The sequence below is a fragment of the Acinetobacter shaoyimingii genome, from assembly GCF_011578045.1.
GTDB lineage: Bacteria > Pseudomonadota > Gammaproteobacteria > Pseudomonadales > Moraxellaceae > Acinetobacter > Acinetobacter shaoyimingii.
On the sequence record NZ_CP049801.1, the window covers coordinates 1,268,770 to 1,499,455 of the forward strand.

At 37.9% G+C, this 230,686-nt stretch carries 200 protein-coding genes, 2 tRNA genes and 4 pseudogenes (2 of these 206 running past the window's edge); 131 read left to right on the forward strand and 75 right to left on the reverse strand.

Annotated elements, in window-relative coordinates; all coding sequences use genetic code 11:
* Positions 1 to 337, reverse strand: partial view of an RNA 2'-phosphotransferase gene (locus G8E00_RS05680; protein WP_166222559.1) — the 5' portion only. Its footprint begins 200 nt before the window's first position; the window shows 337 of its 537 coding nt (coding positions 1-337); its start codon is at positions 335 to 337; the stop codon falls past the left edge of the window.
* A gap of 197 nt (positions 338 to 534) precedes the next feature.
* Here G8E00_RS05680 and G8E00_RS05685 point away from each other — a divergent pair, with 197 nt between their 5' ends.
* The 5 genes from G8E00_RS05685 (at position 535) to G8E00_RS05705 (ending at position 6,512) form a co-directional block, all read left to right on the forward strand.
* The gene (locus tag G8E00_RS05685; protein WP_166222561.1) at positions 535 to 1,677 is read left to right on the forward strand and encodes an acyl-CoA dehydrogenase family protein; all 1,143 of its coding nucleotides are present in this window, start codon (positions 535 to 537) and stop codon (positions 1,675 to 1,677) included.
* A 230-nt stretch (positions 1,678 to 1,907) separates the two neighbouring features.
* Positions 1,908 to 2,165 carry a hypothetical protein gene (locus G8E00_RS05690; protein ID WP_166222563.1) on the forward strand — a complete coding sequence of 86 codons (258 nt, stop codon included), beginning with the start codon at positions 1,908 to 1,910 and terminating at the stop codon, positions 2,163 to 2,165.
* Positions 2,166 to 2,617: 452 nt separating this feature from the next.
* A complete protein-coding gene (gene pheA / locus G8E00_RS05695; protein WP_166222565.1) occupies positions 2,618 to 3,727 on the forward strand; it encodes a prephenate dehydratase in 1,110 nt (369 codons plus the stop codon).
* Positions 3,728 to 3,754: 27 nt separating this feature from the next.
* On the forward strand, positions 3,755 to 6,004 hold the full coding sequence (locus G8E00_RS05700) for a bifunctional prephenate dehydrogenase/3-phosphoshikimate 1-carboxyvinyltransferase (protein WP_166222567.1): 2,250 nt from the start codon (positions 3,755 to 3,757) through the stop codon (positions 6,002 to 6,004).
* 130 nt (positions 6,005 to 6,134) lie between these two features.
* Positions 6,135 to 6,512, forward strand: coding sequence for a hypothetical protein (locus G8E00_RS05705; protein ID WP_166011609.1), 378 nt, complete (start codon positions 6,135 to 6,137; stop codon positions 6,510 to 6,512).
* 435 nt (positions 6,513 to 6,947) lie between these two features.
* Here the strand turns inward: G8E00_RS05705 and G8E00_RS05710 are convergent, their stop codons facing one another.
* Positions 6,948 to 7,568, reverse strand: coding sequence for a LysE family translocator (locus tag G8E00_RS05710; RefSeq protein WP_166222569.1), 621 nt, complete (start codon positions 7,566 to 7,568; stop codon positions 6,948 to 6,950).
* Positions 7,569 to 7,697: 129 nt separating this feature from the next.
* On the opposite strand from G8E00_RS05710, the gene G8E00_RS05715 reads away from it, so the two are divergent.
* On the forward strand, positions 7,698 to 8,177 hold the full coding sequence (locus G8E00_RS05715; protein WP_171522894.1) for an Lrp/AsnC family transcriptional regulator: 480 nt from the start codon (positions 7,698 to 7,700) through the stop codon (positions 8,175 to 8,177).
* Positions 8,178 to 8,652: 475 nt separating this feature from the next.
* Here the strand turns inward: G8E00_RS05715 and G8E00_RS05720 are convergent, their stop codons facing one another.
* A complete protein-coding gene (locus tag G8E00_RS05720) occupies positions 8,653 to 8,955 on the reverse strand; it encodes a hypothetical protein (RefSeq protein WP_166222571.1) in 303 nt (100 codons plus the stop codon).
* Between the two features lie 135 nt (positions 8,956 to 9,090).
* Positions 9,091 to 9,723, reverse strand: coding sequence for an alpha/beta hydrolase (locus G8E00_RS05725; protein WP_166011600.1), 633 nt, complete (start codon positions 9,721 to 9,723; stop codon positions 9,091 to 9,093).
* Positions 9,724 to 9,846: 123 nt separating this feature from the next.
* Here G8E00_RS05725 and yaaA point away from each other — a divergent pair, with 123 nt between their 5' ends.
* Positions 9,847 to 10,626 carry a peroxide stress protein YaaA gene (gene yaaA, locus G8E00_RS05730; protein ID WP_166222573.1) on the forward strand — a complete coding sequence of 260 codons (780 nt, stop codon included), beginning with the start codon at positions 9,847 to 9,849 and terminating at the stop codon, positions 10,624 to 10,626.
* A gap of 37 nt (positions 10,627 to 10,663) precedes the next feature.
* Positions 10,664 to 11,299 carry an HD domain-containing protein gene (locus G8E00_RS05735; RefSeq protein WP_320077576.1) on the forward strand — a complete coding sequence of 212 codons (636 nt, stop codon included), beginning with the start codon at positions 10,664 to 10,666 and terminating at the stop codon, positions 11,297 to 11,299.
* A gap of 138 nt (positions 11,300 to 11,437) precedes the next feature.
* Here the strand turns inward: G8E00_RS05735 and G8E00_RS05740 are convergent, their stop codons facing one another.
* On the reverse strand, positions 11,438 to 12,241 hold the full coding sequence (locus G8E00_RS05740; RefSeq protein ID WP_166222575.1) for a DUF4198 domain-containing protein: 804 nt from the start codon (positions 12,239 to 12,241) through the stop codon (positions 11,438 to 11,440).
* Positions 12,242 to 12,725: 484 nt separating this feature from the next.
* On the opposite strand from G8E00_RS05740, the pseudogene G8E00_RS05745 reads away from it, so the two are divergent.
* The 3 genes and pseudogenes from G8E00_RS05745 to G8E00_RS05755 all read left to right on the forward strand — a co-directional run bounded on the left by G8E00_RS05745 (position 12,726) and on the right by G8E00_RS05755 (position 21,470).
* Positions 12,726 to 15,948 (forward strand): annotated as a pseudogene (locus G8E00_RS05745) (type VI secretion system Vgr family protein).
* 11 nt (positions 15,949 to 15,959) lie between these two features.
* Positions 15,960 to 21,017 (forward strand): RHS repeat-associated core domain-containing protein, encoded by a 5,058-nt coding sequence (locus G8E00_RS05750; protein WP_166222577.1) that lies wholly within the window; start codon positions 15,960 to 15,962, stop codon positions 21,015 to 21,017.
* A gap of 15 nt (positions 21,018 to 21,032) precedes the next feature.
* Entirely contained in the window at positions 21,033 to 21,470 is a 438-nt protein-coding gene (locus G8E00_RS05755) for a hypothetical protein (RefSeq protein ID WP_166222579.1), read from the forward strand.
* A 120-nt stretch (positions 21,471 to 21,590) separates the two neighbouring features.
* Here the strand turns inward: G8E00_RS05755 and G8E00_RS05760 are convergent, their stop codons facing one another.
* Positions 21,591 to 22,460 carry an IS982 family transposase gene (locus G8E00_RS05760; protein ID WP_166222581.1) on the reverse strand — a complete coding sequence of 290 codons (870 nt, stop codon included), beginning with the start codon at positions 22,458 to 22,460 and terminating at the stop codon, positions 21,591 to 21,593.
* Positions 22,461 to 22,755: 295 nt separating this feature from the next.
* Here G8E00_RS05760 and G8E00_RS05765 point away from each other — a divergent pair, with 295 nt between their 5' ends.
* Both G8E00_RS05765 and G8E00_RS05770 read left to right on the forward strand, forming a co-directional pair.
* Positions 22,756 to 23,079: a hypothetical protein gene (locus G8E00_RS05765; protein ID WP_166222583.1), complete on the forward strand. Its 324-nt coding sequence runs from the start codon at positions 22,756 to 22,758 to the stop codon at positions 23,077 to 23,079.
* Positions 23,080 to 23,244: 165 nt separating this feature from the next.
* On the forward strand, positions 23,245 to 23,703 hold the full coding sequence (locus tag G8E00_RS05770) for a hypothetical protein (protein WP_227591401.1): 459 nt from the start codon (positions 23,245 to 23,247) through the stop codon (positions 23,701 to 23,703).
* 89 nt (positions 23,704 to 23,792) lie between these two features.
* Here G8E00_RS05770 and G8E00_RS05775 read toward each other — a convergent pair whose 3' ends face one another.
* The 5 genes from G8E00_RS05775 to G8E00_RS05795 all read right to left on the reverse strand — a co-directional run bounded on the left by G8E00_RS05775 (position 23,793) and on the right by G8E00_RS05795 (position 30,112).
* The gene (locus G8E00_RS05775) at positions 23,793 to 25,220 is read right to left on the reverse strand and encodes a cryptochrome/photolyase family protein (protein ID WP_166222588.1); all 1,428 of its coding nucleotides are present in this window, start codon (positions 25,218 to 25,220) and stop codon (positions 23,793 to 23,795) included.
* Positions 25,221 to 25,360: 140 nt separating this feature from the next.
* Entirely contained in the window at positions 25,361 to 25,843 is a 483-nt protein-coding gene (gene slyD, locus G8E00_RS05780; RefSeq protein ID WP_166222592.1) for a peptidylprolyl isomerase, read from the reverse strand.
* Between the two features lie 134 nt (positions 25,844 to 25,977).
* The gene (locus G8E00_RS05785) at positions 25,978 to 27,264 is read right to left on the reverse strand and encodes an NAD(P)/FAD-dependent oxidoreductase (RefSeq protein WP_166222595.1); all 1,287 of its coding nucleotides are present in this window, start codon (positions 27,262 to 27,264) and stop codon (positions 25,978 to 25,980) included.
* A gap of 228 nt (positions 27,265 to 27,492) precedes the next feature.
* Positions 27,493 to 28,506: an OmpA family protein gene (locus G8E00_RS05790; protein ID WP_166222599.1), complete on the reverse strand. Its 1,014-nt coding sequence runs from the start codon at positions 28,504 to 28,506 to the stop codon at positions 27,493 to 27,495.
* A 298-nt stretch (positions 28,507 to 28,804) separates the two neighbouring features.
* Complete coding sequence (locus G8E00_RS05795; protein ID WP_227591402.1) at positions 28,805 to 30,112, reverse strand: D-alanyl-D-alanine carboxypeptidase PBP6B; 1,308 nt, start codon at positions 30,110 to 30,112, stop codon at positions 28,805 to 28,807.
* 178 nt (positions 30,113 to 30,290) lie between these two features.
* On the opposite strand from G8E00_RS05795, the gene G8E00_RS05800 reads away from it, so the two are divergent.
* Positions 30,291 to 31,994 (forward strand): M61 family metallopeptidase, encoded by a 1,704-nt coding sequence (locus G8E00_RS05800; RefSeq protein WP_166222602.1) that lies wholly within the window; start codon positions 30,291 to 30,293, stop codon positions 31,992 to 31,994.
* 56 nt (positions 31,995 to 32,050) lie between these two features.
* Here G8E00_RS05800 and G8E00_RS05805 read toward each other — a convergent pair whose 3' ends face one another.
* The 3 genes from G8E00_RS05805 to G8E00_RS05815 form a co-directional block, all read right to left on the reverse strand.
* Positions 32,051 to 32,749 (reverse strand): hypothetical protein, encoded by a 699-nt coding sequence (locus G8E00_RS05805; RefSeq protein WP_166222604.1) that lies wholly within the window; start codon positions 32,747 to 32,749, stop codon positions 32,051 to 32,053.
* Positions 32,750 to 32,893: 144 nt separating this feature from the next.
* Complete coding sequence (gene uraH / locus G8E00_RS05810; protein WP_166011564.1) at positions 32,894 to 33,292, reverse strand: hydroxyisourate hydrolase; 399 nt, start codon at positions 33,290 to 33,292, stop codon at positions 32,894 to 32,896.
* A 129-nt stretch (positions 33,293 to 33,421) separates the two neighbouring features.
* The gene (locus G8E00_RS05815) at positions 33,422 to 34,213 is read right to left on the reverse strand and encodes an rRNA large subunit pseudouridine synthase E (RefSeq protein ID WP_166011562.1); all 792 of its coding nucleotides are present in this window, start codon (positions 34,211 to 34,213) and stop codon (positions 33,422 to 33,424) included.
* Positions 34,214 to 34,406: 193 nt separating this feature from the next.
* Between G8E00_RS05815 and icd the strand changes: the two genes are divergently transcribed.
* The gene (icd, locus tag G8E00_RS05820) at positions 34,407 to 35,663 is read left to right on the forward strand and encodes an NADP-dependent isocitrate dehydrogenase (RefSeq protein WP_166011560.1); all 1,257 of its coding nucleotides are present in this window, start codon (positions 34,407 to 34,409) and stop codon (positions 35,661 to 35,663) included.
* An 89-nt stretch (positions 35,664 to 35,752) separates the two neighbouring features.
* Here icd and G8E00_RS05825 read toward each other — a convergent pair whose 3' ends face one another.
* Entirely contained in the window at positions 35,753 to 36,424 is a 672-nt protein-coding gene (locus tag G8E00_RS05825; protein ID WP_166222606.1) for a hypothetical protein, read from the reverse strand.
* A gap of 352 nt (positions 36,425 to 36,776) precedes the next feature.
* On the opposite strand from G8E00_RS05825, the gene G8E00_RS05830 reads away from it, so the two are divergent.
* The 3 genes from G8E00_RS05830 to G8E00_RS05840 all read left to right on the forward strand — a co-directional run bounded on the left by G8E00_RS05830 (position 36,777) and on the right by G8E00_RS05840 (position 41,476).
* A complete protein-coding gene (locus tag G8E00_RS05830) occupies positions 36,777 to 36,941 on the forward strand; it encodes a hypothetical protein (protein WP_166222609.1) in 165 nt (54 codons plus the stop codon).
* A 606-nt stretch (positions 36,942 to 37,547) separates the two neighbouring features.
* Positions 37,548 to 38,378 (forward strand): PhzF family phenazine biosynthesis protein, encoded by an 831-nt coding sequence (locus G8E00_RS05835; RefSeq protein ID WP_166222611.1) that lies wholly within the window; start codon positions 37,548 to 37,550, stop codon positions 38,376 to 38,378.
* Between the two features lie 194 nt (positions 38,379 to 38,572).
* Positions 38,573 to 41,476: a M16 family metallopeptidase gene (locus tag G8E00_RS05840; RefSeq protein ID WP_166222614.1), complete on the forward strand. Its 2,904-nt coding sequence runs from the start codon at positions 38,573 to 38,575 to the stop codon at positions 41,474 to 41,476.
* 44 nt (positions 41,477 to 41,520) lie between these two features.
* Here G8E00_RS05840 and G8E00_RS05845 read toward each other — a convergent pair whose 3' ends face one another.
* Both G8E00_RS05845 and G8E00_RS05850 read right to left on the reverse strand, forming a co-directional pair.
* A complete protein-coding gene (locus G8E00_RS05845; protein ID WP_166222617.1) occupies positions 41,521 to 42,591 on the reverse strand; it encodes an amidohydrolase family protein in 1,071 nt (356 codons plus the stop codon).
* Between the two features lie 182 nt (positions 42,592 to 42,773).
* On the reverse strand, positions 42,774 to 43,163 hold the full coding sequence (locus G8E00_RS05850; protein ID WP_166011547.1) for a DUF3144 domain-containing protein: 390 nt from the start codon (positions 43,161 to 43,163) through the stop codon (positions 42,774 to 42,776).
* A 107-nt stretch (positions 43,164 to 43,270) separates the two neighbouring features.
* Here G8E00_RS05850 and G8E00_RS05855 point away from each other — a divergent pair, with 107 nt between their 5' ends.
* Positions 43,271 to 43,903 (forward strand): hypothetical protein, encoded by a 633-nt coding sequence (locus G8E00_RS05855; RefSeq protein WP_166011545.1) that lies wholly within the window; start codon positions 43,271 to 43,273, stop codon positions 43,901 to 43,903.
* Between the two features lie 79 nt (positions 43,904 to 43,982).
* Here the strand turns inward: G8E00_RS05855 and G8E00_RS05860 are convergent, their stop codons facing one another.
* Both G8E00_RS05860 and G8E00_RS05865 read right to left on the reverse strand, forming a co-directional pair.
* On the reverse strand, positions 43,983 to 46,010 hold the full coding sequence (locus tag G8E00_RS05860; protein WP_166222627.1) for a CocE/NonD family hydrolase: 2,028 nt from the start codon (positions 46,008 to 46,010) through the stop codon (positions 43,983 to 43,985).
* 493 nt (positions 46,011 to 46,503) lie between these two features.
* The gene (locus tag G8E00_RS05865; RefSeq protein ID WP_166222629.1) at positions 46,504 to 47,748 is read right to left on the reverse strand and encodes an MFS transporter; all 1,245 of its coding nucleotides are present in this window, start codon (positions 47,746 to 47,748) and stop codon (positions 46,504 to 46,506) included.
* A 117-nt stretch (positions 47,749 to 47,865) separates the two neighbouring features.
* On the opposite strand from G8E00_RS05865, the gene G8E00_RS05870 reads away from it, so the two are divergent.
* Entirely contained in the window at positions 47,866 to 48,519 is a 654-nt protein-coding gene (locus G8E00_RS05870) for a TetR/AcrR family transcriptional regulator (protein WP_166222631.1), read from the forward strand.
* A gap of 203 nt (positions 48,520 to 48,722) precedes the next feature.
* Positions 48,723 to 50,360 carry an ATP-binding cassette domain-containing protein gene (locus G8E00_RS05875; protein WP_166222633.1) on the forward strand — a complete coding sequence of 546 codons (1,638 nt, stop codon included), beginning with the start codon at positions 48,723 to 48,725 and terminating at the stop codon, positions 50,358 to 50,360.
* 55 nt (positions 50,361 to 50,415) lie between these two features.
* Here G8E00_RS05875 and G8E00_RS05880 read toward each other — a convergent pair whose 3' ends face one another.
* On the reverse strand, positions 50,416 to 51,876 hold the full coding sequence (locus G8E00_RS05880) for a CYTH domain-containing protein (protein WP_166222635.1): 1,461 nt from the start codon (positions 51,874 to 51,876) through the stop codon (positions 50,416 to 50,418).
* A gap of 242 nt (positions 51,877 to 52,118) precedes the next feature.
* On the opposite strand from G8E00_RS05880, the gene G8E00_RS05885 reads away from it, so the two are divergent.
* The 10 genes and pseudogenes from G8E00_RS05885 to G8E00_RS05930 all read left to right on the forward strand — a co-directional run bounded on the left by G8E00_RS05885 (position 52,119) and on the right by G8E00_RS05930 (position 63,343).
* Positions 52,119 to 52,502, forward strand: a complete 384-nt coding sequence (locus G8E00_RS05885) for a DUF962 domain-containing protein (RefSeq protein WP_166011534.1) — start codon at positions 52,119 to 52,121, stop codon at positions 52,500 to 52,502.
* Between the two features lie 322 nt (positions 52,503 to 52,824).
* Positions 52,825 to 53,693 (forward strand): annotated as a pseudogene (locus G8E00_RS05890) (IS982 family transposase).
* 600 nt (positions 53,694 to 54,293) lie between these two features.
* Positions 54,294 to 55,382 (forward strand): OmpW/AlkL family protein, encoded by a 1,089-nt coding sequence (locus G8E00_RS05895; protein WP_166222637.1) that lies wholly within the window; start codon positions 54,294 to 54,296, stop codon positions 55,380 to 55,382.
* 135 nt (positions 55,383 to 55,517) lie between these two features.
* The gene (gene thiE / locus G8E00_RS05900) at positions 55,518 to 56,129 is read left to right on the forward strand and encodes a thiamine phosphate synthase (protein WP_166222639.1); all 612 of its coding nucleotides are present in this window, start codon (positions 55,518 to 55,520) and stop codon (positions 56,127 to 56,129) included.
* Between the two features lie 112 nt (positions 56,130 to 56,241).
* Positions 56,242 to 57,540, forward strand: a complete 1,299-nt coding sequence (gene hemL / locus G8E00_RS05905; RefSeq protein ID WP_166222641.1) for a glutamate-1-semialdehyde 2,1-aminomutase — start codon at positions 56,242 to 56,244, stop codon at positions 57,538 to 57,540.
* An 86-nt stretch (positions 57,541 to 57,626) separates the two neighbouring features.
* Entirely contained in the window at positions 57,627 to 58,043 is a 417-nt protein-coding gene (locus G8E00_RS05910) for a GlcG/HbpS family heme-binding protein (RefSeq protein WP_166011526.1), read from the forward strand.
* 83 nt (positions 58,044 to 58,126) lie between these two features.
* Positions 58,127 to 58,843, forward strand: coding sequence for a phosphopantetheine-binding protein (locus tag G8E00_RS05915; RefSeq protein ID WP_166226446.1), 717 nt, complete (start codon positions 58,127 to 58,129; stop codon positions 58,841 to 58,843).
* A 174-nt stretch (positions 58,844 to 59,017) separates the two neighbouring features.
* Entirely contained in the window at positions 59,018 to 59,662 is a 645-nt protein-coding gene (locus G8E00_RS05920; protein WP_166011524.1) for an RluA family pseudouridine synthase, read from the forward strand.
* A gap of 224 nt (positions 59,663 to 59,886) precedes the next feature.
* Positions 59,887 to 62,715: an RNA polymerase-associated protein RapA gene (gene rapA, locus G8E00_RS05925; RefSeq protein WP_166222643.1), complete on the forward strand. Its 2,829-nt coding sequence runs from the start codon at positions 59,887 to 59,889 to the stop codon at positions 62,713 to 62,715.
* A gap of 118 nt (positions 62,716 to 62,833) precedes the next feature.
* The gene (locus G8E00_RS05930; RefSeq protein WP_166222645.1) at positions 62,834 to 63,343 is read left to right on the forward strand and encodes an AAA family ATPase; all 510 of its coding nucleotides are present in this window, start codon (positions 62,834 to 62,836) and stop codon (positions 63,341 to 63,343) included.
* Positions 63,344 to 63,375: 32 nt separating this feature from the next.
* Here the strand turns inward: G8E00_RS05930 and G8E00_RS05935 are convergent, their stop codons facing one another.
* The gene (locus tag G8E00_RS05935) at positions 63,376 to 64,173 is read right to left on the reverse strand and encodes an enoyl-CoA hydratase-related protein (protein ID WP_166222647.1); all 798 of its coding nucleotides are present in this window, start codon (positions 64,171 to 64,173) and stop codon (positions 63,376 to 63,378) included.
* Positions 64,174 to 64,639: 466 nt separating this feature from the next.
* On the opposite strand from G8E00_RS05935, the gene G8E00_RS05940 reads away from it, so the two are divergent.
* The gene (locus tag G8E00_RS05940; protein ID WP_166222649.1) at positions 64,640 to 66,343 is read left to right on the forward strand and encodes an AMP-binding protein; all 1,704 of its coding nucleotides are present in this window, start codon (positions 64,640 to 64,642) and stop codon (positions 66,341 to 66,343) included.
* 91 nt (positions 66,344 to 66,434) lie between these two features.
* On the opposite strand, the gene G8E00_RS05945 is transcribed toward G8E00_RS05940, so the two are convergent.
* Positions 66,435 to 67,043 carry a LysE family translocator gene (locus G8E00_RS05945; RefSeq protein WP_166011515.1) on the reverse strand — a complete coding sequence of 203 codons (609 nt, stop codon included), beginning with the start codon at positions 67,041 to 67,043 and terminating at the stop codon, positions 66,435 to 66,437.
* Between the two features lie 439 nt (positions 67,044 to 67,482).
* Between G8E00_RS05945 and G8E00_RS05950 the strand changes: the two genes are divergently transcribed.
* Positions 67,483 to 68,358: a LysR family transcriptional regulator gene (locus G8E00_RS05950; protein WP_166011513.1), complete on the forward strand. Its 876-nt coding sequence runs from the start codon at positions 67,483 to 67,485 to the stop codon at positions 68,356 to 68,358.
* 66 nt (positions 68,359 to 68,424) lie between these two features.
* Here G8E00_RS05950 and fabR read toward each other — a convergent pair whose 3' ends face one another.
* Positions 68,425 to 69,120, reverse strand: coding sequence for an HTH-type transcriptional repressor FabR (gene fabR, locus G8E00_RS05955; protein WP_166011512.1), 696 nt, complete (start codon positions 69,118 to 69,120; stop codon positions 68,425 to 68,427).
* 143 nt (positions 69,121 to 69,263) lie between these two features.
* Here fabR and G8E00_RS05960 point away from each other — a divergent pair, with 143 nt between their 5' ends.
* Positions 69,264 to 70,325: a ferredoxin reductase gene (locus tag G8E00_RS05960; protein ID WP_166222651.1), complete on the forward strand. Its 1,062-nt coding sequence runs from the start codon at positions 69,264 to 69,266 to the stop codon at positions 70,323 to 70,325.
* A 13-nt stretch (positions 70,326 to 70,338) separates the two neighbouring features.
* Positions 70,339 to 71,433: a fatty acid desaturase family protein gene (locus G8E00_RS05965; protein ID WP_166222653.1), complete on the forward strand. Its 1,095-nt coding sequence runs from the start codon at positions 70,339 to 70,341 to the stop codon at positions 71,431 to 71,433.
* Between the two features lie 350 nt (positions 71,434 to 71,783).
* On the opposite strand, the gene G8E00_RS05970 is transcribed toward G8E00_RS05965, so the two are convergent.
* Positions 71,784 to 72,488, reverse strand: coding sequence for an SIMPL domain-containing protein (locus G8E00_RS05970; RefSeq protein ID WP_166222656.1), 705 nt, complete (start codon positions 72,486 to 72,488; stop codon positions 71,784 to 71,786).
* 470 nt (positions 72,489 to 72,958) lie between these two features.
* Here G8E00_RS05970 and G8E00_RS05975 point away from each other — a divergent pair, with 470 nt between their 5' ends.
* Positions 72,959 to 74,332 (forward strand): diaminobutyrate--2-oxoglutarate transaminase, encoded by a 1,374-nt coding sequence (locus G8E00_RS05975; protein ID WP_166011504.1) that lies wholly within the window; start codon positions 72,959 to 72,961, stop codon positions 74,330 to 74,332.
* 2 nt (positions 74,333 to 74,334) lie between these two features.
* A complete protein-coding gene (locus G8E00_RS05980; RefSeq protein WP_166222658.1) occupies positions 74,335 to 75,867 on the forward strand; it encodes a pyridoxal phosphate-dependent decarboxylase family protein in 1,533 nt (510 codons plus the stop codon).
* A gap of 642 nt (positions 75,868 to 76,509) precedes the next feature.
* Here G8E00_RS05980 and G8E00_RS05985 read toward each other — a convergent pair.
* Positions 76,510 to 77,556 (reverse strand): Rieske 2Fe-2S domain-containing protein, encoded by a 1,047-nt coding sequence (locus G8E00_RS05985; RefSeq protein WP_166222660.1) that lies wholly within the window; start codon positions 77,554 to 77,556, stop codon positions 76,510 to 76,512.
* Positions 77,557 to 77,722: 166 nt separating this feature from the next.
* The gene (locus G8E00_RS05990) at positions 77,723 to 78,088 is read right to left on the reverse strand and encodes a hypothetical protein (protein ID WP_166222663.1); all 366 of its coding nucleotides are present in this window, start codon (positions 78,086 to 78,088) and stop codon (positions 77,723 to 77,725) included.
* Positions 78,089 to 78,462: 374 nt separating this feature from the next.
* Between G8E00_RS05990 and G8E00_RS05995 the strand changes: the two genes are divergently transcribed.
* The 11 genes from G8E00_RS05995 (at position 78,463) to purL (ending at position 92,740) form a co-directional block, all read left to right on the forward strand.
* The gene (locus G8E00_RS05995; RefSeq protein WP_166011496.1) at positions 78,463 to 79,491 is read left to right on the forward strand and encodes a substrate-binding domain-containing protein; all 1,029 of its coding nucleotides are present in this window, start codon (positions 78,463 to 78,465) and stop codon (positions 79,489 to 79,491) included.
* Between the two features lie 110 nt (positions 79,492 to 79,601).
* Positions 79,602 to 80,981 carry a phosphate ABC transporter permease subunit PstC gene (gene pstC, locus G8E00_RS06000; RefSeq protein WP_166222665.1) on the forward strand — a complete coding sequence of 460 codons (1,380 nt, stop codon included), beginning with the start codon at positions 79,602 to 79,604 and terminating at the stop codon, positions 80,979 to 80,981.
* Complete coding sequence (pstA, locus tag G8E00_RS06005; RefSeq protein ID WP_166222667.1) at positions 80,981 to 82,372, forward strand: phosphate ABC transporter permease PstA; 1,392 nt, start codon at positions 80,981 to 80,983, stop codon at positions 82,370 to 82,372. The genes pstC and pstA overlap by 1 nt, the downstream gene beginning before the upstream one ends.
* Positions 82,373 to 82,386: 14 nt before the next feature.
* Positions 82,387 to 83,313 carry a phosphate ABC transporter ATP-binding protein PstB gene (pstB, locus tag G8E00_RS06010; protein ID WP_166222669.1) on the forward strand — a complete coding sequence of 309 codons (927 nt, stop codon included), beginning with the start codon at positions 82,387 to 82,389 and terminating at the stop codon, positions 83,311 to 83,313.
* 227 nt (positions 83,314 to 83,540) lie between these two features.
* Entirely contained in the window at positions 83,541 to 84,200 is a 660-nt protein-coding gene (locus tag G8E00_RS06015; protein ID WP_166222671.1) for an amino acid ABC transporter permease, read from the forward strand.
* Positions 84,190 to 84,855: an amino acid ABC transporter permease gene (locus tag G8E00_RS06020; protein ID WP_166222673.1), complete on the forward strand. Its 666-nt coding sequence runs from the start codon at positions 84,190 to 84,192 to the stop codon at positions 84,853 to 84,855. The genes G8E00_RS06015 and G8E00_RS06020 overlap by 11 nt, the downstream gene beginning before the upstream one ends.
* A 3-nt stretch (positions 84,856 to 84,858) precedes the next feature.
* Positions 84,859 to 85,590 (forward strand): amino acid ABC transporter ATP-binding protein, encoded by a 732-nt coding sequence (locus G8E00_RS06025; RefSeq protein ID WP_166222675.1) that lies wholly within the window; start codon positions 84,859 to 84,861, stop codon positions 85,588 to 85,590.
* A 28-nt stretch (positions 85,591 to 85,618) separates the two neighbouring features.
* Positions 85,619 to 86,470, forward strand: a complete 852-nt coding sequence (locus G8E00_RS06030) for a transporter substrate-binding domain-containing protein (RefSeq protein WP_166222677.1) — start codon at positions 85,619 to 85,621, stop codon at positions 86,468 to 86,470.
* A 26-nt stretch (positions 86,471 to 86,496) separates the two neighbouring features.
* Complete coding sequence (locus G8E00_RS06035) at positions 86,497 to 87,360, forward strand: cysteine ABC transporter substrate-binding protein (protein WP_166222679.1); 864 nt, start codon at positions 86,497 to 86,499, stop codon at positions 87,358 to 87,360.
* A gap of 279 nt (positions 87,361 to 87,639) precedes the next feature.
* A complete protein-coding gene (locus G8E00_RS06040) occupies positions 87,640 to 88,527 on the forward strand; it encodes a M20/M25/M40 family metallo-hydrolase (protein ID WP_406741463.1) in 888 nt (295 codons plus the stop codon).
* Positions 88,528 to 88,906: 379 nt separating this feature from the next.
* The gene (gene purL / locus G8E00_RS06045; RefSeq protein WP_166222683.1) at positions 88,907 to 92,740 is read left to right on the forward strand and encodes a phosphoribosylformylglycinamidine synthase; all 3,834 of its coding nucleotides are present in this window, start codon (positions 88,907 to 88,909) and stop codon (positions 92,738 to 92,740) included.
* An 81-nt stretch (positions 92,741 to 92,821) separates the two neighbouring features.
* Here the strand turns inward: purL and G8E00_RS06050 are convergent, their stop codons facing one another.
* Entirely contained in the window at positions 92,822 to 93,046 is a 225-nt protein-coding gene (locus tag G8E00_RS06050; protein ID WP_166011473.1) for a hypothetical protein, read from the reverse strand.
* 508 nt (positions 93,047 to 93,554) lie between these two features.
* On the opposite strand from G8E00_RS06050, the gene G8E00_RS16480 reads away from it, so the two are divergent.
* Both G8E00_RS16480 and G8E00_RS06055 read left to right on the forward strand, forming a co-directional pair.
* The gene (locus G8E00_RS16480) at positions 93,555 to 93,683 is read left to right on the forward strand and encodes a KGW motif small protein (RefSeq protein ID WP_264821395.1); all 129 of its coding nucleotides are present in this window, start codon (positions 93,555 to 93,557) and stop codon (positions 93,681 to 93,683) included.
* Positions 93,684 to 93,758: 75 nt separating this feature from the next.
* The gene (locus tag G8E00_RS06055) at positions 93,759 to 95,111 is read left to right on the forward strand and encodes an HAD family hydrolase (RefSeq protein ID WP_227591403.1); all 1,353 of its coding nucleotides are present in this window, start codon (positions 93,759 to 93,761) and stop codon (positions 95,109 to 95,111) included.
* Positions 95,112 to 95,258: 147 nt separating this feature from the next.
* Here the strand turns inward: G8E00_RS06055 and G8E00_RS06060 are convergent, their stop codons facing one another.
* Complete coding sequence (locus G8E00_RS06060; protein WP_166222685.1) at positions 95,259 to 97,001, reverse strand: FAD-dependent oxidoreductase; 1,743 nt, start codon at positions 96,999 to 97,001, stop codon at positions 95,259 to 95,261.
* 154 nt (positions 97,002 to 97,155) lie between these two features.
* On the opposite strand from G8E00_RS06060, the gene G8E00_RS06065 reads away from it, so the two are divergent.
* Together G8E00_RS06065 and G8E00_RS06070 are read left to right on the forward strand one after the other, a co-directional pair.
* The gene (locus G8E00_RS06065; RefSeq protein ID WP_166222687.1) at positions 97,156 to 98,064 is read left to right on the forward strand and encodes a LysR family transcriptional regulator; all 909 of its coding nucleotides are present in this window, start codon (positions 97,156 to 97,158) and stop codon (positions 98,062 to 98,064) included.
* Positions 98,057 to 98,371: an NGG1p interacting factor NIF3 gene (locus tag G8E00_RS06070; protein WP_166222689.1), complete on the forward strand. Its 315-nt coding sequence runs from the start codon at positions 98,057 to 98,059 to the stop codon at positions 98,369 to 98,371. The genes G8E00_RS06065 and G8E00_RS06070 overlap by 8 nt, the downstream gene beginning before the upstream one ends.
* Here G8E00_RS06070 and G8E00_RS06075 read toward each other — a convergent pair.
* Together G8E00_RS06075 and G8E00_RS06080 are read right to left on the reverse strand one after the other, a co-directional pair.
* A complete protein-coding gene (locus tag G8E00_RS06075; protein WP_406741454.1) occupies positions 98,368 to 99,120 on the reverse strand; it encodes a nitroreductase family protein in 753 nt (250 codons plus the stop codon). The genes G8E00_RS06070 and G8E00_RS06075 overlap by 4 nt on opposite strands.
* 99 nt (positions 99,121 to 99,219) lie before the next feature.
* Positions 99,220 to 100,020 (reverse strand): enoyl-CoA hydratase-related protein, encoded by an 801-nt coding sequence (locus G8E00_RS06080; RefSeq protein ID WP_166222694.1) that lies wholly within the window; start codon positions 100,018 to 100,020, stop codon positions 99,220 to 99,222.
* Positions 100,021 to 100,123: 103 nt separating this feature from the next.
* Between G8E00_RS06080 and G8E00_RS06085 the strand changes: the two genes are divergently transcribed.
* The gene (locus G8E00_RS06085; RefSeq protein ID WP_166226450.1) at positions 100,124 to 100,696 is read left to right on the forward strand and encodes a nicotinate-nicotinamide nucleotide adenylyltransferase; all 573 of its coding nucleotides are present in this window, start codon (positions 100,124 to 100,126) and stop codon (positions 100,694 to 100,696) included.
* 38 nt (positions 100,697 to 100,734) lie between these two features.
* Here G8E00_RS06085 and G8E00_RS06090 read toward each other — a convergent pair whose 3' ends face one another.
* On the reverse strand, positions 100,735 to 101,649 hold the full coding sequence (locus G8E00_RS06090) for a LysR family transcriptional regulator ArgP (RefSeq protein WP_166222696.1): 915 nt from the start codon (positions 101,647 to 101,649) through the stop codon (positions 100,735 to 100,737).
* 140 nt (positions 101,650 to 101,789) lie between these two features.
* Between G8E00_RS06090 and G8E00_RS06095 the strand changes: the two genes are divergently transcribed.
* Positions 101,790 to 102,401: a LysE/ArgO family amino acid transporter gene (locus G8E00_RS06095; protein ID WP_166222698.1), complete on the forward strand. Its 612-nt coding sequence runs from the start codon at positions 101,790 to 101,792 to the stop codon at positions 102,399 to 102,401.
* Between the two features lie 95 nt (positions 102,402 to 102,496).
* On the opposite strand, the gene G8E00_RS06100 is transcribed toward G8E00_RS06095, so the two are convergent.
* The 5 genes from G8E00_RS06100 to dapD form a co-directional block, all read right to left on the reverse strand.
* Complete coding sequence (locus tag G8E00_RS06100) at positions 102,497 to 102,958, reverse strand: peroxiredoxin (protein WP_166222700.1); 462 nt, start codon at positions 102,956 to 102,958, stop codon at positions 102,497 to 102,499.
* A gap of 97 nt (positions 102,959 to 103,055) precedes the next feature.
* The gene (locus tag G8E00_RS06105; protein ID WP_166011456.1) at positions 103,056 to 103,487 is read right to left on the reverse strand and encodes a hypothetical protein; all 432 of its coding nucleotides are present in this window, start codon (positions 103,485 to 103,487) and stop codon (positions 103,056 to 103,058) included.
* 16 nt (positions 103,488 to 103,503) lie between these two features.
* Positions 103,504 to 104,172, reverse strand: coding sequence for a 7-cyano-7-deazaguanine synthase QueC (queC, locus tag G8E00_RS06110; protein WP_166011454.1), 669 nt, complete (start codon positions 104,170 to 104,172; stop codon positions 103,504 to 103,506).
* 41 nt (positions 104,173 to 104,213) lie between these two features.
* The gene (gene queE / locus G8E00_RS06115) at positions 104,214 to 104,924 is read right to left on the reverse strand and encodes a 7-carboxy-7-deazaguanine synthase QueE (protein ID WP_166222703.1); all 711 of its coding nucleotides are present in this window, start codon (positions 104,922 to 104,924) and stop codon (positions 104,214 to 104,216) included.
* Between the two features lie 108 nt (positions 104,925 to 105,032).
* Positions 105,033 to 105,854 carry a 2,3,4,5-tetrahydropyridine-2,6-dicarboxylate N-succinyltransferase gene (dapD, locus tag G8E00_RS06120; RefSeq protein WP_166011450.1) on the reverse strand — a complete coding sequence of 274 codons (822 nt, stop codon included), beginning with the start codon at positions 105,852 to 105,854 and terminating at the stop codon, positions 105,033 to 105,035.
* Positions 105,855 to 106,163: 309 nt separating this feature from the next.
* Here dapD and carO point away from each other — a divergent pair, with 309 nt between their 5' ends.
* Positions 106,164 to 106,913: an ornithine uptake porin CarO gene (gene carO, locus G8E00_RS06125; protein WP_166011448.1), complete on the forward strand. Its 750-nt coding sequence runs from the start codon at positions 106,164 to 106,166 to the stop codon at positions 106,911 to 106,913.
* A gap of 357 nt (positions 106,914 to 107,270) precedes the next feature.
* Here carO and G8E00_RS06130 read toward each other — a convergent pair whose 3' ends face one another.
* The 6 genes from G8E00_RS06130 to G8E00_RS06155 form a co-directional block, all read right to left on the reverse strand.
* The gene (locus tag G8E00_RS06130) at positions 107,271 to 108,200 is read right to left on the reverse strand and encodes a CysB family HTH-type transcriptional regulator (RefSeq protein WP_166011446.1); all 930 of its coding nucleotides are present in this window, start codon (positions 108,198 to 108,200) and stop codon (positions 107,271 to 107,273) included.
* A 52-nt stretch (positions 108,201 to 108,252) separates the two neighbouring features.
* Positions 108,253 to 109,314: a sulfate/molybdate ABC transporter ATP-binding protein gene (locus G8E00_RS06135; RefSeq protein ID WP_166011444.1), complete on the reverse strand. Its 1,062-nt coding sequence runs from the start codon at positions 109,312 to 109,314 to the stop codon at positions 108,253 to 108,255.
* A gap of 11 nt (positions 109,315 to 109,325) precedes the next feature.
* Positions 109,326 to 110,219, reverse strand: coding sequence for a sulfate ABC transporter permease subunit CysW (gene cysW / locus G8E00_RS06140; protein ID WP_166222705.1), 894 nt, complete (start codon positions 110,217 to 110,219; stop codon positions 109,326 to 109,328).
* Entirely contained in the window at positions 110,216 to 111,049 is an 834-nt protein-coding gene (gene cysT / locus G8E00_RS06145) for a sulfate ABC transporter permease subunit CysT (protein WP_166222707.1), read from the reverse strand. The genes cysW and cysT overlap by 4 nt, the downstream gene beginning before the upstream one ends.
* A 79-nt stretch (positions 111,050 to 111,128) precedes the next feature.
* Positions 111,129 to 111,734 carry an alpha/beta hydrolase gene (locus G8E00_RS06150; protein WP_166011438.1) on the reverse strand — a complete coding sequence of 202 codons (606 nt, stop codon included), beginning with the start codon at positions 111,732 to 111,734 and terminating at the stop codon, positions 111,129 to 111,131.
* 37 nt (positions 111,735 to 111,771) lie between these two features.
* Positions 111,772 to 112,776: a sulfate ABC transporter substrate-binding protein gene (locus G8E00_RS06155; RefSeq protein ID WP_166011437.1), complete on the reverse strand. Its 1,005-nt coding sequence runs from the start codon at positions 112,774 to 112,776 to the stop codon at positions 111,772 to 111,774.
* Between the two features lie 162 nt (positions 112,777 to 112,938).
* Between G8E00_RS06155 and pabC the strand changes: the two genes are divergently transcribed.
* The 4 genes from pabC to G8E00_RS06175 all read left to right on the forward strand — a co-directional run bounded on the left by pabC (position 112,939) and on the right by G8E00_RS06175 (position 116,064).
* Positions 112,939 to 113,766, forward strand: coding sequence for an aminodeoxychorismate lyase (gene pabC, locus G8E00_RS06160; protein ID WP_166222709.1), 828 nt, complete (start codon positions 112,939 to 112,941; stop codon positions 113,764 to 113,766).
* Entirely contained in the window at positions 113,753 to 114,799 is a 1,047-nt protein-coding gene (gene mltG / locus G8E00_RS06165; protein ID WP_166011433.1) for an endolytic transglycosylase MltG, read from the forward strand. The genes pabC and mltG overlap by 14 nt, the downstream gene beginning before the upstream one ends.
* A 9-nt stretch (positions 114,800 to 114,808) precedes the next feature.
* Entirely contained in the window at positions 114,809 to 115,414 is a 606-nt protein-coding gene (gene tmk / locus G8E00_RS06170; RefSeq protein ID WP_166222711.1) for a dTMP kinase, read from the forward strand.
* Between the two features lie 233 nt (positions 115,415 to 115,647).
* On the forward strand, positions 115,648 to 116,064 hold the full coding sequence (locus tag G8E00_RS06175) for a PaaI family thioesterase (protein WP_166011430.1): 417 nt from the start codon (positions 115,648 to 115,650) through the stop codon (positions 116,062 to 116,064).
* 62 nt (positions 116,065 to 116,126) lie between these two features.
* Here G8E00_RS06175 and nadB read toward each other — a convergent pair whose 3' ends face one another.
* Entirely contained in the window at positions 116,127 to 117,764 is a 1,638-nt protein-coding gene (gene nadB, locus G8E00_RS06180) for an L-aspartate oxidase (protein WP_166222713.1), read from the reverse strand.
* 228 nt (positions 117,765 to 117,992) lie between these two features.
* On the opposite strand from nadB, the gene G8E00_RS06185 reads away from it, so the two are divergent.
* The 12 genes from G8E00_RS06185 to miaE all read left to right on the forward strand — a co-directional run bounded on the left by G8E00_RS06185 (position 117,993) and on the right by miaE (position 128,446).
* Entirely contained in the window at positions 117,993 to 119,378 is a 1,386-nt protein-coding gene (locus tag G8E00_RS06185; protein ID WP_166011426.1) for a Do family serine endopeptidase, read from the forward strand.
* Between the two features lie 180 nt (positions 119,379 to 119,558).
* Entirely contained in the window at positions 119,559 to 120,173 is a 615-nt protein-coding gene (locus tag G8E00_RS06190; RefSeq protein ID WP_166011424.1) for a hypothetical protein, read from the forward strand.
* 457 nt (positions 120,174 to 120,630) lie between these two features.
* The gene (locus G8E00_RS06195) at positions 120,631 to 121,083 is read left to right on the forward strand and encodes an acyl-CoA thioesterase (RefSeq protein WP_166222715.1); all 453 of its coding nucleotides are present in this window, start codon (positions 120,631 to 120,633) and stop codon (positions 121,081 to 121,083) included.
* Between the two features lie 184 nt (positions 121,084 to 121,267).
* Positions 121,268 to 123,085, forward strand: coding sequence for a translation elongation factor 4 (gene lepA, locus G8E00_RS06200; protein ID WP_166222717.1), 1,818 nt, complete (start codon positions 121,268 to 121,270; stop codon positions 123,083 to 123,085).
* Positions 123,086 to 123,105: 20 nt separating this feature from the next.
* Positions 123,106 to 123,960, forward strand: a complete 855-nt coding sequence (gene lepB, locus G8E00_RS06205) for a signal peptidase I (RefSeq protein WP_166011419.1) — start codon at positions 123,106 to 123,108, stop codon at positions 123,958 to 123,960.
* A 27-nt stretch (positions 123,961 to 123,987) separates the two neighbouring features.
* Positions 123,988 to 124,362, forward strand: a complete 375-nt coding sequence (locus tag G8E00_RS06210) for a DUF4845 domain-containing protein (protein ID WP_166222719.1) — start codon at positions 123,988 to 123,990, stop codon at positions 124,360 to 124,362.
* Entirely contained in the window at positions 124,334 to 125,032 is a 699-nt protein-coding gene (gene rnc / locus G8E00_RS06215; protein ID WP_166011415.1) for a ribonuclease III, read from the forward strand. Before G8E00_RS06210 ends, rnc begins: the two co-directional genes overlap by 29 nt.
* Positions 125,032 to 126,060, forward strand: a complete 1,029-nt coding sequence (gene era, locus G8E00_RS06220; protein WP_166011412.1) for a GTPase Era — start codon at positions 125,032 to 125,034, stop codon at positions 126,058 to 126,060. The genes rnc and era overlap by 1 nt, the downstream gene beginning before the upstream one ends.
* Positions 126,061 to 126,092: 32 nt before the next feature.
* Complete coding sequence (locus G8E00_RS06225; protein ID WP_166011411.1) at positions 126,093 to 126,320, forward strand: NF038104 family lipoprotein; 228 nt, start codon at positions 126,093 to 126,095, stop codon at positions 126,318 to 126,320.
* A gap of 10 nt (positions 126,321 to 126,330) precedes the next feature.
* Entirely contained in the window at positions 126,331 to 127,044 is a 714-nt protein-coding gene (gene recO / locus G8E00_RS06230; protein WP_166011409.1) for a DNA repair protein RecO, read from the forward strand.
* Positions 127,045 to 127,053: 9 nt separating this feature from the next.
* Positions 127,054 to 127,782 carry a pyridoxine 5'-phosphate synthase gene (gene pdxJ / locus G8E00_RS06235; protein ID WP_166222721.1) on the forward strand — a complete coding sequence of 243 codons (729 nt, stop codon included), beginning with the start codon at positions 127,054 to 127,056 and terminating at the stop codon, positions 127,780 to 127,782.
* A 10-nt stretch (positions 127,783 to 127,792) separates the two neighbouring features.
* The gene (gene miaE, locus G8E00_RS06240; protein ID WP_166222723.1) at positions 127,793 to 128,446 is read left to right on the forward strand and encodes a tRNA-(ms[2]io[6]A)-hydroxylase; all 654 of its coding nucleotides are present in this window, start codon (positions 127,793 to 127,795) and stop codon (positions 128,444 to 128,446) included.
* 49 nt (positions 128,447 to 128,495) lie between these two features.
* Here miaE and G8E00_RS06245 read toward each other — a convergent pair whose 3' ends face one another.
* Both G8E00_RS06245 and G8E00_RS06250 read right to left on the reverse strand, forming a co-directional pair.
* Positions 128,496 to 130,754, reverse strand: coding sequence for a DUF6351 family protein (locus G8E00_RS06245; RefSeq protein WP_166222725.1), 2,259 nt, complete (start codon positions 130,752 to 130,754; stop codon positions 128,496 to 128,498).
* Positions 130,755 to 131,619: 865 nt separating this feature from the next.
* Positions 131,620 to 131,695, reverse strand: a tRNA-Asn gene (locus tag G8E00_RS06250).
* A 238-nt stretch (positions 131,696 to 131,933) separates the two neighbouring features.
* Between G8E00_RS06250 and G8E00_RS06255 the strand changes: the two genes are divergently transcribed.
* On the forward strand, positions 131,934 to 132,377 hold the full coding sequence (locus G8E00_RS06255) for a hypothetical protein (RefSeq protein ID WP_166222727.1): 444 nt from the start codon (positions 131,934 to 131,936) through the stop codon (positions 132,375 to 132,377).
* Between the two features lie 70 nt (positions 132,378 to 132,447).
* Positions 132,448 to 133,260: a hypothetical protein gene (locus G8E00_RS06260; RefSeq protein WP_166222729.1), complete on the forward strand. Its 813-nt coding sequence runs from the start codon at positions 132,448 to 132,450 to the stop codon at positions 133,258 to 133,260.
* Between the two features lie 229 nt (positions 133,261 to 133,489).
* On the opposite strand, the gene G8E00_RS06265 is transcribed toward G8E00_RS06260, so the two are convergent.
* Positions 133,490 to 134,083, reverse strand: a complete 594-nt coding sequence (locus G8E00_RS06265; RefSeq protein WP_166222731.1) for a DUF1269 domain-containing protein — start codon at positions 134,081 to 134,083, stop codon at positions 133,490 to 133,492.
* A 441-nt stretch (positions 134,084 to 134,524) separates the two neighbouring features.
* On the opposite strand from G8E00_RS06265, the gene G8E00_RS06270 reads away from it, so the two are divergent.
* Positions 134,525 to 135,514: a glyoxalase gene (locus G8E00_RS06270; RefSeq protein ID WP_264821398.1), complete on the forward strand. Its 990-nt coding sequence runs from the start codon at positions 134,525 to 134,527 to the stop codon at positions 135,512 to 135,514.
* 118 nt (positions 135,515 to 135,632) lie between these two features.
* Here G8E00_RS06270 and G8E00_RS06275 read toward each other — a convergent pair whose 3' ends face one another.
* The 3 genes from G8E00_RS06275 to G8E00_RS06285 all read right to left on the reverse strand — a co-directional run bounded on the left by G8E00_RS06275 (position 135,633) and on the right by G8E00_RS06285 (position 137,855).
* Entirely contained in the window at positions 135,633 to 136,070 is a 438-nt protein-coding gene (locus tag G8E00_RS06275; protein WP_166226455.1) for a PaaI family thioesterase, read from the reverse strand.
* Between the two features lie 101 nt (positions 136,071 to 136,171).
* Positions 136,172 to 136,417 (reverse strand): hypothetical protein, encoded by a 246-nt coding sequence (locus tag G8E00_RS06280; protein WP_166222733.1) that lies wholly within the window; start codon positions 136,415 to 136,417, stop codon positions 136,172 to 136,174.
* Positions 136,418 to 136,625: 208 nt separating this feature from the next.
* The gene (locus G8E00_RS06285; RefSeq protein WP_166222735.1) at positions 136,626 to 137,855 is read right to left on the reverse strand and encodes a pyridoxal phosphate-dependent aminotransferase; all 1,230 of its coding nucleotides are present in this window, start codon (positions 137,853 to 137,855) and stop codon (positions 136,626 to 136,628) included.
* A gap of 221 nt (positions 137,856 to 138,076) precedes the next feature.
* On the opposite strand from G8E00_RS06285, the gene G8E00_RS06290 reads away from it, so the two are divergent.
* On the forward strand, positions 138,077 to 138,259 hold the full coding sequence (locus tag G8E00_RS06290; RefSeq protein ID WP_166011392.1) for a hypothetical protein: 183 nt from the start codon (positions 138,077 to 138,079) through the stop codon (positions 138,257 to 138,259).
* Positions 138,260 to 138,334: 75 nt separating this feature from the next.
* On the opposite strand, the gene G8E00_RS06295 is transcribed toward G8E00_RS06290, so the two are convergent.
* From G8E00_RS06295 to G8E00_RS06305, 3 genes are all read right to left on the reverse strand, one after another.
* Positions 138,335 to 139,780 carry a sensor domain-containing diguanylate cyclase gene (locus G8E00_RS06295; RefSeq protein WP_166222738.1) on the reverse strand — a complete coding sequence of 482 codons (1,446 nt, stop codon included), beginning with the start codon at positions 139,778 to 139,780 and terminating at the stop codon, positions 138,335 to 138,337.
* Positions 139,781 to 140,005: 225 nt separating this feature from the next.
* Complete coding sequence (locus tag G8E00_RS06300; protein WP_166222741.1) at positions 140,006 to 141,418, reverse strand: GGDEF domain-containing protein; 1,413 nt, start codon at positions 141,416 to 141,418, stop codon at positions 140,006 to 140,008.
* Between the two features lie 265 nt (positions 141,419 to 141,683).
* A complete protein-coding gene (locus G8E00_RS06305) occupies positions 141,684 to 142,463 on the reverse strand; it encodes an A1S_2505 family phage non-structural protein (protein ID WP_166011386.1) in 780 nt (259 codons plus the stop codon).
* Between the two features lie 175 nt (positions 142,464 to 142,638).
* Here G8E00_RS06305 and uvrB point away from each other — a divergent pair, with 175 nt between their 5' ends.
* The 4 genes from uvrB to G8E00_RS06325 all read left to right on the forward strand — a co-directional run bounded on the left by uvrB (position 142,639) and on the right by G8E00_RS06325 (position 148,281).
* Positions 142,639 to 144,660: an excinuclease ABC subunit UvrB gene (gene uvrB / locus G8E00_RS06310; protein ID WP_166011384.1), complete on the forward strand. Its 2,022-nt coding sequence runs from the start codon at positions 142,639 to 142,641 to the stop codon at positions 144,658 to 144,660.
* Between the two features lie 118 nt (positions 144,661 to 144,778).
* Entirely contained in the window at positions 144,779 to 145,375 is a 597-nt protein-coding gene (locus G8E00_RS06315) for a lipocalin family protein (RefSeq protein ID WP_166011382.1), read from the forward strand.
* Positions 145,376 to 145,541: 166 nt separating this feature from the next.
* Positions 145,542 to 146,480, forward strand: coding sequence for an EamA family transporter RarD (gene rarD, locus G8E00_RS06320; protein WP_166222743.1), 939 nt, complete (start codon positions 145,542 to 145,544; stop codon positions 146,478 to 146,480).
* A gap of 343 nt (positions 146,481 to 146,823) precedes the next feature.
* Positions 146,824 to 148,281 carry a glyceraldehyde-3-phosphate dehydrogenase gene (locus G8E00_RS06325; protein ID WP_166222746.1) on the forward strand — a complete coding sequence of 486 codons (1,458 nt, stop codon included), beginning with the start codon at positions 146,824 to 146,826 and terminating at the stop codon, positions 148,279 to 148,281.
* A gap of 27 nt (positions 148,282 to 148,308) precedes the next feature.
* Here G8E00_RS06325 and G8E00_RS06330 read toward each other — a convergent pair whose 3' ends face one another.
* Positions 148,309 to 148,572 (reverse strand): hypothetical protein, encoded by a 264-nt coding sequence (locus tag G8E00_RS06330; RefSeq protein WP_166222748.1) that lies wholly within the window; start codon positions 148,570 to 148,572, stop codon positions 148,309 to 148,311.
* Positions 148,573 to 148,783: 211 nt separating this feature from the next.
* Between G8E00_RS06330 and G8E00_RS06335 the strand changes: the two genes are divergently transcribed.
* Entirely contained in the window at positions 148,784 to 149,536 is a 753-nt protein-coding gene (locus G8E00_RS06335; protein ID WP_406741455.1) for an MFS transporter, read from the forward strand.
* Complete coding sequence (locus tag G8E00_RS06340; RefSeq protein WP_166222777.1) at positions 149,533 to 150,213, forward strand: hypothetical protein; 681 nt, start codon at positions 149,533 to 149,535, stop codon at positions 150,211 to 150,213. Before G8E00_RS06335 ends, G8E00_RS06340 begins: the two co-directional genes overlap by 4 nt.
* Positions 150,214 to 150,298: 85 nt before the next feature.
* Here the strand turns inward: G8E00_RS06340 and G8E00_RS06345 are convergent, their stop codons facing one another.
* Positions 150,299 to 151,156 (reverse strand): SDR family oxidoreductase, encoded by an 858-nt coding sequence (locus G8E00_RS06345; protein WP_166222780.1) that lies wholly within the window; start codon positions 151,154 to 151,156, stop codon positions 150,299 to 150,301.
* Positions 151,157 to 151,284: 128 nt separating this feature from the next.
* Here G8E00_RS06345 and G8E00_RS06350 point away from each other — a divergent pair, with 128 nt between their 5' ends.
* Positions 151,285 to 151,653, forward strand: coding sequence for a winged helix-turn-helix transcriptional regulator (locus G8E00_RS06350; protein ID WP_166011367.1), 369 nt, complete (start codon positions 151,285 to 151,287; stop codon positions 151,651 to 151,653).
* Positions 151,654 to 151,816: 163 nt separating this feature from the next.
* Here the strand turns inward: G8E00_RS06350 and G8E00_RS06355 are convergent, their stop codons facing one another.
* A complete protein-coding gene (locus tag G8E00_RS06355) occupies positions 151,817 to 152,686 on the reverse strand; it encodes an IS982 family transposase (RefSeq protein ID WP_166222783.1) in 870 nt (289 codons plus the stop codon).
* 118 nt (positions 152,687 to 152,804) lie between these two features.
* Here G8E00_RS06355 and G8E00_RS06360 point away from each other — a divergent pair, with 118 nt between their 5' ends.
* A complete protein-coding gene (locus tag G8E00_RS06360) occupies positions 152,805 to 153,395 on the forward strand; it encodes a cold shock domain-containing protein (protein ID WP_166222786.1) in 591 nt (196 codons plus the stop codon).
* 78 nt (positions 153,396 to 153,473) lie between these two features.
* On the opposite strand, the gene G8E00_RS06365 is transcribed toward G8E00_RS06360, so the two are convergent.
* Positions 153,474 to 154,661, reverse strand: coding sequence for an MFS transporter (locus tag G8E00_RS06365; RefSeq protein WP_166222789.1), 1,188 nt, complete (start codon positions 154,659 to 154,661; stop codon positions 153,474 to 153,476).
* A 240-nt stretch (positions 154,662 to 154,901) separates the two neighbouring features.
* Here G8E00_RS06365 and cgtA point away from each other — a divergent pair, with 240 nt between their 5' ends.
* From cgtA to G8E00_RS06380, 3 genes are all read left to right on the forward strand, one after another.
* The gene (gene cgtA, locus G8E00_RS06370; RefSeq protein WP_166011363.1) at positions 154,902 to 156,116 is read left to right on the forward strand and encodes an Obg family GTPase CgtA; all 1,215 of its coding nucleotides are present in this window, start codon (positions 154,902 to 154,904) and stop codon (positions 156,114 to 156,116) included.
* Positions 156,117 to 156,145: 29 nt separating this feature from the next.
* Positions 156,146 to 157,279 (forward strand): glutamate 5-kinase, encoded by a 1,134-nt coding sequence (gene proB / locus G8E00_RS06375; RefSeq protein ID WP_166011360.1) that lies wholly within the window; start codon positions 156,146 to 156,148, stop codon positions 157,277 to 157,279.
* 179 nt (positions 157,280 to 157,458) lie between these two features.
* The gene (locus G8E00_RS06380) at positions 157,459 to 158,133 is read left to right on the forward strand and encodes a hypothetical protein (protein ID WP_166011358.1); all 675 of its coding nucleotides are present in this window, start codon (positions 157,459 to 157,461) and stop codon (positions 158,131 to 158,133) included.
* 5 nt (positions 158,134 to 158,138) lie between these two features.
* On the opposite strand, the gene G8E00_RS16485 is transcribed toward G8E00_RS06380, so the two are convergent.
* On the reverse strand, positions 158,139 to 158,270 hold the full coding sequence (locus tag G8E00_RS16485; RefSeq protein WP_264821401.1) for a hypothetical protein: 132 nt from the start codon (positions 158,268 to 158,270) through the stop codon (positions 158,139 to 158,141).
* Between the two features lie 242 nt (positions 158,271 to 158,512).
* Between G8E00_RS16485 and G8E00_RS06385 the strand changes: the two genes are divergently transcribed.
* Positions 158,513 to 159,427 (forward strand): aspartyl/asparaginyl beta-hydroxylase domain-containing protein, encoded by a 915-nt coding sequence (locus G8E00_RS06385; RefSeq protein ID WP_166222792.1) that lies wholly within the window; start codon positions 158,513 to 158,515, stop codon positions 159,425 to 159,427.
* A gap of 154 nt (positions 159,428 to 159,581) precedes the next feature.
* Here G8E00_RS06385 and G8E00_RS06390 read toward each other — a convergent pair whose 3' ends face one another.
* Entirely contained in the window at positions 159,582 to 160,229 is a 648-nt protein-coding gene (locus G8E00_RS06390; protein ID WP_166222795.1) for an HAD-IB family hydrolase, read from the reverse strand.
* Positions 160,196 to 161,404, reverse strand: coding sequence for a DUF1615 family protein (locus G8E00_RS06395; protein ID WP_166222798.1), 1,209 nt, complete (start codon positions 161,402 to 161,404; stop codon positions 160,196 to 160,198). Before G8E00_RS06395 ends, G8E00_RS06390 begins: the two co-directional genes overlap by 34 nt.
* A gap of 82 nt (positions 161,405 to 161,486) precedes the next feature.
* Here G8E00_RS06395 and dusB point away from each other — a divergent pair, with 82 nt between their 5' ends.
* Together dusB and G8E00_RS06405 are read left to right on the forward strand one after the other, a co-directional pair.
* Positions 161,487 to 162,512 carry a tRNA dihydrouridine synthase DusB gene (gene dusB, locus G8E00_RS06400; protein ID WP_166222801.1) on the forward strand — a complete coding sequence of 342 codons (1,026 nt, stop codon included), beginning with the start codon at positions 161,487 to 161,489 and terminating at the stop codon, positions 162,510 to 162,512.
* Between the two features lie 82 nt (positions 162,513 to 162,594).
* Positions 162,595 to 163,104: a DinB family protein gene (locus tag G8E00_RS06405; RefSeq protein WP_166222804.1), complete on the forward strand. Its 510-nt coding sequence runs from the start codon at positions 162,595 to 162,597 to the stop codon at positions 163,102 to 163,104.
* Between the two features lie 117 nt (positions 163,105 to 163,221).
* On the opposite strand, the gene G8E00_RS06410 is transcribed toward G8E00_RS06405, so the two are convergent.
* Positions 163,222 to 164,271, reverse strand: a complete 1,050-nt coding sequence (locus G8E00_RS06410; RefSeq protein ID WP_166222807.1) for an NAD(P)H-dependent flavin oxidoreductase — start codon at positions 164,269 to 164,271, stop codon at positions 163,222 to 163,224.
* A 283-nt stretch (positions 164,272 to 164,554) separates the two neighbouring features.
* Between G8E00_RS06410 and G8E00_RS06415 the strand changes: the two genes are divergently transcribed.
* The 3 genes from G8E00_RS06415 (at position 164,555) to G8E00_RS06425 (ending at position 167,113) form a co-directional block, all read left to right on the forward strand.
* Positions 164,555 to 165,814, forward strand: a complete 1,260-nt coding sequence (locus tag G8E00_RS06415; protein WP_166222811.1) for a putative DNA modification/repair radical SAM protein — start codon at positions 164,555 to 164,557, stop codon at positions 165,812 to 165,814.
* Positions 165,815 to 165,827: 13 nt separating this feature from the next.
* Positions 165,828 to 166,607 carry a TIGR03915 family putative DNA repair protein gene (locus G8E00_RS06420; RefSeq protein WP_166222814.1) on the forward strand — a complete coding sequence of 260 codons (780 nt, stop codon included), beginning with the start codon at positions 165,828 to 165,830 and terminating at the stop codon, positions 166,605 to 166,607.
* Between the two features lie 98 nt (positions 166,608 to 166,705).
* Positions 166,706 to 167,113, forward strand: a complete 408-nt coding sequence (locus G8E00_RS06425) for a hypothetical protein (RefSeq protein ID WP_166222817.1) — start codon at positions 166,706 to 166,708, stop codon at positions 167,111 to 167,113.
* Between the two features lie 176 nt (positions 167,114 to 167,289).
* On the opposite strand, the gene G8E00_RS06430 is transcribed toward G8E00_RS06425, so the two are convergent.
* The 3 genes and pseudogenes from G8E00_RS06430 to ahpF form a co-directional block, all read right to left on the reverse strand.
* Positions 167,290 to 167,982 carry a VIT1/CCC1 transporter family protein gene (locus G8E00_RS06430; protein ID WP_166222819.1) on the reverse strand — a complete coding sequence of 231 codons (693 nt, stop codon included), beginning with the start codon at positions 167,980 to 167,982 and terminating at the stop codon, positions 167,290 to 167,292.
* Positions 167,983 to 168,263: 281 nt separating this feature from the next.
* Positions 168,264 to 168,608 (reverse strand): hypothetical protein, encoded by a 345-nt coding sequence (locus G8E00_RS06435; protein ID WP_166011337.1) that lies wholly within the window; start codon positions 168,606 to 168,608, stop codon positions 168,264 to 168,266.
* Positions 168,609 to 168,827: 219 nt separating this feature from the next.
* Positions 168,828 to 170,392, reverse strand: a pseudogene (gene ahpF / locus G8E00_RS06440) (alkyl hydroperoxide reductase subunit F).
* 640 nt (positions 170,393 to 171,032) lie between these two features.
* Between ahpF and G8E00_RS06445 the strand changes: the two are divergent.
* From G8E00_RS06445 to G8E00_RS16500, 3 genes and pseudogenes are all read left to right on the forward strand, one after another.
* Positions 171,033 to 171,392, forward strand: a complete 360-nt coding sequence (locus tag G8E00_RS06445; protein WP_166011873.1) for a roadblock/LC7 domain-containing protein — start codon at positions 171,033 to 171,035, stop codon at positions 171,390 to 171,392.
* Between the two features lie 107 nt (positions 171,393 to 171,499).
* Positions 171,500 to 171,718: a DUF1653 domain-containing protein gene (locus G8E00_RS06450; RefSeq protein WP_166222822.1), complete on the forward strand. Its 219-nt coding sequence runs from the start codon at positions 171,500 to 171,502 to the stop codon at positions 171,716 to 171,718.
* A 109-nt stretch (positions 171,719 to 171,827) separates the two neighbouring features.
* Positions 171,828 to 172,066 (forward strand): annotated as a pseudogene (locus G8E00_RS16500) (methyltransferase); the annotation flags it as partial.
* 201 nt (positions 172,067 to 172,267) lie between these two features.
* Here G8E00_RS16500 and G8E00_RS06455 read toward each other — a convergent pair.
* The 3 genes from G8E00_RS06455 to ahpC all read right to left on the reverse strand — a co-directional run bounded on the left by G8E00_RS06455 (position 172,268) and on the right by ahpC (position 174,886).
* Positions 172,268 to 172,474: a KTSC domain-containing protein gene (locus G8E00_RS06455; RefSeq protein WP_166011875.1), complete on the reverse strand. Its 207-nt coding sequence runs from the start codon at positions 172,472 to 172,474 to the stop codon at positions 172,268 to 172,270.
* Between the two features lie 203 nt (positions 172,475 to 172,677).
* Positions 172,678 to 173,850: a CsgG/HfaB family protein gene (locus G8E00_RS06460; protein WP_166222825.1), complete on the reverse strand. Its 1,173-nt coding sequence runs from the start codon at positions 173,848 to 173,850 to the stop codon at positions 172,678 to 172,680.
* A 472-nt stretch (positions 173,851 to 174,322) separates the two neighbouring features.
* Entirely contained in the window at positions 174,323 to 174,886 is a 564-nt protein-coding gene (gene ahpC / locus G8E00_RS06465) for an alkyl hydroperoxide reductase subunit C (RefSeq protein ID WP_166011877.1), read from the reverse strand.
* Positions 174,887 to 175,441: 555 nt separating this feature from the next.
* Between ahpC and G8E00_RS06470 the strand changes: the two genes are divergently transcribed.
* The 3 genes from G8E00_RS06470 to G8E00_RS06480 all read left to right on the forward strand — a co-directional run bounded on the left by G8E00_RS06470 (position 175,442) and on the right by G8E00_RS06480 (position 181,471).
* Positions 175,442 to 179,407: a DUF3418 domain-containing protein gene (locus tag G8E00_RS06470; protein ID WP_166222828.1), complete on the forward strand. Its 3,966-nt coding sequence runs from the start codon at positions 175,442 to 175,444 to the stop codon at positions 179,405 to 179,407.
* Positions 179,408 to 179,452: 45 nt separating this feature from the next.
* Positions 179,453 to 180,568, forward strand: coding sequence for a beta-ketoacyl-ACP synthase III (locus G8E00_RS06475; protein WP_166222831.1), 1,116 nt, complete (start codon positions 179,453 to 179,455; stop codon positions 180,566 to 180,568).
* 141 nt (positions 180,569 to 180,709) lie between these two features.
* On the forward strand, positions 180,710 to 181,471 hold the full coding sequence (locus G8E00_RS06480; RefSeq protein WP_166226457.1) for a lysophospholipid acyltransferase family protein: 762 nt from the start codon (positions 180,710 to 180,712) through the stop codon (positions 181,469 to 181,471).
* Positions 181,472 to 181,693: 222 nt separating this feature from the next.
* Here the strand turns inward: G8E00_RS06480 and G8E00_RS06485 are convergent, their stop codons facing one another.
* Entirely contained in the window at positions 181,694 to 182,707 is a 1,014-nt protein-coding gene (locus G8E00_RS06485) for a pirin family protein (RefSeq protein WP_166222834.1), read from the reverse strand.
* A 346-nt stretch (positions 182,708 to 183,053) separates the two neighbouring features.
* Here G8E00_RS06485 and G8E00_RS06490 point away from each other — a divergent pair, with 346 nt between their 5' ends.
* Both G8E00_RS06490 and G8E00_RS06495 read left to right on the forward strand, forming a co-directional pair.
* Positions 183,054 to 183,881 (forward strand): SDR family oxidoreductase, encoded by an 828-nt coding sequence (locus tag G8E00_RS06490; protein ID WP_166222837.1) that lies wholly within the window; start codon positions 183,054 to 183,056, stop codon positions 183,879 to 183,881.
* Positions 183,882 to 184,162: 281 nt separating this feature from the next.
* Entirely contained in the window at positions 184,163 to 184,366 is a 204-nt protein-coding gene (locus G8E00_RS06495; protein ID WP_166222840.1) for a hypothetical protein, read from the forward strand.
* Positions 184,367 to 184,416: 50 nt separating this feature from the next.
* Here the strand turns inward: G8E00_RS06495 and G8E00_RS06500 are convergent, their stop codons facing one another.
* The 3 genes from G8E00_RS06500 to G8E00_RS06510 all read right to left on the reverse strand — a co-directional run bounded on the left by G8E00_RS06500 (position 184,417) and on the right by G8E00_RS06510 (position 188,492).
* Positions 184,417 to 185,499: a zinc-binding metallopeptidase family protein gene (locus G8E00_RS06500; protein ID WP_166222843.1), complete on the reverse strand. Its 1,083-nt coding sequence runs from the start codon at positions 185,497 to 185,499 to the stop codon at positions 184,417 to 184,419.
* Positions 185,500 to 186,056: 557 nt separating this feature from the next.
* A complete protein-coding gene (locus G8E00_RS06505; RefSeq protein WP_166222846.1) occupies positions 186,057 to 187,409 on the reverse strand; it encodes an 8-oxoguanine deaminase in 1,353 nt (450 codons plus the stop codon).
* Between the two features lie 105 nt (positions 187,410 to 187,514).
* A complete protein-coding gene (locus G8E00_RS06510) occupies positions 187,515 to 188,492 on the reverse strand; it encodes a LysR family transcriptional regulator (protein WP_166222849.1) in 978 nt (325 codons plus the stop codon).
* A gap of 262 nt (positions 188,493 to 188,754) precedes the next feature.
* On the opposite strand from G8E00_RS06510, the gene G8E00_RS06515 reads away from it, so the two are divergent.
* The 16 genes from G8E00_RS06515 to G8E00_RS06590 all read left to right on the forward strand — a co-directional run bounded on the left by G8E00_RS06515 (position 188,755) and on the right by G8E00_RS06590 (position 207,623).
* On the forward strand, positions 188,755 to 189,810 hold the full coding sequence (locus G8E00_RS06515) for a Rieske 2Fe-2S domain-containing protein (protein ID WP_166222852.1): 1,056 nt from the start codon (positions 188,755 to 188,757) through the stop codon (positions 189,808 to 189,810).
* Positions 189,811 to 190,074: 264 nt separating this feature from the next.
* Positions 190,075 to 190,560, forward strand: coding sequence for a nucleoside deaminase (locus G8E00_RS06520; protein WP_166011886.1), 486 nt, complete (start codon positions 190,075 to 190,077; stop codon positions 190,558 to 190,560).
* A 210-nt stretch (positions 190,561 to 190,770) separates the two neighbouring features.
* Positions 190,771 to 191,823, forward strand: a complete 1,053-nt coding sequence (locus G8E00_RS06525; RefSeq protein ID WP_406741464.1) for a BMP family ABC transporter substrate-binding protein — start codon at positions 190,771 to 190,773, stop codon at positions 191,821 to 191,823.
* A 96-nt stretch (positions 191,824 to 191,919) separates the two neighbouring features.
* Complete coding sequence (locus G8E00_RS06530; protein ID WP_166011888.1) at positions 191,920 to 192,906, forward strand: isopenicillin N synthase family dioxygenase; 987 nt, start codon at positions 191,920 to 191,922, stop codon at positions 192,904 to 192,906.
* Positions 192,907 to 193,247: 341 nt separating this feature from the next.
* Complete coding sequence (locus G8E00_RS06535) at positions 193,248 to 194,348, forward strand: BMP family ABC transporter substrate-binding protein (RefSeq protein ID WP_166222858.1); 1,101 nt, start codon at positions 193,248 to 193,250, stop codon at positions 194,346 to 194,348.
* Between the two features lie 79 nt (positions 194,349 to 194,427).
* Positions 194,428 to 196,041: an ABC transporter ATP-binding protein gene (locus G8E00_RS06540; RefSeq protein ID WP_166222861.1), complete on the forward strand. Its 1,614-nt coding sequence runs from the start codon at positions 194,428 to 194,430 to the stop codon at positions 196,039 to 196,041.
* 17 nt (positions 196,042 to 196,058) lie between these two features.
* Positions 196,059 to 197,159: an ABC transporter permease gene (locus G8E00_RS06545; protein ID WP_166222864.1), complete on the forward strand. Its 1,101-nt coding sequence runs from the start codon at positions 196,059 to 196,061 to the stop codon at positions 197,157 to 197,159.
* A gap of 35 nt (positions 197,160 to 197,194) precedes the next feature.
* Positions 197,195 to 198,115 carry an ABC transporter permease gene (locus G8E00_RS06550; protein ID WP_166222867.1) on the forward strand — a complete coding sequence of 307 codons (921 nt, stop codon included), beginning with the start codon at positions 197,195 to 197,197 and terminating at the stop codon, positions 198,113 to 198,115.
* A gap of 167 nt (positions 198,116 to 198,282) precedes the next feature.
* Entirely contained in the window at positions 198,283 to 199,656 is a 1,374-nt protein-coding gene (locus tag G8E00_RS06555; protein WP_166222870.1) for an amidohydrolase family protein, read from the forward strand.
* 217 nt (positions 199,657 to 199,873) lie between these two features.
* Entirely contained in the window at positions 199,874 to 200,911 is a 1,038-nt protein-coding gene (gene tauA / locus G8E00_RS06560) for a taurine ABC transporter substrate-binding protein (protein WP_166222874.1), read from the forward strand.
* 13 nt (positions 200,912 to 200,924) lie between these two features.
* The gene (locus G8E00_RS06565; RefSeq protein ID WP_166222877.1) at positions 200,925 to 201,716 is read left to right on the forward strand and encodes a taurine ABC transporter ATP-binding protein; all 792 of its coding nucleotides are present in this window, start codon (positions 200,925 to 200,927) and stop codon (positions 201,714 to 201,716) included.
* An 89-nt stretch (positions 201,717 to 201,805) separates the two neighbouring features.
* Positions 201,806 to 202,615 carry a taurine ABC transporter permease TauC gene (gene tauC / locus G8E00_RS06570; protein WP_166226459.1) on the forward strand — a complete coding sequence of 270 codons (810 nt, stop codon included), beginning with the start codon at positions 201,806 to 201,808 and terminating at the stop codon, positions 202,613 to 202,615.
* A gap of 101 nt (positions 202,616 to 202,716) precedes the next feature.
* Positions 202,717 to 203,565, forward strand: coding sequence for a taurine dioxygenase (gene tauD / locus G8E00_RS06575; protein WP_166222880.1), 849 nt, complete (start codon positions 202,717 to 202,719; stop codon positions 203,563 to 203,565).
* Between the two features lie 460 nt (positions 203,566 to 204,025).
* Positions 204,026 to 204,517, forward strand: coding sequence for a rhodanese-like domain-containing protein (locus G8E00_RS06580; RefSeq protein WP_166222883.1), 492 nt, complete (start codon positions 204,026 to 204,028; stop codon positions 204,515 to 204,517).
* Between the two features lie 252 nt (positions 204,518 to 204,769).
* Entirely contained in the window at positions 204,770 to 205,702 is a 933-nt protein-coding gene (locus G8E00_RS06585) for a family 2A encapsulin nanocompartment shell protein (RefSeq protein ID WP_166011897.1), read from the forward strand.
* The gene (locus G8E00_RS06590; RefSeq protein WP_166222886.1) at positions 205,677 to 207,623 is read left to right on the forward strand and encodes a family 2A encapsulin nanocompartment cargo protein cysteine desulfurase; all 1,947 of its coding nucleotides are present in this window, start codon (positions 205,677 to 205,679) and stop codon (positions 207,621 to 207,623) included. Before G8E00_RS06585 ends, G8E00_RS06590 begins: the two co-directional genes overlap by 26 nt.
* 92 nt (positions 207,624 to 207,715) lie before the next feature.
* Here the strand turns inward: G8E00_RS06590 and G8E00_RS06595 are convergent, their stop codons facing one another.
* Positions 207,716 to 209,125 carry an LLM class flavin-dependent oxidoreductase gene (locus G8E00_RS06595; RefSeq protein WP_166222889.1) on the reverse strand — a complete coding sequence of 470 codons (1,410 nt, stop codon included), beginning with the start codon at positions 209,123 to 209,125 and terminating at the stop codon, positions 207,716 to 207,718.
* A 483-nt stretch (positions 209,126 to 209,608) separates the two neighbouring features.
* On the opposite strand from G8E00_RS06595, the gene G8E00_RS06600 reads away from it, so the two are divergent.
* Positions 209,609 to 210,859, forward strand: coding sequence for an SfnB family sulfur acquisition oxidoreductase (locus G8E00_RS06600; protein ID WP_166222892.1), 1,251 nt, complete (start codon positions 209,609 to 209,611; stop codon positions 210,857 to 210,859).
* Between the two features lie 10 nt (positions 210,860 to 210,869).
* A complete protein-coding gene (locus tag G8E00_RS06605) occupies positions 210,870 to 212,129 on the forward strand; it encodes an acyl-CoA dehydrogenase family protein (RefSeq protein WP_166222896.1) in 1,260 nt (419 codons plus the stop codon).
* 48 nt (positions 212,130 to 212,177) lie between these two features.
* Here G8E00_RS06605 and G8E00_RS06610 read toward each other — a convergent pair whose 3' ends face one another.
* Positions 212,178 to 213,182, reverse strand: coding sequence for an ABC transporter substrate-binding protein (locus G8E00_RS06610; RefSeq protein ID WP_166222899.1), 1,005 nt, complete (start codon positions 213,180 to 213,182; stop codon positions 212,178 to 212,180).
* A gap of 3 nt (positions 213,183 to 213,185) precedes the next feature.
* Positions 213,186 to 213,773, reverse strand: a complete 588-nt coding sequence (locus tag G8E00_RS06615) for an ANTAR domain-containing response regulator (protein WP_166011903.1) — start codon at positions 213,771 to 213,773, stop codon at positions 213,186 to 213,188.
* 555 nt (positions 213,774 to 214,328) lie between these two features.
* Here G8E00_RS06615 and G8E00_RS06620 point away from each other — a divergent pair.
* The 13 genes from G8E00_RS06620 to G8E00_RS06680 all read left to right on the forward strand — a co-directional run bounded on the left by G8E00_RS06620 (position 214,329) and on the right by G8E00_RS06680 (position 230,117).
* Entirely contained in the window at positions 214,329 to 215,708 is a 1,380-nt protein-coding gene (locus tag G8E00_RS06620; protein ID WP_166011904.1) for an MFS transporter, read from the forward strand.
* Positions 215,709 to 215,735: 27 nt separating this feature from the next.
* Positions 215,736 to 218,282: a nitrite reductase large subunit NirB gene (gene nirB / locus G8E00_RS06625; RefSeq protein WP_166222902.1), complete on the forward strand. Its 2,547-nt coding sequence runs from the start codon at positions 215,736 to 215,738 to the stop codon at positions 218,280 to 218,282.
* A gap of 24 nt (positions 218,283 to 218,306) precedes the next feature.
* Positions 218,307 to 219,917 carry a nitrite reductase small subunit NirD gene (gene nirD / locus G8E00_RS06630; RefSeq protein ID WP_166222905.1) on the forward strand — a complete coding sequence of 537 codons (1,611 nt, stop codon included), beginning with the start codon at positions 218,307 to 218,309 and terminating at the stop codon, positions 219,915 to 219,917.
* 275 nt (positions 219,918 to 220,192) lie between these two features.
* Entirely contained in the window at positions 220,193 to 222,973 is a 2,781-nt protein-coding gene (locus tag G8E00_RS06635) for a nitrate reductase (RefSeq protein ID WP_166222908.1), read from the forward strand.
* Positions 222,970 to 223,593: an NTP transferase domain-containing protein gene (locus tag G8E00_RS06640; RefSeq protein ID WP_166222911.1), complete on the forward strand. Its 624-nt coding sequence runs from the start codon at positions 222,970 to 222,972 to the stop codon at positions 223,591 to 223,593. Before G8E00_RS06635 ends, G8E00_RS06640 begins: the two co-directional genes overlap by 4 nt.
* 188 nt (positions 223,594 to 223,781) lie before the next feature.
* Positions 223,782 to 224,870, forward strand: a complete 1,089-nt coding sequence (gene moaA / locus G8E00_RS06645) for a GTP 3',8-cyclase MoaA (protein WP_166222914.1) — start codon at positions 223,782 to 223,784, stop codon at positions 224,868 to 224,870.
* 3 nt (positions 224,871 to 224,873) lie between these two features.
* On the forward strand, positions 224,874 to 225,155 hold the full coding sequence (locus G8E00_RS06650; RefSeq protein WP_166222917.1) for a MoaD/ThiS family protein: 282 nt from the start codon (positions 224,874 to 224,876) through the stop codon (positions 225,153 to 225,155).
* A gap of 2 nt (positions 225,156 to 225,157) precedes the next feature.
* Positions 225,158 to 225,712 (forward strand): molybdenum cofactor biosynthesis protein MoaE, encoded by a 555-nt coding sequence (locus G8E00_RS06655; protein WP_166222920.1) that lies wholly within the window; start codon positions 225,158 to 225,160, stop codon positions 225,710 to 225,712.
* Between the two features lie 88 nt (positions 225,713 to 225,800).
* Positions 225,801 to 226,724 carry a bifunctional molybdenum cofactor biosynthesis protein MoaC/MoaB gene (moaCB, locus tag G8E00_RS06660; RefSeq protein ID WP_166222924.1) on the forward strand — a complete coding sequence of 308 codons (924 nt, stop codon included), beginning with the start codon at positions 225,801 to 225,803 and terminating at the stop codon, positions 226,722 to 226,724.
* 20 nt (positions 226,725 to 226,744) lie between these two features.
* Positions 226,745 to 227,989: a molybdopterin molybdotransferase MoeA gene (locus G8E00_RS06665; RefSeq protein ID WP_406741465.1), complete on the forward strand. Its 1,245-nt coding sequence runs from the start codon at positions 226,745 to 226,747 to the stop codon at positions 227,987 to 227,989.
* 63 nt (positions 227,990 to 228,052) lie between these two features.
* Positions 228,053 to 228,784: a molybdate ABC transporter substrate-binding protein gene (gene modA, locus G8E00_RS06670; RefSeq protein ID WP_227591405.1), complete on the forward strand. Its 732-nt coding sequence runs from the start codon at positions 228,053 to 228,055 to the stop codon at positions 228,782 to 228,784.
* A gap of 8 nt (positions 228,785 to 228,792) precedes the next feature.
* Positions 228,793 to 229,482: a molybdate ABC transporter permease subunit gene (gene modB / locus G8E00_RS06675; RefSeq protein WP_166226463.1), complete on the forward strand. Its 690-nt coding sequence runs from the start codon at positions 228,793 to 228,795 to the stop codon at positions 229,480 to 229,482.
* Positions 229,482 to 230,117, forward strand: coding sequence for an ATP-binding cassette domain-containing protein (locus G8E00_RS06680; RefSeq protein ID WP_166222956.1), 636 nt, complete (start codon positions 229,482 to 229,484; stop codon positions 230,115 to 230,117). The genes modB and G8E00_RS06680 overlap by 1 nt, the downstream gene beginning before the upstream one ends.
* A 77-nt stretch (positions 230,118 to 230,194) precedes the next feature.
* Here the strand turns inward: G8E00_RS06680 and G8E00_RS06685 are convergent.
* Positions 230,195 to 230,270 (reverse strand) — tRNA-Gly (locus G8E00_RS06685).
* Between the two features lie 63 nt (positions 230,271 to 230,333).
* Positions 230,334 to 230,686: the final stretch of a cysteine--tRNA ligase gene (gene cysS, locus G8E00_RS06690; RefSeq protein WP_166222960.1), read on the reverse strand. Its footprint extends 1,069 nt past the window's final position; only the last 353 of its 1,422 coding nucleotides appear in the window; its start codon lies off the right edge, out of view — the gene reads right to left on this strand; the stop codon is at positions 230,334 to 230,336.

Below are 230,686 nucleotides of genomic sequence, written 5' to 3' on the forward strand. Positions count from 1 at the left end.
GCTCCATAATAGAAACATGAAACCGTTCAGCTGTACCATGATATAAAAATTTAGGTGGAACTTTTAAGTCAAACTGACGTTGAACTTGTCGATTAGAATGCCCCTGAACAGCACGAATATTTAAACCATCTTCAGAAATTTGAAAACGTTTTTTATCGCTGTTTTGAACGATGCTTTGGATAATTTCAAGACTTAACCTAACGCCATCAACGGGCTCAGATTTCTCAATAAGCTGATTGATATTTGCCCAACCTTCAACATCCAATTCTAAATTAATTTGTTCTGGCTGATGTCTTAGAATAAAACTCAAATACTGACTTATGGCTTTTTCATTCATTATAAAATTCTTAGTATTCATTTTAAGCAGTATATAATTTTAAATTTGAAAGTAAATTGCAATCAATCTTCCATTGACACAATCCAACATGACCCAAATGCACATTAAAATCACCTCATCAGTCCATGACAAAAAAACAAAAAGACATTAGCATGCAAGGGTAGGACAAAAACAGCAAAATACAAAAGGAACAAAAAATGTTGGCATACGATGCAGACTTAGAACTCTTTCGCGACAACTTCAAACGCTTTATGAATGAACACGTTGCGCCATACTATGACCAATGGGAAAAAGACGGCAAAATGCCACGTTCCATCTGGACATTACTCGGTGAAAATGGCTATCTCTGTGTCGATGTACCTGAAGAATACGGTGGCTATGGCGTACCAACAGAATATTCACTCATGTTGGTTGAAGAATCCGCACGAGCAGGTTTTGCCGCATTATCGACAGGTATCTCATGCCATTCCGAAATTGCTGCACCGTATATTTTGCACATCGCCAATGAAGAACAAAAACAATACTGGTTACCTAAAATGGTTTCAGGTGAAGTGGTGGGTGCGATTGGTATGACTGAGCCTGGTGCTGGTTCAGACTTGCAAGCCATGCGTACCAGTGCAATTTTACAAGGTGACCATTACCTGTTGAATGGTTCTAAAACTTTTATTTCCAATGGGCAACATGCAGACTTAGTCGTTCTTGCAGTCAAAACCGATCCACAAGCACGTGCCAAAGGCGTGTCACTCATGTTAGTCGACACGCATCTTGAAGGCTTTAAAAAAGGCACCAATCTGGACAAAATCGGCTTACATTCACAAGACACCTCAGAGCTGTTCTTCGACAATGTTAAAGTCCCATCCAATCAGCTTTTAGGAAATGCAGGGCAAGGTTTTGCATATTTGATGCAAGAACTACCACGTGAAAGAACTGCGATTGCAGCCACAGCATTAGGTGCGATTCGTGGTTCTATTGATGTCACCATTCAATACGTGAAAGAACGTCAAGCCTTTGGTCAGCCGATTGGTAATTTCCAAAATACTCGTTTTGTTTTGGCACAAGCGAAGATTGATGAATTGGCAACCGCCGCATTTTATAACCAGAACTTAGCCTTATATAAAGAAGGCAAGCTCGATGTCGATACTGCAGCTGCATTAAAAGCCTTTAGTACAGATATGCAAATGAAAATTGCCGACAATTTGCTACAACTGTTCGGTGGTTATGGCTATATGACCGAATATCCAATTTCACGTTTCTTTGTCGATGCACGTATTCAGCGTATTTACGGTGGAACCAATGAAATTATGAAAGAAATTGTGGCACGTGGTTTATTGGGACGCTGAAATTGACCGTACGATAGATCATAAAAATCATCATTTATTTCGCTTTTGAACTTATCCATAATTTAAAAAAGATGAAGCCTTTGCGCTTCATTTTTTAATTCTAAATAAAATATATAAAACATCAGTTCAGGACTTTTCATCTAAATAAATTCAGTTTAAAATTTAAATTAAATCAATAAATAATAAAAATTTATGATGTTCATCACATCTGATTTGAATGGGGTAAGTTGATGTCACTCATTGCTTGGATTTTCCAATTTCTCATGCAATCGTTATTCTTTAAATGGGTGCTGTCTTGGGGTGGAGCAAAACGACTGGAAGGCATTAAATCGGTGTTTTTTTTCAGTTGGATGACATGGGGCTGGAATGCCGAACAATTGCGTTTATATGCCTTAGTCCTGTGGGGCTGCTCATCCATTTGGTTTCTGATTGGACTATTTAACCCCGAGCTTCGGACTTATAACATTGGTCCTAAAATATGGCATTAGCATTAGACCGATATGACATCTGTATCAATATCTACAGCAACAAGGTTTTAATGTTTGGAAAGCTTAGACCCGATCTGAACTTTTGAAGCTTTCAAAAGTTGCTGATTCAACCTGCGCATCCACTGCTGATATTTATTGAGTCTGGAACCTATCTTCTTTTTAAGTGTTTATCCAGCTTCAGTGAGTTGAGTGGCTGAACCGCTTCTGATGTTGATCCGAAAGATGATCGTTACCTGTAAATAGTAAGGTACACAGCAAATTTAGTCACATCACAAATATGATGGATCCTTCAGCATTACATTTGTTTTAGGAATATTATTCATTCGTGAAAGTTGGGTGAAAATTCAACTGTATAATTTTAAATCTCTATGCCGAAAACGGCTATTGCGTAACAATTGAAAGCTAACTATTGTTATAATGTTTAAATATCCGTTTTGCAGGGCGACATAACAATGATCAACGATGATCAAAACACGACAAATTCTCTCGATCTTTCTAAAATCCGTGAAGATATTGATTCTGTAGACCAACAGATTCAGCAACTCATTAGCCGTCGTGCGAGATTGGCAGAAGCAGTGGCAAAAGCAAAATTCGCTTCTGAAGAGAATCCGATGTTTTATCGTCCTGAACGTGAAGCCCAAGTTTTACGTAATGTGATGGAACGCAATGAAGGTCCATTGTCTGACACCACCATGGCACGTTTGTTCCGTGAAATCATGTCAGCATGTTTGGCACTTGAAGCGCCACAAAGTATTGCGTTTTTAGGGCCTGTTGGTACATTTACCCATGCGGCTGTACTGAAACACTTTGGACAAGATGCCGTGATCCGTCCATTACCGACCATCGATGAAGTGTTCCGTGAAGTTGAAGCGGGCAGTGCGCATTATGGTTTAGTGCCTGTTGAAAACTCATCTGAAGGTGTGGTAAACCATACTTTAGACTGTTTTAAAGCATCGCATCTCAATGTCATTGGTGAAGTGGAACTGCGTATTCATCATCAATTCCTGATTTCAGAAAATACACGTAAAGACAGCATTAAACAGATTTATGCCCATCAGCAAACTTTGGCGCAGTGCCGTGGCTGGTTAGATGCGCACTATCCTGGTGTGGAACGTGTAGCCTTGAGCTCAAATGCTGAAGCCGCACGTCGTATTCGTAATGAATGGCATTCAGCTGCAATTGCCTCTGAAACGGCAGCAGGTTTATATAACCTTGAAATCTTACACAGCAATATTGAAGATAACCCAGAAAATACGACGCGTTTCTTGGTGATTGGTCGTGAAAAAGTTGCGCCAAGTGGTAACGATAAAACTTCACTCTTGGTCTCTGCACATGACCGTGCAGGTGCATTGTTAGAAATCTTAGAGCCATTTGCGAAACACAATATTAGTTTGACCAGTATTGAAACTCGCCCAGCATTGCCTGAAAAATGGGCCTATGTGTTCTTTATTGATCTTGAAGGTCATATCGAGCAAGACAATGTCAAAACAGCGATTGAAGAAATTCGCCCATTGGTGAAGGAAATCCGTGTCTTGGGTTCTTACCCAGTGGCAGTACTCTAAGTTAAATTCAGGTTATAAATTTAAGCTATGTCTCAACCTTTATTTAACAAAGTGGCATTTATCGGACTTGGACTCATTGGTTCAAGTCTGGCACGTGTCATCATTGCAGAAAATTTGGCAAAGCAAATTGTGGCATCGACACGTTCGGTCAAAACACTGGAAGATGCTAAAGCACTCGGTATTATTAGCGAAGGCTATAGCAATCCTGTTGATGCGGTAAAAGATTCTGATCTGATTGTATTGGCATTGCCTGTACGTGCCACACAAAAGATTTTAGAAACCATTCAACATCACATTTTGCCGAATGCCATCATTACTGATGTCGGTAGTACCAAAGGCAATGTGGTTGAAGCAGCGCATGCGGTATATGGGGCAGAACTACCTATTGGTTTTGTGCCCGGCCATCCAATTGCAGGGGCAGAGCATACCGGTGTACATGCAGGTAAAGTCGATTTATTTGCCAACCATAAAGTGATTTTAACGCCACTACCCACCAGTGCACCTTGGGCGGTGGAGAAGCTGATAAGACTCTGGCAAGCGGCCAAAGCAGAAGTGATTTGCATGGATGTCGAAAAGCACGATGAAGTGTTGGCGCATACCAGTCATTTACCGCATTTGATGGCATTTAATTTGGTTGAACAACTGGCAAATCGTGAAGATAATTTAGATATTTTCCGTTATGCGGCAGGTGGCTTTCGAGATTTCTCGCGTATTGCAGCCAGTGACCCGCAAATGTGGCATGACATTTTTTTTGCCAACAAAAAAGCCATTTTAAATGCAGTCGATGGCTTTGAACAGCAACTCGCACAGATCCGACATTTAATAGAAACCGAAGATTCAAATGCATTGATGGGTTTATTGGGACATGCGCAAGCGGCACGTCAACACTTTAATCATATGCTCGCTAAAAAACCTTTGATGGAGAAAAATAACGTGACACAGCAATTTACCATTCAGCCTGGGCCAAAGTCGTTTCAAGGGAAATTTAGCGTTCCGGGGGATAAGTCTGTTTCACACCGCTCGATCATGTTTGGTGCGATTGCAGAAGGCACAACCCATGTTACAGGTTTCCTTGAAGGTGAAGATGCATTGGCGACACTGCAAGCATTTCGTGATATGGGCGTGAACATTGAAGGACCGAAGAATGGTGAAGTGACCATTCATGGTGTCGGGATGCATGGTTTAAAAGCGCCAAAAGGTGAGTTGTATATGGGCAACTCAGGCACATCGATGCGCCTGCTTTCAGGTATGTTGTCTGCGCAAAAATTTGACTCAGTCATGACCGGTGATGCGTCATTGTCAAAACGACCAATGGAACGTATTGCCAAGCCTTTACGTCAAATGGGTGCGCAAATTCAAACCACAGGTGAACGTGGTACGCCACCAGTGTCGATTACAGGCAATCAAAACTTACAAGGTATTCACTACGACTTACCAATGGCATCTGCACAGGTGAAATCAGGGATTTTATTAGCAGGACTTTGGGCGCAAGGTGAAACCTCGGTGACTGAGCCAGAGCCTACACGTGACCACTCTGAACGTATGCTGCGTGCCTTTGGTTATGAAGTCAAAACTGAAGGCAACCGTATTTCACTGCAAGGTGGTGGAAAATTGGTTGGAACAAACATTCAAGTACCTTCAGATATTTCATCTGCGGCATTCTTTATGGTCGGTGCTGCCATTACCGAAGGTTCAGATGTGACACTGGAAGCGGTGGGTATTAACCCAACCCGTACTGGTGTCATTGAAATCCTCAAACAGATGGGTGCAGACCTGAGCGTTGAAAATGAACGTATTGCTGGGGGTGAACCAATTGCAGATATTCGTATCAAAGGTTCACGTACGTTGAAAGGCATTCATATGCCTGAAGATCAAGTGCCACTGGCAATTGATGAATTCCCTGCATTGTTTATTGCAGCTGCATGTGCAGAAGGTCAAACAATTTTAACTGGCGCTGCTGAGCTACGTGTCAAAGAGTCTGACCGTATTCAAGTCATGGCAGATGGCTTAAAGATTATGGGTATCGACTGCACACCAACTGATGATGGCATCATCATTGAAGGGAAGGGTAAGTCTGGCGAGTGGGGTGCAATTTTCAATGGTGGTGAAATTGAATCACACCATGACCACCGTATTGCTATGAGTTTCTCGATGGCAGGTCTACGTACTTCAGGTGAAATTAAAATTGTGGGGACTGAAACCGTTGCAACCAGTTTCCCAACATTTACCCAGTTGTCAGAACAAGCGGGCTTGAATATTCAAGTCTCTGAGGCTTAATGTCGAGAAGATTTAAATTTATATACAAATCTTTTTCATTTTGAACGATTCAGCCAAGCGAAATGCTTGGCTGTTTTGTTTTTATTGCTTATGCTAAATCCATACAACAAAAATGCCTTAAGGATAAGTAATGAGAAAATTGAAATTTAACGCTGATTGTGAAAAACATATCCATTCAGACGCAAATTCATGCCATGTGACACAGACTTATGTGGCGGATTTTCTATCTAAAAATTTAGGGCAATACGGCTTTCAAACGCTTCCACAAAGTGGTGATCAAGTCGCTGTGTGTGTGGATGATCAATCTTTACCACTGTCCATTACCTGTCAAAGTCTAAGTGAAGATGGACATATGGTCTGTGAAATAACGTCTCATCCTGAAGAAAATCAGGATTGGTTAGATCGTATTACAGAACAAAGTTTACTGAATCAATTGGCACTCGCCGTTGAAAATACCTTAAAAGACAATAAAGAATTCAGTGATTTTGAATGGAAGAATGGGGATTAAAACCATTTGATCCAAAATTGAGCTTTTGCTTGAGTATTTACATTTTATTGTCATGATCAAAGTTCTGATCTTGGCAATGATTAATTCTCTAATATGAATTTTGTTTTACGATTATTGATGAATTCGTTGAATTGGATAGATGAGCATGCAAAATTTTGATCTTGTTATTCATCTATCTAGTTTTAACTGTTTCATATTAATTAAAAAAATTCATTTTCATGCATTTTATATTTTTTAGCCTAAGTAAATTCGCATAATTACGCTGATTGGTTTGAGGTGTTTGATTTAATCATAGTGACAAGCTTGAGTAACTGTATCTATTTAGAATTCAAATTATTTTGATTGATTAACCTGAATGTTAAATAAATCAAAAAACATAAATTTGATCACTATCAAATTTAATACTCACTGGAAAATTTACTTACTCCAATTTTTCTAAAGTTGATTAAGAAGTTTGATTGCAAGACCAAACATAAATATGGCGGTAAGCTTGAAGACAATGTGTAGTACGCGCGGATTATGCAATTTTGACTTTAGTTTGGTTGCGAAAATGATGTATGCAGCACCAACAATTATTAGCGTAAACACTGTTGAAATCAGAATAAGAACAAATAAATGAGCTGGAATTTTTTGATGAACTGAAAAAATAGCAGGAACTAAGGCTAAGTAGAAACTGATGGTTTTTGGATTGCTTAAGGTGAGTCTTAAACCCTCATAATATGATGAAAACTTATGATTTTTCGAAGATTTAGTTGTCGAAGCTAATGCATTTGAATAGTCGTATAGCCAAAACTGACAAGATAAATAGATGAGATATAAGGCTGATAAGATAAGGACAAAATTAAAAAAAGAAGAATATATTTTTAGTATTAAATTTATTCCAAAAATTGAAAACAACAAATAAATTAAGTCACCCGTTATGAGCCCCATGAGCATCAAAAATGCTTGTTTAGAATTTTGACTGAGTGTTTTGAAAAGCAATCCTGTCATACCTGGACCGGGGATAAGTGCAGCTAAACCTAAACTAAATATATATAAGCCAATCTGTGAGAACATATTTGTTAAAAAAGTTGTTAAGGTGATCAGTATTTTTGAATATTTAATGAGAAAATTTTCACCTAAAAATTCTAATAAAGTGTTATTTTAGGGATGAAATGACCTAATTATTGTAAATATAGAAATAAAATGACCAAGATTAAAATTGACCGTTCAGATGCTAAAATTTTAGATTTACTCCAAAAAGATGCACGAAAAACAAACCAAGAGTTAGCCGATACTATTGGTATGTCAGCTTCTCCTTGTTGGCGTCGTGTAAAACGTTTAGAAGATGATCAAATTATTCGTGGTTATGGGGTGTTATTAGATCGTAAGAAAATTGGACTTGGAGTAATGGTTTTTATTCGTGTCTCAATCGATAGTCACAGTGAACTTGAAGCAAAGAAATTTGAAGAACAAGTCAGTCAATTGGACAATGTGGTTGCTTGTTACAGCATAGGTGGTGATGCTGATTTTCTTCTTCAAGTCGTATCACCAGATTTAGATACTTATGCTGAATTTTCGATGTCGATTATTCGTCGCTTACCAGGCATTAAAGAAATGCAAAGTATGTTTGTGCTTAAAGAAATTAAACCATTTCTATCTTTTCCAGTTCAAGTAAATCAATAAGAATAAAAATAGAATGATGTTCTAAGGTCGTTTCATTTTTTATTTTTATACTTTAAGTGAAAAAGAAATGAACCGATTAATGTGCAAAACAAAAACAATAAAAATATTAAGATGAGTATTGGTACTGTAAGCTGATTTATATAAATATAAAAAAAGATAAAGATTGAGAATAGAAAATTATATGTGTTAGCGAGTAAAAATTTTTTGTTGGTCGGGGCATAGAAAGTTGTCAGATAGCCCAGAAATACTGCTGAAATGAATTCTAAAGAAAATAGGACATATAATGATCGAATACACGATTCTAAATATTTTTGATTAAATCCACATCCTATAGCGATACTTAACATGAGTAGATTAAATATAATAAAAATCGTTGCAAAGTACATAAAGGGGATAAGTAAGAATTTTAGCCAAATTTTCATTTTAACTTTCTAATTTTATTCATTATAAATGAAGTATATCGCTAATAATGGATTTAAGTATATTGATCTTTCCAATGTTGAAAGGCTTTCAACATTTGTTCTTTTTGTAATTTAGAAACATTTGGATATGAGTAAAAGCGATCATAGTCGCGCCGTAAAAGGCTACTCTGTATGCGCTTTGCTAAGTTATTTATGGCAGATTTTCCATAATCTCGATAATCATTTTCAGCCTGTTGATCTAAGCAGATTGCAAAAGACCAACTTACTGCACTGTTATCTACTTGAAGCTCTAAATATATGCCAAGATGATCTTGATAGAGTTCCCATTCATAGGGTTCAATTTCAATGAGTTTCATTTAATTTTCTACTTTTATATTGTTATGATTAAAAAAAATACTTTATTTTGAATGAGCTTTATAAGTTTGGCGACGTGGTTGTATTTTAGACATTAAAAGCTGTGAGTTCACAGCTTTTAATTCATCATCACTATTTTAAGCTATTAGCAAAAACCGGGAAATCGCAATTCGAAGTTGTTTTAAATAACCTGTAAAGAAATGATTGGCGCCCGGTAATACAGTCAACAAATGACGTTGTGGTTTCGCCCAAACAATTAAATCAGACAATAAGGTAATGTCATCCGCCTCACCGTGAATAAATAAAATATCACCTTTAATTTCAGGTGTAACATAATGACGTAAACCTTGAACGGTTGCTGTTGGTAAGCCACATAAAATCATTTGTTTCGGACGTTGACCTTCAGTCAAAGCATCATAACTTTTTGCCATGACATGCGCGCCAAAACTAAATCCGCCTGCGTAGAAAGGCAAGTCAGGATGTAAAGATCTGACATGACCGATGACTGCTAAATTGTCTTCAGTTTCGCCAAAGCCTTCATCATGAACGCCATCACTGTGACCAGAGCCACGAAAACTTGGACGATAAACGACACAACCTTGTTCAGTTAATATCTGAGCCAAAAGTGCGGGTACTTTATGTTGCGGTGTACCACCTTGTAATGGATGAGGGTGACAAACGACAGCAAATCCTTTCACTTCGCCCTGAGGATAGTCAACAAACATCTCAATTTTGCCAACTGGACCTTGAATGAACACTTGTTCAGACATAACTTTACCGATTAGATTGCAGGGGAATTGGGTATTTTAACGACAATATTCAAGAAAAACACCGTTGGTAATAAAATAACTCTACTGTTATAGTTTGATTAATTGTTTTTTGATCAGGTTTATATGCTCGCTTTAATTTCCCCAGCTAAGACTTTAGATTACGAATCCCAAATTCCGTCAGATGTTTACACAATTCCACGTTTATTGAATCATTCCCAGCAACTTATAGACGTAGCAAAAAAATTATCTGCCACTGATATTGCTCAACTCATGACAGTAAGCGAAAAAATTGCCAAACTGAATGTTGAACGTTTTCACGATTGGGAAGCAGATTTTAGCCTTGCCAATGCACGACAAGCCATTTTCGCGTTTAAAGGTGATGTGTATACAGGTTTAGATGCCTATCATCTTAAAGAAGACGATTTGAGTTTTGCACAACAGCATTTACGCATGTTGTCTGGGCTTTACGGTTTACTTCGTCCACTCGATTTAATGATGCCATATCGTTTGGAGATGGGAACAAAACTTCAGAATCCAAAAGGGCATAACCTGTATGAATTTTGGGGCGATAACATTACCAATCTGATCAATTCTGATTTAGCAGAAACTCAATCAGAAATTTTGGTCAATATTGCTTCTGATGAATATTATAAGTCAGTCAAAGAAAGCAAAATTCAAGCTGAGATTATTAAACCTGTATTTTTGGATCAGAAAAATGACAAATACAAAGTCATTAGTTTCTATGCCAAAAAAGCCCGTGGTTTGATGGCACGTTATATCATCGAAAACCAAATTGAAAAAGTGGAAGACTTAAAAGCCTTTAATAGCGAAGGTTATTATTTTGATGCAGACAGTTCTCTCAAGGGTGAATTGGTGTTCAAACGTGATGAACAAGCGGCTTAAAGCAGGTCTTCTATCATTTTGATTACAGGTGCATTCAATGAGTGATATTCAAGATTATTCGAATCGATTTCAAGATCATTGGATGTGCTTTGCCACTGTTTTAGATCTTCCACAAGATATTAGCCAAAACATCTACCGAATATTAAGTACCGCCTATAATGAATCACAACGTGCCTATCATACTTGCCAGCATATTGTGGAATGTTTGAACCTATTACACGATATTCGCGAACATCTTCATGACCCAATTGCTGTTGAAATGGCAATTTGGTTTCATGATGTTGTTTATGACCCAAAGTCATCTGAAAATGAACTGCGCAGTGCCGAACTCATGAAAGATATTTGTTCGAATATTTTAAATGAGGTCAGGCTTAACAAAGTCTATGCGTGGATAGTTGCGACACAACATCATCAACCAACAGATGATGCAGATTTACAGTATCTTCTAGATATTGATCTCGCGATTTTAGCAAGTGAAAAACAAAGATTTGAGCAATATGAACAGCAGATTCGTTTCGAATACGCTTGGGTCGAATCAACTTTATATCAAACGAAGCGACAAGCAGTTTTACAGCATTTTGCACAAATGCAACCGCTGTATCAGACGTCTTATTTCCAACAATATTTTGAAGAACAAGCCAAACTGAATTTACAAGCGGCAATTGATTGTTGATCATTCAATTGTCAATCATCTAAAAAATTGGCCTAAGCGCATCACTGAATATCAATGAAATTCATATAATTTGATTCAGGTTTTATCTCAGGCCAATTCCCACAAGAAGAAATGATTAACCTATTCGATGATTGAGCTCTAAGGATGAGCTGATATCGACGTGATGCTGTAAAACTCATTTGTAGGTTTCTGTTTCGAATCAATTTTTTCATGAATTGCAATGATATACGCACCAGATTGAGGGAGTTTCACTTCTGCTGTACCCAGTGCATTGGTATTCAGTTCAGTCGCTTGTTTTTCACTTTGACCTTGGGACATGATGCTAATTTTTGCATTTTTTAGATTTTGATTATTTTTCTTTACCGTCAATTTAAACGGGGTATTGGCTTTAATTTCATTGGGATGAACTGAAAATTGTATATTCAATCGAGTACTGGAATTTGTCGATATTGGCGTGGTTTTATTTTTGCTTAAATAGCTTTGGATGAGCCATTCACGTGTAATCGTTTCTGTTGCAGGCACTTGCTTATTTTTAAAATCTGACGGAATAACATATTCTCGGTCTTTCAATGCTCCTGCTTGCTCCGCAGGAATGTCGACAAAAATTCTCCATTCATTGTTATAGCGGGTGTATTGGATAGGAAATGTCACTTTTGATGACACATGGTAAGTACCATCTTCAGTCAAAAGGAGATCAAAGACAGTTGCCGATTTTAATGTGGTTTTTGATTGGATGGTTGAATTTTGTTTACTTGGAGACAGTACATTTAAAGTTCCATCTTTTAATGCATGCTCGCTGTCTAGTGCATCTTCGGCAAAACCTGCGATAACAGGAATTTGAGCATTTGCGGTACTAAAACTTAAAGGTGCTAAGTAAGGTTGATGTGCCCAAGTTGCAGACACAGCGCATGACAAAATTGCTGTAATCAAAACATTTTTCATAAAGTTAGCCTAGTTTATGTGTTATTAAAATTTATGTAAATGATAATTATTTACAATAACATTTTAAACTTCGGCAATTCAAGCGAATAGTAAAACAGAATGTACGATTGCAAGGATGAACATTTAGCAATATCGGAATGGTGAATTTTATTGTGTTTTAAATATCTGATATTTCTTGTTTTAAATAAAGAATCTGGGGTAAAAAGGATATTAGGATGAACATTTAGTCGCATTGAGACAGAACGATTCAAATGACTATTGTTAAAATCAAAAAGAATTGAAAGTGATGTCTAAGAATCTTTTTCGGCTTGCACAATCGTTAAATAATCTCTCGAATTTGTTATCTCATTATTTTTAAAAAGTTTATTTAAATAGCGAGATTTCATTTACATTTATTCACTATTTTTTCGTCTGATTCGCATATTTATTGTTGCTAAAATTTGTTTAAATATGCGGATATAAAACTTTAAAAAAGACAATAAAGATGCTTGCCAATATCTTTTCGGCCTTAGAACAATTGGGACTAACGGCACAAAAACGTGCCATCCATGTTCAATTTTCCAATTCCAACTTAAACAGCCAAGTCTTTTTACAACGCATAGACGGACAACATGCCTTAAACGAGGGGTTAAAGGCAGAACTCATCTGTCTGTCGACCAATGCCACCATTTCTTTAAAAGAATTCATTGGTAGCCAGGTGGCGATCGATCAAGTCACAGACAATGGCAAGTTGTTCCGTACTACAGGCATTATTACTGAAGCTGCTCAAGGGCAGAGTGACGGTTCACTCACCTTATATAAACTCACCTTAGAAGACCCAACTTCACTGTGGCATAAACGACGCAATAGCCGTGTGTTTATGAATAAATCCGTGGTGGATGTGGTCGATACACTTTTTCAGGAATGGCAAAACAAAAGCCCATTATTCGCTTCTAGCTTAAGCCTTGATATCAGCGGACTTAAAAACCAGTACGATGTCCGTCCATTCATTATGCAAAGCAATGAAACGGATTACGACTTCCTTACTCGTTTAATGCGCAGTGAAGGCATTAACTGGCTGATTGATGAAGCACAACTCAATGTACCTAATTCATCGGCTTCAATCGAAGCACAAAAACTACGTTTGATCGATGACAACAGTCAATACAACGCACTAGCGCGTCGTAATATTCATTTTCATCGTAGTAGCGCCACTGAACAATACGACAGTATTACCAGTTTTATTGGACAACGCTCCTTACAACCGACCGCAGTTCATGTACAACGCTGGCAAGCCGATGTACTGGAACAAGAAGAAGGGGCAGGTTCAGTCCAAAGCAAACATCAACACAGTCAAAATCAAGACAATGCCAGCTTAGGTTTTAGAGCAAGCATGGCACTTTAGCCCAGCGTGGATGCAAGACTTAAACGGTGAAGACCAAGCCACAGCATCTAGCAACAGCCAAATTGAAAAACTGAATCAAAACCTCAGCAATTATTACGATGCACAAAGCAAACAGTTTATTGCGACCTCTACCGTACGTGATAGTCAGGTGGGTTATTGGTTTGAATTTAACGAACATCCAGAAATCGATCAGCACAGTGGTGCAGACAAAGAATTCCTGATTATCGGTAAGACTTTCTATAACCAGAACAACTTACCCAAAGATCTGAATGATCAAATCAATGCATTACTGGCACAAAGCCAATGGACGCAAAACCGTTTTAATGGTGCAGCCAGCACAAACCTGATTAGCACAACCAGCACCAACCCAAACGACGAACGCCAAGCCAACAGCTTAATCCTGCAACGTCGTAACATCACCACGGTTCCAGAATATAACCCACTGGCGCATCGTCCAGTAGCCCATCCACAACGTGCCAAAGTCGTAGGCCCGGCGGGTGAAGAAATTCATGTGGATGAATGGGGACGCATCAAAGTTCGTTTCTTGTTTACCCGTAACGAAGACCACCAGTTTGATGGCGGTGCAGGCTCAAATAATGACGATACTGACTCTGCTTGGGTGGATGTACTGACTCCATGGGCAGGTGAAGGCTATGGGGCACGTTTCTTACCGCGTATCAATGAAATTGTGGTGATCGACTTCTTTGATGGCAACATCGACCGACCATTTGTGGTGGGACGCATTCACGAAGCACAACGTAGCCCAACCAAATTTGACATTAAAGGCCAACTGCCCGACACCAAAAAGTTAGCAGGGATTCGCTCCAAAGAAGTTCAAGGTGAAGGCTTTGGTCAACTCCGTTTTGATGACACTACAGGACAAATCTCAACCCAACTACAAAGTAGTCATGGGGCAACACAACTCAACCTAGGTAACTTAAGCCACCCTAAAGACACAGCAGAGAGTGAAGGCCGAGGCGAAGGTTTCGAGCTGAGAACGGATCAATGGGGTGCAGTTCGGGCTGGAGAAGGTTTATTGGTTTCGACCTACAAACAGGATGCCGCAAAAGGTGATCATTTAGCGGCAGAAGAAGCGAAAAAACAATTAGAAGCCAGCCAGACCAATACTAAGGCATTAAGTGATATTGCCAAACAGCAACAAACTGATGAAATTGAATCGGTTGAACAACTGAAAGAGTTTGCAGCGCAGATTCAACAAAAAATCGCCAAGTTTGAAAAAGCTGTACTTTTACTTAGCTCACCAGATGGAATTGCGTTGAGTACGCCAGAGAGCATTCATGTCTCTGCTGATGCACAAATTAACTATAGCGCTGGTGACAGTATTAATATGAGTACCCAGAAGAATCTGATTGCTCAGGCACAAAATAAAATCAGTCTGTTTGCAGCACAATCTGGTGCGCGAGTGATTGCAGCACAAGGAAAAGTTGAGATTCAAGCGCAGTCGAATGCATTAGATGTTCTGGCGAAGCAAGGAATAAAAATTTCATCGACAGATGATCGAATTGAAATTAGTAGTCCGAAAGAGATTGTGATTACAGGTGCTAGCTCACAAATTACTTTAAATGGATCGGGGATTTTTCCGAAGACTGGTGGGAAGTTTGAGGTTAGGGCAGGGCAGCATTTGTTTATGTCTGGCTCAGGAGCAAATGTGTTATCGAAACTTCCTCCACCACCAAAGCGTGGTCAAGGTGTATTAGAGCTTATTCACGACTATGCACATGGAGAATTTGTTAAACAGGGCAGTTATACCGTAATTGATGCTTTAGGCCAACAATTCAAAGGTCAATTGGATGATAAAGGATTTGTAAGAGTTTCAGGATTAGCTACAGGTGCAGCAAAAGTTATATTTGGCGATGATGAAAGAAATCCTTGGGATGAGTCTAGTGATTTTAAACGACCTCCAATGTGGCCGAATGAAAACGATCCTGATTTACAGCAAACGAAAGGCAGTGGTGAGTCTGTATCAAATAATGCAATTCAAGAAGCCAAGCAGATACTAGGCAATATCCTCACTAATCCAGCATCAGTTTTGAATATGATGAATACTGCAAAACAATTGAAGGAAGGTGGAAGTAAAGCTTTATTATCTTCTGTACAGCATAACCTTACTTCACAAATAACCCATCAAGTGACTAATATTTTACCTACCAATGATGATTTAAATGTTATTTCGGGTATTAATGGAAATATTAATTTATCGACGTCTGATAATCCGTTAAGACAAACATCGAATAAAAAACAAACTTTAAGCAATTCATCAAATACGTATAACATGATGAGTTTAACAAATACATCAAATTAGAGAATAATAAGATGGGCATAGCACCTAAAACTACGACTCCAAAAAAAGCCGTTAAAACTCCAGCACAAAAACAGAGTGTGAGAACAGGCACTGGTATGGTTGCAGTAGCGCCTTTAAATACCATTACTCTTGCGGATGTAAGTGCTGGAACAAAGAAAATTGATAAGTGGTTAAAGGATAATACTGGTGGTATAGTTGATTTAGAGACATTACAAAATGTCGCTGGGTCATTGCCCATTATTGGAAACATTATAGCTTTAACTGATGCTGTATATGACGTTATTGAAATTACAAAAAAAACGACAACAGAGTTTCCAGATTGGTTAAATTTAGGTATCGATTTATTGGGTATTATACCTCTACCACCGGGTATGGCTGCTTCACGGATGGCTCTTCGCCCGGCTTTAAAAAAACTTAAAGGACAAAACTTAAAAAAGGATATTTCTGATACGGTTATTGTTTTATTGACAAATCATGTAAATGAGAAAGTGGCGGGTGAATTAGATAAGTTTGCGGACAAAGCACAACCGTTGGTCAAGAAGACTGTCACGGATTGTGGAAACAAAGGTAAAGAGCTGGGTAATAATTTTGCGAATGGCTTAAGTAAAATTGTTTCAGGACAATTATTTGATACAGATAAAGATTTAAATGTTGCAAAAAAAAGTTTTGAAAATTTAGCAAAAACAGATATTTTACGTAATCCTGGTAAAGCTGCATCACACGGTTTAGTTTTACTCGTAAGTGCTCAAAGTATAGGTCACAAGACAGTAGCAAATACGGTTGGTGGTCAGGCGACAAAATTAATAAGTGCTGATACAAAAGTAAAGATTAATAAACAAATTACTAAATTTAGAACTTTTAGCAATTCTGTCCCAAATAAATTGGCTCCTTTGGCAGATCCAAATAAAGCAATGAGTTTTTCGTGGTTATTGGATAAACTCAGTGTTGCTGCAAGAAATTTCAAGAAAAAAAATGGTAAAAAAACTGCACCTATTAAACAGAATCAAACCACACAAAAAGATAAAAAAAGACCAAATGGTGAGTTGGAAACCATTCAAAATCAGGCAAATGCAAAAAATAATCCTAATGATAGTTGTGAGTTGAATACCACAGGAGCAAATGGAAATAAATCAAAATCTACAACTAAAACTAAAAAGAGTATTACTTATGCTTTAGGCACGGAGTTTTTAACTCATGTTGATGCGTTCGAATTTGAAATTTCCAGTTTTGTTCTTTCTCGAAGATATGCTTCAAATCTATATCAATTAGATGATGGCGTATTCGGAGCTCGATGGATTACACCATTTACGACTCAAATTTTGCCAAAAACAGAGTATATGTCTGATGAAAATAGTCAGATTGGTGAAATTAAAAAATTAAAAGGATTACAGTATATAGGAGCAGATGCTAGACCGATTTCACTAGCAGACTTAAAAGTAGGAGATAGTATTCATGACCAACAAGAGGGTTTCTACTACAGTGTAATTTCAGATACTGTACAAATGATTTCGTTTGGAACTGATGAAAAGCATTATTTTGAAAAATATTTAGATGTTTATCGGCTTTCTGTTATTGAATATAAAAATGGAATGACTGCTGCTATTCGTTATGATCATATTATTGATAATAAATCATATATTTCAGATATTTTAATCAAACATAATCATCAGATTCTTTTACATATTGGTTTCAAAATTAATGTGAATGGAAAAGTAGAAGATATTTGGTCAATTGAGAAAGGAAGCCTAAAAAGACCACTAGCGAGTTATATCTATGACAAAAAAGGTGATTTGATTGAGGCAATCACTGAAAATGCTGCTAAATATGAATATGAATATGATCATCATTTATTGACACGTTATACCGACTTAACAGGTCGTGGAATGAATTTGGAATATGATGGGATTGAACCAAATTCAAAAGCATTTCATGAGTGGGCAGATGATGGTAGTTCTGAAGTTCGTTTGGAATGGGATGAAAATATTCGTCTAACTTATGTGATTGATGCTTATGGTAACGAAACTGAATATTACTATGATATTAATGGATATACCTACCGTATCGTTTATCCTGATGGATTAGAAGAGTGGTTCTTCCGAGATGAGTGTTGCCGTGTTATTCGTCATATTGATACTGATGCATCAGTGACTGAATATGAGTTCGATGACAATGGTAACTTGGTATCAATGTCTCAACCTGATGGCTCAACTATTTATTATGCTTACGATGATAAAGATCAAATGGTGGGTATGGTAGATGCAGAGCAAGGGAGATGGTTAAAAGAATATGATGCTAAAGGAAATATCATTAAAGAGATTGATCCTTTAAAACGAGAAACGAAATATAGCTATAACGCTATGGGGTTACCGACACAAATCATCGATGCAAAAGGTGGAACGAAATCACTGAAATATAATGATCAAGGTAATGTGATCAGTTATACGGATTGTTCAGGCAAAGAAACAAAATGGCAATATGACAATCGCGGTAGAGTGATTTCTGTCGAGAATGCACTCAAAAGTAAAGTTGAATATATCTATAGTGACTTTACTACTGAAGAAAGAACCCCATATGCAAAAAATCTTCCCCTAAATGCATTTGGACAATTAGAAAAAATTAAATATGCAGATGGGCTGGAAGAAAATTTCATTCATGATGAAGAAGGACGTTTACTTGTTCATATAGACGCGACTGGTAAAGTTACACGCTATGATTATGATTTGGCAGGTTTTATCTCTCAACGTATTGATCCAAATGGTTTTAAAATTAAATACCAATGGGATAAATTAAATCGTTTAAAACGCCTGACAAATGAAAATGGTGCAACTTTCGAATTTTTCTATGATGTTGTTGGTCGTCTAGTTAAAGAGATCGACTTTGATGGTAAAGAAACTATTTATGAATATGATGAAACAAATGGTGAGCTTAAAACCAGTATAGAAGTTGCCATGAATTATGGTCAGAAGTCATCGTCAAATTTAAATGCTAAAGATCGAATTCAGCATTTTGTAATGGATAGTATGGGACGTTTGGAACAACGCATTACAGGTTATGGTTATGCAGGACAAGATTTAGAAGATCAACAAGAAGAAGAGTTTGCTTACAATAGCCATGGTCAGATTATTTTAGCGAAAAATGCAGATAGTAAAGTTGAATGGTTCTATGACGCTGTGGGTAATTTAGTACGTGAACATATTCAAGATAATATGCTTCAAAAAACAGCAGTCTGGAAGCATGCTTATGATGAAATTGATGATCGAATAAAAACAATACGTCCAGATGGTCAACAGCTACAATGGCTTACTTACGGAACAGGACATGTTTATGGTCTGACATTAAATGGTGAAGATATTGTTAGTTTTGAGCGAGATGATTTACACCGTGAAGTTGTTCGTCATTATGCAAATGGATTAAGCCAATTTGAACATTATGATGAATTAGGCCGTCTTGCAGAGCAATCGATTATTCGTGATCATGAAAATGGTTATGCCTCACAGAATCAAGAAAAAAATGCAATTCAAGAAACTCAGCGACTTTTATCGAGAGTATATAAGTACGATAAATCGGGTCAATTGGTTCACATTCAAGATACCCGTCGAGGCGATTTACGTTATAAATATGACCCTTTGGGACGCTTGCTTGAAGCAACGAGTAAATTAGGAACTGAAAAATTTAGTTTTGACCCAGCAAGTAATTTGCTTGATCCTCAATCATCTGGTGTAAATACTATTCGTAGTGAGCAGCAAGAGCTCGAAGCTTCTGGCTATAACCGACTGATAAACAATGTCGTTAAAGAATATTTGGATCAACAATATCAGTATGATGCTTATGGTCAGTTAGTACTACAAAAGTCTTCAAAGGGCGATTTACATTTAGAGTGGGATGTACTAGGTCGATTAATTCGAAGCCGAAATGCTGAATATTCAGCTGATTATCGTTACGATGCCATGGGGCGTCGTATGAGTAAGTTGAGTAAGCACCACCATACAGGTATAGAACAACATATTATATATGGTTGGGATGGTGATACTTTGGCGTATGAGTCAAATGATAAGTTCACCAAGCATTATATTTATGAAAAAGACAGTTTTGTCCCACTGATTCAAGCGATTTATAAAGAAAAGATACGTGTACATGATACCCCTGTTTGGGTGGATAAGTATGAGTTCCATAAAGATCCATTATGGAAAAAATCAATTCTAACCCAAGGTTTTGATGAAGTATGTTTCTATCATTGTGATCATTTGGGTACACCACAAGAGTTGAGTAACCATGCGGGGCAAATTGTATGGAAAGCGCAATATAAAGCTTGGGGCGAGCTTGTATCTGAGAAAACATCCAAAGATAAAACTAATTTCTTTGAAAATTCAGAGATACTCACAAACAACATTCGTTTCCAAGGTCAATATTTTGATAAAGAAACTGATTTACATTATAACCGCCATCGTTATTATGCTCCGAATGTTGGACGTTTCATAAGTAAAGACCCTATTGGGCTTCTAGGTGGTCATAATGTTTATGCTTATGCACCGAATCCTGTGGAGTGGGTTGATCCACGTGGATTGAATAAGTCACAAGGTAAATCAGGTAATAAAAATACGGGTAGAGCTAAGAAAAAACAGCCTTGTCCTGACCCATGTAAAAATAGTAAGGCTGCACTGTTAGCAAAAGATTATCAAACACCGAAACCAGGTGAAAAAAGTATATATAATAAGCAAGATGATTGGGAAGTAGTTTATATCCCCAAACACACCCAGCTTTATGCTCTAGCACCTCATGGTTCAAATACACCAAACTTTTTTGTTCAGAAAACCCAAATTAATAAATTCCCTACAGCAGCAGCATATAATGATGCAGTTCAAGTTGCTCATAAAGATAATTTTAAAGGTGAAGATCGACCAATGAGAACTCAAATGCATAAATTTATTACTACAAAAGGGCTGTGTGTTGCTAAGTCTAAGGCTTTAGCTAATTCTCACATATCAGATGGTGGTGCTGTTCAATTCTATGTTACAAATGCAGATAAAGGAAAAGTGAGAAGTACTCCTACTTATTTAGACTTAAAATAATTTAAAGGATTTTTTATGTATAGCTTAGATTTAAATTGTAATACAGGTGATGTATATGTAAGAGAAAATTTAGTTGAGTGCAATTTAAGTAGTCTTATTAATGAAGATGATAAAATTAATTGCCTGAATGAATTATCTGATGATTCTTTTTTTGACTATGATAACGAGAAAAATTTTGTATTTAATGTTTCTTTTTTGAATGAAGATTTTCATTTGAGTATGATTTACAATAGTAAAAAATTAAGATTAATTAATTTTAAACTTATATATAAATCCTATGATGATTTTGATTTGAAGATGGGTAATTTGACAGCATATTTTGATAAAACTAATTTTTTGAATAAACATTTCGATGATGAAAAACCCTATGTTGAGTATTTTTATAGTTGGGGGGTGATCGCTTTATATAGTGATTTATCTTTAAATATATATTTTTCAATACGTTGGGAGTAGTTTTTCTTAAATTTATTTATGATGTAAATTATGAATTATATTGGTTTTGAATTTGAAAAATAGTCCTATATTTATTGAAGAAGAAAATAATTATCGATTAATATATAACCCGAATCCTGCTTAAGCCGATGACTCCATAATTTGAATCGTTGGCTTATTTCGATGGGTTAATTGATATGCACATAACGAAGCATAAATTCCGCTAAGAAATCCATAAGTACTGCGTGCTTTACTCGTCACTAAATGATATTGCCCTTTCAATAAGCTGAATAATGTTTCTATCTTATTGCGTTGCCTTAGGTGATATTCATCTGATGCACTGAGTTGAACAGATTCCATGTTCCTCCGATGATAAGTAATTAAATCAATACTTTGAACTTGCAGCCTGCGCTTTAATTCTTGGCTGATGTAGCCTCGATCCCCGTAAATTTTTCCTTTTAGGCCATCAACTAATTGCTCAACCATTTTTATGTCAGCAACATGTCCATTCGATAAAGCAGAACAGGTAATTTCACCAAATTGATTCATCGCAATATGTAATTTACAGCCATAGAACCAGCCCATTGAGCTTCTACCGCGTGATGCAATTTGGACTAATGATTTATGGCGTTGAATACGTTGATTTTTACAAACTGGAAGAGTTGTTGAATCAATCCATAAATATTGAGTTTCTTGACCTTTCATCAGCGCCACATGCAAAGCGTGTAGAGCCAATTGGTGCATATTGATCAGATGAATCATCCTTTGATAGCAAGGCAAGTACTTAAATAAATAGCTTTTATCTTCTTTTAACCAAGTGAAAAAGGCTTTGAAATTAGTGAAATGAGAGGATTTATACCAAATAGCAATAAAGATAATTTCTGAAAGACTGAGTTGAGCAACTCGGATTCTTGAAAGTTGGCCATCTTGCTTGAGAAATTTCCAATAAGTTGCTTCAAATTGTAGAAAAAAGTCATCAATTAAGCAGAATAATTCGGTACTATTGAACATTAGGACTAGGGTTGTGAGTTTGGTGTGGTAACTCAACTGATGGCTCTAGTCCTTCTATTTTTCAAGTCAATTTCTTATCCGCGATTCGGGTTATATAAGATGAATGGAATAATCATGACGATAGTGCCAGTAATACAAGACATGTCTTTAGCTATAGAGTTTAATGTATAGTTTCTTAGTTGAAATAAGAAAATAGCTTTTTTTACGAGGGGTATGGAGCTCCAAAAAAAATCATAGTATAACTATTATATGCAGATAACCATTCATATTATTATGTTTTTTAAATTGGTGAAATATGTATAGAGTTAATCTTAATTTTGAAGAAGGAAAGATTTTACTCAAAGATGAAGATAATAATTTCACAATTTTTTCCAAAGTCAATGAGTCTGAATTAAAATTAAATTATGATGATTCTACTTGGAACAGAAAAATAAATGCCGATGGTATAGTTTGTTATTTTGTTGATGCTATATATGAAGACAATATTTTCAATATCATCTTTAATTTTGAGGGAGAGATATTGAATTCTATAAAATTTCAATTGTTCGACCGGAAGAACCAAGATTTTGATCCATATGATTACGAGAAAAATTTAAGATATTTGTATAAAATTGTTTAAGGTGCTGATTATTTGAAATTTACTGAGGATGAATTTGGGAGAGGAAGAAGTTATGTATATATATGGGGAACTATAGTTATACATTACGAAATTAAATCTCTGAATTGTAGTTTTATAGTAAGATTTAAACAATAAAGAATTAAGCTGGTATGTAACAATAAATTTATGATGAATCTTACCTTAGATATAAACAGCGGATCTTTATTGATTAATGATACACCTTTTGATTATCACAATGAAAAAGTGTATTTAAGAAGTATTAAAGCATTTGGATTTGATTTTTATCAAAAACAAATAGTTGTCAATGGCTTTCATAAATATGGTGGATTTGATATCATTTTTTTTGGAAATATATTTTCAGTAGAGTTTGTGTATAAAGATGGTGGTTTATATTCAAACTCTTTTATTTATAATGGACTGAGTGTAGAAGCTGGATTTGGTGCTACAGAATATGATCAAAAAATTGACAGATTGAAACTTAGGGAAGACTTTAAAAAAGGGTTAGGAAAGCCCCCTGATAAAAAATTAAAATATCGTGATTTATTTGTTTATGATTGGGGTGAAATCAAAATTTCTGTTCCTCATCGAGAATATTATGTATTTATGAATTTTGAATATTATTGAGTTTAATCTATTTACATTCATATCCTTAAGCTAACTCAGATATGGATTTAGTAAAAATACATAGCTCAATCAATATAAATTTAAAAAAATCAAATCAACTTAAACGCATCAATTGCTCTTAAACGACTTTGCTTCAGATCCACAATCGGTTTTGGATAATCCAAAGCCAAATCAGCCTGCTTTGCATACGGCTCATGAATCGTTTTATGATCTAAATGTGCCAATTCAGGAATCCATTGACGAATATAATCACCTGAAGCATCAAATTTGAGAGATTGACTAATCGGATTAAAAATACGGAAATAGGGCACAGCATCTGTTCCAGTGGAAGCGCACCACTGCCAACCACCATTATTGGCAGCCAAATCACCATCAATCAGGTTTTGCATAAACCATTGCTCGCCTAAGCGCCAATCGATCAATAAATTCTTACTCAAAAACATTGCAGTAATCATCCGTACACGATTGTGCATCCAACCTGTGGAAAGCATTTGACGCATTCCTGCATCCACAATGGGGATACCTGTTTTGCCAAATTTCCATGCATCTAAATCGTCTAAATCTTGTCGCCATTGAATTTTGTCGGTCTGTGGTTTAAATGGGCAATGCTTTGAAACTTGAGGAAAATCAAACAAAATATGCTGATAAAACTCACGCCATAACAGCTCATCCAGCCATGTCTGTTGACTTTGATGCTGAATAAGAAAATGTCCAAGTTGCTCACGAAATAATGCATGTAAGCACTGACGTATAGAAATAATACCCATGTTTAAATAGGCTGACAGTTGGCTTGTACCTTGAATATTAGGAAAGTCTCGTTGCTCATGATAATGCACAAGTCGATTTTCAATAAAATCATCTAACAACTCTAAAGTATGTGCTTCACTCACTTTCCACTTACGTTCTGAAAGTACAGTATCTGGGTAAATATCTTCAATTTGGGGAATCACAGTTGAATATGATGTTAATTCTTCTAATTTGATTCGAGCTTGAGGATTGGGTGTATCAAACAAAATAGGCAGTGAAATACTCAGTTGTTCATAACATTTCTTTTTAAAAGCGCCAAAGACCTGATAGGGCAGATTCGATTGATTACGGATTGAACCCAGTGAAAATATGGTTCGGTCATGATAAAAATGAACCTGCTTTCCATTGAGATGAAGTTGTTTTTCAACATTTTCATCTCTTAAGCGTTCATTAAAACCAGCTTCTATATTGGCATGCACATTCTCAATATTTAATGATTCACATAAACTTGAAATGCACTGCGGAACATCTTGCCAAAGTTGAATCGTTTGAACGATGAGTGGAATATTCAGTTTTTGCAGTTGGCGTTTTAACGCTTTTAATTGACGTAGATAGAAATCAATTTTGATGGGTGCATCATCATGAAGTTTCCATTGTTCAGGTGATAAAATGACCAGTGCAATGGTTTGCCCTGAATTGGTCGCATGCCACAGCGCTGTATGGTCTTCAATGCGTAAATCTTGTCGAAACCAAATCAGTTGCATCATCATCCTTACAAATCAATATTCAAAGATAATTTTCATGATATTGAATGAAATATACGTCCATAAGATTAAAGATGTAATTTTATGAATACATAAAAAAGGCAAAGTTTTCACTTTGCCTTTTATTCACTCAAGATCAGTTGATCTTAGTGGTGGTGACCGCCTGCACCGTGAACATGACCGTGATCAAGTTCTTCTTGGCTTGCTTCACGAATCTCTACGATTTCAACGTCAAATGTTAAGTCTTGACCAGCAAGTGGGAAGTTTGCATCAACGATGATGTTGTCGCCTTCAACAGACTTAACAGTCACGATTTGAACGCCATCTTCAGTTTGCGCTTGGAACTGCATGCCCGCTTCGATGTTTTCAACACCTTGGAACATTTGTTTAGGCACTTCTTGAACTAAGTCAGCGTTGTATTCGCCGTAACCTTCAGCAGCAGGAACGTTTACAGTGAATTTATCGCCAACAGCTTTGCCTTCTAATGCTTTTTCAAGGCCAGGGATGATGTTACCAGCACCGTGCAAATATGCTAGTGGTTCACCTTGAGATTGATCGAGAGTTTCACCCTCTGCATTAGTCAATTTATAGTTAAAAGAAACCACAAGGTTATTTGCAATAACTGTCATGTTAATGATCCATTCAAAATTTTAAGGGGACATCATAAAGTGAAATACAATTTTTGTAGACTAAAATTAGCAAAAAAAAGCATATATCCAGTTTTTTGATGATTTTTTCATTAATAAGGGCGAATTGTAAAATTTCAATGCAATTTTATCTTCGGCATCAGTTTACGTGTAACAAAATCTTTTGCTGTCAGTAATCCTGCATGAGTATAACCATAAATCGTAGCCTGATGTAAACGATAAAGCGATACATACATCGACTTTGCGACGAAACCTTGTACGTTCACTGAACCTAAAAGCTCTCCAACCGCTTTATTTTCACTGAGTGAAACCAGTGATCCTTTATCAGAGAATACAAACATCGGTTGCTGTTTGCCTTGTATACGATATTTCATCGCTTCAGCTAAAAATGCAGCCTCTTGACTTGCCACTTGCGCACGAGGACCAAGTGCAGCTTCACGTGCATCCAAAATACAATGCGCACAATCACCAAAGGCAAAGACATTCGGATCAGATTTGGTTTGTAGCGTCGCATAGACTTCAAGACGTCCCATACGATCTTTCGCAAAGCCTTCTAAGTTTTGAATGACTTTCGGCGTTTTAATTCCTGCTGCCCAAACTTTCAGTTCTGCTTGAATGCGTGTGCCATCATTGAAGTAAATAAAATCGGCATCAACTTTTTCAACACGTTTTGATGTTAGGACATCTACATCCATTTTCTTCAGTTGTTTTTCACTATGTTCAGCCATACTTTCAGACAGGGCAGGCAGAATTCGATCTGCGCCTTCAATCAGGGTAATTTTGACATTTTGAGGTTGGATTTTATTTAAACCATATTTATAAAAGTTTTGTTTTGCTTGAACGAGTTCAGCTGAAAGTTCAACACCCGTTGCACCTGCACCAATAATACCTATATGAAGTTCACGGTCAGTATTGTTATTTTGCGCATCTAAATACAAGTGCAATAAATCTTGCTGGAAAATATCCGCTTGTTCACGGCTATCAAGCAAATGACAGTACTCTTTGACACCTGGCGTCCCAAAATCATTAGACACAGAACCAACAGCTAAAATGAGCGTGTCATAACTGAGTTCAAATTCATCTGACTGGTTGCCGTATTTAGAATGTTGGGTTTTACTGAGTTGAATGGTTTTCGCTTCACGATTTAGACCTTCGAAACGCCCCAAAACAAACTCATAATGATGTTTGGCTGCATGCGCATAATAATTGGTTTCTTCATCATTGGGATTCATGGTGCCTGCAGCAATTTCATGCAATAAGGGCTTCCAAATATGAGTGAGATTTTGATCGACTAAGGTGATTTTCGCTTTTTTTGATTTACCTAAGTTATCACCCAATTGTGTCACCAGTTCTAAACCACCAGCACCACCACCAACCACGACAATATGATGAAGATTTGACATCTTTAAACCTTATTTTTTGTTGTAAATATAAAACCCTACTAATATGCACGGAATTGAATTAAAAAGAAGCAAAAAAATTGTAATGTTTATTTAAAAATCAAAGACCTAATTTTTGTATGACTTTTAATATTATAAGGACTTCACACTTCATTCTTAAAAAAGCCCTTCTTAATAGAAGGGCTTAATTTGCTGAACACTCGAACATGAATAGAGAACATGAATAGTGGATTAATTAATTTTGATCAGCTCAACGCGACGGTTTTGTGCTTTGCCATCCTCAGTATCATTACTTGCTACTGGCTGATTTTGACCAAAACCTTTGGCCTGTAAACGATCTGCAGGAATGCTCTTTTCAATTAAAGCAGCACGAACAGATTGTGCACGTTTTTCTGACAGTTTTAGGTTGTTTTGTGCATTGCCTGTATTGTCAGTATGACCATGAATTTCAATTTTAAGATCTTTGTTGTCATGCAAAAGTTTAGAAATTTCATCAATCACGCTTTGACTAGATGCTTCAATCTTTGCATCATTGACTGCAAAATTGATATGTACCGTTGCTTTACCAGTATCTGCAATACTTTTGGCTAAGTCTTTCGAGTTCGTAGATGCTGACGTGCTTGAAGGTACAATCGCTTGAGTTTCGATATCAAATGGTTTGACTTCCATCACTGCGATGGCTGGACCATTCAAACCCAATTGAATCACATAGTTTTTACCATCTTTGGTTTTAAAACCATATGTATGTGTTGGAAGGCCAATATTGGTAAAGCTCTTCTCTACATAGTCAGGAATTACTTCATAAAGTTTGTATTCCACTTCTTGATCATTTAGTTTTTTCGCACCTAACTTTTGCATTTGCTCCTGAAAGCTACGAATCATTAAAGTATCAGAAAACTTGGTTTCGCTATTTTGTGTGGTAATACCAAAAGTATACAGTTTGCCTTCTAGTGCCGTCGGTTTACCATTTATGCCAAAGTAGAATTTTTCGAACTCAATGGTTTCTTCATCTTGAGCCTTATACATGGTGGGTAGTTGTATAAAAGGATAAGCTGATGAGTCAACTGCAATGGTCGGAAGTGTATCAACTTTAAATTCCGTCGTATCGATTTCTTCAACGGCGGGTTGACTCGCCACAACAGCCTCAGAACTTGTATGTGTATCTACAGGAGCTGGTTTTTCTTTGGCGCAAGAAATCAGACAAAAAGAACTTAAGCTTAAAATAAGAAGCGATTTAATTTTCATATGCTGAACCGTTATTAGTATGAATAGATTATGTGATGAATTATGTAGAAAGTATAAAAAATAAGCCTGAGGTAAAAGGTATATAATTGGTAAAATTTTTGAATAGACTGAGTCTTGTAGCTCATGATTCAGCCAATCAAGCCAAGCAATGTTTTATAGAATTATTGAACAGGAATATTGAATAGAATTATTCAACAAAATTATGCAACGAGATAATTTATACATATAAAAAAGGAGATCATTGAATGATCTCCTTTCTGATTGAATCAAACGTTAATTGTTTTGATTGCCATCTAAATTAAAGCGGATAGGTTTTAGCTTGTTCGCTATGGCTTGAGCTAAAAGGGATTAGATTTTTAAACCATGAAATCAAACGCTCAAACCAACTTGCTTCTTCAATATCGACATCATCTTGAATGGTTAAGGTTTGAATCAATTGGTTGTTTTGGTAAACATTCACTTTTGCCAATTGAATCATTTGTTTCATTGGTGCTGTGAGTGATTGTGTACTTAACTCTACATCCATACGTGTTTGTGTCTGTTGCAGAGGCTCAACATAAGTGGTTAAACCATAAGCATCCACTTGAGCAACACGTTGCAGTGCATTGTCAAATTTTGTCAGATCGATAATTGCATTTGGTGCATATAATGATGTGGTAATGATTTGTGGCTTTTTGGCTTCAACCTTGAACATTTTCAATGTTGATTTCACCACAGGAAGCTCTGCAATGAGTTGCTTGTCTTTAATGGCGATTTCATCACGCGTGTAGTTATAGGCGACATTTAATAATTTATGTGCCATTTCAGCCCGTTTTAAACCACTTTTTGCACCTAGCACCACCACAATCAAACGTCGATTGGGTACATCCATGCTATTGCTTGGTCGAGCAGCGGTCAGTGCCAAGTTAAAACCAGCAGCACGGGTGAAACCTGTCTTTAAACCATCCACTGAGCTGTCTTGTTTCAGCAAAATATTGGTGGCACGGTGAAAGCGTTGGTTATAGACAAAGCTTTGCTGTTTTGAGTAATTCAGATAATCAGGGGTTTGTTTGACCAAAGCTTGACCCAGTAAGGCTAAATCATGAGCTGTAGAATAATGATCATCCATAGTAATGCCAGGGGGGTTAGCAAAATGCGTATCTTTCATGCCCAAGGCTTGTGCTTCTTTGTTCATACGCGCAACAAATGCTGGCACAGTTCCAGAAATCCGTTCAGCCAATGTCACCGCAGCATCATTGGCAGACATCACCACTAAACCTGCCAAAAGCTGATCAATACTAATTTGTTCACCCGGTTTTAGGTACATTTGAGACTCATCCCATTGCACCATATTCACCACTGGAGTCGCTGTTAAAATTTCATTTTTGTTTAAATGCCCAGCTTGAATTTCTTTCAATGTGATATACGCCACCATCATTTTTGTTAACGATGCAGGAGCACGTTGAACGTGGCTATTGCTTTCAGCAATGACTTGACCAGACTGTGGATCTAAAATGGTAAAAGCTTCAGCTTCTACAGTCATCGGATCGATATTGAGCAGAGCAGCATTCACAAGTGTGGAACAAAAAATGCTGAGACAGAGTATAACTAACGTGAAGATTTTCAACGAGGGTTCCTTAACAAGCCGATCCGATGGCACAACCTACAAAATATACCGCATGCTATGCTTTTTTTTTTCATCTCGCTAGTGAGATTTGCTGAGAATTGATACTAACAGCGCATCAATTTATAAAAAAGTGCTAATCTAAGTACAAATCATCTCGTTAGTATTTTTACCACATATTATGTTGCATTATCAGATTGAATTTGACGATTACCGTCAGCACCTTATACACGTCACAGTCCGCTTTGTCGCACAACCGACCCAAGTTCTTTCATTACCGACGTGGATACCGGGTAGCTATCTTATTCGTGAATTTTCCAAACATATTGAAAATGTCCGTGCATATGATGAAGATGGCCGTTTGTTACAAATTCGCAAAAATGAAAAAAATAAATGGCAGCTATTCAATACTGACTTTGAACTGATGACCGTCGAATATGATGTATATGCTTATGATTTATCAGTTCGAGGTGCTTACGTCGATCAAACCCGTTTATATGTCAATCCAGCCTGTGCTTGTTTAGGTCTAGAAGGTCATGAAGAAAGCCCGATTGAAGTTGAATTGTTCCTTCCAGATGAGTTGAAACATTTTCAATTGGCGACTGGAATGACTGCAAAAAGCTTGGTGAAAGGGCGTTATACCTTAAAAGCAAAAAACTATGCTGAATTGATTGATGCGCCATTTGAGCTTGCCGAACAAACACGTTTTAGCTTTGAAGCGAATGGCATTCCGCATGAATTTGTGGTGTCAGGCAAACATGCGATGAACGAACAGCGCATGAAGCAAGATATTGAAAAAATCTGTGCGACCGAAATTTCAATGTTTGGCACAGCGCCATTTGAAAACTATACCTTTATGACCATGGCGACAGGGAATAGCTATGGTGGTTTGGAACATCCAAACAGCACAAGTTTAATTACGCCACGTGATGACTTGCCTAAAGCCAATGAACCTGAAGAGCCTTCAGCGGATTATCAACGTTTCTTAGGTTTATGTAGCCACGAATATTTCCATTCATGGCTGGTGAAATTCATTCGTCCAGAAAACTTCGTCAATTATGATTTGAATAAAGAAGGCTATACCTCTTTATTGTGGATTTTTGAAGGATTTACATCGTACTACGATGATTTGATTTTGCTCCGTAGTGGTGTGATCAATCAATACAGCTATTTAAAATTACTCAAAGCACAGATTGACCGTTATTTGCAAAACCCTGGACGTGCGATTCAAACGGTTGCAGAGTCTAGTTTTGATGCTTGGGTGAAATTCTACCGCCAAGATGAAAACTCAAATAATGCAGGTACAAGTTACTATAACAAGGGTTGTTTAGTGGCATTGTGCTTGGACTTAGGTCTTCGTCTACGTGGGTCTAGTCTGGATGCCTTGATGCGTAAATTGTATGAAAATGCGCAAAATGGTATTCAGGTCAATGAACGCACGATTTTTGAATTATGTGAGGAATTGACGGGTGATAGTTGGCTTGAACAGATTAATCATTTGATCAATACCACAGATGAGTTGCCACTCGATCAATTATTGCCAGAGTTTGGTCTTGGTTATGTTTTGAAAAATGACAAATCTTTGCCATTTGGTTTAAAGGTTACAGATAAACCTGAAGGTGTATTGGTACAAAGCGCTCGTCGTGATGGCGCAGGTGCTCAAGCGGGGCTTTCTGCGCATGATGTCATTATTGCAATCGATGGTTTAAAAGCGACTTCAAAACTTGTTGAAAAGTATGCCAAGTTGCAGGATAGTTTCACAGTACTTGCTTTCCGCCGTGATGAATTGATGCAGTTTGAAGTGAATGCTTCTGGTGCTGATTTGGCTGAAGTTGATTTGAAAGTTGAAGATCAAGTTAAAGTTGAAAAATGGCTTAAAGTTTAATTTGCTGAGCATTAAAAAATCATGTAAAACCCATACTTAGGTATGGGTTTTTACTATTAATTAATTTTTTTATGTAGTTTGTTGAAGCTTTTTTGAAAGGCTTTTTTGTCAATGTTAAATTGCTCTACCGCTGCTTTGATTTGTACTATAGATTTCTTTCTTCGATTAATATCTGATTCGTCTGCGTATTGTTTACCATAATTAGGTTCACTCAAATGAGCATTATTTATGTTACTCTCAACGTTAGAAAGCATGGTTGAGAATTGATCTAATAAGTTTTGAAATTCATTATAGTATTGAATATTTTTATCTCTTTCTAACCAATGTCTAAGTTCAACTTGATGATTGGAAATTTCAAGTTCGTTGATATTTTTCTCAAACTCTTGTTCTTCAAAATAAAATGACCCTTGTAGCTCATTTTCTTTATATCTTTGCAGTTGATTAGATAGTTGATTTACGAAAACATAATATTTATCGGCCAATAAGTTAAGCTCATTAATTTTTTGAATCCCAATAATTGCTCTTTCAAACATATAGGATTCTTTCCAAGATGTTAAAGATTTAAGTACAAAATACAGGCTAATCCATGCTGTCAGAAGCGCTAAAAATTCAGATAAAGATAAAATTTCAAAACTAACATATTTTTGACAATAAGTAGAGAGTTTATTCTCATTCCATGCATAAAAGTAATAGTAAAAAAAAGTTGATATTGAGACAAGTACTGTAGCTATGAAAAACTGTTTAGCAATCTGCATGAATTATCCTTATATTTAGAAAATAGAATATCTAAGTTATTATAATTAATAAATATATTGGATTGTTTGCTTAAATTTTATAAAAAAGCTCACTATTGTGAGCTTTGAAAGTAATTAGAATATTGTGAATCTAAAACAAAAATTTTAGCTCCCTCGATAAGTTGAATAACCATATGAACTTAAAAGTAGGGGAATATGGTAGTGTTCAAGACTTCCATCAATCACAAAAACAACAGGGACTTCTGGAAAAAACGAGCGCTTATTTTGAGCTTTAAACCAATCGCCTGTTTTAAAGGTGACTCGATACACGCCTTTTCTTAACTCAGTCTCTTTCGGATAAAGCTCACTAATACGACCGTCTGCATTGGTTTTGTCTTCGTTCAATTTGACCCATTTATCGCCTTGTTGCGCTTCTAAAACCACGTCTACATTTGCAGAAGGTAAACCTGTTTCAGTATTTAAAACATGCACGCTCAAAGGATTTTGAGCAAAAGCAAAACTAGACATCGTCAGTGCTAAAACAGAAACAAACTGTAGTTTCATGGTGGTAAATATCCGATCAATCATTACAGCTTCAATTTTAAAGCTTTAAAAACGCAAAACTAGAGTAAAAATGTAATAAAAAAGGATGCTTAAGCATCCTTCCTTATTTTTCAAAATTTTTCAAAACGATTAACGTGCACGACGACCACGAGGAGTCTTGGTATTCGGACGAGTTGTACCATTGGTCTTACGACGCGGTTTTTCACTTTCATCCATTTGCCAAATACGCTTTGTACCAGATGGTTTTTTCTTTGGAGTACCATCTTTATTGACTTTTTTATGGATTGGTTTACCCCCAGTACCGCCTGGCTTTTTCACATAAGAACGAGAACGATACGGTTCTTCAGCAGGAACATTTTGGAAATCAGGATACAATAGTGGCTCAATCTCTTTGGTTTCACCCGGTTGTAAACCCAATTGCACCAAATCGATTGCACCAATTTTAGTGCGAATCAAACGTAATGTCGGAAAACCAACAGCCGCGGTCATACGACGAACTTGGCGGTTACGACCTTCACAAATCGAAATTTCAATCCAAGAGGTCGGTACAGAAGCACGGAAACGAACAGGAGGATCACGATCCCATAACCATTCAGGTTGTTCAACTTTAATGGCTTTGGCAGGCAAAGTAAGACCGTCTTTAAGTTCTACACCTTTACGAAGTTGCTCAAGTGCTTCTTCGGTCACATCACCTTCAACTTGCACAACATAAGTTTTAAACTTTTTATTTGCAGGGTTAGTGATATATTGATTTAAACCACCGTGGTCAGTCAAAAAGATTAGACCTTCCGAGTCCATATCTAAACGACCTGCCAAACGTAGCGTTGGGTCATCAACAAAATCTGACATAGTCAGATGCGCTTCGTCTTTACGAAACTGGGAGAGCACGTCATAGGGCTTGTTTAAAATGACGATTTTCATAAAAAATGCTTCTTTAATCTAGATAAATATAGAATTGGTTGAGTTTTATTCAATGGTGAAATGCAGTTATTTCCCATATAAATCTCAAAATATGGATGAATTCAATTAGACTATTATGCGATAAGAACAGTCGAAAGTATTGCTAATTGGCAAATATTTTTAAGAAAGAATCATAAAAAGGAGCGCCAATCGAATGGGTTATCAGAAGATTATAGCACCAATGGATGGTAGCAAAATTACCGTTAAATCAGATTTAACTTTGAATGTTCCCAATAACCCAATTATTCCTTTTATTGAAGGAGATGGTATTGGTGTCGATATTACACCAACCATGAAAAAAGTTGTCGATGCAGCTGTTCTTAAGGCTTATGGTGGCAAACGTTCCATAGAATGGATGGAGGTTTACTGCGGTGAAAAAGCCAATAAAATTTATGGCTCCTATATGCCAGAAGAAACTTTCGAAGCGCTACGTGAATATGTGGTTTCAATTAAAGGACCACTCACCACGCCTGTAGGCGGTGGTATTCGCTCACTTAACGTTGCTCTTCGCCAAGAATTAGATTTGTATGTATGCGTCCGTCCCGTGCGTTGGTTTGAAGGTGTACCATCGCCAGTACAGCATCCAGAACTCACTGATATGGTGATTTTCCGTGAAAACTCCGAAGATATTTACGCAGGGATTGAGTGGAAGGCCGATTCGCCTGAAGCAAAAAAAGTCATCAAATTCTTAATTGAAGAAATGGGTGTGACCAAAATCCGCTTTGAAGATCACTGTGGCATAGGTATAAAACCCGTATCAAAAGAAGGTACACAACGTCTCGTTCGAAAAGCCATTCAATTTGCCATAGACAATGATAAGCCTTCGGTCACGCTTGTGCATAAAGGCAATATCATGAAATACACAGAAGGCGCTTTTAAAGAATGGGGCTATGAGCTTGCCATGGAGCGTTTTGGTGGTGAGCTGATTGATGGTGGACCTTGGGTCAAAATCAAAAATCCCAAAACAGGCAAAGATATCGTAATCAAAGACGTGATTGCAGATGCCTTTTTACAGCAAATTCTTATGCGACCATCGGATTACTCGGTCATTGCGACATTGAACCTCAATGGCGATTATATTTCCGATGCCTTAGCCGCAGAAGTAGGCGGAATCGGAATCGCGCCAGGGGCGAATATTGGTGGTGCTGTTGCAGTATATGAAGCAACGCATGGCACTGCGCCGAAATACGCAGGTCAGGATAAAGTCAATCCAGGTTCAATCATTTTATCTGCTGAAATGATGCTCCGTGATATGGGATGGACTGAAGCTGCCGATCTGATCATCAAAGGAATTTCAGGAGCGATTAAAGCCAAAACAGTCACCTATGACTTTGAACGTCTGATGCCAGATGCAACCTTGTTGCGTTGTTCTGAATTTGGCGATGCCATTATTCAAAATATGGATCATTAGTCTTGATTTGGTAGCTATAGATAAAAAGCCTGCATTTTTGCAGGCTTTTTATATGAATTTAAAGATGAATTATGCGGATTTATTCAGGTTTATTTTTTTAGATCATAACTGTGAATTAGGCTAATATATTGTTCTGGGCTAATGACACGTGCCAGTTTATTATCTAAATCAAGAACTAAACATTTACTATTTCCGCATAAGATTTTTTTCACACGAATATTTTGATCATTGTGTACGATGAATGCTTCATCGTATTGGCAATCTTGTTGATGGAGTACTTGTTCACGTATAGCTCTGGATTCTGAGTCACCTTGTTGGTATTTGGCAATAATCGGGATGGTAGACAACATGAAGAAGAAATATAAAAAATAAATTGCTGCTGGAACACTATTCATACTTTTAAGCAAATTCGGTTTATTTTTTTTAATATATTTGTTCAATTTAAAATGAGTGAAATCGACCTTATTCCAAAATTTTTTTCGCGCACTAGGATGAATACCAATCAGTAAAGCAAAAAATAATGCAAAAAAATACATAACCGTAAATGTGGAAACTTTAAGTAATATAATTAATTTATCTAAAAAGACTGAAATAAATTCTAAGAATCCTAAAAACACAATCTCAGGATAATTCACGCCTAATTCCATCGGCCAATGATCAAAAACTTCTGTCATGCCATACGCATAAGCCAAATAATAAGCAAAAAGAAAAGCAGGGAAAAAGAAGAATAATCCAGATAAAGTGGTGGCAAAAAATTTCATATCTATGTACTTATAAAAATTGTGTTTAAGTCAATTGGAAGTGTTCATCCAATATGTTTTTTGATTATTTAAAAGCATGATTTGTGAATAATCTTATGCGCAAAAGAGTTTAGTACGTTTTAGATAAAGTTGAGTAATTTTAAGTGATCATGAACTCGAATTAAGTGATTTAGGTAATATTGGAAAATATTTTTTATTGATTTATAAGCATTTATTTTTAAAAAAGTTACATTGCAGTAATTTGATACAGGTGTATGCTTGGTAAATATTTTAGTTCACGTATGCTGAAAGAGTCGTCGGTCGATAGTACGGCATATCAGAAACAATTTTCAAAATTCAGTGGAGATATGAAATGTCTAATCAACAACAACACAACCAGCAAAATGAAAATCAGCAAAACCAACAAAATCAACAAAACGATCAGCAACGTCAACAGCAACAACAGTCTGATCAACAAAAGCAACAGAATGATCAACAAGGTCAGAAACAACAATCTAAACAAAACCAACAACGTTAACCCAGTGCATATTTAACGCATGATCTATAAAGCCATTGATTAAAAATCAGTTGGGTGATGATGCGGTAAATATAACAAATGAGACATTTAAGGGAAGATTGACGACTATCTTGATAGCGTTAAAATCATAAGATAATGTCTTTGATAAGGTTTAAGATTTATTTATACCATTGAATTTTAAGATATGGATTGTTGAAAATATTGTGGTAAATAAGTGAGTGATCAAGGAGTAAAAATGGCTACTGCTGCGAAATCTTTAAAGCAAAAGATCAAAGCACGCTTAAAGAAAATCTCTAAGCATAAAAGTAAACTGAAACAGCTTGAGAAAAAACTCAAGAAGAGTAAAAAATAGGTTTCATCTCTGGTTCTCAAAACCATAAAGCCCTCATTTGAGGGCTTTTCTATGCCAAGAGTGTGTAAAATAATGATGTGGTGATTTATAGTGAACATGATCGCTGCAAATATTTAATGATTTATGGCAAAGAAAAGATCCTAGCTAGATTTGCGGGATATCACCATTAAACTGAACGTATCAACGCTAAACAAAAAAGTGGTTTATGCATATGATTTTGACCATATGTCATGAACGGCAAAAGGGAGAAAGCAATGAAAATGTATCAAGTCGATGCCTTTACCTTGGAATTATTTAAAGGAAATCCAGCGGCGGTGATTGTTCGTGATGAATGGTTAGACGATACATTGATGCAAAATATTGCGGCTGAAAATAATTTGGCAGAAACGGCATTTGTTAAAATCATTGATGAAAGTCATTATGAAATTCGTTGGTTTACGCCAAAAGTAGAAGTGGATTTCTGTGGTCATGCAACTTTGGCCAGCAGTTTTGTCATTTTTCAAGATTATACTCAGGCCAAGCAAATTCAGTTTCATGTTAAAAATTTAGGCTTTTTTACCATTGTTCAAGCAACAGATGGCAAAATTCAGATGGATTTTCCTATTCGCCGTGCGCATTTACAAGAGCATTATCCTGAATTACTCAATGAAGTGATTGATCGTCCGATTAAAGAAGTATATTTGAATGAGCAAGCTTATATTTTAGTCTGTGAGCATGAGCAAGATGTCATTGAAGCCAAGCCAAATTTTGCTTTAATTAATGCCATTGCTGAGGCTTATGAAGTCAGCACCTCAATAACGGCATCCGATGCTTTTGATATTGCGGTAACAGCGAAATCTAATCAATATGATTATGTTGCCCGTTATTTTGCACCACATAAAGGTATTGATGAAGACCCTGTTACAGGTTCCATGCATACAGGACTTGCACCACTATGGGCTGAAAAATTGAATAAAAATAGCTTATTGGCATATCAAAGCTCTGAACGTGGTGGTGAGTTATATTGCGAAATTAAGGGCAATGATAGAGTGAGTATTTCAGGTTATGCAAAGCTCTATATGACGGCCGAAATTTATATCGACTGATAGACTAAATGATTGAAATTTAAAAATTATGTTTATTTTTGATAATACTTTAAGTGTTTTGAGATTAAATGGGATAAATTTAAGTTTAATCGATAAAATAAACGGCTTATATATCAAATTACAACAGTGCATTTTGTAAAATTTTTCTAAACTCTTGCAAATAAAATCTTAGACATACTACCTTTGGAATATCTATGTTAACCCGATTTAAAACGCTTACACTTTCATTATTCATCATCAGTGTAAGTGCCGATGCTTTGGCTGGTTCTGGTTTGGTTAAAGCTGAACAAAATATTGAAGAATATAAACTCGACAATGGGTTACGTGTCGTTTTAGCACCAAATGACAAAGAAAATAAAGTCATTATAAATACAGTGTATTTAACTGGTTCTTTAAATGATCCCAAAGGTAAGGGTGGTCTAGCACATTTGCTCGAACATTTAGCATTTAAAGGCACGCAAAATGTCAAAGGTGAAGAATTTCAGCGTCGATTAGATCAATTTACTTTAATGACCAATGCCAGCACAGATTATTATTCAACAAAATATATCAATGTCGTACGTCCTGAAAAAACAGTCATAGATGAAGTGCTTTATCTTGAATCAGAACGCATGGACAAGTTGGTATTACAGGAAAAATTTGTACCGTCTGAAATCAACATCGTGATGCGTGAACGTGAAGTACGTATGGATCAGCCTTCAGCTGTACTCATGGATCAAATGTGGAAAGCAGCATATGGTAATGAGTCATTAGGACGCTTGGCGATTGGCGATTTAAACGAATTACAATCCATTAAAATGGATGAATTGAATAAATTCTATCGGACATGGTATGCACCAAACAATGCAGTGATTGTCATTGCAGGTAAATTTAATAAAGCAGATGTACTCAAAACCATCGATAAAAATTTCAGTCCAATCCCTCAGCGTACAGTTCCTGAATCGGCTAAAGTTCCGCCCTTTAATATCAATAATATGAAGATTAAAGAATTTGCCGTGAAAAAGGGCAGCGACTTAGCCAAGTATAATGTTTATTTAAACAGTAAAAACGAAAATATTCAGGCAGCACTGTCATTTACGCCATATTTGTACACCATGCAACCAAGCGGACATTTATACAAAGATATGGTCGAGTCAGGTATCAGTACCAATGTTTTTGCGACCACATGGTTAGATCAACACTTTAATTTGGTGTTGTTAGGCGCTATTTATGCACCCAATCATCATGCTGAAAATGTCAAAAAACAGCTGATTCAAAGTGTGGAAAAACCGCAAAAATTTAATGCAACCGAAGTCAATCGTATAAAAAACATGGTTAAAAATGCGCAAGAAACCATGATCACTAACTCATCTGCAGTTGCTGATATGATTAGTGAATATATGGTTTCACAACAGGGCGATTGGTCAAAATTCTTTAAAGAGCAAAAGCAATTACAAGATTTAAGCGTCGATGAAATTAATCAAATTTTGACTTCATTTTTAACGTCAACGCATCGAATTTCAGCAGATATACAACCTACACCTGAAGATCAGAAAAAAGCACAAACGCTTAAAGAGGAAGCAGCAGTTCCATCACAAACTCTTGATCAAAAAGCTGAACAAGCAGAACCACTTAAAGATGCTCAAGTCTATAGAGCTGAAGTCAGTCAATATTTGAAAACCTCAAAAGCACGTTTAGATGCAACAGAGAAAAAAATTCAACGTGGCAAACTTAAAAATGGGATGAAGTATGCGCTATTTCCAACCAAAACACGTGATGGGAAAACTTATGTATCGATCGATGTCGACTTTGGTACAGAGCAAAGTATGTTTAATAAAGCTGACATCATCGGTTTAACTTCATACTTATTATTACGTGCATCTGAGCAATATAGTCTGCAAGATATTGCTGATAAATCGATTGAAGCGAGCGGCGGAGCATCGGCGTCATCAAGCGATAACGGCATGAGCATTGAGATTGTTGCCAAAACTGAAAAATTCGATGAGTTTTTTAATTTTATTTTGTCTGTGATGAAAAATCCAAAATTTGAACAATCACAGTTTGACCTCATAAAATCGCAATCACTTTCAAGTTTAGATCGACCATATACTGAACCTGGAACAGTTTCAGCGATGGCCTTGTCGCGATTGACGGAAATCTATAAACCAGGCGATTTGCGTTACCATTTTGAGCCTGATTTTGCCAAGCAACAATTAAAATTGGCGACCAATGATCAAGTCAAAGCCTTATATCAACAATTCTTTGCGATGGATCATGCCAGCATTGCTGTAACAGGTGATTTTGATGCCAAGAAAATGAAGAAAACTTTAAAAGCAGAATTTGAAAATTGGAATAAAAAGCAACCTTATCAGCGTTTAACAACGCCTTATGTTGAATATAAAGCTCAAAAATTGCATGTGCTTTCAGAGCCACGTGAGTTTGGTAGTTATTTAAGTGTCATGGGCTTTCCTTTAGGTGCTTTCCATGCAGATGCACCAGCAATGATTGTTTTTGAGCGTATTTTGGGTAATTCGCAATTGTCTTCGCGTTTGGCTCAAGAACTGCGTGAGAAAAATGCATTGGTTTATGGCTTTAACAGCTCACTCAGTCTAGATGAAGATGAAGAATCTGGAGCACTTGGCATTAGTGCAAACTACACGGCTGGTAAGTCTGCTCAAGTCTCTAACTCAGTTCATAAAGTTTTAAAAGCGCTGATTGAAAAAGGTGTAACAGAGCAAGAAGTTGAAGCAGCCAAAGCGGATATCATGAAAAATCGAGTGACTGTTTTAGAAGATGAACGCAGTATTCATCGTATGCTCAATCCACAGCTTTACCGTAATAAAGACATGAATGCACGTAAAAAACGGGATCAAGAATTTGCCAAATTGACAAAATCAGATGTTGATGCCGCGATTAAGAAGTACATTCATTTGGATCGTTTGATTGAAGTCATGGCAGATCAATATGGTCAACCAACCAAAGAAGTGCCAAAGCCTATTCCTGCAAGTCAATTGGCGCCGATTCCGAATCAAGCTCAACCAGCTCAAACTCAAAAGCGTCAAGTGAAACCAAGTCAAACTCAACCGCTTCAAATTCAACAACCGAAAACGCAACCCTAGTTTTCATAAAAAAAGTCCTGATTGATATCAGGTCTTTTTTTGATTTATCCTTTTAGACGATAAAACTGCTTGGCGTTATGATGGAAAACTTGTTTTAAAGCATCTGGGTCATAAGCCGCGACAACATCGCTAAAAGCATCAATAATAGTGACCAAATTTGCGTTGACACTGTCCATTGGAAAGTTTGAAGCAAACATCACTCTATATGTCCCAAAGCTTTCCAGCGCGTGGGTGATCATTGGATGAACCAAATCAAAAATCTCAGCTTTACTGGCAAGTCGTTTTTGCTTGTGGAATTGATGACCCAGTACTGGCATGAGTAAACCTGACATTTTGGTATAGACATTGGGGAGGAGAGCCAGTTCAGCAATATCCTCCTTCCAACGATAAAAAATATTGTCACGCGCCACTTGGGTTAGCCCCGTTTGCTTACCAACAGGGCCAAATAAGCCAGCAGGAGTACCTAAATGATCCAACACGATGGAGGTTTCAGGAAACTGTTTCGCAAGTGTAATCACATCTGACAACTGTGTTGAATAAACCCACGCATCAAAACTCAAATTGTACTGTGCTAAAACTTCAAAGCCTTTCAGGAATTTTTTATCTCGATACAATTCAGCTTGGTCGGTCCAACGATGTATCCCTTTATCTTCATGATATGCCGCCATACGACGGATGCCTTTAAAATGGGGTGATGCTTGATGGTGTAGTTTGAGTATTTTCTTAAAGTTTCGATCACGTGGGTCGGCTGTAGCGACTATACCTCCTAGTTTTACTGTACCGTCATTGAATGGTAGTGATTCAATAAATTCAGTTTCACCCACCACGCCTTTACCTTTATGGTCGTGCCAACTGGCTTCAACGTGCACAACTTGACTGATTGCGTAGTGGCCTACATCTTTTCTGTAATTTTGTGGAAGATAAGCCGAACTAATATGAGAGGTTAAACCTATGCTTTCAAGCAGATCTTTAGGTTGCGCCAAACGAATAACTTTATCGAGTAAGTATGGACTTTTGCCGAATAGTTTGACGGCAAGTGCTGCTGGATGAGGCGTATGATAAGGATCCCATTGGTGAATATGTGCATCAATAATGGCAAAATCGAGTTGTTGCATGATCATCCCTAAACTTATTTTAATCTATAGATTTAAAATAACTGAAATGTCTTTTGTTGAACATTGTATTTTGTCTAAGTTTTTTGTTTAAAAATAATGCGTGATTGTGTTGTATAAAAAAGCCCATTGCGGGCTTTTTTAGAATTGCTCAAGGCTTATATGGGTATTAAAACCATTTGGGATTAATGGTTGTGATCATGCTTATTGGCATGAAATTCTTCGTTATGACGGAAACGAAGATAGTTTTCAAACTGTTCACAATATTCGTCGTAGTTGTCTTCAAGCATCATTTGAAATTGTTGCATGATATAAGACATCACTTGATCTTTGGCATCACGCATTTCTTTGCCGTCTTTAAAGCCATTTGCCGCTACCCAAGTATTAAAACGAGCAGTACCGAATAGCATTGCAGCACTCACTTGTCCACGCATTTCAGCAGGTTTGACATCTGAACCTTTTTCCACACGGCAAAATTCATTGGCTTGTTTAATAAATTCATCGGCACGTTCAAAGAATGCAGCATTCAACGCTTCTTCTTCGGTTACATCTGTCGCTTCAATCTTTTGAACCATGAACTTGTTCCTAACTTAAAAAACTAATGGCGTATTATAGGCAAAGGCTTGCATAAACTAAACCTTTGACTTAATCTAAAAATAGCCTAAGCAAATTGGAAATGATGATGCAGGATGCGATTGCGGTTCAAAGTTTAAAAAGTGATATTGCACTTTTACGCCAAAATATTTGGCCACCTGCAGACTTGGCCAATGTTGAAGGCTTACCGATTTACTATGGTACAAAAGCACAGGTTGATGCTTATTATGCACAGTGGACTGGGCTGATTGAGCGCGCGCAAGATTTATTTCAGCCTTTTATGGAAGATGAAGTTTTAGATGCGATTCATCTGCCTAGTCATTTGAATCTGCCATTGTTCTATTTTCATGTCGATCGTATTCGTGTGAATAAAACACGTGCTAAAGAGTCGAAAACGTTTCGGGGGATTGCAAGTTTAATTGATAAATGCGGTCAGTTTGAACCTGATCAAGTCCGTGCCATGTCGCACTGGTTAGATAGTGATGACACGGCAGCTTTGGTAGCACATCGTGAATTTGTCGACTTACGCACTTATGTGTTTCAGCATGGTCAAAGTGAATATACGCGTACACGGTTTTATGTAAATGGCATTGTGTTAAGTGTAGAACCACATTTTGAGTTGGTCGATGCACGAGATAAGCCACGTAAACAGCGCAATGACAGTTATAGTGATCCACTTGCAGATAACAATACTTGGCGTGTGTATGGGAAGTATCGATAAGATTTTTATATTCACTTTAGCATTTAAAAAACCCCAAGTTTTTGACTTGGGGTTTTTTGATTCCAAACACATTAAATCATCAGTTTTTCACATATTGTGTCGGTACTTTAGGCAAGACCACACTCGATGGATAACTGGCATTTGAGTAAATTGAAATTGAACCCAATAAAGTTGATTTTAAAGTCGGTAAAGGTGCGACACCTTTCCAAATATCACTGGCAACAACTGAAACCTGAATTTTATGACCCTTAGGAATCAGAACTGCTGTTGGTGGAATTTCAATTTGCATTAATACAGGTTGGTTTTTTTCCAATGGCTGAACGTCTTCCTTCTTAAAAGTTTGCCATGGTTGAATCATTTGACCTTGAATATAACGTGAACGGGATTCGTCAACTTTGCGTAAAGATGCTGTTAAAATACCAGTACTGAGTGTTTTTGCATTGCCCGTTTTCGGGTCTACATCAGATATCCGAACGACTATCCCTGTATCTTTCGAACTGGTTGAAACCCACAAATCGGCTTGCATCGGACCATTTAGATAATAATCTTCAGTCAAGGGTTCAGTATTAAATACCGCAGCAGGAATATTAGACAAGTTACTATTTTCTAAGCAAGGAAAGGGGACTAAGCTTGAGATTCCCATTGTCACTTGTTCGACAGTACTTGAACAAAGACCAAAAGTAGGCGCTTGAATTAAAAAGCTTTCACCAGATTTATCAGTGGTTTTATCTCGTACTAAAGTGTGTTTATTATTTAGAAAGAAACGATCAGGCGTCAGTTCCACATGAGGCCAATCTGTCGTGGTGACATAATTTTCATAACCATGAACCCACTGCGTGACATTCGGCAGTCGGTCAGCACCCACATCCATACCTTTTAAATATTGGTCAAACCACTGCAATGCTATTTTCTCTAATTTCGGAATATTGTCTTTTGGCAAGGACGGAAAAAGTTGTGCTGCTTGGATATGATTCCAAGGCCCAATGAAGATTTTGGCAGTCGTTTGATCTTTCAATGCCTCTAACCATAAGGGTTCACTACGCTGGAACAGATCACGTGTACCACCGACGATAAAGGTCGGTACTTTAATTTTGTCGGCATATTCTAAAGGAGATCGTTCGCCCCAAAAATCATAATCAAAGGCGAAATCAGTTCCACCAAGTGCATCGAAAACCAATGGGATTTGGAACTCAGTGGTGTTTTTTAATTTTTCATAAGCCAAAGCTTGCCCCTTGACTGGGTCTGCAAGATAAGCATCAATGGGCAATGTCCCTAAAACGGTGATAATCCCTAACCAAGCAGGAATAAAGTTGGTATTCAGTTGACCACCATTAAATAAAATATCACGATAACTGTCACCAATCGGCACAATGGGAAATGCAGCTTTTACAGCAGGATGTTGAGTCGCAGCACCAAGAAGTGTCGTGATGCCTAAATACGAGACACCATATAAGCCAATCTTGCCATTCGACCAAGATTGCTTACTCGTCCAATCAATAATCTCAAAAGCGTCTTGTTGCTCAGTGTTGCCAAATGCTTCCCATTTGCCAGCAGAGTTACCAGTACCACGTACATCGACGACGACCGTAGCATAACCGCGTTTGACCATATCAGGGTCTGCACCACCGACAATCGAGGAAATACGACCAATTGTCCCTCCGTTATATGCGGTTTGAATGAGAATAACAGGGAATTGTGTATTGACTGCATTGCCTTGTTCATCTGCAGGTAAGGTGACATACACCGCAATGCGAGTGCCATCCTTCATATTAATCCATTGGGTAGGAAGCGCTTTAATTTTAGGATAATCTTCAGCTCGATCATAAAGCTGCCATTTTGCATCTGCATTTGTGGTCACAGGATATTGTGCTTTACTCACATTCGCACGTGTGCCAAGGCGGGTGTTTTTTAATGTGATATTCGGATGTCCGATTTGGTTCGGATCTAAAGTAGTTGCATTGGGTGTGTTGGATTGAGGGCTAAGGTAGTTTAAATCCGAGGTGATATTTTGAGTTGGTGTGATTGATTTATTGACAATACCTACTGTCGTTCCAATCACTGCAACACCAATACCAATTGCAGCATAAAGCGTGTTTAATAATTTCATGGTAAAAATCCATTTTATTGTTCTTGGCTAATCAAGTTTTTTGTTATTACAAATAGCGATTTTAAAAGCATAACCTTTGCTTTTATTGAATAAGACTGTTGAGATGAACCTCCCTTTTTTGTTGAAGTATTTCTAAAAAAATGCATGAGTAGTTTTTCTATCATTGATTAGAAAAACTAACAAGTATTAAGTGATAAGTGGGGTTTATGGCATTTATAATTTATTTTTTATTATATTTATTCAATCGTTGAGTGCATACGTAATTTAGAGCTTCGATCTGTATAAATTGAAATGAGCACGGCTAGGAATAGAAATACGATTATTCCTCATACTTATTTATAAGCAAAATAAATTGCTAAATAGAGACAAAATAAAGAGAAAAATAAAGTTTAGATCAGGGATAAAGCTAAGATAAAACATAGATAAAAAACATGATGAAGGTTGAAACATCCATCATGCTTATGCGTTGATGTGGCAATGGAAAAAATTATCTTCAATTCTGGCAGGTTGAAGCCTGTTCGATTATTTTAGGATTATTTAAACCTCGACTATGGGTAAACACCGCTAAAAGTGCAAAAGCAATGAGGGTAACGACGCTATACAGTAAAATGCTGGTACTAAAATGATCCACCATAAAACCACCAATCAGTGCGCCAAGTGCGATCATCACTTGAAAAATACCGACGAATAAAGGCATACCTTTTTCAACGGCTTGAGGCGCGTGTAAAAACATCCAAATATTCGCTGTTGTTGGAAATGCACCGAATGCAAAACCCCAGATTGCTGTTAGAAAATAAGCACCAGTAAGATGGGTCGCATAAATAGGAAATCCTATAAATACCACCGCTAAACACACTCCAACTGCAGCCAAGGTATATCTGACATTCAAATTGCTGCTATAACCTGCAAAAGCATTTCCAAAGAAACCTGCTGCACCATAGACCAATAACAGTGTACTAATGGTTGCACCATTAAAACCAGAGACATTCTTAAAAAATGGAGCTAAATAACTATAGGTCGAGAAATGTGCCAAACCAATCAGCAGAATAATTACTAAGCCTTTCCTCGCTTTCGGGTCAGCAAAAAGAGCAGGTAAGTCACGATACTGAATGGCTGAAGTGGGATATAATTTAGGAAGAAATAAGTATTCGAACACCAATATCACAGCACCAATCACAGCAGTCATTAAAAATGCAGTTCTCCATCCATAAAGTTCACTCAGCCATGTGCCAATGGGTACACCTAAAACTGTGGCTAAGGTCACACCTGCCATGACAATTGCCGTTGCTTTAGCAATAGGTAAGTGTGCAGGTGCAACACGACCACTTAGCGCAATGGCCGTTGCCCAAAAGCCACCAATGGCAATCCCTAAAATAAATCGACTAAATAAAATCAAAGCAAAACTAGCAGCATATGCAGTAATGAAATTGGCGATTACCATGACAGCCGTGAGTCCAATCAACAGATATCTTCGATCAAGACCCTTGACCCAAACGGATATAAGTGGCGCTGCAAAAGCCCCCATAACACCTGGCAGTGTAATTACTAAACCTGCTGTACCGACTGTAACCTGCAGATCTTGAGCAATGGCATTTAACACACCAATGGGGAGAAACTCACTGGTGACCAAAACAAATGCTGTAATGGATAGGGTGATGACGGCATACCAATTGCCTTGATGTTGATCTGGAGCGGTTTGCTGAAGATGAGATTCGTTCAAATTGGCTTGAGTATTCATGGACTGAAACTCCTGGTTTTTAATTTCATAGTGATTGTTATAAAAATAAAATATTTGATTTATTGAGCAGGGTCAATTAATTTATTAGTGATCGTTATAAAAATTAATGGGATTGTTATGCAGGATAATACAAAGCCCGAAAATCAAGCAGTTAGTTCGAATATACATTTACGTCGTCGCGGCAGACCAAAATGTTTTGATGAAAATCAAGCACTTGAAAAGGCGATGTTGTTATTTTGGCAGTATGGTTATGAGGCAACATCAATCAGTGATTTGACTCAAAGTTTGGGAATCACAGCGCCAAGTTTGTATGGAACTTTTGGCGATAAAGTTGAATTGTTTAAAAAAAGCTTGGACTATTATTTAGCAAATGAAGCATGCCCGATAGATGAAATTTTTAAACAAGCCAAAACTGCAAAAATTGCCATGGAGCTTTATCTATTTGAAAACTTAAAACGATTAATTCAAGACTATAAACCCACAGGGTGCATGCTGGTGGTTTCAACTATGAATTGTTCAATTACAAATCAGCAGATTCAAACGGAATTGCTCAATAAACGCTTAGCGACAAAACAGAAAATTTTTGCTCGTATCCAACAAGGTGTTAAACAGGGGGAAATTCCATCAATGACAGATATTCAAGCAATGACAGATTTTTATACCACCATGCTACAAGGTATGACTATACAAGCACGTGATGGTGCAACAATGGAACAATTAGAACATGTAGTAATAATGGCAATGAAAAACTGGGACAATTTTCTAAAATAATCATGCCCTGATCTTCGTAGTTATTGTGCAACATGATAAATTTTATACACTTTTACCACAACTTTTTACCTATAAATATTTAAATTTCGACTCTAATAAAGCGCCAACATGAGATAGCGATTTATTTTATGCATGCATCGAAATTAAATACCTATTTATCTATATGGCGTATCTCTAAACAATATGATCAAAATCCCTTAAAAATGATCGCAATTGTCAGCTCATTTTTACTGGTTTCAACTGTAATAGGTGTTCTGCTTCCTTATCTTTTAAAATTATTAATTGACGAATCTCAATCGAGTTCAACTTCTCAATCTGTCAGTCTATTTTCTTTTTCAAACCTGTATTTTTTAGCCTTTGCTTATGCGATGGGGTGGTTAATATCGCAGGCAATAGATCAATTTAAAAATATGTTTAGCGCACTTTTTTTTCGAAATTTCGAAAGTGCGCTGGTATATAAAGGCTTAGAAAATTATTTTAATTTAAAATATGAGGAACAAAAAAAGATTGAAGCTGGTGTGTTTAATGCAGATTTATGGCGTGGAGCAAGTGGGTTTTCACAAATCACCTATACTATCTTATTTGTCATCATTCCGATTGTGATTCAAATTATTGGTATGGTTTGGGTGTTGGCACATAATATTGGTGTTATTTATTCTTTATATTTTCTCATATTTTCAATTATTACTTTAGCATTGTCTTTATTAATTACCTTTAAGACTCATGATATTTTTACTGCAATGTATGAGTCGCGCAATAGTTTGAATCAATTCATTATCGAAAAAATTAGCGGCGCTTATGATATAAAAGTTAATGCATCTTTAAATTACGAGTTAAAGGAATTTGATAACCGTATTCATACATTTAAACGGAAAGCGGGTCATAACTATAAAAAAGCGGTTGTTTTTATGCTCTATCAACTTATATTTATTGGCTTTTTTTTGCTCTTTTTTATGTTGCTTTCAGTTTATCTTTTTCAGCAAAAACAACAAATAACGGCCGGTGATTTTGTCCTTATTAGTACTTATATTGTGAGTTTGACACTACCATTAATGATGATGTCGCAAAGCATTATTCGTTTGCGTGGAGATTTTATTGCTGCGCAAAAATACTATGATTATTTTAATTTGCAAAAGGATGAATTGAGTCAAAAACAGCTTAATCAAAGTACATCTTTATATGAATTTCGACATTCAAATTTTATGTTAGGGCAATATTTAGTTCATGATTTCAACTTTAAAATAGAGCATGGTAAATGCTATGTTGCGATTGGTCGTACAGGTATTGGAAAGACCAGTTTTATCCATTATCTGATTGGATTACAACAGATCCAAAAAGGTCAGTTAAAGTACAAAGATGTGGATATCAGTGAGCAGTTTTCAGCGCAAATTTTCAAAGAAATTGCCTTTGTTAGTCAAAATCCAATCGTTTATTCAGGAACGCTCAGACAAAATTTAGTCCATAACAGCCAGTATAATTATAGTGACCAAGATTTATATGAATGGTTAGATCGTTTTCATCTAACGAAAATTTTACATAAGAATAATATACAGTTAGATGATGATTTGCAGGATATTTATAAAAGTTTTTCAGGTGGAGAAAAGCAAAGAATCAGTATTATTCGTGCAATGTTGAAACGACCAGAACTTTTAATTATGGATGAACCGACAGCCGCTTTAGACGAGCGAACAAGTCTTGAGCTGATGCCATTTATTCGAAAACGTGTTCCAACCATTTTTATGATTTCACATGCAAATTATGCGCTAGAATTCGCTGATGAAATTATCGATTTTAATCAGCTTATTGTAGCCAGCACTGAAGTAGAATTGGATCATAAATAAGTAATAAGTTTAAAAAGAACTCATCGATATGATGAGTTCTTTTTAAAGATATATATTATTTTAAGAACTTACGACTTACTAGAAATTGTTCAGTCGCCTCTAACAGTTTTTCTGCATAAACCTCTTGCTTTGCCGTTAACCAACCGAGTGCAAACCAATCACTGGCCTCAAGTTCCGTTTGTTGTAAATAAGAAGAAGATGATGCCAAAATTTGATATTGCTCAGCTGCTTGTTGTGCATCATTCAAAGCCTTGCCATATTTTTGTAAATTTTTCACATCAAAAATATGAGTCAAAATCGGAAAACTAAATTTCAGTTCATTTAGGCGAAGTGCCAACTCATCTAAGCTTTCAAAATTAGAAATATCAGCGGCATTCAACGTGTCTTGCAAAATTTTATATTGGTTTTGCAAGGTTGTTTGCGCATACCATTTTAAATCGTTGCTTTGAGTTCTCTTTGATGTACCTAAACTAAACATCAAAAGTTCTAAATAATGCTGAACATTCTGTGTCGATTTGACCAAATTATTCAGTTTCTCTTGTGCATAGAGTACGTCCTTGCTCAAGCTTTCAGCTGTTTTTGGATTTTGCAATAATGCACCCAAAGTTTGTTGCATGTGATCATAATGCTTTAAATTTTCAAAATGGCTCTTAAATGCAGACAACTGATTTGACCATTTGTCGACACCTTTAGAAGTCCAATCTTTAAATAAGGACAATGTTAGATACAAATGGTTAAGCGCTAAATGCGCTTGATCAATATGTTCTTTTTCTGCAAGGTTTGATGAGATTGCAGCAATATTCGGCAATAGATGTTGCATATAATGAGCAATTAAATGACGAATGCTTTTTTCAGCGGTTTCTTTTTTACTTAAATTCAGTTCTTTTTCTAAAGTTGCAGGACTAACTTTGAGATCTTGGTGAAGTAAGTTACCAAATTCAGCTTTGCTGCGCACATCTAACCATAACTGGTATTTTTTTACCCACTCAAAACTAAACGCAAGCAGATCCTCAACGGAACCATTTTTGAGTTCAAATTCAACTTCATAGATATCTTGTTGATTTGTTTCTGTTCGTACCACGCCAACATCAACAGCCACTTCAATTTCTGCATCTTCAAAGCTTATGACGCGTAAGGTACGTTCAATGCAGGTTTCAAACTGCAATTGCAATCCCTCAGTTTGAGTAGTGAGCGCTTGATTTAATATGCTTTTTGCTTCAGGAATAGTATCGTAAACCGATAAATCCAAATCAGGTGCATGTTCTAATTCACCCAAATCAAGATTATGTTCAAAACGTTGAATATGACTTTTACTGGCTGCTTTTAAAGTCTGAATCCAACGTGTACCTTCAAGACGTTGGCGAAGGGCAATACCATGTTGTGAAAGCAAACGGTCTGGTGTATCAAAATACTTCGCTTGTAATTGAATAATTTCAGATTTTTTAGGATCGACAGCTTTAAGTATGGCATTACGTCTTGCTTCGGGTATCTGAAACTTTAATTCAACTTCAATCATCGTGAAATCCTAAAAAACATATTTTTCTATATAAAATCTACTGTTATGCAGATAAAAATGAACATTTATACGTCTGTTCAAAACGAATCTGCACGATTGTAACTGATTCAATTTAAAATCGCTTAAGACAAATGATCTATTTTGGAAACAAATAGAGAAAACAAATTTTTTCAACATTAGAGATGCTTTTAAATTAATCAGGATTGCTTTATTGTGATTAAAAAACTATCAGGATGATCAATATGAATGCCCATGTTGAACCAAAGTCAGAGCAATTCGTGGAAGCAGCGTTCCAGCTACCCATCAAAAATTATCAAGAATTTTATCGTTTTTATTTGACTGAACATCGCAATATCACCAGCCGCCGTTTACATGCTTTAGGCAGTAGCGTGGGGATCTATTTCTTTGCCAAAGCGATTCGACAAAGAAAAGCCAAATATTTTGCTTATGGACTGGTATCAGGCTATGCCTGTGCATGGGTTGGTCACTTTATTTTTGAAAAAAATAAACCTGCAAGTTTTAAACAGCCACTATATAGTTTTATTTCTGATTGGCGCATGTTGTCTGATATTATTCGTGGGAATCTTAGTATTGTAGATCGAAGTTTAGATAAAATAGAAAGTTAAAAATAACATTAAAGTGGTCATATGAAGGTTGATTCATCCTTCATATGACCACAATATTTTAAAGTTAAACAGTTTTTTTTGCACTCATATCCTTATATTTTTTATAATAAAGTCAATGCTGGAATATACGATTACTAAAAATTTATAACAATGGTTTTTAGAAATTAATTTATTGATCATATTGATTAAAAACTTGTGATTTTCCAAACTTAAACAATAATTATTAATATAACCCGAATCGCGGATAAGAAATTGACTTGAAAAATAGAAGGACTAGAGCCATCAGTTGAGTTACCACACCAAACTCACAACCCTAGTCCTAATGTTCAATATTACCGAATTATTCTGCTTAATTGATGACTTTTTTCTACAATTTGAAGCAACTTATTGGAAATTTCTCAAGCAAGATGGCCAACTTTCAAGAATCCGAGTTGCTCAACTCAGTCTTTCAGAAATTATCTTTATTGCTATTTGGTATAAATCCTCTCATTTCACTAATTTCAAAGCCTTTTTCACTTGGTTAAAAGAAGATAAAAGCTATTTATTTAAGTACTTGCCTTGCTATCAAAGGATGATTCATCTGATCAATATGCACCAATTGGCTCTACACGCTTTGCATGTGGCGCTGATGAAAGTCAAGAAACACAATATTTATGGATTGATTCAACAACTCTGCCAGTTTGTAAAAATCAACGTATTCAACGTCATAAATCATTAGTCCAAATTGCATCACGTGGTAGAAGCTCAATGGGCTGGTTCTATGGCTGTAAATTACATATTGCGATGAATCAATTTGGTGAAATTACCTGTTCTGCTTTATCGAATGGACATGTTGCTGACATAAAAATGGTTGAGCAATTAGTTGATGGCCTAAAAGGAAAACTTTACGGGGATCGAGGTTACATCAGCCAAGAATTAAAGCGCAGGCTGCAAGTTCAAGGTATTGATTTAATTAATTATCATCGGAGGAACATGGAATCTGTTCAACTCAGTGCATCAGATGAATATCACCTAAGGCAACGCAATAAGATAGAAACATTATTCAGCTTATTGAAAGGGCAATATCATTTAGTGACGAGTAAAGCACGTAGTACTTATGGATTTCTCAGCGGAATTTATGCTTCGTTATGTGCATATCAATTAACCCATCGAAATAAGCCAACGATTCAAATTATGGAGTCATCGGCTTAAGCAGGATTCGGGTTAATATACATCTCTCCCATAAATCTCTTCCTTAAATCCTTGCTGAACCAAATTGAATGCTTGATAAACTTTCTTCTTTTGAGAAATGTTTAAAGCACTGATTTAAAATGAAGTGCAAGTGATGCTTAGCAAAATTTCGCAATGGAAGTGGTTGTTGCAAGCTTAATTTCCATCATCCTAACCATCTTCCTGAGCTATATGCACTAGAGAAGTGACTTTCTTTGTTCACTCAAATACGACTCAATGATCATTGTTTTTAAATCACTAATGTTAAAATAGTTGATTAAAGAAAAAGATGATTTTTTTATATGTAAACAGTATTTTTAATCAATTAATTTTATTGATTATTTGATTTAAAAAAATATTAATTATTTAATTAAATTTTAAATGTTATTTGAATTTAAAATTAATGGATAAATATGAATATATTTTAATTGAATTTTATTTTTGACTTCTTATTTTTATAAACATTTTTATTGATTATTTTATTTTTGTGTCTAATATTTAATTAAAGCATTTGTAGTAAAATGTTTTAAATAAATAATTAAATAAAAGAAAGATTGAATAAAAATAATAATAGGAGTCAAAATGAATCAATATATACGAATAATCATACCTATAACCTTTATTTTGAACACTCATGTGAGTCATGCGAGTTCAACTGATTTTAAACGATGGGCTGTTTCTGCAGGCTGGTTACATGTCATGCCACAAGGAAAAGCTAATCCGATGCACATCAATACGGCTGTAGTTGAGGGAGAGACATATGGCGTCGATCGTATAAAAAATGCAGATATTGTGGATCATGCGACTAATCTGGACGATTACCGCAGTGGCTTTGCAGGTATTGGTGTTGCTGTCATTGAAAGCGATTACAATACTAGTCCTGATTCATATGTGAATAGTTTATTTACGGGTGGAATGGCCGCGGATGTCTCTGGCATTAGTCAATGGACGGACAAAGCAGGCTTAGAAGCACAAGATGTGGATACTCTAGGCTTAACGTTGAGTTATTTCCCGCATGATAAAGTTTCACTTGAAATTGTTGGGGGAATTCCACCAACAGTCGATATTAAAGGTAAAGGTCAAATTATCGCATCTTCATATTCTGAAGCGAATAGTTCAGGTCTTTTGTCATCGCTGATGAATGGGCTCATTATTGAGAAAGATATCACTGTGGCTAACTTGAGCAACTACAAAAAGATTGCAGAAGTTAGAGCTTGGACACCAGCGCTAACAGCGAAATATCATTTTGGCAAATCGGGTAAAAATAAGTTTCGTCCTTATGTGGGTGCAGGTGTTGTTTATGGGTATTTTGACAAACTCGAACTAAATAATGGTCTAGAACAAAAATTAGTAGATGCCGGACATATGATTAGAAATGTGTTAGACGATAAAGCTGGGGATGCTTTGGACAATAGTGGAACTTCAGATGGAGATCCAAAAGTCAAAGTTAAAGTATCTGATGCTTTTGCTCCAGTGGTCACATTAGGTTTTACGTACGATATTTCTAAACGTTTTTTTACAACAGCTTCATTGACCTATATGCCGAATTTCAACAACACAGCAACTATTACTGTGACAGATCACAATACTGGAGAAAGATTGATTAAATCTAAAACCAAAGTTGATCTTGATCCACTGATTACCTATCTTGGGGTGGGTTTTCGTTTCTAAACGATCATAGATCTAAATCAATAGCCTAAAATGTCATGTTTTAGGCTTTTTTATTTATTTTATATAAATGTTTTATTTTTAATGATTGCCCTTGAGCTTGCTATAATCGATGCAGATTATTTTGGGCAGTCATGTATGCGCGGTTTATATTTAATTACCAATGATGATCCATTGGCATTACTTCTTTCAAAGTTAGAAGCTGCTTTAGCAACTGAGCAAGTTGCTATTTTGCAATATCGTCGTAAAAAGATCGCAAAGTCTGATCAGGCTAACGAAGTGGCATTGATTAAAGCACTATGTGATCAATACAAAACCTCATTTGTCATTAATGATGATATTGGTTTGGCTGAGCAATTTGGCTTAGGCGTGCATCTGGGACAAAGCGATGGTGAAATTACCGATGCTCTAGCACGTTTACCTAAAGGGGTTATCATAGGGCGAACCTGTGCTGGTTCAATTCAAAATGCTGAAAACGCCATTGCGGATGGTGCAAGCTACGTCGCTTTTGGTGCTGTACATGCAACACAAACTAAACCAGAAGCGACTGCTATAGGTTTAGATATTGTTAAACAAGCAAGACAATTATTTGAAACCCCAATTTGTGCTATTGGTGGCCTGACAGTAGAAAATGGTGCTGAAGTGATAGCTGCAGGTGCTGATTTATGTGCTGTTGTGAGTGATATATTGGGATTATCGGTTGAAGAAATTCCTGCACGTGTCCAAGCTTGGGCTAAACTCTTCGCTTAAATTTATCCTTCATTATTTAAGCGATTATATTTAGTGTTGACGTGATTTTTCACATGCATTTTACGTCTTATACTGTTTTTTTAGATCTAACTAATTTGAGTCGAGTGAATTCATGAGCTTATCTCCAAAGCAAGAACAACTTTTTAAACAAGCCAGTAAACATATTCCTGGTGGCGTGAATTCACCAGTACGTGCGTTTAATGGTGTGGGTGGTACACCTGTTTTTATTGAAAAAGCACAAGGTGCGTATTTGTATGATGTCGATGGTAAACGCTATGTCGACTATGTTGGCTCATGGGGGCCAATGATTTTAGGACATGCTCATCCTGACATTATTAAAGCAGTGCAAGAAGCTGCTGTAGATGGTTTAAGCTTTGGTGCACCAACAGTTCATGAAACGACTTTGGCAGACATCATTTGCGAAATCATGCCATCGATTGAATTGGTTCGTATGACCAACTCAGGTACTGAAGCAACCATGACGGCTATTCGTTTAGCTCGTGGTTATACAGGACGTGACAAGATCGTTAAATTTGAAGGCTGTTACCACGGTCATTCTGACTCGTTGCTGGTGAAAGCGGGTTCAGGTTTATTGACCAAAGGTGAGGGTGAAGCAACTTCAGCGGGTGTGCCAGCAGATTTTGCTAAACATACCTTAACGCTTCCATATAACGATATTGCAATGCTGAAAGAATGCTTCGCAAAATTTGGCTCTGAAATTGCAGGTGTTATCGTTGAACCCGTAGCAGGTAATATGAACTTAGTGAAACCTGTTGATGGTTTCTTACAAGCGATTCGTGATGTCTGCGACGAATACGGTTCAGTTTTTATTATTGATGAAGTGATGACTGGTTTCCGTGTTGGTTTAGGCGGTGCACAAGCGCATTATGGCGTAACCCCTGATTTGACCACATTGGGCAAAATCATTGGTGCTGGCTTACCTGTTGGCGCATTTGGTGGTAAACGTGAAGTGATGGAATGCATTGCACCACTTGGTAAAGTCTATCAAGCTGGGACATTGTCAGGTAATCCACTGGCGATGCGTGCAGGTATTGAGATGTTTAAGCATTTACGTGCGACAGGTTTCTATGAAAACTTAACTGCAAAACTGGCAACTTTATTGTCTGGTTTACAAGCGGCTGCCGATGAAGAAGGTGTAGCATTCCGTACCCAACAAGTGGGTGGTATGTTTGGACTTTATTTTACAGATCAAGATCAAATTGAAAGTTTCGATGCGATTTTGAAATGTGATGTAGACAAATTCCGTGCTTTCTTCCACGGCATGTTAGAGCGTGGTGTAAATCTTGCACCTTCGGCTTTTGAAGCAGGATTTTTCTCAAGTGCACACTCGGATGAGGACATTGCGTACACAATTCGAGCAGCTAAAGAGGTTTTTGCAACTTTGAAATAAATTTTAGTTGAAATTACATTAACATAAGCCTACAACTTCGGTTGTGGGCTTTTTTTAGTGAAGTCTAAAATATCAGGGACAACAAGATGAAAACCAAACACTATTTAACTTTGGAAGATGCTGAATTTTTATTGACCCGTGCACACCAGTTTGCCATAGATCAAAAATTTAATGTCAGTATAGCCGTAGTTGATGAGTCTGGAGCACTTCTTGCGATGAAGCGAATGGATGGTGCTTCGCCAATGACATCGAGTTTGTGTATTGAAAAAGCACGATGCTCAGCGATCAGTCGTCGACCTTCACAATTATTTGAAGAATTGATTAAAGATGGTCAACTTGGTTTTTTAACCGTGAATTCATTTTCTGGCATGTTAGAAGGTGCTGAACCCATTATTTATCAAGGTCAATTGGTGGGTGCAGTCGGTGTATCTGGTGCAAAATCTTATGAAGATGCGGATATTGCAAAACATGCAATTGATGTCTTTTTGGCGCTTGCAGACTAAGGCGCGATAATTTGAATTAAAATTGATTATTGGCAAGTTTTTTTAATATTGATCATATGCAGTTATAAATAGATAGATGTGTGATGTTATATAACGCTCCCAAGAAAATTCAATTGACACCTTCTCTGGCTAAATGGCGTATAGAATCCGAAAAAAGCGTATTGGTTTTTGTAGGCTTAGACGCATTAAAAGCGAGATATTCGAATCAAAAAGCTGCCAATGAGCAGATTTTATTTGAATCATTCAATCGTTTATTCAAAAAAGCCAAAGCTTTGGATGTTCCGATTATCGATTTAAATAATGAGTCAATCACAGATGGCATGATGCGTTTGGGAGAGTATCTTTCGCAAGATGACCAATTGATCTTAGCAGGGGAGATGAATGCCACATTTAGACAAGTGATTAAGCATATAGCATCCGTATCAGACCAGATCGCGATGGTGAATGATGCGATTTGTTTGGACAATCAAGAGCAGCATATTCAATGGATTAACACTTGTGTTGAAATGGGATTAAATCACTTAAATACGGCCAGTTTGATTCGTTTATGGTCGTTAAGTGCGCCGACTGAATTTATACTGTCAGCGAAAGGAATATTATTGGCCATTGCTGAACAGCTCGATATTGAACCCTTGGAACTTAATCCAACCGAAAATTTAAAAGCATATGGCTTAGACTCAGTGGCAATAGTCGACTTAATTGGACTGTGGCGTGCCAATGGTGCCAATATTCGTTATGAAGACTTTGTTGGTCATGTGAGTTTAGAAAAATTAATGACCATCTTACGCCCCTCATTTTAAAAATTGATCTTGGTCTAAAGAGTAAATGCCTAAAAGTGTTTGAATACTTCAATTGATTTTTTTTTAACTCAAAATCGGAAAAATTATCGACCAATTCTCAAATCAACATTGTATTTTTTTGCTAAGCTTTCTATCATTGCCGCCTTATTTTCACGATCTGATAGGAATTGAACTTTGAGTAATTTTCTAAAGGAACATTTAATCCATCGTGATGATGATTTTATGGTCATTCAGAAACCTGCAGGATTACTGTCTGTTCCTGGTAAAACTCCAGATTTGCAAGATTGTGCCATTAACCGATTATTGCAAGAAGAACCCCGCACATTACTCATCCATCGTTTAGATCGTGACACTTCTGGTATCTTAGTCTTTGCTTTATCCAAAATAGGGCAAAAGTCGATTTCAAGACAGTTTCAAGAACGTCAAACGTCAAAAACATATCAAGCGATTGTAGCAGGTGATCTCCAAGGTGAAGGCACCGTAGATATCCCTGTGATCTATGACCCATCTCGTCCACCATTACATATGGTAGATGCTACACATGACAAACCCGCAATCACACACTGGGAAGCAGTTGAGCATTTTGAAATAGATGGCCATGTGGTTACACGTGTGAAACTGACACCCATTACAGGTCGTGCGCACCAGTTACGTGTACATATGCAATATTTGGGTCATCCTATTGTGGGTGATACGCTCTATGCAACGCCTGATCAACAACAATGGATGCCAAGACTATGCTTACATGCGGAACGTTTAGGATTTAGTCATCCTACGACTGGGAAAGCTATGGAATTTCATAGTCCAGTTCCTTTTTAAAAAACATTTAAAATTCGGATCAATTTGTTGTTAAAAGAAGATGAACTTTCAATTGATATTGAAATCAATAATTACTTTTTAACAATGAATTGTTCTTAAAATATGCTCACTTTTAAGTGGGTTTATGTCAAAATATATTGCTTAAAGACGTTAAAATCTGCTCAAATTATCTCCTGGTTGAGCATTGTTTTTTTCAGTCCTAACTTGAGATAAGGTGGAATAAATTGCAGCAATTTGCTATTGGTCAACGTTGGTTATCAGATACAGAAACGGAACTCGGGTTAGGTGTATTGATTGATGTCGATGAACGCTCAATCAGTATTTTATTCCCTAAAAGTGATGAAACACGTGTCTATGCACGCAATAATGCACCTCTCTCTCGTATTATTTTCAATGTTAAAGATGAACTTCAAGATCAAGAAGGCAAACATTGGATCGTTGAGTCTTTTGAAGAACGCAATGGTGTCATCCGCTATAACGTGGTTCGTACATTGGAAGATGGGACTGAAGAACGTAAATCTTTAAATGAAACACGCATTGGTGCGACCATCCAATTGTCAAAACCACTCGATCGTTTATTGGCAAGCCAAGTCGATTATAAAGAATGGTATGACTTGCGTATTGAAGCTTTGCAAATGCAAGCCAATATGCAAAATAGCCCGCTACGTGGCATGGTGGGTGCGCGCGTCGGTCTTATTCCGCATCAGCTTTATATTGCACATGAAGTGGGTAAACGTTTTGCGCCACGTGTTTTACTTGCCGATGAAGTGGGGCTAGGTAAAACCATTGAAGCGGGTTTGATTATTCATCAACAACTAAAAACAGGTCGTTCTGAACGTATTCTGATTTTGGTACCAGATTCATTGCAATATCAATGGATGATTGAAATGCGTCGTCGTTTCAATCTGCAATTCTCATTGTTTGATTTAACACGTACTGCGTCGATTAAAGAACATGATCCAGAACTGAATCCATTTTTGACTGAGCAATGCATTATTGCTTCAGTAGATTTGATGATTGACCACGAAGACTTACGTGAGCAAGCCATTGAAGCGGGCTTTGATCTTCTGGTTGTCGATGAAGCACATCACTTGATGTGGTCTGAAGAAGACGGTGGTAATGATCGTTATGACCTCGTTGAAGAATTCGCAGAAAAAACACCTGGTGTTTTACTTTTAACTGCGACCCCTGAACAATTGGGTGTGGAAAGTCATTTCGCACGATTACGTTTGCTTGATCCACAACGTTTTAGCTCACTTGATCGTTTCTTGGATGAAGAAGAGAAATATCAACACACTGCAAAAATTGCTGAAGTGTTAATGTCTGATTTGCCTTTAGAAGCAGAACATTTTGAAGCGATTGAACAGCTTTTGGGTCATAAAATTGAAGATGATCCTGAGCAACGTTTCCGCGCGATTCATGAGCTTTTAGACCGTCATGGTACAGGTCGTGTGTTATTCCGTAATACACGTGAAGCGATTCAAGGTTTCCCTGGGCGTGATTGTCAGCCAGCGCCATTACCAGCGCCAGAAGGGTGGTCGAAAACAGGTAAATTGCGTGAGCAAATGTGGCCAGAAGAAGCACAACTTGACGGTGCTTGGATGGAAACTGATCCACGTGTGTCGTGGGTCATGGAAATGTTACGTACCCAGTTAAAGCACAAAAAAGTGTTATTGATTGCACGTAGTGGTCCCGTTGTTGAAGCGATGGAAAATGCGCTTCGTATTCATGCAGGTATTCGCACAGCGATGTTCCATGAAGGCATGAGCTTGCTTGAGCGTGACCAAGCAGCGGCTTATTTTGCTGAAGAATCTTATGGTGCGCAAATTTTACTGTGCTCAGAGATTGGTTCTGAAGGTCGTAATTTCCAGTTTGCATCTGACTTGATCTTATTTGATTTGCCAGCAAATCCAGACGTGCTTGAACAACGTATCGGTCGTCTAGACCGTATTGGTCAAGAAAATCGTATTCAAATCCATGTACCGTATTTATTAGGTACTGCGCAAGAGCGTATGTTCCGTTGGTACAACGAAGCCCTGAATATTTTCAGTAATATTTCGCCGACTGCACAAACTCTGCAAGAAAACTTTATTGTGGACTTGAAAGATTGCTTGCTGGAAGACAAAGGTCAAGAATTTGAAGATTTACTTGAAGCGGTGAATGTACAGCGTCAAGCGCTTGAAGATGAATTACAAGCTGGTCGTGACCGATTGCTTGAATATAACTCTTGCCGTCCAATGGTAGCGCAAGAGATTGTTGCTGCGCTTGAAGATTATGATGACAATACTTTGCTTCCAATGTTTATGAAGCGCTTTATGGCGTCGACCAACATTGATTTTGATGAGCAAAGCAATGGTACAGTGATCATCAAACCAACAGATCAAATGCAAGTGCAAGGTTTGATGTTGGATGAAGAAGGGATGACGGTCACCTTCTACCGTGATCAAGCACAAATTCGTGAAGATGCCCAATACATTACCCTTGAGCATCCATTCACTGAAAGTGTAATGGAGATGATCAATACCCAATCTTTCGGTAGTACCAACGTCGCAGTACTAAAATCTGCTGCTTTGCCACAGGGTTCAGTGCTTATTGAAGTGTGGTTTAAGGTGGGTGTAGTTGCACCCAAAGCATTGAACTTACCTTCAAGCTTGCCAACGCAATTGATTCGTGTATTGCTCAGTGAAAAAGGACAAGATTTGTCGCAAAAAATTGCGCCTGAAATTTTAAAACCTTATTTGCATCATTTAGATGGCAACAGTTGCCGTCAAGTGGTGAAAGCACGTCGTGATGTTGTTGAAGCACGCTATGCACAAGCTTTGGATATTGCCAAAGGTACGTTGCCACAGTTGATGCAACAAGCCAAAGAAATCTATGGCAGCAAATGGCAATATGAAATTGACCGTTTGACTTACTTAAAGCAATTTAATCCAAGTATTCGTGAAGATGAAATTGCACGTTTACAAAAATTGCAGAAAGAAGGTTTAGGTTTACTGGATGGGCTATCAGTGACACCTGAAGCGATTCAAGTTTTGGTGGTGGTTAAGCCATAATTGGTTTTCTGTAATCTATAAAAAGCACCTTCGGGTGCTTTTTTTACAACAAATAAAAATATAGTCGGTGTAATGTCAGTCTAATATTATCGTCATGAAAAATTATGAGAGATAAGAAATGTTGATTGTCTTTTCTGGATTACCAGCAACTGGAAAAACGAGTATCGCAAAAGCCTTAGTTAAAAAAAGACATTTTTGCTATTTACGAATTGATGAAATAGAACATCAAATTTTAAAAGCGTATCCTTTGGAGGGTGATATAGGCTCGATTGGTTATGATATTGCCTGTGCATTGGCATTATCTAATTTAAGATTGGGTAATACTGTTATTGCTGATTGTGTGAACCCAATTGCTGAAAGTCGTGAAAATTGGAAAGCTGTAGCTTCACAATTAAATGTACCCATTGTTGAAATAGAAATGATGTGTAGTGATCAAGTTGAACATCGAAAAAGAGTTGAAACACGAATAGCAGATATTGAACATTTTATATTGCCAGATTGGAATGCTGTAGTGGGACGTGAGTATCTCAAGCGCAATGAGCCAAGGTTGGTGATAGATACAGCCAAATTAAGTATTGAATCCTTAGTGACTCAAATTGAGGCATATATAGCAACTTTTCAATGTTGAAGATTTTGTAATTTTTATCAAAAATAACCAAATTAGTTAAACTGACTAAAATCAGGTTTTCTCTTTTGCAAAAAAGCAGACACGGCTTCAAACATTTCAGGTGATTGCGCACGTTGCATGACCACTTCGGCTTCATCATCAATACATTTTAAAATTTGCTCAAGATTATGCTTCATTAAAGATTTTACTGCTTTTAAAGAAGCTAAAGGTAAAGCCGCCAATTGCTGAGCTTGTTCATCTGCATAAGTATAAGGATTTTCCACAATGGCATTAATAATGCCTGCTCGAAAAGCGGTTTCAGCATCATATTTTTTTGCAGTGAATAAGAGTTCAGCCGCTAGATGATAACCCGCACGTTGTACCAAGAGTTGGCTTGCTGCACCTTCAAGGGATAATCCTAAACTGACAAATGGCATTTGGAAAATAGCTGAATCATCGGCATAGACCAAATCAAAATGTAGAAGCAAAGTATTGGCCACACCAATACACACACCACGTACCGCAGCAATACATGGTTTGGTAAATTGGGCGACCGTTTTCAGTAATATAAATGGTGGTGTATTGCCAGCTTGCCCAGCTTCAGGTAGTTGCGGCAATTGTAAGAAAGACTTCATATCATTGCCAGCACAAAAATCATGCTCATTCCCTTTTAAAAGCAAGATACGCACATCTGGTGATTGATCAGCTTCTATAAAAATTGAACTCAAATTTTGATACAACTCAATATTCAGCGCATTTTTGGCTTCAGGACGGTTGATAGTTACGGTCAGTATGCCATTGCTGAGTTTTATGTCTAAATATGGATAGGGGGTATTTATGCAAGTTAACATCTCAATGTCCTTATTTTAGGTCTTGGCGTTGTATCGTGATGCAAGTTTGTGCTTAGTCCATTAAGCCTGAGTCAATGTCTGTTTATAGTCTGGTAAAACGATTAAAATTTCTTCTTAATAAAATGTATATTTTTGAATATATTCAATTTATATAAAATCATCTTAGCAATTACATTGGCGATAAATGTCATCACGATCTAAACAAAATGCTAATTCAGATTGTGAAAACTAGTATAAATTATCACCTGAACTTGATAACAAAGATGCTTTATTGGAAGTAAAAGGTAAATCAATAAAATACTCAAAAAGTGTCATGTGTTCGGGGTATAAGATGATCAAAAGTTTTGATTAAGAAAAGTTTTTTGCCTTAAAAGATTGCATTCATCGGTTAACACTTATAGATTGTGTAATTAATATACAAAAAACTCATTCTTAATTTGTCGTGAAGATAGGGAAAAGGGATGTCATGGAAGCGATAAAAAATTCACAGCAATTTGAATATTTACCAACACATATTCATTATTTATTGCATTGGGAAAAAACCTCACCAACGAAAACGTACTTAGTTCAACCCTTGCCAAATGGCGAAGTGAAATCTTATACATGGCAAGAAGTTGCGGATCAAGTACGCCGTATGGCAGCCTATATTCAAACTTTAGAACTTGAGAAACCAAGTCAAATTGCCATATTTGGGAAAAATAGTGCGCATTGGATTATGGCGGATTTAGCCATCTGGATGGCAGGTCATATTTCAGTTCCTCTGTATACAACATTGAATGCTGAAGGCACAGAATACGTGCTTGAACATAGTGAATGCAAAATGTTGTTTATTGGGAAATTAGACGGAATTGGTGACAGTTGGAATGCGGTTAAAACTATTATTCCAGCAGGCATGACCTGCGTAAAATTACCATTATCACCTGATTATGATGCGCCGACTTGGGAAAAGATTACAGCGACAACTGAACCGCTTGAAAACCCTGAGCTACCAGATCCGAATCGATTAGCCACAATTATTTATACATCGGGTAGTACAGGACGTCCAAAAGGCGTGATGCAAAGTTTTTCTACATTGCTTGCGCCATCAGGTGAGTTAAGAACCACCTTTGGGGTGACTGAAAAAGAGCGTGCATTGTCTTATTTACCACTTGCACATGTGGCAGAGCGTATTTTTATTGAATCTTCATCTTTAATTGGTGGATTTACCGTTTATTTTGCCAACTCTCTAGAGACTTTTATTGAAGACTTAAATCGTGCTAAACCGACTATTTTCTTCTCGGTTCCACGTTTATGGACCAAGTTTTATTTGGGTATTAACGAAAAAATTTCGCCAAAAGTACAGAAGGTTTTATTCAATCTGCCTGTACTTGGCAAAGTTGTGAAAAAGAAACTCTTGACCAAATTGGGCTTGGATCATGTTCGCTTTGCTTTAACTGGAGCTGCCCCTTTACCTGTAAATATCATCAAATGGTATCGAGACCTAGGCTTAGAACTACTTGAAGTTTATGGTATGACTGAAAATTCTGGATATTCGCACATTACGCAAGAAGGGCAATATAAGAGCGGTTATGTTGGGCATGTACAGAAAAAAGTTGATTGTAAAATTGATGAAAATGGTGAAATTTTAGTGAAAAGTCCGGGCAATATGCTGGGCTATTTTAAAAATCCTGAAAAAACCGCAGAAGATTTAACACCAGATGGTTACCTCAGAACTGGGGATATGGGTGAAATTGATGAAACGGGACGTTTGCGAATTACTGGGCGTGTGAAAGATATTTTCAAAACCGCAAAAGGTAAATACGTCATGCCTGTGCCAATTGAACAGAAAATTGGTAATAATGCCATGATTGAATCTGTGTGCGTGGGTGGAGCAAGTCAGGTTCAACCTGTTGCATTTATCATGCTTGCAGAAGATGTACGTAATAAATTGGCTGAACACCAAAAAACAGATGAAATTGAAGCTGAATTAATCGCATTAAAAAATGAGATTAATGACACACTAGAGTCGCATGAAAAGCTCGGTTATTTTGTGGTGATTCGTGAACTTTGGACCATGGATAATGACCTGCTCACACCAACTATGAAAATCAAACGCAATAAGATTGAAGAACGTTACCAGCCAAAACTTGATGATTGGTATAAACAAAACAAACAAGTGGTTTGGGAATAATAGAGACATCGCTTCAAATCAAAAAAAGCCTCTACATTATGTAGGGGCTTTTTTTTGAGATTATTTACAATTAACTGCTTTTAAATCAATTTTAATTAAAGTGCGTGAAGAGAAGACTACAACCTAGAATACATAGAATAATACCAATCACTTTGTTAACGAACACTTGACTGTCTAACATTTTTTTCCTTAACGCCTTTGAAGAAAAAACTATCGAGACTAGTGCAAACCATACAAAATGAGCAAACCCCATAAATAATCCATAACCAATCAGAATAATGGTGGGTGTTGAAATACTTACAATTTGGGTATATGTACTTATCACAAATAAAGTTGTTTTAGGGTTAAGCGCATTGGTTAGGAAACCATATCGAATGGCTTGATAAACTGAGATTAAATTGAAACTCTTACTTTGTTGTATCGGTTCTTGCGTAAAGGTTTTATAACCAATATAAATCAAATAGATTGCACCAATGAATTTAATTAGGTTTAAGAAATGTGAGGTATATTGAAGAAAAAAGAAGATTGCAATTAACGTATAAATAACATGCAAAAGTACGCCACATGCAATTCCAGCTGCAGTGAAAATACCAATTTTACGACCATATAAATAACTATTTTGAGTCACAATCGCAAAATCAGCACCAGGACTCATAACGGCTAAAATTGTGATGAGGATAACTGCTATGAACTCGCTCATTGGTTCAAAACCTATATTAGCCTTTGTGGGTCTATCATGATGAATCGATTTATGATCAGAATTGATGTTCTAAAATTGGCTTGATTTGAAATCCAATGAATGAAAACACATGGATGCTTTCTAACACTCATCCAACGTTCAAATAAATTATTGCTTTGTAAATACCAAATATATACAAATATCCTTGCGAAATTAATGTGGTATGAGCGTGTATTTTGATGTCTTTTTTGGAATATATTTGAAATGTTTTGATCATTTGTTTCCAGCGTTAAGTTTAGACAAGAATATCTTTTTTTAAATAAATTATATGTGAGTCTATAATGATCAATGATGTCTTTCATGGTATATTTTGCATTAAAGAATTGAGTTCATTTATTTTCAATAGAAATGCAAAAAATGAATATCAATAAATATGACTGTATATCGATGAGTTTTTGGAATGATTGAAAGGATATCGCTAAATTCACTCAAATTTTTTTATTTTGTTGCAAAATGCGGTAGTGTCACTAAAGCTGCTGAATATTTGTTTGTTACTCAAAGTGCAGTAAGTAAGCAGATTTATAACTTAGAAGATGCGCTTAACCTAAAATTGTTTGAAAGAAAAAATAAAAGTTTAATATTAACTGCTCAAGGTCAGATACTATTTGAGTGTACGCAGCGAGTCTTTAATCAATTAGATGACTGCTTGATGGAATTGCAAGTGAATCAGAATAAACCATTTGTCATTTCTTGTGAGCCAACTTTTTCAATGAAATGGCTTATTCCCCGCTTATCCCAATTCAAAGCACAAGGACACAATTTTGACATTGTTTTGCTTACAAGTGGTGGTCAAGTGGATTTTGAAAATCATCAAATTGATCTTGCAATACGACGAAATGATTTTGATTGGGGAGAACATCTATTTAGTGAGAAAATTGCGGATGAATTTATTGTTGCAGTTCAAAATAAACATCAACATAAAATTGAACATTTACTCATTTCAAAATCTAGACCAAATTTATTTCAAAACCTTTATAAGCATTCGGAGTTAAAAAAAATCTTAGTTGAAAGCACCAAAGTGGATTTGGAACATTTTTATTTGTGTTTGGAAGGGTGTATTGCAGGTCTTGGTGCAACAATAATGTCAATTTATATGATTGAAAAAGAACTGCAAAACCATGTACTCAAAAAAATATCACCACTAATACAAGATGGTTCAGCATATTATTTATTGTCCAATACAGCTTTTGAACACGATCAAAGAAAGATCATGTTTTTAGATTGGCTACAACAGCAAATGAAAGAATGTCAGTCAAGATTGTTGATAGAGTCATAACATTCAATTATTAATTGACACCGCTACACAATCAATAATTGAAAAATATCTCTATGCTGTATGATATTAACGCAGTTGCGCTTCATCCAAATTACGCGCACCTTCTAAAATCATTCGAATCATAATCATGGTTTGTTCAGCCACTTCCTTACGTTCTTCATGCGGTAAATTCAACACTTTTGCGCCCATATTGAATACCAATTGTGTAATGGCTTTAGCGACAATATCTGGACGGATCATTTTGCTACGATTTAAACGCTCTAAACGAATCAGATCTTCTTGTAATTCTTGCTGAAAATAGTTCAGTTGCTTTTCAACCGCTTCTTTATACGATGCTGAACCTGTATAGCCTTCACGTAGCAATAAACTCAAATTGCCTTCATCTGCATCCAACTGTTCAATAAAGACTTCAACTGAACTACGAACAATACTGCTTTGGCGAGACGCTTTTAAACGTGCCTGATGCAGAATTTTCCGTAGTGCAATAGCCGAGCGATCGATCAGTTCAATCGCCAGTTCATCTATATCTTTAAAATGGCGATAAAAACTGTTTGGTGCAATACCTGCCTCACGCGCCACTTCACGTAAACTGAGGGAGGCGATACTTTTTTGAGGTCCAATTAAATTCAATGCAGCTTGGAACAGTTCTTCTTTGGTAATGGTTGCTTTACGACCCACTGTACGCACAGTGATAGGTTCCAAAACAGGTACAGCGTCTTGGACGGAAATAGTGGTCGATTCAACAACTTGAGAAGAAGACATAGTTATAAAGCAATTAAAATTATAAATTTATTATACCGATTGTAGCACAATAAGTGAAATGTTAAGAACATCTTCATTATTTTTATATACAAATATATATACATGTGTATAATAATTATATTCCACCTCGTAGTGAGCTAAATATGCAAGCTGTAAAAAATCGAAATTCATCTATAAATTCAATAGTTGAGAGCGTTTTTGATAAAGATGCTGCTAATTTTTGGCTTCAAAAATTCAATCCGCTTTGGTCATTCAATCAAGCCTTGGGCAAGATTATCAATAAAGATCAAACCGCAGTTGATACCGTTAGTCTGACCATTCAAACCAATAAAAAATTTAAATTGGGAGAAGCGGGTCAACATCATCCTGTCATCGTGACCGTTAATGGTCGCTGTTTTGAACGTACATATAGTTTGACCCAGTTAGACGTTGATCATGTGCTTTTGACGGTAAAACGCGTAGATCAAGGCATTGTGAGCAATTGGTTGATTGAAAAAGCACAATTGGGTGATGTCATTGAGTTTGGGCAACCTTATGGTGATATGTTGCTTCCTCAGCCTTCATCGCCATTATTGCTTTTGGCTGCGGGAAGTGGAATTACGCCAATGTACAGCTTAATCAAGGCGGCACTGAAGTCTAATGTTTCTACACCTATTCAGTTGATGTACTGGATGAAACATGAAGCAGATGCTGCGTTTAAAGCTGAATTAGAGATGTTGGCAGAAAAGCATGCCAATCTTAAGGTTCAACTTTTTCATACTCAATCTGAACATCCAGATTCTAGATTAAATGAAAGTTATTTAAATCAAGTTTCAAATCTTGAAAACACGACAGTCTATGCATGTGGACCATCAGGCTTTGTATCTACAGCAGAGCAAGTCTTTAAGTCTGCACAATCATTTAAAAGTGAAGCGTTTAGCTTAAGTCACTTAGCTTCGGATGATGTTGGATTTATTAATGTAACGCTGACTAAATCCCATAAGACCGTTGCGATTCCAAAAGGCCAATCTATTTTGGTGGGTCTGGAACAACAAAATATTCAACCTACCCATGGGTGTCGAATGGGCATTTGCAACAAGTGTGCATGTAATAAAGCTCAAGGTTCAACTAAAAATTTAGTGAATGGTGCAACCAATACTGAACCGGGTCACTTGTTAAAAATTTGTGTGAATTCAGCTCAATCTGATCTAACGATTGACCTATAAGCGAGTACAAAATATGAATATGCCAGTGCAATTACAATATTTTAAAAACCCTAAAAATAAAGAGTTAACACCTGCTCAGTTAGATGAACTTGCACGTGAATTAGATGCCATCAAGCAAGAAGTACTTGATGATTTGGGCGAAAAAGATGAAAAATACATTAAACGTGTATATGCAGCCATTCGCTACAGCTCATTTCTAGGTCGTGCTTGTTTATTTGCAGGTTGGTTCCCACCAGCTTGGATTTTGGGCACAGGACTTTTAGGTTTTGCCAAAATCATGGAAAACATGGAGCTGGGTCATAATGTCATGCATGGTCAGTATGACTGGATGAATGATCCTAAGTTCAAAGGCACAACTTACGAGTGGGATATTGTGGGTACAGCGGACGACTGGCGTCAAACCCATAACTATAAGCATCACACCTATACCAATATTAAAGGTATGGATGATGATATTGGATATGGCGTATTGCGTTTGTTCCCAGAGCAACGCTGGAAAAAAGGGTATTTATTGCAACCTTTATACAGCATTCCATTCTGCTTACTGTTCCAGTGGGGCGTTGCCATTCAAAACCTTGAAATTGGTAAATATTTAAAAGGCAGAATGAGCAAAGATGAGTTTAATGAACGCCTGACACCTATGAAAAAGAAAATGGGTAAACAGTTGTTTAAAGACTATGTCTTTTTCCCACTGATCGCAGGGCCAGCGGCTTTACCTGTGTTTACGGGTAACTTAGTTGCGAATGGTCTACGCAATATTTGGACATTCAGTATTATTTTCTGTGGTCACTTCACCAAAGATGTCGAAGTGTTTCCAAAGTCAGTTTTGGAAAATGAAACACGTGGTCATTGGTATATGCGTCAGATTCGTGGTTCTTCAAACTTAACAGGTTCTGAAGCATTTCATATTTTGACCGGACATTTAAGCCATCAAATTGAACACCATTTGTACCCAGATATTCCTGCACGTCGTTACCGCAAAATGGCGCCAAAAGTAAAAGCGGTATGTGAAAAATATGGCTTGAACTACAACAATGCCAGCTTGTTTAAACAGTATGGTCAAGTCTTGGGTCGTATTGTCAAATTTGCATTCCCATTTAAGAAATAATGCATGTCTAAAATAAAAAACCACTCAATCGAGTGGTTTTTTATTGAATTCGTTATTTACAATAAATGTTTTTTTAATGATTTCTTTAATAAATCAACATAAATCAAAAAGTAATCATTTAATCGTCATTGAATTAACAACGAAAGTCCCTTCTCTTGTGCCATATATGGCTCAGGGAGAAGGTTAGGATGATGGGGTTAAGTTTAAAAAACCTCTCCCAAGCCCTCACTAGCGCTTCATTTTAAAGCAGTGCTTTAAAAATTGCTCAGGAGAGGGAGCTTTGTGATACATTTTAATTGGATAAAAAATGATTGATGAAGAAGTTTAAAGTTAAAGTACTAATTTCAAAACTATTTAAACTGAATAGAACCTGAAGCATTGACTGTAATCTTAGATTCACCAGCAGCCACATTTTGAGAGTCAGCAGCTTCAGCACTGGCAAATTTAGCCACACTCGCTCGCATCATCACAGGTTGAGGGTAAGCATTACTGGTGTTTAAATTTAAGTTCACCAGGTTATAGCCAGACTTATTCCACGCTTGAGTGAGCAGTTGAGCACGTTGCTGAAAATTCTTAGATGCCTCGATGATGAGTTCATTTTCAACTTTTTTACGTTGCTCATCTGAAACGGTAAAGTTAATTGATTGAGTTTGAAAGCTTTGCTGTAGTTCTGCAATGAGCTGGCTCGCTGCTTTAAAGTTTGTACTTTCAAGATTAATTTCAGCGCGACCACGCCATTCTTTTAATTTTTGAGTGTCATCAAGATAAACAGGATAAGTGGTTTGTGAACCAGTTTCGACTTTAACTTGAGGATACTTCTTTGCAATAGCAGTAGCTTGATTCATCAGTTGTGTGATTTGAGCAGCAAGTTCAGCGGGTTGTTTATGATTCTTTTCGATATACAAAACAGCATGCATTTCATCATTTGAGACTTGACGGGTCGCATCGGCTTGAATATTTGCGACGTTATAGTTTAAGTCATTCGGATTTTGCGCAAAGAGCGCAGTACTTAAAGACGTAGACATTAAAAGTGTTGCTATACCTAAATATCGCATGGCTGTTCCTATAACGTTAAAGTTATGATGTTTCGATATGTTCTATCTTAGAGTGTAATTATGGTATTTTTGGGAAGACTCTGTGGTCACATTGTAAATAAATTTAACCAATTCGCCATGTTTTTTTTGATGATTTTTTATTGTAAATCATAAATTTATTGTAAAAATTGTTTATCGGTAATGCTGAACGTCTATTTTTTCGATGAAAGACCTGAAAATAATGTTTTCTTTATTTCGTCACGATGTAAGATGATAATTAAAAAGAATTACATCTCGTTTACGTTTTTTTGATGTAATTAAGCGTTTTTGATACTTAAACTTGTTTATTTTCTACAAAAATTAGGTATCATCCGCCTCTTAGTTTGATGATTAAAAAATTGTCGAGCTAAAACTCTATAAAGCACCGAGTCAAAGGACCGCAAGTCACCCGACTTATTTCTATTAACCCATATCAGAGATGGTAATTCGATATGAGCGTTTCTTCTGTAAACCCTGCCACTAATGCTACTAACGAATACTATTTGACTCGCCAAAGTCAGATGGAATCCAATGTTCGTAGCTATCCACGGAAACTTCCACTTGCGATAGCAAAAGCTTTAGGTTGTTGGGTTACTGATGTTGAAGGTACAGAGTACCTCGATTGTTTAGCTGGGGCAGGAACATTGGCATTAGGCCATAATCATCCTGCGGTCATTCAAAGTATCCAAGACACACTTGCAAGCGGTTTACCGTTGCATACTTTGGATTTAACGACGCCTTTAAAAGATGCATTTACTGAAGCATTACTTGAGCAATTACCAGGTGGTAAGGCTGAGTATTGTTTACAGTTCTGTGGTCCATCTGGTGCAGATGGTACAGAAGCAGCAATTAAATTAGCGAAAACGTACACTGGTCGTAGCTCAGTGATTAGCTTCTCAGGTGGCTATCACGGTATGACTCACGGTTCACTCGCAATGACAGGTAACTTGTCAGCGAAGAATTCTGTGAATGGCTTGATGCCAGGGGTACAATTTATGCCTTATCCGCATGAATACCGTTGCCCATTGGGCATTGGTGGCGAAGCAGGCGTAGATGCTTTGACTTATTACTTCGAAAACTTCATTGAAGATGTCGAAAGTGGTGTAACGAAGCCAGCTGCTGTAATCTTGGAAGCGATCCAAGGTGAAGGCGGTGTGGTAACAGCACCTGCAAAATGGTTAAAGAAAATTCGTGAAGTGACTGAAAAGCACAACATTGTTCTGATTCTTGATGAAGTTCAAGCAGGTTTTGCGCGTTCAGGCAAAATGTTTGCCTTTGAACATGCAGGGATTGAGCCAGATGTTGTGGTAATGTCTAAAGCGGTTGGTGGTAGCTTACCACTTGCAGTCCTTGGGATTAAACGTAAGTTTGATGCTTGGCAGCCAGCAGGTCACACGGGTACTTTCCGTGGTAACCAATTGGCTATGGGTACAGGTCTTGCGACAATCAAAACGATTAAAGAGCAAAACTTGGCTCAAAACGCGCAAGAGCGTGGTGATTTCTTACAAGCTGAATTGAAAAAATTGGCGTCTGAATTCCCATGTATTGGTAACGTGCGTGGCCGTGGTTTGATGATTGGTGTTGAAATCGTTGATGAACGCCAAAAAGCAGATCATATGGGTTCATTGCCAGGTGATTCTCAACTTGCAGCAGCAATTCAGGCAGCATGTTTCAACAACAAATTGTTGTTGGAAAAAGGTGGTCGTAACGGGACTGTGATTCGTTTACTGTGCCCATTGATCATCAATCAAGCTGAATGTGAAGAAGTAATTGTTCGTTTCAAAAAAGCAATTGCTGAAGCTCTTGTTGCGACTCGAGGCGCGTAATCATGGTGGATTTTGCAGAACATCGTAAAGCGTTATTCTGTAATGATGCACAATCCATTGCTGACTATCAGTCAGCGATGGATTCAGCTGTAAAAGCTGTATCTGCATGGTTGCAAAATGACAAAATGTACACAGGCGGTAGCATTAAAGAGCTTCGCTCTGCGATTTCGTTTAATCCTTCAAAAGAAGGTTTAGGTGTACAAAAATCTTTGGATCGTATGGTTGAGCTTTTCCTCAATAAAAGCTTAAAGGTACATCATCCTCATTCTTTAGCGCATTTACACTGCCCAACAATGGTGACCAGCCAAATCGCGGAAGTGTTGATTAACGCAACAAATCAATCAATGGACTCATGGGATCAAAGCCCTGCAGGTTCGTTGATGGAAGTGCAACTCATCGACTGGCTTCGCCAAAAAGTCGGCTATGGTGCAGGTCAAGCAGGTGTATTCACCTCTGGCGGTACACAGTCGAACTTAATGGGTGTTTTGCTTGCGCGTGATGCGTGCATTGCGAAAAATTGGAAAGACGAAAACGGTAATCCGTGGTCTGTTCAGCGTGATGGCGTGCCTAATGAGGCTATGCGTAACGTGAAAGTCATTTGTTCTGAAAATGCACATTTCTCTGTGCAAAAGAACATGGCGATGATGGGTATGGGCTTCCAATCTGTGGTGACTGTTCCTGTGAACAACAATGCACAGATGGATGTAGACGCACTTGAAAAAACCATGGCTCACCTTCAAGCAGAAGGTAAGATTGTGGCTTGTGTGGTGGCAACTGCGGGTACAACAGATGCAGGTGCGATTGATCCACTGAAAGAAATTCGTGAAATCACCAATAAATATGGCGCGTGGATGCATATCGACGCAGCATGGGGTGGTGCACTGATTCTTTCTAACGATTATCGTTCTATGTTAGACGGTATCGAGCTTTCTGACTCAGTCACGCTTGATTTCCATAAGCATTATTTCCAAACGATTTCATGTGGCGCATTCTTGCTGAAAGATGAAGCGAACTATCGCTTTATGCATTATGAAGCTGAGTACTTGAACTCTGCTTATGATGAAGAGCATGGTGTTCCTAACCTTGTATCGAAATCTCTACAAACCACACGTCGTTTTGATGCGCTCAAATTGTGGATGACAGTTGAAGCATTGGGCGAAGAACTTTACGGTTCAATGATCGATCACGGTGTAGGTCTTACTCGTGATGTTGCAGCGTATATCGATGCAACTGACGGTCTAGAAATGTTGGTTGATCCGCAATTTGCTTCTGTATTGTTCCGTGTGATTCCTGAAGGTTATCCTACAGAATTACTCGATACACTGAACCAAAACGTTGCGGACGAATTGTTTGCACGTGGTGAAGCGAATATTGGTGTAACGAAAGTAGGTCAAGTTCAATCATTGAAAATGACGACTTTAAGCCCAGTTGCGACTTTAGACAACGTGAAGAACTTGCTTGCACTTGTGCTTGCAGAGGCTGATCGTATCAAAGGTTCAATTGCTGATGGTACATATACACCTGCGATTGATTAATCATTTGCTTGTGTAAAAAAAAGGCGCTCATTTGAGCGCCTTTTTTATGTCTGGCGAATTTCTATTTCTTATCCTTCAGCAACATAGTGATATAGTTATCGCTATTCACTGTAGCAATATTAGGGTTAAGTTCGTTTCTTTAGATACTTACTTTCGTAATTTAATATGACAATAGGTGGCATGAAGGCTACCGTTAGGCTGTGCTATAGGGATGTAGCATTAGCCTAACAGAAGAATTTTACATACTTTTGTTCTTTCAAAAGTATAAATTTACCTGCGCAATGACAGTTTGATTCTATTGTGATTTGAGGATGTATTTGATCAATGTAACCATTACCTCAATTTGATCTTTAAATTTTAATTCCTATTCGTAGGTGTTATTTACTTTTCAGGGATGTAAAGTAACAAAAATCCTTTATCAGCCTGATGGGATGTTCATGTCCCACAGTCAAACGTGCGGCATTCATGCCGCCCATCATGTGATTTGATCGTAATTAAAAATCTGATGGTTAAAATTGATTTTGCAATTAATTTAATAAAATCAAATGATATCAAGTATTAATTAAAATTAATCTCGGTAGTCCCTTCTCCCTTTGGGAGAAGGCTAGGATGAGGGTAAGTTTACAAAATCGGTGATATTACTCAAGCCGCAAACAACGGACTAAATCCCATCTTCCTTAAAAGTTTTCGATACATACTTGAACTTCGATCTGCTGGAAAATGCGCTTCTAAAGACAAATCCAACGGTAAATATTCAGGTTTTTGATTTTCGACAATCAAACGATCTTCTTCAAAAATTTTAAGGTTAAAATCATAAGCATCTTCAACGGGTAAATCCTTATCATAGTTTCGGCAAATGGGTGCAAATAAACGAGTTTGACGTGCAGTCAAGGGAGACGCTGAATTCATGATGACCTGACGACCACCATTTGGAAAATGAATAGTCAAAGTTGCGGTAAAGGGCAGGCTGATTTCAAAATGACGTAACCATTTAAAATCGTCTTGACCTCGTTGATCTAAGCCAATCGGATAACGCCCAACGCTACTGATGTAGTCTGCTTCAAAACCATAGCTTGTTTCCTTGGTTTTATAGTCGGGTACTTCAACATCATCAGGGTCGCCAAAGGTATCAGGATGAACCCATGCAAAATGTGCAACATCAATAAAACCTTCAAGTTGGCGTCCTGCAAAACAGGCGATATCGACTTGAGGACAAACCAATTGTTGAAAGTCAGCATCTTCCCAATGTGGCATAGTTGGGATATTTGGGGTACTTCCTATTTCAGCTTTTAAAGAACACCAAATCAGGCCATAGAGCTCAACGGCAGCATAAGTTTTTAAATGAAAACGATCAGAGATTTTTTGCTCGGGATGTGCAGGGATACGGTTACATTTTCCGCCCTCGCCAAATCGTAAGCCGTGATAACGACAAACCACACCTTGTCCATCATTTTTACCTAAGCTTAAGGGCACACCACGATGTGGACAGACGTCTTTTGCAACAATTAGTTCATCACCCATTTTGTAGATCACCAAAGGCATGTCGAGCAGCATCGTACCGATGGGTTGTTCTGACACATCACGTCCCAAAGCAATTGGATACCAATGTTGCGCCAAAATATGCCAATCATGGGTGGCAAAAGTCATATGGACTGGGAGTTCTGGATCATAGTGAGTTAAATTTGTCATTGTGAAATAAACCAAATCTCTAACGTCTACTTACTATAGATTGCTTAGTGTGTTAAATAAATTTCAATAAATACAAGAAACTGTTCTTAAAAATCGAACACAACATTAAAAATGACTTTATTTTAGAGTCATATAATTATTTATTTCTAGAAGAGTAGTAGGCTGATCAATAAATTGTTTTTAGCATTTGATTGAGGCTAATGAAATATGAGGCAAGAATGATTAAAGCCAAAGAAAAATTACTACAGAACATGATGATTTTTTGATAGGTCTGAGGGCAATTTAAGATTAAAGGCACATGATAAATTTTGTACATCGAGCGCAGAGTCTGTGCAATCAAAATAAAAAATGAGATGAAACTAAAACTGATAATCATCAATTGAATAAGATCATGACCATGAATTTGCCTCAGTAATAGGTAGATCAGTACGCTACTCATGCTAATGAGCAATGTAATGGTACTGGTTGTACCAATCATTTTTAAATAGGTTTCATGCCAAGCTTGGTTATTGAGTTTAAGATTTTCTTTCATTGGGTTTCTTATATTGAGTTTCATGTGATTTGACCGATCACAGCCATAATAAATCAATTGAACCTCTAGATCTAAATGACGCCGACAGCATTTGTCGTACTGAGTGCCACAGTTAAAAACTCACAACGATTACATATTTTGTCACAAACAATTTAAAGGTTTTATTTATATTCGAATCATGAAAATAAATATGAATGATTGAAAATCATAATGAAATTTAAAAGTATTAAACTGAAAAACACATATCATCAAACCGTCATATCTCTGTAACTTGGCTGTCATATTATCAAATCAAAATGCAAATAACGGAAAAAGTACAACACTGAACAATAAAGTTAAGTACTCCATTTTGCATTACTTGAGAGAGATCAAACATGCGTATTAATCATTTAACTCTTGCATTGTTATTGTCTGGGGCAGCCATTACCACAACAGCTCAAGCTGCTCGTGATACGATTCAAATTGCGGGTTCTTCTACGGTTTTACCTTATGCCAGTATTGTGGCTGAGGAATTTGGAAATACCTTTACTCAGTTTAAAACGCCAGTGGTTGGGTCAGGTGGAACTTCAGGTGGTTTAAAACAGTTTTGTGCAGGATTGGGTGATAACACCATTGATATTGCTAATGCTTCTCGAAAAATAAAAGATACAGAGTTAGCTGCGTGTAAAAAAGCAGGTGTGAATCAAATCGTAGAAGTGAAAATTGGTTATGACGGTATTGTATTTGCATCCAATTTAAAAAAGGCTGCATTTAAATTACGCCCACAGCATGTCTATGCGGCTCTTGCGGCACAGTTACCTTCAAATGGCAAAATGGTGGCAAATCCATATACGCATTGGAATCAAATTGACAAATCATTGCCCAATGAGCCAATTACTTTAGTGATCCCAGCATCGAATCATGGTACTCGTGAAGTGTTCCAAGAAAAAATGGTTGATGCAGGTTGTGAGTCTTATGAAGCGATTAAAAAGCTCGACAAAGATGCACAAAAGAAAGCCTGTACCACTTTCCGTAAAGATGGTCGTGTGGTTGAAATTTCAGGTGACTATACAGAAACACTGGCACGTTTAAAAACTTCGCCAAATGCTGTTGGCGTGTTCGGATTAGGTTTTTATGACCAAAACCGAGATAAATTACGTGTTGCAACAGTGAATAATGTAATCCCATCAGAACAAACCATTTTAAATGGATCTTATCCTGTTTCACGTCCATTGTATTTCTATGTCAAAGGTGAGCATCTGAAAGCTATTAAAGGGTTGCCACAATTCGCGGAATACTTTTTAAATAAGAAAGTGTCAGGAAAAGGCTCTAAGTTAGAAAAAGCAGGACTTATTTCACTATCGGATAAAGAGCGTGCACAAGTAGTAGCAAATATTAAAGCTGGTAAAGCCGTTAAGCTTTAATTGAACATGCAACACATGATTACGACTGGGTTGATGATGAATCGAATACGTACATCATCAACCTTCAAAATAAAACATGGAATATCACTTAACAGGATCGTGGAGAATACATGAATTTGCTCCTCATCGGTGTGTTACTGGCCATTGTTGCTATTGCATATCAAATTGGCTTACGCAAAAGTCGGGCATTAGCTGGACAAGGTAACAATTCGGCAATGCTGCATTCACGCCCAGGTTACTACGGTGCTTTAGTGGCTTTATGGTGTGGTATTCCTGCGTTCTTGGTTTTATTGGTTTGGAATATTGTTGAGCCTAATCTGATGAAGCAAATTGTGATCAATCAGGTTCCGACACAGATCGCATCAACACTAGATCCTGCAAGTTTAAGTGTTCTAATTGATCGGGTTCAAGCCATCGCTTCTGGATTTGGCGTCAGTGATCAAGCATTGCCTTATGAAATTAAAGCTGCAGAACAGTTAGCAAAATTTCAAAGCATTGCTAATTATGCAAAATTATTGGTGGTGCTTTGTATAGCCTTAATTGGTCTGGTGATTGCCAAAAAACGTGTTTTGGTGCAATACCGTGCGCGTAATCAAGTTGAAAAAATTCTCAATATTGGATTGGCACTGTGTTCTGGTGTGGCGATTCTCACCACCATTGGCATTGTAATGTCGATGTTTAGCGAAGCCATGCGCTTTTTTCAATTTGTAAGTCCCATGAGTTTCTTCTTTGGAACCGAGTGGAACCCTGGATTTAGTACATCGGGTAGTGCCGAAGGCAGTTATGGTCTGTTGCCCCTGCTTTGGGGAACACTTATGGTCAGTGGCATCGCATTATTTGTTGCTGTACCAGTAGGGCTGATGATCGCCATTTATTTAGCCGAGTATGCATCTCCAAATTTTCGCTCATGGGCAAAACCAGCAATTGAAGTTTTAGCAGGTATTCCGACCATTGTTTATGGTGTATTTGCATTAATGGTGATTGGCCCATTTTTAAAAAGCTTAGGTGCCATGATCGGCATTGATATTAATGCCACCAGTGCACTTACAGCAGGTCTGGTCATGGGCATTATGATAATTCCTTTTGTTTCTTCATTGTCAGATGACATTATTACTCAAGTACCACGTGCTATGCGTGATGGATCATTGGGACTGGGTGCGACCAAATCGGAAACCATACGCCAAGTTGTACTTCCAGCAGCATTGCCGGGGATCATTGGTGCGTTCCTATTGGCAGCTTCTCGTGCCATAGGCGAGACGATGATTGTAGTTTTAGCAGCTGGCAATAGTCCTTTACTACATGCCAATCCTTTAGAGGCAATTTCGACTGTCACCATCACCATTGTCAATCAATTGACAGGTGATACTGACTTTGCAAGCCCACAAGCTTTAGTCGCATTTGCCTTAGGTCTAACGCTGTTTGTGATTACCTTGGGTTTAAACATAGTTGCACTGTATATCGTGCGTAAATATCGCGAGCAATACGACTAATGACAACATCTCATCCATCTTCCATCGATCAGCCATTTGATGCAGCGACAGCAGCAGAATTACGTGAAAAGCGTAATCGTAAAATTGCCAGTTCATTGGCTAAGCGCCATCGTAAAGAAAAAGCATTTAAGTTCTTTGGTTTAGCTGCAGTTATTACGGGCTTATTCTTTGTGGTTCTGCTTTTTGGCAGTATTTTGATCAAAGGTATTCCTGCTTTTTGGCAAAATAGCCTAAGTCTTCCAATTTATTTTGATCCGAATATTATTGAAGTATCTAAACAACCCATACGTAGCAATAATGAGTCACCCGCACAATTTGAAGAGCGAAAAATTGCATGGCAGACTGAAATGGGTATGGTTGACTGGGATGCCATTTTGGTCAATGGCATTGTAGCCAAAGATCCATCACTGGCAGCAAAGCGTGACGAGCTATCGAGTTTATATACCAGTTCAGAAGCCTATCGGATTCGAGATATGGTGATGCAAGATCCATCACTCATTGGTAAAAAACAAGAGATTAAAATTCTTGCAGATGCCAATGTTGATGTGTGGTTGGCAGGGAATATTGATCGATCACTGCCAGATGAGCAGCAGCAACTCAGTCCTGAAATTCGTCAAATTGCGGATGATTTAAAAGCTAAAGGTATTATTGAAAATACATTTAATACTGATATTTTTTCACGACCAGATTCGCGAAGTTCTCCAGCAACGTCAGGATTGGCAGGGGCATTTGTCGGTTCATTGTTTATGATGTTGATCGTGATTTTTATCTCGATTCCAATCGGGGTTGCATCCGCAATCTATTTAGAAGAATTTGCACCGAAAAATGTCATTACAGATATTATAGAAGTCAATATCAATAACCTTGCCGCTGTACCTTCAATTGTATTCGGTTTACTCGGTGCAGCTATTTTTATTGGTTGGATGCATCTGCCACTTTCAGCGCCATTAGTGGGTGGTCTGGTTCTAAGTCTCATGACATTACCCACTGTAATCATCACCACTCGTGCTGCGCTTAAAGCTGTTCCACCATCAATTCGCCAAGCTGCATTGGGCTTAGGGGCGTCTCGTTTGCAAACTGTCTTTCACCATGTATTACCGCTTGCCTTACCAGGTATTTTAACGGGGGCAATTATTGGAGTGGCACAGGCTTTGGGTGAAACAGCGCCGTTATTGCTGATAGGGATGAGTGCATTCGTTGCCAGTGTTCCAGCAACGCCACTTGATCAATCGAGTGCATTACCTGTACAGATTTTCTTATGGCAGGGCAATGAGCTTCGTAATTTCTTCGAAGGTCGTACCGCTGCAGCCATTATCGTATTACTGGCACTGATGGTGGGTTTAAACAGCATTGCAATTTGGTTACGTAAGAAATTTGAAGTTCGATGGTAATCAAGGACAAAATTATGAATACTGTGACTGTAATAAAAACAAATGCCTTAGATCAGGATAAACACGTGAATCCAGAACAAACTCACTTGAATGTGCCAGAAGCTGAACATAAACGCACAGCGCAATCTTTCACTTCACAATTTGATCAAAATCAACATACTGAGAAAAAGGCATCTCATACTAATACCGTAAAAATGAGTGCTTCGGATGTACATGTATTTTATGGTGAATCTGAAGCCATCAAAGGTATTGACCTCAACATTTATGAAAATGAAGTGATTGCTTTTATTGGGCCGTCTGGTTGTGGTAAGTCGACTTTCTTACGGACTTTAAACCGTATGAATGACACCATTGATTCGTGTCGAGTCAAGGGCAAAGTGTTGTTAGATAACCAAGATATTTATGATCCAAATCTTGATGTGGTCTTGCTACGTGCGCAAGTCGGTATGGTCTTTCAAAAACCCAATCCTTTCCCAAAATCAATTTTTGACAATGTTGCCTATGGTCCAAAACTGCATGGTTTAGCACGGGATAAATACGATTTAGAAGAAATTGTTGAAAATAGTTTGCGTAAAGCTGGTCTATGGGATGAAGTGAAAGATCGACTCAGTCAAGCAGGAACGGGTCTGTCTGGTGGTCAACAACAACGTTTATGTATCGCCAGAACCATTGCAGTGAGTCCTGAAGTTATTTTAATGGATGAACCATGTTCAGCATTAGATCCGATTGCGACGGCTAAAGTAGAAGAGCTGATTTCTGAGCTTTCAACTCAATATACCATTGCTATAGTCACGCATTCCATGCAACAAGCTGCACGTGTTTCAGATCGAACTGCATATTTCCATTTGGGTGATTTGATTGAAGTGAATTCAACTGAGAAAGTGTTTACTCAGCCTGATCATCAATTGACTGAAGCTTATATTACAGGGCGTTTTGGTTAATACAAGTTTAGATTTTAGAAAGAGCCTTCGGGCTCTTTTTTTATGGCTTCAATATATACATTTCAAATAAGCATTTCCTACAGTTTATTTGCTCTACAAGCATTATTTTAGAAAAGCTTATCTATAAAAAATGGTTTTAGATTTTGTTTATGAAAATAAACTATAAGGCCAGATAAGAATTAAATCATTCATCGAACATCTCATATTTCAATATTTGGAAGGTCACATTGGATTGGCTCTATATACACGGTGTCTGGCCACAGTTTGTTGCAGCAACTTTGACCACTTTAAAAATTTCTCTCATCAGTATCGTGCTTTCGATTGGCGTGGGGCTGATTGCCAGTATTATTTTGACTTATAAATATCCTGTATTGGATAAACTCACTGCTATTTACATCGAACTTTCACGTAATACGCCTTTACTGATTCAATTGTTTTTTCTGTATTACGGTTTACCGAAATTGGGCATTCGTCTTGATGGCATGACTTGCGGCATCATTGGTCTTACTTTCCTTGGTGGCGGTTATATGGCTGAGGTTTTTCGAGGCGGCTTGCAATCTGTATCTAAAGGTCAAATCGATTCAGCCAAAAGTGTTGGATTAAATGCTTTTCAAGTATTTCGTTTTGTGACTTTGCCGCAAGCGTTGGCCGTGTCTATTCCTGCCATTGGTGCAAATTGCTTATTTTTAATTAAAGAAAGCTCCGTATTAAGTGCCATAGCCATTGTCGAATTACTCTTTGTGACTAAAGATTTAATTGGTATGGATTACAAAACCACTGAAGCCTTATTTCTATTGATTTGTGCTTATTTAATTATTTTATTGCCAGTTTCTGCTTTGACCAGTTACTTCGAGTATCGCAGTCGGAGGGTCAGTCATGGGCATTGAGTTTTTATTTCAACCGAGTCACTTAGAACGACTCATGTTCGGACTTTGGCAAACCATTAAAATTGCCATGATTTCTGTGGTATTTGCAGCAATTTTAGGTGCAATTTTTGGTGTGATCATGACCTCCAAAAATCCGATCATCAAGGTGCTATGCCGAATCTATCTTGAAGCGATTCGGGTTATTCCAATTTTGGTTTTACTGTTTATCTTCTATTTTGGTTTTGCCACATGGTTTAACTGGCAGTTTTCGTCATTTTGGGTCTGTGTTTTCGTCTTTGTCCTATGGGGCACTGCGGAAATGGGAGATTTAGTCCGGGCGGGCATTACTTCAATAGAGCAACATCAGCGAGATTCTGCTTTGGCACTCGGGTTATCCAATACTCAAGTTTTGACCTATGTGGTCTTTCCACAAAGCTTAAAACGTATTACTCCTGGGGTGATCAACTTGTTTACCCGTATGGTGAAAACCAGTTCACTCGCCGTACTGATTGGTGTGGTTGAAGTGCTCAAAGTTGGACAACAGATTATTGAAAATTCACTTTTAATCGTACCGAATGCATCTTTGTGGATCTACGGTTTTATTTTTATTTTGTATTTCATCATTTGTTATCCGCTGTCCTTGGCGTCACGTTATTTAGAAAAAATTTGGGAATAAGCCATGTCATTACTCGAAATTAAAAATTTAAAAAAATCCTTTGGTGATACTCAAATTTTAAAAGGCATTAACCTGAATGTGTCGCAAGGTGAAGTGGTGGTGATTCTTGGACCTTCAGGTTGCGGGAAAAGTACTTTGCTACGTTGTATCAATGGACTGGAACAGATTCAAGCAGGAGAAATCCGACTTGAAGGCGTGGGTGTACTGGGTCGAGATGTTGAGTGGACCAAAGTCCGTCAAGATGTTGGGATGGTGTTTCAAAACTATGAATTATTTGGGCATATGAATGTCATTGACAATATTTTACTGGGTCCTGTGCAGGCGCAAAAACGGCAACGAGCTGAAGCAGAGCAAGTCGCAGATGCGCTATTAAAGCGCGTCGGGTTGTATGACCGAAAATTGGATTACCCACGTAATTTATCGGGTGGGCAAAAACAGCGAATTGCCATAGTCCGTTCGCTGGTGATGCAACCGAAGGTCATTTTGTTAGATGAAATTACCGCTGCGCTAGATCCTGAAATGGTACGTGAAGTTTTGGATGTGGTTTTAGGCTTGGCGCAAGAGGGAATGACCATGCTCATTGTGACGCATGAAATGGGCTTTGCACAAAAAGTGGCAGATCGTATTATTTTCATGGATAAAGGCAACATTATTGAAGAAGCCACACCAGATGTGTTTTTCAAACAACCGAGTACAGAACGTGCCAGAACATTTTTAAATATTTTAACGTATTAAGCGAATAACACCTTAGAAGGATAATAAAATGAATGCTTTAAAATCTCTCATTATTGCAAGTGGTTTAACAGTGTCAGCTTTGGCACTCACTGCTTGTGAAAAATCACAACCGACATCTTCAGATTCAACCTCAAGTATTGAACAGATAAAGAAAAAAGGCGTGATTCGTGTTGCTGTATTTGCGGACAATCCACCGTTTGGATATGTCGACAGCCAAGGCAAACATCAGGGTTTTGATATTGCATTGGCGAAGCATGTGGCGAAAGATTTGTTGGGCGATGAAAATAAAATTGAATATGTTGTCACTGAAGCTGCCAACCGTGTGGAATTTTTAAAGTCCAATAAAGTGGATGTGGTTTTTGCCAGTTTTTCAGTCACACCTGAACGTCAGCAAGTGGTCGACTTTGCTGAACCGTATTTAAAAGCATCCTTAGGAATCACATCGCCAAAAACAGCACCCATTACCAACATTGAGCAACTAGAAAATAAAATTTTAATTGTCAATAAAGGTTCGAGTTCTGACAGTTTCTTTACTAAAAATTATCCAAAAATCAAATTACTCAAATTTGAACAAAATACCGATGCTTTTAATGCGCTCAAAGATGGTCGAGGTAATGCCATTTCTCAAGACAGTACTTATGCGTTGGCATGGGCAGCAGAAAATCCAGATTTTGTAGTCGGTATCCCGCAAATTGGTAATGAAGACTTCATTGCGCCTGCTGTACGTAAAGGCAATATCGAGCTGTTAAATTGGCTGAATACTGAAATTAAACAGCTTAGAGATCAGGGTGAAATTGAGAAAATTTATAACCAAACTTTGAAACCGCTTTATGGTGATAAAGTCGATGCCAAAATTTTCTTAGATGTAAAAGTGAAATAAAAAATCATCAACGAAAAGGAAATAACATGAACGTATTAAACAGTATGAAGGGTGCATTAGTGGTCAGTCTATTCAGTATAGGCTTGATGGCTTGCGGACAAAATGCAGAACATAAAGATGAAGCTAAAGTTAAACAAGAACCAGCAGTTTCAAGCATTGAACAAATCAAGAAAAATGGCGTGGTACGTATAGGCGTATTTAGTGATAAACCGCCGTTTGGTTATGTAGATGCGCAAGGTAAAAATCAGGGCTTCGATGTCGAGATTGCCAAGCATGTCGCGAAAGATTTGTTGGGTGATGAAAACAAAGTTGAATTTGTTTTAACGGAAGCAGCTAACCGCGTGGAATATTTAAAAGCCAATAAAGTGGATATTATTTTTGCCAATTTTACCGTTACACCTGAACGCAAAGAAGTCGTCGATTTTGCTTCGCCGTATTTGAAAGTAGCTTTGGGTGTGGTGTCACCTAAAGATCAACCCATTACAGATGTTGCTCAACTCAAAGACAAAGTGTTATTGGTCAACAAAGGCACCACAGCAGATGCCTATTTTACGAAAAAATATCCTGACATCAAACTGCAAAAATATGAACAAAACACTGAAACTTTTGATGCATTAAAAGATAAGCGTGGTGTGGCATTGGCACATGATAATTTACTGGTCTTGGCATGGGCAAAAGAAAATCCGAATTTTACCGTGGCAATCAAATCATTGGGTGAGCAAGAGTTGATTGCACCTGCAGTGAAAAAAGGCGACACCGCATTGTTAGATTGGTTAAATCAGGATTTGCAAAAGCTCAAGAAAGAAGGTGTGATTCAACAAGCATATGAAAAAACCTTAAAACCTGTTTATGGGGACACGATTGAGCCTAAAGATTTATTGGTCGAATAAAGTATTAAAACCGCATTTTTAAATCAAAGTAAAAAGAACAACGATATGTTGTTCTTTTTTTATTCAGAATCGCCACAAAACTTCAATATGAATATTTTTGAGGCATGAAATACTAGATAAGCATTAAAAAAATCTAGGTATATACGCGTAATGAAACACAAATTTAAAGTTTTAATGTTCTCTTCTGTTTTGGCACTTTACGCTTGTGATCGTAAAAATGATACAAGTGAGCACTCTTCAGCTTCAAAAAATCCCACAATTCAATTTAATGCTGATCATATGATGAAGCATTTAGAACAATTTCAAGATATAGCGCAACAGCATGGGGGTAACCGCGCAGTAGGGACTGAGGGGGGAAAAGCCAGTGCCAATTATATTCTTGAACAAGCACAAAAATCGGGGTTTACCGTTAAAACCTATGCATTTCAAAATCGTGAAAAAACGGTGGGGCAAAACATTATTGTCGAAATTCCAGGTCAGTCTGAAGACAAGATTGTATTGATGGGTGCGCACTATGATTCTGTTAAAAGTGGTCCAGGGATAAACGATAATGCATCTGGTGTTGCAGTGTTAATTGAGCTGATGAATCAGATTCATCAAAATAAAATTCAGCCTAAGCATACCTTACACCTTGCATTTTGGGATTCAGAAGAAGTTGGAATTGCAGGTTCTCAAGACTATGTTAAAAACTTAAAGTCTGAACAATTGAAAAAAATTAAAGCTTATATCAACCTCGATATGGTCGGAACAAAAAATCCAGACATCCTGATTGCTGATGGTGATCATTCTTCAGTCGATGAGATGGAGAAAATGCTGAAAGAGCGTGGAATGAAAGAAGCGGATTATAAAACTTTAACAGATGGATTACGTGGGTTGCCAACACATGCGGGAGATTTGGCTTTAGAAAATCACTTAAAAGATTTTTTTAAACAGAAAAATCTCAAGATTAAAGAAGATCTCTCAATCTTAACGGCCAGTGATACAGCCCCTTTCTTGGGTAAAGTTCCTGTAAGTTCAATCATTTTATTTAAAGAAGAAATGAAAGGAAATGAACTCTATTTTGCACCGTGTTATCACCAAGCATGTGACACGATTGATTTAGTTGATCCGAAATCTCTAAAGCTTGCAGGTGAAGCATTAAATGATTTACTTGGACATATAGAATAATCATGCAGAATTAACAATGAGAATGTTGGCTTTCATGTGTTGTAAAGACTGCTGAAAGTCCAACAAACACTCATGCGACTATGATTTAGCCAATTAAACAATTTTTAATAAAATAATCTAGAACAAGATAAAGAGTGAAAAGTGATGTATTGAATGAGATAGGAATTATTTAGATACAAGCTCAGTAAGGCATACATAGACACCACATTCAATTTTTTTATCTGAAAATAAAAGCTTTCTTCAGTTTTCAGTGATTATTTCCTTACATTATCCTGCATTGGTATCTAGCTGATTTGGTCAATAAGAAGTAGAATATGCGCTCTCTTCAAGTCACATTGTGGCATGGTTCGAAAGACCAGCCCGTGGAGCCAAAATCAGCATGTTTATCGTGGCCGGTGCACCAGCACACTCTTCTTTTAAGCAAACTCAACTACTCTCACGTCTATCGTCAATTAGTTCTGTTCAGTCAATAGAAAGTCAATGGGTCTATTTGTTTGACCAAGCCCTCAACGAACAACAACAGCAATCTGCTTTACAGCTACTCAATGATGGTGAATCTTTTGAAATTCGCCAAGCTACAAGTGATGAAGTTCAGATTTTAGTCACACCACGTTTAGGTACGATTTCTCCGTGGTCATCTAAAGCGACTGACATTTTTGCGAACTGTAATACTCCGATACACCGCCTTGAACGCGGTGTTTTGTTTACTTTAAAAGGTATCTCAGAAGTATCAAATGAAGTAAAACAAGTCTTACATGACCGTATGACTGAAAGTGTGTTCAATCGAATTGAAGATGCTTCAGCACTGTTCTTGGAAACTGAACCAAAACCTTTAAATAGCATCGATATTTTAGGTGAAGGTAAAGAAGCGCTGGTTCAAGCAAACTCAGAATTTGGTTTTGCATTGTCAGATGAAGAAATTGATTATTTAACTGATGCATTTACCAAGATGGGTCGTAACCCGCATGACATTGAACTCATGATGTTTGCACAAGCAAACTCTGAGCATTGCCGTCATAAAATCTTTGGTTCTGAATGGACAATCGATGGGGAAGTTCAACCATTGTCATTGTTCCAAATGATTAAGAATACTTATAAAGAATCTCCAACAGATGTTTTGTCGGCATATAAAGACAATGCGTCAGTGATTGTGGGTTTTGACACGCACCGTTTCTATCCAACTCAAGAAGAAAATGGTCAGCACGTTTATAAATATAAGAGCCAAGCTGCCCATATCTTAATGAAAGTTGAAACGCATAACCATCCAACTGCGATTGCGCCATTTGCGGGTGCTGCGACAGGTTCGGGCGGTGAAATCCGTGATGAAGGTGCAACAGGTCGTGGTGGTAAACCAAAAGCAGGTTTAACGGGTTTTACAGTTTCAAACTTGAATATTCCAGGTTTTGAACAACCTTGGGAAGAACACTACGGTAAACCATCTCGTATGGCATCTCCACTTCAGATTATGATTGAAGGGCCTTTGGGTGGTGCAGCGTTTAACAACGAATTTGGTCGTCCTGCGCTCAATGGTTATTTCCGTACTTTTGAACAAAACGTCAATGGTGAAGTGAAAGGCTTCCATAAGCCAATCATGATTGCGGGTGGTTACGGTAATATCCGTCCTGACCATGTTGAAAAAGATGCCATTCAACCAGGCGATTTACTCATCGTGTTGGGTGGACCTGCAATGCTCATCGGTTTAGGTGGTGGTGCAGCATCTTCAGTCGACAGCGGTAAATTGGGTGAAAATCTTGACTTTGCTTCTGTACAACGTGAAAACCCAGAAATGGAACGTCGTTGCCAAGAAGTGATCGATACTTGTTGGCGCTTTGAAGACAATAACCCAATCGTGTCTGTGCATGATGTGGGTGCGGGCGGCGTATCGAATGCAATGCCTGAATTGGTGAATGACCATGAACTTGGTGCAGTGTTGAATCTTCGTAAGATTCCATCGCTTGAGCCAGGGATGTCGCCAATGGAAATCTGGTCAAACGAAGCGCAAGAACGTTATGTGTTAGCGATTCGTCCAGAGTCATTGCCATTATTCGAATCGATCTGTGCGCGTGAACGTTGTCCGTTTGCTGTATTGGGTGAAGCAACTGAAGCTCGTCATTTAACAGTTGAAGATCCGTTATTTGAAAACAAAGCTGTCGATATGCCAATGCAAGTCATGTTGGGTGGTACGCCACGCATGAGTCGTTCTTATGAAACGATTGAACGTAAAGGCGATGATTTCGAAGCTTCAAAAGTCACTGACCTAAAAGATGCAATTTATCGTGTACTTAAAAATCCAACTGTTGCATCTAAATCATTCCTGATCACTATTGGTGACCGTTCAATTACAGGTATGGTTGCACGTGATCAGTTTGTAGGCCCTTGGCAAGTTCCAGTTGCTGATGCTGCGGTAACAACAACAAGCTTAGTCGGTTACACAGGTGAAGCAATGGCAATGGGTGAACGTCCACCTGTGGCTTTGCTTAATCCTGCAGCTTCCGCGCGCTTGGCAGTAGCGGAATCGATTTCGAATATTATGTCTGCAAAAATCGAGCAAATTAGCGACATTAAATTGTCTGCAAACTGGATGGCAGCAGCAGGTCAAAAAGGTGAAGACCAAGCCTTATTCGAAGGTGTAAAAGCCATTGGTATGGAAATGTGTCCTGCTTTGGGTATCGCAATTCCGGTAGGTAAAGATTCTTTATCTATGCGTACCACTTGGAATGAAGACGGTGTTGATAAATCTGTCACTTCGCCAATGACAGGGGTGATTACCGCATTTGCACCAGTCACAGATGTTCGCAAAACTTTAACCCCCGAACTTAAAAATATTGAATCTGTACTTGTACGTATCGATTTGTCTAAAGGTCAATTCCGTCTTGGCGGTTCGATTTTAGCGCAAGTCTATAAAGCAATTGGTTCGGTAACACCAGATGTCGACAGTTTTGATGATTTCAAAGCATTCTTTGCATTGGTTCAAGATTGGAATAGTCGTGGCTTAATCAAAGCCTACCATGATATTGGTGATGGTGGTTTAATCGCAACTGTTGCAGAAATGATGTTTGCTTCACGCTTAGGTGTAGCTTTAGAAGATCAATCGGTTGAATCGTTATTTGCAGAAGAAATTGGTGCAGTTCTTCAAATTTCTAAAGCGGATTGGGCAACTCTTGAATCTGAAGTTGCAACATCTAGCTTAAAAGATGCGATTACAGTTGTAGGTACTGTAAATACGACAGATACTTTAACGATAAACGGTTTAAGTCTTGATCGTAGCGATTTACAAGTTGCGTGGACTGAGGTGTCTCATCAAATTCAGCGTTTACGTGACAATGTTGAAACTGCAGACCAAGAATTTGCTTTAATCACAGATAAATCTCATAAAGGTTTAATTGCCAAACCGACCTTTGACCTTAATGAAGAAATTGAAGCGCCGTACATCAATGAACGCCGTCCAAGCATGGTGATTCTGCGTGAACAAGGTGTGAACGGTCATGTAGAAATGGCTGCGGCATTTGATAAAGTTGGCTTTAATACCGTTGACGTTCACATGAGTGATTTGCTTGCAGGTCGTATTAGTCTTGATGACTTCGAAGGCTTGGTGGCATGTGGTGGTTTCTCTTACGGTGACGTGCTTGGCGCTGGCGGTGGCTGGGCAAAATCAGTTCTGTTCAATCCAAAGCTTCGTGACCAATTTGAGAAATTCTTCAACCGTCAAGATACCTTCTCTTTAGGTATTTGTAATGGTTGTCAAATGTTGTCACAACTTGCGCCTTTAATTCCAGGTGCTGAACATTGGCCACGTTTCCATCGTAATACCTCTGAAATGTTTGAAGCGCGTGCGGTCAATGTTCGTGTTGAAAAATCAAATTCAGTTTTGCTTGAAGGTATGGATGGTTCGATTCTACCGATTGCAGTAGCACATGGTGAAGGTCGTGTGGTTGCACCTGAATCAAGTATTGCAGCATTGAATGCGGGCAATCAAGTGATTCTACGTTATGTGGATAGTCAAGGTAATGCAACTCAGCATTATCCATTGAACCCGAATGGTTCTCCTGAAGCCATTTCAGGTGTGACATCTGTTGACGGTCGTGCAACGATTATGATGCCGCATCCTGAACGTAACTTCCGTGCGATTCAGCATTCTTGGAAACCTGAAGATTGGGATCAAGATGGTGCATGGTTACGTATGTTCCGTAATGCACGTAAGTTTATTGGTTAAACTTTAACGTTAAATATACAAAACCGAGTGAGACATCACTCGGTTTTTTTATCTTTACACAAAATAAATTATTATCAGAATTTATTTCATGACTTTTTTAATTTTTTTAGCTGGTTCATCATAGGTGACAGGGCCACAAACTGAGATAAAAGGTAAATTAATACACACGGACCATCCTGTATCAGTACCTCCTCCTGATACGAGTGCTAATTCATCCATAGTGAGTTCAATGAGTTCTTTTGTAGCAGCATCCTTGCTCAACTTAATTTTTCCTTTGCTCATTTTTATACTATCAGTGTTTAACATACTAAACTTCCTTATTGCTTGATTTCAGTTTTTAATATGATGTCTAAAACATCACTATTCATGCTAATAAGAAAATAAAATGACTGTGTGTTTGTTTGGTTTAATTTTAAATAATGAATAATTATCATATGTATATGACGAAAAATAATAGAAAAATTAACTTAAGTTATTGAAAGTTGATTTTAAAATTTATATGAAAAGTAAAGATTAATTAAGACTGTATGACATATGAATTATTTGTATTTCAAAAATAGGATAATGTTGGATTTGTAAACAATACGTCTCTAAAGTGTTCACGATGTTAAGACATGTATGATGGATTCAATTAAGGCTTTGAAAATAATAATTAAATAAAAATGACCCTGAATAAATGATTCTTCTATGGTTAATCTACCCAAAATATAAATCCTTACATTTTCAAACTTGGTTTATTTTTTGCTTGATATAAATTATCTATATAAAAATAGATTTTGCTCCATCAATGTTCATAGATGAATGAGGTGACAAAATGATTAATGTGAATAAATATAATGAATTGGATAAATTGAGCCTAAGACAAAAGGGCTGGAAAATATTTGCTGCTGTCATTGCCTTGCAAATGCTTTTTCTTTTATTGAGTTATATGTTACATCCTTAAGATATAAACCTACATTTCTCCAACCTCAGTTCATTTATTTTTTAGTTTGCCTAAAATGAATAAATGGAATTAAGGATGCAAAAAACAATAAAAACATCACTCGCCATGATGATTGGACTCTCATTCGGCTTAAGCTCGATGAGTATTTATGCTAAAACCATCGAAACACAAACTATTCCTGTAAAAGAAACTAAAAATTCTAGATCGAATTCTTTGCAGTTATCGAATGCTCAATTAAAGCAATCAGCACTTGAGAAAGGCAATTGGGATGCATTTAACTATGCGCAGTTAAATCGTTTAATTTTAGAAAAGGGTCATCAAAGTCCAAATTATGATCCGAAGAGAAAACCTTATGTGGTTTTTGACTTTGACAACACTTCAGTATTTTTAGACATTGAAGAAGCAAGTTTGATTTATCAACTGGAAAATTTAAACTTCAAAGTGACACCTGCTGAGCTGAATAAAATTATTCGAATAGGTATTTCCGAGCAAAACTTTGTTGAGGACTATAATAATAAAGCTGGTCAGCCAGTCAGCATTAATACTATAGCACCCGATATTATTGAAAGTTATACATGGTTGTATCAGAACTATGTAGGTCTTAAAGGTAAAAAGACATTAACACAAGTCAAAGAAAATCCACATTATCAAAATTTTATCACTAAAATGCGCTATCTCTATGCAGCAATCGGTGACACCTTTGATCATGATGTGTCTTATCCATGGGTGACGTATTTATTTGCTGGATTTAAACCTGAAGAAGTCAGTCACTTGGCTTTGACGGCTTATCAGCAACAACAAAAGCAAGCCATTGGTCCTGTGACTTGGACATCTCCTGAATCCTTGAAAGGTAAAGCAGGTGCGGTTTCGGTGACATGGGAAAATGGTTTGAGACCCTATAAAGATGTGCGCAATTTATATCAAGCTTTTATGAACAATGGTTTCGATGTCTATGTTTGCTCAGCCTCATTTATTGATGTGATTAAAGGTGTAGCCACAGATAAGAGCATTGGTTTTAATGTCCCGAAGCAGAATATCTATGCAATGGAATTGAAGCATGATCAGAATGGTCGTATTAAACCTGTGTTTAATCAGGATTATTACCAAACTCAAGGTAAGGGCAAGACCCTGACCATTCAAAAGTTTTTGGTTTCCAAATATGGTTATGGTCCTGTATTTATTTCTGGGGATAGTGAAGGCGACCAAAATATGATGCAAGATTTTAAAGATACAGAAAAAGTTTTGATTATTAATCGTTTGCGTAAACCAACATCAGATGTTGGTAAATTTTCAAAATTGGCTGTAGATACTTATGGTCAAGCCAATGCTAAATATTTGTTACAAGGGCGTGATGCCAATACAGGTGAGTTTATTCCTTCGAATAAGAGTTTAGCTTTTGGTGCAAATGAGGCGAAGGCTTTGAAATAGTGATTCGATTAAAAAAGGAACTTATATTGTTTTTCTCCTTATTTTTGAAGGATCGAATTAACAAATCCTTTGTCTGTCTGATTGGACGTCCGTGTCCCACAGTCAGACGGGCGACATCCGTGTCGCAGATTAGTTGATCGACTTTTATTAAACAGTCAATTGAACCTGTTTAAGTACAGCTTTCAATGTATTTAAATAATCAAATTCATTGTTCGTAGAATCTTGATAACGCCAAGCCACATAACCATCTGGACGAACGAGTATCGCACCTGACTCATGTATTTCAGATAATTTATTCCAAGTGCCATAGACATCACGGTAGTCACGACAACCAATCTGAATAACGTCTAAATAGGGCAAATTCAGCGCATCAACAGCTTTTTTCCAACCTTGACCAGAAAGCCCAGTCAATAAAGTAAATCGTCCATGACCTGTGATATCCAAAGTCGATTGTTTATTTCCTTTGGCATCAATTAACCATGTATGTGGAATTTTTGCACCTGGGCGAGTTGTTGCTTGTAAGTAGAGCTGTTCGTCTTTTACGAAAACTTCAGGTTCAATTTCTGCAATTACCGCATTGGATCCGTAGCGTTGATTCAATTCGACACCTTGCGCATTAAACTCATAGTGCTTAATTTCTAGCGCTTTAAATAATTTTTGTCGAATTTCTGCACCGTGTTCATCTTCAGCAAAGATACGATCTAACATCTGTTGTTGCGTTGTTACGCCTTGGTCAAAACCAAACACTTCTTTCAAATGTTTATAGTCAAAGCGAGATTGGTTTGCCCTAGCGACAATTTGTTTGCCCACAGGTGCACGTTCAGTGGTATAAGATTCCAGTAATGATTCGTCTGCCCAACCTTTGACTGCGTAAGCGAGTTTCCACCCTAAATTGAATGCATCTTGCATACAGGTATTTGAACCTAAACCACTTGAAGGTGGGTGACGATGTACAGCATCTCCACCGCAAAATACGCGACCTTTAGAATATTCAGTTGCCCACGTTTGATTGACATACCAATAAGACACTTTTTGTATTTCGACATCTTCCACTTCGGTGCCAACAAACGTATTTAAACGCGCTCTAACTTGTTGTTCAGTGACTTGAGGTTCGCCTTTAGAAATATCAAAACCCCAACCCATAATCCACTCATTCCAAGGGGTGATGGCACGAAGTAAGCCCATGCCTAGATCACCAAAACTTGCTTCTGGATTAACAATCCACTGCAAAATTGCAGGACGGTTTTTTACATATTCAGATAAATCGGCTTTAAAGGTGACATAAACTGTACCTGCACGCGCCATAATCCCTTCAAGCGGAAGATTGAGCTGTTCAAGTACACGAGATTTTGCACCATCCATACCGACTAAGTATTTGGCACGTAAGCTAAATTCAGTGTTGGTGATACGATTTAAAAATGTTGCGGTTACACCTGATTCATCTTGCTCATGAGAGAGATATTCAGTATTAAAATTATAGATTGCACCACGTTCAGCAGCATTTTTGACCAAAAGCGCTTCCATTTTCGGCTGGATTAAGTCAACAAGAGGACAAGGACTGCCCTGAATATAATCGCCATGACGTTCATCACCTGTCCCCCAAGCACTTAATCGTGCAATTTCTTCACCGACCAAACTGGTGGTGATCAAGCTTTCGCCCATTTGATCCCATGGGGTAGCAATCTGTTTTACTTGATCTTCAATACCTAAATCACGTAAAACTTCCATAGCACGTTGATTGGTAATATGGGCACGAGGGCTATTGGCTAACCAAGAAAACTGAGTAAAAAGTTGAACTTTTACACCATAATTTGCCAAGGCCAAACCTAATGTTGAACCTGCAGGTCCTGTACCAATGATTAAAACATCAGTGTCGTAATGTTGCGTCATCAAAGACTCCCTGTGCTGAACTGCAAATGCGTTAATGTGTTGAAGTCTAGGTAAATCTTTTTATGTGTTGAATGAATATTCATATAAACTATAGATAAATTGGTTTTTTGACTGCATCAACATTTAATGTTGCAATTGGACACAGAGGTATGCAATGGAACTGCGACATTTACGCTATTTTATGACAGTTGCAAAAGAACAGAGTTTTACCAAAGCAGCAGAAAAACTGTATACAGCCCAACCTTCTTTAAGTCAGCAAATTAAAGACTTAGAGCAAGAGGTGGGTGTGTCTTTATTTGATCGTACGACCCGAAAAGTAAAGTTAACCGATGAAGGAGAAGCTTTTTTACAATATGCAGAGTTGACCTTGGACAATGCTAAAAAGGCCATAGCTGCTGCACGTCAGGTGGCACAACAGAAAAATAATCAGATTCATATCGGATTTTTAAATGTGGCTGAACTCAAAGTTATGCCAAACATTCTCGCGCAGTTGAAGCAACATATACCTGATTTAAAAATTCATTTTCATAGTTTGACCTGTACCGAACAAATTCAAAAACTTAGAAATGCAGAATTGGATATTAGTTTTACGCGTTATGAATTAGCCCATGAAGATTATATAAATATTCATATTTTGACTGAGCAGATTTATTTGGTCGCAGCAGATCATCTACACCCATCAAATCGAGTATTGAAATTACAAGAACTGAATAATCATAATATTATTATGTGTGAACAAATGGCATCCCCAATCTTTTATGACAAATTGAATCATCTTTTGTCATTTGAGCAAAGACAGCAGGATCAAATGCTGTGGGTGACCAATGTATTACAACATATCAACTTGATTAATATGGGAATGGGTTTTAGCTTTGCACCTGAGTATTTACTTAAATTTCTCAATCATAATGTCAAAATCATAAAAACAGATGTGCAATTACCCCAATTAGGTTTATATGCAACTTATCATCGGGCTTCAAACAATGTCGCTTTAAAAATGATTGCGGATGCATTAAAGCAAAGCGCACAATTGAAACCTATAACGGAGTTGCTAGATGCTTAAATTGATCTATTACGTTCCAGAATCCCATCTTGAATCTACCAAACTTGCCATATTTGAAGCAGGTGCAGGGGGGATAGGCAATTACCAGCATTGTGCGTGGCAAGTATTGGGTACAGGTCAATTTAAACCAGTAAAAGGGGCGAATCCATTTATTGGTGAATTGGATGAATTAGAAAAAATTCCTGAATGGCGTGTGGAAACCATTGTGCCAGATGAAAAGGCCAAGCAGGTAGCAAATGCTTTAAAGGCAAGCCATCCATATGAAGAGCCTGCCTTTGAATTTATTCAAATTATTGAGATTGATTAAACTTTTTGAATAAATAAATCACGGTCAAAGCGATACTGTGGGAAGAATACACCATCTTCCGCACGTTCACCTGCAGCAATCACCATGATTGGGTATTGTTGATCATTTAAGCCTAAAATTTTACGGACCAAAGGCTCATCAAAACCTTCCATCATACAGCTGTCGAAACCATAAGCACGAAGCGCTAAAACCAGGTTCTCACATGCTAAAGCCGTAGTTTTACTTGCCCAAAGTAAGGCATCGGCAGGGTTGAATGCAGTTACAGGCATTTGTTTATCGAGTGTACGTGCAACTTTGTAAGCCACTTTCTTAAAGTTACCCAGTGCGTTGAAATAACCCGTTTTATAATTCAATGGAATATAGGTGTAATACTTTTTCACCAAAGGTGGAATTTCTGGAAACGGAAATTCGCTAATATTCTTTTTCGCCATTTGATCAATACGATCTGTGCGTGCCACACACACGATTAATTCCGAAGCTGTTCTTGCCGCCCATTGATTTAAACAGGCTTTGACCAACAGTTTTTTCTTTGCTGGATTTTGAACCACATAAAACGTCCAAGGCTGAAGATTCGATGAGTTTGGCGCAAGGAGAGCCAAATTTAAACAATCATCAAGAACATCACTTGGAATGGATTTTTCGGTAAATTTACGTACTGAACGACGGCTTTTGATCACGCTTTTAAAGTTTTCAACATCAATGTTTTCTGGTGCAACTTCAATATAGCGTTTCTTTTCGGGAGTCGACATGGGTTTAGACATCCTAAATGATTGGGTATGAAGGCAACATCATGTGTCTTATCTCGTGATGTTGCTATAGCTTCAATGCTCAAATTAAATATTAATATCTCAATTAAATTGAGTGAAATCAGGTTTGCGCTTTTGCATGAAGGCTTGTACTGCTTCCAGCATTTCTGGAGAACCGACACGATCCATAAAAATGCGTGCTTCATGGTTAATGCAATCTACAATCTCATCTAAATTATGCTTCATGAGTGCTTTGGTTGCGACCAAAGAAGCTAAAGGTAAAGCTGCAAGATGCGCTGCTTGTTTTTCGGCTTCTGCATAAGCATCTTCAACAATGTGATTGACTAGATTTGCGCTTGCTGCTGTCGCACTGTCAAATTTTTTCGCAGTGAGTAATAGTTCTGCAGCTTTATGATATCCCGCTTGTTGTATTAAAAGTTTGCTTGAAGCACCTTCAGGAGACAATCCTAGACTGACAAATGGAATTTGGAATAGGGCTGTATTGTCACTATAAACCAAGTCAGCATGTAGAAGAATGGTTACCCCAATTCCAATAGCAACACCTTTTACAGCAACAAGAAGCGGTTTAGAGAATTGTGCTGCTGCTTTTAAAAGTAAAAATGGAGGGCCATCTTCTGCAGCAATTTGACCTTTCATGGCAGCAGATTTCATAAAATCTTGCATGTCATTACCCGCAGTAAAATCTGCACCTTCACCACGTAAAATCACCACACGGACTTGATTGTTTTGATCGGCTTCATTCAAAGCATTCACTAAGCTTAGATAAAGTTCACTATAAAGTGCATTTTTTGCTTCAGGACGGTGAATGGCTAAAGTCAGTACACCATTTTCCAGATTCGCATTTAAATGTTCATGAGGTTGTTGAATACAGCTCAGTGTCATCGTACTATCCTTGCTTCAAAATTAAATTTAATGTTATGGATTCATTATGTCGCATAATAAACATGTTGACACTACTCATGAGTTCATAAAAAGTTCGAACATGATGAAATATAAATTTGATGATCTGGTTTACATCGGACGTTTTCAGCCTTTTCATTTGGCGCATATGCAAACCATTAAAATCGCATTGGAACACAGTCAAAATGTGATTCTTGCACTAGGTTCTGCGCAGGATGAACGTAATATTAAAAATCCATTTTCTGCACATGAACGTGAGCAGATGATCTTGTCGAATTTTTCAGAAGAAATCCAAAAGCGAATCAAATTTGTCCATGTGATTGATGTTTATAATGATGTTAAATGGGTCAAATTGGTCAAATCTTTGATTGCAAATGTTGTATCTCCTAAAGATAAAGTGGGATTAATTGGTCATTTTAAAGACGAGTCTTCGTACTACCTTGAACTTTTTCCAGAATGGGAAATGTTAGAACTAGACAGTTTGGTGGGATCAATTTCTGCTACTCCGTTACGTGAAGCATATCTCCGAGGGGAAATTGTAGAAAAAGATTTTCCTTTGGGAACCAGCGAATTTCTCAAGATATTTCAGCAGACTGAAATTTACACAAAGTTATGCGAAAAATATCGCAATGGGGATAAAAGTAATCTTGAAGCGTAATCACTTTATAATTGTGATATTCACCAGTATTTAGATAATCAATCATTATCTTCATTTAAAGACTGATTCATTCTAAAGGGTGCATGTTCAATGATTTGTGAAGTCAATTGTTCTAGCTGACGTGACTGCTTTTTCCAGTGGTGCCAATACAACATCACGTCAGTTTGTGCTTCAGGCATAATTTCGATTAATTGACCTTGTTTAGTATACTCTTTTATTTGAAACTCAGGCACCATCCCAAAACCAAGTCCTAATACAATACTTTCTAAAAAGGCATTGGAAGCGGGGATTAAATGATGCGGATATTGCGACATGTTCAATCCATATGCGTTGTAGATCACTTCATGATGCATTTGATCTTGCTCATTAAAAATCACAGCAGGAGCATATCTTAAACTTTCTCGATTGAAACCGTGCGCAAAATAGCGTTCTATAAATTGTGGACTCGCCACCATGTGATATCGCATGCTGCCTATAGGTTTTACTTCACAACCTTTAAGACTTTCTTGTTCCGTTGAAATGCAAGCATTCACAAGTCCTGCCTCAAGCAGATGATGCGTTTGAGTCTGATCAGCGACTTTCAGTTGAATGACAATATTTTCTTCAATCAAGATGGGCTGTATTGTCGATAATAGCCACGTCGCTAAAGAGTCCGCATTGGTGGCAATGTTGAGTGTATAAAATTGTGAACAGGCTGATTTTCCCATCAATTTTTCAAGCAGGTTTTGTTCTAAAACTTTGGTTTGTTGTAGATGGGCAAGAAGCTGTTGACCTGCTTGAGTCACTCGACATGGACGCTCACGAATAATCAATAAATGCCCTAATTTTTTCTCTAAAGCCTGAACCCTTAAGGTTACCGCTGAAGCTGTAATATGTAATCGTTCTGCAGCTGAATCAAAACTGCCAGTTTCTGCAACGGCTAAAAAAGCTTCACTATGTTTGCTCTGTAACATGATTCGATCGTATTTTTTAAGATTATAGGTATGAATATAACCTAAATAAAATCTAGTTAGATTGATATTTCCTTAATAATATTTATTTTAATGTAGAAAACTTCATAATCTGCTTTATCTTTAAAATGTATTGAAATGCAATGTTTAACAGCTATCTACAAGGTTTTAGTGTTGGTCTGAGTTTGATTATTGCGATTGGGGCACAGAATACTTTTATTTTAAAACAAGGTTTGCTCAAACAGCATATATTTTGGTTATGCCTAATCTGCGCACTTTCCGATTCTATTTTAATTGCGGCAGGGGTATTTGGATTTTCACATTTGGTGGTGAATTATCCGCAATCGATTCAAATCGCCAAATATTTAGGCGCTGCATTTCTAGTCGTGTATGGGGCGCAACATTTTTATCAGGCGCTGTTTAAAGCAGAAAAAATAGATATTACAAATGTTCAAGCGGGTCATCACCTAAAACCGCTCATTCTCATTTGTTTAGCCTTAACTTGGCTTAATCCGCATGTGTATTTGGATACAGTGGTTTTGGTTGGATCAATCTCGACACAATTTGAGCAAAGCAAACTTTATTATTTGTTTGGTGCAATCACAGCATCTTGGCTATTCTTTTTTAGTTTGGGTTATGGCTCACGCTTGTTATTGCCGATCTTTCAAAGTGCAAAATCGTGGAAAATTTTGGATGGGGTGATTGGGATGATCATGTGGTGTATTGCATTTCATTTACTCGAATTGAGTTTTTAAAATTGAAAGTAACACATAATAAGCTCGATGAAAGGATAGAACTTATCCAATAAGATGATTCGACAATGAGTTATTCTCGAATCATCCATGAAAGTTTAAGCCTGTAACGCTTTTAAATCTTCCAACACTTGTTCGGCATGTCCTGCGGCTTTCACTTTACGGTATTCTTTAACCAGCTTGCCGTTATGGAAAATAAAAGTCGAGCGCTCAATGCCCATGACTTTTTTACCATACATATTTTTTTCTTTAATGACATCAAAATGCTGGCAAAGGACTTCATCTTTATCACTGATTAAATCAATGGTCAGATTTTGTTTTGTCGTGAAGTTTTGATGAGCTTTTACCGAATCACGAGATACACCATAAATCGTGGTGTTTAAAGCATCAAATTGATCTTTTAGACATGAGAAACCTACAGCTTGAGTTGTACAACCTGGTGTTGAGTCCTTTGGATAAAAATAGATAATTAACCATTCTGTTTCAAGATTCGAAAGATTAACTTCACCAGTTGTGGTGGGGAAAGTCTGATTAGGTAGAATAATGCTGTCCGCAGTCATGAATATTGGTCCATTTCATAAATTTAACTATCTTATGCAGTAGATAAAAAATTAGCCACATATTGTGGCTAATTTAGAAACATTAAAGCTTAAAAGCTTATTTTTTAGATTGAGCAGCTGCCGCTTTCGCTTGAGCATCTTTCATTGCTTGTTGAGTTAATTTCTCAAGCTTGGTTGTTAGTGCTGAACCAAAACATGCTTTCAAGTCTTGATTTTGTTTTTGAACGAACGGCAAGCTTGATGGGTTTTTCTTTTGATTAATTGAGCTTTGAATTTCCCATTTTTGGTTGTTTGTCAATTTACCATCAGATTCAATTGCACACGTACAGTATTTTGAAACTTCATTTGCAGTTAACTTACCACTTTTGCCTGTTTCTTCTTTACACAGTGAAATTAAAGAAGATTTTACATTTGAACTTTTGTACGCTTGTTCCATTTTGTTCGCTTCTGCAGCGTGAGAAGCTGTTGCCGCCATTGCTAAAGCAGAAATAAAAGTTGAAAGAAGAATGTTAGATTTTAAATTTTTCATACATTGAACCTAGTAATTACGGTATATAACGTGTTGGGTCAGCGATGCCAGCATCTTCAAAACCTTGTTTTCGTAAACGGCAGCTATCACATTTACCACAAGCACGTCCTTGGTCATCAGCTTGGTAGCATGACACAGTTTGACTATAGTCTACGCCATGTTCTACCCCTAAGCGAATGATATTTGCTTTGGATAAATGTAACAGAGGTGTTTCAAATTTAAGAGGTTTTCCTTCAACACCAACCTTCGTTGCAAGGCGTGCCATGTTGGCAAAAGCGTCAATAAATTCTGGACGACAGTCTGGATAGCCTGAATAATCAACAGCATTAATGCCAATCACAATAGCCTCAGCACCAAAAACTTCCGCCGCAGCGAGCGCATAAGACAAGAAAATTGTGTTACGCGCTGGTACATAAGTTACAGGAATACCTTCTTGTTCATGATCTGGAACATCAATGCTATGGTCTGTTAACGCAGAGCCACCTAAGTTACCTAAATCAATATTAATGACACGATGTTCTACACCAGCATTCTTCGTCAGTACACGAGCAGCATCTAGTTCAGTGGTTGAGCGTTGCCCATACATAAAGCTTAAAGCGATACATTCATAACGTGCTTGCGCCCAAGCTAAACAAGTGGTTGAGTCTAAACCGCCAGATAACAATACAATGGCACGAGGGCGCATAACATTACTCCAAAACTATACAATTCAATATTAAAAAATGATTAACGACCAGTCTCATCGTTCCAGAGCAACTTGTGTAGCTGAAGTTGGAAACGTACAGGAAGATGGTCTTCTAAAATCCATTGTGCCAAATCACGTGCCAATTGAGGCAAACGCGCAGCACCTTTTTCGACAGCAAATGCAGGTGAGAACCAAACTGTACTGACTTTTTCATTAAGTTTAAATTCGGCAACCTGCTGTTTTGACCATTCATAATCTTCACGATTACATATCACAAATTTGATTTGGTCATGCTGAGTCAAAAAATCGAAATTACTATGCAAATTTCGTGCAACTTCACCCGATGTTGGGGTTTTTAAATCGAGAACTTTCGATACACGTGGATCAACTTTAGAAACATCCAATGCACCGCTCGTTTCTAAAGACACTTCGCAACCTAAATCGGCCAAACGTGTCATCAGTGGTAATGCATTCGGCTGTGCAAGAGGCTCACCACCAGTCACGCACACATAAGGTGTTTTGAAATCTAGCGTAGTTTGAATGATCTCATCTAATGAGCGACGTTCGCCACCTTCAAAAGAATAAGTTGTATCACAATACGTACAGCGCAGTGGGCAACCTGTTAAGCGGATAAATACAGTGGGTAGACCAGCAGTATTGGCTTCACCTTGCAATGAATAGAAAATCTCCGTGATGCGTAAACCCGCAGACGGATCAGAAACAGGAATAGCAGAAGATCGGAGCGCATTCATATTAAATTACCACACTTTAGAAAACAAAAATCTCTACGCTCATGCCTGACCGTAGAGATGAGGAGCGATCGCTCCGCAAGACAATAAAAGTCTTGCTATAAACGGAAATTAGTCTTCGCGTAAAAGATCGTTCAAGCTTGTTTTAGAACGCGTTTGCGCATCAACTTTCTTCACGATAATTGCAGCATATAAACTGTATTTACCGCATTTTGAAGGCAGGCTACCAGCAACAACAACAGAACCAGCAGGTACACGGCCGTAATGAATTTCGCCAGTTGCGCGGTCGTAAATTTTAGTCGATTGACCAATGAAAACGCCCATTGAAATCACTGAACCTTCTTCAACTACAACACCTTCAACAATTTCAGAACGTGCACCAATGAAGCAGTTGTCTTCAATAATGGTTGGGTTCGCTTGAAGTGGTTCAAGAACACCACCAATACCTACACCACCAGACAAGTGAACATTTTTACCAATTTGAGCACATGAACCAACAGTTGCCCAAGTGTCGACCATTGTGCCTTCATCTACGTAAGCACCAATGTTGACATAAGATGGCATTAAAATAACGCCTTTCGCTTGGAATGAACCTTTACGAGCCACAGCAGGTGGTACTACACGTACGCCAGCAGCTTTAAATTGTTCTTCAGTCCAACCGTTGAATTTGGTATCCACTTTATCGTAGAAACGAAGATCGCATGACTCGATTGGCTTATTGTCATTGATTTTAAATGATAATAATACTGCTTTTTTAAGCCATTGATGAACAACCCACTCACCATCAATTTTTTCAGCTACACGCAAAGTGCCGTTGTCTAATCCAGCAATTGCTTCCTCAACTGCTTGACGGATTTCAGCGGGGCAATCAGCCGATGTGAAGTTCGCACGATTTTCAAATGCTTGTTCAATGATTGTCGAAAGCTGAGACATGATCTTCTCTTCCAAAAAAAAATTTTAAAGATTTTACACTAAAAACATACTTAAAAAGATAAAAAATCAAACTATGTTGTAGAAAAACTGTTGCTATAGTCTTTTACAAATGACATGTCAAGTTGGTGATGGTTGAAAAACACCCATAAATAATATAAAAAACAAGAACTAATACTCAATTGTATCAAAAAATAACAAAAAATAATCAAAATTTATATTAACTGTGATTGTTATATCAATTATGATGTTCCTTGAGTTCGTACAACACATTAACGATTAAAGAACAACTCATTCCTTGAGGAGAAATAAATGAAAGTGTTAAAAGTACTTGCAGTTGCAGCCGCTGTTTCAACTTCTGGTTATGCTTTAGCAGATTCAGAAGTGGTTCAAAATGGCTATGATTTTGAAGCAAAACAATTACTTCCTACAGGTGTTCGTGCTGAAATTGGTACTACTGGTTACGGTGGTGCTTTACTTTGGACTGCGAACCCATACGTTGGACTTGCTTTAGGTTATAACGGTGGTGAGATCTCATGGACTGATGATGTTTCTGTCAATGGTACTAAATATGATCTTGATATGGACAACAAATTAGCTTACTTAAATGCTGAAGTTCGTCCTTGGGGTGCAAGCGAAAACCCATGGATTCAAGGTTTATACGTAGCAGCAGGTGTCGGTTATGTTGATAACCAATACGACTTGAAAAAACGTATCCGTAATGGTGGAACACTAGATATTGATGGTAATAAATATCAATTGGCTGCTGCTAACCAAGAAGGTGGTGTACGCGGTAAATTGGCATATGACAATGAAATCGCTCCATACGTAGGTTTTGGTTGGGCGCCAAAAATTAGCAAAAACTTTGGTATCTTTGGTGAAATTGGTGCGTACTACACAGGCAACCCTGATGTACAGTTAAGCCAATACAACTTAAGTCCTGTTGCTGGTAACAATGTATCAGCTCAACAAGCTGTAAACAAAGAAGCGAACGAAATTCGCAACGATGACAAATTCGAATGGCTACCAGTTGGTAAAGTGGGTCTAAGCTTCCACTGGTAAGATCTTTCTCAAAAAAACGAGCTTCGGCTCGTTTTTTTGTATTTAAATTTTGCTTTACTTCAATAAAACTTCAATTTCAACTTCGGTTATCTGATCGCATTATTCTTAGATCAAATGTAGATGACTTAATTTGAAGACTAAAAATTAAAAAATATCCTTAATTTAAACATTGAGCTTCGCTGTAATAAGTTGGCTTAATGTTGATTGATACTAACAACGCAGGCTTAAAACTGACTTAACTCGAATAGGTTATTTGATTTGATGATCATTTCATTTGATCAGTTATAGAAAACGAGGAAATAAAAAAAGAGTCGAAACTCTTTTTTTTAATCATGAGAATTTTTGTTGTACTAGTTATTAGTCTTCAGGATACGCAACACGCTTCAATGCTTTAATATCAGAACTTGGAGCACATAAAGAGATAAACTCATAGCCATAACCACGTAGTAAATGTCCCTTTCGTACCGCAATCCACGTAGTGTTTAAACCAAATAAATCTGTATCAATTTGCTTTAAGCGATAATCACGTTCTGTATCATAAGCAACATCATTGACAATTCCGACGCCCATGCCCAGCTCAACATAGGTTTTGATCACATCGGCATCAAGCGCAGACATAACAAGATCAACATCTAGATGTGCTTCTTCAAAAGCCTTATCAATTTTTGAACGGCCTGTGAAACCACCGTGATAAGTAATGATCGGGTGTTCTGCTAAACGCTCGAGGCTAATTTCTTTAGGAGGTAGCTGTGCCAATGGATGCGATTGGGGAGTAATAATGCAATGTTTCCAGTTATAAAAGGGAACGCTGGCTAAATTGTCTTCAGTGGTTAATGACTCAGTTGCAATCCCAATATCTGCATCACCCATGAGCAGCATTTCAGTAATTTCGGTTGGACTTGCTTGTTGTAAAATCAAATGCACTTTTGGAAATAATTTTTTAAATGAATTTACAATTGGCGGTAATACATAGCGAGCTTGTGTATGTGTTGTTGCAATAGTGAGTGTGCCTTCATCAACACGATTAAAATCATCAGCAAGGCGTTTAATGTTGTCTGCATCGACTAACATACGCTCGACAATACCTAAAAGCGATTGACCAGGTTCAGTCAAACCTAATAAGCGCTTGCCTTTACGAATAAAAAGTTGAACCCCTAATTCATCTTCTAAATCTTTAATGTGTTTACTCACACCTGATTGAGAGGTGTAAAGCGCTGCTGAAGCTTCAGTTAAATTAAAATTTTGTCTGACTGTTTCACGAATAATTCTTAATTGTTGAAAATTCATAACTTTCTTACCCTTCAGAGATGGAGCAAAACACTTGCTCCATCGAATTTTTTTAAGCCACTTGATTTGCAAATAAATGCAATGTGTTGGTGCTTAGCCACACGGTTTGATTCGGACGGAACTGATGGAGTCTTGCTTCATCGGGGGTTAACAAAATTTCAATCAAATTGCCTTGGCGACTTTGAAGTTCAGCAACAACTTTACCTGCAATCCACACTTCACGTAAGAACGTCGCTTGGAATGAGTTTTCAGTCGGTTGAGCATGAATCGTTAACTCATCAGGTCGAACAAACGCAATGACATCACCCGTAGGTGCATCTTTCGCCAATGGGACCTGAATACGATCTTCACCAATTTGTACAATTCCTTGATGGTTTTGACCTTCAAAGCGGTTGGCTTGACCTAAGAAATCAAAAACGAACGGTGTTGCAGGTTTTTCGTAGACTTCACGTGGCGAACCAATTTGTTCAACATTACCTTTGTTCATGACCACAATTTGGTCAGCCACTTCTAAAGCTTCTTCCTGATCGTGTGTGACAAAAATCGATGTGATATGTAGTTCATCATGCAAGGTACGTAACCAACGACGTAATTCTTTACGAACTTTGGCATCTAATGCGCCGAAAGGTTCATCCAGTAAAAGAACACGTGGTTCAACAGCTAAAGCACGCGCAAGCGCAATACGTTGACGTTGACCACCAGAAAGCTGAGCAGGATAACGATCTGCTAAGAAACCTAATTGAACAAGGTCGAGTAAGCGAGTCACTCGTTTTTTGATTTCAGCTTCGTTTGGACGAGTCGCACGCGGACGCACACGTAGACCAAAAGCGATATTGTCATATACAGTCATATGACGGAACAAAGCATAGTGCTGGAAGACGAAACCCACTTGACGTTCACGGACATGAACATTGGTAGAGTCTTCACCTTCTAAAATAATTTTACCGCTATCTGCAGATTCTAAGCCTGCAATAATACGAAGCAGTGTTGTTTTACCACAGCCTGATGGACCAAGCAGTGCAACCAATTGGCCATCTGGAAAGTCCAGAGAAATATTTTTCAGTGCATGGAACGCACCAAAGTGTTTTTCAATATTTTTAACTTGAATACTCATAGGTTCATTCCTTAAGAAACTTGTGAATCGTCATTACGTTTGCTTTGATTTTCTTGGCGAACTTCAACCCATGTTTTTAAAATAAGGGTGACGATTGCCAGCAAGGCTAATAGTGATGACACAGCGAATGCAGCACTGAAGGTGTATTCGTTGTATAAGATTTCAACGTGTAGTGGTAGGGTGTTGGTTTCACCGCGGATATGACCTGATACCACAGATACAGCACCAAATTCACCCATTGCACGGGCATTACAAAGAATGACACCGTAAATTAAACCCCATTTAATATTGGGTAAGGTGACTTTCCAAAAGGTTTTCCAACCCGATGCACCCAATACAATCGCCGCTTCTTCTTCTTCTGTACCTTGAGCTTCCATCAGTGGAATGAGCTCGCGCGCTACAAAAGGAACAGTAATAAATACAGTGGCCAATACAATGGCAGGAACGGCATACAGAATTTTAATATCGTGATCCATCAGCCATGAACCCATCCAACCTTGTGTACCAAAAATCAGTACCAGCATTAAACCTGCAATAACAGGGGACACTGAAAATGGCATGTCAATGATCGTGGTCAAAATAGATTTACCGCGGAAATTAAATTTTGCGACAGACCATGCAGCAGCCACACCAAACACCACATTCAGCGGAACAGCAATAACTGCGGTCAGTAAAGTTAACTTCACAGCAGACAGGGTTTCTGGCGTGATTAACGCTTGAACGTAAACATTCACACCTTGCTTAAATGCTTCGACAAAAACTAAAACCAGTGGAAGAATGAGACAGCTCAGGAAAAAGATCAGCGCAATAGCGATCAGCGTGTAGCGCACCCATGTTGGCTCACGTGTAGCATCACGGGATTGTAATTTCTCTGCTAATGCATTGCTATTGGTTTGTAAGCTCATGGTGCAGTTCTCCCTGTACGACGGCTTGCCCAAGCTTGTAGCAAGTTAATTAAAAATAAAATCGCAAAAGAAAGCACCAACATCACCACAGCAATGGTTGTTGCACCCGCATAATCATATTCTTCTAAGCGAGAAATGATCATCAATGGTGCAATTTCAGTTTTATAAGGCTGGTTACCTGCAATGAAAATTACAGATCCATATTCACCCACTCCACGCGCAAATGCGAGTGCAAAACCTGTTAGAAGTGCAGGGAATAAAATCGGTAAGATAATTTTGGTCACGATTTGAAAGCGATTTGCACCTAAGGCTGAAGCAGCTTCTTCAAGCTCAGTTTCTAAATCACTCAATACGGGCTGTACGGTGCGGACTACAAAAGGAATACCAATAAAAATCAAGGCTAAAGTAATACCAATAGGGGTATATGCCACTTGAATGCCTAAGGGTTCAAGATATTGACCAATCCAACCTGTAGGGGCATACAAAGACGTTAATGCAATGCCCGCAACAGCTGTAGGTAAGGCAAAGGGTAAATCGACTAAAGCGTCAACAATACGCTTACCTGGGAAGCTATAACGCACTAGGCACCACGCCAATAACAAACCAAACACGACATTAATTAATGCAGCGATTAAGGCAGAACTAAAACTCAGCTGTAATGATTTGAGAATACGTTCTGAACTCAGAATTTCCCATAATCCGTCCCAACCAATTCCAAGCGATTTAATAAATACTGCAGAAAGTGGGATGAGAACGATCAAGGATAAATAAGCGAGGGTGAAGCCTAAAGAAAGACCAAAACCTGGCAGCACTCGGGATCGCTGCGACATGATGACTCCTCAAAATGAGAAAGCTTACTGAATTAAGTAAGCCAATAATAAACAATATTATTAAGCGAAAAAGCTTACATTAAATTGCGAATTTAAAAAGTAATTTCGATTCATCAATTTTCTGCTGATGTGTGTTTACATGATCAATAATCAAATAATCGTAAATTTCTGGAAATTTACCAAAACCAGCAGCAACATTAATATGGCCAACTTGACCTAAATTAATTGGGCGAATGTTCCAAGACTTAGCCAATGCTTTTGCATCAGAAAAATTCAGCCAAGGATCATTTTCACTGATCATCATTTGTGTAGGTACACGCATTTTAATTTCATGAAAATATGATGAATAATCGTTAGAACTATCACGTGCAAAACCTTGATCACCAAAACGTGCAGGATTTGCAGGTGCCACCAAAATCACCTTTTTAATTTTTTTGGCTAATTCAGGATGTTCATGAATTGCAGAGACTGTTGTGAGACATCCGAAACTATGTGCAACAATTTGCACAGCTTCATCGACCTTAGAAACAGTTTTTACAAAATTTTCTACCCAATGACTCAGTACAGGGAGATTCCAATCTTGTTGTTGAACACGGGAGCAAGATATGAGTTGACGTTGCAACCAAGATTGCCAATGATCATAATCACTACCACCAACACCGGGGACAATAATTGTATGCATCATATTTGCTCCTGTATTTTTAAGCGAATTAAAAATTAAATTATTTAGCGTTCGCTTTTACAATTTGGTCAAAAATACCGCCATTGCTGAAATGTGCTTTTTGAACTTTATTCCAACCACCAAACTCTTTATCGATTGTCACTAGTTTTAAAGGTTTAAATACATTGGTGTATTTAGCCAAAACTGCGGCATTACGTGGACGATAGAAGTTTTTCGCTGCAACAGTTTGACCAGCTGGTGAGTACAAATAGTTCAGGTAAGCTGTTGCTAAGTGTTCAGTTCCGTGTTTTTTAACATTCTTTTCTACAATTGCAACAGGTGGTTCAGCTAAAATTGACAATGAAGGTGTGACAATTTCGAATTTACCTGGTTGTTCACGAAGTGCCAAATATGCTTCATTTTCCCAAGCCAGTAACACATCACCAATGCCACGTTCAGCAAAGGTTGTGGTCGCACCACGCGCACCTGAGTCAAGAACTTTAGTTTGTTTATAAATTTTACGAACAAATTCTTGTGCTTTAGCGTCGTTACCGCCAGCTTGGTGCTTAGACCACGCCCATGCCGCTAAGTAGTTCCAACGCGCACCACCAGAAGTTTTTGGGTTTGGCGTAATAATATCCACACCTGGTTTAATTAAATCGCCCCAATCTTTAATGCCTTTTGGGTTACCTTTACGCACTAAAAAGACAATCGTCGATGTATAAGGTGTTGAGTTGTCTTTGAATTTGCTTTGCCAGTTTTTAGGAATTTGACCTGTAGCTGCAATTTCATCAATGTCTGCAGCAAGTGCTAAAGTCACTACGTCTGCATCTAAACCATCAATCACAGCTCGGGCTTGTTTGCCTGAACCACCGTGAGACTGTTTAAAATTAATGGTTTGACCTGTTCGAGATTTCCAATATGCGCCAAACTCTTTATTGAAATTTTCATAGAGTTCGCGTGTTGGGTCATAAGAGACATTTAAGAAGTCTTTTGCTGCAACTGAGAATGAAGAAAGAGACAGTAGTGCAGCAACTAAACCTAGTTTTAATTTTGAATGTTGCATGAATTTACCCCAAAGGATGCGATGTTTGTTAATATGTCGCAAGAATAACTGTACTTTCTATCCATAAAAAATAATAAAAAACGAATTTTATATGAATAAATAAGATAAAGAAATGAGATAAGATCACAGTGCGGTTGTTCATTTTTTTTAAGGACTATATGCATGCAATGTTTTAAAAATGCTGAAAAAATTTACGCTGTTGGAATCTTTGATCGTGCTTTTCAGTATGGAGATGGATGCTTTACCACAGCGCGTCTATATCAGAATCATTTCGAATTGAAAGCGAGGCATTATTCAAGATTAAAACATGCAGCAACGCATTTATTTTTAGACGTGGATTTAGAACTGATCGAGCAAAGCTTATTACAGCTTAAAAATGAATATGTTGAGCTCAATGGCACATTGAAAATTATCATAAGCCGTGGTGAAGGACAACGAGGTTATTCCTTACCAGACCATCAAGCTGATGTGTATGTGTATTATTATCCAAGTGAAGTGAAATGCTTTGAACCACAATTGATTCGTAGTGGTGTGCTTGATAGCCTCATGGGTTTAACCATGCCTGAGTTGGTTGGCATCAAGAGTTTAAACCGCATTGAGCAAGTGATTTTAAAAAAAGAAGCCGATGAAAAAGGCTGGATAGAAGCCTTGGTTTGTGATGTACACGGTCAAGTTGTTGAGGGAGTGAGCAGTAATTGCTTTATTCGTATAAATGACCAGTGGATTACACCAGAACTTCGTTATAATGGTGTACATGGTGTAATGCGAGCTGAGATTTTACAACGGATGATGCAGGCGGGCATTGATTGTCAACAACGTCCAATTCATCAAGATGAAATTCCACAATTTCAAAGTATTTTTTTTAGCAATGCATTGAGTCCAATGAAAGTGGCGACTCATTTGCATGACACTATATTAGAGACACAAATTTGTGTTGAACTTTTTCAAACTCTTCATTTAAGTCAGATGCACGAATATGTCAAAGCCTAGAGCAAAATCAAAAAAGAATAATAAGCCATCTTCTTTATTTAAAGGCGTCTTTGTTTTTTTAATAGGTGCCATTTTACTGGTGACCATTATCTTAGGTGCAAGTTTATTGAAAACTTACCCTGTAGATGGACAAAAACAAATGATCGCTATCAATCAAGGGGAAACATATTCAGGATTTATTGATCGATTAGCGAAAGAAGGAAAAGTCAGTTTTCCGCTCATGCTGAAGCTCTATCAAAAATTTATTATACATGACACCATGAAAGCTGGTGTATATGAAGTTCGCCAAGGCATGAGTGTGCGTCAGGTTTTGGATTTATTTTCCAATGCCGACAATGCACAAATGAATCGTATTTTGGTGATTGAAGGCACGACCTTTAAACAATTGGTAGCCTTATTGAGAAAAGATAACTTAGTGACCAAAGAAGTGGTTCATTTGCCACATGCAGAAATGCTTAAAGCACTGAATATTCCTTATGATCATCCTGAAGGGTTATTTGCACCGAACACGTATTTTTTTAATAAGGGTGAGTCTGATAAAAAGATTTTAACAGACTTATATCAACGTCAAATGAAGGCACTCGATGATGCTTGGGAAAAAAGAGCATCAGATTTACCCTATAAGAATAAATATGAAGCACTGATTATGGCTTCGATCATTGAGAAAGAGACCAGTGTAGATCGTGAACTTGAACAGGTTTCAGGTGTTTTTGTACGTCGTTTAAAACTAGGCATGCGCCTGCAAACAGATCCAACCGTGATTTATGGTATGGGCGACCGTTATACTGGCAATATTACACGTCAAGATTTGCGTACCCCAACGCCATACAATACCTATACTATTAATGGACTTCCGCCAACACCGATTGCATTACCAAGTCAAAAAGCCATTGAAGCTGCGATGCATCCAGATCAATCCAACAATATTTATTTTGTGGCAACAGGTAATGGTGGTCATACATTTACAGCAAATTTAGACGACCATAATCGTGCAGTACAAGATTATCTTTCAGTTATTCGTTCGAAAAAATAAGGGGTGAGCATGTTTATTAGCTTTGAAGGCACAGAAGGTGTAGGAAAGAGCACGCTCATTCGTAAACTTTATGATCATTTTCTAGCACACGGTCAAGATGTGGTTTTAACACGTGAACCGGGTGGAACGCCACTGGCAGAGCAGATTCGAGCATTACTCCTTTCAGTCAATCACGATGAGCAAATGAGTCATGATACTGAACTTTTGTTGATGTATGCGGCACGTGCACAGCATTTACAACAAGTGATTTTACCTGCTTTAGCATCGGGGAAAACGGTGTTGTGTGATCGTTTTGCTGATGCAAGTTTTGCTTACCAATGTGCTGGTCGTGGGCTTAGCCGTGAAAAACTGCAACTTTTGAATGATAATTTCGTTTCAAAAATGCCAGATATTACTTTTTGGTTAGATGCGCCTATTGAAACAGGGATGTCACGTGCACGTGAGCGAGGTGCATTAGATCGTTTTGAACAAGAGAAGGTAACTTTCTTTGAGAAAGTAAGAGCAGGATATCAGGAGATATTTGAAAAGCAACCTGAGCGTATGAAACGTCTTGATGCAACTCAAACACCTGATCAAGTCTTTGCACAAGCATTAAGCTACATTGATATTGAGTGATGTTTTTCAACTATTAGATTCTCAATTCTCAAATGCCGCTTTTGAGAATTGCTTCCTGAATAGGGTAGACATGCAATTTCCGAGCTTATAAGTTTTTACATAAAAAGCTGGGTCAATGTACTCAGCTTTTTTTATGAGTTGAACTTAAGCGTTAATGCTCATCTGAGCATCTTGGTTTATATTGATCTGGGTATGGATAAAAAATTTTAATAGAACGATAACGGATAGATCAAATGCAAAGTAGCAAGGAAGAAATTGTAGAATTCATTCAGCGTGAGTTTCCGCAAAGCTTAGTTAAATGTGACATCGAAGCAGTGACAGAACAAGGTGCGAGTGTCGTATATCGTGTTGATCAACAAGATTTGAGACCTGGTGGAACAATTTCTGGTCCGACCATGATGACTGTTGCTGATTATGCACTGTATATCGCTATTTTAGGTGAAATCGGGATTGTGGGATTAACCGTCACCACAAACTTAAATATTAACTTTTTAAGAAAACCTGTGGCAAATCAAAATATTCGTGGTATATGCAGATTGATGAAAGTAGGAAAAGCATTGATTGTAGGAGAAGTGACATTGTATTCAATTGGACAAGATGATCCGATTGCACATGTCACTGGGACTTATTCTATTCCTCCAAAACGTTAAAATGGTGAATAAAAAAGAGCAATATTAAATTGCTCTTTTTTTATGATTTAAGCAATAATCGATTAAGTATTCACCAGTGGGGTTTCAACTTTAAAATTCGGTGGAGTAAGTACTGTTTTTCGAAGTTCAGATGATAACTCTGGATAATCTAAGGTGTAATGAAGACCTCGAGATTCTTTACGTTGCATCGCACAGCGCACAATCATTTCAGACACTAAAACCAAGTTGCGAAGTTCGATCAAGTTTTTACTGACATGATAATCTTCATAGTATTCGGTAATTTCTGCTTTCAGCATTTCAATACGATTTAATGCACGCTCTAAGCGTTTAGTGGTACGTACAATACCGACATAATTCCACATGGTTTGACGTAGTTCATCCCAGTTTTGCAAAATCACCACATCTTCATCAGGATTCACTACTTGCGAATCGTCCCATTCAGGAACTGAAGGCAATTGCTGTCCTGTTTCGAATTTTTGACGAATATCCTCGGCTGCATTCATTCCATAAACAAAACATTCAAGTAAAGAATTGCTGGCCATTCGGTTCGCACCATGTAGACCCGTATAAGAAGTTTCTCCAATGGCATATAAACCAGCGATATCGGTTTCACTGTTGTCATCGACCATGACACCGCCACAAGTATAGTGTGCCGCTGGAACAACAGGAATCATATCCTTGGTGATATCAATACCTAATGTTAGTAAATGGGTATAGAGCATTGGAAAATGTTCTTTGATAAAACTTTCAGGTTTATGGCTAATGTCTAACCATACATGTCGAATACCTAAGCGTTTAATTTCATAGTCAATCGCACGTGCCACAATGTCTCGTGGCGCCAGTTCTGCACGCTCGTCAAAACGCAGCATAAAGCGTTCACCATCTGGAAGGCGTAAATATGCACCTTCACCACGCATGGCTTCAGTAATTAAAAATGAGCGCGCTTGCGGATGGTACAAGCAAGTTGGATGAAACTGGTTAAATTCCATATTGGCAACTCGGCAACCTGCGCGATACGCCATAGCAATTCCATCGCCCGTAGCGATGTCAGGGTTCGACGTATAAAGATAGGCTTTCATTGCACCACCGCAAGCCAGTGCAGTAAAAGGGGCAAGGACGGTGTGTACCTTTTCATTTCTTTCATCGAGTGCATATAAACCTACAGCTCGATTGTCCTTATCAATTTGTCCGAGTTTATGTGTCGTGATGAGATCAATCGCAATGAAATTTTCGAAAATTTGAATATTGTTCTTTTCTTTGACACGCTCAACCAATGTTGTTGAAATCGCACGTCCTGTAGCATCGGCAGCATGTATGATGCGGCGTTGAGAGTGACCGCCTTCACGAGTAAGATGAAGCTGATTTTCTTCATCTAAAGTAAATTCGACGCCATGCTTGAGTAAAAAGTCGACAGAGGGTTTGCCGCCTTCTACTGTAATCTTTACGGCTTTTTCTTCGCAAAGATAAGCACCAGCAACTAAAGTGTCATCAATATGTTGTTGAATGGAATCAGTGACATCTAGAACTGCTGCAACGCCACCTTGTGCATAATAGGTACTGGCATCGGTTAAATGAGATTTTGCTAAAATTGCAATTTTAAAATGATCTGGAAGAGAGAGCGCTAAACTTAAACCTGAACCGCCACTACCGACAATAATGACATCAAAATGATGAGTCGTACCTGATTGAGACATTTCCATTCGCTAATTGGATCAAAATAAGTTTGTTAATAACACTCTTTTTTAATTAAAAAAACAATAGTTAAAATCCTCAATATTTGGTCAAAATAACAATAAAGATGAAAATTAAGCCAAAATTAAGTAAAGTATTGTTTTATAAAAGTATTGAAACATTTTTTTACGTAATAATATCTTTTATTATGTTAAAACCAATTTTATCCAAAATCATAATATGTGAGCTCGTACTTCATGAACAATGGCTTTATTAAAAAAGGAATATACGCATTTGCTTTTACAATGGCGGCGCAAGCGCAAGCTGGTGTACCTGTAGATTTCTCCAATTTGGTCGAACAGGTGAGTCCTGCTGTTGTGAGTGTTAATGTTGTCAAAAAAATGTCACAGGAAGAGCTGTTACAACAACAAGTGCCTGAGATATTAAAGCGTTTCTTTGGTAATCAAATTATTATTCCTCAACAACGGGCACCTCAAGAAAAAACAGCATTTGGGAGTGCTTTTTTTATAAGTCGCGATGGTTATTTACTCACCAATCATCACGTTGTTGAAGATGCATCTGAAGTCACTATCATGCTAAATGATCGCCGTGAAATCGACGCAAAAGTAGTGGGGAGTGATGCACGTACAGATGTGGCATTATTAAAAGTTGAAGGAAATAATTATCCAGCGCTTAGCACAGGAAATATTAATCAGTTAAAAGTGGGTCAACCTGTATTGGCTATTGGTTCACCATTTGGATTTGATTACTCTGCATCAGCAGGTATTGTAAGTGCAAAATCGCGCAATATGATGGGTGAAACTTCAGTTCCATTTATTCAAACAGATGTTGCGCTGAACCCAGGGAATTCGGGTGGACCATTATTTAATCAACAAGGTCAAGTGGTTGGTGTAAATTCACGTATTTTTAGTGGAACTGGTGGCTATATGGGATTGTCATTCTCAATTCCAATTGATGTTGCTATGGATGTTGTAGATCAACTGAAAAAGAATGGTAAGGTAACGCGTTCTTACTTAGGGGTAATGCTACAAGATGTAGATCGTAACCTCGCAGAAGTTTACAAATTGTCTAAGCCAGAAGGTGCTTTGGTGACCCAAGTTGCTCCAAACTCTCCAGCACAGAAAGCGGGCTTTAAGTCTGGTGATGTGATTTTGAAATACAATGGCAACCCAATTTCAAGAACGTCTGAACTGTTAAATTACTTGAATCGTACCTTGCCAAATCAGACCATACAGCTTCAAGTCCTACGTGATGATAAGTTAAGTAATATTTCTGCAACCTTAACTACAGCACCAGATGATACACCTGCAAAAAATACGCAAACTGCTAAAGCAAAACACAAAGGGCCGGTATTGGGGATTGCGATTCGTAGTTTAAGCGATGTTGAAAAAAACCGTTTAAATCTTAAGGGCGGTGTTTTTGTTCAGGAGGTTGAACGTGGTGGTTTAGCTGCTCAATCAAAAATCATTCCTGGTGACATTATCACGCAAATTGGAAACAAAACTATTACAGATGCAAATGCTTTTGTAGAAGCTGTGTCTGAATTAAAGAGCAATACTGTTGTTCGTGTAACCATTGTTCGACAAGCGCAAACTGCAATTATTGGTCTACGAATTAAGTAAATGCTTAGATATAAACGGTAATAAAGACCACTCTATATGAGTGGTCTTTCATATGCATAATTTGTAATGGTTACATTGTGTTAGTGACACTTAATGGTTTAATAAGATAAAATTAATAATAATTAAGGTTCAAATATTTTTTTATTTAAAAATTTTAATAAAAATTTTGCAGGTATTACAATGATAAAGTTTTATCCCGTTTGTTTGGTTGTATTATTAACGGTGTTATGTGGTTGTGATAGACAAAAAAAAGTAGAACAAATCACTACAGTGGATACATCGGCCAATAAAGCACTTAAACAGTTGACTCATAAAGAAGGTTTTGATCCTGAAAGTTTGAATAAACTCCCGTTGACTCAGAAAGATTTTCCATATTTTATGCTCCCTGAAGACTATAAAGTGACTTCATTTAAAGTGGTTGAGTATCAAAAATATTATTTTGCTATCCATGATAAGCCAACGCTATTAGAAGGTGAGCTCTACAAAACACCTATTGCTGTAGAGCCAAGCAAACAATTTTCTGAAAGTTATTTTGAAAAAAAATTTAATAATTCAATGATTGCAATGGGTGCTGAACTGCTGAATGAAAGCGAAATTCCATATCAGCTCTATGAACAATTACCAGATTATGAAAATCAATCTAGCTTAAATATTGGCAAAAAAACCTATACTTATGGTTTTAGAAATGCGGACGGGCATCCAATCATTATTCAAATGACATTGAATTCACCGACTGTGGTCGTGATGGAAATATCACCTGATGAAACAGTCATGAAAAGAGTGAGATTTGACTAATTAATCTCAATGAGCATGCCAAATTTGAGCTTTAATTGAATTTTTAATATCTAAATTTTTTACAAATTAAAGCTCAAATGTAGCGCTCATATAAGCACGAATTCAGCAATGTAAAGAAGATTGATTTCCCCTGAATCGTTCAATTGTGTAATAAATTGTCTTGTCTTGTCTTGTCTTGTATAAGCTTGGATTTTTGTTCTATTCCACGCTATGTCGTTCTGAATCAATACTGAAATTTCATTTTTGAATGTAAGTTCTGCACATTTAGTAAGATGGTGTAGTACTAAAAGCAATCATAATTTTAAACTCAATCAATTTAAAACATGGTTGATTGACTTTTATATATCATAATAATCATATAAGTTTTTAATCCAAAGAATTTGAGCAAGGCGATGCCCTTGATCAAATTCATCATACAATGTTGATTTAGTCTGTTGCTTTTGATTTAAGGATATACGTGAGTACAATTTTTGATTTGAAAATAAAAGTAAGCCCAGAACATATTGATGTCTTGGGGCATGTCAATAATGTGGTTTATGTCAGTTGGATGCAAGATGTCGCGACTGCTCATATAGAATCGTTGGGTTTAGGCATAAAACAGTATCTAGAACTTAAGCATGCTATGGTCGCTGTCGAACATCAGATGCAATATCGTAAAGCAGCGTTAGAAGGTGAAGAAATTATTCTGCGCACTTGGCTGCATGATATCAACGCACTTTACTCTTTTCGTCAATATGCTTTTTACCGTGAAAAGGATCAAACTGTACTGTTTACTGCTATGACCAAATGGGCCTGTGTCGAAATCGCAACGGGTCGTCCTAAGCGTTTATCTCCTTCATTTACTCAAGCATATCAACCTATTTCAGAAGCATTAAATCCATTTGATTTTACGACTTTATATTTGACTTAATCTTTCACTTCAACTTTTAAATCAAAGCACATTTCAAATTTTTCTCATATTTCATCAGTATGAGTCGCATTATTATGGATACTTTGAAAAAACCATCTGCTATAATCGAGCACAATTTGTTAAACAGCTTTTGCTATGTAGTTTGAATTTCATACATAGCGCAATTTATTGTTCAAGGTAACTCATGGCGCAAGCTAAAAAATCCGTTGATATCAAAAACATACGTAACTTTTCGATCATTGCTCACATCGATCATGGAAAGTCGACTCTAGCCGACCGTTTTATTCAAACCTGTGGTGGATTGCAAGCTCGCGAAATGCAAGCGCAAGTTCTTGACTCCATGGATATTGAACGTGAACGTGGGATTACCATTAAAGCCGCTTCAGTAACGTTGTACTATAAACATTCAGATGGTCAAGAATACCAATTGAACTTTATTGATACACCAGGACACGTCGACTTCTCTTATGAAGTCTCTCGTTCTTTGGCTGCTTGTGAAGGTGCATTATTGGTTGTTGATGCTGCACAAGGTGTTGAGGCGCAATCTGTAGCAAACTGCTATACCGCAATTGAACAAGGTTTAGAAGTTTTGCCTGTGCTCAATAAAATCGATTTACCACAAGCTGAGCCAGAGCGTGTTATTCAAGAAATTGAAGACATTATTGGTATTGAAGCGACTGAAGCACCAACATGTTCTGCTAAAACAGGTTTAGGTATTGAGGGTGTTCTTGAAACATTGGTCAATGTGATTCCTGCGCCAGTCGGTGATCGTGACGCTGCACTTCAAGCACTGATTGTTGACTCATGGTTTGATAACTATTTAGGCGTTGTATCACTTGTTCGCGTCAAAGAAGGTCGAATCCGTAAGGGCGACAAAATGCTTGTAAAATCGACGGGTCAAACGCACATTGTGACATCTGTAGGTATTTTCAATCCAAAACACACTGAAACTGACATCTTAGAAGCGGGTGAAGTTGGATTTGTGATTGCAGGGATTAAGGACATTTTTGGTGCGCCAGTGGGTGATACCATTACACTGTCAAATACGCCTGAAGTTGCTGTGTTGCCTGGGTTTAAAAAAGTTAAACCACAAGTTTATGCAGGTTTATTCCCAATTGATTCAAGCGATTTTGAACCTTTCCGTGAAGCATTGCATAAATTGCAAATTAACGATTCGGCGTTATTTTTTGAGCCTGAAAGTTCTGATGCGCTTGGGTTTGGTTTCCGCTGCGGCTTCTTAGGAATGCTGCATATGGAAATCGTACAAGAACGTTTAGAGCGTGAATACGATTTAGACCTGATTTCATCTGCACCTACTGTAATCTATGAAGCCGTGATGAAAAACGGTGACATAGTCTATGTGGACAGCCCATCTAAAATGCCAGATGGATCAACAGTTGAAGATTTACGTGAACCCATTGCTGAATGTCATATCCTTGTTCCACAAGAATATCTTGGCAATGTAATGACATTGTGTGTTGAACGTCGTGGTGTACAAAAAGATATGAAGTTCTTGGGCAACCAAGTTTCAATCACGTTTGAAATACCAATGGCTGAAGTAGTGATGGATTTCTTTGATAAATTGAAATCATGTTCACGTGGTTTTGCCTCACTCGATTATAACTTTGTACGTTTTGAATCATCTTCATTGGTTAAAGTTGATGTGCTTATCAATGGTGATAAAGTCGATGCTTTAGCCATGATTTGTCACCGTCAAGACGCCCGTCATCGTGGTATTGCGCTTGTTGAAAAAATGAAAGATTTGATTCCACGTCAAATGTTTGATGTTGCGATTCAGGCTGCGATTGGTGCACAAATTATTGCCCGTTCAACAGTAAAAGCCATGCGTAAAAACGTATTGGCTAAATGTTACGGTGGTGACGTTTCTCGTAAGAAGAAATTGTTGTCTAAGCAAAAAGAAGGTAAGAAACGTATGAAGCAAGTGGGTAGTGTCGAAATCCCACAAGAAGCGTTCTTAGCTGTATTGAAAGTAGAAAGATAATAATTTGAGGATATATGCCCATGGATTTTGATTTTAATTTAATTCTTGTACCTGCTACGCTGATTTTCTTGGGCATCTGGTTGCTCGATAAATTTGTATTAAAACAGCGTGCAACGAAGGGTAAAGGAAATGAAAATTTCATCATTACATGGGCATATGACTTTTGGCCTGTTTTGGCTGTAGTTTTAGTTCTCAGATCTTTTTTCTTTGAGCCGTATAACATTCCATCTGATTCTATGGTTCCGACCTTAGAAACAGGTGATTATATTTTAGTCAATAAGTACCAATACGGTGTACGTTTACCAATTACTAATTCGAAAATTATCAATGTAAAAACACCAGAACGTGGTGATGTCATCGTATTTCGTTACCCGCCACAGCCGACCATTAGTTATATTAAGCGTGTTGTTGGGTTGCCTGGTGATCATATTGTTTACGAAAATGGCCAATTGACGATTAATAATCAAAAAGTACCGCTTGAGCAAACCCAATTTAGCCGTGAAAAAGATGTATTAGACACACCGCAATCTTTGTATCATTATGAGACACTGGGTGAACATAAACACTTGATTCGTAACCTAGAAGGCCAAAATACTTTGGTTGCGCAGTTCAATTATGCGCAAACGAAAAATGAGTTGCCTTTTGTTGCGAAAGAAAATGATCGTTTTGTAAAATCTAATGGTCAGAGTTGGGAAGTGACTGTCCCAGCTGGTCAATATTTTGCAATGGGTGATAACCGTGACCAAAGTGCTGATAGTCGTTTTTGGGGATTCGTACCAGAAGAGAATTTAACAGGGCAAGCATTCTATGTTTGGATGCATAAAGAACCTGGTTTGAAATTACCTTCATTCAGTCGCAATGGTCATATTGATTAATCAAAATGAATTATTTGGGCAATAAAAATGTATAAAAATCAAAAAGGTGCTTCTTATTTAACGATTTTAGTTGGGTTGGTTGCTTTGGCTTTTGTGGTCAAAGCGGTCACAGCTGTTTGGCCTTCTTATTGGGATGATCGAGTGGTCAATAAGCAAATTGAGGAGTTGATTTCTTCGAGTTCATCAGATATCACAGAAAATCAATTTGTGGAAAAAATGGATAAAAGTTTAGAAATGAACAATATCAGAGATCTAAAATTTGATGATATTGCTCAAGTCAGTACTGAAAATGGTATAGTTGTGTCTAAGCAATATGAGGTAAGAGTTCCGTTCTTACTGAATATTGATTTAATTTTAACATTCGAGAAGAGTTTTGATCAAAGGTCAGTTCAAAGTCAATGATGCGCGCTTAATTGGTCGCATTGGTTATCAGTTTAAGAATATTGAGTTACTTCAACTTGCACTGACACACCGTTCGGTTAGTCATAAATACAACTATGAGCGCCTAGAGTTTCTAGGTGATTCATTGTTAGGGATGATCATCGCCAATTATCTTTACGAGGCTTATCCCAAAGAGGATGAGGGTCGACTTACACGTATGCGAGCGACCTTGGTTCGGCAAGAAGCTTTAGGCAAGATTGCCAATGATTTAAAACTCAGTCAGAGTTTAATTCTGAGTACAGGTGAATTAAAATCTGGTGGACATCATCGCGAATCGATATTGGCCGATACCGTTGAAGCCATTATTGGTGCGATCTATACAGATTGTCACGATTTAAATGTTTTGCAGCAGATCGTTTTGAAATGGTATGAACCTTATCTGGATCATATTGAACCAACAGATCAGCTCAAAGATCCTAAATCACGTTTACAAGAATATTTGCAAGCACGTAAAAAACCTCTCCCTATTTACGAAGTTGTCGATATTCAAGGTGATGCACCAAATCAGCATTTTAAAGTGGAATGCTTGGTTGATGGATTGCCAGTTAAATATGGTGAAGGATCAAGCCGTCGCTTTGCTGAACAAACAGTTGCGGCAGAAATCTTAAAAATTTTGGAGCACAAGTCTTAATGACGACTCATTCCGATCACAATGATGCTGATCACGACTCGAACGACAATGCTAACGATCTAATCAATGACTTTTTTAGTTCACAAGGTACAGAAATACCGAAAGACTTTAAAAGTGGATTCGTTGCTATTGTTGGTCGACCAAATGTAGGTAAATCTACATTAATGAACCATATATTAGGTCAAAAGTTATCGATTACTTCGCGTAAGCCACAAACCACACGTCATAAAATTGTGGGAATTGATTCGCGTGAAAAATCTCAAGCTGTGTTTGTTGACACACCGGGGATGCATAAGAAAGAAGTACGTGCCATCAATAAAATGATGAACCGTGCAGCTCACTCGGCACTACGTGATGTAAATTTGGTTCTATTTGTTGTTGATGCAGAAAAGTGGACACCAAACGATGACCTCGTGTTGGAAAAACTTAAAAATGCTGAAATGCCTGTCATTTTGGTCATCAACAAAATTGATACTTTGGAAAATAAAAACAAAGCATTGCCATTAATTTTAGAACGTCAAAAATTAATGAATTTTGCTGAGATTGTTCCTGTATCTGCGCTTCGTGGGGCAAATTTAGATCATTTACGAAATACGATTGAAAACTACTTACCGTTCCAGCCACCACTATATTCTCTTGATCAATTAACAGATCGCTCTGAACGTTTCTTGGCGTCAGAGGTGATTCGTGAAAAAATCATGCGCCAGTTAGGTGAAGAGCTTCCATACGATTTAACGGTTCAAATTGAATCTTTTAAAATTGAAGATGCTGTTTTAAATGAAAAAACTGGTCGTATGAAGCCAGCTTGTACGTATATCGATGCAACGATTTTTGTTGATCGCCAAGGGCAAAAAGCCATTGTGATTGGTGAAAAAGGTGCAAAACTGAAAAAAATCGGTATGGATGCACGTGCTGACATGGAAAAAATGTTCGAACAAAAGATCATGCTGACACTTTGGGTCAAAGTGAAAGGTGGATGGTCTGATGATGAACGTGCACTAAAAAGTCTAGGTTATAGTGATATCTAATATTGGTTTGATATGACTCAAGGTGAACCGTAATGATTCGAATATTGGCAGTTTTAACGTGTGTAATCATGTTGCAAGGCTGTATTCATAAAATCGTTACGGTTCCTGTGAAAGTGGCGTATAAAACCACTAAAGGTGTAGTGAAAGGCACTGCTGCAGTGGTAGGTGCTGTTATTCCCGATCGTGAAGAAAAACAAGATGACCCAAAAGATTTAAAAAACGCCAAAACTCATCAAAAAATAATTTCACAAGATGATTAAGTGATCATCTATGCGTAATGAATCTCTACATGGTTATTTGATCCATCATCGTAAATATCGTGAGCGAAGTCATATCGTTCATTTATTTACAGAAGAGTATGGGCGAATGGATGGGATTTTGAGGCAAATGCCACCCCCTCAATATCAACCCATTACCTTACAAGCAACAGGCAAATCTGAGCTTAAGAACTTCACCAAGTTAGAAATTTTAAATCATCCTATTTTTTTCTATGGTGATGCATTTTTTTCAGGATTTTATTTAAATGAAATTATTCTGAGATTGTGTCCTTTAGAAGAACCTATGCCTGAAACATTTCAGCAATATCATTTGACTTTAAATCATTTACAGCATTTAGCTGAACAAACATCTCAAAATCAATTTCTCAAACAGATATTAAGACAATTTGAATTTGTCTTGCTTGGTGAATTGGGCTATGCCATTGATTTTAATGTTGATGCACAGCAACAACCAATTTTAGTAACACAAAAATATCAATTTCAGCTCAATGACGGCTTTATACCTGTATCGCATTCAGCAAGTGGCACCTTGCTTGGAGAGCAGATTCTCTCAATGTCTAGCTATGAAAAAGGTACAGATTTTAATGCTGAGCAGTTACAATTATTGACTAAACTTTATCGACAGATGATTGCTTCATTGTTGGGAGATAGACCTCTCAAAAGTCGACAACTCTGGATTCAAAATTCTCAACCAAAAACCAATTAGGAAAATGTTATGGCTGCATTGTTGGGTGTGAACATCGATCATGTTGCGACACTTCGTCAAGCGCGTGGAACTAACTATCCCGATCCTGTTAAAGCAGCATTGATCTGTGAAGAAGCAGGAGCAGAGGGCATTACCTTACATTTGCGTGAAGATCGTCGTCACATTCATGATGATGATGTGCGTCGTATGCGTCCAGTATTGAAGACGCGTATGAATCTTGAAATGGCTGTAACAGATGAAATGGTTGCATTCGCTTTAGAAATTAAACCACATCATGTGTGTTTTGTTCCAGAAAAGCGTCAAGAAGTGACTACTGAGGGTGGGTTGGATGTCATTGGTCATTTTGAAGATGTTAAAAAAGCCACGCAAGCATTGACTGCAATTGGTTGTGATGTGTCGTTATTTATTGATGCAGACTTTGCGCAAATTGATGCAGCTGTTGCTTGTGGTGCACCAACGATTGAACTTCATACGGGTGCATACGCAGATGCCCATACGCCTGCAGAGCAACAAGCTGAATTAGAGCGCATTGTGAAAGGCACCGAATATGCCGTATCAAAAGGTCTGGTGGTCAATGCAGGACATGGTTTGAATCTGGACAATGTTGCACCGATTGCTGCAATTCCTCAAATTCATGAGCTGAATATCGGTCATTCGATTATTGCTGAAAGTGTTTTTGTTGGATTGGCGCAAGCTGTTAAAGATATGAAAGCAGCAATTCATGCTGCAGTGAAATGAATGTAGAAAGATGCTGAATCAAAAATATGTCGATCTTATGCAACCTGTTGTAGGGTTCTTAGGATGTAAAACACCGCAAGCTTGGTTAGATGAAGCAGTCAATAATCTTGATCTCTTGATGCAAGATCATGCCAACTGTGAAAAGAAAGCAGCAGGAACAGCAATGAACCTGATGTTTCGCTATAGTTTTTTTACAGATTTACAAGTGAAACTTGCACAATTGGTTCGTGAAGAAATGCTTCATTATGAACAAGTATTGGAATTGATGACTAAACGTGGTCAACAGTGGCAGTCGATAAGTGCAGGCCGCTACGCAGGCGGGTTACGTAAAGAAGTTCGAACCTATGAACCTGAAGCCTTGATTGATATTCTAATCATTGGCGCATTTGTAGAGGCTCGATCTTGTGAGCGTTTCTATGCGCTTTCTCCATTGGTTGATGAAGAGTTGGGGCGTTATTACAAGTACTTATTAAAGTCTGAATCTCGTCACTATGAAGACTATTTGACATTGGCTTTAGATGTAGCAAAAACAGCAAAACTCAAAAATCCTGAAGAGGATATAGAAAACCGCATTGAGCATATTCGTGAAGTGGAAAAAAATCTGATTTTATCACCAGATGATTTATTTAGATTTCATAGTGGTGTGCCAGTCAAAGCTGCATAAATAACATGATAAAAAAACCCTCAAAATGAGGGTTTTTTTATGCAAACAATCAAAATAGTTCAAATGCAGGCGCAGCCCAACCACGCGCAGATTTTTTGCTGACTGGGCTCATTGGCGTGCCACCATAAATGACCTGTTGATTTGCATCTTGATAAGTCATCCATGGAATGGTATTGGCAAAACCAACAGGTTCTTGGTTAAAGTCACATACACCTTTTGGAAATACAGCTTGCAATCGATTCCATTGATCATTGCTAAAGCGTACTTTACTGCCATAATCTGACTGAAGTAGTGGTTTGAGCTGACATTTAACATGATAAGTACTGATACTGTCACCCGCCACCATTCGTGGTGTGCGGTATACTGGCAGGATTGATTCATTGCAGAGTTTTTTACGGCTAATGATGCCAGCAATAATACATGAATCACCAAGTTGACTCGGTTTATTGGCCGTCAGTTTCTGGTCAATCGGAAGGGCACTATTGTCTTTTTCAACCTGAGACAACCATTGATCCATATCTTTTAAGCTGATATCAAGACATTTAAAATCACCAATTAAAGGAGTGCTCCCACCATAAATCAAATGATTATTATGGTGACCATGTGCCTTGTCTAAACGCGCACGAACGGCAAAAGCACGATAAGAGTCATGGAACGCAGCTGGATCTGGTCCACGACAGTCAATGATCGCCACTTTATTTAAATTGTTCGCAACATTAATTGAACCTGTTCGATATGCATTGTTTAAAGCAGTATAGTTTGCTTCTACACGCTCTGGGGTCGCATTAATGTCGATATCAATGCCACCAATTTTTTCGTTGAGTACAACAAACTGTTCCTCAGAAATCTTATTTTTTAATAAAGAGTCTAAACCGTATTGAACGCCAACATTATCCATAGCTAAACCAGCAAAACCGTGTCCAATTTTTTTTTCATTCTCAGTCCAGATTTCGGGTGGTCTAGGACCAAATAGATTGATTGCTGCATCATGAATGGTACAACGCGAACCTGTTGGATTGGTGTCGGGATGATAAAGTTGCTCCTCTGTTAACCCTTTGCAGCTTCGATTAGGTCGGACAACATCAAACTGAGCACGCTCACTCACTAGCCCATTGATCTCTGAGATATGACCTTGGACATGGGCAATTTGAGAAGGTAGAAAGCGTAAGCGAGTCTTCCAATTTTTAAAATAATGAATCATTAAATGATAATCAACAAATTGTGTTGCGGTGCTCCAGGTGTCTGGAAAAGAACACGTCACCAAAAGACCTTGATAAATACCTGGATATGCATTGGCGACAGATTGGGACACTAAAGAACCACCTGAACAGCCCTGACCAATGGTATAGCGCAAAGTGCCGTATTGCTCGATAAAACGCTCTTTTGCCATGAGCAGAGATTCAGCTTGAACAGCGATATTACAATTGTGATTACTGTGTGCTAATGATGCTGATAATACGGCGTAACCTTGACCTAAGGCGTCTACCGTTAAATCAGGTGTTAAATTATCACGGTCGATTTGAATGACATCAGGTGCTGTACCTGAGCGGTAATCATTGTCACAACCATGTCCATGGGCGATGATGAGTTTATGGTTAAATTGTGGTTGTGGAGACAGTGTGCTCCAAGTTTTTTGTGGATCAAAAAGTACAGCTATACGGTATTCATCACGATTTTGATAGCCGACTTCTTCACGTACGATAAAGGGCAGGCTGATACCTTGATCGGTCGTGGTTGTTGCAATAGCGTTTGATGAGGGGGGGGCGTTTGGGTCGTAAGTTTTAATTTGTCCGAGTCGATTGCGGTAGTAATAATTGTATTTTACGGGTTGTGAACAGAACGCATCCTCAGATGGATATTTACAGGTCCAAGGATTCAGTTGTGGTCCAGAAATCAGCGGACCACGTGTATCGTGATTTTTCAATGTCAGATGTTGTATGTATTGGCTGGTTTCAGTAATCAGTTGATTGTCGGCGATGACTAAATTGCTGATCAGTGCAGTTTGGGCTTGATTTTGAAATGCTGAAGTGATGTCTTTGCCATTTAAAGTTATTTTAACTTCATTTGCATTTGTATCAGCTGGTAGGTCAAGTTGAAGAAGAACATCACCATCAGTGATTAAATCTGGTCTTGTTGAGAGTACGGCGATCATTTCCTTTTCGGTTTTGCTCAACATATTTTTTGCAGTAGCTGAACTAGGATTGGCACTTACGGCATGATCATTAGATTCATCGGAACTTCCACAAGCTGTGATCAGTGAGCTGCCGATACCTATGCTTAATAGTGTATATAAAAATTTTATTTTCATTCATTTTCACCATTTTTTTTGTTTGATTACTACAGTTAATTAGATGATTGTTATATTGGTTTTGCTTGCTTTTAGAGTATATTGCATGAGTTTTGATGTGATGAAAATCATCTGAATATTATATTGTGTGATAAAAAACACATGAGTTTATTGTGGAAAAATTAGATTTTCTAAAATATAAGAGACTAAATATGGTGTTGTAAGTACAATCTGTTAAGTTACATTAAATAAGTAAATGGCTGAATTTATTTTATAAAAATGACTAAGATTGAATTTCAGTTTTGCATAATGTGCAATCAAATATTTATTGAAATCATCTTTTTAGGTCCTATTTTATGAGAAAAATACAATATTTTTGCGTTTTAAATTCAACAAAAATACACAAAAAATTACGTATTAATGTTCTCAAAAATAGGGTGTTGGAGCGCTTGTAATTTAAGGCATACTTAAAAGTGATGTGATTTGGCTAAAGTATGGGTTGTTGATAGTTGGTTATTGGTTATCCAATTCAATGCATTTAAACTGATTTTGAATTTTTTTAAGTGATTGATTTTGTTTTGTCTGTTTTATTAATTGGAATAAATCTTTAGAAATCACTATCTTGTGCTTATGTTTATCGATTTTAAAAAAATTAAGTTTGTGTGTGAATGATTGGTTGTTCGTGCTTTTGTGTTTTTATCAGCAGGCACGTTTTTAAAAATTGTAAAGCTTTTAGAGCTATTTCATTTTTTAAGACTTGTTATGTGTGATGTTGTCGTGGATCGTTCTTTATTATCTCGGTGCAATTTTAGGTTGATGCCAAATATCTCTCAGATATGCAGTGCAAAAAAAAGCCCACGTCATTATGCGTGGGCTTTTTGGTATTTGGCTCTCCAACCTGGGCTCGAACCAGGGACCTGCGGATTAACAGTCCGTCGCTCTACCGACTGAGCTATTGGAGAATCTGAGTGCGATTATAAGGGGATTTCTCCAAGGGTCAAGCTAAAACAACATTGTTTTAAAGAATATCTGTTTAAGTGTTTTTTATTTAAGCAAAAAGCTGAATATTTTGAAAAAGTCTTGCTTAGCAAGACCATGCTTGCTAAATTGAAAGGCAGATAAAGTGTTTGAATGAACTTCAGACAGTGTGGATTTACAACCAACTTGCCAGCACTAAAATGGCTAAACAGGAGACAGCGCATGCAGACGCTCAAAATTTCTCAAATTTTTTCAAATTTCGCTTTTTATCAAACGCAATACCTTCAAATTTTATCAAACTCAGATCAGTACTATACCGAAGTTGAAGGTGCGTATATTCATGTCTGGCCGTTTGAAAAACAAAAACTGTATTTAGGCGATCTTTTACAGCTTTGGTTAGGTCATAAGTTTGTCGTCGAAACAAAGTCCGATTCATTATTTGACGTGTTGAATGATCCATCTGAAATTGCAGGTGTGTATCATCTTTATAAAATTGAAGGTCATTTATTTTCAAATCAGACTATTGCTTTAGGGTGGTCAGAGTGCACAAAACAAAGTCAGGAAGTTCACATAGAACAGTTATTTAAATTGTATTGTTTATTTAAGTCGATATCACGGCCAGCCGCTACCTCTCATACGCTACAGTCATATAAATCGGCAATTTAATATTTTGATTGAATAAAACTTAATGATTGATTAGATTGAAATCTAATCATAATAAATTGCTCCTTAGACAATGAAAAAAACTTTTTATGTGCTGTGTTTGGTGTGTGTATTGACGGGTTGTCAGGACAAATCTCATGATTCTACGGAAGCTGTTAGTGTTGAACCAACTGAAAAAGATCTGTCTTCATCGAATATACCCGTAGCGCATTCAGATCAGGGGGAGATCGAAGATTTGACTGTTTCAGATAAGAACGCTATTTATCCGAAACAAGTACTTGAGTTTATTCAATTGAGGTTGCAACATTGCTCAGCCCATGAACAGCTTCAGCTTGAAAAACTGATCAAAGTTGCCAATATATGGGGGGATGATCAGCCAGAATATATTCTTGAACCACATTTGATTCGTTGCGATGATCATGCTTCATCCCATAACGATGTACGACAAATCTCTGTTTTTGCGACTCTAGAAGGCGGGGTGACGAAACGAATTTTTGATCATCCTATGTTGGATTATGCATTGCTTGAGAGTAAGACGGCAGTTGCAAATTTAAAGAATGAAACGACGAAAGTGCAAGACCCTAAATTATTTGATCAGCAGTATCGAAATTCACAAAAATTAATCAATGATCAAACATCCTCTAATGCTAAAGATTCTGAACCCAAAGATTTAACAGTTAAATACCCAAAACAAGAGCTTTGGCTCACTGTTGGTGGTGCTTTTTGTGGTCAGGATATGACACAAGTGAGCCGTGCAGAGGCCATTACTTGTAAGCGTTTAGTGGTATGGGATGCTAAATTGAGGGAATTGAGGTTGGACCAAATGAAGGTGAATGTCATGAATTCCCAGAATATTCAGGATGATGATCAAAATAATTTAAGATAATGATCATGATATGAACTGGTTATTTTGAAATTTTGATGAGTCGCATAATTTTATAATTATGCGACCTTATAAAGCGTTTGAATAAGCTTAAAAAATGGTGTTTTAAATCCATTGAATCAATCGATCACTTTCATAAAACATTTCTTGATCAATTAAAATTTATGCTGTCATTTGTCATTCTTGAGCCATATATCGCGCAAGAGAAGGGGCTTACATGGATAACTTAAATTTATTGATTATGAAATTTTGATGTGAATTCTTGCCATTTCTTTTTTCGATTGACTTTATTTTCATCTTTCTTTTGTTGTTTTAGTGCGACATTGGTTAGACGTTTAACTTCGTCCCAAGTTTCGACTGACGCTTCAATTTCAGCTTCAACTTCGTCGTAATCCCAGCGGTATACTGTGGCATGAGTGGTAGCAAGATATTCATCTGCAATAGATTCATCTTCCTCTTCTAAGTCGACAAAAAGTGCTGTTTCACCGAGCGGAAGTAATTGACTGATTTTTGATAAAACTGCTGAATTTTCGTCAAATTCATCTGCATCGTTCAGTGAGCCAACCAAAGCACCCGTACTAAATCCAAGTAATACACCCAGTGGACCACCCAATATACCAATCAGCGATCCGAAAAGACCACCAAACAATGTATTTGAATCGACATCATTTCCTTGATTGTCTTGTATTTGAATACTACCGTCATCAGCACGTTTAACAACTATTACTTGATTAATATTTATGTTTTGTTGGTTTTTGAGCTGTATAAAACTCTCATATGCTTTTGAAGATTCACGCCATGTGACTAATAAAATATGATGCGCCATTTTTCTTCTTCCCTAGTGCTGTTTGCGAGCTTTCAGTGTATTGGGAGCAACATATAGACAATGTACACATTGAGAGGGACTTTAATGTCTTTTTTTTGATTGTGTAATCATTTTATAAACACCTTGCAATAACAAGTAAATTTCACATTGGTTTTTAAACATTAACAATTTTATTGAATTTTCATTTAAATATAATTTGTAATTGTGATGGAGTTCGCGTTATGTTTTGTTATGTGATTTAAATCATATTTTGCTATGTGGTTTGTAATGTGTACTCCTCAACTTTATCAGTGATCATGAACATTGAAGCTTACTAAAGGCTAGAACATTTGATCTGTTTGGTGGTTATTGTGAAATTTCTCTTTTAGGTGAATAGCAATAAATGAAAAGTTCGATGTTGAAGGTTCAAGGTTATAAATTTTTAGATGTAAGGAATTTGAGATGCGTAAACGGATATTTACACTGACATTGAGCACAATGTTGTTGATGGGGCATGCTGCAATAACACAGCAAGCTGTGGCAAAACCTGCAAGCAGTTTTACATTAAGTGAAATGCTTTTGAATGGAAATACTTCGTTTATTCAGAAAGTTTTGGGTAAACGAAATACATTTGAAAAAAATTCTAGTCTAGCTGTTTCGCCCTTGTTTAACGCTACACATGTTTATGTTAAACCTGAATACTTTGATCAGTTTACAGATAGTTTTATTGCAACATTTGGTGGTACTAAATCAGAGCAGGGTGTCTATCAAGTTACCCCAACCCCAAGCCAAACCATGTCGCAATTTGTGTTGTCACCCGTAGGGACTTTATCTGTATTTGGGTTTAAAACCCCTGTGCCTTATCCATTTGGAAGTGAAAGTATAGGGTATTTGGTCAAAGATTTTGATCGGGCAGTACAGTTTGCACGTTCAAATGGCGCTGAGATCATTGTTGCACCTTTTACAGATCTGGCAGGGCGTGATGCTGTGATTCGTTGGCCAGGCGGTTTCACCAGTCAGCTGTATTGGATTGAAACCATTCCTGATTTTGAACCATTGCAAACCATTCCCGAAAGTCGCGTTTATGTTTCACCTGAAGCGGTGAACAGTTTTGTGAAAAAATTTGTCAATTTCACTCAAGGCAAAGTCGTGTCTGATCACCCACGCGCTGCAGGTATTGAGATTGGTCGTCCGAATGAGTTTTATCGACGGATACGTATTGAATCTAATTTTGGCAAGATGACCGTATTTGTGACCGATGGACATTTACCATTTCCTTATGGACGCGAAACAACGGGTTTTGAAGTCCAAAATTTAAATGAAACATTGGATAAGGCACAAAAAGCTGGCGCCAAAATTTTAGTCAATCCTGTTCAGACTGAAGCGCGTGAATCAGCGATGGTTCAATTTCCGGGAGAGTATATTGCTGAAATACATGCACGTTTAAAATAGCGTTTAATTAACTATTTGGATTTGCATCATCAAATGATCATGCAAATCCTGAGGCTAATGTCTTGCTGGTATTTTAGCCTAAATTTTTGATGTGTTGAATCAGCAGAAATAAATGGCATTAAGCTCGAATAATCATACAAGTAGCCGTGCCATGTGCATAAAGTTTACCTGTTTCATCCACGATTTTACCTTCAGAAATGGCTAAATTTTTACTGACATTAATGACTGAACCAATGGCGGTGAGTTCCTTGTCTTTGGGAATAGGGCGACACATTTTGATATTCAAATCAATGGTGCCATAACCTACACCTGCCTCTAAAACAGTATGAATTGCACAACCAGTGACGGTATCAAGGACAGTGGCAGCAAAACCACCGTGAACACCACCAAGCGGGTTGAGATGGCGATCATCAGCTTGCACTAAAAATGTGATTTGTCCTTCTTGGATTTCAGTCGGTTTCATTGGAATGGTTTGACTAATTGAAGCCGGTGGAATCTTTCCATCAGCCATGGCTTGTAGGAGTTCTAATCCGGTCATTTGTAGTGGATTCATTATTTGCATATCCTATTTGTAATATAGTTCTAAAAGGGAACTTACATTAAAAATAAATTGACATCATACCGATGTCAATTGCAGGTTAAAGAAAGAATAAGAACTCAATGGTCAGATTCAAAGATTTTGTCTAGACAATCTGCGAACTTTAGCACGTGCATATCTATAGATTCACCTGTTGCCCATGTTGCACTAGAAATTGCATCATTCACATCAATGATATCAAGGCCTTTGCATAATATACGCGGGCTTTGTACCACGATAAATTTTGGAGATTGGGTTTTTAAACATTGAGCAATATAGTGTTCAATGTTTTCTTGTTTATACACATCTATAACTTTATAACGCATTGTTTTACCATTAATTATAATTAAAATTATGTTCTGGAAGTGATTTTAATATTTACGTGAAAAATAATCTATGTCAAATATGTAGTAAATTTTAAATAAATGTGACAATGATCACATTTTGTTTAATTTTGAATTTGTCTATTATTTTCCATAAAAAAACCCGCAAGTATTGCGGGTTTTTTGATTTAAGCTTAATAAATGGCTTAAATTATTTTTTTTCAGCAGCAATAGAAGCGATCGCAGCATCAACGCCTTCGATTGAATCAGCAGCTTTTTTGATACGAGCAAGCGCATCAACAAGTACTTCATCAGCAGTTGCATAAGAAATACGCATATAACCGCCTAAACCGAATGCATCACCAGGAACAACAGCAACGCCAGTTTCTTCCAATAACCATGCAGAGAATTCTGTGCAAGATTTCAAACCTTTTACACGAATCAATGGACGAATATTTGCATATGCATAGAATGCACCATCAGCAGGTAAGCAAGTAATACCGTTGATGTCATTTAGGCCTTTAACCACTAAATCATGACGACGTTTGAATGCTTCAATCATTGGCTCAAGAACGTCTTGAGGACCATTCAATGCAGCTTCAGCAGCAACTTGTGAAATCGAAGTTGGGTTTGAAGTTGATTGAGATTGGATTTTTTTCATTGCACCAATCAGCTTAGCAGGACCCGCTGCATAGCCAATACGCCAGCCAGTCATTGCATAGGCTTTAGACACACCATTAAGCACGATTACACGGTCGTAAAGATCAGGTGCAACAGTTGCGATGTTGTAGAATTCGTCATTCCAACGGATTGGTTCGTACATGTCATCAGAAGCAACAAGTACTTCAGGGTATTTACGTAGAACTTCAGCTAGCGCCAATAATTCTTCTTTGGTGTAAATCATACCTGTAGGGTTAGATGGGCTGTTCAACACCACTAAACGAGTTTTGTCAGTGATTGCAGCTTCTAATTGAGCAGGGGTAATTTTGAAACGTTGTTCTTCACCACATTTCACAATAACAGGTGTACCTTCAGCAATAATCACCATGTCTGGATAACTTACCCAGTAAGGTGCAGGGATGATCACTTCATCACCTTTGTTTAACAAAGCTAAAGCTAAGTTAAAGAATGATTGCTTACCACCACAAGAAACCAAAATTTGGTTTGCAGCATATTCAAGATTATTATCACGTTTTAATTTCGCAATAATCGCCTTTTTAAGACCAGGAGTACCGTCAACAGCAGTATATTTGGTAAAACCGTTATTAATCGCTGCAATAGCAGCATCTTTGATGTGTTGCGGAGTATCGAAATCCGGTTCACCAGCGCCTAGACCAATAACATTTTTTCCCGCAGCTTTTAACTCTGCTGCTTTATTGGTTACAGCAAGTGTTGGGGACGGTTTGATGGCATTTACACGATCAGAGAGACGTACGTCCACGGCAGTATTCCTTCTTATGGGGGGATTAAAAATAAAAAGCACACTATCTTATATCAAAAATGCGCTACACGTCGCCCAATATCTAAGCAAAATGTCAAAAAAACACGAAAAAATATAAAATCTTAGTTTAAATGAAGATATACAAATCAAAAAAACTGTGAGACTCGCAAAAATCATGATTTTTTCGTACAATACCGCATAGATTGAGTTGAGTTAAGTAAATGAGTACCGCAAAATCTCCCAAGAAAAAGCCTGTAGTGAAGTTGCCTTTTCCAATTTTAAGTGCAAAAGATGCTAAAGCTGCTGACGAAGAAGTTGAGAGTTTACGTCCTAAACCTGAACAGTATGCTGATCGTACATGGATGCCACCTCGTGGTACTCGTCGTTCGTTTGGTAAAAGATAAAAAATAGGTGCGATAAGCACCTATTTTTTTTATCGAGTACTTGAAGTTGGTTTTATTTCATTACAATAATTTTGATTAAGATGCATTCATCGATTCAAGGTATTCATAATATTGTTTCTTATGCACATACATATTTTGATCTGCTCGTTTTAACATGTCTTCAATTTTTTCATCGCCATGCGTGGTGGCATGTCCAAAAGATATGCTGATGGGGCGCGTTGAATAATACTGATTATCAATATTGAGCAACTCTTGCATGGTCATTATAATCGTGGTCACTGCGTTCTCATCGGCACCTTGCATTAGAATTACAAATTCATCACCCCCTATACGTGATGCTGTATAGTTGGTGTGATTAATGGTGCGATCTAAAATATTCCCCATTCTTCGCAGCAATTCATCACCTGCATCATGTCCATGATTATCATTAATTTCTTTGACGCTATTCATATCAATAAAAATTGCTGAAACAGGACGTACCATCGAGCGTTCTAATCGATTTAACTCTTCAGTGAAGAAAGAACGGTTATAGAGTTTGGTCAGAACATCATGTTTGCCCAAATATTCTAAGTAACTTTCAGCTTTTTTACGGGCAGTAATATCAGTTAATGCAAGTTGTACTAATCCCCAGTTATCTTCATAACCTGGAAAGACAGTAAATTGCAGTAGAACATAGCGGATTGAGCCATCTAGTGCGTAGTTGACGGCTTCACGTTGATGATGAATTTTGCCATCCCAGAGATCAATCAATTGTTCTTTAAAAGTTTGATGCATTTCTTTGGTGAAAACTTTGGCTGTATTTCTAAAAATTTCGTCTTTATTCGTTGCTTTAAACAAATCTAAAGTCGCTTGATTGACATCAAGCAATACGATGTCTTCAATGCACTGCTGGATAAAATCTGGATGCACATCTAAGAACGTATTAAAGTCTTCTATTCCTATTTTTTTTAATGTATCCATGCGTGATTTGACGCGGCTAAAATCTTCTACCCACAATGATGTTGGCGAATAAATAAAGCGTGCTTCTGCAAGTTGGCGGTTGGCTATTTCTGAACGACAAGCATTCATGTAGTCACTGATGTCTTCAGTGGTCAATAAAATGCGATTTAGGCGTTGTTCTGCACCTGGTAAAACCACCGCACGAAGTTTGATATCTAAGCGTTTACCAGAAATTGTATAATTGTGAGTTGTGCTAGAAAATTCTGTTTTACCTTCCCAAAGTGCGACCAATTCAAAAATATGTGCTTCGAACATTTCTTGTTGAAAAATAATGTCTAGATTTTGTGATAAATGTTCTAAATTTTCGGCTTCAAATAGATCTAATGTTTTTTGATTAACTTTTAATATTTTAATCAGATGGGCACAATCAGTGACACGTGATAGATCTTCGTGAAGAAAACGATTTAAGTCAGTAACACCTTCAGATTTCCAAATATCAAATTGTTTTTTTACTTCACTAAAATCTTCTAACCACATGGGAATAGGAGATAATTCAAATATTGAAGAATCAAAGCTCTCCATTTGTAAATCCAACCATTTTTATATGTTTTAATTGTGGAAAATATATCATCAAAAACAACGTGATAGCAAATACACAATAGATCATTTATTGTGATATAAATCACTTTTATTTTTATTAATGATAATTTTAATGCATTTTCACGTTGTTTCTTGAAAATAATTGTTTGACTGATTGTTCAAATTTTTAATTGTGTAATTTGTTTTGAAAAATAAATTTATGATGAGTTAATAAGGTCTTATTTTATAGTGATTCTTTTTCACGATATACATATTTTGATCCGCAGTGCGTATTAGGTTTTCTATATTTTCATGTTCATTGGTCCATGCGATACCCGAAGCCACACTGATCATAATACGTGGATCGTGGGAGTTTTCTAGCACAATTCTATTTTCAATTTCTTGTAATAAACTTAATGCATCAAGTTCAGTTGCATAGGGCATTAAGATGACAAATTCATCACCACCAACGCGAGAAGCACTGTAGGGTTTATGGTGAATGGTATCAATCAAAATATTGGCAAAACGTTTGAGTAATAAATCACCATGATGATGACCTTGTACATCATTTAATGTTTTTAATCCATTGAGGTCCATGTATATGCATGCGAATGGCTGTACTTTTTTTGTTTGCAAACGAACAATTTCTTCATTAAAAAAAGTGCGGTTGTGTAATTGGGTGAGTTGGTCATATTGGCTTAAATATTTTAAATGGTTTTCCAATTCTTTTCGTTCGGTCAAATTGGTATAGGCCACCTGTATGGTGGACCAACTCTCTACAGCATCTGGAAAAATATTGAGCTGTTCTACTACAAAGATGACCGCATCATCTTTTAAGGTATACTCACTTTCACGTTGCAAATCATGTTGCCCATTCCATAAATGCATGAGTTCATAATAAAAATTTTGATAATTATTTTGTGCATATAAGGATTGAATATGGCGATCAAAATCTTGCTGATCTTTAAGCTTAAACAGATGCAGTAATGCTTCATTTACATTTTTAGACACGGTGAGTTCAAAACACTGTCGTAAAAAATCTGGATGCTGTTCAATATAAGCATCTAAATGGGTGATCCCTTTTTGTCTAAGTTGATCGAAACACTGTTTTATTTTATGGCAATCTTTTACCCAAAGTGCTGTGGGTGAATGCATAAATATGGCTTCAGCAAAACGTCTTGCATGTTGGTAGGGAGTTATATCTTCAGTGGTGAGTAGTATTTTTTCCCATGTATCTTCATAACCAGGAATAACATGCGCCCGAAGTTGTACATCAATTTGTCGACCTGTACAGGTGTAATTAATGGGTGCAAAAAAGCAGTCATCATTTTTTTCCCATAATCCAGCAAAAAAATGCGCTTGAGGAAGGGTAATTTCTTCAAAATGAAACTTGGCAAAATTTGCTAAAATTTCTTCTAAATTATTGGCTTCATAAAGTTTTAAGGTGCTTCGATTAATACGTGTTGTTTGGATGGTGGCTAAACAAGGCAATAGTCGGCTTGGTTGCTCTAATATATAAGCTTTAATATCTTCAATCCCATCTAGGTGCCATTGATCAAAGATTTTTTTGACGCCACTATAATCCTGTATCCACATGGGAATAGGGGATAAATCAAAGATTCGAAAATCTAAATTTTCCATTCAACTCCCCAAAATCAAACACTCTCATTATTCTGGCTCATTATACTTGCACATTAGGATTTGTTGATATTTCAGACATCAATTATGTTTTAGGCTAAAACAATACAAAATATTTGCTTTTTTGGAATCACTCAAATGCGTTAAACATCTCTTGTACCAGCAAAAAATGTTTGTCGTTACTAGCTTTTGTGAAATGACAACAGACCCTATTCTTGATCATATAGGTGATTGAATAAAAATCAACCACCTATTGCATCTTTACGCTTTATCTTTTGGCATGATGAGCGGCGCGTGGTGGTGAGATCTCACGTTTAGCTGTCCAAGCATCGATGAAATCTTGCTCATTGAGATGATAAAGTTCCAATAGAGCCAAGACTACGCCACCAATGGTTTTCGAGCTTTCAGCATCATGATTAAAGTCTGGAATTTTAGCCTTCAAACTATGCACAATATCTTCAATTTCAAAGATGCGATCTCGTCCATTGCTGTCCGTAGGGTACATTGGTGTATTAATAACAATGGTGGCTAAGCTTTTTTCTGCATCAGTTAAATTTAAGCCTTGAATCGCTTGTTCTGGATTGGGATTAAAAATCACATCTTCATGAATAAAGGTATGCAATAAATGCTGAGTAAGTTTAGGCAGAGTTTTTTCTACAAATGGTCGAAATGAAATTGGGAAAATCACATTGTGGGAAATGCCTTTGAACATTGGAGCAATTTCTTCGACTTTGTAACCTGCTACACCACAGCCTACTGCCGTGATGAAATATTTCATTTTAGGATGATTTTTAGTATAAATTTTAAAATCATCAATATAACTTTCTATTTGCGATAAAGGCATTTGTTGTAAATGTTCATTCATGGTTGGAATGGCATAACTCTGCCCAGCCCAACCACGACCAACACCTTTGATTGCTCCGAAATGTTGAAGTGCAATTTTTGCTGCGCCCCCAGCATGTGTCCCCGCCAAATTACTGCCGAAAACAAAGGTCGTGTCTTCCGCTAAGCTTTTGATAATGCTTTCATCATGGTAGTGATAAGTCATTCGATTTCACATCTTAAATGGGCTTTTGTTTATGGTGCTATTGAATTGTGTTAGGGTCAAGTGAATTTACTTGAATATAAACAATCCAACCCAATTATTTATTTGGTTAAAGCAGAACAATTCATTTGTGGAGTTCTGTTAAACTCAAGCGCTAACTATTGAAGAGATGATTATTGTGAGTGAAGCAAGACCTTTTGAACTTGTAACGAATTATCAGCCTGCAGGTGACCAACCACAGGCTATTGAAAAGCTGGTACAAGGGATTAAAAAAGGCTATCACGATCAATTGTTGTTAGGGGTTACGGGTTCGGGTAAAACCTATACCATGGCCAATGTCATCTCACAGTTACAGCGTCCGACCATTGTCATGGCGCATAACAAAACCTTGGCTGCGCAGTTATATGGTGAGTTTAAGGCGTTCTTTCCCAATAACGCGGTTGAATATTTCGTCAGTTATTATGACTACTATCAACCTGAAGCCTACGTACCTTCATCAGATACCTTTATTGAAAAAGATTCTGCCATCAATGATCATATTGACCAGATGCGCCTTTCAGCAACCCGATCATTATTAGAACGTAAAGATGCGATTATTGTTGCTTCGGTTTCGGCAATTTATGGTTTGGGCGATCCGAATGCATATATGAGCATGTTGCTGCACATTGTGCAGGGAGATCGTATCAGCCGTGATGATCTGATTCGACGTTTGGTTGAAATGCAATATACCCGTAATGAACTTGAGTTTTTACGAGGGACTTATCGTATTCGTGGCGAAATTTTAGATATTTTCCCTGCTGAATCAGATCAAAATGCCATTCGTATTGAACTGTTTGATGATGAAGTCGATTCGATTAAATGGTTTGATCCATTGACTGGAAAAATGGTACGTAAAGTGCCACGCATCACCATTTATCCTAAAAGCCATTACGTGACGCCAAAAGACAATTTACAGCGTGCAATTGGTACAATACGAGAAGAATTAAAAGAGCGATTAGAATTTTTTAGAGCCAACGATAAGTTGTTGGAAGCTCAGCGTATTGAACAACGAACACGCTATGACTTAGAAATGATGCAACAATTGGGTTATACCAACGGCATTGAAAACTATTCACGTCATTTATCAGGTCGTCCAGCTGGTGAAGCACCGCCAACGTTGTTTGATTATATTCCTGAAGATGCATTACTGATTATTGATGAATCACATGTGTCTGTTCCGCAAATTGGTGCAATGTATAAAGGTGACCGTTCACGTAAAGAAAACTTGGTCAATTATGGATTTCGTTTACCGAGTGCTTTAGATAACCGCCCAATGAAATTTGAAGAGTGGGAACGGATTATCCCAACCACTATTTACGTGAGTGCAACACCAGCCAAATATGAGCTGGAAAAATCGCAACAAGTGGCAGAACAGGTGGTGCGACCAACAGGATTGGTGGATCCTGAAATTGAAATTCGTCCAGTGTTAACACAAGTCGATGATGTGCTGTCTGAGATTAATCTTAGGAAAGAACAAAATGAACGGGTCCTCATCACTACTTTAACCAAACGTATGGCGGAAGATTTAACCTCTTATTTGAAAGAATATGGGATTAAAGTGGCGTATTTACATTCAGATATTGATACGGTTGAACGGGTCAAAATTATTCATGAATTACGTTCAGGTATTTATGATGCCTTGGTCGGAATCAACTTGCTTCGTGAAGGTCTAGATATGCCAGAAGTGTCTTTGGTGGCGATTTTAGATGCGGATAAAGAGGGTTTCTTACGTTCCGAGCGTTCATTGATTCAAACCATTGGTCGTGCGGCGCGTAATGTGAAAGGTAAAGCGATTCTGTATGCAGATCGGGTCACCGATTCTATGCAAAAAGCTATGGATGAAACAGAACGAAGACGTGCCAAACAGATTCAATATAATTTGGACCATGGTATAACGCCGCGTTCAACCGTGCGTCAAAATCTTAAAGATATTGATGATGGCGAAGTTCTTAATGATGATCAAATCGAGTCAAATATATCTGATCAAGCCAAAGCATTAAGTGCAGATGAGCGCCATATTTTGGCAGACCCGAAACTTTTAGCTAAACATATGGCTAAGCTAGAAAAAGAAATGTTGAAAGCATCCAAAGAATTGCAATTTGAACAAGCAGCGCGATTCCGTGATGAAATTTTGAGATTAAAGGCGCAAATGTTGCAATGATTTTAAACGGAATAAGTTGTTCAAAAATCATTACATAACGCTACAGTAATCGTTTTAGAGAGTGGTTATTTTATCTGTTGTAGTACTTTATTTCAAAAATAGCGATAACAGGTGATTTATGACAGCGAAGAATCTTCCAAAAGCGGGATATAACATTGCAAAAATCGTAGCGGGCGGCGCAATACTTGTCGGTTTGGGTGCTGCGACCATGGCATATGCTAAAAATGAGCCTCTAGCGACTGTTGAAAAAGTTGAACTGGATAAATACCTAGGCAAATGGTACGAAGTGGCACGTAAGCCACTTTATTTCCAAAATAAATGTGATCGTGATGTCACAGCGACGTATACCTTAAATGAAAATGGCAATGTCGATGTCGATAATCGTTGTTATGGAAAAGATGGAAAATTAAATCAATCGGTGGGTGAAGCATTTGTACAAAATGCGCCACAGAATAGCAAATTAAAAGTCAGCTTCTTGCCAAGTGCGATTCGCTGGTTGCCTGTAGGTCGTGGTGATTACTGGGTATTAAAACTGGATGAAAATTATCAAACTGTCTTAGTTGGTGAGCCTAAACGTAAATATATGTGGGTATTGTCTCGTACACCACATCCTGACGAGCAAGTGGTCACTGAATACCTAAATTACGCAAAATCTGTGGGTTATGATTTAAGTGATCTCATTAAAACCCAGCAAACGGATAAAGCAGCAGAATAACGACTGCTTTTAACCCAATGTTGTTCGAAAACACCATGCTTCGGCATGGTTTTTTATTGTCAGATGATTCATGGTTGCTTAAAAATAACGTGAATAATATGCTTTATTGAGGTTTTTAAATGAGATACCCGATATAATCGTGTTTGAATAGATCTAGAGGTGAAAGATGTTTAAAGGCGTTATTTTGTCTGTTTTGGCATCTGTCACTTTTGGTGTCTTATATTTTTATACCCAATTTTTACAGCCTCTGGACAGTGAGCAAACATTTGCATGGCGAATGTTGTCGACTTTACCCTTTTTAACGTTATTTATGTGGTGGTCGGGTGATCTGAAATATGTACGTGAAATTTTTCAACGTATTCGACTACAACCCACATTTTTAATTTGGCTTATTTTTAGTTCGTTACTCTGCACCACGCAACTGTGGTTATTTTTATGGGGACCAATCAATGGTCGTGGGCTAGAAGTATCCCTTGGGTATTTTTTGTTGCCTTTGGTTATGGTGCTGTTCGGTTGTCTGCTCTATAAAGAAAAACTGACCGCTTGGCAGATTGCAGCAGTGGTTTTTGCGATCATCGGTGTTGGGCATGAAATTTGGCGTATTGGTACTATCGCTTGGGAAACTGCTTATGTCGCTGTGGCTTATCCAATTTATTTCTTTTTAAGACGAAAATTTAAAACGGATCATTTGGGTGGTTTTTGGTGGGATTTGCTGCTGATTATTCCTGTTGCGCTTTATTTAGCGTTCACTCATGACAATTCATTTGCACTTATTCAACATTTCCCACATTTAATTTGGGCCATCTTGGGTTTAGGTTTTTTAAGTGCATTGGGCTTAGGAAGCTATATCTTAGCCAGTCGTTTTTTACCTTTTGTGATTTTTGGTTTACTCAGCTATTTGGAACCCGTATTGCTGGCCTTCGCTTCTATCATGTTAGGTGAGCGAGTAGATGAGGGGGAGTGGTTGACCTATATTCCAATTTGGTTGGCTGTAGGTTTATTGGTAATGGAAGGGGTGGTGTATATGTGGAAGCAACGTCAAAAAAAAGAAATATTGAAGCTCAATGCAATGAAAGCAAAACAACGAATCGAGAATCAGGACTGATATTGGCTTTAATGTAGATGGTGCTTTTGAAAGCAAGCGAAATCGCTTAAATCTTCATTTGTTACTGAGTTTTGGATTTATATTGATCATTTGTGTCATTTTAAGTGGGTTAATGCGCTTCAATACTGAAAATGGATTGATTGAATCTTATTATTTATATTTGAAATGAAGATATTTAACTGATTAATCATAATAAATAACAAAGACTTGGTTTGAGTTTGTAAGGGCTTTTATCGTCGTTTATAAAAATAAATATAGTTTTGATTTCAACTCAAAGATAATTCCATTACAATTATGGGGTTTAAAATTTACGCCTAGATATATCAATTTAGAGGAAGTGTCTGTGAGCAAAGAGACTATCATCGCCCTACATGCAGAGCACCAAGGTCGCTGGAAAAACCGTGAAGAAATCGCGGAACGTATGATTGCGTTAATTGGTCAATTGTATCGTGAAAAGAACATTGTGACTTCTGTATTCGGACGCTCTTTAGTGAACCGTTCAGTGATCCAAATTTTAAAAGCACATCGCCGTACACGTGTTATGGATGTTGAGCTTTCAGTTGTTCATACTTTCCCAATTCTTGAAGCATTGGCTAAAGTTGCGAATATCGGTTCTGCTGAAATTGATCTAGGTAAACTTGCGGTTGAATTTAAAGAAAAAGGCGGCGACATCGACGCATTTGTTGCTGACGCAGTTAAATCTTTAGAAGGCAATGCAACTGCAGTTGAACATAAAGATGTTGTTCTTTATGGCTTCGGTCGTATCGGTCGTATCCTTGCTCGTTTAATCATTGGTCAATCTGGTCTTGGTCGTGGTTTAAACCTTAAAGCGATTGTTGTACGTAAATCATCTGATGGTGATTTAGAGAAACGTGCTTCGCTTTTACGTCGTGACTCTATTCATGGTCCTTTTGCAGGAACTATTTCTGTTGATGAAGAGAACGAAGCAATCATTGCAAATGGTAACTTCATCAAAGTGATTTACGCTTCAAATCCATCTGAAGTGGATTACACAGCTTACGGTATCAACAATGCACTTGTGATTGATAACACAGGTAAATGGCGTGATTCTGAAGGTCTTGCTCAACACCTTAAATGCCCAGGTGCTGCACGTGTGATCTTAACTGCACCTGGTAAGGGTGATATGAAGAACGTTGTATTTGGTGTGAACCAAGCTGACATCTTAGATGAAGACAAAATCATCTCTGCTGCAAGCTGTACAACAAATGCGATTACGCCAACACTTAAAGTATTGCATGACAAATACACAGTGTTAAATGGTCATGTTGAAACAGTTCACTCGTTCACAAACGACCAGAACTTAATTGACAACTACCATAAAGCGGATCGTCGTGGTCGTGCTGCAACATTGAACATGGTCATCACTGAAACTGGTGCTGCTAAAGCGGTTGCTAAAGCACTTCCAGCACTTCAAGGTAAATTGACAGGAAACTCTGTACGTGTTCCTACACCTAACGTTTCACTTGCTATTCTAAACTTAACTTTAGATAAAGAAGTTGATCGTGAAGAAGTGAATGAATACATTCGTCAAATTTCAATCAGCTCTAGCCTTCAAGGTCAAATTGGTTATACAAATTCAACTGAAGTTGTATCTTCTGACTTTATTGGTTCACGTACTGCTGGTGTGTTTGATGCGCAAGCAACAATCACTTCTGGTAACCGCTTAACTGCATACGTTTGGTATGACAACGAAGTAGGTTATAGCTGCCAAGTATTACGTATTGCAGAACAAATGGGCGGCGTAAGCTATCCAAAAGTTCCTGCTGAAACAAATGCTTAATTTGTAAAGTAGTTATAAAAACCCAACTTAATGTTGGGTTTTTTTTCGCCGTTGAATTGTTGAATCAATTTCAAATAATTCACTTCTTAATAAAGGGGAAATATCGAGTTGAGCATTTAGGGATGATTGTCTTAAATTTTCATAAATTAACTCAAATTTCTTGCTAAAGGGTATGGCACGACCTAAATAATCCATATCGAAAATCAGATCTTCACGATCTTCGATTGCTTGATTGGCTAAATAATAAATATGAGGCCAATGATATTGATCATCCTTCAGTGTGCAGGTCATGGATCCACCTAATCTAAAGCATCTTCATTTGCAGCACTTTCTAAATTATATTTTGTATGGACATAAGCTGTGATGTTAATTAAGTCATGACAGATGAAGTTATTCAGTTTTTTCATAATTTTATTATATTGTTTCAAATCATTTAATTTTACATAAAATTGCAAAGTAAATCGCATAATTAAGTGACAATAGAGAATGTCATAAAAGAATAATGCATTTAAGGAAGAATATATTGCAAGCAAAGTATATGCTGAGTGGACTAGCATTTATCATACTGACAACCCTGTGTGGTGTACTTATTGCCATTTGGGTATTTAAGCATTTCAATATCTATATTCCACTTGAAAATCAAAATGTAAAGATTGATCTCCAAGAACCTTTGCAAGCCAATGTACAAATTCATGATGCATTGGATGTAGATGTCACAGGTCGGGTTAATGCTGAAATTCCAATCAATGAAAATTTAAATATTCCGCTTCAGCAGACACTGAACCCACGGGTATATATTGATAATCAAGTTCCTATCAAAACCACCATTCCTGTGAGAGAAGAGCTAAAAATTGATCAGATTTTACCTGTAAATACCAAGGTGAAAGTAAAGGTCTTAGGTAAGGATATTACCTTGCCGCTAAAAGGTGATATTCCAATCCGACTGAATGTACCTATACACATTGATGTACCTTTAGAACAACAAATTCATTTAAAGTTCAACTCACTTGTAAAAACGCAATTGAAAGAAAATCTGCAAATCCCACTCAATGCAACCTTAAAGACCAATATTCCTATTGAGGGGCATTTAAATGTTCCAATCAAAACAGCACTAAAAGCTTCAGTAGATGTGCAAAACACACTTCCTGTGAAAATTGCACAAGGTGAAATGAAAATTCCACTGAATAGTTTAAGTTTAGGTCGTGATAAAGCTTCAGCTGATGGGCAAGGGAAAGCGAATAAGGAAGGGCAATGATCATCTTCCGTTCAGTCAAAACTTTTGTAATCAGCTTTATGATTGTGACTTTATTAATCGCATGCGGATTTTGGTTGTATCTGAATTTGATTGCGTCTGTACATATGTCAGCGCAACAAACCAAAATTCAATTGCCACAATCTTTACCCACCAAAATCGAAGTTGGAAACTATCTAGAGGCACATTCGCAAGGTCGCTTAAATACTAAAATTAAAATTGATCGAAATTTAACTTTGCCTTTAAAAGGTAAGTATCTGGCAAATTTATCTTTTGATGTTGAAACGCCTGTTTCAGTTTCAGTGGATTATCAAACCAGTATAAAAATTGATGAAGTATTGCCTTTAGAAGCAGATACAGATCTGATTTATCAAAGTAAATTGTTGCCCAAATTTCCGCTTAAACTAGAGATTCCAATTCAACTCGATGTGCCATTTCACTTAAAGAAAACCTATAACATTCCCATTCGGATTATGTTTAATGGGCCTGTGTATTTTGAGTTTGATGAACCTGTACGATTGCATGTGTTACATGAGTTTGCACCTGAGCTGAATATTAATGATCCGATGACCATGCGTAACATTGCGACGTTTAGAGCCACAATGACCAACCGTGAGCGAGAGACTCGTGCCAATTTAGATATGGATTTGGATTTTCCAGTACGGAATATTCGACCGTAATTGTTTTTATCATCTCAAATTTAAAAAAATCCCTCAATTTGAGGGATTTTTTTAATGTATTTTTGAATGTCATTACAACTTTAATTTAAGCTTGCAGTGAAGCCTTAACTTGATCTTGAATTGAAGTCGTTGCACGACCAATGAGGTTTTCTAGATCTTTACTCTCACTAAACATTGCGCCTTTTTGTGTTTGCACATCTGCATCAACGATAACATCAACCAAGCCTGCAGGAAGACCAGCCGCAGTGAGTGCCTGTGTGTAATCTTCAGCACTGATGTTTTGATATTGAACTGTTTTGCCAGATGCTTGCGAAATATATGATGCTAAATCTGCCAAAGTGAAACTGGTTGAGCTCGCAAGCTCATACGTTTGATTATCATGATCATCCGACAACAAAACTTTGGCAGCTGCTTCTGCATAGTCTTGACGCGCAGCTGAACTGATACGACCAGTCCCCGCAGCACCATACAAGATGCCAGTTTCAACTGCATGTGCGACGCTGGCAAGATAGTTTTCGTTGTACCAGTTGTTGCGCAAGAAGGTATACGTTAAACCACTTGCTTGAATGAATGCTTCCGTTTCACGATGCTCTTGAGATAAACCAAGTGGTGAGGTGTCTGCACGAAGTAAGCTGGTATAAGCAATATAAGGTACTTGAGCCTGTTGAGCAGCTTCAATCACTGCTTTATGTTGCGGTGTACGGCGACCAATTTCATTTGCAGAAATAAGAAGTAATTTATCTATACCTTTAAGTGCAGGTACTAAGCTTTCAGGTTGATCATAATCAAAATGGCGAATTTCAACGCCTTGTTGAATCAATTGAGTTGCTTTATTTGAATCACGCACTAAAGCAACAATATTTTGCGCTTGAGTCTGTTTTAATAATGATTCGATTACAAGTTGTCCAAGTTGCCCAGTCGCACCAGTAATTGCAATTTTCATAATATTTACCTTTTAAATTGATTGTTTTGTGTACTTGATGAACAAATCATAGTATAGTAGCTTACTAAATGTAAGTACGTACCAAAAAGTAAGTATGAAAAAGTTGAAAAAAATTTTGGAGTGAGAAATTGAACAGTCAATATTCAAATAGTGATTTGCTTGGACAGGTTCTGTCCAATCAGTGTCCATCACGTGAAATTCTAGAGCATTTAACCACCAAATGGTCTGTGCTGGTTTTGCGTTGTTTAAGCGAAGGTGTACATCGCTTTAGTGAATTGCGTCAGCGTATAGAAGGGGTCAGCGAAAAAATGCTCGCTCAGACGTTAAAAACGTTGGAAGCGGATGGTTTTATTATTCGTACAGTGTATCCCGTTGTGCCACCCAAAGTAGAATATCAGTTGACGATCTTAGGATCACAAGCAGCCAGCAAGTTGGTGAATTTAATTGAATGGATCGAGCGGAATTTGCCTGAAATTATGGAAAATAAAAAATTTTAGATCTTAATTTATAAATTTATTTGAAACCAATATTATTTCTATTGAAGTTTTTCTTAAAGGTAATGTATGTTGTAAAGTATTGGTAAATATTAATATTTTAAAAAAAATTGTATTAAGTTTAAGCATGTTTACTATATAATTATTTATTTAACCCGAATCCTGCTTAAGCCGATGACTCCATAATTTGAATCGTTGGCTTATTTCGATGGGTTAATTGATATGCACATAACGAAGCATAAATTCCGCTGAGAAATCCATAAGTACTACGTGCTTTACTCGTCACTAAATGATATTGCCCTTTCAATAAGCTGAATAATGTTTCTATCTTATTGCGTTGCCTTAGGTGATATTCATCTGATGCACTGAGTTGAACAGATTCCATGTTCCTCCGATGATAAGTAATTAAATCAATACTTTGAAATTGCAGCCTGCGCTTTAATTCTTGGCTGATGTAGCCTCGATCCCCGTAAATTTTTCCTTTTAGGCCATCAACTAATTGCTCAACCATTTTTATGTCAGCAACATGTCCATTCGATAAAGCAGAACAGGTAATTTCACCAAATTGATTCATCGCAATATGTAATTTACAGCCATAGAACCAGCCCATTGAGCTTCTACCGCGTGATGCAATTTGGACTAATGATTTATGGCGTTGAATACGTTGATTTTTACAAACTGGAAGAGTTGTTGAATCAATCCATAAATATTGTGTTTCTTGACCTTTCATCAGCGCCACATGCAAAGCGTGTAGAGCCAATTGGTGCATATTGATCAGATGAATCATCCTTTGATAGCAAGGCAAGTATTTAAATAAATAGCTTTTATCTTCTTTTAACCAAGTGAAAAAGGCTTTGAAATTAGTGAAATGAGAGGATTTATACCAAATAGCAATAAAGATAATTTCTGAAAGACTGAGTTGAGCAACTCGGATTCTTGAAAGTTTGCCATCTTGCTTGAGAAATTTCCAATAAGTTGCTTCAAATTGTAGAAAAAAGTCATCAATTAAGCAGAATAATTCGGTACTATTGAACATTAGGACTAGGGTTGTGAGTTTGGTGTGGTAACTCAACTGATGGCTCTAGTCCTTCTATTTTTCAAGTCAATTTCTTATCCGCGATTCGGGTTATTTATGAATAATTAAAGATAGTCTGATGTTTTGTGAAGGCGTTGTAAAAGCATATAACGAAGATAGAGGTTTTGGTTTTATTCAGGTTGAAAATCAACAGAAAGATTTATTTTTCCATATTAAAGATTTTCCTCATAGACATATTCAACCAAGAGTTGGTGAGAAACTTAAGTTCAGAATATCTCATGATAATAGTGGTAAAGCCAAAGCAGAAAATATAATTCGTTTAGATATGAAGGTTAAAGAAAGCTCAAATATAAATACACCTTTAACTTATTCAAAAAAACGTATTAAAAAAAATACACCATCAAAGAGTTTTAATTTTTGGGATTTACTATCTGGTGTTGTTATTATTGTTATTTTTTTTGCATTAATTGTTCCTTATATATCAAAAATTTATAAAAGACAAAAGTTGAAATGGCAGACATCTGAATCAGTAAGTATTGTTTCTTCTGCAAGTGATAATGTTACAAATTCACATTTCAGTTGTGATGGACGTATACATTGTAGTCAAATGAAATCCCGTGATGAGGCTTTATTCTTTATTAATAATTGTCCTGGCACTCGTATGGATGGCGATGGGGATGGGGACCCATGTGAGAGTCAATTTCGTTAAATGGAGATATCGCATCTATATTGTTTAAAAGTCGAAAGATTCAAGGATATTTTTCGACTTTTATCTGTCGATAAAGCTTTATATCTTCTGATTCATCTTCCAAAAATCTAAGCGATCGATTAGTAAAATACCAATCGAAAAGAATAAACCGAGTACGACGCAACCGATCCATTGGTAATGTTCCCATGCATATACAGCACCGAGTGAACCGAGTGCGGCGCCTGAGAAATAGATGGTCATATAAACAGCATTAATACGTGATCTGGCTTTAGCATCTATACGGTATACTAAGTTCTGATTTAAGACGTGGAATGCAGTTAAACCGAAGTAACTCATTAAAACGCCAACCGCATAAATCCAAATATTTTGCTGTGCAAAAAATAGCGGTATGCAAGAAAATAACATCAATGTAACACAAAGTTTTGCAACAAAATTTTCTTTGCCAATGCCTACGGTCTTACCTGACCAACTCGAAGAATAAATTCCAATAATACCGAGCAAACCAAATAACCCAATTTCAAAATCATTGAAAAAATAAGGTGCTGAACCTAAAACGAAGGTCATTGAAGTAAAGACCATGGATAAAATGCCAAAGCCAAGCGCACCTGCACAAGCACGACGAATTAAATGCGGATTATGTCGTGCAATTTTAAAGAGTGATTGATAAATACTGACAATATTTAAGCCTGATTGGGGGGCGGTGTTGGGAAGTTTACGCCACATTAACGTTGCAAATAGCAGAGTAATGATTCCGCTACTTATATAAACACCTTCCCATGACCAATAGGTCGAAACAAAGCCTGCGAATGTACGGGATAAGATAATTCCCATGACTAAACCGCTCATAAGTCTACCAATGATTGCAGCACTAGATTCAGGCGGGCTGATTGATGAAGCAAAGGGAATGAGGACTTGAGCTGAAATTGCCCCGAATGTTGCACAAAGGGTAAAGAAATACAGTGCAGCTAATGTCGTACTGAAGGAAAGTAAAATTTGAGATATGCCAGCCAAAACCATTAAGCTGACAATGAGTCTGCGTTTATTGAGTAAATCACCTAAGGGAACCAAAAGTATCAAGCCCAACCCGTAGCCGACTTGGGCGAGTACAACGGCAAAACCGGCTTGACTGGGTGTTATGCTTAAACTTTTTGCGATGGAATAAATTAAGGGCTGGTTAAAATATGCTGACCCTGCACAAAGACCACATGCCACTGCCATGAGTAAAATGAATTGTGTAGACAAAGCAAATGACGGATTCCTTTCCATGTGAATAACTTTACTGAATATTTTGTTGCATACTACTATAGGTATCGAATTCAAATTTCAAAAATAACTAAAAACAATGATCTAAGTGTTTATATCTATATATTGTGATTTATTTGTCCGTAATCGATCGAAATATAAAGAAAGTGAATGGTCTTCATGGAATAGTGAACAAATATAGTCGAGAAATTCTTTAAAATATGGCAGAATATGCGGTTTTAAAGTATTTAGAGGATTGGCAGCATGCGCTTTGTTGATGAAGCAGTCATTACCGTAGAGGCTGGCGACGGTGGCAATGGCGTAGCCAGTTTTCGCCGTGAAAAATTCGTACCATTTGGTGGTCCAGATGGTGGTGATGGTGGTCGTGGTGGTAACGTCTATGTTCAAGCCGATAACGACACCAGTACATTAGTAGATTATCGTTATACACGTCGTTTCCGTGCGGAACGTGCTAAAAATGGTCGTGGCGCAAACTGCTCAGGTCGTGGCGGTGAAGATACCGTGTTACTCGTTCCAGTGGGAACAACCATTGTAGATACAGAATCAGGCGATATCATCGGGGATCTGATTCAAGACGGTCAACGTGTTCTTGTGGCAGCGGGTGGTGAAGGTGGTTTAGGTAATACACACTTTAAATCATCAACTAACCGTTCACCACGTAAATGCACACATGGTGCTAAAGGCGAATATCGCGAGATTCGTTTAGAACTTAAAGTTCTTGCGGATGTGGGCTTACTGGGTATGCCGAATGCGGGTAAATCGACCTTTATTCGTGCAGTATCTGCTGCTAAACCAAAAGTTGCAGACTATCCATTTACCACCATGGTACCAAACCTTGGTGTGGTGGATGCAGACAGCCATCGTTCATTTGTCATGGCGGATATTCCAGGACTGATTGAAGGTGCATCGGATGGTGCAGGTCTAGGAATTCGATTCTTAAAGCATTTGGCACGTACCCGTATTTTATTGCACATTGTCGATGTTCAACCGATTGATGGTTCAGATCCTGCATATAATGCGAAAGCCATTACTGAAGAACTGAAAAAATTCTCTCCGACATTGTCAAAACTTCCAGTTGTTTTGGTTTTAAACAAACTTGATCAAATTGAAGAAGACTCTCGTGAAGAATGGTGTCAGCACATTTTGAACGAACTTCAATGGGAAGGTCCTGTATTTAGAACTTCTGGCTTAATGTCAGAAGGTACCAAAGAAGTTGTGTACTATTTAATGGATCAGCTCGAAGAGCAACGTGAGCGTGAGCTTGAAGATCCTGAATATGCAGCAGAAATGAAAGCATTCCGTGATCAGCTTGAAGCTGAAACTCGTGAACAAACGATTGCTGCTAAAGAAGCGTATCGTGAGATGCGTCGTAAACAACGTCTAGAAGGTATGTTGGGCGATGACGACGAAGATGATGATGGCGACGATGGCGAAGCAGAAGTGTACTACGTACGCTAATCTTTGATAGAAGTGCAACTGAGGACAAGATGATAGAAGTGGAAGATGGGCAACGTCAGCTCAAGGATTGTAAAAGAATCGTTGTTAAAATCGGATCATCTTTACTCACAGCAAATGGGCAAGGTTTAGATTTAGACGCAATTTCGCATTGGGCGAATCAAATTGCAGATCTACACAATGCAGGACACGAGATTATTCTGGTGTCATCAGGTGCTGTGGCTGAAGGTATGGTTCGGATGAAGCTCGATAGCCGACCCACAGATCTTCCCAGTCTTCAGGCATGCGCTGCCATTGGTCAAATGGGTTTAATTCAAACGTGGTCGAGTGTTTTGTTAAGTCATGACATTCAAACTGCGCAAGTCTTATTAACTCATGATGATTTGGCAGATCGTCGTCGATATTTAAACTCATGTGATGCTTTGCAACATTTAATCGATTGGCGTGTGATTCCAGTGATCAATGAGAATGACACGGTGTCGACCGATGAAATTCGCTTTGGTGACAATGACACACTTGCTGCCATGGTGGCAGGTCAGGTTCATGCAGATTTGTTGATTATTTTGACAGATCAGCAAGGCATGTTTGACTCAGACCCACGCTCAAATCCGAATGCGAAATTGTTCTCGACGGTTCGTGCTTTAGATGAAAGTCTGTTTGACATGGCTGGTGGTGGCGGTAAGTTTGGTCGTGGTGGTATGTTGACCAAGGTTCGTGCTGCTCGACTGGCTGCGAAATCAGGTTGTCCAACACTGATTGCCAGTGGTGATAGTGACAATGTGCTTGCACGTCTCATGGCGGGCGAGATGTTAGGGACACTGTTTATTACTGACAATGACCGCATGACCGCACATCAGCAGTGGTTAGCAGCGCATTTACAAACTGCAGGTCGTTTGGTGATTGATGATGGTGCAGTGAAAGCCATTAAAGAGAACCACCGAAGTTTATTGCCTGTGGGTGTTAAGGCGGTTGAAGGGCATTTTGAACGTGGTGATGTGGTTGAGTGTGTTGATAAAGACGGTGGGCGTGTTGCAGTAGGACGTGTGAACTTTAGTTCGCGTTCGGCTGAACTGGTCAAAGGTTTGTCTTCTGACAAAGTGCATCAAGTTTTAGGCGAAGCACGTTCTCTAGAGATGATTCATCGAAACCATATGGCGATTTATTGATTTACTAATCAGTAATAAAAAAGCTAGATTAAATTAATCTAGCTTTTTTATTTATGAAAATTACCAATAGTCATATTTACTACAACGTAAAATGTTTGATTAATTAATTTGCAGAAAGTAATATAATTTAATAATTGTATAAATATTAATTGTTTGTATTAATGTAAGTTGAGATGGAAATGCAAAAAAAAATTGGGGTCATTTTAGTTGTATCATTTTTAACTGGTTGTGCAACACCAGTATATAACTATCAAGCTCAGTCAAAGCAAATGAGTAAACCTCCTATAGGCTCAATCAATACAGCCTATGTTGGTGATAAGATGTTAGAGCAAGGGGTATTTACCGATAGAGAAGTGTTAAGAGTAGATTCACCTACTAAAGTAAATATGTTTTATTCACTTACACCTGGTAATTATTTAAAAACTGGTCAGAGCAATCAGGGCATATTCTATTCAGCATTTAACCAAATTGAAAATGGTGGAAATGTTCAAAAAAATCCGTTGGCTGATCCTATTAAAGCACTGATGTTAAGTGCTGATGGCAAATTATGTGTTGTATCAGTATTGAATGCAAAAAATTGTACGAATCAACATCAGGCTAAAACAAGTGTAGTAGGTGTTGCTTCAGATAATTCTTTTCAACAGACACTTATCTATAGTGGTAAAGTTGGGCAAAAAATAAATATTGGATATAGGGAGTTTTCAAGTAATCTTGCTCGTCCTGCATTTAATAATGATGTCGAATATGATTTAAATGATTCTTTCGAAATAGGGTATAAAGGTGCTCTATTGGAAATTTTAGATGCAAATAATCAGAAGATTACATATAGAGTTATTAGAAATTTTAATAAGTAATTTACTTATATTTGAAAATTTTGATATTTTATTTCAGGCTCGCTTAAGCGAGCTTTTTTATTATTTTGAACTTTAGGCCAATCCATATCCTCATCAACCATAAGTATGATCTGCTTTTGTTGTGTATTGGATTCCATCAATGAACACTAATAATCCAGAAAGACCATTGATAACTGCATCTTAATAGAAACTTTATTCAAAGTTGTTTATCGTCTTGGCATATAATTATAATTTGAAGCAACAAAGCTCCTGTAAAGGATCAAACCGATCCATCATTCTGAAATGATCAGTACATCAGGCGCATGAATCTTGATTTGAAGTAAGGCCATCAAACCCAAAGTTTGGATCAAGATCAAATTCAACAACGGAAAATAGAGTAATGTTTAAGTGGATCATTTTGGCGATTTTTTTATTAACTTCTTTGTATACTCATTTTCGAGGTAAAAAGAGACTATCACTGTATCGGCAAATCTTTAATCACTCCACATTGTTCGCCCCAATCAATTTTTTAATGTACATCTTTTCCAAAGTACCGAATCAACCATTTATTGATAGTCAATATTTTAAAGACCTCAAAGTCTTGGATGAAAATTGGGAAATGATTCGTACTGAAGCGCAAAAACTCTATGAACAAGGGGCAATCAAAGCGGCAAGTTCAGACAATGATGTCGGATTTAACTCATTTTTTAAAACAGGGTGGAAACGTTTTTATTTAAAATGGTATGAATCAGCACATCCTTCAGCGGCAGAGCTTTGCCCAAAAACGACTGCGTTACTGAAAACCTTGCCAAGCATTAAAGCTGCAATGTTTGCTGAACTTGCGCCGCATAGCCATCTCAATCCACATCGCGATCCCTTCGCTGGTTCATTGCGTTACCATTTAGGGTTAATTACTCCAAACGATGACCGTTGTTATATTGAAGTTGATGGTCAACGACACTCATGGAGAGACGGCAAAAGCGTTGTGTTTGACGAAACGTTTGTGCATTCTGCTGAAAATGCGACTGATCAAAACCGTATTATTCTATTTTGCGATGTTGAGCGACCACTAACGAATGCATGGGCAGAGAAGTTTAATCATTGGTTCGGGCGTCATGTCATGACTGCAGCAAGCTCACCAAACGAGGTGGGAGATGGTACAGGGCGCATCAATAAACTCTATGGTTATGCACAACTTGTCCGACTCCAAGTGAAGGCATTAAAAAAATCGAATCGTCCTTTGTACTATGTACTGAAATGGTTACTGATAATCGCAGCAGTATTACTGATTTTTGTGAGACCTTACTTCTTCTAAAATCATGATTATAGTGTGGGATGAGTGTATGTATTTCTGAGTCATTGCTTGATAGAAAGTGCAAGCATTATGTACAGTTTTAATGGAAAGATTGCACAATTTTGATCCTTTACTAAAATTGAATTACCAATCTCTGGGTTGAAAGAAAGCTCAATTATGCGAGCTTTCTTTTATTCCGAATTCTAGGCAATTCTTGATCCGCACCAACCATATAAGTATGATCTGCCAGTGAAAACATAGCTAAGTCTTCCTTAGAATTTCCATAAGCATAAACAGATTCATAATCATCTAAATTATACTTTTCTAAAATTCGAATCCTTTTCTGATCAGAACTACAATCCAGAGTGCTATACATTCCCGTAAAATGATCATCCAAAATTTCAGTATGGGTACAAATCAAGTCAACATTCAATTTCTTCGCGATGTCATTTAAATACAAATCAATAGATGCAGAGACAATCACCACATCATCACCATTTTTTTGATGCTGAATTAATTGTTGATGAATAGATTGATCAAAAGACACCATTAAAATTTGAGCATAGTCATGTGCAAGTTTACGGATATCATGCGCATACATATCGCCAAACATATGTTTAAACAACTTAATCCGCATAGAATCCGCAGGGTAGATATTTAAATAATAAGCCTGAATCCACGGGAGAAGTTTAATGCCTTGCTTTACGATGTGTCGCTTTTTTAATGCATAAAAAATGAAACCTGTGAAACTATCTTTACGACACAGGGTTCCATCAAAGTCAAATAACGCTAAATTTTTATGCGTTTTGCTTGGCGCATGCATTTTTCATATCGTCCGTTGACGCGGCTTGCATACCAGTTGGTATTGTAGTCACGACTTAATTTTGGTCCAGAAATCACCACTTCAGGCATAATCGCATAAATTGGGTCTTTGCTTGTAACTTGCGTGTAAAGTTCTGCCACAGCTTTATAGGTTTTGGTTTTTTCAAAATCTGGATTTTTCTCTTCTTTCAAATCACCACGTAATTGTTTTGGCGTAATCAAAACATTTTTTTGCGAAAAAAGACCAATCAACGCTTTTTCAGTATCAGTCATTGTCGGACGGGGATTGCCTTTTTTATCATAGGATAATAAGTCACCATCCAGATCAAGTTCTTTGTCTGTAATTTTAGCAATCATCTTTTGAAATGCAGCGTTACGACTCGAATACATCCCAGAGTTATAGTCAGCAAAACGATAAATCGGTTTGTCATAGTCAGCAGGGTACATCATTAAACGATGAATACCATAATACAAACCACCATATTCAGTATATAAATCATCCCGAACTTCATTGGTACTCATGCGACTACGCTTATTGTCCAAGGCATAGTTAATATGAACCTGCATGGAACCCAAAGTGGTAATCGGATTTAATTTTTCCGCAAAATCTTGACCGACCAGTTTGGCAGCACCTGTGAGTGCACTCACATGATAATGCTTGGACATATAGGCAAAGATTTCACGATACAGCTCGTCAAGTTCTTTTTCATTTTTGACCTTGCGCATTTGTTTTAAATAATTGTCTTCAGGTGAAGGCTGATTTTTTAAAACCTCTTGGAAATAATCGGCAATTGGCCCACCTAAGGTTTCACCCAATTTATCCTCAAATTTTTCTTTTAAGCGGGTGCTGACTTCTTTCACTGCTTTTTCACCCAAACCAGGCACATTCGGATTGGCAATAAAATTAGATTCTTGATCAACCACAGCAATAATTGAGCACACGTTTTCTTTATTACGACTAATATTAAGTTCGTCGGTAATATCGAAAATATCTTGAGCCCATGATTTACGATCATTGACACGTGAAGGAATCAACTTACGAATTTGATCACTATCGAGTTGTGGTTCATTGTCGCTTGCAAACCATGATCCATCTCCACAAGCGGTTAAACTCGAGGCTAAAGCAATTAAACATGCTGAACGAAAAAGATGTTTAGAACGCACAGTTTTTTTCATATGTTGAAAACACGCATAGAAATGGATGAGACAATGTGTGGTATGCAGTATACTACGCTGGTCGAAAATTGTATGAATATATATGTATATTGGTCCGTATCAACTGTCAAATAATTTAATTGTGGCACCTATGGCAGGTGTAACTGATCGTCCGTTCAGAACGCTATGCAAATACTTTGGTGCAGGGCATGCGGTCAGTGAAATGATGACCTCTGATCAGACTTTACGTATGAGTAAAAAAAGCTTATATCGTGCCAATTTTGATGGAGAACTTGCCCCTATTTCTGCACAAATTGCAGGTTCAGATCCTCACGATTTAGCAGAAGCCGCACGTTATCAGGTTTCAAATGGGGCGCAAATTGTCGACATTAATATGGGCTGTCCTGCCAAAAAAGTCTGCAACAAACTGGCGGGTTCGGCACTACTCAAAGATGAAGATTTAGTGGCACGTATTTTAGATGCTGTTGTTGCTGCGGTTGATGTTCCTGTGACTCTAAAAACCCGTTTGGGCTATTTAAATGGTCATGAAAATATCATGCGTGTAGCGAAACGTGCTGAAGAAGCAGGCATTGCGGCGCTCGCTTTACATGGTCGTACTCGTGAAGACATGTATTTAAATACCGCACGCTATGCGCTGATTAAAGACGTCAAATCAATGCTCAGTATTCCAGTGATTGCCAATGGAGATATAGATAGTCCTGAAAAAGCCAAATATGTACTGGATTATACGGGTGCAGACGCAGTGATGATTGGACGCGCAGCACAAGGTCGTCCTTGGATTTTTCGTGAAATTGCACATTATCTGAAAACGGGTAAACACTTGGCTGCTCCAAATATTCAAGAAGTGAAAGACGTATTACTTGGGCATCTTTCCGAGTTGTATCAGTTCTATGGTGAATATTCAGGTTGTCGTATTGCACGTAAACATATTGCTTGGTACACCAAAGGTTTACGCTCAAGCAATGAATTCCGTCAAAATATGTATAAGGTTGAAAGCACCATTGAACAGGCTAAAGTGGTAGAAGATTATTTTAATCAACTACTTGATCATGGTTTAACCATGTCTGATGTTCAAGTTGAACAGGTGAATTTGTTGGAAACCAAATAAATCGAGTGAATTTATTATAATTAATTTCAATCGTTACAGATTTTGCTAATCTTGTTGTATTCCTCTATAAAAAGAAAATCTTATGAATCGGCAAAATCTGCTATTTCTCGCGAATTACAATGTTTGGGCGACTCAACGCTTAGCCAAACATTTGAATCAATTGACTGATGAAGCGTTGCTTCAAGATGTGGGACTACATTTTAAAAGTATTCATGGCACACTCAATCATCTGTTATTGGGTGAGCATTATCTGTGGTATCCCAGATTTAAAGATGGTGTTTCAAATCGCTATGCACTCGATAGCCTGATCGAGCCAGACCCTCAAAAATGCATTCAAGCACTGTTAGACCGTGCGCCATTGTGGATTGACTTTATTCAAAATTTAAATGCTGAGCGTTTACACGAGTTACTACATTATCGACGTGGGAATGGTGAAGCCTTAACTTTAGCTTTTACACCCACACTCATGCATGTGTTTAATCATGGTACACATCATCGTGGGCAAATTACAGCTGCCATGACGTATTTAGGACATGAGTGTCCAGAACTGGATATGGTGTATATGTTGGCTGAACAACATCGTCATCAATAATTCATTCAGTCGCAAGACCTTGCTATTGAGAAAATGGTTTCAGTTTTCAAGTGAAAAACCCTCTTTAGATTCAGAGGGTTTTGTATTTTAAACTGCATTCAATCTAATTGATGACATTTAATCGTATTCATGCATTTCAGCACGTAACTGTAAAATCAATTCCTCAGCGTCGAGTTCACGAATTTGTCCTACATTGGAACCTGCCCAAAATGCGCCATAGTCTGTATCACCCTGTTGTGAGGCAAGACTATTGAGTTGTTTTGCCAAATCATAGGCATAAGGATAGGGCGCAACGGGAACACGTTCAGGAACATCAATGTCTTTTGCCCAATGATTCTGTAATCCACGCGCAGGACGACCTGAAATACTGGATGTAATTTGGGTGAGGGGTTGCTTGCTAAATAAGGCTTTGCGATAGGCCGCATTGGCACCAGACGATTTGCACTGCACAAAGGCAGTACCCAATTGAACGGCACTTGCACCTAAATTAATGAAATGCTGCGCTTGGAAGCCATTCATAATACCGCCTGCAGCCACAATCGGAATCTCAATTTCTGTTTTAAAAAGTTTCACCAAATTTACAGTAGAAATACAGGAATCAATACTTGGATTAAATGTCCCACGATGACCGCCTGCTTCAATGCCTTGGGCAATGACAATATCAATTCCTGCATTTTGAATTGCACGAGCCTCATTGATATTGGTCGCAGACACCATGGTCACAATCCCTGCTTTTTTGAGTGCATCAATTTGATGTGCATGCGGTAAACCAAAATGAAAACTGACCGCTTTAGGTTTGGTTTCTAAAATCAAATTTAGAAAATCATCATTATCTTTAAAACTTGGATAGATACATTTGAGTTCTGTAGGCAGTGTTGCACCAAATCGTTCAAATTGAGGTCTTAAATACTCAATCCATTGCTGGTTTTTATCATTATCTGGCTGGACAGTTTCGTGGCAAAAGAAATTTACCTGAAAGCTTTTATCGGTCAAACTTTGTGTTTTTAAAATTTGTTGACGTGCATCTTCTACAGTTGATGCACCTAAGCCCAATGAACCAAGACCACCATGATTAGACACTTCAGCAGCCAGCTCTGGTGTGGATACCCCAGCCATCGGGGCAAGGAAAATATTGTAATCGATGCTGAGTAATTCTTTGACTGACATATCTAGGCTCCTTGATTTACTACCAATGTGCCTAAGCTTTATGCACTTGGCAAATTATACTCATCATTTTGTCGGAAAATAATTCATTGAACTTTCATGAATGTTTTTTTAATAGGCAAAACATCTCTTAATGATCATATCCGATCCATGATGGAGGAATCTGGTTTTAAACGACAAGCCATGTCGCATTAATGATGAAAAAATCTTCAAAGATTACTTAGAGATTTATAATAGTCATTCAAAAAGCCCTCCACATGCATCATTGAACATCTAGGTGAGTCATATGTCAGATCGTATCCGTGAAAAATTGCAAATTTTAGCTGATGCTGCCAAGTACGATGTGTCTTGTTCATCGAGTGGGAGCAACCGTAAAAATAAAGACAAGGGCTTGGGCAATACAGGTTCGGGTATTTGCCATAGCTATACTGAAGATGGGCGCTGTGTTTCCTTACTCAAAATTCTATTGTCAAATGTCTGTATTTACGACTGTTCTTATTGCGTGTCACGCCGTTCCAATGATGTCAAACGTGCGGCATTTACGGTGCAGGAAGTGGTGGATTTAACCATTAATTTTTACCGTCGTAATTATATTGAAGGCTTGTTTTTAAGTTCTGGAATTTTTAAATCAGCAGATTACACCATGGAACGAATGCTGCAAGTCGTGAAAAAATTACGCCTTGAAGAAAATTTTAATGGTTATATCCATTTAAAAACCATTCCTGGGGCCTCACCAGAAATTATCCATGAGGCAGGTTTGTATGCCGACCGCATGAGTATTAATTTGGAAATGCCAACAGAAGAGGGTTTAAAAAAATTTGCGCCTGAAAAGACCCATCAAGAAGTGCAAAAAGATTTGGGCATCGTACGTGATCGCTTGATTCAGCTAAAAGATGAAAGTAAATTGATTAAATCTGTACCTAAATTTGTCCCAGCAGGGCAAACCACACAAATGGTGGTGGGGGCACATCACGAAACCGACAAAGACGTGATTTTAATGGCAGATCGTCATTACAAAGAATTTAAGCTGAAACGTGTTTATTACTCAGGATATATTCCGATAAACCCTGAAGAGAAAGCTTTGCCAGCCGTGGGTTCAGCACCGCCGTTACTACGAGAAAACCGTCTCTATCAATCAGACTGGCTCATGCGTTTTTATGGATTCGAAGCGAATGAAATTGTGGATGATCGTCATCCAAATTTGGATTTAGACGTAGATCCGAAACTGGGTTGGGCGCTACGTCATCCAGAACAATTTCCTGTCGATATTAACCGAGCAGACTATCGTATGATTTTACGAGTGCCGGGGATTGGTGTGCGTTCAGCAAAAAAAATTGTCCATGCACGTCGTTTTGGCAGAATTCATATCGATCAATTGAAACGTATGGGCGTGGCATATAATCGCGCACAACATTTTATTCGGTGTGCAGATTCTCCGCAATTTTTAAAAGATCAGTTACCAAGCCAAATTCGCCAGCAAATCCTGCAAAGTGGTCAATCCAAATATCAACAGCAGTTGTCACCTCAGCTTGGGTTCGGTTTTTAAGGTACTTCTAACAATGGCTGCATATGTCTTTGATGGCACCATGACAGGGCTTTTGAGCTGTGTGTTTCGTGCGTTTCAATTTAAAGAATTCGATGTGCAAATCTTGACGCATGATCATGTACAAACAGGTTTATTTGATGTTGTGGTAGTTGTGGAATCGAATGATGAGCATGGTCAGCGTGTTTGGCAGGGTTTAAAACAAAAAGTTTCTGCCAATGGGTTGCGAAATTTTTATTACACCTTTTTATCGGAACAGGTGAACGCATTTCAGCATTTGTTTAATTTTAGCGTTTATGCTTTTCAATCTCAACGACCGATTGATCGTGATTATGGGCATGTCGACGTGCTGGGTATTTCACAATGGGCCAAACAAGTGGGCAGGGAAAAGCACCGCATGGAAGCTTTTGTACGCTTTAAAAAATGCCAAGATGGTTTATTTTTAAGTTTAGTGCGTCCCGATTTTAATGTATTGCCCTTGATTGAGCGGCATTTTAAATCGCGTTATCAAGATCAAAAATGGCTGATTTATGATGAAAAACGTCAATACGGCATCTACTATGACTTAAGCCAAGTGCATCAGGTTCACATGAATCCTCATGCGATTGATGAACATATTGAAACAGGTTTTAGTCAAAGCTTTAGTATAGAACTCGATGATGAAGAGGTACTTTATGACCAACTCTGGAAAGATTATTTCAATAGCGTGAATATTCAAGCGCGTAAGAATCTAAAATTGCACATTCAATATGTACCTAAACGGTATTGGCGTTATATGAATGAAAAAATAATTTAGTCATAAATAAATTATTTAATTAAGACACTATTGTTTATCTTGGTTCTAATTCATAATAAAAAAATCATGAATTTTGAATGAAAATGAAGCAATTTGAGATGAAAATTATCGATAAATATGTGTATAAGACATACCTAATTGTTTGTCTAAGCTTAGGTAGTTCAAATGCATTTGCTGCGAATGCGCCAAATTGGGTTAAGTTGGGTGCTTTCGATGACAATTTTTATAAAATCAATACAGTCATTGATCCGCAAGCAGTTTATCCAAGCAATATGAGCTATGAGTTATTACAAGTCATTCAACATCCATCCACGCGTGTTAAAACGATATCTCGTTCTTTGGTCGTCGACTGTGAAGGTAGTGGTTATCAAGTGTTGAGCGCTTCACTTTGGGACAAGCAAGATAACTATATTGCAAAAAACACCCAAGATCTGTTGCAACAAGAGGATATTGTTGTTTTACCCAAATATATTGTGAAAAAAGTAAAAAAAGCAGTATGTAAATGATGATCCAATTTAAGATAATTCAAGCTAATTGAGCTATTTTTCAATATGTTTTGACAGAGGCACTTGTATCACTATTTGCATAGCTTATTTTAATATACTTATCTAGTTCATCTTATGCTTAGATCCATAAATAATGATCATTAAAACAAGAATTTTCGCTCAATAGTAGCTCAGATCTAGATTTGGAATAAGGATCCAATCCATGTTGAAAAAACCATTGCCAAAATTCCCCAGAGTGTCACGCGTGTAGCGCCTTTAAGTAGGGAGGAACCTCCTGCATAACTAGATAATGCACCTAAAATTGCAAGGGATAAAATACCCACAACAGCAATCGTTGGTGTTAAATAAGCTTCAGGACTAAATATAATGGTCAATGTTGGTAATAATCCGCCAATTGAAAAACTTAAGGCAGAAGAAAATGCAGCTTGTAAAGGCTTTGCTGCCATCGCATCACTAATACCAATTTCATCTCTTGCATGTGCAGCTAAAGCATTGTGTTCAGACAATTGAACGGCAACTTGATACGCAAGTTCTGCATCTAAACCCCGTGAAATGTAAATCTGAGTGAGTTCTTTAAGCTCAGCATGCGGATTACGTTGTAATTCACGTGCTTCAGATTCTAAATCAGCTGCTTCAATATCTGATTGAGATTTGACTGAAATATATTCACCTGCAGCCATCGAAACAGCACCAGAAATAAGACCAGCGACACAACTAATCAGCAATGTATTGGATGAAGCACCACTTGCAGCAATACCTAAAACTAAGCTTGTTACTGAAATAATACCGTCATTTGCTCCCAAAACTGACGCTCTTAACCATCCAGTGCGATGGATATAATGTTGTTCATGATGATGTGAAGAGGGCATGGTTTTTAAGAATTGATTTTAAAAATGGTGTCCAGCTTATAAGAAACAAATGAACAAAATCAATCTAATTTATAATGTTCATTATCCTAAATGATGAGAATATTAGGGTAGAGTAATGATATTTCGTGAATGTAAAACACGACCTATGGCTATTTAATCTATTAATTTGGCGTGTTTTTATATTGGATGATATAGCTTAAAAAACTCATAAAGTACAAGGTTTAGATTAAATCTATAAAAAACAAAAAAAGCCTCTACATGAGAGGCTTTTTTAAAACAGATTATTGTTGTGCTTTTTCTTTCACATTCGCTGCACCTGTTTCAACTGCTTGTGCAGCTGCGGCAGTAGCATCTTTAGCTGCTTCTTTAGCATCGTGCGCAGCATTTTCAGCGTGTGCTGCAGCATTATCTGCTGCTTGTGAAGTTGCGTCTGCTGCATTATCAACAGCTGTTGCTGTATCACTCGCAGCATTTTCTGTTGCAGTCGCAATATCATGACCAGCTTGATCAGCGGCATTTTCTAAATGTTCACCAGTTGTCGCACCTGTTTCTGGCGCTGGCTCTTTCTTACATCCAACAAGTGCAACAGTCGCAGCAAGACCTAAAGCAACAAGTAATTTATTCATTTTTGACATCCTTTTTATAGACCTATTATTTATTATTCAATGAAATTTTGAGAGATAAAATTTGATCATCTCAACATAAAATATATCATGAATGAATGTAATATATACAATTGCCAATGCTGGAAATATTATAAATTGTAAATTTTATATATATTTAGACTTAAAAAAGCCTCATGTATATACATGAGGCTTTTAAAAAGCATGAATCAATTCTTAATCTTACTGACCAGAACGAATCATATAATCAAATGCTGAAAGTGATGCTTTTGCACCTTCACCTGTGGCAATGATGATTTGTTTGTATGGCACAGTTGTACAGTCACCTGCAGCAAATACACCTTTCACATTGGTTTCGTTACGATCATTGATGATGATCTCACCACGGTTTGAAAGTTCCACAGCTGTTTCTTTTAAGAAGTCAGTGTTTGGTAACAAACCAATTTGTACAAAGATCCCTGCAAGCTCGATCGTTTTGATTTCATCAGTCGCACGATCTTTGTATTTAAGTGCAGTTACTTGTGAACCATCACCCACCACTTCAGTTGAAAGTGCATTTAAAATCACAGTGGTGTTTGGCAAGCTGTTCAATTTGTCTTGAAGCACTTGGTCGGCACGGAGTTTAGTATCAAACTCAACCAATGTTACATGCTCAACAATACCAGCAAGGTCAATTGCCGCTTCAACACCTGAGTTACCTCCACCAATCACTGCAACACGTTTTCCTTTGAACAAAGGACCATCACAGTGTGGGCAGTAAGCAACACCACGGGTTTTATACTCTTTCTCACCTGGAACATTCATTTCTCTCCAACGTGCACCTGTAGAAAGAATAATGGTTTTAGATTCAAGTTTGGCACCATTCTCTAAAGTCACTTCAACTAGACCGTTGGTAGTTTCAGCTGCACCTTTGATGCCTGACACTTTTTGCAAGTTCATGATGTCGACACCATACTCACGTACATGTGCTTCCATCTCAGCTGCAAACTTCGGACCTTGTGTTTTTTGCACGGATGTGAAGTTTTCAATGTCCATGGTATCCATCACTTGACCGCCCATGCGCTCAGCTACGATACCAGTTTTAATGCCTTTACGTGCTGCATAGATGGCTGCTGTGTTTCCTGCAGGACCACCGCCAATTACAAGTACATCAAACGCATCTTTGGCATTGAGTTTTCAGCATCTTTCGCTGTTGCACCGGTATCCAATTTCGCGATGATTTCTTCCAATGTCATACGACCTTGACCGATGTGCTCACTGTTTTGGAATAACATAGGAACCGCCATAATTTTGCGTTCTTCAACTTCATCTTGGAAGAATGCACCATCAATCATGGTTGCTGTTGTGCCAGGGTTATAGATGGCAATCAAATTTAATGCTTGAACTACGTCTGGGCAGTTATGGCAGCTGAGCGATACGAACACATCAAAATCAGCTGTTAAGTTTAAGCCTTTGATTTGTGCTAAAACTTCGTCAGAGACTTTTGGTGCATAGCCCGATACTTGTAACAAAGCCAAGATCAAAGATGTGAATTCGTGACCCATCGGTAAACCAGCAAAGTTCACACGAGGTTGTTCACCCACTTTTGCAATGCCAAAACTTGGCGCACGAGCGTTTGTACCATCAAAACGTGCAGTCACTTGATCTGAAAGTGCAGCAACTTCAGTGACCAATTCTTTAATTTTGTCTGATTTGTCAGAGCCATTTAAAGTGGCCACCAATTCGATTGGGCTTTCAAGGCGTTCAAGGAGTGTTTTTAATTGAGCAGAAGTGTTTTGATCTAACATTGCTAACGTCTCCAAAGGAGTAAATTTATCTGATGGAGCTATGATAAGGGAAAGATAAAAATAGATAAAACAGTTTGTTTTAATACTTGTAATTGGAAAAATAGATTAATTACTCATAATTTACAATGGCTAATTTGAATACGATTAGTTAAATGAATAATAGATTTAATTATCTGCGTATGATGATTAAATTTATGAATTCTTTAATATGTTGGTATTTGTATTTAATAATATATTTTTATATCTATAAAATAAGAATATATGTTTTTATTTTATTTTACATATAATCAATTTAACTGATATTTAAATAATATTATTATATAATGTTAATTTTATTATAATTGTTAATTTTGACTTAATGGATAAATTATAAAAATTTCTTAATGTAAGTAAATAATGAAAAAATGATATTTTTTATGACAATAATGATTGAATAGTAATAACAAATCATGCTAGTTTGTGTGTGTTAGTATTAATATCAATTATAGATTTAATAAAAATAAATTTATAAAACTGCATTTAAATACAGAAAGGCTTTAGGTTATTAATATATAACTTAAAAAGAATCCTAAAAACTTTATAAATAAAAAGTTGTTTTAGGGTAATAAAAAACATCTAAACATAAGAAGTGGGGTAATACATGGCTAATCTTTCATTAGATAAATTAGTTGATATCGATGGTTTCATTTGTGCAGCGCTTGTTGACAGTGAAAGTGGACTTTCTTTGGCAACAGCTGGGGGCGGAGGTATTGACTTAGAGTTAGCAGCAGCAGGTAACACTGAAGTGGTTCGCGCAAAACGTAAAGTTGCTAAAGCATTAAAATTAGACGATCAAATTGAAGACATCTTAATTACTTTGGGTAAACAATACCATTTAATTCGTCCATTAGAATCAAATGAAAATCTTTTCCTTTATCTAGTTTTAGATCGTGCTAAGTCAAACTTAGCAATGGCTCGCCATGAGTTAAAAGGATTTGAAAAAGAGTTAGATTTCACCTGATTCATTTTGAAACAAAAAACTCGCCGAATGGCGAGTTTTTTTATGTTGCAATGTTTTTTAATCCTGGAGTCCGTTATTATGTTTATGAATAAAGCAGAGAACGATGAATGATGAAACGTGGAATTTACAAACATTATAAGGGTAATTTATATCAAGTGTTTCATGTGGCGACGCACAGTGAAACACGTGAAGAATTGGTCGTGTATCAATGTCTTTATGGTGATTACTCCATGTGGGTAAGACCTTTAGAGATGTTTAAAGAAAAAGTGACATTAAGTAGTGGGGTTGAATTACCAAGATTTGAGTTGCTACAAGAAACCGAATAAATTGTCTTAATACTGTCTGCTTCAATTAAAAAGTATCACGTGTTATCTAAGGCTCATAACAACATTGTTTAAAATAACAATATGAGCCTTGGCTGTGACGTTGAGCAAAATTAGATGTTTTATAACGCCATTTATTGCATTTGAAACAACACAAAAAGATCAGCTAGCGCGTTATAGAAATATTGAGCCTGAATCTGAACAGTACCTAGCAATGTTTATACGTGAAGAACAATAAAATCAATTTAAGAAATTGGAACATCAATAGGGTGTTCAACTTTATGGCTGGCAGATGCAGCAAAAGTCAATCAAGCAAATATGACGACATTGGAAGTTGATGCAAAAAGAATAAAAAATTGAATAATATCGGATGTTGAACTTGAATGTTATCTGAGGTGCTGGTCTTATTTAATCCAGCTCATGAATCGGAGAATGAGTATTCATGGTGACATATAAAGATCATCATACGTCACCGTAAGAAAATAATGGCTAAGAATAAATTCTTCACTATATCAATCTGAATGAAGAAATTTTTGCTTAAACAAGAGCTAATTACTGGATTGAAATTTTTGTAAAGTGTAAATCATATTCTAAGTATTTATGTACAAAGGCTGTTTTGTCTTGAGATCTCAACAGATTGTCATAAATGAAATTCGGAACAGGATGGTACAGTTCTCCAGAACCATTGTTATAAAAAATTTTTAGATATCGTGATAAAGAATCATATTTCCAAGAAGTGACGGCAAGCGATGTTCCCATAAACGACCTCCTTATGATCAAGCAAAGTAGTAAGCTACTTAATTGAACTTATGACATAACTTTCTCTAGATGTATAGTAAATTTGTGAATATTTAAGCATTTTTATCGGTAATGATATCTTCAAAATAGATGAGATTTTAAAAGGAAAAAATGAGTGACCAAAATCACGGTCACTCAAGTTTTATATTATGATATGAATATGATTATTGGACAACCGCCAATGAAATCCAACCAATATTACCCATTTCATCCTTCACTTTAAGCATATTGCCAGAATATTCACCTGTAGGATAAATAATCATTTCTGGTTTTAATTGGGTAATGGTATTTGAACCTGTATCTGCTTCACTGAGTAAACGTGCAATTTTGTTTAGAGTAATGTGTCTTTGATTGGCATATAAACCAATATTGCTATTTTGACTTGATGAAGCAACTGATTGAGTAAAATTCGTCAAATTTGATTCATTAGACGATACGAGATTATCTTGTGTGTTGTATGCAGTCGGTTGTGCCACTGGAGGTACATAGCTTGCAGCAACGATAGGTCTTTCATACTCAACTGCTGTAGGCGCAGGTGCTCGTTTTGCAATAATTTTACCCTTATTGATTGCAGTAATTAATTGCTCAAAAGCTTCTTGATAAGCAGATTTAACCACTAAACCAATTTCAGTATTATTCCATGTTCCAAAGCCAGCTTCACCTTGAACACCATTTTTTTTACCACTCAATGATGCATTCCATGCTTTATCACTAATTTCTGCACTTGCATTCACCGATATAACTTGTTCAGTGGTACGTACATCTACAAGGCTAAGAACGACTTCAGCGGTTTTTTTATTGGTGCTACGAGAAACACCGCCCCCAATACCAATAATGCTAGACCCTTTAATACCAGCTTTACTGCCACCTGCATTTGAGTTTTGAGATAATAGCTCTGGGACTAAAACATAATCCGCCGCACGAAGTTGACCGCCACCAATATTCTGACCATTTTGTAATTGACCAGATGATGAAAGACTACGTTCTAATTGAGAAGCATTAAAACCTGCGCCACGATCTACTAAGGTAAAGCATTTTGAGTCATTGACTGAAACTTTTAAAATACTTGTGGGAGCGGATAAACCAAATGCCATAAATGAAGATAGATCGTCAGGTTCGGCAATACTGATAGAACCCAATTGTTTGCGACATGTTGAAAGTTGTTTTTCATACATTTTCTGCATTTTGCTTAGATCTGTACCAAGACCAGGTGCACCAATAGCAGCACCTGCAAGATTCATTAACAATGATCCTTTTGCAGAAGCATGATTTGAAAATAGTAAGCCACTTGCTAAAGAAAGTGTTAACAGCCCAATTTTGATCTTTGCTTTAAACATAAATAATCCCCATTAGAATTTAAAGTTTTTGGTACTAAGTGATAAATTCCATTTAGTTTGGTGCTATTGAGTAATATGGCTTATCAATACATTAAAATAATTAAGAATTAATTTATAAGTGCTTAATTATGTATCTGATAAATAAAAATATATTACAATTATAATAACAATATTAAATTGAAATATAAATTGATTAATGGTTTTGGAATTGATAAATATTTTTTAAGAACTTTAAGTCAACGAAGTGAATTGGATTTTCTGTATTTGTATAAGCCATCGATTCCTGATTGATCGAATCAGATAGCGCTTGCGAATGATCTGTATGAGTTTTGATTTTTATGTTTTGTAAGCTCGTTGAATGTTGAATGTGCTCACGTAATAAACAGATCTATTGCAATATCGATAAAGCTAATAATATTTAGGCTTAAAAAAACCACGCAATAAGCGTGGTTTTTTAGTTTAATCTAAAAAATTAGATTTTACCCACTAGGTCGATAGAAGGAGCTAAAGTAGCGTCGCCTTCTTTCCATTTAGCTGGGCAAACTTCACCTGGGTGAGAATGTACGTATTGAGCTGCTTTAACTTTACGAAGAAGTTCAGAAGCATCACGGCCAACACCACCAGCGTTGATTTCAACGATTTGGATTTTGCCTTCAGGATCGATAACGAAAGTACCACGGTCAGCAAGGCCATCAGCTTCGATTAATACGTCAAAGTTTTTAGCAAGAGTCCAGTTCGCATCACCAACCATTACGTATTGGATTTTTTTGATTTCTTCAGAAGAATCGTGCCAAGCTTTGTGCGTGAAGTGAGTGTCAGTAGAAACTGAGTAGATTTCAACACCAAGTTTTTTGAATTCTTCGTAGTTGTCAGCAAGGTCACCTAGTTCAGTTGGACAAACAAAAGTGAAGTCAGCTGGGTAGAAAAATACAACTGACCATTTACCTTTAAGATCAGCTTCAGTTACTTCGATGAATTGACCATTTTGGAATGCAGTTGCTTTAAACGGTTTAACTTCAGTGTTAATTAAGCTCATCATTGTCTCCATGATTGAGGTTTGAATTTAATGTTCAATAGAATATCGAAAGTTATCTTATTGCTGAAATAGTATTTTTACATAACAAACATCGGAAAAACCGAATTAACAGCGATGTTCTCTATTTCGCATCATCTAATATGATGATTGTGTCATTGAATAACCAGAATTTGATCATTGAATGACAAAATCTAAGCATTTCAAGCTGAGTATTAACATGATGTTGATGATGGTAAATTTCAAGTTGAATTTAAATTATTTTTTATATGAATAGTTTATGAGCTTATTGAACATACTGATAAGTGCTAAATAAACAAAAAGAAAATACTTTATGAGCAATAATTTTTCTATGGCTTAAGCCAGAAGAATGAGAATGTAAATATTAAGAATGGCAAATTTTAAATTTAACACTTAGGGCATATCGATTCAGTAAACTAGAAGAGTTAAATTGGTACAGCATCACTGTTTTTTGGAAATGATAGCCGAGATTATCTTTATAACTGTAGCGGTAGCGCTTACAATAAGCGATTCAGTAAGTTTTAGGATTGTGCATCTGTGTCAATAGATTTAAATGTAGACCACCTTGTTATGGCCCGTGATCGTCATCGTTTAAATCGACTACGCAAAGGTAAAGATGCCAACGAAAAGCAATATCAAGAATTATTTGAAAAATCCAATCAAAAAGTTCGAGCACGTATCGAATCTATTCCCAATATTAAACTGAACCAAGATTTACCTGTTACCCAATATGCAGACAAACTGATTGAAGCGATTCAAAACAATCAAATCGTGATTATTGCAGGTGAAACTGGCTCTGGTAAAACCACACAATTGCCACAAATTGCGATGCTGGCGGGTCGTGGTTTAACGGGCTTAATTGGTCATACGCAACCTCGTCGTTTGGCTGCTAGAACAGTTTCGCAACGTATTGCAGAGGAAGTGGGCGAGCAACTCGGTCAATCCATCAGTTTTAAAATTCGTTTTAATGAACAAGGGTCAGAAAATTCGATTGTTCGTTTAATGACCGATGGTATTTTGTTGGCAGAGCTGTCCAATGACCGTTTTCTCACCAAATATGACACCATTATTATTGATGAGGCACATGAACGTTCGCTGAACATCGACTTCATTATGGGCTATTTAAAACAATTATTACCTAAACGCCCAGATTTAAAAGTCATTATTACCTCTGCTACATTAGATGTAGATCGGTTTTCAAATTACTTCAATCATGCACCCATTTTCCAAGTTGAAGGCCGAAGTTATCCTGTAGAGTTGCGTTATCGCCCCATTTCTGAATTATCAGTACAAGGCAGTGATGACGATGAATTTGACGACTTTGAGGAAAACTTACCTCGTGCTGTGGTACAAGCGGTTGAAGAATGCTTCCAAGATGCTGTTGAAAAAGGGCATCCTGAACATGCGGATATTCTGATTTTTGCCAGCACGGAACAAGAAATTCGTGAGTTGCAAGAAACCTTACAAAAACATGGTCCACGTCATACTCAAGTCTTGACCTTATATGCGCGTTTAGCCATTTCAGAACAACAAAAAATCTTTAATCCATCGGGTGGTGGGCGACGTATTATTATTGCGACTAACGTTGCAGAAACGGCTTTAACTGTACCGAATATTCGTTATGTCATCGATAGCGGATTCGCCCGTATTTCACGTTATAGCTACCGCTCGCGAGTACAGCGCTTACCGATTGAAGCGATTTCACAAGCCGCGGCCAATCAGCGTAAAGGGCGTTGTGGACGTATTGCACCGGGTGTATGCATTCGACTGTATTCTGAAGAAGATTTTTTAAGTCGTCCAGAATTTACCGAACCTGAAATTAAGCGGACCAATTTGGCATCTGTGATTTTGCAAATGCAAAGTTTAGGTTTGGGTTCACTTGAAGATTTCGATTTTATCGAACCACCAGATCATCGTTTAGTCAATGATGGACGTAAGCTTCTAATTGAATTGGGGGCAATGGTTGAGCAAAATAAAGCCTCTCTTTCTCAAAGAGTGAGCAGCACTGCTGCGCAAGGGGGAGATTCTATTGAAAGTAATCCCTCTAAATCTCCCTTTGAGAAAGGGAGACTTGCTCAAGTTAAGGGAGGTAGCTTAACCAAAATTGGTCAGCAAATGGCACGTATGCCGATTGACCCACGTCTTGCTCGAATGATTATTGGTGGCGCGCATTTTGGCGTTTTAAATGAGGTCTTGATTATTGTTGCTGCATTGGCAGTTCAAGATCCACGTGAACGCCCAGCCGATAAGCAAATGCAAGCTGACCAAAAACACGCATTGTTCCGTGAAGCAGATTCTGATTTTTTGTTTTACATCAAGCTTTGGGAAGCCTTGGTTGCAAATCGTGATATGAGCGAAAATAAACGTCGCACATTTGCACGTCAGCATTACTTAAGTTGGTTGCGTCTGCGTGAATGGAAGAAAACGCATGAGCAATTGGTTGATTTAGCCAAAGGACTAAAACTGTCTTTTAATGAAAAGAAAGCCAGTTATGAAAATTTACATCGTGCTTTATTGACAGGATTGCTGTCTTTTATCGCCAATAAAACCGATGAGCGCAATGTCTTTATGGCGGTTCGTCAACAAAAAGCACGGGTATTCCCAGCATCGACCTTACACAAGACCAATACGCCTTGGGTCATGGCTTTTGAGATGGTGGAAACGTCACAAGTGTATTTACGCACTTTGGCAAAAATTGAACCCGAATGGATTTTATTGGCTGCGGGTGACCTGTTAAAGCATCATTATTTTGAGCCACATTGGTCGAAAAAAGCAGGTGTGGTCAATGCCTATGATCAAATTTCATTATTTGGACTTATCATTGAACCAAAACGGTTGATGAATTATGAAAAGGTAGATCAAGCAGCAGCGCATGAAATTTTCTTGCGTGATGCGTTAACCACGGGTAATTTGGGCATAACACCACCATTTTTAAAGCACAATTTGCTCAAACTTGAAGAAGTGGAACGTGTTGAAGATAAATTGCGTCGTCGCGATTTGGTGGTCGATGAAGAAACCATTTATCAATTTTATGCCGCTAAAGTACCGCCTGAAGTTGCAAGCCGACGTATTTTTGAAGATTGGCGTGCGACGGTTGAACCCAATGAGCCTCGCTATCTATTCATTGAGGAGGATTCCTTATGGATGGATGATCGCCCAACCACCGAGCAATTCCCAGATTATTTACGTAATGGTGAATTGCGTTTAGCTGCCAGTTATCGTTTTGACCCAAGTCATGATGAAGATGGCGCAACGGTTAAAATCCCTGTACAAGCTTTGCCACAAGTCGATGAAAATATTTGGTCGTGGGGAATTCCTGGGTGGCGCCAAGATTTAATCGAAGCGTTGCTAAAAGCGTTACCAAAGGATAAACGTCGAAATCTGGTTCCCATTCCAGATACAGCACGAAAATTAATTGCAAAAATCGATGCGATGCATTTACGTGAACATATTTTTAATTTCTTAGCATTCCAATTGCGTGGTGAACAAATTTCAGTCAAAGATTTTTCATATGAGCGTGTTGAGGAATATTTACGTCCTTTGATCAAAGTAATTGATGAAAAAGGGCGGGTGATTGAAAAAGGGCGTGATCTAGCTGAGCTCAAAGCACGTTGTCGTACTGAAACGCATAGCCCCGTGAAACAGCTGAAAGGCGAGTTTAAAACTTTCCCCGATACTTTTGTCTTTGAAGCATCACAAAAAGTTACGGGTGTGGTGGTCAAACAATATCAAGCTTTAGTGCCGACAAAAGCATTTAGGCAGCTAGATGCAAAAGACGAATCAGGTATTGTGATTCAAACCTTTAACGATCAGGCAGAAGCGATTCGACAGCATCGAAACGGGATTATTCGTCTGATTCATATGCAATTGGGTGATTTGATTCGTCAGTTAAAAAAACAAATTGCCAAACCATTGGCTTTGGCTTATTCACCTTTGGGTGATAAATCACAACTGGAGCAAATGCTGGTCTATGCCACATTACAAATGGCGATTCAAGATTTGCCAATCAATGCTACCGAATACCAACAGCTACTTGAAAAAGTCAAAAAAGAGTTTTTAAGCTTTGGTCAAGATGCGCTCAGAATGATGAGTGAAATTTATATCCAGTGGCAAGAAATTCGTCAAAAGCTTTTGGTTTTGGATCAAAATGTTTTTGCTAAAAATATGGATGATATCGAAGATCAGCTTGACCTCATGAATTTATCCGATTTTGTCTACACCAAATCACATGACGTTTGGTGTGAATTTCCACGTTATCTGAAAGCCTTAATTTTACGTCTGGATCGCTTACCGCATAATTTACAACGAGATAATGGTGCAATTGCAGAAGTTGATCCGTGGATGGATAAAATATTCAAGCATAAAGACGATCCTCGCACCAAAGAATTGTATTTTATGATTGAAGAATTGCGTATTTCTTTGTTCTCGCAACCCATGAAAACCAAGATGCCAATTTCTCCAACTCGACTACAAAAAGTATGGGATCGTCTCGGAATCAGTTAAGATAGTACCAATTTAGTTTTTCAGATTTTTGAAAAGGAGTTTTACATGGGCATCCGCATTACGGGTACTGGCTTATTCCATCCTGAAGAAGTCATTACCAACGAAGAGTTAGTTCAAGCTTTAAATGCTTATGTGGAACAATACAATCAAGACAACGCAGCGCAAATCGAAGCGGGTGAGTTAGAAGCTCGTCGTGGTTCAAGCGCTGAGTTTATTGAAAAAGCTTCTGGTGTAAAACGTCGTTATGTAGTTGAAAAATCAGGTATCTTAGATCCAAAGCGTTTACGTCCAATTTTACGTGAACGTTCAAATGATGAGCTTTCATTACAAGCAGAATGGGGTGTCATTGCTGCTAAACAAGCAATGGAAAATGCAGGTGTGACGGCTGAAGACATTGATGTTGTGATTTTAGCATGTTCAAATATGCAGCGTGCTTATCCAGCTGTTGCGATTGAAATTCAGACAGCACTAGGTATCCAAGGTTATGCCTATGACATGAATGTAGCATGTTCAGCGGCAACCTTTGGTTTAAAGCAAGCGTATGATGCCATCAAAGCAGGTGCGCGCCGTGTGTTACTCGTGAATGTTGAAATTACCTCTGCACATACAGATTTCCGCTCACGTGACTGTCATTTTATTTTTGGTGATGTTGCTACGGCTTCAATCATTGAAGATACAACGACTAAAACAGGTTTTGAAATTTTAGATACTCAGTTATTTACTCAATTTTCAAATAACATCCGTAATAACTTTGGTTTCATGAACCCAAGTGAAACAACGGATACTGATGACAAACGCTTCCGCCAAGATGGACGTAAAGTCTTTAAAGAAGTATGCCCACTCGTTGCGAAGATGATCACCAAGCAACTTGAAAAGAACAATGTTGCACCGAACAATGTGAAACGCTTCTGGTTGCATCAAGCCAATGCCAGCATGAATGAACTGATTTTAAAATTGGTGGTGGGTAAACAAGCTGCTGAAGCAGATCCGAACTTAGTCCCAATTATTCTTGATGAGTTTGCCAATACCTCATCAGCGGGTGTGATCATTGCGCTACACCGCTCAGCTAATCAAGTAGATGATGGTGAATATGGCGTGTTATGTTCATTTGGTGCAGGCTACTCAGTGGGTAGTATCCTCGTTCAAAAGCATGTCGCTTAAAAAACTTCGAAGGTATAAAACCCTGTCTGTAATCCATTGACAAAATCTCTACGTTTGCATTGAGGTGGAATGCACTACAATGTAAGTATTGAGATTTTATTGAAAGATTACATTATGGGTAGTGAAGAAAATTTTAAAGCGTTGCATATTCAGCATAATTCGAAACTCATCCGATTAGGCAGTTTATTGCAACGCTTTTATTTTCGTCCAACATTTTTCGGTGTTGAGCATATCAACCCAAATCAACCCGCGATGTACGTGGGTAATCATACGATTTATGGTGTATTAGATTCACCTATTATCATTGATTATCTTTATACAGAGCATAAAATTGCGATTGTAAGCTTAGCAGATCATCTCCATTTTAAAGTACCGCTTTGGCGTAAAGTGGTTACGGGGATGGGGGGCGTGGATGGAATTCAAGAATATGCCCGTCAAGCCATGCAACAAGGCTACTCGTTATTAATCTTTCCAGGTGGTGGGCGAGAGGTTGCTAAAAGACGTGGAGAAGAATATCAACTGATTTGGAAAGAGCGTTACGGTTTTTTAAAACTTGCACAAGAATTCAATTATGATATTGTACCTTTTGCTGCATTGGGTGGTGATGATGTTTACGAATTGGGCTTTGATGCCAATACGCTGCTTGAACAAAAGTGGTTTAAAAAATTACTCACTGTTCCATCTATAGGAAAATTGTTACGCAATGGTGAAGTTATTCCATCAGTTCCTAAAAATATTATTCCTAAAAGAGTCCATTTTTACTTTAAATTTCTTCCAAATCAGAAAGTAGATAAAGAATTGACTGCTATGGAATTAAAAAAATATAGAGATGATTTGCAAGAAAAAATATATCAAACATTGCAAGAGCTGGTTGAGATTAGAACATTAAATACAAAATTATGATGTGAAATAAAACAATATAAATAACGTGAAATATAAATTATTAAACAATAAAATCATCAATATATTTTTTCCAAAAATCATAATTCTTTACTTATATAGGCTTTAAAATATACAAAAAAAGGGTATTATGAATTTGTAGAAGAAACTGAAGTTAGTAGCCCAATGAATATACTCCTCATTGGGCTTTTTTTATTCAAATAATATTGATCTGTATTGATCTGCTTAAGTATTTATCTGATTGTTTTCAGGATATTCCATTTCTTGCCCTTTCTTATAACTGGCAAAGCGAGGTTGCTCACGTTTAAATACTGGAGCAGGGCTTGGCCAAGGCCACGGACCAAAATGTGTTTGGCGATAACGTGCAAATGCATGGTTTAATTCATCATCGCTATTGAGTACAAATGGTCCCCGCATGGCAACAGGCGCTCCAATCGGTTCACCTTCCAGCCATAAAATTCGGGACTCAAACTCACCATTTTTTAAATGAATAACTTCATCAGGTTTAAGCTCAACCAAATGTTTAAATGGAATATTTTGACCAGCAATTTGCATATCAGGGCCTTCATAATAATAAGCAAATCGCGTTGAGGTTGCAGTTGTGGCTGGTATATCTAATTCCGCATTAGGTTGCATGACAATCATATAAATATTGACTTTATTTTCGGCTGATGCTGCCCAAGAATGCGGTGGTCGGCTAATCGCTAACGTATCTTCAAACACACCTGAGATCACACGAATATCTGACTGTTTCTCATTGGCATCGGTTTTATTAACATGGGGGATGTTTTCACGCCACATCATTTTATAGTCAGCATCATGCGTTTTTTCTTCTGGTGATGAATTAAACCAGATTTGAAACAGTTCAAAGGTATTTTCTTTATCTTGGTGCAGAAGCGGGAACATTTCACAATGTTCTACACCATTACCGGTACTGAGCCATTGCACATCACCTTCAGCATAACGACCACTGTTACCTAAGGAATCGAAATGATCGACATATCCACGTTCCACTAAGGTAATGGTTTCAAATCCTGTGTGTGGATGTTCAGGAAAGCCAGGAACGACATCGCCGTAGTACATTCGATAAGGTTTATCTGCAGTTGGTGGGCTTACTGGACCAAGCTGTTCGTTACCCGCTGGAAAATAATCGATATGATGGGCAGTAAAAATAAATGGATCTTTTAAGTCCAAACGGAACTCAATCGGTTGTATATCGTAAATCAATGGATTGGACATATTGTGCTCCATAGGCATAAATCATCGCTAATGTAAAAATGGCAGCAATGCCTGTGCTTTATTGTTTATATCATTATTCAATCATATTCTTGTGTGTTAGAGCGTTTCTAAATGTAGGATAAACTGTTGCAAATAAAATCATATCTTTCGATTGCAATATATGCTTGAGTACATTTTGTATAATTCTTTGCACTGAAAATGAGCTGTTCGGCTATCAAACAAATGCATAAAAAGAAATAGCATAATCAGAGCATAGACGACTAGATCGTTCATAAACTGTTTTTGCATCACAGCTTAAATTTTGTACATTGAATGCAGTGTTAAAAAATAAATAGAGGGAAATAAAATGTCACTGAAAGGAAAAACGTTATTTATTACTGGTGCAAGTCGTGGAATCGGTCGTGAAATTGCATTGAAAGCTGCCAAAGATGGCGCAAACATTGTTATTGCAGCAAAAACAACGACAGAGCATCCAAAACTTGGCGGTACGATTCATTCTGTTGCTAAAGAAATTGAAGAAGCAGGTGGACACGCTTTAGCGATCCAATTGGATGTACGTGATCAAGCTGCTGTTGCGGCAGCAATGAAACAGGCAGCAGAAGATTTTGGTGGCATTGATATTTTAATTAATAATGCAGGTGCAATTAATTTATCAGGTGTTGAAACACTAGATCCAAATCGATTCGATTTAATGTATCAGGTGAATACTCGTGCGGTGATGGTCTGTAGCCAAGCTGCATTGCCTTATTTAAAACAAAGCGCCAATCCACATATCTTAAGTTTATCTCCACCTTTAAATTTAAAAGAGTCATGGTTTGCTGTGCATTCGCCGTACACGATTACTAAATATGGTATGAGTATGCTGACGATTGGGATGAACCAAGAATTTGCCAATTATGGTATTAGTGTAAATGCATTGTGGCCGAGAACCATTATTGCGACAGCTGCGATTGAGTTTTCTTTAGGTGGTCGTGAGTTATTTAGCCGAGCTCGAACACCGGCGATTATGGCAGATGCAGCTTATGCGATCATCAACAGTGAAAAGCGAAGCATTACTGGTCGACTTATGATTGATGAAGAAATTTTACGTGAGCAAGGCGTAACAGATTTCGAGCAGTATCGTGTTGAACAATCTGATGATGAATTAATGGTGGATTTGTTTGTAGATCCTTAATCCAGCATAAATGATCTAATTGAAGCCCAAAATTTGGGCTTTTTTTAATTGATTATTCTTTGAAATTAAAGATAATTTATAAAAGTTTATGAAAAATAAATACTTATGTTAACTTTAGTGATTGTGCTCATTCTCCTGGTTGTGATGATTGCCTATACACAGAAAGGTCAATCACATCAAAAGACTTCTCAACTGCACCCATATAAAGGGGATAAAAATAAACGAATTTCAGATCTAACTCGACTTATGATCGTTGTAAAAAAGAGTTCCTCAATTTAGAGGTGAAAAAATATAACAATCAGATTGTGATACGTGAGCATGCAAGATTTAATGCTACGCCCAAAGATCTGGTCTATGTCACTTTAGATTCAACTAAGCCAAAAAGCCTTTCAAAAAGTGGGGCATTCATAGTGGCATGGTATCCAGCGCCGCCAACCAAGCAAGAAATGCGTTCAGACTTTGCAAGTGTACTGAATCAGTACTAAATTGGAAGCAAAGCTATTCATATTTGCCAGGTTTTTGAGCATCATTTTATTTAACTTGGGTGATTGTTTTCAAAAACAAAGGTTAATAGATGTCGATGAATAAATCGCAATTTATCTTTTACCGTATCAGTGAGTTTAAACGGATAGGCATCCGCGAGTCCCATGCTTCGATTCAAAGCATTGAGATTGAAGGTCAACGTCACCCAGTTTTGCAGTGTTGCTTCAAAGTCTTTGGCACCAATTGGACATTCTTCAAAATTTAATTGATTCAGTGTTGTACCATTCCCTTGAATTGAAATGCCAGCATAGTATGCGGTTTCAAGGGTTTCCATCATATGTAAATAATGCGCCCATGTCTCAGCCCAGTCTTCCCAAGGATGCGCCGTAGCATATGTACTGATGTAACTTTCTTGCCAATTGAGTGGAGGACCTTCGTTATAATGGCGTTGCAATGCTTCACTATAATCCAGTCTTTCATCGCCAAAATACAGTCGAAATTCTTCAATCAGTTCTGGGTGCAAATACTGCATGACATTGAAATAGAAATGCCCACTTTCATGTCGGAAATGCCCCAGTAAAGTTCTGTAGTTTTCACCCATATTTTCACGGGTTTTTTCACGATATACCACATCCGCTTCGCTTGCATTCAATGTAATGATGCCATTGGCATGACCCGTCAAAACAGGTTGATCATCATTCGGCATTAAAAAGTCAAAGCGTAATCCGTATGGATCTGTGTCTGACTTTTTAGGTCGCGGCATAATATGTAAGCGTTGCGTCAAATATAAAAAACGACGTTTGGCCATTTCTAGACGTGACCAATATGTGATGTTTTCAGCCTGACTCAAATCCAAGATGGTATGCGTCAATTGGCAAGATTCACAGTACACATTGTCATCGTCGGCAGGAATCAACCAATTACAATTTTGATATAAACTGTAATTACGACAAGGTTTGAATAGGGTTGATTTAAATGATGTGTTTTGAGCGACCCAAGTTGCATCTGATTCTATTTTAAATGTGCCCATGTATTTTTCAGATGCGACATAGCCAATATGACTATGACAATGATCACATTGATAGTCCATAAAATAAATTTGATGATGGCAAGAGGTACATTCAAAATATTTCATACCTATTCCTAAATGCGGAAATAAAAAATTTATAGGTGATTAAGTGTTGCTTTTATCAATTGTAAATAAAATTGCAGTTTATATTGTAATAATTTATCAATAGATTAACTAATATTGAATTAAAATATTAAAGAAACTTAATAAATATTGAAATTATTGTAAATAAAATAACATAATTAATTGTATAAAATTCAATACAATGAAAATTTAATCAGCATAAAACAGATATTTAAACTGGTCAGAATGGAGTGAAATTTCTTTAAAATAAAATGAATAATACAATTATTTTTATCAAGTTTTGTATTGCTTATACGTTTTAATTAAAAACTTAACTATAGGGATTTAAAATAGTGATGTTATAAAATATTGATATGGGCGTTGTTGATCAATGATTTAATTTTATTTTTTGCACATCATTAATCAGAATATTTATCAAAGCTGTTTTTATATACTGTCATTAAATCTAAAAAAAGCTGAATCATTGCATGAATTTTTAGGTAGAGACATGAATTTAATCGTTGTAAATTCATGTCGTGTTTTACAATATTTAGAGGCATCTACGCAGCAAGCAGTTTTTTAGCGGCTAAACGATGTTCAAATTGCAATTTATCCAAATCAATCGTTTGTAAATCACCATCTTTCACAATCCATTGACCTTGAATCATCACGTGTTCAGCACGATCTGCACCGCAAAGAAGTAATGCAGATATTGGATCATGACTTCCTGAGAATTTTATATCGTCGAGTTTATAAAAAGCAAAATCAGCCTGATAGTCTGGTGCAATTTGACCTAAATGTTGTGCACGTCCTAACAGTTGAGCAGAACCTACAGTTGCCCAATTGAGTGCAAGCTCTGGTGTAATGCGTTCTGCACCATATTTTAAGCGTTGTAAATACATCGCTTGACGTGCTTCAAGTATTAGATTTGAGGCATCACCAGAAGCTGAACCATCAACACCTAAACCAACAATTGCACCATTTTCCATCAGATCAAGTGTCGGGCAGATTCCAGATGCTAAGCGCATATTTGAATGTGGGCAGTGGCATATGCCTACTTTTGCCTGACCTAAACGTTGAATTTCCTCAGCATTAAAATGAATACCGTGCGCCAGCCATGTTCTTGAATTCAGCCATCCGACACTTTCTAAATAATCAACAGTACGCATGCCAAATTTTTCCACACAAAAATTTTCTTCATCAATGGTTTCAGCTAAATGCGTATGCAAGCGCACATCGAGATGTTCAGCCAATTGAGCACTTTGTTGCATAATCTCTTGTGAAACTGAAAATGGTGAACATGGAGCAAGTGCAATATTGACCATGGCATCACTGGAACGTTCATGGTATTTATTCACTAATCGTTCTGAGTCTTTCAAAATAATGTCCATATCCTGAATGGTATGTTCGGGTGGTAATCCGCCAGACTTTTCACCTAAACTCATTGAGCCACGAGTCAGCATGACGCGCATACCTAGACTTTTCGCCGCATCGACTTGAATATCAATGGCATCAGTCAATTGAGCTGGAAATAAATAATGATGGTCTGCTGCAAAAGTACAGCCTGATAAAACCAATTCTGAGAGCGCGATTTGTGTCGCCAAATGTAATTGTTCGGGGCTGAGTTTTGCCCAAACAGGATAGAGTGTTTTAAGCCAAGGAAATAACGGCACATTGACGACTGGTGCCCAAGCACGGGTTAATGTTTGATAAAAATGATGATGGCTATTGATCAGCCCAGGGGTAATCACGAGATTACTTGCATCAAAAAAATGATCGATTTGACTGTTTGGACGTTGATTGTTGGGAACAAGTTCAATAATTTTCCCATTGGATATGACAATGCCTCCACGGGCATCTAAATCATTTCCAGTATAAATTGCCATTGGATTTTTAATCCAAAAATTTGCCATGTGTTCGATCCTAAAATAACGCATTGTGGATGGTGTTAAGCAACATCTGTACCAAGGGTGATGTCAAATGAGTACAATGCTTTCAAGCTCCAGTTTTTAATCTGTTCATGCATTTTCTTGTTCAGCCAAACTCACTTCACAATTTTGAAACTTAGTTGAGTTCAATTCATCCAACTTCAGTTTGATGATTTCCATCTCTTCCAGTAAATGTTTAATCATCAGTTGAGAAACACGTGAAATTTGACGCTTTGGTGCAATACACAAAGCCATAGTTAATGGATACAAACCTTTGTCTTGAATGGGTTTAAAGACCAATTCATTACGATTCAGCATTGGTAATGCATCGAAATAACTGAGTAAACTAATTCCTGAATTTTGTTTAAGTAATGAAGTTATCATTCTAATGTCATTACATTCAGTCTTTTTATTTGGTGTGAATTTATGGTGTTTATATAAAGCATTCACATAGTCATGTATGACCAAAGGATGTGCTGGGATAATATGGTACTCATTGACCAGATCTGAAAAGTAGATTTTATCTGCATTGGCTAAAGGATGTTGACACGGTAGAACAAAACCAATTGGAATCTCAATAAAGCCAACGACTTCTAAATGATTATGGGCTTTGGGATTTAAAATAATGCCAAAATCGAGTTCAGCGTTATTAATTTTTGCAGCAACTTTTTCACTTTCCGCGATCTCAATATTTAAGTTGATCCATGGGTATTGAGCATTGATGTATTGGATTGTATTCAGCACAAAACCTTCAGATAAGGCAGAAATTAATCCAAATTGTATGCTGCCTCGTGTTAGCCCTTGAATTTCATCAAAACGAACTTTGGTTTGCTGAAACTCCTTTTGCCATTTGAGTAAGTCTGCATAAAGCAGTTCACCGGCTAATGTCAGTTTTAATCCGTTCGGTAGACGTTCAAAAAGGACAACACCCAAATCTTCTTCCGCTAAAGCGATTTGACGATGTACCGCAGATACAGAGATGAATAATTGTTCAGAAGCTTTTCTTAAACTTCCTGTTTTAGCCACAGCAATAAAATAATCAGAAAACCGTGAAAATGGAATATTCATATTCGTTTCGATAACCAAAAGAATGTATATGCAATCTCTAGCCAATTTCATGCCATTAAAGAGATGTCATTTGGAGATGGAAATTATTTTAAGTGTGTTCTAAAAAACTGAATGATTAATTCAAAACATTCTAATAGACAGAAACCATTGAAATGCTTAGTTTTGAGTTAAAAGAGCATCAAGAATATGAGTTTTAAAGAATCATATTTCTGCTGTGTGGAAAAATTGTAATTAAATATATAGAAGTTTTTGGTGAGCGAATATGAATGCTATTCCAGTGATCAACTTATTTACGCAACCGAGTTGCAGTGATTTTGAACCAACAGATTGGAATATTTTGGCGCAACATTGGTATCCTGTTGCACGCATTCAAGATGTGTCGACTACACCACAACAGGTCATGTTGCTTGATGTGAAAATGGCATTGTATAAAACGGAGAGTGGTGCAATTCATTTGGTTCGTGATATTTGCCCGCATCGTGGCGTGCCACTCACTAAAGGATGGGTCAAGGGTGAAGAAATCATCTGTGCTTATCATGGCTTACATTATAACGAGCATGGCAAATGTACCAAAATTCCAGCACAACCAGAACTGACCAATATTTCAGACCGTTTTAATCTTACTAAATTTCCAGTGGTGCTTAAGTATGGATTGGTGTGGACCAGTTTATTTAGCCGTGATGAATCGAAAGCGAATTTTCCTGATTTAGATACATGGGATGTTGAAGGGCATCAATCTATCTTGCCAGCATTTGTTGATATTGCTGGATCAAGTGGTCGTCAGTTGGAGGGTTTTATTGATGTAGCGCATTTTGCGTGGGTGCATCATGAGTCTTTTGCTGATCGCGACAATCCAATTGTGCAAAAATATTCAACTGTTCGTACGGATTATGGTTTGCACACCGAATATTTAAGCAATGTCAGTAATTATCCACATGGATTGCAACATCTTGCACCTGAAGACTTTGTTTGGAAACGGGTTTTTGATGTTTATCCACCATTTTCTGCAATCTTGACCGTGCATTTTCCAGAAGATGGCGTATTGAAGATTTTAAATGCCTGTTGCCCAGTATCACATAACAAAACACGCTTATTTGTACCCTTAACACGTAACTTCGATACCACCGGTGATTTGCAAGCTGTATATGATTTTAATGCGCAAATTTTTGCTGAAGATCAAGACATGGTTGAAAGTCAAAAACCAGAAGAACTTCCACTTGATATTACCATGGAAGCACATTTTGAGGCGGATCGATCATCAACAACGTATCGTCGTATTTTAGCGGAATGGGGTTTAAGCAAACGATATGTTGTGTAATACACAATGATCATGATGTGTTAAATATTCTATCTTTATTCTGGTCTTTTTATATTTTATGAAAATGTTTTATAACCAGATCTGCGTTTAGATAAAATATAAATATTTAAATTTATTATCCAGTTTTAGACTTAAAATAAGTACGTGCCTTTTTTATTTTAAGTCTTTTTTAATTTATTTTATCTTGTATATGATGCATATCTTGAACGTTCTAAAAGTAACAATATAAAGATGGAATCATAATAGTTTGAAATGTGAGAAAGAATGACGATACCCACACATCAACAATGCCTAGAATTTTTAAGACTCTCAAACGATGTTGGTCGACGTGCCATGCACATGGGGCACCATCCCTTTGGTGCCGTTCTGGTTGCTCCAGATCAAAAAACTGTACTCTTGACGCAGTGTAATATTGATACAGTCAATCATGCTGAATCGACCCTTGCACGTATAGCAGCGAGTAATTATCCAGCTGAATATTTATGGCAGTGTACACTTTATACAGCTGTCGAGCCTTGTTGTATGTGCTCTGGCACCATTTACTGGGCAAATATAGGGCGTGTGGTTTATGGCATGACGGAAGCAAATTTATTGCAATGTACGGGTAATCATAGTGAAAACCCTACCATGAGTGTTTCAGCACAATACGTATTTGAACATGGTCAAAAAAATATCGAGCTGATCGGACCTATAGTCGAAATTGAACAAGAAACCATTCAGTTGCAAAAAGAATTTTGGTCGACAAGATAACCACCTATATATAATGAATGAACCCTCAATATGAGGGTTTTTTTATTCAAAAAAAATATTGGAATGTTTATTGCAATTGTATATGTGTATACCTGTTATTTATTTTAAATTTAAAATTCATATATCGATGGATATTATTATTTTAAATCTACCTGTCTTTATTAAAAACATGATGGTGAATATATTATGCAAAAAAAAATCAACAAAATGATGCAAACATTATTCGCAGTGGGCATTATTGGGGCATCTACACTGGGTTATAGTCAGGACAAAGCTGCATTTGTTTATTTGGGGCCGACCAGTGATCATGGTTGGACCTATTCTCATGAACAAGGTCGTTTAAAAGCACAAAAAGTTTTGGGAAATAAAATTAAAACTTCGTATATCGAAAATGTCCCTGAAACTGCCGATGCTGAACGTGTGATTCGTAATTTAGCCCAACAAGGCAACCAAGTGATTTTTGGTACTTCTTTTGGTTATATGAATGCCATGGATAAAGTGGCGAAGCAGTTTCCAAAAACCATTTTCATGCATGCAACAGGCTATAAGCAAGGCAAAAATCTTGGGGTTTATGAGATTAAAACCTTTGAAGGGGCTTATATGATTGGAGTTTTGGCAGGCTTAAAAACCAAGACCAATACCATTGGTGTGGTGGCGTCTTTTCCAATTCCTGAAGTGGTGCGAAACATTAATGCCTACACCTTAGGGGCACAGAGTGTGAACCCTAAAATTGAGACCAAAGTCATTTGGGCAAATACGTGGTTTAACCCAGGCAAAGAACGAGATGCGGCACTCGCGCTTATTTCTCAAGGTGCTGATGTGCTCATGCAAAACACAGACTCACCAGCGGTAGTACAAGCTGCTCAACAAAAAGGTGTTTATGCATTTGGTTGGAATTCAGATATGACCAAATTTGGTAAAAATGCACACTTGGCAGCAGCAGTTTTACATTGGGAAAAATTTTATGAGCCTGTGATGAGTCAAGTCGTGAATAAAACGTGGAAAACCCAAGCGCTTAAATTTGGTGTCAAAGAAGGTGCTGTCAATATTGAAAATTTTGGACCAGCAGTTTCAACAGAACAAAAAACAAAAGCACTTTCAGTGCGTGATGCTTTGCATAAGGGCACTGTTCATCCATTTGCAGGACCGATTTATAAACAAGATGGTTCATTGCTGATTGAGAAATCAAAAGTACTGAGTGATGCTCAATTAAGTTCAATGAATTACTACGTTAAAGGTGTTAAAGGCGTTTTCCCACAATAATATTTTAAGCGTTTATCGGTGAATCTTATTGCAAGAGATCTTGGACATTCATGGCAATGCTTTTAGCAATAAGATTCACGCAATTTAAGGTGAAAGATGAGTATACCTATTATTGATTTAGCCCATTTAAATAGCTCAAATCCTGCAGATGTGCGACATATTGTGAATTTGATTCGTGAAGCTGCAATGAGTTCAGGTTTTTTCTATATTAAAAATCATGGTGTGGATCCAGCCATTGTAGAAAGGCAATTTGCTTTGGCAAAAAAACTCTTTGATTTACCAGATCATGTCAAGCAAAAATATGACCAATCACATAATTTCAGTCATCGTGGTTTTGAACAAATTGCCGCACAAAAATCAGATATTTATGCCAAAGCTGATTTAAAAGAAGGCTTTTATTGCGGCAAAAATTATGCTGAAGACGACCCGTTTGTATTGGCCCGTTATCAAAACTATGGAATAAATCAATGGCCCAATGAAGAAGTGCCTGAAACCGAAAGTTACTGCCAAGAATATATCGCGTTGATGAATGGATTGTGTGAGCAAATCATGCAGTTATTGGCGTTGTCATTAGATTTACCACAAGATTATTTTGATGAAAGCTGTATCAATCCAATGGTTACTTTAAGACTTTTAAAATATCCACCGCACCCCAAAGATGCAGATGAAAATACTTTTGGTGCAGGTGCTCATACAGATTGGGGGTCGGTGACCATCTTAGCTCAAGATAATTTAGGTGGCTTAGAGGTTTGTCTGCCTGATGGTACTTGGATTGAAGCCAAACCGATTGAAAATACTTTTGTTGTGAATCTGGGAGACCTGATTCCAAGATGGACCAATGGTCTATATAACTCTAATCCGCATCGAGTTCGAAATAAATATTCAGAAGGGCAACCACGGTTTTCCATTCCTTATTTTTATGGGCCGAGTTATTTGACAGTCATTGAGCCTTTACCTGGAACATTAAAACAGGGTGAACAAGCTCAATATAGTGTGTGTACCGCAGGTGAGCATATGGAAGAAATGTACAGAAGGACATTCGATGTGAAAACGGAGGATTTGCCCGTTTTAACTTTGGCTTAAATACCGAAACTTAGGTGAAATATTGATCACACCGATCCTTGGGTTTTCAATCCAAGGATTTTTATTTAGAAACTGCTGACATTGCAGTCATAGGTTTTGATATAGGCTAAAAAATACGAATGAGGCATAAATACATGAAAATGGCTACGCTCTTGTCGAATTTCTAAATCACCGTATAAAAAACATATAAAAGTGCGAGATATTTTTTAATGAATTAGAAAAGCACGTACTAATAATCAGAATACGAAAAAAATAATGTTCTATTTTTTAAAATGTTGGAACGGTATTTGCTAATTACTCCTTATCGAAATTCTATTAGCGTATTTCATCAGGAGAATAACATGCAGCACGATTTATCAAAAAAAACCAAAATGAAAACATTGGTTACTTTACTTTTATCTGCATCAGCGGTGGCATTTGGGGGAATGTCACAGGTTCATGCTGCAGATAAAGCAGCATTTGTCTATATCGGTCCGACAAGTGATCATGGTTGGACTTATTCACATGACCAAGGTCGAATTAAAACTGAAAAAGCATTAGCAGGTAAATTTAAGACATCATACATTGAAAATGTACCTGAAACAGCCGATGCAGAACGTGTCGTGCGTAACTTGGCTCAACAGGGCAATAAAGTTATTTTTGCAACTTCTTTTGGTTATATGAATGCAATGGAGAAGGTGTCCAAACAATTTCCAAATACGGTATTCATGCATGCAACAGGGTATAAGCAAGCTAAGAATTTAGGCGTGTATGACCTGCGTACCTATGAAGGTGCATATATGCTTGGTGTTGTAGCAGGTCAGAAAACCAAATCAAATACCTTAGGTGTAGTTGCATCATTCCCAATTCCAGAAGTTGTTCGTAATATCAATGCCTATACTTTAGGCGCTCAAAGTGTCAATCCAAAAATTAAAACAAAAGTCGTCTGGGTGAATTCTTGGTTTAACCCAGGCAAAGAGCGTGATGCTGCATTGGCCTTAATTTCTCAAGGTGCCGATGTACTGATGCAAAATACGGATTCTCCAGCGGTGGTTCAAGCAGCTGAACAAAAAGGTGCATTTGCCTTTGGTTGGGATTCAGATATGTCTAAGTTTGGTCCTAAAGCACATTTAGCTGCTTCAGTGTTGCATTGGGAAAAAGTCTACACACCAACACTACAACAAGTCGCTGCTAAAACTTGGAAGCCAAGTGCAATTTGGTATGGCGTAAAACAAGATGCAGTCAAAATCGAAAGCTTTGGTCCATCCGTAACAGCACCCATGAAAGCAAAAGCACTCGCAGTTCAAGCAGGGATTCAAAGAGGAACGTTACATCCATTTAAAGGTCCAATTTCTAAACAAGATGGCAGTGTTGTTGTCGCTGCTGGAAAAGTGCTGTCCGATGCTGAATTGAGCAAAATGAATTACTACGTGAAAGGCGTCGAAGGTGTCATTCCAAAATAATTAAAAAGTAAATGTCACGATTAAGTCTCTTGGCTTAATCGTGTGAATTTAGTGCAATAAATAAAGTTGAGCCAAAATTATGAATGATGTCTCACCCGCTTTGGCAGAACAGGTTTTAACAGATCATGATGCCAATCATATTCAAAAACATCAGATTGAACGTTTAGAACTGATCAATATCTGCAAAAGTTATAATTCACTTAAAGCCAATGATGGGATCCATTTAAAAGTTCAATCAGGTCAAATTCATGCAATTTTGGGTGAAAATGGTGCAGGTAAAAGTACCCTGATGAAAATCATTTATGGGGCAACCAAAGCCGATGCAGGTCAAATTCTATGGAATGGCAAAGAAGTCAAAATTGACAATCCATCGATGGCTCGCAAATTGGGCATTGGAATGGTTTATCAGCATTTTTCATTGTTTGAAACTTTGACTGTCGCAGAAAATATATTGCTCGGATTAGATGAGAAAGTTGATCTAAAACAATTAAATGAAAAAATCATTCAAGTCTCAGAAGAATATGGTTTACCTATTGACCCAAGACGAGAAGTGTATTCGCTGTCTGTCGGTGAACGTCAACGCGTTGAAATCATCCGTTGCTTATTGCAGAAGCCTAGCCTAATTATTTTAGATGAACCCACTTCGGTATTGACCCCACAAGCGGTTAAGCAATTGTTTAAAACTTTACGTCTATTGGCTTCACAAGGGGTTTCGATTTTATATATCAGTCATAAATTGCATGAAATCAAAGAACTCTGTGATGAGGCTACCATTCTACGCAATGGTAAAGTGACAGGAAATGTTAAACCAAGTGAAAACAGCACCAGTGATTTAGCCCGCTTAATGATTGGACGCGATTTGCCTACCTATAACCATGCCGACTTTACAGGTCAAAAAGAATCAGTATTTAGCCTAAGCGAAGTCAGTTTTAATTCTGATGATCCATTTGGTGTTTCGCTAGAAAATATTCATTTAAGTTTAAAGACGGGCGAAATCATGGGTATTGCTGGAATTTCCGGCAATGGACAAGCAGAACTTCTATCATTGCTTTCAGGTGAGGTCGAAACGACGCAAGGTGAGATTTATTTCGAAGGTCAAAACATTTCTAAGCTTGATCCTGCAGAGCGACGTAATCTCGGTTTTGGTTTTGTCCCAGAAGAACGTTTAGGACGTGGTGCAGTGCCAAATATGACCTTATCTCAAAATGCTTTGCTCACTGCATTTCGACAAGGATTAACTCGTCTAGGTTTAATCAACTTCAATAAAACCCAAGCCTTTGCAGAACAATGTATTGAAAAATTTGGTGTTAAAGCTGCGGGTCCTCAGGCGGAAGCACGCTCATTATCTGGTGGTAATTTACAGAAATTTATTGTTGGTCGTGAAATATTACAAAATCCCAAAGTTTTGGTGATTGCACAGCCGACTTGGGGCGTCGATGTCGGTGCTTCAATGTTTATACGCCAAACGTTGATTGATTTGTCACGACAAGGGGTTGCAATACTGGTGATTTCTGAAGAGCTAGAAGAACTGTTTGAAATTTCAGATCGCATTTGTGTGTTGTCGAGTGGAAAATTATCTGCGCCAATGAATAGTCAAGAGACCAATGCAGAGCAAATCGGTTTGTTAATGTCAGGTTTGTCTTCACCTTCAAACATCAATAAAACATTCGATACACAGCAAGTATCAGTATAAAGAGAACAGGTGAAACTATGCATTTATTAGAACCTAGAGAACATCCTTCACAACTGATGAAATGGCTGTCACCCGTTATAGCTTTAGTTGCAATGCTGATTGTGGGAAGTATTTTATTTTTTATGTTGGGGGTGAGTCCTACTCAAGCCCTATATGTATTTTTTATTGAGCCCTTAACCACAAGCTATGGTTTGAGTGAACTGGCCATTAAAGCCAGTCCCTTGATTTTAATTGCCTTGGGTTTGGCAGTCGGTTTTCGCGCTAAATTATTCAATATTGGTGCAGAAGGCCAGCTGACCATGGGGGCAATTTTTGGTGGTGGTATTGCGGTCTTATTTTATCAAGACATGGGGTGGTGGATCTTACCCTTAATGATCGTGATGGGGGCTATAGGGGGGATGTTTTGGGGGCTTATTCCTGCCGTATTGAAAACCCATTTTAATGCTGAAGAAACGTTAACCACGCTCATGATGAATTATGTCGCGATGTTTATTTTATTGTATTTGGTGAATGGGCCTTGGCGTGATCCAGACGGTATGAACTTCCCTCAATCAGTGATGTTCAACGAAAGTGCTTTATTACCCATCATTTTAGAAAGCACTCGAGTGAATGCCTCTATTTTTATTACGTTGATTGCAGTCATTTTATTTTGGTTTTTTATACGAAAAAGCTTAACCGCATACAAATTAGAAGTCAGTGGGCAAGCGCCTTTGGCGGCAAAATATGCAGGATTTTCTTCTAAAAAAGCCGTCTGGTTGAGCTTAGGAATTTCAGGGCTTATGGCGGGTATTGCAGGCATTTGTGAAGTAGCTGGACCTATTGGTCAATTGAACCCAAATATTTCACCAGGTTATGGTTATGCAGCGATTATTGTGGCTTATCTTGGACGACTTAACCCCATTGGTATCGTGCTCTCGGGCATGTTGATGGCGCTGATGTATTTGGGCGGTGAAATGGCGCAAATGCAATTACAACTCCCAGTTGCTATTACGGGCATTTTCCAAGGGCTTCTTTTGTTCTTCTTGTTGGCATCTGATGCCTTGATTGAAAAACGTTACCGCTTTGCCAAAAAGAAAGCCAAAAAAATCGATCACAATGCGGCACAAAGTGTTGCCTAGCTTAACTTCAGCAGATCAAAGATAAGGATTAAATTATGAGTATAGAATTAACCGCCATTCTTGCTGGAACTGTAGCCGCTGCAACGCCATTAATTTTTGCAGGTTTAGGAGAACTGGTTGCTGAACGTACAGGCGTCATCAACCTCGGTGTTGAAGGCATGATGTTGGTCGGTGCAATTGCTGGTTTTGCTTTTGCTGCCCAATATGAAGCCAGTGTTGCAAGTGCATTATTGGTTGGTGCATTGGCAGGCATGCTCATGGCGCTGATCTTTGCCTTCTTTACTTTGTCTTTAAGCACCAATCAATCCGCTTGTGGTTTGGCATTAACCATTTTTGGAATTGGGATTTCCGCTTTTATTGGTCAAAACTACGTCAGTATGGCATTGCCGGGTTTACAGTCGTTAAACATCCCAGTTTTGGCTGATATCCCAATCATTGGTCCAATCTTATTTCAACAAAACTTTGTGGTGTATTTATCCATCTTTGCTTTTGTGATGATTTGGTACGTACTGAGTAAAACACGTTTGGGACTGTTGCTCAAAGCAGTAGGCGAGTCACCAGAAAGTGCGCATGCAATGGGCTATAACGTGCTTGCGATTCGTTACGCAGCTGTATTATTTGGTGGTGCGATGGCAGGTGTGGGTGGTGCATTTTTATCGACGGTATATACGCCCATGTGGATTGAAAACATGGTAGCAGGTCGCGGCTGGATTGCGATTGCGCTGGTAGTTTTCGCAGTATGGAAACCAACACGCTTAATGTTAGGTGCATACCTATTCGGTGGCGTGACCATCTTGCAGTTTCATGCGCAAGCGATTGGACTCAATGTACCGAATGAGTTTTTATCGGCATTACCATATGTGGCAACCATTGTGGTGTTGGTCATCATTTCACGTGATAAAAAATTGCTCAAACTGAACTTACCTGCATCTTTGGGCAAAACATTTACCCCTTAAACATCAAATTGATTTAGACGTTTCATCTCCTTCTCAAACTGAGTTATGGAACGTCCTTTTACATCACTTTTTTGATTGAAAAATGACTTTAAAAAAGGGTTTGAGAACAGGTTTTTGAAAACTGAATGTTCAGAACTAAATTTTCAGAGCTGTATGTTGAGAATAATATGAAATTAATTTGTGCAGATTATGTCCTGACCATGAATGCGACACGTGACTGTATTCAACATGGCGCTGTGTTAGTGGACGGTTCGAAAATGATTGCGGTAGGAAAGCAAGAAGCACTTAAATCTCTTTATCCCAATATCGAGATTCATCACTATGATCATGGTCTGTTGATGCCAGGTTTGATTAATACCCATTGTCATTCAGGTTTACTTCGCGGTACGGCTGAAGGTTTACCTGTTTGGGATTGGTTACAGCAATTTATCGATCCGATGCATCGTGTGTTGTTACCTCATGATGCCAAAGTTGCTTCTTATTTATGTTATGCAGAAGCGTTGCTTTCAGGCACAACAACCCTAGTGGATATGTGGCGTTTTATGGATGGTAGTGCTCAAGCAGCCAAAGATTTAGGTCTTCGTGCAGTACTGGTGCCTTATGTCGCAGAGCATCCCGATCATGATTATTTTGAAACATTAAAGAGTAATGAGGCATTGATTCAACAGTGGCATCAACAAGCAGAAGGCCGTATTCATGTTTGGGTGGGTTTAGAGCATTTATTTTATGCAGAGCATCAAGCCTTAAAACGGATTCAAGATTTGTGTCAGCATTATCAAACAGGTTTTCATACGCACAGTAATGAAAGCCAATTTGATGTGCAAGAGAACTTAAAACGTTATGGTCAAAGACCCATTCAAACCTTAGAACAATTGGGTTTATTGGATGCACCTCAAACTTTATTAGCGCATTGCGTATGGACGGATTTGACCGAAATTCAAATTTTAAAACAATACAATGTTGGGGTTGCACACAATCCAATTTCTAATATGAAGCTCGCATCTGGAGCAGCCCCGATTACCACCATGTTAGAACAGGGCGTTGCTGTGGGTTTAGGTACAGACGGTGAAAAAGAAAATAATAATTTAGATATGTTTGAAGAAATGAAAACAGCATCTTTATTGGCAAAATTTTCAAATCTAGATGCTGCTGCGCTTGATGCTTGGTCAGTATGTGAAATGGCAACGATTCTAGGGGCCAAAGCACTGGGAATGCAAGACCAAATTGGTTCTATTGAAGTTGGAAAATGTGCAGATTTAATTGTGGTCAATACTGCAACACCTCGAATGACACCCATGATTGATAATGGCAAACTGTTTAACTTACACAGCAATTTAGTTCATGCAGTTCAAGGCCAAGATGTGATGATGACTATGGTCAATGGCAACATCGTCGCTGAATATGGAGCCTTAAAAAATGCCGATTTAAAACAACTTATAGATGAGGTAAATCTGGTAACACCATCTTTATTTGAACGACGTGAAGCATGGCTATCTACACAAAAGAAAGTTGTAAACGAATTAAATCGTGCCTATGAATAGACGATTGTTTTATGCAGCTAAAATACTGTGGATAGTCATTTTAAAATAGCTTATTTATTTTACTAAAAAATCAAAATCTTGGTTCATTGAAGTGAATTTGCATCAATAGTAAAAAATCTATTTATGAAATATTCATAATGATCTCTGATTTTATTATTTTTAAATATAAGCTGAGCTTTGTACCCTAGACCATTATTCATTTTGAAGATGGTCTTACATGAGTTCTAAAAATAAGAAACCAATTTTTATTGTGATTGCGGTAATCGCTGTGATTGCCATTTTTATATTTTTCCAAAAAAATAAATCGTCAGAAAGCAATACTCAAAGTAAAGCCTCAAATTCAAATCAAAAAGCCGTGGTGATTGGATATCAAACTGGGGTTGATCCATCTAAAGTGGCACAAGCTGAAGGGTCATATGAAAAAGATAGTCAACAATCTATCGAATGGAAAAAATTCGATGCCGGTTCTGACGTTGTCAACGCCTTAGCTTCAGGCGATGTTGATATTGGCAATATTGGTACAAGTCCACTTGCAGCTGCAACCAGTCGTGATTTACCGATTGAAGTTTTTTTTATTGCATCAAAATTAGGCAGTTCTGAAGCCTTGGTGGTTAGCAATAAATCGGGTATTCAAAAACCTGAAGATTTAGTTGGCAAAACGATTGCTGTTCCTTTCGTATCTACCACACATTACAGTTTATTGTCTGCATTAAAACATTGGAAGATCGCTGAGGATCAAGTCAAAATTATTAATTTACGTCCGCCAGAAATTTCAGCAGCTTGGGAACGTGGTGACATTGATGCCACGTATGTATGGGAACCTGTTTTAGGCAAAGCAAAAGCGACAGGTAAAGTCCTGGTGGATTCAACCCAAGTCGGCGAATGGGGTTCTCCAACATACGATGTATGGGTAGTACGCAAAGATTTTGCCAAGAAAAATCCTGAATTTTTAAAATCATTTGTGAATACGTCAATTAAACAGATTGATGCATATAACAAAGATCCTAAAGCATTTGAAAACAATGCAGAAAATATTGCAAAAATTGCCCAACTTACAGGTTCAGATGCCAAAGATATTCCACTGCTTTTAGCTGGAAACGTCTATCTCGACCGTCAGCAACAATTCGAAATTTTCTCTAAAGCGTTTGCCAAAAATATTTTTGATACAGCAAGCTTCTTGAAAGAACAAGGCAAGGTTGACAAAGTGAAAGATGACTATCAAGACAACGTCAGTACCTTATTCGTACAACCTTAAGGAGCGATGACAGATGAGCACATTAAGCGCAGAAAATTTAAACCTAACCTTTGCAAATCAAGACATACCTGTATTGCAAAACTTAAATTTGAATATTGAAGAGTCAACGCTCACTGTCATTTTAGGTGAGTCTGGATGTGGTAAAACCACGTTGTTAAATATTTTGGCAGGCTTTCAAAAACCAAGTTCAGGTTTAGTGAAAATTGATGATGAAATCTTAACTGAACCTGATGCACGTCGTGCCGTTGTTTTTCAGGATCATGCATTATTGCCATGGTTAAATGTCGCAGAAAATGTCGGATTTGCACTTAAATTGAAAGGCTTAAAAGCAAATTTGATTGAACAAAAAGTTGCTGAAATATTAGAGACAGTCGGTTTATCACATGTTGCCGAATCCAATATTTGGGAATTATCAGGCGGTATGAAGCAACGTGTTGGTATTGCACGTGCTTTAGTGAGTCATGCACCCTTTATTTTTCTAGATGAACCCTTTGCTGCATTAGATGCGTTCACACGTGAAAGCATGCAAGAGTTTGTCTTGAATTTATGGATCAAGGAGCAGAAAGGCTTTTTCTTAATCACACACGATATTGAAGAAGCGTTATTGCTTAGCAATCAATTGGTGCTAATGACAGCGCGACCTGGGAAAATTGTGGAAACGCTAAACCTCGATTTTGCTGAGCGTTATCGTCAAGGGGAAGCGATTCGCTCAATCAAATCTGATCCAAAATTCATTCAATTACGTGAAGATTTATTTGAACGTTTACGTGACCAAAAAGTTCAACGTGTGGAGGAACTTGCATGAGTATCTCCAGCAATGAGCACATCACTGAACCAGTACAAGAACAGTTGATTATATCGGAAAAGAAACCCAGAGCAGAAAAAGAAAGTCATATGGTCGATAAAACACAATCAACATTTGCTCAAGTGTTTCACCATTATAAAAGTCTTTTATTGAGCATGACTAGCGTACTTGTAGTGCTGTTGGTGTGGTACATCATCACCGCATTAGAACTAATACCTGCATTGTTTTTACCTACGCCTCAAGCGGTATGGCAAAAATTCTTAGAAGTGAGCAATCAAGGATTTATGAAAGCAACCTTGTGGCAACATTTGGCTGAAAGTATTAGCCGTGTGTTTTTAGCTTTGATTGCAGCTATCGTGATTGGGGTGCCTCTAGGCTTATGGATGGGACTCAATAAATGGGTTCGAGCTGTGTTTGATCCATTGGTTGAGTTGCTCCGTCCAGTGCCTCCATTGGCTTATTTACCACTTTTGGTCATTTGGTTCGGGATTGGTGAAACCACAAAAGTGTTACTGATTTTTTTCTCGATTTTAACCCCCATTATTATTAGTTCGACACATGGTGTACTGAGTCATCAATTGAACCGTGAACGTGCGGCCTTGTCTTTAGGCGCGACACGTTCACAGGTGATTCGCCATGTGATTTTACCAACAGCATTACCGCATATTTTAACTGGGATTCGAATCGGACTGGGTGTCGGTTGGTCAACCTTAGTTGCTGCTGAATTGGTGGCAGCTGACCGTGGTATTGGCTTTATGGTGCAGTCAGCAGCGCAATTTTTAATCACTGATACTGTGATTTTAGGGATTATTGTCATTGCTGTAGTGGCAGTGAGTTTTGAGTTTTTCCTGCGCTGGATTCAGCAACAATTGTCGCCTTGGTACGGGCAACAAATGTAATAATCAATTCTAAGATGGCTCGAATATGATCAGTTTGAATTGAACAAACAGAAATAAATGTAATTTTAACACCTTATATATATCGAGATACGAGAGACGTTATGGCACTCAGCATTGCAAAGATCAAACCAAGCATTGGTGCGATTATTGAAAATGTAGATTTAAATCAACTCAACGAGACTGAATTACAAGATATTCAACAGGCATTGTTGGATCACCAAGTGATTTTTTTTCGAGGGCAAAAACTCACGTCTCAATCTCAAGTGGCTTTAGCAAAAAGCTTTGGTAGCCTACATATTCATCCCATTTACCCATCAATTGAAGATGCACCTGAAGTGATTGTGCTCGATAGCCATCGTACCGATTTACGCGACAATGAATTGTGGCATACCGATGTCACGTTTAGCCAAACACCGCCTTTAGGATGCGTACTACAAGCCATTAAAATTCCAGAACATGGAGGTGACACACTATGGTCAAGTGGTACAGCTGCATTTGATCATTTAGATATGGATTTGCAAAATAAACTGAGAGGCTTGACTGCAACCCATGATATTCGCAAATCATTTCCTGAAGAACGCTTTGCAACTAACGATGTCGAACGAGAAAAGTTAAATCAGACCTTTAAGAAAAATCCGCCTGTGGTGCATCCTGTAGTACGCACACATCCAGATACAGGTCGTCCAATTTTATTTGTCAACGAAGGTTTTACCACGCATATTAATGAATTGGGTGATAAAGAAAGTGCTGAATTGTTGGACTTCTTATTTGCACATGCCGTCAAAGAAGAATTTCATTTAAGATGGCAATGGCAAGAAGGCGATGTCGCAATTTGGGATAACCGGTGCACACAACATAAAGCGCTATTTGATTATGGTGATGCACATCGCATTATGCATCGTGCGACGATTAACGGTTCAGTTCCGTATTATCATCAACAAGCGTCTTAAAAAACAATAATAAAAAAACTCAATCGCGGATTGAAATGCAGTTAAAAATAGAAGGACTAGAGCTCTAAGTTTGGTGCGATAACTTAACTGATTGTTCTCGTTCGCTTATTTTTCAAGGCAATTTCTTTTTCGCGATTCGGGTTAATTAAAATATCAAAATAAGCCAATAAATTAGACAATTAAATTATTGGCTTAAACAGGGTTGGTATAATTAAAAATATAAATATTATATGTAAGTCATTTTTTATAATATTGAATTTAATCATATTTCTTATATATAAATAATAGTGATTTATTCAATAAATTGAATTATATTTTTTAATAAAATTTCTTTATTCTATTTTGATCATATATTAGTGAAATTTTATTCATTTAAAGAATATAAATAAGCGTTATTATAAATAAAAGATATCTAGTGATTTGATTTTATGTTTAATAATATCAATTTGAAGGAATAAAAATGAATAGTTTCACTCATCCCCAAACGCATTCAGAACTTAACGATCAACAGGTTGAGGATATTTTAGAAAAAGCGAAGCAACTCGGCAGTGATCACGAGTTAGCGTTTACAGGTACGGTTTCTCCACATGATGCTTGGTCGTTATTTCAGGCTGGAAAAGTTGTGATTGTGGATGTTAGAACCAATGAGGAGCGTAAATTTGTAGGTTATGTTCCTGATTCAATCCATGTTGCGTGGGCGACAGGAACATCATTTAACCGTAATCCACGTTTTGTAAAGGAATTAGAAAACAAAGTAGGTAAAGACAAAATTATCTTACTGTTATGCCGAAGTGGTAAACGGTCAGCGGCCGCAGCAAACCTTGCTTATAATGCTGGTTTTGAAAATATTTATAATATTGATCAAGGTTTTGAAGGTGATTTAGATAAAAATAATCATCGTGGTTCTTTTAATGGTTGGCGTTATCATAAACTTCCTTGGATACAAGATTAAAATACATGATAATGAATAAGTAAATCTATTTAATTCACAATATTGAGCATGTTTATAATATAAAAAACTTAAGATTTGAGGATTAAATAGATTAATCGAACAAAATTTAAGGTATATTCTTTATCTGTAAATATTATAACTATTTTATTTATTATTATAGCGGAGGTTTATTTACAACCCGTAATGATTCAAAAAAATAAATGCTAAGTAGTAAATAAATATCATTATTTTTATTTTAACCAAGGAATTATAATGACCAAACATAAAGAAGTCACGCGCCAAGCACTCAGTGATCAAGCCGCGCGTCAACTGGCCAATGCCACCAAAACCGTCCCACAACTTTCCACCATTACACCACGTTGGCTTACTCATTTACTCCAATGGACGCCTGTAGAAGCAGGTATTTATCGTGTTAACCGTGTCAGCAATACAGATGAAATTCAGGTCACTTGTACACAACGTGATGAAGCATCATTAACACCGACCTTCGTTGATTATGAAGTCAATCCGCGTGAATACTTTTTAAATGGTGTGTCAACAGTTCTCGATATTCATACGCGTGTTTCAGATTTGTATAGTAGCCCGCATGATCAAATCAAAGAGCAACTTCGTTTAACCATTGAAACCATTAAAGAACGTCAAGAAAGTGAGCTGATCAATAACCCTGAATATGGTTTATTGGCAAGTGTTGCGGATGATCAACGTATTTCAACTTTAACAGGTGCGCCAACACCAGATGATTTAGATGATTTATTGCGTAAAGTATGGAAAGAACCTGGTTTCTTCTTGGCACATCCTGATGCCATTGCTGCTTTTGGTCGTGAATGTACTCGTCGTGGTGTACCACCTCCAACGGTGAGCTTATTTGGTTCGCAATTTATTACATGGCGCGGTATTCCACTGATTCCATCCAATAAAATTCCAGTTGAAGATGGCAAAACCAAAATCATTTTGTTACGTGTGGGTGAAAAGCGTCAAGGTGTGGTCGGATTATTCCAACCGGGTCTTGCAGGTGAACAAGCGCCAGGACTTTCAGTCCGCTTTATGGGAATCAATCATAATGCCATTGCATCTTATTTAATTTCTTTATATTGCTCGTTAGCAGTATTGACTGAAGATGCGCTAGCTGTGCTTGAAGATGTGGAGGTTGAAAAGTACCATGACTATCCAACAACCTATAAATAATCAAGCCATTCATCTGACGGATGATGTTGTCGTACCTACAAATCAATCCGTTTTTGATGAATCGATATTGAATCAATTGGCAGCAGAATTTTTCTCTGCTCAGACGGTTCAGAGTCCACAAGGTTTTAATTTTGATTTGCCCAATCAAGCACCATCGATTACGCATCATCCACAGCCTAAAGATCCATTTTTAGCTTTGGCAGGACGTATTCCAGCGGTTGCAAAGCAAAGTCAAATTAATCCGAGTGTCAATCAACAGTATGTTGATCCGACAGCAGATCATCCTGAGCGTAGAATCATTTCCTCAGCACCGATAGTCGGTGGGGCAAAAACACCTGATCCTTTAGGGGCGATACAAGATCTAAACTTATCATTGCTTGGACAACCAGAGGCAATACCCAATCAAGTGCCTCGTCCAGATCCATCGTCATTTTATTTTTTAGATTTTCAAGCACCGAATCCAACGGCACCTGTTGCCAATGTAGATTTGAATGAAAACCTGCGTAATCCATATGCATATGATGATTTTCATGTGGTCGATGATCATCAGCTGAAGTCTGTTTTAAAAGATCGCAATGACAAACCTGCAACGCCAGAGTCAGGCTTTTATTTTTTAAATCAGCCTGAGGTTAACAGTGGTTATACTTCGGTCAAAGATGATGCGCAGATTCCATTAACACAGCAAGCTTATCAACCACTCGATATCTTGCGTATTCGTCAAGATTTTCCGATCTTGCAAGAGCGTGTGAATGGCAAACCTTTGGTCTGGTTTGATAATGCAGCGACAACGCATAAACCATTGGCAGTGATTGAACGTATTTGTCAGTTCTATAAACACGAGAATTCCAATATACATCGTGCAGCGCACGAGTTGGCAGCTCGAGCTAGTGATGCTTATGAGCATGCTCGGGATGTAGTTGCACGTTTTATTGGTGCAAAATCTTCCAATAACATTGTGTTTGTACGTGGCACGACTGAAGGCATTAACCTGATTGCAAAATCTTGGGGGAAGCAAAATATTCAAGCAGGCGATGAAATCATTGTTTCGCATCTTGAACATCATGCCAATATTGTCCCTTGGTATCAACTTACCCAAGAAACAGGTGCCAAGCTTCGTGTCATTCCTGTAGATGATACAGGTCAAATTCGCTTAGATGAATTTGCAAAACTGTTAAACCCAAGAACCAAATTGGTTTCCGTTACGCAAGTGTCTAATGCCTTAGGGACGGTGACACCTACTGCTGAAATTATTGCTTTGGCACATGCTGCGGGTGTGCGGGTATTAATAGATGGTGCACAGTCGGTTTCGCATATGCCGACCAATGTCACCGCTTTAGATGCAGATTTCTTTGTGTTCTCCGGGCATAAAGTATTTGGCCCTACTGGCATTGGCGCAGTTTATGCCAAATCTGAGTTACTGGATTCTATGCCTGTTTGGGAGGGTGGTGGCAACATGATTCAAGATGTGACCTTTGAACATGTGATTTATCAACCTGCACCGAACAAGTTTGAAGCAGGAACGGGCAATATTGCAGATGCGGTTGGCTTAGGTGCTGCTCTTGAATATGTCGAAAGTCTTGGCATTCATAATATTGCACGTTATGAACATGATTTACTGCATTATGGTCAAAATGCTTTGGCCAGTGTTTCAGGTCTTCGTCCAATTGGTACAGCCCAAGACAAAGCTAGCGTTATGTCATTTGTTCTAGAAGGTTATGAAACAGAGCAAGTCGGTAAAATTTTAAATCAACACGGTATAGCAGTTCGTACAGGACATCACTGTGCACAGCCGATTTTACGCCGTTTTGGCGTAGAAAAAACCGTGCGTCCATCACTCGCGTTTTATAATACCACTGAAGAAATTGATTTATTGGTGTCGGTCTTACATCAGCTACGTCGTGCTAAACCGTATCGATCTTAATTTTATCCAATCAATAGCTAATAAAAAACCTGATCATTGATCAGGTTTTTTATGTTCGATGTATTCAATTGAAAGATCTTTGTATCTTCAATTTATACTGTTTCAGAAATTGAAGTGGGTTTCACTTGAGTTTCAGGCTTCTTATAACGATATTGTGCAGCACGGTGATTGTCTGGAAGGCGAGCTCCTTGCCCAAATAATTTTTCACGTAGTGTGCCTTCGGTATATTCTTTTGGATAAACACCACGACGTTGAAGTTCTGGAACAACGTATTCCACGATGTCCTCAAAGCTCTGATGCGCCAAAATATACGCTAGGTTAAATCCATCGATGCCGGTGACTTCAATCCATTCTTGTAAACGGTCGGCGACTGTAGTTGGAGATCCAACGATTACAGGGCCATTACCACCAACACTGGTCCAACGTGCAATTTCTTCAATGGTCCAGATTTTGTCAGGATCTGCTTCGACATAAGACTGAAGCATCGATTGAATGGCATTGGTTTGAATATATTCGACTTGATCCGTCGCTTTAAACTGAGAAAAATCGACACCTGACCAGCCTGATGCAAGGGTTAAACCGCCATCATAACTTCCGTATTGTTGATATTCTTGGAACTTTGCTTGTGCTTTTTCATCGGTTTCGTCCACCACAATTGCAAGCATGGTGTAGATGAGTACTGAATTTGGGTCTTTACCTTCAGCCACTAAATTATGGCGTATACCTTGTGCAAGTTTTTTTACTGCCACTTGAGTGGGTGCAGAAATGAATACACATTCGGCATTTTGACTGGCAAATTTTTGCCCGCGAGAGGATGCGCCCGCTTGATAAAGCACAGGTGTACGCTGTGGTGAAGGTTCACAAATATGAATGCCTGGGACAGTAAAATATTGTCCATCGTGGTTGATTGGATGGACTTTTTTATGATCCGCAAAAATGCCTTTCTCTTTATCACGAAGAACCGCATCATCTTCCCATGAACCTTCCCAAAGCTTATAGAGAACTTCAAGATATTCATCAGCGATATCGTAGCGATTGTCATGACTGACTTGAGTTTTTAAGCCTAAATTTTTTGAACCACTTTCAAGGTAAGACGTGACGATATTCCAACCTGCGCGACCCTTGGTTAAATGATCAAGCGTCGACATACGGCGTGCAAATGGATATGGATGCTCAAAAGAAATGGAGGTTGTTACGCCAAAGCCTAAATGCTTTGTAACAGCCGCCATCGCTGGAACGATCTGTAATGGATCATTGACAGGCACTTGAACAGCCCCTGTTAACGCATGTTCAGCCGATTGATGGTAAACATCATAAATACCTAAAACATCTGCAATAAACACGCCGTCGAAGATGCCACGTTCTAGAATTTTGGCTAAATCAGTCCAATATTCTAAATCTTTATATTCTGTTGAACGATCGAGAGGATGACGCCATAAACCTGGAGATTGATGTGCTATACAGTTCATTTCGAAGGCATTAAATCGGATGTGCTTAGTCATAAAGTTCTACATAATGTATTAAAAGCATTAACACATCATAAGAAACATTAGAGTTGATATTTAATAAGAAAATAAACATTACTTATCACATTAATTTTTTATGAATGATTGTGATATCAATATATTGAAATAAGGTAGATCAAGATTAACGTTAAAGGCTTTTGATTTTATATTTGAAGCGATTAAAATAGGCATATATGCTAAAAAATGATAATGATTTTATTTTTAAATATACATGATAAATTAATAATTTAAGATTAAATAAAATAAAAACATGGGTTTATTTTTAATATTTTGGTCTTTATTCTTTTTTGATTTAAGTTTTATTGTCTGAAATTGTCAAAATTAAATCATGATAGATGGTTTATAACGATACTTTTTATATTCTATTAAAAAGTGATTTGAATCGCATTTTAATTTATAAATCTAGAATAAAAATGATGCTAAGTTAATTTGAATCACAGTAATACTGAGTAATTTAGCATGACTTCAAAACTTGAAATTAAATTGAAAGATGCACAGAACATACCCCGAGATTTTTATCAGCATGACAATATTGCACATTTGATTCGTTCAGACGAAGAAGCGATTCAAGTTGCACAAGAATTGGCGACATATTTTTCTAAAGATGCTGCAAAACGTGATCATGAGCGCCGATTACCCTTAGAAGAAATACAAAAATATTCAGCATCTGGTCTATGGGGAATCACCATTCCTAAAAAATTTGGTGGTGCAGGGGTGAGTTATAAAACTTTGGGAGAAGTGGTCAAAACCATTTCTAGCGCAGATTCATCACTGGGTCAAATTGCACAAAACCATTGGGCATTTTTAGAACATATTCGTCTAGATGCAGAACAGGAACAACAAGAGTTTTTCTTTGATCAGGTGCTCAAAGGTAAACGTTTTGGCAATGCATTCTCTGAAAAAGGCTCTAAGACGGTTGCAGACTTAACCACACAAATTGAGTTTCAAGACGATCATGCGGTCATCAATGGTCAGAAATTTTTTGCTACAGGGGCACTGCTAGCACATTGGATACCTGTCGTTGCGGTCAGTGATGAGGGTAAACCATATGCTGCTTTAGTTCCACAACATACACCTGGTCTTTTGATTATCAATGATTGGAGTGGTTTTGGGCAAAGAACTACGGTCAGTGGGTCTGTGCTTTTGGACAATGTCAAAGTCGATCTAAAATATATTGTGCCTATTCATCAAGCGTTTGAACGTCCAACGGCTGCAGGTGCAATTTCGCAGTTTATCCAGTCTGCAGTCGATGCAGGTATTGCACGTGGCGCTGTTGCAGAAACCATTCATTATGTGCGTCATCACACTCGTCCTTGGATTGACTCTGGTTTAGAAAAAGCCACTCAAGACCCGTATACCATTGCCAATATTGGTGAAATCAAAATCAAATTGCGTGCAGCAGAAGCGGTATTGGATTTAGCCGCAGAAGCGATTGATCAAGCGATTTTATTCCCTACCGAAGAAAATGTTGCTGAAGCAACACTCATCACTGCTGAATCGAAAGTGCTCACCACAGAAGTGGCTTTATTGGCCGCCAATAAACTCTTTGAATTGTCAGGCACGCGCTCAACTTTATCGGAACTCAATCTTGACCGTCATTGGCGAAATGCACGTACGCATACCTTACATGATCCTGTACGTTGGAAGCTTAATCTGGTTGGAAATTACTATTTAAATGATATTCCATTACCACGTCATGCGTGGAGCTAAGGAGAATAAAATGTCTATACAACAATCTCATCAGAATCTATCTTTGGGTAATAACTATGAAAAAGTCGTTGCCAAATATAGACCAATATTTCAACGCATTGCAGAAGGTGTGGTTCGACGTGAAAAAAACAGAACATTACCTTATGAGCCGATTCAATGGCTGAAAGAAACGGGTTTTGGTGCGGTACGTGTACCGAGCGCCTTCGGTGGGGATGGTCTATCACAAAAACAACTTTTTCAACTGCTGATTGAATTGGCAAAAGCGGACTCAAATGTTGTTCAGGCATTGCGTGGTCATTTTGCATTTGTTGAAGATCGTCTGAATGCCCATAAGAACGCCTCACAGGAAGTTTGGTTTGAACGCTTTTTAAATGGTGAGATCGTTGGAAATGCTTGGACTGAAATTGGTAAAGTCGAAATTGGTGATGTGATCACACGTGTAACTGAACGCCAAAATGGTCAGCTCATTGTCAACGGTAAAAAATATTATTCGACAGGAACAATTTTCGCAGAATGGATCGATCTTTTTGCTTATGATGAAACCACCGATCAGCATGTGATTGCAGCAGTATCGACCAAAGATACGGGTGTACATATAGATGATGACTGGGATGGTTTTGGACAAAAAACCACAGGAAGTGGCACATTAACCCTGAAAAACGTTACAACGACGCGTGATCATATTTTACCCTTTGATGAGCGCTTCAAATACCAGACAGCATTTTATCAAGTTGTACATTTAGCAACGCTGGCAGGGATTGCACATGCTGCTGTAGCTACATTTACTCAAGAAGTTCGTAACAGAACACGAATCTATAGTCATGGTAATGCTGACTTGGTCCGTGAAGATCCGCAAATTCTACAGGTGATTGGGCAGGCATCAGCGCAGGCCTATGCAGCTGAAGCAATTGCTCTACGTGCAGCAGAAGCGCTCGATGATGCGTATTTAAGCCATTTTCAAAATGATGAACAAGCAGAGTTGCAAGCCAATGATCATGCTGAACTGGAATCCTCACAAGGTCAGGTGGTAATTTCACAATTGGTGCTGAGTTTAACCAGCGATTTGTTCAATGCGTTGGGTGCATCGGCAAGTTCGACAGAGAAACAACTCGATCGATTCTGGCGTAATGCGCGTGTGGTGTCTTCACATAATCCGCTCATTTATAAACAAAAAGTGATTGGTGATTGGGTGGTGAATCAAGCGGCACTGCCTTATGTATGGCAAATTGGCAATAGTCCATTGGCAAAAGATAAAGAAATTGCGGCTTAACCTAAGCAAATCGTGAATTTAAAAAAGGCCTGAAAATCTGGGCTTTTTTTATTTGGAATCATGTGTGATATATCGACCTATACAGGATTGGGCAATCGCTTGAATCTGATTATGCTCAAGTTTTAAATCTTCCCATTTATTCATTTGGCTAAGAATCCATTCAAAGTCAGATAGTTTAGGGACTGAATGATCTGCAAAGGAATGGATAATTTGTTGTAGTTTGTAATATTTCTCGACATGCACATGTTCAGAACAATGAAAACGAATAATATCGGACTGTTCTAATAAGTCCCAAATCGCATCTAGATTATCGGAATTTTTTAAATCGGATTGTGCCTGAAGAATGGCTTTTTGTAAGGCATTCAAAGTATGGGGATGCTGTATTGCCCATTCATGTGTCGTCGCTAGAACTTTATCGGCAATCTCAGGAATGATCTGACTGCTTTCTGCAATCACACGACTCAAGCCTTGCAATTCTGCCTGAATATTCCAGGGTTCTCCTACACAAAAACCATCAATCAAATGCGATGAAATGGCTTCGACCATATATGGAGGAGGAAGCGTCGATAAGCGATAATGTTTGGCAACAGCTTCATTACCCAAGGCCAGCCATTCTCGTAAGCAATAATGATGAATCGATTGTTTATATACATGTGCCAATTGAATTTTTTGACCATTTGAAATGGCTTGTGTGATTTTTAATGAAATATCTTCCGGACTTTGATCAGGTGTGATATTTAAAGCATGACATAATTGCTGACTTAAACTAATAAAAGCCCGATTGGTGCTTAACACCAATGAGGTTTGTAAGGGAATCCCAAGCTGATCTTCCCCAGTCGCCGCTGCAGGAAGCATGGCAGATAAGCAATGTGCAGTATCTAAAAATCCAAAAGCCAGCCGATCTCTTAAACTTGCCCAAGAGGGTTCTTTGACCAAGGTGACATTCAAGCCATGTTGAGCGAAATAGCCTTGATGATGTGCCCAAAGAAGGGCTACACAATCTAAAAGTGGAATATAGCCCAGTTGAATATCGGTTTTTTCAAGTGCATTCATCTGTTATTCCTTAAATTGTGATTCTAATAAAGCTTGAGCATCGAGTAAGCGCCGTGCCATTTCGCCCATGGTCATACGATGACTCATGGCATTTTTGCGCAGTAAAGCAAAGGCTTCTTCTTCACCTATATTTTTCAATTGCATGAGCATCACTTTGGCTTTTTCAATGTCCTTGCGGTCAGCTAACTTGCCTTTGGTTTCATTTAAATCTTTGAGTAGTTTTTGATGTTTTTTAAATTGTTCAATGGAAATTTCTAAAATACTTTCTAATTTTTCAGGGTCAATCCCATCGACAATATAAGCAGTGACTCCTGCTTGAATGGCATTTTTAATGGTCTCTTTATGGGTATTTTTAGTGAAAAGGACGGTAGGTAGGTCAAATTGATTGACACAACTTTCAATGATATCGCGTTGCGGATGATCAATATTCAGTAAAATCACGTCAGCGTGTAATTGCTGTAAATGCTGATGATTTAAATGATTGATCATGAGACAAGCAACCACATCAAATCCATGAGAACTGAGTGATTGTTCAATAAATGATGCCCGATCAATATCATCATCAATCAGGGCAATTTTTAGTTTTGGCATAACTCAGCTCAAGGTTGCCTGATGGTGAACGCAGAGAATTAAGCAAAAAAAGTGCCAATGCAATCACATAATCATGATGAGGAGCTGTTATAATTTCAGCCTTGAGTTCCTATATAGACTAAAACAACACAAATTAGGAATGAATAGATAAGAAGGCTATTTTTGTCGAGGTCCTCATATTTATGCTGAAAAATCGATTTTCACCGCGGGTTTATCAGCTATATAAAGCGTGTTGCACTATGCTGATGCATTTTGCGCTGTTTATAAACACTTCAAAAAAATCACTTAGCATCAAATTTTAAAAAGACATGAACAGATCTTAGATGATGCTAAAAACTAAAAAAATCTACAGTTGATTAATTTATTTAAGTCTTTAAAAAATAAATCAATATTAAATCATGCGTAAAAGTTGGCACATATTCTGCTTGGTTTTAAGCAAGTCAAAGAAGACTTTCAAAATTTAAATGACGGCCAACGACGTCCGTTCTGATCGTTACTGATTCTGTCCTGTACAGCGTCAGCAACAGCGTTACGTTCAGTTCTGGAGTATAGGCGATGTCTTTAAATTTGAATGCCAATAAAGCAACCAAAATAAATCTATTTAATTTTTCTAGCGCAGCAATGCGAGCCTTCCATATGAGTTGGCTGGCATTCTTTGTGTGTTTCTTTGCATGGTTTGCCTGTGCGCCTCTCATGCCAATCATTGCAGGTGAGTTTCATCTGACCAAAGATCAAATAGCCAATATCAATATTGCAGCTGTTGCGATCACCATTTTGGTTCGATTAATGGTCGGTCCTTTATGTGATAAATATGGTCCACGTAAAACTTACACTGCATTATTGTTGATTGGCAGTATTCCCGTATTTGGTGTTGCTGCTGCAAACTCTTATGAATCCTTCCTCTTTTTCCGATTATTGATAGGCGCGATTGGTGCAAGTTTTGTCATCACCCAATATCACACCAGTATTATGTTTGCGCCCAATGTTGTTGGTACAGCAAATGCGACAACAGCAGGTTGGGGGAATGCGGGTGGTGGTGCGACACAAGCTTTAATGCCACTATTGCTTTCAGCTTTGGTGATGTTTGGTGTTGAACAGGCATTAGGTTGGAGAGTGGCATTACTCGTACCCGGTTTCATGATGGTGATTGTTGGCATCATGTATTGGAAATTTACCCAAGACGCACCACAAGGAAACTTTAAAGAACTTCGTGCGCAAGGTATTACGGTTGGATCTGATAAAAAAGGCGGGTTAGCCATATTGATGCACGCAGCAAAAAACTATCGTGTTTGGATTTTATTTGGTGCTTATGCAGCGTGTTTTGGGATTGAAATCTTTATTCATAACATCGTGGCGATGTACTACGTCGACAGCTTTAAATTTGGCTTAAAAGAAGCGGGCATGGCGGCAGGCATCTTCGGTCTTCTAGCACTGTTTGCTCGTGCACTGGGTGGCATTATTTCCGATAAAGTTGCCACCAAAAAAGGTCTTGATGGTCGCACCAAAGTGTTATTTAGCATGATCCTAATGGAAGGTCTATTCCTTATTGTTTTCTCGCAAATGAACACGGCGATGTTGGCAATCCTCAGCATGACCATTTTTGCCTTATTTACCCATATGGCCTGCGGCGCTACGTATGCACTGGTGCCTTTTATCGACCGTGATGCGCTGGGCGGTGTTGCAGGAATCATTGGTGCAGGAGGTAACGTGGGTGCAGTCGCTGCGGGCTTCTTGCTCAAAGGCATGCTCGATATTCAAACCACTCTCATGGTATTGGGTGGCTTGGTGGTGATTGCGGCAAGTTGTGTCCTCATGATTCGCTTCTCGGTCGAACACAAAGAAAAAGAACAAAAATTGTTTGAAGCTGCTGTACTCGAGCGTGAACGCTTAGAACAAAACGCAACAGCAACACTTAAAAGTAATTCAGCTGCTTAATTGGAACCATAGATCAGGAGAATCACAATGAAAATCATCATGATTGGTCATGGGATGGTGGGACACAAATTTATTGAATCTGTACTGGAACACGCAGGCGATGAAGTTGAAATCACCATTTTGGCTGAAGAACCTCGTTTGGCATATGACCGTGTACATTTGACCGAATATTTTAGTGGAAAATCGGCAAAAGATTTAACGCTCTGTCGTGCTGACTTTGCCGATGCTTATGGGATTGATTTACGCTTAAGTACTAAAGCCGTAGCCATTGATCAAGTCAATAAAACAGTCACCACTCATCAAGGCGATGTACTGAGCTTTGACAAATTGATACTTGCAACAGGATCGTATGCCTTTGTACCTCCAATACCGGGCAATGACCGTGAAAATTGCTTTGTTTATCGAACTATCGACGATTTAGATGCCATCCGTAATGCAAGTTTAAATGCCAAAACTGGTGTGGTGATTGGCGGTGGTCTTCTCGGTTTAGAAGCTGCCAAAGCTTTACGTGATTTGAATCTGGAAACACATGTCGTTGAATTTGCGCCACGGTTGATGGCGGTACAAATTGATGATTTGGGGGGCAAGGTTTTACGTGCAAAAATTGAAAATCTGGGCGTAAAAGTGCATACCCAAAAAGCCACGTCCTGCATTGAGAACGGCACATCGGCAAAGCATGTCATGAAGTTTGCTGATGGCACTGAACTTGAAACTGACATCATCTTATTTTCAGCGGGCATTCGTCCACGGGATGAATTGGCACGTCAAAGTGGTTTGTCAGTTGGTGAACGTGGTGGCATCGTCATTAATGAGTATTGCCAAACGTCGAATGCTGATATTTATGCGATTGGTGAATGCGCACTCTGGAATAACAAGATTTTCGGTTTAGTGGCACCCGGTTATGACATGGCACGCATCGCAGCCAAACATGTGATGGAACAAGTATGTAGTGAATTTACTGGTGCTGATATGAGCACCAAGCTGAAACTCATGGGGGTAGATGTTGCATCAGTCGGTGATGCACATGCCATGACGCCACATTCACTCAGTTATTTCTATGCAGATGAAGCCGCACAGATCTATAAAAAGATTGTGGTGAGTCAAGACAAAACCAAACTGCTGGGTGCGGTCTTAGTAGGCTGTGCCAAAGAATATAACGATCTACTACAAATGATGCTGAACGGACTGGAGCTTCCTGAAAACCCTGAAAGTTTGATTATGCCAGGCTTCGATCAGGCAGTGGCAAAATCAGGTGGTAGCGGCGTCGATCTGTTACCCGACAGTGCCACCATTTGTTCATGTAATAACGTATCCAAGGCGGATATCTGTTCAGCAATTGCAGATGGATCAACTTCATTAGGCGCACTAAAAAAATGTACTAAAGCGGCAACTGCATGTGGGGGCTGTGCACCACTGGTCACCCAAGTCTTAAAAGCAGAATTGCAACGTCAAGGCGTCACAGTCAATAACCATTTATGTGAACACTTTGCTTACTCACGTCAAGAGCTGTATCACTTGGTTCGAGTCAATGAGATTCAAACTTTTGATGATCTGATCCAACAACATGGTCATGGGCTGGGCTGTGATATCTGTAAGCCGACGGTTGGAAATATTTTAGCCTCTTGCTGGAATGACTTTGTTTTAAAACCGAAACACGCAGGTTTACAAGACAGTAATGACTATTACCTCGGCAATATTCAAAAAGATGGTTCTTATTCAGTCGTACCTCGTATGGCAGGTGGTGAAGTTACGCCTGATGGTTTAATTGCCATCGGTCAGATTGCCAAAGAATATGGTTTATATACCAAACTTACAGGTGGTCAGCGTGTCGATATGTTTGGTGCTCAGGTGCATCAGCTCCCTGAGATTTGGGAAAAACTGATTCAAGCTGGTTTTGAGTCGGGTCATGCCTACGGAAAATCACTACGTACCGTGAAATCTTGTGTCGGCAGTACATGGTGCCGTTATGGTGTCGATGATTCAGTCGGCTTGGCGATCTATTTAGAGAATCGTTATAAGGGCTTACGTTCACCGCATAAACTAAAAATGGCGGTGTCGGGTTGTACCCGTGAATGTGCCGAAGCGCAAAGCAAAGATGTCGGTGTGATTGCCACCGAAAAAGGCTGGAACCTTTACGTTTGTGGTAATGGAGGCATGAAACCACGTCATGCAGAATTGCTCGCATCAGATCTCGATACGCAAACCTTAGTCAAGTATATCGACCGTTTCTTTATGTTCTATATTCAAACAGCTGATCGTTTACAACGCACATCGGTGTGGCGAGATAACCTTGAAGGCGGACTCGATTATTTAAAAGATGTGATTGTTTTTGATTCGCTTGGAGTAGCAGACGAGCTTGAACGCCGTATGCGTCATGTGGTTGGAACTTATCAGGATGAGTGGCGTACTGCTATTGAAGACCCAGAAGTGCGTAAACGCTTTAAGACATTTATTAATGCCAAGACTGAACAACAGAATGACCCACATATTCAATTTGCAGAAGTGCGAGGTCAAATTCGTCCTAAAAATCAGGCAGAGCGGGATGCAAATCGTATCCCCGTGGTTGAAGCTTAACTGAACCTTTCAAGGAGAATGAACATGACCATCTTAAAAGAAATGAATGAACTTGAGTGGGTCGAAATTTGTGATTTAGAAGACATCACGCCAAATACAGGTGTTGGGGCACTCTTGAATGATCAGCAAATTGCAATTTTTCGTGTAGGTACTGAAAAACGTGTCTATGCCTTAAGTAATCAAGATCCTTTTAGCCAAGCTTTTGTGATGTCCCGCGGTATTTTGGGCGATTTACAAGGCGAGCGTGTGGTGGCATCGCCCATCTATAAACAGCATTTTAGTTTAGCCACAGGGCGTTGCTTGGAAGATAAAGATCAAAAATTACTGGTTTTTCCAAGCAAAATTGAACAGGGCAAAATCTTTGTTAGTCCTACACCACAAAAAACCTATATCACCAATAATTCAAGCAGTCAGGAAAAAATGAAATTGGTCTTGGTGGGCAATGGTTTGGCAGGTATGCGCTGTCTAGAAGATTTACTAGATATGGCACCCGAACGTTATGACATCACTGTGATAGGTGAAGAACCATGGGGCAATTACAATCGTATTATGCTGTCGCCTGTATTATCGGGAGATAAAACCATTGAAGACATCATGCTGCATCCACATGCATGGTATCGGGACAAAGGTATTCGTTTCATTGCAGGTGATCCTGTGATACGCATTGACCGTCCACGCAAGCAGGTACATACCCAAAATGGCATTGTGGTTGACTATGACCGAATGATTTTAGCCACAGGCTCTAAACCTTTTGTACCACCCATTGCAGGCACAGAGTTAAAGGGAGTCATCAGTTTCCGCGATATTTATGATGTGAATACCATGTTGGAATATTGCAAAAACAAGAAAAATGCAGTGGTGATTGGCGGCGGATTACTTGGACTTGAAGCGGCTTATGGTCTGAAGCAACGTGGGATGAATGTCACTGTTTTACATTTGATGGATCGTATTATGGATCGGCAACTCGATGCTAAAGCCAGTCAGATGTTGAAAGCATCGATTGAAGCCAAAGGTATTCAGATCATTACGGAAGCCAATACTGAATGCTTAATAGGACAAGATGGGCATGTCAGTCAATTGCGTTTAAAAGATGGAACTGTGTTAGATGCAGATTTGGTGGTCTTTGCGGTTGGTATTCGTCCGAATATTGCACTCGCGCAAAGTGCAGGTTTGCGCTGTAACCGTGGTGTATTGGTCAATGACACCATGCAGACCTATGACCCAAGTATTTATGCAGTCGGTGAATGTATTGAACATCGCGGGCAAACCTTTGGACTGGTTGAACCTTTATGGGGGCAGGCTTTTATTTGTGCTTCGCACTTGGCTGAGCATGGCAGTCTTACTTTTAAAGCGCCGACTGTACCAACGCAGTTAAAAGTCAGTGGTTGTGATGTGTTTTCAGCAGGTCATTTCCAGCCTGAAGATGACTTTGAAGACATCATTTTAAATGATGAGAAACGTCAAATTTATAAACGCATTATTGTTCAACAAGACAAAGTGGTAGGTGCTGTACTCTTTGGTGATACCGAAGATGGTGCTTGGTATGCAGAGTTAATTGCCGATCAAACGCCAATCACATCCATCCGCAATAAATTGCTCTTCGGTAAAGATTTTGCATTAAAGAAAGCGGGTTAATGAATAGGACTCAATTTTTCTCAAGACCATTTTGCATTGAAACTTGAATGGTGTGTGAAAGAACCCTTCACTTTTGAGGGATCAAAAGTGACAAAAATCCTTTGTTTCAATGATGTGGCGTCCATGCCACACATTGAAACGGTGGCATCCTTGCCACCAAATGATTGAAAATTTTTCCGAGAATTTAGAATTTAGAATTTAGAATTTAAAATTTTGAGTTGTGTTGAAAATATAACATTGAAATCAATTTAATCCAGACAGGAGCACAGCAGATCATGAAAAGTATCTCAGTTGTGGAACTGCAAAGCTCCACTGCATCATCAACACGAGTGACCCAAACCACGTGTCCATATTGTGGAGTGGGGTGTGGTGTTACTGCCAAAGTGACTGAAACGACATTGGGGAAAAAAGTCGAGGTCACAGGAGATGTAAATCACCCAGCGAATTACGGCAAGCTGTGTATTAAAGGGAGTAACTTAGCAGAGACCTTAGGATTGCAAACTCGTGTTTTGCACCCGATGTTGGGTCGCAAAGGGCGAAGAGAAGTGAGTACTTGGGATACAGCACTCGATAGGATTGCTACGCAATTTCAACAGTGTATCGATCAGTACGGACGTGACAGTATTGCTTTTTATGTGTCAGGGCAATTACTGACTGAAGACTATTATGTAGTCAATAAATTTGTCAAAGGCTATTTAGGTACAGCCAATATCGACACCAACTCGCGATTATGTATGTCTTCTGCTGTGGCAGCACATAAACGTGCTTTTGGAGAAGATCTGGTTCCTGCCAGTTATGAAGATTTCGAACATACTGAGATGGTGGTTTTGGTCGGTTCAAATACAGCATGGTGTCATCCTGTGCTGTATCAACGCATGATGAAAGCCAAAGAACAACGTGATGTTTTTGTGGTGGTGATTGACCCACGTTTTACCAGTACCTGTGAAACAGCAGATTTACATTTACCGATTTTACCAGGGCAGGATGTCGCATTATTTAATGGCTTATTGCAGTTTTTAAATAAACAAGGACATATTGATCAGGCATTTGTCGATGCATATACAGAAGGTTTGGCACAAGCCTTGAATAGTAGTGAATCTGAAGCATCACTTGATACTGTGGCAGAACGAACAGGCATTACGGTAGAAAAATTACAATACTTTTATGAAAAATTTGCCCAAACAGATAAAGTGATGACACTTTTTTCAATGGGTGTGAATCAATCATCACGTGGCGTAGATAAAGCCAATAGTATCATTAACTGTCATTTGCTGACAGGTAAAATTGGCAAACTTGGCGCAGCACCATTTTCCATGACAGGGCAACCCAATGCCATGGGCGGTCGGGAAGTGGGTGGGCTGGCAAATATGTTGGCAGCTCATTTGGAACTGGATCAGCCTGCACATCGTCAATTGGTGCAAGAGTTCTGGAACAGCCCTTTGATTGCAGATTCAGTGGGGTTAAAAGCTGTCGATTTATTTCATGCGATCGAGAGTGGAAAAATAAAAGCAGTCTGGATTATGGCGACTAATCCTGTGGTGAGTTTGCCTGATGCCGATCAGGTCAAACGTGCTTTAGATAAATGTGAATTGGTGGTGGTGTCTGATATTTGCCTAGACACTGATACTACACAATACGCCGATGTTTTATTGCCCGCCTTAGGCTGGGGCGAAAAAGATGGCACGGTGACGAACTCGGAACGTCGTATTTCACGCCAACATGCATTTTTAGATGTACCAGAACAAGCCAAAGCCGATTGGTGGGCAATCGCAGAAGTGGCAAAACGACTGGGTTTTACTGGGTTTGATTATCAAAACAGTTATGAGATTTTTCTGGAGCATGCACGTTTATCCGCTTATCAAAATACATCCCTTAAACAACGATTGGCTTCAAACACTTTCCGTTATTTTAATTTACAGGGTTTAACCGAAATCAGTGTAAATGAATATGATGATTTACAACCCGTGCAATGGCCTGTTTGGGATAAAAATCAACAAGACAACGCAGTTGCACGTTTATTTTCACAAGGTGGTTTTAGTCATTCCAATGCTAAAGCCAAATTCGTTGCCACCAGTGCAATAGATCCTGTGTATTCAATAGACAATGAATTTCCGCTGATTTTAAACACGGGTCGAATACGGGATCAGTGGCATACCATGAGCCGTACGGGTTTGTCGGCAACATTAGCAACACATCGGGCTGAACCTTATTGTGAAATTCATCCACAAGATGCGCTGAAATATGGCATTCAGGATGCAAGCTTGGTTGAGGTACGATCAAAATGGGGCTTATGTGTTTTACGTGCTCAGGTGAGTGAACATATTCGCCGTGGGCAAATCTTTGCACCCATCCACTGGAATGATCAGGTTGCATCGGATGCTCGCATTGGCAAGGTAGTCAATCCTGTGGTTGATCCTATCTCTGGAGAGCCTGAATTTAAACACACACCTGTCATCATGCAGCCCTTTTATACCCATTGGCAAGGAGTGTTGTATATAAGACAAGGGTTTGAATCTTATATTGAAAAAATGCTCAATCGTATGGTGTGGTGGACCAAGATCACAACGACTAAAGCGGTTCGATATGAATTGGCAGATCGTCATAAATTTAGTCAAACCACACAACAACTGAAAAGCCTGCTTCCATTTGATGAAGAAAGTTTTGAATGGATCAATCTAGAAGATCAGTCTGCGCACATTTCTCATAGCATTATTTTGCAACATGGTGTGCTTATTGCAAGTCTATATATTGCACCAAGCGCATTATTGCCAGACCGTGACTGGGTGGCGGGCTTATTTAAACGTGAACGACTTAGTGCAATGCATCGTAAGGCATTGTTAGCAGGTCAAGCCATGTCGATGAGCAATAATGATGGTCCATTGGTGTGTAGTTGTTTCAAAGTGGGGAAAAATAAGATTATTCGAACCATTCAAGAGCAACAGCTGACTCAGGAAAAACAAGTGACAGCATGTCTAAAAGTGGGTGGAAATTGTGGTTCTTGTTTGCCTGAAATTCGTGGCTTGATAAAAGCCTGTCAAATGGAGAATATGCAATGAATAAGAATGATAAAGATGCGACATATCCAACGACTGACCTGGTTATTTTGGCGGGAGGTCAAGCACGTCGCATGAATGGAATCAATAAGCTTTTACACCAATTTGATGATGAAATTCAGTTGTTAAAAATCTATCAGCAATTGAAATCACGTGTGAATCAAGTCTGGATAAATAGTCACCGTGATCACACCATTTATCAACGCTTAATTCCCTCAATTCAATACTTTCAGGATGATGAGGCTGGATTTCATGGCCCACTTATGGGCATGAAAAGTGCGTGGTCACATGTCAGTGCGGATTATGTGCTTTTTGTGCCTTGTGATGTGACCTATATCCCAAACAAAGTCATTTCACGTTTGCACCGTGCCATGCAAAAAAATGCGGCTTGTGAAGTGGCTGTTGTTGAAATAAATAATAAAGCTTTATTCCCATTCTGTTTGTTAAGGCGAAGCAGTTTAAGCAAAATATCTGAACATTTAAGGTTGAATCAACGTAGCTTAAAACTTTGCTTTCAAGAGATGCACATGCAAATGGCGCGTTTTAAAAATCGTGCACTATTTTTTCACAGTATCAACTCATTTGAAGAATTACAGCAACATCGACAACTCAGCTATTTATAAATTGAGTTCTATGAAGCAATAGCTCAACTTTGTACAACAAAAAATTTATTATTTTTTAGTCAGATACTCGTAATGCAAAAAAATAGCACAAAGTTGGAACAGTTATTGCTTTTTATGATGTATGAAAATAGGGCGTGTTTTTAAACCGATCAAAATCGGTGCAAAAAAATGCTATGGAATATAGAAAAATGAACAGTATGACAGTATTAAAAAAGCTGACTGTATTTCAAGACCAATATGGTCGTCAGAAGCGTAAATTACGTATTTCTGTGACAGATCGCTGTAATTTTAAATGCGTCTACTGTATGCCTGAACATCCAGAGTGGATCAAGAAACAGGATCTACTCAGTTTTGAAGATCTTTATGCCTTTTGTGAGTTTATGGTGCAACGTGGGATCGAACAGATTCGTATCACAGGGGGTGAGCCACTCATGCGTCAAGGGGTGGTGCATTTTATTGAGCAGCTTCAAGCTTTAAAAGCGCTCGGCCTAAAACGCATTTCCATGACCACCAATGCTCATTATCTTGAAAAGTATGCCCAAGCTTTAAAAAAATCAGGATTAGATGATCTTAACATTAGTCTGGACAGCTTAGACCCAGCACAGTTTCAGCAAATCACTCAAAAACCATTGGCTCCTGTTTTAGCTGGTATTAAAGCTGCGAAAAATGCAGGGTTGAACATTAAGATTAATACAGTACTGATGAAAGGGTTGAATGAAGATCAAATGATTCCATTGGTCAAATGGTCGCAAGAGCAAGGCTTTGAACAACGCTTTATCGAATTTATGCCTTTAGATGGTGATCAGCTTTGGTCAACACAGATCGTGGTGTCTGAACAAGAGATTTTACAGCAACTAGAATCGGTTTTTAATGTGCAATCAATCCCGAATCAAGGTGCAAATCCAGCACGAGGTTATTCGGTCAATGGTCAAGCTGTGGGAATTATTTCTACAATCACACATTCATTTTGTGGTGAATGTGATCGCCTACGTTTAAATGCACAAGGCGAGCTTTACAACTGTTTGTTTGCGATGCGCGGGCTGAATTTAAAATCTGAAATTCGTGGGCTTCGACCTACAAGTCAGTCTGATCAAGATAAACAAGATCAATTAATGTTGCAAAGCAAATTACATGACTATATTTGGGCAAAAAAGCAAGGTTTTCATGAAATTCAACAACTCAAAGTCAATCAACAACTAGCGCAAAATCAACAGCAAAATATGAAACCTCTTTCGAAACCACAACGAAAAATCAGTATGTATATGATTGGAGGTTAAGCCATGACTGAACTTATCACATCGTCCATCAAAGCAGCGACCATACAAATTAAAATTGAAGCTTTCGGGGCAATCGAGCGTCAGATACCTGCCGATTTGCATTTTATTTGTCAGAGTGATGTGCAGATTACCCAGGTTTTAGAGCAAATCCTTCAATACTATCCAGAATCAATAAATTTGTTAGAACGATGCGCCTGTGCCATAGGTGAAGATATTGTTCCAAGGCAGATGCAGTTAACTCGCGATACGCATTTGGTGCTGTTATCTCCAGTTGCTGGAGGTTGATGATGCAATTCAAACAATTTGCGCGAATTCAACAGATACCATTCAGCCAAGATCTATTTGATTCTATCGAGTCTTTTCCCGAATGCGGTGGAATAGGTATCTTCATCGGTACGGTGCGAAATCATCATGAAGGCAAAGCGGTGAAAGCGCTGAAATATACCGCTTATGCGCCTGTAGCAGAAAAAATGATTCGTCAAATTGAGTGTGAGATTCAGGTGAAATATGGCGTGTCTTATGTACGGGTCGTACATCGGGTGGGGGTTTTAGATATTGCTGATACTGCCATTATTGCCATTGCTTATGCAGCGCATCGCCGTGAAGCTTTTGCAGCTTGTGAAGAAGCAGTTGAACGGGTCAAGCATGAAGTACCAGTTTGGAAAGAAGAATTTTATACCGATGGCAGTAGTCAATATGTCGAAGGCTGTTGTATTCGTAAAGATCATGCATGTGAGGCTCATCAAGCACATTCAATAACGCATCAGCATCATGAAAATAAAAGTTCTGTACATCAACACGATCATCATTTGCTTGAACATCATGCTGAAAAAATGACTTAAGTGAACACTATTTGTGACTTATGGCATCGCTAAATATGAACAGTACAGCTTTGCAATTTTTATCTAGTTTAAAATCAGGATCGATTCAATGAAAAATGTGGGAATGAAAGCGGAGAGTTATCGCACTGCGATTGCAACAGGAATTTTGCATGCACCGCCACATTGTATTGAATTACTTCGACTGGGCAATACCGAAAAAGGTGATGCACTGAAAACAGCGAAAATTGCTGGTATTTTGGCTGCGAAACGGACAGATGAATTGATTCCACTGTGTCATCCACTTCCCATTTACCGTGCTGATGTTGAATATGAATTGTTTGAATCACATGTGGTCATTAGCGCTGTGGTTGAAACTATCGGTCCTACTGGGGTGGAAATGGAGGCATTAACCGCTGTCAGCCTTGCAGGTTTAACCCTGTATGACATGCTAAAACCGCATTGTGAAGCTGAAGATCTTTGCCTTGATCAAATCAAATTACAAAAGAAAAAAGGTGGTAAATCACATTTTACTCGTGCCTTAAAAGAAAGTTTAAGTGTTTCTGTCATCGTTCTTTCAGATACCGTGGCATCTGGAAAAAAAGCAGACACCGCGGGTCAAAATGTTGTGGAGATTCTTGAAGAAGCAAATTTCTCCAACATCGCTTATCAAGTCATTCCTGATAGTCCTGAACAATTATTAAGTCTCATTGAAGAACAGAAAAATCAATATCCGCTGATACTTACCGTTGGTGGAACAGGACTTGGCCCTAAAGATTTGACGGTCGAAACCCTTCAGCCATTATTGAAACGTGAAATTCCAGGTTTGATGGAAGCTTCCCGTAGTTTTGGGCAAAAAAGAACGCCTTATGCAGCACTCAGTCGCGGAGTGGCAGGTTATATCGACCAGACTTTGGTGATCACGTTACCAGGGAGTCGTCAGGGAGCAAAAGAGTCGCTGATTGCAATTCTACCTGCTTTAGTCCATTTGTTTGATGTTCAAAACAATATTCCGCATGCAGGAGGGTATCAGTGAATCAAGCTATAGAGGAACCTGTGCATGTGTCCAAAAGTCATGGTGGATGTGGAGCCGAAACGGGACTGATATCAGTGGATGAGGCATTAGCATTGATCATCAATACACCTCAAACTGTCGGGATACAAAGTCTACCTTTGTCTGAAGCATTACATCGTTATTTGGCTGAGCCGGTTTACTCGCAGATCGATTTACCTTTATTTAGCCAAAGTGCAGTTGATGGTTATGCGATTTGTAGTGAAACGGACATTTTAGCGGGTTCAGCATTTGAACTGGTGGGGGAAATACGCGCAGGTGAAGCTGTTCATCATAAGTTGGCTATAGGTCAGGCGATGCGGATCTTTACGGGTGCTCAAATTCCTGAGTATACAACGACAGTGGCACGACAGGAAATTGTACATGTTGAAGCGAATCGTATTCGATTAACCGCAGATTTACCCTTACATGCTGATATACGGGACATAGGAGAAGAAATTTCAATTGGGCAATGTTTGGCAGAAAAAGGACAGCAGCTCAGCGTGGGTGCAATTGCTGCCTTAAGTATGGCTGGTATACATGATGTAATGGTATATAAACATCCCAAAATTGCTGTGGTGATTACAGGTGATGAAGTTGCTGAATCGGTTGAAGATTTAAAATCTGGTAAAATTTTTGATGCCAATGCGCCACTCATCAATGCATGGTTTCAGACCAAACATATACCCATTGAGACTTTTCATGTTGCTGATTCAGAACAGACAGTTACTCAATTATTTGATCATCTCAAAGACCAATATGACCTGATTTTAACCACAGGTGGTGTCTCTGTAGGAGATTATGATTTTGTTCGACCTGTGGCATTGAAACTTGGCTTCGAGCAAATATTTTGGAAAGTCAAACAAAAACCAGGGAAACCGATGTTTTTCGCACAGCATCAACAGGTAGATCGGACATGTTATTTGCTTGGACTACCAGGAAATCCAGCGGCCGTGTATGTAGGGATGCAAATTTACGTTTCGACACTCATTAAAGCCTTACAGGGACAACAGACTTTAGTTGAATGGATCAGTGCGGTCATTCAGCATGATCTGAAAGCAGATAGCCGTGAACGTTTTTTAAGAATGTCAGCTGAATTCGAGCAAGGCATATTACAGGTAAATAGCCTAAGCAAACAACAATCTCATATGCTCAGTAATCTCATGCAAGCCAATTGTCTTGTACGCATTCCAGCACATCAAAATATTCAGACTGGTGATGTATTACAAGGTTGCTGGATTTTCGATTAACAACGGCTTGGGATATAGAACAGTATGATATGGCGAACAGTGGTATTCATATTGGTTAGTCTGATGACAACCATTCATGTTCAAGCTGCACATGTCAGAATTTACGCCGCGGCAAGTCTAAGCAATGTGATTCAAGATATCGCCAAGTTATATCAAAGTAAACATCCGCAGGTCAAAATTATTCCAGTCTTTGGTGCATCTTCTACTTTGGCGAAACAAATTGAAGCAGGTGCACCCAGCGATATTTATTTTTCTGCAGATTTAGATTGGATGAAATACTTACAACAAAAACAAAAAGTTCAAGTTAAAACGATACAAAATATCTTAGAGAATGAGCTGGTACTGATTAGCGCCGAAAACAGCATCTATCCTATCCCGATGACACAAAATTCAGCATTCATCAAAAACTTTTCTGGACGTTTATGTACAGGACAAATGCAGTCTGTACCTGTCGGGAAATATGCCAAACAAAGCCTGCAATATATAAATTGGTTCAATAGCCTAAGCACAAGAATCGTTGAGACCGATGACGTTCGAGCTGCATTAACTTTTGTTGAGCGCAAAGAATGTCAATTGGGCATTGTCTATAAAACAGATGCCAAGATGAGTACAAAGGTGAAAATTATAGGTACATTCCCAAGTCAAAGTCATGAGCCAATTGTTTATCCCATTGCTTTGACACGCACAGGTGCTCGACAACAAGATGCTGTTTCGTTCTATCAATTTATAAAAACCAGTCCTGAATCAAGACAAATTTATCAAAAATATGGTTTTGGTCTTCAACATGAGAGGTGATGTCGCTAATGTGGCTCAGTCCAGATGAACTTTCAGCATTGTACTTGTCTGCAAAGGTAGCGAGTTGTGCAACATTGGTGAGTTTACCTTTTGCGACTGCATTGGCTTGGTTTTTGGCACGTTACGATTTTCCGATGAAATATCTGTTTGAGGCAGTTTTACAGTTGCCGATGGTATTACCACCTGTTGTTCTCGGTTATTTGCTTTTAATCAGTTTTGGTAGTCAAAGATGGATTGGAAAATGCTTAAATACATGGGGGATACAGCTGGCATTTAACTGGAAAGGTGCTGTCTTGGCATCAATCATTGTTGCCTTTCCTTTAATGGTTCAACCGATTCGCTTGTCATTTCAAATGATCAATCGCCAATTTGAATATGTTGCAAATACATTAGGGGCTTCACCACGTCGTGTATTTTTTACCATTTGTCTACCTTTGGCGTTACCTGGAGTTTTGATTGGCAGTATTTTATGTTTTAGTCGAAGTTTGGGTGAATTTGGCGCAACCATTACTTTTGTAGGCAATATTCCAGATGAAACACGAACCATTCCCATCGCAATTTACACGCTTATACAGCAACCTGATGGTGAATTTATGGCCATGCGCTTGGTGATGTTATCTCTATTTTTAGCTTTTGCTGCATTAATCGTGAATTACTATATCTTGCAGAAATACAAAAAGAAATTAGGACATGATTGATGTTAGATTGCAATTTGAAATATGAACATGACGGCTTTGCTTTAGACGTCCAATTTCAAATGCAACATCCGATTATGGGGTTAATTGGGAATTCAGGTCATGGCAAAAGTACGCTACTGAAATTGATTTCTGGTCTATTAACTCCTTGTTCTGGTCATATCGTTTTAAATGATCAGATGCTTTATCACGATCAACATAAAATCAATGTTGCTGTACATAAAAGGCAGATTGCCCTGATTTTTCAGAAGGCATGGATTTTTCCACATCTGAGTGTTGCAAAAAACCTGTCCTATGCAGAAAAAATGAAGCAAAAATCTCAACAGAAATTCTCATTTGAACAGATCGTTGAATTATTACAACTTGGAAGCTTGCTTAATCGTAAGTCGCATCAACTTTCAGGGGGCGAAGCACAGCGTGTATCCATTGGACGTGCATTATTATCGTCGCCAGATTTATTGCTACTGGATGAACCCTTAACTGGCTTAGACCGTATTTTAAAAGATCAATTGCTATTTTTTTTACATGAAGTTATTCAAGAGACGCAAGTGCCTATGATTTATGTGACGCATCATCATAAGGAATTAGATTATTTGAATGCAGAAATTCACATAATTGAACAAGGTAGAATGAGATAAGTGATGGGAATTAAAATGATTGAAAAGTAATAATAAATAAAAAGCCCTTATCTTTCGATAAGGGCTTTTTCGTATTCTGGAGCGGGAAAGGAGACTCGAACTCCCGACCCCAACCTTGGCAAGGTTATGCTCTACCAACTGAGCTATTCCCGCAATATGGGAGCATTATAGAGCGTTTAATAAAACTGTCAACACTCTATCATTTTAATTGAACAATTAATCAGCACGGCGCCAAATGGTGCCTTGGCGTGTGTCTTCTAACACAATGCCTTGATCCAGTAAAGATTGTCGAATTTCATCAGCACGGGCAAATTCTTTGGCTTTTTTGGCATCTTGACGCTGTTGAATCAAGTCTTCAATTTGAACTTCGGTTAAAGTCAGCGCTTCTTGACCAATATCAGACTTTAGAAAATCATCCACATTGTGTTGCACTAAACCTAAAATATTGGTGAGATGACGTAATGTTGAATAATAAAGAGTTGCTTGTTCAGCATGTTCATCTTTCACAGCACGGTTTAATTCTTTGTTGATTTCAAACAACACCGCTATAGCTTCAGAGGTATTGAAAT

What these genes read in the sequence shown, in the direction of transcription:
- G8E00_RS06490 (WP_166222837.1), top strand. Translation starts at nt 183,054, where the DNA reads ATGTCACTGAAAGGAAAAACGTTATTTATTACTGGTGCAAGTCGTGGA.
- G8E00_RS06650 (WP_166222917.1), top strand. Translation starts at nt 224,874, where the DNA reads ATGACTGAACTTATCACATCGTCCATCAAAGCAGCGACCATACAAATT.
- tauC (WP_166226459.1), top strand. Translation starts at nt 201,806, where the DNA reads ATGGTCGATAAAACACAATCAACATTTGCTCAAGTGTTTCACCATTAT.
- nadB (WP_166222713.1), bottom strand. Translation starts at nt 117,764, where the DNA reads ATGGAAATGTCTCAATCAGGTACGACTCATCATTTTGATGTCATTATT.
- slyD (WP_166222592.1), bottom strand. Translation starts at nt 25,843, where the DNA reads ATGACAGTTATTGCAAATAACCTTGTGGTTTCTTTTAACTATAAATTG.
- G8E00_RS06105 (WP_166011456.1), bottom strand. Translation starts at nt 103,487, where the DNA reads ATGAAAAATTTAAAATCTAACATTCTTCTTTCAACTTTTATTTCTGCT.
- G8E00_RS05715 (WP_171522894.1), top strand. Translation starts at nt 7,698, where the DNA reads ATGACCAAGATTAAAATTGACCGTTCAGATGCTAAAATTTTAGATTTA.
- G8E00_RS05775 (WP_166222588.1), bottom strand. Translation starts at nt 25,220, where the DNA reads ATGATGATGCAACTGATTTGGTTTCGACAAGATTTACGCATTGAAGAC.
- G8E00_RS05995 (WP_166011496.1), top strand. Translation starts at nt 78,463, where the DNA reads ATGCGTATTAATCATTTAACTCTTGCATTGTTATTGTCTGGGGCAGCC.
- G8E00_RS06175 (WP_166011430.1), top strand. Translation starts at nt 115,648, where the DNA reads ATGCAAAGTAGCAAGGAAGAAATTGTAGAATTCATTCAGCGTGAGTTT.
- G8E00_RS05830 (WP_166222609.1), top strand. Translation starts at nt 36,777, where the DNA reads ATGTCTAATCAACAACAACACAACCAGCAAAATGAAAATCAGCAAAAC.
- G8E00_RS05915 (WP_166226446.1), top strand. Translation starts at nt 58,127, where the DNA reads ATGTTATATAACGCTCCCAAGAAAATTCAATTGACACCTTCTCTGGCT.
- G8E00_RS06385 (WP_166222792.1), top strand. Translation starts at nt 158,513, where the DNA reads ATGTTTAAGTGGATCATTTTGGCGATTTTTTTATTAACTTCTTTGTAT.
- G8E00_RS06485 (WP_166222834.1), bottom strand. Translation starts at nt 182,707, where the DNA reads ATGTCCAATCCATTGATTTACGATATACAACCGATTGAGTTCCGTTTG.
- tmk (WP_166222711.1), top strand. Translation starts at nt 114,809, where the DNA reads ATGTTTATTAGCTTTGAAGGCACAGAAGGTGTAGGAAAGAGCACGCTC.
- G8E00_RS05815 (WP_166011562.1), bottom strand. Translation starts at nt 34,213, where the DNA reads ATGAAAATCGTCATTTTAAACAAGCCCTATGACGTGCTCTCCCAGTTT.
- G8E00_RS06080 (WP_166222694.1), bottom strand. Translation starts at nt 100,020, where the DNA reads ATGACACTGAGCTGTATTCAACAACCTCATGAACATTTAAATGCGAAT.
- G8E00_RS06460 (WP_166222825.1), bottom strand. Translation starts at nt 173,850, where the DNA reads ATGTTTAAAGCAAAGATCAAAATTGGGCTGTTAACACTTTCTTTAGCA.
- G8E00_RS05805 (WP_166222604.1), bottom strand. Translation starts at nt 32,749, where the DNA reads ATGCAGATTGCTAAACAGTTTTTCATAGCTACAGTACTTGTCTCAATA.
- G8E00_RS06545 (WP_166222864.1), top strand. Translation starts at nt 196,059, where the DNA reads ATGCATTTATTAGAACCTAGAGAACATCCTTCACAACTGATGAAATGG.
- G8E00_RS06600 (WP_166222892.1), top strand. Translation starts at nt 209,609, where the DNA reads ATGACTTCAAAACTTGAAATTAAATTGAAAGATGCACAGAACATACCC.
- G8E00_RS06535 (WP_166222858.1), top strand. Translation starts at nt 193,248, where the DNA reads ATGCAGCACGATTTATCAAAAAAAACCAAAATGAAAACATTGGTTACT.
- icd (WP_166011560.1), top strand. Translation starts at nt 34,407, where the DNA reads ATGGGTTATCAGAAGATTATAGCACCAATGGATGGTAGCAAAATTACC.
- G8E00_RS05910 (WP_166011526.1), top strand. Translation starts at nt 57,627, where the DNA reads ATGAAAACCAAACACTATTTAACTTTGGAAGATGCTGAATTTTTATTG.
- G8E00_RS06510 (WP_166222849.1), bottom strand. Translation starts at nt 188,492, where the DNA reads ATGAATATTCCATTTTCACGGTTTTCTGATTATTTTATTGCTGTGGCT.
- G8E00_RS06225 (WP_166011411.1), top strand. Translation starts at nt 126,093, where the DNA reads ATGATTCGAATATTGGCAGTTTTAACGTGTGTAATCATGTTGCAAGGC.
- G8E00_RS06620 (WP_166011904.1), top strand. Translation starts at nt 214,329, where the DNA reads ATGTCTTTAAATTTGAATGCCAATAAAGCAACCAAAATAAATCTATTT.
- G8E00_RS05785 (WP_166222595.1), bottom strand. Translation starts at nt 27,264, where the DNA reads ATGTCAAATCTTCATCATATTGTCGTGGTTGGTGGTGGTGCTGGTGGT.
- G8E00_RS06450 (WP_166222822.1), top strand. Translation starts at nt 171,500, where the DNA reads ATGATGAAACGTGGAATTTACAAACATTATAAGGGTAATTTATATCAA.
- pstC (WP_166222665.1), top strand. Translation starts at nt 79,602, where the DNA reads ATGAATTTGCTCCTCATCGGTGTGTTACTGGCCATTGTTGCTATTGCA.
- G8E00_RS06135 (WP_166011444.1), bottom strand. Translation starts at nt 109,314, where the DNA reads ATGAGTATTCAAGTTAAAAATATTGAAAAACACTTTGGTGCGTTCCAT.
- ahpC (WP_166011877.1), bottom strand. Translation starts at nt 174,886, where the DNA reads ATGAGCTTAATTAACACTGAAGTTAAACCGTTTAAAGCAACTGCATTC.
- G8E00_RS06415 (WP_166222811.1), top strand. Translation starts at nt 164,555, where the DNA reads ATGTCAGATCGTATCCGTGAAAAATTGCAAATTTTAGCTGATGCTGCC.
- mltG (WP_166011433.1), top strand. Translation starts at nt 113,753, where the DNA reads ATGTCAAAGCCTAGAGCAAAATCAAAAAAGAATAATAAGCCATCTTCT.
- G8E00_RS06040 (WP_406741463.1), top strand. Translation starts at nt 87,640, where the DNA reads ATGATGAAGCATTTAGAACAATTTCAAGATATAGCGCAACAGCATGGG.
- G8E00_RS06245 (WP_166222725.1), bottom strand. Translation starts at nt 130,754, where the DNA reads ATGAAAATAAAATTTTTATATACACTATTAAGCATAGGTATCGGCAGC.
- G8E00_RS06520 (WP_166011886.1), top strand. Translation starts at nt 190,075, where the DNA reads ATGACGATACCCACACATCAACAATGCCTAGAATTTTTAAGACTCTCA.
- pheA (WP_166222565.1), top strand. Translation starts at nt 2,618, where the DNA reads ATGATCAACGATGATCAAAACACGACAAATTCTCTCGATCTTTCTAAA.
- G8E00_RS06680 (WP_166222956.1), top strand. Translation starts at nt 229,482, where the DNA reads ATGTTAGATTGCAATTTGAAATATGAACATGACGGCTTTGCTTTAGAC.
- nirD (WP_166222905.1), top strand. Translation starts at nt 218,307, where the DNA reads ATGACCATCTTAAAAGAAATGAATGAACTTGAGTGGGTCGAAATTTGT.
- G8E00_RS05765 (WP_166222583.1), top strand. Translation starts at nt 22,756, where the DNA reads ATGTATAGAGTTAATCTTAATTTTGAAGAAGGAAAGATTTTACTCAAA.
- G8E00_RS06635 (WP_166222908.1), top strand. Translation starts at nt 220,193, where the DNA reads ATGAAAAGTATCTCAGTTGTGGAACTGCAAAGCTCCACTGCATCATCA.
- G8E00_RS06610 (WP_166222899.1), bottom strand. Translation starts at nt 213,182, where the DNA reads ATGAATGCACTTGAAAAAACCGATATTCAACTGGGCTATATTCCACTT.
- G8E00_RS06100 (WP_166222700.1), bottom strand. Translation starts at nt 102,958, where the DNA reads ATGACTGCGGACAGCATTATTCTACCTAATCAGACTTTCCCCACCACA.
- G8E00_RS05735 (WP_320077576.1), top strand. Translation starts at nt 10,664, where the DNA reads ATGAGTGATATTCAAGATTATTCGAATCGATTTCAAGATCATTGGATG.
- G8E00_RS05740 (WP_166222575.1), bottom strand. Translation starts at nt 12,241, where the DNA reads ATGAAAAATGTTTTGATTACAGCAATTTTGTCATGCGCTGTGTCTGCA.
- G8E00_RS05720 (WP_166222571.1), bottom strand. Translation starts at nt 8,955, where the DNA reads ATGAAACTCATTGAAATTGAACCCTATGAATGGGAACTCTATCAAGAT.
- pstA (WP_166222667.1), top strand. Translation starts at nt 80,981, where the DNA reads ATGACAACATCTCATCCATCTTCCATCGATCAGCCATTTGATGCAGCG.
- moaA (WP_166222914.1), top strand. Translation starts at nt 223,782, where the DNA reads ATGAACAGTATGACAGTATTAAAAAAGCTGACTGTATTTCAAGACCAA.
- tauD (WP_166222880.1), top strand. Translation starts at nt 202,717, where the DNA reads ATGGCACTCAGCATTGCAAAGATCAAACCAAGCATTGGTGCGATTATT.
- tauA (WP_166222874.1), top strand. Translation starts at nt 199,874, where the DNA reads ATGAGTTCTAAAAATAAGAAACCAATTTTTATTGTGATTGCGGTAATC.
- G8E00_RS06340 (WP_166222777.1), top strand. Translation starts at nt 149,533, where the DNA reads ATGATCATCTTCCGTTCAGTCAAAACTTTTGTAATCAGCTTTATGATT.
- G8E00_RS06395 (WP_166222798.1), bottom strand. Translation starts at nt 161,404, where the DNA reads ATGAAAAAAACTGTGCGTTCTAAACATCTTTTTCGTTCAGCATGTTTA.
- G8E00_RS05790 (WP_166222599.1), bottom strand. Translation starts at nt 28,506, where the DNA reads ATGAAAATTAAATCGCTTCTTATTTTAAGCTTAAGTTCTTTTTGTCTG.
- queC (WP_166011454.1), bottom strand. Translation starts at nt 104,172, where the DNA reads ATGCGCCCTCGTGCCATTGTATTGTTATCTGGCGGTTTAGACTCAACC.
- G8E00_RS06050 (WP_166011473.1), bottom strand. Translation starts at nt 93,046, where the DNA reads ATGTTAAACACTGATAGTATAAAAATGAGCAAAGGAAAAATTAAGTTG.
- G8E00_RS06530 (WP_166011888.1), top strand. Translation starts at nt 191,920, where the DNA reads ATGAGTATACCTATTATTGATTTAGCCCATTTAAATAGCTCAAATCCT.
- G8E00_RS05750 (WP_166222577.1), top strand. Translation starts at nt 15,960, where the DNA reads ATGGGCATAGCACCTAAAACTACGACTCCAAAAAAAGCCGTTAAAACT.
- G8E00_RS05885 (WP_166011534.1), top strand. Translation starts at nt 52,119, where the DNA reads ATGAATGCCCATGTTGAACCAAAGTCAGAGCAATTCGTGGAAGCAGCG.
- G8E00_RS06355 (WP_166222783.1), bottom strand. Translation starts at nt 152,686, where the DNA reads ATGTTCAATAGTACCGAATTATTCTGCTTAATTGATGACTTTTTTCTA.
- G8E00_RS06365 (WP_166222789.1), bottom strand. Translation starts at nt 154,661, where the DNA reads ATGGAAAGGAATCCGTCATTTGCTTTGTCTACACAATTCATTTTACTC.
- pabC (WP_166222709.1), top strand. Translation starts at nt 112,939, where the DNA reads ATGCAATGTTTTAAAAATGCTGAAAAAATTTACGCTGTTGGAATCTTT.
- dapD (WP_166011450.1), bottom strand. Translation starts at nt 105,854, where the DNA reads ATGTCTCAGCTTTCGACAATCATTGAACAAGCATTTGAAAATCGTGCG.
- G8E00_RS06060 (WP_166222685.1), bottom strand. Translation starts at nt 97,001, where the DNA reads ATGACGCAACATTACGACACTGATGTTTTAATCATTGGTACAGGACCT.
- fabR (WP_166011512.1), bottom strand. Translation starts at nt 69,120, where the DNA reads ATGTCTTCTTCTCAAGTTGTTGAATCGACCACTATTTCCGTCCAAGAC.
- dusB (WP_166222801.1), top strand. Translation starts at nt 161,487, where the DNA reads ATGTATATTGGTCCGTATCAACTGTCAAATAATTTAATTGTGGCACCT.
- G8E00_RS05860 (WP_166222627.1), bottom strand. Translation starts at nt 46,010, where the DNA reads ATGAAATTATTAAACACGCTTTATGCTGCAATTGGTATTGGTGTTGCA.
- G8E00_RS06315 (WP_166011382.1), top strand. Translation starts at nt 144,779, where the DNA reads ATGACAGCGAAGAATCTTCCAAAAGCGGGATATAACATTGCAAAAATC.
- G8E00_RS06190 (WP_166011424.1), top strand. Translation starts at nt 119,559, where the DNA reads ATGATAAAGTTTTATCCCGTTTGTTTGGTTGTATTATTAACGGTGTTA.
- G8E00_RS05950 (WP_166011513.1), top strand. Translation starts at nt 67,483, where the DNA reads ATGATTGAAAGGATATCGCTAAATTCACTCAAATTTTTTTATTTTGTT.
- G8E00_RS06590 (WP_166222886.1), top strand. Translation starts at nt 205,677, where the DNA reads ATGACTATCCAACAACCTATAAATAATCAAGCCATTCATCTGACGGAT.
- G8E00_RS05980 (WP_166222658.1), top strand. Translation starts at nt 74,335, where the DNA reads ATGGTGGATTTTGCAGAACATCGTAAAGCGTTATTCTGTAATGATGCA.
- G8E00_RS05945 (WP_166011515.1), bottom strand. Translation starts at nt 67,043, where the DNA reads ATGAGCGAGTTCATAGCAGTTATCCTCATCACAATTTTAGCCGTTATG.
- G8E00_RS06540 (WP_166222861.1), top strand. Translation starts at nt 194,428, where the DNA reads ATGAATGATGTCTCACCCGCTTTGGCAGAACAGGTTTTAACAGATCAT.
- G8E00_RS06595 (WP_166222889.1), bottom strand. Translation starts at nt 209,125, where the DNA reads ATGACTAAGCACATCCGATTTAATGCCTTCGAAATGAACTGTATAGCA.
- G8E00_RS06360 (WP_166222786.1), top strand. Translation starts at nt 152,805, where the DNA reads ATGTTTTGTGAAGGCGTTGTAAAAGCATATAACGAAGATAGAGGTTTT.
- G8E00_RS05855 (WP_166011545.1), top strand. Translation starts at nt 43,271, where the DNA reads ATGCAGGATGCGATTGCGGTTCAAAGTTTAAAAAGTGATATTGCACTT.
- G8E00_RS06280 (WP_166222733.1), bottom strand. Translation starts at nt 136,417, where the DNA reads ATGCGTTATAAAGTTATAGATGTGTATAAACAAGAAAACATTGAACAC.
- G8E00_RS06640 (WP_166222911.1), top strand. Translation starts at nt 222,970, where the DNA reads ATGAATAAGAATGATAAAGATGCGACATATCCAACGACTGACCTGGTT.
- G8E00_RS06085 (WP_166226450.1), top strand. Translation starts at nt 100,124, where the DNA reads ATGAAATATAAATTTGATGATCTGGTTTACATCGGACGTTTTCAGCCT.
- G8E00_RS06425 (WP_166222817.1), top strand. Translation starts at nt 166,706, where the DNA reads ATGAAAATTATCGATAAATATGTGTATAAGACATACCTAATTGTTTGT.
- cysW (WP_166222705.1), bottom strand. Translation starts at nt 110,219, where the DNA reads ATGAGCTTACAAACCAATAGCAATGCATTAGCAGAGAAATTACAATCC.
- G8E00_RS06255 (WP_166222727.1), top strand. Translation starts at nt 131,934, where the DNA reads ATGCAGACGCTCAAAATTTCTCAAATTTTTTCAAATTTCGCTTTTTAT.
- G8E00_RS06390 (WP_166222795.1), bottom strand. Translation starts at nt 160,229, where the DNA reads ATGCATGCGCCAAGCAAAACGCATAAAAATTTAGCGTTATTTGACTTT.
- G8E00_RS05870 (WP_166222631.1), top strand. Translation starts at nt 47,866, where the DNA reads ATGCAGGATAATACAAAGCCCGAAAATCAAGCAGTTAGTTCGAATATA.
- pdxJ (WP_166222721.1), top strand. Translation starts at nt 127,054, where the DNA reads ATGGCTGCATTGTTGGGTGTGAACATCGATCATGTTGCGACACTTCGT.
- G8E00_RS05800 (WP_166222602.1), top strand. Translation starts at nt 30,291, where the DNA reads ATGTTGCATTATCAGATTGAATTTGACGATTACCGTCAGCACCTTATA.
- G8E00_RS05825 (WP_166222606.1), bottom strand. Translation starts at nt 36,424, where the DNA reads ATGAAATTTTTTGCCACCACTTTATCTGGATTATTCTTCTTTTTCCCT.
- G8E00_RS06475 (WP_166222831.1), top strand. Translation starts at nt 179,453, where the DNA reads ATGGGCATCCGCATTACGGGTACTGGCTTATTCCATCCTGAAGAAGTC.
- modB (WP_166226463.1), top strand. Translation starts at nt 228,793, where the DNA reads ATGTGGCTCAGTCCAGATGAACTTTCAGCATTGTACTTGTCTGCAAAG.
- carO (WP_166011448.1), top strand. Translation starts at nt 106,164, where the DNA reads ATGAAAGTGTTAAAAGTACTTGCAGTTGCAGCCGCTGTTTCAACTTCT.
- queE (WP_166222703.1), bottom strand. Translation starts at nt 104,924, where the DNA reads ATGAATGCGCTCCGATCTTCTGCTATTCCTGTTTCTGATCCGTCTGCG.
- G8E00_RS05875 (WP_166222633.1), top strand. Translation starts at nt 48,723, where the DNA reads ATGATCGCAATTGTCAGCTCATTTTTACTGGTTTCAACTGTAATAGGT.
- cysT (WP_166222707.1), bottom strand. Translation starts at nt 111,049, where the DNA reads ATGTCGCAGCGATCCCGAGTGCTGCCAGGTTTTGGTCTTTCTTTAGGC.
- G8E00_RS05895 (WP_166222637.1), top strand. Translation starts at nt 54,294, where the DNA reads ATGAATCAATATATACGAATAATCATACCTATAACCTTTATTTTGAAC.
- G8E00_RS06070 (WP_166222689.1), top strand. Translation starts at nt 98,057, where the DNA reads ATGCTTAAATTGATCTATTACGTTCCAGAATCCCATCTTGAATCTACC.
- G8E00_RS06155 (WP_166011437.1), bottom strand. Translation starts at nt 112,776, where the DNA reads ATGCAACATTCAAAATTAAAACTAGGTTTAGTTGCTGCACTACTGTCT.
- thiE (WP_166222639.1), top strand. Translation starts at nt 55,518, where the DNA reads ATGCGCGGTTTATATTTAATTACCAATGATGATCCATTGGCATTACTT.
- nirB (WP_166222902.1), top strand. Translation starts at nt 215,736, where the DNA reads ATGAAAATCATCATGATTGGTCATGGGATGGTGGGACACAAATTTATT.
- G8E00_RS06030 (WP_166222677.1), top strand. Translation starts at nt 85,619, where the DNA reads ATGAATGCTTTAAAATCTCTCATTATTGCAAGTGGTTTAACAGTGTCA.
- G8E00_RS05845 (WP_166222617.1), bottom strand. Translation starts at nt 42,591, where the DNA reads ATGCAACAACTCGATTTTGCCATTATTGATGCACATATTCACCAATGG.
- G8E00_RS06095 (WP_166222698.1), top strand. Translation starts at nt 101,790, where the DNA reads ATGTTTAACAGCTATCTACAAGGTTTTAGTGTTGGTCTGAGTTTGATT.
- G8E00_RS06090 (WP_166222696.1), bottom strand. Translation starts at nt 101,649, where the DNA reads ATGTTACAGAGCAAACATAGTGAAGCTTTTTTAGCCGTTGCAGAAACT.
- G8E00_RS06055 (WP_227591403.1), top strand. Translation starts at nt 93,759, where the DNA reads ATGCAAAAAACAATAAAAACATCACTCGCCATGATGATTGGACTCTCA.
- G8E00_RS05850 (WP_166011547.1), bottom strand. Translation starts at nt 43,163, where the DNA reads ATGGTTCAAAAGATTGAAGCGACAGATGTAACCGAAGAAGAAGCGTTG.
- moaCB (WP_166222924.1), top strand. Translation starts at nt 225,801, where the DNA reads ATGAAAAATGTGGGAATGAAAGCGGAGAGTTATCGCACTGCGATTGCA.
- G8E00_RS05975 (WP_166011504.1), top strand. Translation starts at nt 72,959, where the DNA reads ATGAGCGTTTCTTCTGTAAACCCTGCCACTAATGCTACTAACGAATAC.
- G8E00_RS06295 (WP_166222738.1), bottom strand. Translation starts at nt 139,780, where the DNA reads ATGGAGAGCTTTGATTCTTCAATATTTGAATTATCTCCTATTCCCATG.
- G8E00_RS05760 (WP_166222581.1), bottom strand. Translation starts at nt 22,460, where the DNA reads ATGTTCAATAGTACCGAATTATTCTGCTTAATTGATGACTTTTTTCTA.
- G8E00_RS06605 (WP_166222896.1), top strand. Translation starts at nt 210,870, where the DNA reads ATGTCTATACAACAATCTCATCAGAATCTATCTTTGGGTAATAACTAT.
- G8E00_RS16485 (WP_264821401.1), bottom strand. Translation starts at nt 158,270, where the DNA reads ATGGAATCCAATACACAACAAAAGCAGATCATACTTATGGTTGATGAG.
- miaE (WP_166222723.1), top strand. Translation starts at nt 127,793, where the DNA reads ATGCTGAATCAAAAATATGTCGATCTTATGCAACCTGTTGTAGGGTTC.
- G8E00_RS06260 (WP_166222729.1), top strand. Translation starts at nt 132,448, where the DNA reads ATGAAAAAAACTTTTTATGTGCTGTGTTTGGTGTGTGTATTGACGGGT.
- lepB (WP_166011419.1), top strand. Translation starts at nt 123,106, where the DNA reads ATGGATTTTGATTTTAATTTAATTCTTGTACCTGCTACGCTGATTTTC.
- G8E00_RS06130 (WP_166011446.1), bottom strand. Translation starts at nt 108,200, where the DNA reads ATGAATTTTCAACAATTAAGAATTATTCGTGAAACAGTCAGACAAAAT.
- G8E00_RS05840 (WP_166222614.1), top strand. Translation starts at nt 38,573, where the DNA reads ATGTTAACCCGATTTAAAACGCTTACACTTTCATTATTCATCATCAGT.
- G8E00_RS06550 (WP_166222867.1), top strand. Translation starts at nt 197,195, where the DNA reads ATGAGTATAGAATTAACCGCCATTCTTGCTGGAACTGTAGCCGCTGCA.
- G8E00_RS05865 (WP_166222629.1), bottom strand. Translation starts at nt 47,748, where the DNA reads ATGAATACTCAAGCCAATTTGAACGAATCTCATCTTCAGCAAACCGCT.
- G8E00_RS06455 (WP_166011875.1), bottom strand. Translation starts at nt 172,474, where the DNA reads ATGGGAACATCGCTTGCCGTCACTTCTTGGAAATATGATTCTTTATCA.
- G8E00_RS16480 (WP_264821395.1), top strand. Translation starts at nt 93,555, where the DNA reads ATGATTAATGTGAATAAATATAATGAATTGGATAAATTGAGCCTAAGA.
- G8E00_RS05710 (WP_166222569.1), bottom strand. Translation starts at nt 7,568, where the DNA reads ATGTTCTCACAGATTGGCTTATATATATTTAGTTTAGGTTTAGCTGCA.
- G8E00_RS05960 (WP_166222651.1), top strand. Translation starts at nt 69,264, where the DNA reads ATGCAAGCTGTAAAAAATCGAAATTCATCTATAAATTCAATAGTTGAG.
- G8E00_RS05940 (WP_166222649.1), top strand. Translation starts at nt 64,640, where the DNA reads ATGGAAGCGATAAAAAATTCACAGCAATTTGAATATTTACCAACACAT.
- G8E00_RS06020 (WP_166222673.1), top strand. Translation starts at nt 84,190, where the DNA reads ATGGGCATTGAGTTTTTATTTCAACCGAGTCACTTAGAACGACTCATG.
- G8E00_RS05705 (WP_166011609.1), top strand. Translation starts at nt 6,135, where the DNA reads ATGAGAAAATTGAAATTTAACGCTGATTGTGAAAAACATATCCATTCA.
- G8E00_RS06585 (WP_166011897.1), top strand. Translation starts at nt 204,770, where the DNA reads ATGACCAAACATAAAGAAGTCACGCGCCAAGCACTCAGTGATCAAGCC.
- hemL (WP_166222641.1), top strand. Translation starts at nt 56,242, where the DNA reads ATGAGCTTATCTCCAAAGCAAGAACAACTTTTTAAACAAGCCAGTAAA.
- G8E00_RS06035 (WP_166222679.1), top strand. Translation starts at nt 86,497, where the DNA reads ATGAACGTATTAAACAGTATGAAGGGTGCATTAGTGGTCAGTCTATTC.
- G8E00_RS06075 (WP_406741454.1), bottom strand. Translation starts at nt 99,120, where the DNA reads ATGTCGACTCCCGAAAAGAAACGCTATATTGAAGTTGCACCAGAAAAC.
- G8E00_RS06290 (WP_166011392.1), top strand. Translation starts at nt 138,077, where the DNA reads ATGAGTACCGCAAAATCTCCCAAGAAAAAGCCTGTAGTGAAGTTGCCT.
- G8E00_RS05690 (WP_166222563.1), top strand. Translation starts at nt 1,908, where the DNA reads ATGTCACTCATTGCTTGGATTTTCCAATTTCTCATGCAATCGTTATTC.
- G8E00_RS05755 (WP_166222579.1), top strand. Translation starts at nt 21,033, where the DNA reads ATGTATAGCTTAGATTTAAATTGTAATACAGGTGATGTATATGTAAGA.
- G8E00_RS06265 (WP_166222731.1), bottom strand. Translation starts at nt 134,083, where the DNA reads ATGGCGCATCATATTTTATTAGTCACATGGCGTGAATCTTCAAAAGCA.
- G8E00_RS06270 (WP_264821398.1), top strand. Translation starts at nt 134,525, where the DNA reads ATGCGTAAACGGATATTTACACTGACATTGAGCACAATGTTGTTGATG.
- G8E00_RS06380 (WP_166011358.1), top strand. Translation starts at nt 157,459, where the DNA reads ATGCAAAAAAAAATTGGGGTCATTTTAGTTGTATCATTTTTAACTGGT.
- G8E00_RS06345 (WP_166222780.1), bottom strand. Translation starts at nt 151,156, where the DNA reads ATGAAAATTGCAATTACTGGTGCGACTGGGCAACTTGGACAACTTGTA.
- rarD (WP_166222743.1), top strand. Translation starts at nt 145,542, where the DNA reads ATGTTTAAAGGCGTTATTTTGTCTGTTTTGGCATCTGTCACTTTTGGT.
- G8E00_RS05725 (WP_166011600.1), bottom strand. Translation starts at nt 9,723, where the DNA reads ATGTCTGAACAAGTGTTCATTCAAGGTCCAGTTGGCAAAATTGAGATG.
- pstB (WP_166222669.1), top strand. Translation starts at nt 82,387, where the DNA reads ATGAATACTGTGACTGTAATAAAAACAAATGCCTTAGATCAGGATAAA.
- G8E00_RS05965 (WP_166222653.1), top strand. Translation starts at nt 70,339, where the DNA reads ATGAATATGCCAGTGCAATTACAATATTTTAAAAACCCTAAAAATAAA.
- G8E00_RS06505 (WP_166222846.1), bottom strand. Translation starts at nt 187,409, where the DNA reads ATGGCAAATTTTTGGATTAAAAATCCAATGGCAATTTATACTGGAAAT.
- G8E00_RS06330 (WP_166222748.1), bottom strand. Translation starts at nt 148,572, where the DNA reads ATGACCTGCACACTGAAGGATGATCAATATCATTGGCCTCATATTTAT.
- G8E00_RS06305 (WP_166011386.1), bottom strand. Translation starts at nt 142,463, where the DNA reads ATGACTTATCACTACCATGATGAAAGCATTATCAAAAGCTTAGCGGAA.
- G8E00_RS05880 (WP_166222635.1), bottom strand. Translation starts at nt 51,876, where the DNA reads ATGATTGAAGTTGAATTAAAGTTTCAGATACCCGAAGCAAGACGTAAT.
- modA (WP_227591405.1), top strand. Translation starts at nt 228,053, where the DNA reads ATGACAACCATTCATGTTCAAGCTGCACATGTCAGAATTTACGCCGCG.
- purL (WP_166222683.1), top strand. Translation starts at nt 88,907, where the DNA reads ATGTTTATCGTGGCCGGTGCACCAGCACACTCTTCTTTTAAGCAAACT.
- G8E00_RS05930 (WP_166222645.1), top strand. Translation starts at nt 62,834, where the DNA reads ATGTTGATTGTCTTTTCTGGATTACCAGCAACTGGAAAAACGAGTATC.
- G8E00_RS05985 (WP_166222660.1), bottom strand. Translation starts at nt 77,556, where the DNA reads ATGACAAATTTAACTCACTATGATCCAGAACTCCCAGTCCATATGACT.
- G8E00_RS06420 (WP_166222814.1), top strand. Translation starts at nt 165,828, where the DNA reads ATGGCTGCATATGTCTTTGATGGCACCATGACAGGGCTTTTGAGCTGT.
- G8E00_RS06580 (WP_166222883.1), top strand. Translation starts at nt 204,026, where the DNA reads ATGAATAGTTTCACTCATCCCCAAACGCATTCAGAACTTAACGATCAA.
- G8E00_RS06515 (WP_166222852.1), top strand. Translation starts at nt 188,755, where the DNA reads ATGAATGCTATTCCAGTGATCAACTTATTTACGCAACCGAGTTGCAGT.
- yaaA (WP_166222573.1), top strand. Translation starts at nt 9,847, where the DNA reads ATGCTCGCTTTAATTTCCCCAGCTAAGACTTTAGATTACGAATCCCAA.
- G8E00_RS06525 (WP_406741464.1), top strand. Translation starts at nt 190,771, where the DNA reads ATGCAAACATTATTCGCAGTGGGCATTATTGGGGCATCTACACTGGGT.
- cgtA (WP_166011363.1), top strand. Translation starts at nt 154,902, where the DNA reads ATGCGCTTTGTTGATGAAGCAGTCATTACCGTAGAGGCTGGCGACGGT.
- lepA (WP_166222717.1), top strand. Translation starts at nt 121,268, where the DNA reads ATGGCGCAAGCTAAAAAATCCGTTGATATCAAAAACATACGTAACTTT.
- G8E00_RS06405 (WP_166222804.1), top strand. Translation starts at nt 162,595, where the DNA reads ATGAATCGGCAAAATCTGCTATTTCTCGCGAATTACAATGTTTGGGCG.
- G8E00_RS05700 (WP_166222567.1), top strand. Translation starts at nt 3,755, where the DNA reads ATGTCTCAACCTTTATTTAACAAAGTGGCATTTATCGGACTTGGACTC.
- G8E00_RS06210 (WP_166222719.1), top strand. Translation starts at nt 123,988, where the DNA reads ATGTATAAAAATCAAAAAGGTGCTTCTTATTTAACGATTTTAGTTGGG.
- uraH (WP_166011564.1), bottom strand. Translation starts at nt 33,292, where the DNA reads ATGAAACTACAGTTTGTTTCTGTTTTAGCACTGACGATGTCTAGTTTT.
- G8E00_RS06655 (WP_166222920.1), top strand. Translation starts at nt 225,158, where the DNA reads ATGCAATTCAAACAATTTGCGCGAATTCAACAGATACCATTCAGCCAA.
- G8E00_RS05770 (WP_227591401.1), top strand. Translation starts at nt 23,245, where the DNA reads ATGATGAATCTTACCTTAGATATAAACAGCGGATCTTTATTGATTAAT.
- G8E00_RS06300 (WP_166222741.1), bottom strand. Translation starts at nt 141,418, where the DNA reads ATGGAAAATTTAGATTTTCGAATCTTTGATTTATCCCCTATTCCCATG.
- G8E00_RS06435 (WP_166011337.1), bottom strand. Translation starts at nt 168,608, where the DNA reads ATGAATAAATTACTTGTTGCTTTAGGTCTTGCTGCGACTGTTGCACTT.
- G8E00_RS05990 (WP_166222663.1), bottom strand. Translation starts at nt 78,088, where the DNA reads ATGAAAGAAAATCTTAAACTCAATAACCAAGCTTGGCATGAAACCTAT.
- proB (WP_166011360.1), top strand. Translation starts at nt 156,146, where the DNA reads ATGATAGAAGTGGAAGATGGGCAACGTCAGCTCAAGGATTGTAAAAGA.
- G8E00_RS06410 (WP_166222807.1), bottom strand. Translation starts at nt 164,271, where the DNA reads ATGTCAGTCAAAGAATTACTCAGCATCGATTACAATATTTTCCTTGCC.
- G8E00_RS05970 (WP_166222656.1), bottom strand. Translation starts at nt 72,488, where the DNA reads ATGCGATATTTAGGTATAGCAACACTTTTAATGTCTACGTCTTTAAGT.
- G8E00_RS06025 (WP_166222675.1), top strand. Translation starts at nt 84,859, where the DNA reads ATGTCATTACTCGAAATTAAAAATTTAAAAAAATCCTTTGGTGATACT.
- G8E00_RS06615 (WP_166011903.1), bottom strand. Translation starts at nt 213,773, where the DNA reads ATGCCAAAACTAAAAATTGCCCTGATTGATGATGATATTGATCGGGCA.
- G8E00_RS05835 (WP_166222611.1), top strand. Translation starts at nt 37,548, where the DNA reads ATGAAAATGTATCAAGTCGATGCCTTTACCTTGGAATTATTTAAAGGA.
- era (WP_166011412.1), top strand. Translation starts at nt 125,032, where the DNA reads ATGACGACTCATTCCGATCACAATGATGCTGATCACGACTCGAACGAC.
- recO (WP_166011409.1), top strand. Translation starts at nt 126,331, where the DNA reads ATGCGTAATGAATCTCTACATGGTTATTTGATCCATCATCGTAAATAT.
- G8E00_RS06065 (WP_166222687.1), top strand. Translation starts at nt 97,156, where the DNA reads ATGGAACTGCGACATTTACGCTATTTTATGACAGTTGCAAAAGAACAG.
- G8E00_RS06150 (WP_166011438.1), bottom strand. Translation starts at nt 111,734, where the DNA reads ATGATGCATACAATTATTGTCCCCGGTGTTGGTGGTAGTGATTATGAT.
- G8E00_RS06565 (WP_166222877.1), top strand. Translation starts at nt 200,925, where the DNA reads ATGAGCACATTAAGCGCAGAAAATTTAAACCTAACCTTTGCAAATCAA.
- G8E00_RS06445 (WP_166011873.1), top strand. Translation starts at nt 171,033, where the DNA reads ATGGCTAATCTTTCATTAGATAAATTAGTTGATATCGATGGTTTCATT.
- G8E00_RS06500 (WP_166222843.1), bottom strand. Translation starts at nt 185,499, where the DNA reads ATGAAATATTTTGAATGTACCTCTTGCCATCATCAAATTTATTTTATG.
- G8E00_RS06185 (WP_166011426.1), top strand. Translation starts at nt 117,993, where the DNA reads ATGAACAATGGCTTTATTAAAAAAGGAATATACGCATTTGCTTTTACA.
- G8E00_RS06555 (WP_166222870.1), top strand. Translation starts at nt 198,283, where the DNA reads ATGAAATTAATTTGTGCAGATTATGTCCTGACCATGAATGCGACACGT.
- G8E00_RS06335 (WP_406741455.1), top strand. Translation starts at nt 148,784, where the DNA reads ATGCATTTAAGGAAGAATATATTGCAAGCAAAGTATATGCTGAGTGGA.
- G8E00_RS05685 (WP_166222561.1), top strand. Translation starts at nt 535, where the DNA reads ATGTTGGCATACGATGCAGACTTAGAACTCTTTCGCGACAACTTCAAA.
- G8E00_RS06430 (WP_166222819.1), bottom strand. Translation starts at nt 167,982, where the DNA reads ATGCCCTCTTCACATCATCATGAACAACATTATATCCATCGCACTGGA.
- G8E00_RS05935 (WP_166222647.1), bottom strand. Translation starts at nt 64,173, where the DNA reads ATGTTAACTTGCATAAATACCCCCTATCCATATTTAGACATAAAACTC.